This window comes from Carboxydocella sporoproducens DSM 16521, assembly GCF_900167165.1.
GTDB lineage: Bacteria > Bacillota.
Genome location: NZ_FUXM01000001.1, coordinates 1 through 180,082, shown reverse-complemented (window position 1 = coordinate 180,082; position 180,082 = coordinate 1). Strand labels below are relative to the sequence as shown.

171 protein-coding genes, 1 tRNA gene, 2 pseudogenes, 3 riboswitches and 2 other annotated features are annotated in these 180,082 nt (G+C 51.5%); of the genes and pseudogenes, 154 read left to right on the top strand and 20 right to left on the bottom strand.

The window, feature by feature from the left end; genetic code table 11:
* The 12 genes from B5D20_RS00880 to B5D20_RS00825 all read left to right on the top strand — a co-directional run.
* Nucleotides 1-1,322, top strand: a 1,322-nt coding sequence (locus tag B5D20_RS00880) for an N-acetylmuramoyl-L-alanine amidase (protein WP_078664328.1), incomplete at its 5' end; no start/stop codon positions are given.
* 157 nt (nt 1,323-1,479) lie between these two features.
* On the top strand, nt 1,480-2,448 hold the full coding sequence (locus B5D20_RS00875) for a GntR family transcriptional regulator (protein WP_078664327.1): 969 nt from the start codon (nt 1,480-1,482) through the stop codon (nt 2,446-2,448).
* A gap of 11 nt (nt 2,449-2,459) precedes the next feature.
* Nucleotides 2,460-3,257 (top strand): glutamate racemase, encoded by a 798-nt coding sequence (gene murI, locus B5D20_RS00870; protein WP_078664326.1) that lies wholly within the window; start codon nt 2,460-2,462, stop codon nt 3,255-3,257.
* A 16-nt stretch (nt 3,258-3,273) separates the two neighbouring features.
* Nucleotides 3,274-3,723 carry a methylaspartate mutase subunit S gene (gene glmS, locus B5D20_RS00865; protein ID WP_078664325.1) on the top strand — a complete coding sequence of 150 codons (450 nt, stop codon included), beginning with the start codon at nt 3,274-3,276 and terminating at the stop codon, nt 3,721-3,723.
* A complete protein-coding gene (gene glmL / locus B5D20_RS00860) occupies nt 3,698-5,086 on the top strand; it encodes a methylaspartate mutase accessory protein GlmL (RefSeq protein ID WP_078664324.1) in 1,389 nt (462 codons plus the stop codon). Before glmS ends, glmL begins: the two co-directional genes overlap by 26 nt.
* An 11-nt stretch (nt 5,087-5,097) precedes the next feature.
* Nucleotides 5,098-6,549, top strand: coding sequence for a methylaspartate mutase subunit E (locus B5D20_RS00855; RefSeq protein ID WP_078664323.1), 1,452 nt, complete (start codon nt 5,098-5,100; stop codon nt 6,547-6,549).
* Between the two features lie 19 nt (nt 6,550-6,568).
* Nucleotides 6,569-7,816: a methylaspartate ammonia-lyase gene (locus B5D20_RS00850; RefSeq protein ID WP_078664322.1), complete on the top strand. Its 1,248-nt coding sequence runs from the start codon at nt 6,569-6,571 to the stop codon at nt 7,814-7,816.
* A 31-nt stretch (nt 7,817-7,847) separates the two neighbouring features.
* The gene (locus tag B5D20_RS00845; protein WP_078664321.1) at nt 7,848-8,828 is read left to right on the top strand and encodes a 2-hydroxyacyl-CoA dehydratase family protein; all 981 of its coding nucleotides are present in this window, start codon (nt 7,848-7,850) and stop codon (nt 8,826-8,828) included.
* Between the two features lie 5 nt (nt 8,829-8,833).
* A complete protein-coding gene (locus tag B5D20_RS00840) occupies nt 8,834-9,640 on the top strand; it encodes an acyl-CoA dehydratase activase (RefSeq protein ID WP_078664320.1) in 807 nt (268 codons plus the stop codon).
* Nucleotides 9,640-10,395, top strand: coding sequence for an MBL fold metallo-hydrolase (locus B5D20_RS00835; protein WP_078664319.1), 756 nt, complete (start codon nt 9,640-9,642; stop codon nt 10,393-10,395). The genes B5D20_RS00840 and B5D20_RS00835 overlap by 1 nt, the downstream gene beginning before the upstream one ends.
* A gap of 10 nt (nt 10,396-10,405) precedes the next feature.
* A complete protein-coding gene (locus B5D20_RS00830) occupies nt 10,406-11,779 on the top strand; it encodes an acyclic terpene utilization AtuA family protein (protein ID WP_078664318.1) in 1,374 nt (457 codons plus the stop codon).
* Nucleotides 11,772-12,095: a DUF4387 domain-containing protein gene (locus B5D20_RS00825; RefSeq protein ID WP_078664317.1), complete on the top strand. Its 324-nt coding sequence runs from the start codon at nt 11,772-11,774 to the stop codon at nt 12,093-12,095. The genes B5D20_RS00830 and B5D20_RS00825 overlap by 8 nt, the downstream gene beginning before the upstream one ends.
* A 48-nt stretch (nt 12,096-12,143) precedes the next feature.
* On the opposite strand, the gene B5D20_RS00820 is transcribed toward B5D20_RS00825, so the two are convergent.
* Complete coding sequence (locus tag B5D20_RS00820) at nt 12,144-13,928, bottom strand: cytochrome c3 family protein (protein ID WP_107752999.1); 1,785 nt, start codon at nt 13,926-13,928, stop codon at nt 12,144-12,146.
* A 189-nt stretch (nt 13,929-14,117) separates the two neighbouring features.
* On the opposite strand from B5D20_RS00820, the gene mntA reads away from it, so the two are divergent.
* The 10 genes from mntA to lonB all read left to right on the top strand — a co-directional run bounded on the left by mntA (nt 14,118) and on the right by lonB (nt 22,837).
* Nucleotides 14,118-14,561, top strand: coding sequence for a type VII toxin-antitoxin system MntA family adenylyltransferase antitoxin (gene mntA / locus B5D20_RS00815; protein WP_078664316.1), 444 nt, complete (start codon nt 14,118-14,120; stop codon nt 14,559-14,561).
* Nucleotides 14,518-14,949: a type VII toxin-antitoxin system HepT family RNase toxin gene (hepT, locus tag B5D20_RS00810; RefSeq protein WP_078664315.1), complete on the top strand. Its 432-nt coding sequence runs from the start codon at nt 14,518-14,520 to the stop codon at nt 14,947-14,949. The genes mntA and hepT overlap by 44 nt, the downstream gene beginning before the upstream one ends.
* 14 nt (nt 14,950-14,963) lie before the next feature.
* On the top strand, nt 14,964-15,929 hold the full coding sequence (locus B5D20_RS00805) for an alanyl-tRNA editing protein (protein WP_078664314.1): 966 nt from the start codon (nt 14,964-14,966) through the stop codon (nt 15,927-15,929).
* A gap of 4 nt (nt 15,930-15,933) precedes the next feature.
* Nucleotides 15,934-16,677, top strand: a complete 744-nt coding sequence (rph, locus tag B5D20_RS00800) for a ribonuclease PH (RefSeq protein ID WP_278308341.1) — start codon at nt 15,934-15,936, stop codon at nt 16,675-16,677.
* Nucleotides 16,677-17,285: an XTP/dITP diphosphatase gene (locus B5D20_RS00795; RefSeq protein ID WP_078664312.1), complete on the top strand. Its 609-nt coding sequence runs from the start codon at nt 16,677-16,679 to the stop codon at nt 17,283-17,285. The genes rph and B5D20_RS00795 overlap by 1 nt, the downstream gene beginning before the upstream one ends.
* A 2-nt stretch (nt 17,286-17,287) precedes the next feature.
* A complete protein-coding gene (locus B5D20_RS00790) occupies nt 17,288-17,764 on the top strand; it encodes a metallophosphoesterase family protein (RefSeq protein WP_078664311.1) in 477 nt (158 codons plus the stop codon).
* A gap of 109 nt (nt 17,765-17,873) precedes the next feature.
* Nucleotides 17,874-19,163: a trigger factor gene (gene tig / locus B5D20_RS00785; protein WP_078664310.1), complete on the top strand. Its 1,290-nt coding sequence runs from the start codon at nt 17,874-17,876 to the stop codon at nt 19,161-19,163.
* A 79-nt stretch (nt 19,164-19,242) separates the two neighbouring features.
* Nucleotides 19,243-19,830: an ATP-dependent Clp endopeptidase proteolytic subunit ClpP gene (clpP, locus tag B5D20_RS00780; protein ID WP_078664309.1), complete on the top strand. Its 588-nt coding sequence runs from the start codon at nt 19,243-19,245 to the stop codon at nt 19,828-19,830.
* Between the two features lie 18 nt (nt 19,831-19,848).
* Nucleotides 19,849-21,108, top strand: a complete 1,260-nt coding sequence (gene clpX, locus B5D20_RS00775; protein WP_078664308.1) for an ATP-dependent Clp protease ATP-binding subunit ClpX — start codon at nt 19,849-19,851, stop codon at nt 21,106-21,108.
* Nucleotides 21,109-21,169: 61 nt separating this feature from the next.
* Entirely contained in the window at nt 21,170-22,837 is a 1,668-nt protein-coding gene (gene lonB, locus B5D20_RS00770) for an ATP-dependent protease LonB (RefSeq protein WP_078664307.1), read from the top strand.
* Here lonB and B5D20_RS00765 read toward each other — a convergent pair.
* From B5D20_RS00765 to B5D20_RS00750, 4 genes are read right to left on the bottom strand one after another with little or no spacing between them, the layout of a single operon-like run.
* Nucleotides 22,829-24,205, bottom strand: coding sequence for a PIG-L deacetylase family protein (locus B5D20_RS00765; protein WP_078664306.1), 1,377 nt, complete (start codon nt 24,203-24,205; stop codon nt 22,829-22,831). The two genes, lonB and B5D20_RS00765, sit on opposite strands and share 9 nt — an antisense overlap.
* A gap of 30 nt (nt 24,206-24,235) precedes the next feature.
* On the bottom strand, nt 24,236-24,475 hold the full coding sequence (locus tag B5D20_RS00760) for a hypothetical protein (protein ID WP_078664305.1): 240 nt from the start codon (nt 24,473-24,475) through the stop codon (nt 24,236-24,238).
* Nucleotides 24,472-26,646: a Ger(x)C family spore germination protein gene (locus tag B5D20_RS00755; protein ID WP_078664304.1), complete on the bottom strand. Its 2,175-nt coding sequence runs from the start codon at nt 26,644-26,646 to the stop codon at nt 24,472-24,474. Before B5D20_RS00755 ends, B5D20_RS00760 begins: the two co-directional genes overlap by 4 nt.
* A complete protein-coding gene (locus B5D20_RS00750; RefSeq protein WP_159071807.1) occupies nt 26,643-28,055 on the bottom strand; it encodes a spore germination protein in 1,413 nt (470 codons plus the stop codon). The genes B5D20_RS00755 and B5D20_RS00750 overlap by 4 nt, the downstream gene beginning before the upstream one ends.
* 101 nt (nt 28,056-28,156) lie before the next feature.
* On the opposite strand from B5D20_RS00750, the gene lon reads away from it, so the two are divergent.
* Genes lon through B5D20_RS00735 form a run of 3 tightly spaced genes read left to right on the top strand, consistent with a single transcriptional unit; the run spans nt 28,157 to nt 32,126 of the window.
* Nucleotides 28,157-30,529 (top strand): endopeptidase La, encoded by a 2,373-nt coding sequence (gene lon / locus B5D20_RS00745; RefSeq protein ID WP_078664303.1) that lies wholly within the window; start codon nt 28,157-28,159, stop codon nt 30,527-30,529.
* The gene (gene yihA / locus B5D20_RS00740; RefSeq protein WP_078664302.1) at nt 30,516-31,121 is read left to right on the top strand and encodes a ribosome biogenesis GTP-binding protein YihA/YsxC; all 606 of its coding nucleotides are present in this window, start codon (nt 30,516-30,518) and stop codon (nt 31,119-31,121) included. The genes lon and yihA overlap by 14 nt, the downstream gene beginning before the upstream one ends.
* 3 nt (nt 31,122-31,124) lie before the next feature.
* Nucleotides 31,125-32,126, top strand: coding sequence for a sodium:calcium antiporter (locus tag B5D20_RS00735; protein ID WP_078664301.1), 1,002 nt, complete (start codon nt 31,125-31,127; stop codon nt 32,124-32,126).
* A 186-nt stretch (nt 32,127-32,312) separates the two neighbouring features.
* Here the strand turns inward: B5D20_RS00735 and B5D20_RS00730 are convergent, their stop codons facing one another.
* A complete protein-coding gene (locus tag B5D20_RS00730; protein WP_078664300.1) occupies nt 32,313-33,182 on the bottom strand; it encodes an NAD(P)/FAD-dependent oxidoreductase in 870 nt (289 codons plus the stop codon).
* A 123-nt stretch (nt 33,183-33,305) separates the two neighbouring features.
* Between B5D20_RS00730 and B5D20_RS00725 the strand changes: the two genes are divergently transcribed.
* The gene (locus tag B5D20_RS00725; RefSeq protein WP_143311760.1) at nt 33,306-33,977 is read left to right on the top strand and encodes a Crp/Fnr family transcriptional regulator; all 672 of its coding nucleotides are present in this window, start codon (nt 33,306-33,308) and stop codon (nt 33,975-33,977) included.
* Here B5D20_RS00725 and B5D20_RS00720 read toward each other — a convergent pair.
* On the bottom strand, nt 33,974-34,993 hold the full coding sequence (locus B5D20_RS00720; protein WP_078664298.1) for an ABC transporter substrate-binding protein: 1,020 nt from the start codon (nt 34,991-34,993) through the stop codon (nt 33,974-33,976). The two genes, B5D20_RS00725 and B5D20_RS00720, sit on opposite strands and share 4 nt — an antisense overlap.
* 97 nt (nt 34,994-35,090) lie before the next feature.
* Between B5D20_RS00720 and B5D20_RS00715 the strand changes: the two genes are divergently transcribed.
* The gene (locus tag B5D20_RS00715) at nt 35,091-36,368 is read left to right on the top strand and encodes an ArsB/NhaD family transporter (protein WP_078664297.1); all 1,278 of its coding nucleotides are present in this window, start codon (nt 35,091-35,093) and stop codon (nt 36,366-36,368) included.
* A 44-nt stretch (nt 36,369-36,412) separates the two neighbouring features.
* Here B5D20_RS00715 and B5D20_RS00710 read toward each other — a convergent pair whose 3' ends face one another.
* Entirely contained in the window at nt 36,413-37,051 is a 639-nt protein-coding gene (locus tag B5D20_RS00710; protein WP_078664296.1) for a CBS domain-containing protein, read from the bottom strand.
* A gap of 86 nt (nt 37,052-37,137) precedes the next feature.
* On the opposite strand from B5D20_RS00710, the gene B5D20_RS00705 reads away from it, so the two are divergent.
* The 9 genes from B5D20_RS00705 to B5D20_RS00665 all read left to right on the top strand — a co-directional run bounded on the left by B5D20_RS00705 (nt 37,138) and on the right by B5D20_RS00665 (nt 46,758).
* Entirely contained in the window at nt 37,138-38,127 is a 990-nt protein-coding gene (locus tag B5D20_RS00705; RefSeq protein WP_078664295.1) for a glycosyltransferase family 4 protein, read from the top strand.
* Between the two features lies 1 nt (nt 38,128).
* Nucleotides 38,129-38,980: an LCP family protein gene (locus tag B5D20_RS00700; RefSeq protein WP_078664294.1), complete on the top strand. Its 852-nt coding sequence runs from the start codon at nt 38,129-38,131 to the stop codon at nt 38,978-38,980.
* Nucleotides 38,981-39,058: 78 nt separating this feature from the next.
* Nucleotides 39,059-39,904, top strand: a complete 846-nt coding sequence (locus B5D20_RS00695) for a TIM barrel protein (protein ID WP_078664293.1) — start codon at nt 39,059-39,061, stop codon at nt 39,902-39,904.
* 23 nt (nt 39,905-39,927) lie between these two features.
* Nucleotides 39,928-41,193: an HD-GYP domain-containing protein gene (locus B5D20_RS00690; protein ID WP_159071808.1), complete on the top strand. Its 1,266-nt coding sequence runs from the start codon at nt 39,928-39,930 to the stop codon at nt 41,191-41,193.
* Nucleotides 41,194-41,208: 15 nt separating this feature from the next.
* The gene (locus B5D20_RS00685; RefSeq protein WP_242947907.1) at nt 41,209-41,898 is read left to right on the top strand and encodes a Crp/Fnr family transcriptional regulator; all 690 of its coding nucleotides are present in this window, start codon (nt 41,209-41,211) and stop codon (nt 41,896-41,898) included.
* 100 nt (nt 41,899-41,998) lie between these two features.
* Nucleotides 41,999-43,948: an anaerobic carbon-monoxide dehydrogenase catalytic subunit gene (gene cooS / locus B5D20_RS00680; protein ID WP_078664291.1), complete on the top strand. Its 1,950-nt coding sequence runs from the start codon at nt 41,999-42,001 to the stop codon at nt 43,946-43,948.
* An 88-nt stretch (nt 43,949-44,036) separates the two neighbouring features.
* Nucleotides 44,037-44,930 carry an AAA family ATPase gene (locus B5D20_RS00675; RefSeq protein ID WP_078664337.1) on the top strand — a complete coding sequence of 298 codons (894 nt, stop codon included), beginning with the start codon at nt 44,037-44,039 and terminating at the stop codon, nt 44,928-44,930.
* The gene (locus B5D20_RS00670) at nt 44,930-46,294 is read left to right on the top strand and encodes a VWA domain-containing protein (RefSeq protein WP_078664290.1); all 1,365 of its coding nucleotides are present in this window, start codon (nt 44,930-44,932) and stop codon (nt 46,292-46,294) included. The genes B5D20_RS00675 and B5D20_RS00670 overlap by 1 nt, the downstream gene beginning before the upstream one ends.
* A gap of 65 nt (nt 46,295-46,359) precedes the next feature.
* Nucleotides 46,360-46,758, top strand: coding sequence for a Fur family transcriptional regulator (locus B5D20_RS00665; RefSeq protein WP_242946581.1), 399 nt, complete (start codon nt 46,360-46,362; stop codon nt 46,756-46,758).
* A gap of 56 nt (nt 46,759-46,814) precedes the next feature.
* Here the strand turns inward: B5D20_RS00665 and B5D20_RS00660 are convergent, their stop codons facing one another.
* On the bottom strand, nt 46,815-48,068 hold the full coding sequence (locus B5D20_RS00660) for an HD-GYP domain-containing protein (protein WP_078664289.1): 1,254 nt from the start codon (nt 48,066-48,068) through the stop codon (nt 46,815-46,817).
* Nucleotides 48,069-48,397: 329 nt separating this feature from the next.
* Here B5D20_RS00660 and sucC point away from each other — a divergent pair, with 329 nt between their 5' ends.
* The 8 genes and pseudogenes from sucC (at nt 48,398) to B5D20_RS00620 (ending at nt 56,492) form a co-directional block, all read left to right on the top strand.
* On the top strand, nt 48,398-49,513 hold the full coding sequence (sucC, locus tag B5D20_RS00655; protein WP_078664288.1) for an ADP-forming succinate--CoA ligase subunit beta: 1,116 nt from the start codon (nt 48,398-48,400) through the stop codon (nt 49,511-49,513).
* A gap of 14 nt (nt 49,514-49,527) precedes the next feature.
* Nucleotides 49,528-50,397: a succinate--CoA ligase subunit alpha gene (sucD, locus tag B5D20_RS00650; protein ID WP_078664287.1), complete on the top strand. Its 870-nt coding sequence runs from the start codon at nt 49,528-49,530 to the stop codon at nt 50,395-50,397.
* Nucleotides 50,398-50,412: 15 nt separating this feature from the next.
* On the top strand, nt 50,413-52,065 hold the full coding sequence (locus B5D20_RS00645) for an acyl-CoA mutase large subunit family protein (protein WP_078664286.1): 1,653 nt from the start codon (nt 50,413-50,415) through the stop codon (nt 52,063-52,065).
* Nucleotides 52,066-52,093: 28 nt separating this feature from the next.
* Entirely contained in the window at nt 52,094-52,510 is a 417-nt protein-coding gene (locus B5D20_RS00640; RefSeq protein ID WP_078664285.1) for a cobalamin B12-binding domain-containing protein, read from the top strand.
* Nucleotides 52,494-52,904, top strand: a complete 411-nt coding sequence (gene mce / locus B5D20_RS00635; RefSeq protein WP_078664284.1) for a methylmalonyl-CoA epimerase — start codon at nt 52,494-52,496, stop codon at nt 52,902-52,904. The genes B5D20_RS00640 and mce overlap by 17 nt, the downstream gene beginning before the upstream one ends.
* Nucleotides 52,904-54,451 (top strand): acyl-CoA carboxylase subunit beta, encoded by a 1,548-nt coding sequence (locus B5D20_RS00630; RefSeq protein ID WP_078664283.1) that lies wholly within the window; start codon nt 52,904-52,906, stop codon nt 54,449-54,451. The genes mce and B5D20_RS00630 overlap by 1 nt, the downstream gene beginning before the upstream one ends.
* Before the next feature lie 13 nt (nt 54,452-54,464).
* Nucleotides 54,465-55,790 (top strand): annotated as a pseudogene (gene accC / locus B5D20_RS00625) (acetyl-CoA carboxylase biotin carboxylase subunit); the annotation flags it as partial.
* A gap of 321 nt (nt 55,791-56,111) precedes the next feature.
* Complete coding sequence (locus tag B5D20_RS00620) at nt 56,112-56,492, top strand: biotin/lipoyl-containing protein (RefSeq protein ID WP_078664281.1); 381 nt, start codon at nt 56,112-56,114, stop codon at nt 56,490-56,492.
* A gap of 22 nt (nt 56,493-56,514) precedes the next feature.
* Here the strand turns inward: B5D20_RS00620 and B5D20_RS00615 are convergent, their stop codons facing one another.
* Both B5D20_RS00615 and B5D20_RS00610 read right to left on the bottom strand, forming a co-directional pair.
* Complete coding sequence (locus B5D20_RS00615; RefSeq protein WP_078664280.1) at nt 56,515-57,330, bottom strand: S-layer homology domain-containing protein; 816 nt, start codon at nt 57,328-57,330, stop codon at nt 56,515-56,517.
* Nucleotides 57,331-57,452: 122 nt separating this feature from the next.
* A complete protein-coding gene (locus B5D20_RS00610; RefSeq protein ID WP_078664279.1) occupies nt 57,453-58,139 on the bottom strand; it encodes a metal-dependent hydrolase in 687 nt (228 codons plus the stop codon).
* 102 nt (nt 58,140-58,241) lie between these two features.
* Here B5D20_RS00610 and B5D20_RS00605 point away from each other — a divergent pair, with 102 nt between their 5' ends.
* From B5D20_RS00605 to B5D20_RS00535, 14 genes are all read left to right on the top strand, one after another.
* Entirely contained in the window at nt 58,242-59,144 is a 903-nt protein-coding gene (locus tag B5D20_RS00605) for a DMT family transporter (RefSeq protein WP_078664278.1), read from the top strand.
* A gap of 89 nt (nt 59,145-59,233) precedes the next feature.
* A complete protein-coding gene (locus B5D20_RS00600; RefSeq protein WP_078664335.1) occupies nt 59,234-60,541 on the top strand; it encodes a DRTGG domain-containing protein in 1,308 nt (435 codons plus the stop codon).
* Between the two features lie 5 nt (nt 60,542-60,546).
* Nucleotides 60,547-61,197 (top strand): phosphatase PAP2 family protein, encoded by a 651-nt coding sequence (locus B5D20_RS00595; RefSeq protein WP_078664277.1) that lies wholly within the window; start codon nt 60,547-60,549, stop codon nt 61,195-61,197.
* 15 nt (nt 61,198-61,212) lie between these two features.
* Nucleotides 61,213-61,377, top strand: a riboswitch (M-box (ykoK) riboswitch).
* A gap of 123 nt (nt 61,378-61,500) precedes the next feature.
* Complete coding sequence (locus B5D20_RS00585) at nt 61,501-62,430, top strand: magnesium transporter CorA family protein (RefSeq protein WP_078664275.1); 930 nt, start codon at nt 61,501-61,503, stop codon at nt 62,428-62,430.
* Nucleotides 62,431-62,444: 14 nt separating this feature from the next.
* A complete protein-coding gene (locus B5D20_RS00580) occupies nt 62,445-65,948 on the top strand; it encodes a DNA polymerase III subunit alpha (RefSeq protein ID WP_078664274.1) in 3,504 nt (1,167 codons plus the stop codon).
* Nucleotides 65,923-67,518, top strand: a complete 1,596-nt coding sequence (locus B5D20_RS00575) for a phosphodiester glycosidase family protein (protein ID WP_159071809.1) — start codon at nt 65,923-65,925, stop codon at nt 67,516-67,518. The genes B5D20_RS00580 and B5D20_RS00575 overlap by 26 nt, the downstream gene beginning before the upstream one ends.
* A gap of 81 nt (nt 67,519-67,599) precedes the next feature.
* Nucleotides 67,600-68,073 (top strand): phosphatidylglycerophosphatase A family protein, encoded by a 474-nt coding sequence (locus B5D20_RS00570; RefSeq protein ID WP_078664272.1) that lies wholly within the window; start codon nt 67,600-67,602, stop codon nt 68,071-68,073.
* A 52-nt stretch (nt 68,074-68,125) separates the two neighbouring features.
* A complete protein-coding gene (mtrB, locus tag B5D20_RS00565) occupies nt 68,126-68,356 on the top strand; it encodes a trp RNA-binding attenuation protein MtrB (protein WP_078664271.1) in 231 nt (76 codons plus the stop codon).
* Nucleotides 68,357-68,401: 45 nt separating this feature from the next.
* Entirely contained in the window at nt 68,402-68,611 is a 210-nt protein-coding gene (locus B5D20_RS00560) for a hypothetical protein (protein ID WP_078664270.1), read from the top strand.
* A gap of 25 nt (nt 68,612-68,636) precedes the next feature.
* Nucleotides 68,637-69,518, top strand: a complete 882-nt coding sequence (accD, locus tag B5D20_RS00555; RefSeq protein WP_078664269.1) for an acetyl-CoA carboxylase, carboxyltransferase subunit beta — start codon at nt 68,637-68,639, stop codon at nt 69,516-69,518.
* The gene (locus B5D20_RS00550; protein WP_078664268.1) at nt 69,518-70,477 is read left to right on the top strand and encodes an acetyl-CoA carboxylase carboxyltransferase subunit alpha; all 960 of its coding nucleotides are present in this window, start codon (nt 69,518-69,520) and stop codon (nt 70,475-70,477) included. The genes accD and B5D20_RS00550 overlap by 1 nt, the downstream gene beginning before the upstream one ends.
* 98 nt (nt 70,478-70,575) lie before the next feature.
* The gene (gene pfkA / locus B5D20_RS00545; protein WP_078664267.1) at nt 70,576-71,538 is read left to right on the top strand and encodes a 6-phosphofructokinase; all 963 of its coding nucleotides are present in this window, start codon (nt 70,576-70,578) and stop codon (nt 71,536-71,538) included.
* 18 nt (nt 71,539-71,556) lie between these two features.
* Nucleotides 71,557-73,305: a pyruvate kinase gene (pyk, locus tag B5D20_RS00540; protein WP_078664266.1), complete on the top strand. Its 1,749-nt coding sequence runs from the start codon at nt 71,557-71,559 to the stop codon at nt 73,303-73,305.
* Nucleotides 73,306-73,359: 54 nt separating this feature from the next.
* Nucleotides 73,360-74,262, top strand: coding sequence for a DMT family transporter (locus B5D20_RS00535; RefSeq protein WP_078664265.1), 903 nt, complete (start codon nt 73,360-73,362; stop codon nt 74,260-74,262).
* Here the strand turns inward: B5D20_RS00535 and B5D20_RS00530 are convergent.
* Nucleotides 74,259-75,233: a hypothetical protein gene (locus B5D20_RS00530; protein ID WP_143311757.1), complete on the bottom strand. Its 975-nt coding sequence runs from the start codon at nt 75,231-75,233 to the stop codon at nt 74,259-74,261. The two genes, B5D20_RS00535 and B5D20_RS00530, sit on opposite strands and share 4 nt — an antisense overlap.
* A gap of 199 nt (nt 75,234-75,432) precedes the next feature.
* On the opposite strand from B5D20_RS00530, the gene B5D20_RS00525 reads away from it, so the two are divergent.
* From B5D20_RS00525 to B5D20_RS00460, 14 genes are all read left to right on the top strand, one after another.
* Nucleotides 75,433-76,623, top strand: coding sequence for an MFS transporter (locus tag B5D20_RS00525; protein WP_200803445.1), 1,191 nt, complete (start codon nt 75,433-75,435; stop codon nt 76,621-76,623).
* A gap of 75 nt (nt 76,624-76,698) precedes the next feature.
* Nucleotides 76,699-77,229, top strand: coding sequence for an RNA polymerase sigma factor (locus B5D20_RS00520; protein ID WP_078664262.1), 531 nt, complete (start codon nt 76,699-76,701; stop codon nt 77,227-77,229).
* Entirely contained in the window at nt 77,226-78,371 is a 1,146-nt protein-coding gene (locus B5D20_RS00515; protein WP_078664261.1) for a DUF4349 domain-containing protein, read from the top strand. Before B5D20_RS00520 ends, B5D20_RS00515 begins: the two co-directional genes overlap by 4 nt.
* 70 nt (nt 78,372-78,441) lie before the next feature.
* A complete protein-coding gene (gene polA, locus B5D20_RS00510; protein ID WP_078664260.1) occupies nt 78,442-80,970 on the top strand; it encodes a DNA polymerase I in 2,529 nt (842 codons plus the stop codon).
* A gap of 2 nt (nt 80,971-80,972) precedes the next feature.
* Nucleotides 80,973-81,800 carry a DNA-formamidopyrimidine glycosylase gene (mutM, locus tag B5D20_RS00505; protein WP_078664259.1) on the top strand — a complete coding sequence of 276 codons (828 nt, stop codon included), beginning with the start codon at nt 80,973-80,975 and terminating at the stop codon, nt 81,798-81,800.
* Between the two features lie 60 nt (nt 81,801-81,860).
* Nucleotides 81,861-82,493, top strand: coding sequence for a sporulation membrane protein YtaF (ytaF, locus tag B5D20_RS00500; RefSeq protein WP_159071810.1), 633 nt, complete (start codon nt 81,861-81,863; stop codon nt 82,491-82,493).
* Between the two features lie 109 nt (nt 82,494-82,602).
* Nucleotides 82,603-83,196, top strand: a complete 594-nt coding sequence (gene coaE / locus B5D20_RS00495) for a dephospho-CoA kinase (protein WP_078664257.1) — start codon at nt 82,603-82,605, stop codon at nt 83,194-83,196.
* 73 nt (nt 83,197-83,269) lie between these two features.
* Nucleotides 83,270-83,791, top strand: a complete 522-nt coding sequence (locus tag B5D20_RS00490; RefSeq protein WP_242946582.1) for a lytic transglycosylase domain-containing protein — start codon at nt 83,270-83,272, stop codon at nt 83,789-83,791.
* A 121-nt stretch (nt 83,792-83,912) separates the two neighbouring features.
* Nucleotides 83,913-84,368, top strand: coding sequence for an Lrp/AsnC family transcriptional regulator (locus tag B5D20_RS00485; protein WP_078664255.1), 456 nt, complete (start codon nt 83,913-83,915; stop codon nt 84,366-84,368).
* Nucleotides 84,369-84,397: 29 nt separating this feature from the next.
* Nucleotides 84,398-86,053, top strand: a complete 1,656-nt coding sequence (locus tag B5D20_RS00480) for a peptide ABC transporter substrate-binding protein (protein WP_078664254.1) — start codon at nt 84,398-84,400, stop codon at nt 86,051-86,053.
* A 118-nt stretch (nt 86,054-86,171) separates the two neighbouring features.
* Nucleotides 86,172-87,101 (top strand): ABC transporter permease, encoded by a 930-nt coding sequence (locus tag B5D20_RS00475; protein ID WP_078664253.1) that lies wholly within the window; start codon nt 86,172-86,174, stop codon nt 87,099-87,101.
* A gap of 23 nt (nt 87,102-87,124) precedes the next feature.
* Nucleotides 87,125-88,021, top strand: a complete 897-nt coding sequence (locus B5D20_RS00470; RefSeq protein ID WP_107754256.1) for an ABC transporter permease — start codon at nt 87,125-87,127, stop codon at nt 88,019-88,021.
* Nucleotides 88,022-88,033: 12 nt separating this feature from the next.
* Nucleotides 88,034-89,053, top strand: a complete 1,020-nt coding sequence (locus B5D20_RS00465) for an ABC transporter ATP-binding protein (protein WP_078664252.1) — start codon at nt 88,034-88,036, stop codon at nt 89,051-89,053.
* Entirely contained in the window at nt 89,054-90,019 is a 966-nt protein-coding gene (locus B5D20_RS00460) for an ABC transporter ATP-binding protein (protein ID WP_078664251.1), read from the top strand.
* A gap of 52 nt (nt 90,020-90,071) precedes the next feature.
* On the opposite strand, the gene B5D20_RS00455 is transcribed toward B5D20_RS00460, so the two are convergent.
* The gene (locus B5D20_RS00455) at nt 90,072-90,638 is read right to left on the bottom strand and encodes a hemerythrin domain-containing protein (RefSeq protein ID WP_078664250.1); all 567 of its coding nucleotides are present in this window, start codon (nt 90,636-90,638) and stop codon (nt 90,072-90,074) included.
* Nucleotides 90,639-90,651: 13 nt separating this feature from the next.
* Complete coding sequence (locus tag B5D20_RS00450; RefSeq protein ID WP_078664249.1) at nt 90,652-91,314, bottom strand: DUF134 domain-containing protein; 663 nt, start codon at nt 91,312-91,314, stop codon at nt 90,652-90,654.
* Between the two features lie 132 nt (nt 91,315-91,446).
* Here B5D20_RS00450 and B5D20_RS00445 point away from each other — a divergent pair, with 132 nt between their 5' ends.
* The 17 genes from B5D20_RS00445 (at nt 91,447) to B5D20_RS00365 (ending at nt 106,072) form a co-directional block, all read left to right on the top strand.
* Nucleotides 91,447-91,638 (top strand): ferritin family protein, encoded by a 192-nt coding sequence (locus tag B5D20_RS00445; RefSeq protein ID WP_078664248.1) that lies wholly within the window; start codon nt 91,447-91,449, stop codon nt 91,636-91,638.
* A gap of 13 nt (nt 91,639-91,651) precedes the next feature.
* Nucleotides 91,652-92,197 carry a spore coat protein gene (locus B5D20_RS00440; protein ID WP_078664247.1) on the top strand — a complete coding sequence of 182 codons (546 nt, stop codon included), beginning with the start codon at nt 91,652-91,654 and terminating at the stop codon, nt 92,195-92,197.
* Nucleotides 92,198-92,376: 179 nt separating this feature from the next.
* Nucleotides 92,377-93,102 carry an epoxyqueuosine reductase gene (locus tag B5D20_RS00435; protein ID WP_078664246.1) on the top strand — a complete coding sequence of 242 codons (726 nt, stop codon included), beginning with the start codon at nt 92,377-92,379 and terminating at the stop codon, nt 93,100-93,102.
* 3 nt (nt 93,103-93,105) lie between these two features.
* Nucleotides 93,106-93,801: a response regulator transcription factor gene (locus tag B5D20_RS00430; protein WP_107753053.1), complete on the top strand. Its 696-nt coding sequence runs from the start codon at nt 93,106-93,108 to the stop codon at nt 93,799-93,801.
* On the top strand, nt 93,798-95,279 hold the full coding sequence (locus B5D20_RS00425; protein ID WP_078664244.1) for a sensor histidine kinase: 1,482 nt from the start codon (nt 93,798-93,800) through the stop codon (nt 95,277-95,279). Before B5D20_RS00430 ends, B5D20_RS00425 begins: the two co-directional genes overlap by 4 nt.
* 67 nt (nt 95,280-95,346) lie before the next feature.
* Entirely contained in the window at nt 95,347-96,390 is a 1,044-nt protein-coding gene (locus B5D20_RS00420) for a CotS family spore coat protein (RefSeq protein ID WP_159071811.1), read from the top strand.
* Nucleotides 96,390-97,481, top strand: a complete 1,092-nt coding sequence (locus tag B5D20_RS00415; protein WP_078664242.1) for a CotS family spore coat protein — start codon at nt 96,390-96,392, stop codon at nt 97,479-97,481. Before B5D20_RS00420 ends, B5D20_RS00415 begins: the two co-directional genes overlap by 1 nt.
* Nucleotides 97,459-98,055: a metallophosphoesterase family protein gene (locus B5D20_RS00410; protein WP_159071812.1), complete on the top strand. Its 597-nt coding sequence runs from the start codon at nt 97,459-97,461 to the stop codon at nt 98,053-98,055. The genes B5D20_RS00415 and B5D20_RS00410 overlap by 23 nt, the downstream gene beginning before the upstream one ends.
* Before the next feature lie 75 nt (nt 98,056-98,130).
* Nucleotides 98,131-98,958, top strand: a complete 828-nt coding sequence (gene speE, locus B5D20_RS00405; protein ID WP_078664240.1) for a polyamine aminopropyltransferase — start codon at nt 98,131-98,133, stop codon at nt 98,956-98,958.
* A gap of 9 nt (nt 98,959-98,967) precedes the next feature.
* Nucleotides 98,968-99,831, top strand: coding sequence for an agmatinase (speB, locus tag B5D20_RS00400; protein WP_078664239.1), 864 nt, complete (start codon nt 98,968-98,970; stop codon nt 99,829-99,831).
* A 185-nt stretch (nt 99,832-100,016) separates the two neighbouring features.
* Nucleotides 100,017-100,199, top strand: a complete 183-nt coding sequence (locus tag B5D20_RS00395; protein ID WP_078664238.1) for a hypothetical protein — start codon at nt 100,017-100,019, stop codon at nt 100,197-100,199.
* Between the two features lie 2 nt (nt 100,200-100,201).
* Nucleotides 100,202-100,738 carry a hypothetical protein gene (locus B5D20_RS00390; RefSeq protein WP_078664333.1) on the top strand — a complete coding sequence of 179 codons (537 nt, stop codon included), beginning with the start codon at nt 100,202-100,204 and terminating at the stop codon, nt 100,736-100,738.
* 111 nt (nt 100,739-100,849) lie between these two features.
* On the top strand, nt 100,850-101,905 hold the full coding sequence (gene arsB, locus B5D20_RS00385) for an ACR3 family arsenite efflux transporter (protein WP_078664237.1): 1,056 nt from the start codon (nt 100,850-100,852) through the stop codon (nt 101,903-101,905).
* A 13-nt stretch (nt 101,906-101,918) separates the two neighbouring features.
* Nucleotides 101,919-102,233: an ArsR/SmtB family transcription factor gene (locus tag B5D20_RS00380; protein WP_078664236.1), complete on the top strand. Its 315-nt coding sequence runs from the start codon at nt 101,919-101,921 to the stop codon at nt 102,231-102,233.
* Nucleotides 102,234-102,239: 6 nt separating this feature from the next.
* Nucleotides 102,240-104,327: a molybdopterin-containing oxidoreductase family protein gene (locus B5D20_RS00375; RefSeq protein ID WP_078664235.1), complete on the top strand. Its 2,088-nt coding sequence runs from the start codon at nt 102,240-102,242 to the stop codon at nt 104,325-104,327.
* Between the two features lie 200 nt (nt 104,328-104,527).
* Complete coding sequence (locus tag B5D20_RS00370; RefSeq protein WP_078664234.1) at nt 104,528-105,505, top strand: sodium:calcium antiporter; 978 nt, start codon at nt 104,528-104,530, stop codon at nt 105,503-105,505.
* A gap of 21 nt (nt 105,506-105,526) precedes the next feature.
* Entirely contained in the window at nt 105,527-106,072 is a 546-nt protein-coding gene (locus tag B5D20_RS00365) for a beta-class carbonic anhydrase (protein WP_078664233.1), read from the top strand.
* A 32-nt stretch (nt 106,073-106,104) separates the two neighbouring features.
* Here the strand turns inward: B5D20_RS00365 and B5D20_RS00360 are convergent, their stop codons facing one another.
* Nucleotides 106,105-106,257, bottom strand: a complete 153-nt coding sequence (locus tag B5D20_RS00360) for a DUF1540 domain-containing protein (RefSeq protein ID WP_078664232.1) — start codon at nt 106,255-106,257, stop codon at nt 106,105-106,107.
* 93 nt (nt 106,258-106,350) lie between these two features.
* Here B5D20_RS00360 and B5D20_RS00355 point away from each other — a divergent pair, with 93 nt between their 5' ends.
* The 17 genes from B5D20_RS00355 to B5D20_RS00275 all read left to right on the top strand — a co-directional run bounded on the left by B5D20_RS00355 (nt 106,351) and on the right by B5D20_RS00275 (nt 132,914).
* Nucleotides 106,351-107,718 carry an MFS transporter gene (locus B5D20_RS00355; RefSeq protein WP_078664231.1) on the top strand — a complete coding sequence of 456 codons (1,368 nt, stop codon included), beginning with the start codon at nt 106,351-106,353 and terminating at the stop codon, nt 107,716-107,718.
* Between the two features lie 711 nt (nt 107,719-108,429).
* A complete protein-coding gene (gene ilvE / locus B5D20_RS00350) occupies nt 108,430-109,329 on the top strand; it encodes a branched-chain-amino-acid transaminase (RefSeq protein WP_078664230.1) in 900 nt (299 codons plus the stop codon).
* Between the two features lie 22 nt (nt 109,330-109,351).
* Nucleotides 109,352-111,013, top strand: a complete 1,662-nt coding sequence (gene ilvD / locus B5D20_RS00345) for a dihydroxy-acid dehydratase (RefSeq protein ID WP_078664332.1) — start codon at nt 109,352-109,354, stop codon at nt 111,011-111,013.
* A gap of 7 nt (nt 111,014-111,020) precedes the next feature.
* Complete coding sequence (ilvB, locus tag B5D20_RS00340; RefSeq protein WP_078664229.1) at nt 111,021-112,691, top strand: biosynthetic-type acetolactate synthase large subunit; 1,671 nt, start codon at nt 111,021-111,023, stop codon at nt 112,689-112,691.
* 5 nt (nt 112,692-112,696) lie between these two features.
* Nucleotides 112,697-113,209: an acetolactate synthase small subunit gene (ilvN, locus tag B5D20_RS00335; RefSeq protein WP_078664228.1), complete on the top strand. Its 513-nt coding sequence runs from the start codon at nt 112,697-112,699 to the stop codon at nt 113,207-113,209.
* A gap of 2 nt (nt 113,210-113,211) precedes the next feature.
* Complete coding sequence (ilvC, locus tag B5D20_RS00330; protein ID WP_078664227.1) at nt 113,212-114,204, top strand: ketol-acid reductoisomerase; 993 nt, start codon at nt 113,212-113,214, stop codon at nt 114,202-114,204.
* 39 nt (nt 114,205-114,243) lie between these two features.
* Entirely contained in the window at nt 114,244-115,944 is a 1,701-nt protein-coding gene (gene ilvB / locus B5D20_RS00325) for a biosynthetic-type acetolactate synthase large subunit (protein WP_078664226.1), read from the top strand.
* Nucleotides 115,941-117,497, top strand: coding sequence for a 2-isopropylmalate synthase (locus tag B5D20_RS00320; RefSeq protein WP_242946584.1), 1,557 nt, complete (start codon nt 115,941-115,943; stop codon nt 117,495-117,497). The genes ilvB (B5D20_RS00325) and B5D20_RS00320 overlap by 4 nt, the downstream gene beginning before the upstream one ends.
* A gap of 3 nt (nt 117,498-117,500) precedes the next feature.
* Nucleotides 117,501-118,763 carry a 3-isopropylmalate dehydratase large subunit gene (gene leuC, locus B5D20_RS00315; RefSeq protein WP_078664224.1) on the top strand — a complete coding sequence of 421 codons (1,263 nt, stop codon included), beginning with the start codon at nt 117,501-117,503 and terminating at the stop codon, nt 118,761-118,763.
* Nucleotide 118,764: 1 nt separating this feature from the next.
* Complete coding sequence (leuD, locus tag B5D20_RS00310; protein WP_078664223.1) at nt 118,765-119,265, top strand: 3-isopropylmalate dehydratase small subunit; 501 nt, start codon at nt 118,765-118,767, stop codon at nt 119,263-119,265.
* Between the two features lie 4 nt (nt 119,266-119,269).
* Nucleotides 119,270-120,355 carry a 3-isopropylmalate dehydrogenase gene (gene leuB, locus B5D20_RS00305; protein WP_078664222.1) on the top strand — a complete coding sequence of 362 codons (1,086 nt, stop codon included), beginning with the start codon at nt 119,270-119,272 and terminating at the stop codon, nt 120,353-120,355.
* Between the two features lie 17 nt (nt 120,356-120,372).
* Nucleotides 120,373-121,953: a citramalate synthase gene (cimA, locus tag B5D20_RS00300; protein ID WP_242946587.1), complete on the top strand. Its 1,581-nt coding sequence runs from the start codon at nt 120,373-120,375 to the stop codon at nt 121,951-121,953.
* A 38-nt stretch (nt 121,954-121,991) separates the two neighbouring features.
* Entirely contained in the window at nt 121,992-122,192 is a 201-nt protein-coding gene (locus B5D20_RS00295; RefSeq protein ID WP_078664221.1) for a hypothetical protein, read from the top strand.
* 246 nt (nt 122,193-122,438) lie between these two features.
* Complete coding sequence (locus B5D20_RS00290; protein ID WP_078664220.1) at nt 122,439-127,169, top strand: S8 family peptidase; 4,731 nt, start codon at nt 122,439-122,441, stop codon at nt 127,167-127,169.
* A complete protein-coding gene (locus tag B5D20_RS00285) occupies nt 127,166-128,770 on the top strand; it encodes an S-layer homology domain-containing protein (protein ID WP_078664219.1) in 1,605 nt (534 codons plus the stop codon). The genes B5D20_RS00290 and B5D20_RS00285 overlap by 4 nt, the downstream gene beginning before the upstream one ends.
* A 121-nt stretch (nt 128,771-128,891) precedes the next feature.
* Nucleotides 128,892-131,054 carry a S8 family serine peptidase gene (locus B5D20_RS00280; RefSeq protein WP_078664218.1) on the top strand — a complete coding sequence of 721 codons (2,163 nt, stop codon included), beginning with the start codon at nt 128,892-128,894 and terminating at the stop codon, nt 131,052-131,054.
* A gap of 132 nt (nt 131,055-131,186) precedes the next feature.
* Complete coding sequence (locus tag B5D20_RS00275; protein WP_159071813.1) at nt 131,187-132,914, top strand: S-layer homology domain-containing protein; 1,728 nt, start codon at nt 131,187-131,189, stop codon at nt 132,912-132,914.
* A gap of 47 nt (nt 132,915-132,961) precedes the next feature.
* On the opposite strand, the gene B5D20_RS00270 is transcribed toward B5D20_RS00275, so the two are convergent.
* On the bottom strand, nt 132,962-133,840 hold the full coding sequence (locus B5D20_RS00270; protein WP_078664216.1) for a transglutaminase-like domain-containing protein: 879 nt from the start codon (nt 133,838-133,840) through the stop codon (nt 132,962-132,964).
* Nucleotides 133,841-133,968: 128 nt separating this feature from the next.
* A riboswitch (cyclic di-GMP riboswitch) is annotated at nt 133,969-134,058 on the bottom strand.
* Between the two features lie 133 nt (nt 134,059-134,191).
* Here B5D20_RS00270 and B5D20_RS00265 point away from each other — a divergent pair.
* A complete protein-coding gene (locus B5D20_RS00265) occupies nt 134,192-135,253 on the top strand; it encodes a S8 family peptidase (RefSeq protein WP_078664215.1) in 1,062 nt (353 codons plus the stop codon).
* Between the two features lie 9 nt (nt 135,254-135,262).
* Here B5D20_RS00265 and B5D20_RS00260 read toward each other — a convergent pair whose 3' ends face one another.
* Nucleotides 135,263-136,270, bottom strand: a complete 1,008-nt coding sequence (locus tag B5D20_RS00260; protein WP_078664214.1) for a hypothetical protein — start codon at nt 136,268-136,270, stop codon at nt 135,263-135,265.
* Nucleotides 136,271-136,502: 232 nt separating this feature from the next.
* Between B5D20_RS00260 and B5D20_RS00255 the strand changes: the two genes are divergently transcribed.
* From B5D20_RS00255 to obgE, 33 genes and pseudogenes are all read left to right on the top strand, one after another.
* On the top strand, nt 136,503-137,177 hold the full coding sequence (locus tag B5D20_RS00255) for a YveK family protein (protein WP_242946588.1): 675 nt from the start codon (nt 136,503-136,505) through the stop codon (nt 137,175-137,177).
* A gap of 13 nt (nt 137,178-137,190) precedes the next feature.
* Nucleotides 137,191-137,871: a CpsD/CapB family tyrosine-protein kinase gene (locus tag B5D20_RS00250; RefSeq protein ID WP_079906298.1), complete on the top strand. Its 681-nt coding sequence runs from the start codon at nt 137,191-137,193 to the stop codon at nt 137,869-137,871.
* A gap of 25 nt (nt 137,872-137,896) precedes the next feature.
* Nucleotides 137,897-139,261, top strand: a pseudogene (locus B5D20_RS00245) (sugar transferase).
* A gap of 10 nt (nt 139,262-139,271) precedes the next feature.
* Nucleotides 139,272-140,699, top strand: a complete 1,428-nt coding sequence (locus tag B5D20_RS00235; RefSeq protein ID WP_143311755.1) for a hypothetical protein — start codon at nt 139,272-139,274, stop codon at nt 140,697-140,699.
* Nucleotides 140,686-141,882 carry a glycosyltransferase family protein gene (locus B5D20_RS00230; RefSeq protein ID WP_078664208.1) on the top strand — a complete coding sequence of 399 codons (1,197 nt, stop codon included), beginning with the start codon at nt 140,686-140,688 and terminating at the stop codon, nt 141,880-141,882. The genes B5D20_RS00235 and B5D20_RS00230 overlap by 14 nt, the downstream gene beginning before the upstream one ends.
* A 174-nt stretch (nt 141,883-142,056) precedes the next feature.
* Nucleotides 142,057-142,785 carry a glycosyltransferase family 32 protein gene (locus B5D20_RS00225; protein WP_078664207.1) on the top strand — a complete coding sequence of 243 codons (729 nt, stop codon included), beginning with the start codon at nt 142,057-142,059 and terminating at the stop codon, nt 142,783-142,785.
* Between the two features lie 587 nt (nt 142,786-143,372).
* Entirely contained in the window at nt 143,373-144,440 is a 1,068-nt protein-coding gene (locus B5D20_RS00220) for a glycosyltransferase family 4 protein (protein ID WP_078664206.1), read from the top strand.
* Between the two features lie 17 nt (nt 144,441-144,457).
* Nucleotides 144,458-146,458: an alginate lyase family protein gene (locus B5D20_RS00215; protein WP_078664205.1), complete on the top strand. Its 2,001-nt coding sequence runs from the start codon at nt 144,458-144,460 to the stop codon at nt 146,456-146,458.
* Nucleotides 146,418-147,182, top strand: coding sequence for a WecB/TagA/CpsF family glycosyltransferase (locus B5D20_RS00210; RefSeq protein ID WP_242952028.1), 765 nt, complete (start codon nt 146,418-146,420; stop codon nt 147,180-147,182). The genes B5D20_RS00215 and B5D20_RS00210 overlap by 41 nt, the downstream gene beginning before the upstream one ends.
* Nucleotides 147,179-148,165 carry a UDP-glucose 4-epimerase GalE gene (galE, locus tag B5D20_RS00205; protein WP_078664203.1) on the top strand — a complete coding sequence of 329 codons (987 nt, stop codon included), beginning with the start codon at nt 147,179-147,181 and terminating at the stop codon, nt 148,163-148,165. Before B5D20_RS00210 ends, galE begins: the two co-directional genes overlap by 4 nt.
* A 45-nt stretch (nt 148,166-148,210) precedes the next feature.
* The gene (locus B5D20_RS00200) at nt 148,211-148,624 is read left to right on the top strand and encodes a VanZ family protein (protein WP_159071815.1); all 414 of its coding nucleotides are present in this window, start codon (nt 148,211-148,213) and stop codon (nt 148,622-148,624) included.
* A gap of 37 nt (nt 148,625-148,661) precedes the next feature.
* Nucleotides 148,662-149,543: a UTP--glucose-1-phosphate uridylyltransferase GalU gene (gene galU / locus B5D20_RS00195; RefSeq protein WP_078664201.1), complete on the top strand. Its 882-nt coding sequence runs from the start codon at nt 148,662-148,664 to the stop codon at nt 149,541-149,543.
* A 96-nt stretch (nt 149,544-149,639) separates the two neighbouring features.
* Nucleotides 149,640-149,954, top strand: a complete 315-nt coding sequence (locus B5D20_RS00190; protein ID WP_078664330.1) for a nucleotidyltransferase domain-containing protein — start codon at nt 149,640-149,642, stop codon at nt 149,952-149,954.
* Complete coding sequence (locus B5D20_RS00185; protein ID WP_078664200.1) at nt 149,944-150,345, top strand: HEPN domain-containing protein; 402 nt, start codon at nt 149,944-149,946, stop codon at nt 150,343-150,345. The genes B5D20_RS00190 and B5D20_RS00185 overlap by 11 nt, the downstream gene beginning before the upstream one ends.
* 126 nt (nt 150,346-150,471) lie before the next feature.
* A complete protein-coding gene (locus B5D20_RS00180; RefSeq protein WP_078664199.1) occupies nt 150,472-151,410 on the top strand; it encodes an SDR family oxidoreductase in 939 nt (312 codons plus the stop codon).
* Nucleotides 151,392-152,951 (top strand): murein biosynthesis integral membrane protein MurJ, encoded by a 1,560-nt coding sequence (murJ, locus tag B5D20_RS00175; RefSeq protein WP_078664198.1) that lies wholly within the window; start codon nt 151,392-151,394, stop codon nt 152,949-152,951. Before B5D20_RS00180 ends, murJ begins: the two co-directional genes overlap by 19 nt.
* Nucleotides 152,952-153,010: 59 nt before the next feature.
* Complete coding sequence (locus B5D20_RS00170; protein ID WP_078664197.1) at nt 153,011-153,439, top strand: hypothetical protein; 429 nt, start codon at nt 153,011-153,013, stop codon at nt 153,437-153,439.
* Nucleotides 153,432-153,962: a GerMN domain-containing protein gene (locus B5D20_RS00165; RefSeq protein ID WP_078664196.1), complete on the top strand. Its 531-nt coding sequence runs from the start codon at nt 153,432-153,434 to the stop codon at nt 153,960-153,962. Before B5D20_RS00170 ends, B5D20_RS00165 begins: the two co-directional genes overlap by 8 nt.
* Nucleotides 153,963-154,045: 83 nt before the next feature.
* A complete protein-coding gene (locus B5D20_RS00160; RefSeq protein ID WP_078664195.1) occupies nt 154,046-154,342 on the top strand; it encodes a hypothetical protein in 297 nt (98 codons plus the stop codon).
* Nucleotides 154,333-154,929: a YdcF family protein gene (locus tag B5D20_RS00155; RefSeq protein ID WP_159071816.1), complete on the top strand. Its 597-nt coding sequence runs from the start codon at nt 154,333-154,335 to the stop codon at nt 154,927-154,929. Before B5D20_RS00160 ends, B5D20_RS00155 begins: the two co-directional genes overlap by 10 nt.
* A 110-nt stretch (nt 154,930-155,039) precedes the next feature.
* Nucleotides 155,040-155,720: a CBS domain-containing protein gene (locus tag B5D20_RS00150; RefSeq protein ID WP_078664193.1), complete on the top strand. Its 681-nt coding sequence runs from the start codon at nt 155,040-155,042 to the stop codon at nt 155,718-155,720.
* Between the two features lie 299 nt (nt 155,721-156,019).
* Nucleotides 156,020-156,093 (top strand) — tRNA-Ala (locus tag B5D20_RS00140).
* Between the two features lie 20 nt (nt 156,094-156,113).
* A complete protein-coding gene (locus tag B5D20_RS00135; protein ID WP_078664192.1) occupies nt 156,114-156,362 on the top strand; it encodes a DUF4160 domain-containing protein in 249 nt (82 codons plus the stop codon).
* Nucleotides 156,363-156,374: 12 nt separating this feature from the next.
* Complete coding sequence (locus B5D20_RS00130; protein ID WP_078664191.1) at nt 156,375-156,623, top strand: DUF2442 domain-containing protein; 249 nt, start codon at nt 156,375-156,377, stop codon at nt 156,621-156,623.
* A gap of 87 nt (nt 156,624-156,710) precedes the next feature.
* Nucleotides 156,711-159,437, top strand: a complete 2,727-nt coding sequence (locus tag B5D20_RS00125) for a putative bifunctional diguanylate cyclase/phosphodiesterase (RefSeq protein WP_078664190.1) — start codon at nt 156,711-156,713, stop codon at nt 159,435-159,437.
* A gap of 117 nt (nt 159,438-159,554) precedes the next feature.
* The gene (locus B5D20_RS00120; RefSeq protein WP_078664189.1) at nt 159,555-161,420 is read left to right on the top strand and encodes a TIGR03960 family B12-binding radical SAM protein; all 1,866 of its coding nucleotides are present in this window, start codon (nt 159,555-159,557) and stop codon (nt 161,418-161,420) included.
* The gene (locus B5D20_RS00115; protein ID WP_078664188.1) at nt 161,417-162,115 is read left to right on the top strand and encodes a TIGR03936 family radical SAM-associated protein; all 699 of its coding nucleotides are present in this window, start codon (nt 161,417-161,419) and stop codon (nt 162,113-162,115) included. The genes B5D20_RS00120 and B5D20_RS00115 overlap by 4 nt, the downstream gene beginning before the upstream one ends.
* 5 nt (nt 162,116-162,120) lie before the next feature.
* Nucleotides 162,121-163,836 carry an Rne/Rng family ribonuclease gene (locus B5D20_RS00110; RefSeq protein WP_078664187.1) on the top strand — a complete coding sequence of 572 codons (1,716 nt, stop codon included), beginning with the start codon at nt 162,121-162,123 and terminating at the stop codon, nt 163,834-163,836.
* Nucleotides 163,837-163,865: 29 nt separating this feature from the next.
* Nucleotides 163,866-163,942: a sequence feature (ribosomal protein L21 leader region), on the top strand.
* A gap of 9 nt (nt 163,943-163,951) precedes the next feature.
* Nucleotides 163,952-164,263 (top strand): 50S ribosomal protein L21, encoded by a 312-nt coding sequence (gene rplU, locus B5D20_RS00105; protein WP_078664186.1) that lies wholly within the window; start codon nt 163,952-163,954, stop codon nt 164,261-164,263.
* Between the two features lie 2 nt (nt 164,264-164,265).
* A complete protein-coding gene (locus B5D20_RS00100) occupies nt 164,266-164,610 on the top strand; it encodes a ribosomal-processing cysteine protease Prp (protein WP_078664185.1) in 345 nt (114 codons plus the stop codon).
* Nucleotides 164,610-164,909, top strand: coding sequence for a 50S ribosomal protein L27 (rpmA, locus tag B5D20_RS00095; RefSeq protein ID WP_078664184.1), 300 nt, complete (start codon nt 164,610-164,612; stop codon nt 164,907-164,909). Before B5D20_RS00100 ends, rpmA begins: the two co-directional genes overlap by 1 nt.
* Nucleotides 164,910-164,970: 61 nt before the next feature.
* Nucleotides 164,971-165,465 carry a Spo0B domain-containing protein gene (locus B5D20_RS00090; protein WP_078664183.1) on the top strand — a complete coding sequence of 165 codons (495 nt, stop codon included), beginning with the start codon at nt 164,971-164,973 and terminating at the stop codon, nt 165,463-165,465.
* On the top strand, nt 165,452-166,729 hold the full coding sequence (gene obgE / locus B5D20_RS00085) for a GTPase ObgE (RefSeq protein ID WP_078664182.1): 1,278 nt from the start codon (nt 165,452-165,454) through the stop codon (nt 166,727-166,729). The genes B5D20_RS00090 and obgE overlap by 14 nt, the downstream gene beginning before the upstream one ends.
* 11 nt (nt 166,730-166,740) lie before the next feature.
* Here the strand turns inward: obgE and B5D20_RS00080 are convergent, their stop codons facing one another.
* Entirely contained in the window at nt 166,741-166,971 is a 231-nt protein-coding gene (locus tag B5D20_RS00080) for a hypothetical protein (RefSeq protein WP_078664181.1), read from the bottom strand.
* A gap of 137 nt (nt 166,972-167,108) precedes the next feature.
* Between B5D20_RS00080 and yhbY the strand changes: the two genes are divergently transcribed.
* From yhbY to B5D20_RS00055, 6 genes are all read left to right on the top strand, one after another.
* Nucleotides 167,109-167,402, top strand: coding sequence for a ribosome assembly RNA-binding protein YhbY (gene yhbY / locus B5D20_RS00075; RefSeq protein WP_078664180.1), 294 nt, complete (start codon nt 167,109-167,111; stop codon nt 167,400-167,402).
* A gap of 27 nt (nt 167,403-167,429) precedes the next feature.
* Nucleotides 167,430-168,560: a glutamate 5-kinase gene (gene proB, locus B5D20_RS00070; protein WP_078664179.1), complete on the top strand. Its 1,131-nt coding sequence runs from the start codon at nt 167,430-167,432 to the stop codon at nt 168,558-168,560.
* Nucleotides 168,561-168,572: 12 nt separating this feature from the next.
* Entirely contained in the window at nt 168,573-169,829 is a 1,257-nt protein-coding gene (locus B5D20_RS00065; protein WP_078664178.1) for a glutamate-5-semialdehyde dehydrogenase, read from the top strand.
* Nucleotides 169,830-169,987: 158 nt separating this feature from the next.
* Complete coding sequence (locus tag B5D20_RS13770) at nt 169,988-170,161, top strand: hypothetical protein (protein WP_159071817.1); 174 nt, start codon at nt 169,988-169,990, stop codon at nt 170,159-170,161.
* A 15-nt stretch (nt 170,162-170,176) separates the two neighbouring features.
* Nucleotides 170,177-170,785, top strand: a complete 609-nt coding sequence (gene nadD / locus B5D20_RS00060) for a nicotinate-nucleotide adenylyltransferase (RefSeq protein WP_078664177.1) — start codon at nt 170,177-170,179, stop codon at nt 170,783-170,785.
* Nucleotides 170,786-170,866: 81 nt separating this feature from the next.
* Nucleotides 170,867-171,121, top strand: a complete 255-nt coding sequence (locus B5D20_RS00055) for an RNA recognition motif domain-containing protein (protein WP_174182986.1) — start codon at nt 170,867-170,869, stop codon at nt 171,119-171,121.
* Nucleotides 171,122-171,310: 189 nt separating this feature from the next.
* Here the strand turns inward: B5D20_RS00055 and B5D20_RS00050 are convergent, their stop codons facing one another.
* A complete protein-coding gene (locus B5D20_RS00050) occupies nt 171,311-172,324 on the bottom strand; it encodes an HD domain-containing phosphohydrolase (RefSeq protein ID WP_078664176.1) in 1,014 nt (337 codons plus the stop codon).
* Nucleotides 172,325-172,494: 170 nt separating this feature from the next.
* Nucleotides 172,495-172,582: riboswitch (cyclic di-GMP riboswitch) on the bottom strand.
* Nucleotides 172,583-172,672: 90 nt separating this feature from the next.
* Nucleotides 172,673-173,155 (bottom strand): YbaK/EbsC family protein, encoded by a 483-nt coding sequence (locus tag B5D20_RS00045; RefSeq protein WP_078664175.1) that lies wholly within the window; start codon nt 173,153-173,155, stop codon nt 172,673-172,675.
* A gap of 127 nt (nt 173,156-173,282) precedes the next feature.
* Between B5D20_RS00045 and yqeK the strand changes: the two genes are divergently transcribed.
* From yqeK to B5D20_RS00005, 8 genes are all read left to right on the top strand, one after another.
* The gene (gene yqeK / locus B5D20_RS00040) at nt 173,283-173,852 is read left to right on the top strand and encodes a bis(5'-nucleosyl)-tetraphosphatase (symmetrical) YqeK (RefSeq protein WP_159071818.1); all 570 of its coding nucleotides are present in this window, start codon (nt 173,283-173,285) and stop codon (nt 173,850-173,852) included.
* Nucleotides 173,853-174,203 (top strand): ribosome silencing factor, encoded by a 351-nt coding sequence (gene rsfS / locus B5D20_RS00035; RefSeq protein ID WP_078664173.1) that lies wholly within the window; start codon nt 173,853-173,855, stop codon nt 174,201-174,203.
* A 36-nt stretch (nt 174,204-174,239) separates the two neighbouring features.
* Nucleotides 174,240-174,465 (top strand) — a binding site (T-box leader).
* A 48-nt stretch (nt 174,466-174,513) separates the two neighbouring features.
* Nucleotides 174,514-176,991: a leucine--tRNA ligase gene (gene leuS / locus B5D20_RS00030; RefSeq protein ID WP_078664172.1), complete on the top strand. Its 2,478-nt coding sequence runs from the start codon at nt 174,514-174,516 to the stop codon at nt 176,989-176,991.
* A gap of 86 nt (nt 176,992-177,077) precedes the next feature.
* Nucleotides 177,078-177,359: a hypothetical protein gene (locus tag B5D20_RS00025; RefSeq protein WP_078664171.1), complete on the top strand. Its 282-nt coding sequence runs from the start codon at nt 177,078-177,080 to the stop codon at nt 177,357-177,359.
* Nucleotides 177,301-177,552 (top strand): MFS transporter, encoded by a 252-nt coding sequence (locus tag B5D20_RS00020; protein WP_159071819.1) that lies wholly within the window; start codon nt 177,301-177,303, stop codon nt 177,550-177,552. Before B5D20_RS00025 ends, B5D20_RS00020 begins: the two co-directional genes overlap by 59 nt.
* On the top strand, nt 177,549-178,310 hold the full coding sequence (locus B5D20_RS00015; RefSeq protein WP_078664169.1) for a carbohydrate deacetylase: 762 nt from the start codon (nt 177,549-177,551) through the stop codon (nt 178,308-178,310). The genes B5D20_RS00020 and B5D20_RS00015 overlap by 4 nt, the downstream gene beginning before the upstream one ends.
* A 108-nt stretch (nt 178,311-178,418) precedes the next feature.
* Entirely contained in the window at nt 178,419-179,108 is a 690-nt protein-coding gene (locus tag B5D20_RS00010; RefSeq protein ID WP_078664168.1) for a Crp/Fnr family transcriptional regulator, read from the top strand.
* 196 nt (nt 179,109-179,304) lie between these two features.
* The gene (locus B5D20_RS00005) at nt 179,305-179,616 is read left to right on the top strand and encodes a pyridoxamine 5'-phosphate oxidase family protein (RefSeq protein WP_078664167.1); all 312 of its coding nucleotides are present in this window, start codon (nt 179,305-179,307) and stop codon (nt 179,614-179,616) included.
* The last annotated feature ends 466 nt before the right edge of the window (nt 179,617-180,082 follow it).

Genomic DNA, 180,082 nt, shown 5'->3' with positions numbered 1-180,082 from the left:
GGGACAAGCTACCGGTTCTCAGTCAAAAAGGAGACTGGCTGCAGGTCAAATTTGGCAAACAAACAGGCTGGGTTTTTAAAAGTCTGGTTAGTTATAAACTAGCTCAGCCGGAGGCAAAACCGGTTAACCAGGCTCCGGCTGCCGTGCAGAAAACAGTTTATGTAATCGCTACTACCGTCAATCTGCGGACTGGCCCGGGCACTAACTACGCCAAAGTAGGGGTAGCCAGACAGGGGCAGGAATTAAAGGTGGTCGCCCAGCAAAAAGCCAGTGACGGCAAGATATGGTACAAGCTGGCTAATAACGCCTGGGTAGCAGGCTGGCTGGTGCAGGAAAAACCGCAGGTAACGCCTGTCAGCAGTCAACCTCAGGACAAACCTGAGCCGGAACCGGTGCCAAACCTGCCGCCAGCTGAGCAGGGCCTTTATATTGACATCAGGGCCATTAAAGAAGGGGATGGCACCAGGATTAAGGTTTATGCCAACAGCTCTGTTACCGATCAGGTAGTGCTGGAGAAACAGGATAGACAGTGGAAAGTGATACTGCCAGGGGCGAAATTGCTCAATCCTTTCGATGGGGCGGGACAAAGCTGGCCCGGGCTGGAATTACTCCAGGTCCAGCAGCTGGAAGATGATGCTGCTGGGGTAGTGCTGACAGCAGTATATAGCAGTGTTTATGCTCCGGTGCTGATTCCCGGTCAGGATGGGCGCAGCCTGGAGATTCTGGTAGGTCTGGGCCGTCTGCAAGGACGCACGATTGTGATTGATCCAGGTCATGGTGGTACTGACCCCGGTGCCATCGGCGGGGTGCTGAAGGTTAAGGAAAAGGATGTAAACCTGGCTATCGCCCAGCGGGTACGGCGGTATCTGGCGGAAGAAGGGGCCCAGATCATCATGACCCGGGAAGGGGATACCTACCCAACCCTGGCGGAACGCTATACCCTGGCCAACGACCAGCAGGCCCAGCTCTTTGTGAGCATCCACGCCAATTCCAATACTAGCAGCAGTGTTTATGGTTCTGCTACCTATTACAACAATGAAAACCGGACTTCTGAGGAAATTGCTGCCCGTCTCAAACTAGCGCAACTGATTCAGGAAGAGATTTTGAAAATCCCAGAGCGCAAGGCCTTTGGAGCCAATAATGGCGTCTGGCTGGACAGCAGGGGCCTGGCGGTTTTGCGCGGCACCAGGATGCCCAGTGTGCTGGTAGAAACGGCCTTCCTCAGCAATCCTACCGAGGAGCAGCTCCTTAATGATCCCGGTTTTCAGGACCAGATAGCCCGGGCCATTGCCCAGGGAATAATTCGCTATTTCACGGAATAAGGGTTCATCAGCACCTCTGTGCAGCAGAGGTGTTTTCTTTTATTTTTGGTGCATATTATATTCAGAAAAAATTTTGCAGTTAGCAGGAAAAAGCCATAGACTTGTCGAATTGGACTAATACATTAGTCCAATGCTCCATTAGAAAGGTGGTGAAGGAATGAACCTGAAAATTGAAATAGATCGCAAGTCTGGAGTACCGATCTACATACAGCTCAAAGAAGGAATCAAGCGTTTGATCGAGACCGGCTACTGGGAAGCGGGTCAGAAGATTCCCACCGAGCGGGAACTGGCGGAAATGCTCAATATCAGCCGCAATACCGTCAGCATGGCCTATAAAGAGCTGGAGGGGGAAGGGATTCTGGTTTCTACCCAGGGTCGGGGGACGTTTATTACCGATTCTGATGCTGTTCTGCGCCAGGAGGGGCGGAAGGAGCGGTTATTGCGGATAATCGATGTGGCTCTGGAAGAGGCGGCGGAAATGGGCTTTTCCCTGGATGAATTTGTGGCCATTGCCCATGTGCGGGCCCGGGAGAAGAAAGAGATGCTGGCCCGCATGAAAATCGCTTTTGTGGAATGTAACCGGGAACAGCTGGACTATTTTAGCCGGGAAATGCATCTGGGTATGGGGATTACCATCCTGCCCATCCTGCTTGAGGATTTTCGCCGCCAGCCGGCAAAAATCAATCAGGTGCTGGAAAATGTCGACCTGGTGGTCTCTACCTTTTTTCATTTGCAGGAAGTCAAGCAACTGGTGGCCGACAAGAAAAAGACGGTGCTGGGCATCGCTCTGAATCCGGAGATTGAAACGATTGTCCGCATTGCCCGCTATCCCCAGGGTAGTAAACTGGCTATTGTTTGCCTCTCCGAGACTTTTGCGGCTAAAATCAGAGCGGCCCTGAAACAGGCCGGACTCAATCATTTGCAGCTGCTAACATCAATAAGTCATGACGAGGCTGAATTGACTGCTCTCCTGCAGGACGTGGATGCAGTGATTGTTTCTCCCAACCGGAAAAAGGAGATTCAGACACTGGCTCCCCGGCTGGATGTCATTGAAATGAGGTTTTTACCTGACCCTGAAACTATCAATGTAATAAAATCGGCTTTACTGGAGCTTAAAGATAAATAGAGGTGATTGTTGTGGATAAATTTGCCCCCATAGGTGTATTTGATTCTGGAGTGGGCGGCCTGACTGTTGTCAGGGAGCTGTTGAAACATCTGCCAGCAGAAAATGTGATTTACTATGGAGATACCGCCCATGTCCCCTATGGGTCAAAAACCAGGGAACAGTTACTGGCTTATGGCCGCGGTATTATGGAGTATCTGACTGCTGCCGGAGTAAAACTGGTGCTGGTGGCCTGTAATACCAGCTCTTCTTTGACCCTGGAGGCTCTGGCGGCGGAATTTCCTGTCCCGATGATCGGCATGATCAAACCCGGGGCCAAAGCGGCAGCAGCAGCCAGTAAAAACGGGAAAATTGGAGTGATTGCTACAGAAGCCACCACCCGCAGCCAGGCTTATCCGGCGGCGATCAAAGCTCTGCGGCCCGAGGCGGAGGTGCTGGGGCAGGCTTGCCCCAAATTCGTTCCGCTGGTGGAGAGTGGTCGCTTTGATACAGAGGAAACGGTTGAGGCGGTGCGCGAATATGTCCTGCCCTTACTGGCAGAGGGCATAGATACTCTGGTTTATGGTTGTACCCACTATCCTTTCCTGGAGCCGGTGATTCGCCGGCTGGCAGACAGTAACCTCACCCTGGTGGATCCGGCCCAGGCAGTGGTGAGGGAAGCGGAGCAGCTGCTGGCCAGCAGAGGACTGGCAGCAGAAGGGGGGCAGGGTCAATATCGCTTTGTGGTCAGCGGGGATCCCCTGCAATTTCAGCGTGTAGGAAAAATTCTGCTGGGAGATATTATAAAACAGGTGGAAAAGGCAGACAGGTAACGGGGAGGATTCAGTCATGGCAAGAAAAAACAATACCCTGGTTCTGGGGGTAATAGGTGCTGATGTTCACGCTATTGGCAACAAAATTCTGGACCACGCTCTGACCGCTGCAGGATTTAAAGTGGTAAACATAGGGGTAATGGCCACTCAGGAGGAGTTTATCAATGCCGCCATTGAGACCGATGCCGCCGCTATACTGGTGGGTTCGCTGTATGGGCATGGTGAGCTGGACTGCCGGGGGTTAAGGGACAAGTGTATTGAAGCCGGGATTGGGGATATCCTGCTTTATGCTGGTGGTAACCTGGTTGTAGGTAAACAGGATTTCGCTTCGGTGGAGGCGCGCTTCAAAACGATGGGTTTTAATCGCGTTTATCCACCGGGCACATTGCCGGAAGTGGTAATTCGAGACCTCCGGCAGGACTTGGGGGAGGGAGAATCCAATGACAGCGAGGGCCCTCTTGGTTGATTTCGGCAGCACTTACACCAAGGTAACGGCAGTAGACCTGGAAAAACGGTGTTTACTGGGAACGGCCAGAGCCTTTACTACCGTTCAGGAGGATATTAATATCGGTTTGACCAGGGCCTGTCGCCAGCTGGGTGAAGAGCTGGGAGAAGATCCGCTGACTTACCCCCATAAACTGGGCTGTTCCAGTGCAGCCGGGGGTTTAAAGCTGGCGGCAATCGGACTGGTACGGGAATTGACAGTGGAAGCGGCCCGCCTGGCTGCCCTGGGGGCTGGAGCGCGGCTAACCCATGTGTTTTCCCGTTTTCTTACTCCGCAGGATGTGGAACAAATGGCTGCTACACCTCCTGATATTATCCTGCTGGCCGGAGGAACCGATGGAGGAAACAGGGAGACGATCATTGCCAATGCCCACACTCTGGCTGCCGGCTCTTTACGGGTACCGGTGGTGGTTGCTGGCAATAAAGTGGCAGCGGCTCAGGTGGCGGAGATTCTCAGCCAGGCCGGTTTTCCCGTGCGGGTGACGGAAAATGTTATGCCAGAACTGAATCAGCTCAATGTGGAACCGGCCCGGGAAACCATCCGGGAAGTCTTTCTGGAACGGATTATTGCCGCTAAAGGGCTGGATAAGGCAGAAACATTGCTGGGGATTGTAATGCCTACCCCGGCAGCAGTATTACAAGGAGCGCGGCTGCTGGCAGAGGGGACTCCAGGCCAGAGGGGCTGGGGGGAGCTGCTGCTGGTGGACATTGGCGGGGCCACTACGGATGTGCATTCCATTGCCGAAGGGGGGCCCAGCAAGCCGGGAGTTAACTGGAAGGGTTTACCGGAGCCTAAAGCCAAGCGCACAGTTGAGGGTGACCTGGGCATGCGTTATAGTGCCGAGGCCCTCTGGGAAGCAACCCCCAGGGCCCTGTTGCTAAAGCTATTTAGAGAAAAATGGCAGGAAGGTCAGGAATATGTACGGAAAGTACACCAGCAGCCTGATTATCTGCCGGTAAATGAACAGGAATGGGAGTGGGATACGCTGCTGGGCTACCTCTGTGCCCGCCTGGCCACTGAACGGCATGTGGGGCAGCTGGAAACAGTTTACACTCCTTTTGGGGCGACCTTTGTCCAGTATGGCAAGGATTTGACCCAAATCGGGCATGTCATCGGTACCGGCGGGGTGCTGGTCCATCATCCCCGGCCCCGGCGGATTCTGGAAGGAGTACTGTTTGAACCGGAACAGCCCATGTTGTTGAAACCCATGCAACCGCGCCTGTGGTTGGATCAGGAGTATATTCTGGCAGCGATGGGTCTGCTGGCTGAAATAGATGAAGAGGCGGCCATGACTATCATGACGGCCGGACTTAGAGAAATCTAGGAGGGGTAAGTGTGGAACTTGTGAACAAAAAGCTGGACTTAGAACAGTTTTGGGCTGAACGGCAGGAAGTATTGCAGTCCTGGCCTACCGGACGCGGAGTAGATCTGGAAGAAGCTATTGCCTATCATAAACAGTTACCGGCCAGCAAGGTGATGGCCAAAAAACTGGCTCAGGGCAAGCGGGAAGGAATTACCTTTGCCCAGCCCCGGGCCGGAGTAGCTCTCTTGCATGAACACATAGAGCTGTTGCGTTATTTACAGGACGAAGGCGGGGCGGATTTCCTGCCCACCACCATTGATTCCTATACCCGGCAAAACCGCTATAAAGAGGCGGAAACAGGAATCGAGGAGTCCCGGGCAGCAGGTCGCTCCATGCTCAATGGCTTTCCGGCAGTCAATTACGGGGTAGATGCCTGCCGTAAAGTGGTGGAAGCAGTGAATGTGCCGGTACAGGTTCGGCACGGTACTCCTGATGCCCGCTTGCTGGCGGAAATTACGCTGGCTGGAGGTTTTACCGATTTTGAGGGTGGCGGTATCAGCTATAATATTCCTTATTCCAAAGATATGCCGCTGGAAAAGTCTATCCGTTACTGGCAATATGTTGACCGCCTGGTGGGATATTATGAAGAAAATGGGGTCAGCATCAACCGGGAGCCTTTTGGGCCTTTAACCGGTACCCTGGTGCCTCCCAGTATATCCCATGCGGTGGCTATTATTGAAGCCTTACTGGCAGCCGAACAGGGGGTTATGAACCTGACCCTGGGCTATGGACAATGTGGTAACCTCTATCAGGATGTAGCGGCCATAAGGACCCTGGCCGAACTGGCAGAGGAATATCTGAACCGCTTTGGGTACAGTGGTCGGCAAATCACCACGGTGTTCCACCAGTGGATGGGCGGCTTCCCGCAAGATGAAAGCAAAGCCTTTGGTGTCATCTCCTGGGGCGCTGTTACTGCCGCCCTGGCCAGAGTTAATAAGGTAATTGTTAAGACTCCCCATGAGGCGATGGGAATTCCGACCAGGGAAGCCAATGCCGCCGGGCTCAAGGCCACCAAACAGGTACTGAACATGCTCAAGGATCAGAGTTTGCCCCTGACCAGTGAGCTGCAGCTGGAAATGGAGATGATTCGCAAGGAAACCCGGGCCATCCTGGACAAGACCCTGGAACTGGGAGAGGGAGACTGGGCCGTTGGGGCCGTACGGGCCTTCAAGGCCGGTGTAATCGATGTACCTTTTGCCCCCAGTCGCCACAATCTGGGCAAGATTTTGCCGGCCCGGGACAATCAGGGGGCGGTGCGTTTCCTGGATTTCGGCCAGTTGCCTTTTGATGCGGAAATCCGGGCCTTCCATCAGGAGAAAATTGCTGAACGGGGCCGTAAGGAAAATCGCCAGCCCAGTTTCCAGATGGTAATCGATGATATCTATGCCATTGGTAAAGGCATGCTGGTAGGCCGGCCCAGATAGAAAAGCGGAGGCGATGATAATGAAGATAATAGATGTTGTTTTTTCGGCAGGATTAACCGGATTCTTCTTTGATGACCAGAAAGCCATTAAAGCCGGAGCTCAGCCTGATGGCGGTACTTACCGGGGTCAACCTCTGACCCCGGGTTTTTCCGCTGTCCGGCAGCGGGGTGAATCCATTTCCATCATGTTAATGCTGGAAGATGGACAGATTGCTTTTGGCGATTGCGCTGCGGTACAGTATTCGGGAGCAGGGGGCCGGGATCCCCTTTTTCTGGCCAGAGATTTTATTCCTCTGCTGGAGGAAGAGGTAAAGCCCCGGTTGCTGGGTCGGGAACTGACCGCTTTTCGGCCCCTGGCCCAGGAATTTGACCATTTTATCCGTCCCAATGGGGAGAGACTGCATACTGCTCTGCGCTATGGTATTACCCAGGCCCTGCTGGATGCCGTAGCCAGAGCCCACAGGGAGACCATGGCGGAAACCATCGCCCGGGAATATGGGACTCAACTGGTTAACGCTCCTGTACCGATCTTTTGTCAGACGGGGGATGAAAGGCATAACAATGCCGATAAGGCCATTGTAAAAAGGGCTGATGTGCTCCCGCATGGACTGATCAATAACGTGGAGACCAAACTGGGCAAAAATGGAGAGCTGTTACTGGAATATGTAGAGTGGCTGCGGAAACGGGTAGAGGAATTAGGCCAACCCGGTTACCGTCCTGTTTTACATATTGATGTTTATGGCACCATTGGCCTGGCTTTTGGCCATGATACCAAACGGATGGCAGCTTACCTCAAGGAACTGGAGGCGGCAGCACGGCCCTTGCAGCTGCGCATTGAAGGGCCGATGGATATGGGCAATAAACCGGACCAGATGCGGGCCCTGAAGGACCTGAAACAGGAACTGACTGACACAGGCTGTACGGTGGAAATTGTGGCCGATGAATGGTGTAACACCCTGGAGGATATTATAGAATTCACCGATCACCAGTCAGCCCATATGGTGCAAATCAAAACACCGGACCTGGGAGGCATCAATAATACCATCGAAGCGGTCCTTTATGCCAAAGCCAGAGGTATGGGAGCCTATCTGGGCGGTACCTGTAATGAAACTGACCGTTCGGCTCAGGTCTGTGTGCACATCGCCCTGGCTACCAATCCCGATCAGATGCTGGCCAAACCCGGAATGGGAGTGGATGAAGGCCTGATGGTGGTGTATAATGAAATGGCCAGAACCCTGGCTATATTGAAAATGAAAGGGAAAATTTAGGTCAAGAATTTCGTGTAAAGGAGGAACGCCTGTGGGCAAGGTGGGCATAACCACCACGGTGCCGGTGGAAATAATTTACGCAGCAGGAGAGATACCAGTGGATCTCAACAATATCTTCATTACCAGCCCTGATCCCATGCAACTGGTGGAAGAGGCAGAAGTAGCCGGTTATCCCCGCAATTTGTGTGGCTGGATCAAGGGCATCTACAGCACCGTTCTGGCCAACCGGGAAATTGACCGGGTGATTGCTGTGACCCAGGGGGATTGTTCCAATACCCACGCTCTGATGGAGACCCTGCAGGTCCAGGGGATTAAAACCATACCTTTCGCCTTTCCCTACGATCGGGATCGGGACATGCTCAAACTGCAAATGGAAAAACTGATGGAGGCCCTGGGGGGAGTAACCTGGGACCAGGTCAATGCTACCAAACAGCGGCTGGACCGCATTCGCCGCAAGGTGGCAGAAATTGACCGTCTGACCTGGGAAGGCCAGCAGGTGAGCGGGTTTGAAAACCATCTTTTCCAGGTGTCCTGCAGTGACTTTAATGGGGATCCCGATACTTTTGAACAGCAAGTGGAAGCATTCCTGGCGGAAGTCCAGCACCACAAGGTGATTGAAGAGGATGTGCGCCTGGGCTATATCGGTGTACCCCCCATTTTCTCCGATATCTATCAATTTGTAGAGGAGCTGGGAGCCCGGGTGGTCTATAATGAGGTGCAAAGGCAGTTTGCCATGCCTTTTGCCACTGAGGATATCGTGGAGCAGTACCTGCTCTATACCTATCCCTATGATATTTTTGCAAGGCTGGAGGATATCAGTCGGGAAGTGGAACGGCGCAATCTGGATGGGATTATCCATTACACTCAGAGTTTTTGCTTCCGTCAGATTGAGGATATAATCATCCGGGAGAAGCTGGATATCCCTGTTTTGACTCTGGAAGGAGACAAACCGGGGCGGCTGGATGCGCGCAGTAAAATGCGGCTGGAGTCCTTTATCGAGATGTTGAGGTGAAATCGATGTTACTGGGACTGGATTTAGGCAGCCGGCAGGCTAAACTGGTGCTGGGCCCGCGGCAGGCAGGCTGGCAACCGGGGGAGCCTCTGCCGGAGTTGAGTTTTCACCGCTACGATACTATCCTCTTTTATCGCCAGTACGGCCGTAAAGTGGCAGAAGACCTGGCGGTGGATTTCGCTGCTCTGGGTCTGCCGCAGTTTGAAGCCATTGTTTCCACCGGCTATGGGCGCAATACCGTAAAAATAGCTGGTGGTAAAACGATTCCGGAGCTGAAAGCCCACATGCTGGGAGCAATGGCTCAGACCGGGTTGCAGGATTTTACCCTGCTGGATTTAGGAGGCCAGGATAGTAAAGTCATCGCTGTCAGCCGGGGGAAAATGCGGGATTTTGTCACCAATGACAAGTGTGCGGCCAGCTCCGGCCGCTATCTGGAAAACATGGCAGCGGTTCTGGGCATTAGTCTGGAGGAACTGAGTCAGTATGCCGATAACCCGGTGGAGTTGAGTTCTACCTGTGCTGTTTTCGGGGAATCGGAATTGATTGGCCGGATTGTTGAGGGCTATTCCGTTGCCGAACTGGCGGCAGGAGTGAACTATACCATTTTCCGGCGGGTCCAGCCTATGCTAAAACCTTTGTTAGGGAAAGGTCCACTGGTTTTCACCGGCGGGGTGGCCTTTAACCGGGCCCTCGTTACTATTCTGGAGCGGGAGCTGGGGGTAGAGGTGGTTATTCCGCCGGAACCGCAGATGAATGGCGCTATTGGTTGCTGGGTGGAAGCCCAATTACAGACAGAGAAGGAGGTTAACTGATGAAGTTGACAGTGCTGGGCTGCTGGGGCCCCTATCCCCGGGCTGGTGGTGCCTGTTCCGGCTATCTGGTTCGCTCCGGGGACACAGCGATTCTGCTGGATTGTGGCAATGGCGTTTTCGGCCGTTTGCGGGAACATATGGACTTCTGGCAGCTGACGGCAGTAATCATTACCCACTGGCATCCTGACCACTGGGCTGATTTGCATTGTATAAGGCATGCTATCGCAGGTGCCATTCGGGAAGGGAGGCGGCCAGGACCGCTACCAGTGTATGCACCCGTCGAACCGGCGCAGTTGTTTGAGCAGTTTGTTGCCTACCAGGAAGCCTTGCAGCTGATAGCAATTCCGGCTGCCGGAGGGCAGGCCAGGGCCGGCCAGCTGGAACTGAAATTTTTCCCGGTCAGCCACAGTTTACCTGCTTATGCCGTGCGGCTGGAAGCTGAAGGCAAAAGCCTGGTCTATACCGGGGATGCCGCATACAGCGAGGAATTGGCTGAATTCAGCCGGGAATGCGGACTGTTGCTGGCTGAAGCCAGTCTGCAGGTAGAGCATGAAAGCAAAGGTCAGGAACTGGGCCATCTTAGCTCCCGCCAGGCCGGACAGCTGGCCCGGCAGGCTGGGGCAGGCTTCCTGCTGCTTACCCATCTCTGGCCGGAATTCAATGCTGCCCTGTCACTGAAAGAGGCCAGAGAAGTCTTTAGTGGCCGTCTGGATCTGGCCCGGGAAGGGCGGAGCTGGACGGTGGAGGGGAGGTAAGGTAAGGAAGATGAAGGAGATGCGCATCTTGTCTCCTACTGCTATTTTAGGCTATGGCTTTCCGGAGGAAAGTTTTCGCCGCGGGTTGGAGTATCGGCCCCACTTGATCGCTGTGGATGCCGGTTCCACTGATCCGGGACCCTATTATCTTGGGGCAGGGGTATCCTTTACTGACCGGCGGGCGGTTAAGCGTGACCTGAAGCTGATGCTGACAGCCGGGCTGGCAGCCGGGGTTCCAGTGGTGGTGGGCACTGCGGGCGGTTCCGGAGCCACTCCCCATCTGGAGTGGACAGTGGATATCGTCCGGGAAATTGCCCGCGAAGAAGGTTTGCGTTTTCGGCTGGCAGTAATCGGTGCTGAACAGAGCCGGGAACAGGTTCAGACCTGGCTGGCAGCAGGGAAAATAACTCCTTTGCATCCGGCTCCTCCCTTAACTGCAGAAGCGGTGGCAGCCAGCAGCCATATAGTGGCACAGATGGGAACAGAGCCTTTCATTGCAGCCCTGGCAGCAGGGGCCCAGGTGATCATTGCTGGACGGGCCTATGACCCGGCGGTGTTTGCTGCTCTGGCCATCAAGGAGGGGTTTGATCCCGGCCTGGCCATCCATCTGGGTAAAATTCTGGAGTGTGCAGCCATCGCAGCTGTGCCGGGCAGTGGCAGTGACTGCATGTTCGGCTGGTTGCGGGAAGAACACTTTGAGGTAGAACCCTTGAGCCCGGAACGGCGCTGCAGCGTCACTTCTGTTGCGGCTCATACCCTGTACGAAAAAACCGATCCCTATCGCTTGCCAGGGCCAGGAGGAATACTGGATTTGACAGCTACCCGCTTCACCCAGGTCGGTGAACGGCGGGTACGGGTTACAGGGAGCAAACATAACCCGACTCCTTTGGCCTTCAAGCTGGAAGGGGCAAGGCAAATGGGCTACCGCACCGTTAGTATTGCCGGGGCCCGGGATCCCATTTTCATTGCGCGGCTGGATGAAATCCTGGCTGGAGTGCGGCAGCGGGTAAAGGATAATTTCCGCGATATACCCGGCAGTGAGTATTTCCTGCACTTTAATATCTATGGCCGCAATGGGGTAATGGGACCACTGGAGCCCACACCTACCATCACCTCCCATGAAATCGGAATAGTTATCGAAGCTGTAGCGCCAACCCAGGAGCTGGCCAATACCATTTGCGGTTTTGCCCGTTCCACCCTGTTGCATTACGGTTATGAAGGGCGGATTTCCACTGCCGGCAATCTGGCTTTTCCGTATAGCCCTTCCGATTTCAAGGCGGGTCCGGTTTACCAGTTCTCCCTCTACCATTTGGTGCAGGATGTAAGCTGGCAGGAACTGTTTCCCATTCACTATGAGGAAATCGGGGGTGGCGGCAATGGCTAAATACCGGTTGACGGAGCTGGCCCGGGTGATCAGGAGCAAAAACTCCGGCCCCTATGAACTGACCCTGGATATTATGTTCAAGGATGAGGAAACCTATCAGAAAGTGAAAGCATCCCGATTTTTTACTCCGGAGCTCTTCGCTCGCCTGTACGGGGTTAAACAGGAGGATATCATCGCCTTTGTAGAATTTGACCCGGCAGCAGCCATCAAATGCACCCTCAAGCGCCCCCTGGCTTCGGGGGACCTGGGAGAAACCGATGTCTACGGGGCCCAGCAGCATGGGCCTTTGCTGGAATTGGAACTGAATCTGGACTAGAAAAACAAGCCCTCAGATAGCCTGGCTAACCTGAGGGCGAATTACTATTTATCTTTTACCAAAAAAGTAGATGGGTTCAGGGAGGCCGTAAACTGACATTCCCTTATCCAGTCTGTCTTGACCCTTTTTGAAAGTATGGGTGCGTACATAGAGGTTTTCAGCCGTTTTGCCAGTACCTGGCATTATCTTCTTCCAGAGGTCGGAAGGAGCACCGGTATGGCACTTGGCGCAGAGATCTTCCGGCTTGGCTCTTAAGCTGCCGGCCACTTTATCGCGCTTATGCGGGTTATGACAGGTGGTACAGGTAATATTCATCATAGTGGTTTGATAATGTTTGGACTGAATAAAACCTTGATATTGTTGATGGTGCTTGTTCTCTTCATATACTCCGGCTGTGACGGACTTATCATCCACGATAAAGAGGTTTTGCAAATCTCCGGTGTAAGGAGCACTGGCTGGATCTTCAGGTTGAACACCGGGGATAATTACTTCTTCGGGATACCACTTTGTCCAATCATCCCAGGGTTTCCAGGAAGTATTAAGGGTAGGAGCGGGGAAATCTTCCCTGGGTTTGCCCTGTCTGGATTTATACTTATCGTTTTCCAGTCTGATGTGGCAGTAGCCGCAGATTCTGGCCTGTTCCTGTTTTGATGCTTTGGCCGGGTTGAAAATATCAGCTTTATTTGCGGTTACGACGTGGGCGGAACCAGGTCCATGGCAGGCTTCACAGCCAACATTCAGTTCAGCCCAGGCTACTTTGGTAGCGCTGGGATTAGCCTCATCATAGCTTAAGATTTTATAACCGGTGGAATGGCAGGTGATACATTGAGTGTCCCAGTCATTTGCATTTCCATAATTTTCCCATTTCCTGGTAACGGCGTTAAATTGTTTATTCATCAGCTGGTAACCGCCGGTTTGCGGGTTTTTAACCAGATAGCGCTGTTTCCAGCGGGAGCCAATGACCATGACCACATCATCAAAAGTGAAGGGGGTTTTAGTGGCATTCCCGATAGTCGGACCCTGGTTGCCAGCGTCGTCATAAGTCCAGCTTAAAACAGCGTCGCGCAGGATACCTTGTTCTTTGGGTTGAATCATTTTGCTATGGTAGGTTTCCTGCCAGCCTTGATAATAAGCGGTATGACACTGACCACAGCGTTTGGAACCGACGTATTGCCGGGCAGCCAGCGGAACCGGTTTAGGAGGTTGAGGCTTTACTGCAACTGTTCTTAATTTGGCAATTTGCTGTAAAAGATTTTCAGCCTCATTCTTTTTCATGATTGACTGGAGATTGAGGGTGTTGCCCTGTACCAGCCCCTTTTTGACAAAAAGGGCAACTGTGTATTTCATTTTTGCTGGTACTTTTCCTCTATCCTTATACTTTTTTAATAAGTTATCAGCTTCTTTGCCCAGTTTTTGCGCTTCCTGGGTCCAGCCCAGAGCATTTGCCAGGTAGAGATAAGCTTCACCCCGGGTAAGAGATGAATTTGGGCTGTTTACTTTCACTTTTACTTTCAGGATTTGATTTGCGCTGGCAGCGAAATCTTTTTCTTTATAAGCTGCTACAGTTGTTTTAGGTTGATTTGAAGTAGTTGATTTGGTTTGCGAGGTTGTTCCGGTTTTCACGTTCGTTGGCTGGCTAACAATTTTGTACCCGTTGGCTTTAAATTTTTGGCCGAAAGCATTCAGGGCGGGCAACTTACTGAGATCATGGCAGTCAGCGCATGTCTTGCCGGTTGTTGAGGAAAACTTGGTACTGCCTGAAGCTCCGCTGAAGGCCAGCAAGGATGAGAGAACAAGGAAGAGTCCGATTAGAGCCGCTTTTTTGTTATGCATAACACCACTCCTCTCTGTTAATTTTTTGACAATTTTATTATTACAGACAATAGTAGCCAGGTCAATGCTTTTTACAGAAGTTAGAATTGAAAGAAAAAGTCGACATAATATTCATATGCTCACATTTATTTGTTTTTGCTTCTTTAATATAATATTATTAAGAAAATGAAGAGTATGAAGGTGAAAGGAATGGAAAGGGAAAAACTCGGCCGCTACCTGGCAGCAAAACCAAATATTCTATTTGCCTTTCTTTTTGGCTCCTGGGCCCGCGGGGATGCGCGGGAGGACAGTGATGTGGATATTGCTGTATATCTAAAAGATCGGGATTACGATATACTGGAATATTTGGACTGGAAAAGGGACCTGGAGGAGATTTGCGGTCGTACAGTGGATTTGGCTATCCTGAATGAGGCCACTCCTTTACTCAAATATCAGGTCTATCTGGATGGAGTATTGTTGTTCAGCAAGGACGATATCCTGGCCAGTAATTTCCTGGTCAGAGCCTTGTTCGAATATGAGGATATACGGCCTTATCTGGAATTGACCTACAAACGCATGATAGAGAGAATACGCCAGGAGGTGAAAGGAAATGGTGAGACGGGAAGTACTAGCGAAACGGCTGGAGCAACTTAATTTATCAATTGAAAAAATTAATAGATACCGATATCTAACAGATGAAGAATTTTTAGCCGATGAAATTGCTCAGGATGTGGTTGAGTACAACTTGTTTATTGCCATCAATATGATTGTGGACATGGCTACGCACATAGTTGTTGATAACAATATGGGTCGCCCGCAAAAAATGGCGGACGCTTTTGATATTTTGTACCGTGAAAAACTTATTAGTAAACAGCAAAAAGATATATTTCAAAAGATGGTAGGATTTCGTAATATTCTTTCTCATGAGTATTTAAAAATAGACAAAAAAATTGTATTTGCGATAATGAAAAAGCATCTTGATGATTTCAAAAATTTTATTTTAATGGTAAATGAAAATTTTATGCCCAAACAGGAGCTCTAAGGGAGTGACCACAAATGGCTGTTCTGCCCATGTATGAATACTTGATGTATGCCGCCTATTTTGCCCCCCGGGGCAAACAGCGCCTGCTGAACCTGGGCAACAATATCGGGCAGCGGTACTTGAGCCCGGAGGACCGCATTATAGGTTTGATCGGGGATGCCGGGGCTGGCAAATCCCTCTTGATTCGCGGCATGTTTCCTGGCCTGGAACTGACCAATGATGATGATGGCATCAATGTGCGGCCTTTGCCTCTGATCAGGGACTGGGAGCAAGGGCATTTTCGCACCCGAACCTATCATCTGGATGTTCGGTTTGAGACTGCTTTTACCCAGCTCTGGCAAATTGCTGAAGCGGTGAAAGCGGCAGTACGGGCCGGTCGGCGGGTGGTAATCGAGCATTTTGATCTGCTGTATCAGGCACTGGGGTTTAATGCGGAAATCCTGATCGGGGTTGGGGAGGAAGTGATTGTTACCCGCCCGGGAGTTTTTGGACCCTATCCCCAGGATATAGCCAAAATCGTTTTCCGTTCACTGAAATACCGGAAGATGGCCCACAGCGCCGAGGACCTGGTGGCTATGGTGCTGGAGGAAATGGGGCTCAAAAAACCGGAAGTACATAGTGATATCAAACACGGCTTTGTCCTGGAATTTGCGGAAAAACCCAATATCGACCTGGCAGAGGTGGAAAGAAAAGTTAATGAACTGATTGCCAAAGACCTGCCAATTTGTTATCATGGTGAAGATCACATCAAGGTAGGAGAGGAAGTGCGGGAATGTACCGGGCCGCGCATTCACATGAAACGCACCGGGGAAATTCAGGGTTTCCATTTATTGAAGGAATTTAGATGGGACCCTGTGCGCAAGCTGTATGTAGTAGCAGGTCTGGTGGGACGGCGGGAAGAAAATCCCTTTGCCCGCACCTACCTGGACGAGTTTATGATCATTCCCTTAGAAGAAGCGCGGGAATGGGATAAAGGATAGGAGGATGTCCATGGAACAATTGCTCTGGCAGCGGGTGGATGGCAGAAAACCCGATGATTTGCGACCACTGAAAATCACCCGCAACTATATCAAACATGCGGAAGGTTCAGTCCTGGTAGAACTGGGAGATACCAGGGTGATTTGTACCTGTACAGTAGAGGATAAAGTACCTCCCTTTCAGAAGGGAACAGGCAAAGGCTGGATTACAGCCGAGTATGCCATGTTGCCGCGGGCTACTCATCAGCGCAGCCAGCGGGAAGCGGTCAAAGGCCGCATCGGCGGGCGGACTTATGAGATCCAGCGCCTGATCGGCCGGGCCCTGCGAGCGGTGGTGGATCTGGATTTACTGGGTGAACGGACCCTGACCCTGGATTGTGATGTGATTCAGGCCGATGGGGGAACCAGGACCGCTTCTATCACCGGTGCCTTTATCGCCCTGGCTGATGCCCTGCAGGGTCTGGTAGAGGCAGGCACTTTGCCTGGTCTGCCTTTGCGGGATTATCTGGCAGCCGTCAGTGTGGGCAAGGTGGAAGATCGGCTGCTGCTGGATTTGTGCTATGAAGAGGACAGCCGGGCCCAGGTGGATATGAATGTGGTAATGACCGGCCAGGGCTTACTGGTGGAAGTACAGGGCACAGCGGAGGATACCGCTTTTCCCCGGGAGGAATTGGACGCACTGCTGGATTTAGCCAGCAAGGGGATTGCGGAAATGGTGGCTTACCAAAAACAACTGGTGGTGTTAGGATAGTGGGTAAACTGGTGATCGCAACGGGAAACAAGGGAAAACTGGAGGAAATCAAGGCTTTGCTGGCAGGGACTGACTGGGAAATCAAAAGCCTGACCGATTTTCCCCATTTGCCGGAAGTGGTGGAAGATGAGCTGACTTTTGAGGGCAATGCTCGCAAAAAGGCCCTGGAAATAGCCAGGGCTACAGGTTGCTGGGCTCTGGCCGATGATTCCGGGCTGGAGGTGGCAGCTCTGGGGGGAGCGCCCGGCGTGCATTCGGCTCGCTATGCCGGTGAGGTTAAGGATGATGCCCGCAATAATGCCAAATTACTGGAAGAACTGGCGGGAGTGCCTTTTTCTGACCGGGAAGCCCGTTTTCGTTGTGTGATGGCTTTAGCCCATCCGGAACGCGGGGTAGTGGCAGTTACCGAGGGCAGCTGTCCTGGCATTATCCTCTGTGAAGCCAGAGGAGAAGGGGGCTTTGGTTATGATCCCCTCTTCTACCTGCCGGAAAAAGGCAAGACCATGGCTGAGCTGAGCCCGGATGAAAAAAATGCCGTCAGCCACCGGGGCCAGGCTTTGCGCAAAATGATAAGTGAACTGGAACGACTGGCCAGGGCAGGTGAGTAATTATGAAAATCCTGGTTTTCAGTGATACCCATGGTCGCTGGCAGTTATGCCGTGAGGTACTGGACAGGGAAGGCAGGGCTGATGCTATCCTGCATGCCGGGGATCATTATGATGATGCGATTGCCCTCAGCCAGGTAATCGAGGTGCCGGTGTACGGAGTGAAGGGAAACTGTGATTGGGCAGGGCCGGAGGAGAAAAAGCTGGTCCTTGCTGATGTACCCCTTTTGCTCCTGCATGGTCATCGTTATGGAGCCAAGTCAGGGCTGAGCTCCCTTTATTACAAGGGCCAGGAGGAAGGGGTAAGGATTGTAGTATTTGGCCACAGCCATATACCGGTTCAGGAGGATGACGGGCAAGTTTTGCTGTTCAACCCCGGCAGCCTGGCCAGACCGCGCACGGGTTCTCCTTATGGCAGCTATGGTCGCCTCTGGCTGGAGCAGGACGGGATACGAGTTGAAATTGTCGAATGGCGGCCCTGAGATTTTTCTGAAATTTATTTGCGTATCTTGACAGAATCATGTAAAATAAATATATGCCGTTTAAAGACTGGCTAAAAAACTACATAATCTTAAGGGGGAGCATTAGTTGATGAAAGCCACAGCCCAAAAAATAGAAAAGAACCTGGTACAACTGGATGTGGAAGTACCGGCTGAACGCTTCAGCCTGGCGCTGGATCAGGCCTATCGGAAACTGGTGAAAAAAGTGAATATCCCCGGCTTCCGGAAAGGAAAGGCGCCGCGGTTCATTTTTGAAAGATATTTTGGCAAGGAAAGCCTCTATAATGAAGCTCTGGATACCTTGCTGGCAGATGCCTATTTCCAGGCCGTTATGGAGACTGAAATTGAGCCCATTGACCGGCCACAGGTAGAACTGGTGCAGGCAGAAGAAGGTCAACCGCTGATCTTCAAGGCTACTGTTCAGGTAAAACCGGAAGTGGAACTGGGTCAGTATACTGAACTGGAAGTCAATAAGCCTGAAGTCAATGTAACCGATGAAGATGTGGAAAAGGAACTGGCCCAGCTGCAACAGCGCTATGCTAAAATCCAGACTGTGGAAGATGGCACTGTGGAAAAAGGCGATGTCGCTGTCATCGACTTTGAAGGCTTTATCGATGAGGAAGCTTTTGCTGGTGGCAAAGGGGAGGACTATCCCCTGGAAATCGGCTCTGGTACCTTTATTCCTGGCTTTGAGGAGCAGCTGATTGGGGCCCGGGTGGGCGAGACCAGAGATGTGAAAGTAACCTTCCCGCAGGAGTATCATGCCGAAAACCTGGCCGGTAAGGATGCCGTTTTCAAAGTTACTGTCAAGACCATCCGCCGCAAGGAATTGCTGCCTCTGGATGACGAATTTGCCAAAGATGTCAGTGAATTTAATACTCTGGAGGAATTAAAAGCTGACATTCGGAATAGACTATTGGAGACCGCAGAAAAGAATGCGGAAGCCTCTGTCCGCAGTCAGGTAGTGGAAAAGGCGGTTGCCAATGCCAAAGTGGAAATTCCGGCAGTGATGATTGAAAACCGCCTGGAAAACATGGTGCAGGATATGTCTGAGCGCCTGCAGCGGCAAGGTCTGACTATGGAAGACTATCTGCGTTACACTGGTTCCACTATCGAGCAGGTAAAGGCCGACCTGCGTCCGGAAGCGGAAAAATCTGTGCGCACCGATCTGGTTCTGGAAGCTATTGCCCGCAAGGAAGCTATTGATGCCACTGAGGAAGAAGTTACTGCTGAACTGGAAAAGCTGGCCAAAATTTATAACCAGGGTGTGGAAGAACTGCGCACAGCCTTTGAACGTTATGGCTCCATGGATGCGTTGAAAAATAGCATAGCTTTTGAAAAAACTATCAAGTTCCTGGTGGAAAAAGCCAAAATAGCTTAGGGTGGGAGGACAAGGCGGCTGTGTAATGCCGTCTTGTTTGCCCATTTACCCATTTAAGAGTAGAATGAGGTGATAACAAATGAGTTATTTGGTACCAATTGTGGTGGAACAGACTAATCGCGGTGAGCGCTCCTATGATATTTATTCCCGCTTGCTGAAAGACCGGATTATCTTCATTGGTGGTCCCATTGATGACCACATGGCCAACCTGGTCATTGCCCAGATGCTGTTCCTGGAAGCGGAAGATCCGGACAAGGACATTCATCTGTATATCAATTCCCCGGGTGGGGTTGTAACCGCTGGAATGGCAATTTATGATACCATGCAGTATATCAAACCCGATGTATCCACTATCTGCCTGGGCCAGGCAGCTTCCATGGGGGCTTTCCTGCTGGCTGCCGGGGCCAAAGGTAAGCGCTTCGCTTTGCCCCAGGCCCGGATCATGATCCATCAGCCCCTGGGCGGTGTACAGGGCCAGGCCACTGAGATTGAAATCCATGCCCGCGAGATTTTGCGCATGAAGCAGGTATTAAATGAATTGCTCTCCCATCACACCGGCCAACCACTGGAGAAAATCGCTGTCGATACCGAAAGGGATTTCTTCATGTCAGCAGACCAGGCTAAACAGTACGGGATCATCGATGAGGTGATTACCCGTAAGAAGTAAACTTTGAGGTGATATTTTATGTACAAATATGATGACAAAGGCCAACTGAAGTGTTCCTTCTGCGGCAAGTTACAGGATCAGGTCAAGAAGCTGGTGGCTGGCCCCGGGGTATATATCTGTGATGAATGTATAGAACTGTGCAATGAAATCATCGAAGAGGAATTGCACGAGGAAACGGAATTCGAACTGGGTGATATCCCCAAACCCAGAGAGATCAAGGAGATCCTGGACCAGTATGTCATCGGTCAGGAGGAAGCCAAAAAAGCCCTGGCCGTGGCAGTCTATAACCACTACAAGCGCATCAATCTGGGAGGCAAAATTGATGATGTGGAACTGCAAAAGTCCAATATCATCATGATCGGCCCTACCGGTAGTGGTAAGACGTTGCTGGCTCAGACTCTGGCCCGGCTTCTCAATGTGCCTTTTGCCATTGCCGATGCGACCAGTTTGACGGAAGCCGGTTATGTGGGTGAGGATGTAGAGAACATTCTCCTCAAGCTGATCCAGAATGCCGATTATGATATCGAGCGGGCGGAAAAAGGGATTGTCTATATTGATGAAATCGATAAAATCGCCCGCAAGTCCGATAACCCCTCCATTACCCGGGATGTATCTGGAGAAGGGGTACAGCAGGCCCTGCTGAAAATTCTGGAGGGGACTACTGCCAGTGTGCCCCCGCAGGGAGGACGCAAACACCCCCATCAGGAATTCATTCAGCTGGACACTACCAATATCCTCTTTATCTGCGGTGGTGCCTTTGATGGTCTGGACAAAATCATTCAAAACCGGCTGGCCAAGAAAACCCTGGGCTTTGGGGCGGAAGTCAAGTCCCGGCAGGAGCGCAACATCGGTGAGCTGCTGCGGGAGATCCTGCCCGAGGATTTGCTCAAGTACGGCCTGATTCCGGAGTTTGTCGGGCGGCTGCCGGTGATTGTTACCCTGGATGCCCTGGATGAAGAGGCTCTCGTCCGCATCCTGACTGAGCCCAAGAATGCTCTGGTCAAGCAGTACCAGAAACTTTTCGAGCTGGATGGCATCGAGCTGGAGTTTCAGCCGGAAGCCCTGCGGGTAGTGGCTCAGGAGGCGCTCAAGCGCAATACCGGGGCCCGGGGGCTGAGGGCTATTATCGAAGATATCATGCTGGATGTCATGTACGAAATTCCTTCGCGGGATGACATCGAAAAAGTGGTTATCACTGCTGATTGCATTTTGAAGAAGGAACAGCCCTTGATTATTACAGCGGAAAAGAAGAAAAAGAAAAAAGGCGTTACAGCCTAAAGATTAAAATCACCTCTGGCTGGTAATAATATCTAAGTAGACCAACCGGAGGTGATTTTTTATGAATTCCATTGGCATCAGTGGCATTGTCGGCTTGATTCAGCTTTTTTTTGCCATTGTGATCGGACTCTACTTTTTGAACTTGCTCAAGGCCCAGCAGGGCACCAAAATTGCGGTCAACCGGGAAAGCCGGAAGGAAATGGAGAAACTCCAGCAGCTCAGGCGCATATCCCTGACTGAACCCCTGGCGGAAAAAACCCGTCCAACCCGCTTCGAGGAAATCATCGGCCAGGAAGAAGGTTTAAAAGCTCTGCGGGCAGCTTTGTGCGGACCTAATCCCCAGCATGTTATCATCTATGGTCCGCCGGGGGTAGGGAAAACCGCAGCAGCGCGGCTGGTGCTGGAAGAAGCCAAACGCAATCCCCTTTCTCCCTTTGGACCGGAAGCTACCTTCACGGAACTGGATGCCACTATCGCCCGTTTTGATGAACGGGGCATTGCCGATCCCCTGATCGGCTCAGTCCATGACCCGATCTACCAGGGGGCTGGTCCCCTGGGCATGGCGGGTATTCCACAACCCAAGCCGGGGGCAGTAACCAAAGCCCACGGAGGGATTTTGTTTATTGACGAAATCGGAGAATTGCATCCGGTACAAATGAATAAATTGTTAAAAGTCCTGGAGGACCGCAAGGTTTTTCTGGAGTCAGCCTATTACAGTGCGGAAGATGGCAATATCCCTTCCCATATTCATGATATCTTCCAGAATGGACTGCCAGCGGATTTTCGTCTGGTGGGAGCCACTACCCGCCTGCCCCAGGAATTGCCTCCGGCTTTGCGTTCCCGCTGTATGGAGGTTTTTTTCCGGGCCCTGCTGCCTGAAGAAATAGGGGTCATAGCGGCCAACGCGGCAGAAAAAATCAAGATGCCTGTGGAAGCAGGGGCTGTGGATGTGATTAAAAAGTATGCCACCAATGGCCGGGAAGCGGTCAATATGGTGCAAATCGCTGCCGGTCTGGCTTTGACCGAAGGACGCAATCTGATTCGGGTGGCGGATGTGGAATGGGTGGTTAACAGCGGCCAGTACAGTCCCCGGCCGGAGAAAAAAATCCCCCCGGCGCCCCAGGTGGGTCTGGTCAATGGACTGGCTGTCTATGGACCGGGCATGGGTACCGTAGTGGAAGTGGAAGCCACGGTAATTCCCGTCACTCCGGGGACGGGGCGGGTGCTGATGACCGGTCTGGTGGAAGAAGAAGAACTGGGGGGCGGGGGCAAGACCCTGCGCCGCAAATCCATGGCCCGGGCTTCGGTGGATAATGTCCTAACTGTTCTTCGCCGTTACCTGGGGATTGAGGCCCTGGATTATGACATTCACCTCAATTTCCCCGGGGGCACTCCTATCGATGGACCTTCAGCCGGAATCAGTATCCTGACCGCTATTTATTCGGCAGTGCGCAATTTGCCGGTGGACAATCGGGTAGCCATGACCGGAGAAGTCTCTTTAAGAGGTCTGGTGCGGCCAGTAGGTGGAATTGTGGCCAAAGTGGAAGCTGCTCGCCAGGCCGGGGCAGAAAAAGTGCTGATTCCCCAGGATAACTATCAGCAGCTGCTGGCGGAAATCAAAGGTATTGAAGTAATCCCGGTTAAACACATTTCCGAGGTCATCCGGCATGCTATCCTGGTGCGAGAAGAAAAAAGCCAGGGTCAAACCCTGGCGGCCATGTCATTGTAGTTTTACCCAGTACCAGCCGGTTTTGTCCGCAATTTGCTTGCCGTTGCTGCCAGTCATGCCGGCCAGCAACACCCGGTTGGCCTGGCCTAATAGTTCGGAAGGTATTTGCCATTCCAGTCCCTTTTCCTGCCAGTGAAAGGGGACTTTTTTTGTTGCCAGGTTGTACGCAGCAGTTGCCCAGAGTACCCTTGCCTTATCCCCCTCCAGCAGCAGATGGGCCAGAGGATGCTGATCCCGGTAAAGCCAGAGGTATAAACGATAGGAACTACTGCGTTCAGGGGTTCCATAGAGCTGTAAGTTAGCAGTCCAATCTGAGGCTGTGGGCTGGATGGCAAGGGCTTTGATATCTTCGCCTGGCTTTAGCCGTACCCGGACATGGTCCAGCTCGCCGTCTGGCATAGTAAAGGGCAGGTTGTAATCGGACCAGGACAGGAAAATTTCCGAAGCTCGCAGAAAGCCTTTCAGATATGGTTCCATCACCGCCAGCTGGGAATGGTGGGCAGCCAGAGCCTGGTCCTTGGCAGTTTTGGCTTCATTATTTAACTTCAGTCTTTCCCAGTTAAATTCCGGTCCGACCAGGCGTGGAGGCGGTTCTGCCTCCCGGTTTGGTTCTGCTGCCCACAATGCCGGCCAGGCCACATGGTGGACCAGGTAGGTATGGCGCCTGACGGGCAGCTGTAATTCCTGCAGGGCTATTTCGGTAAAGGTGCCTACCGCCCAGTGGTCGGGATGCTCATCAGCCGGAGTCGGATAGAAGATATCCGTAGGTTGAAAAGCCCGAATTTCTGCCTGCAGGGACTGGAGCAGATTTTCTCCTGTATAACTCAGACCGGGCTGTCTGGCCTGGGGATAGGGGACTTTATCGGTACGCACTCCGCCACTGAGCCGGGGTTTTTGCCAGGATTGTTCCCAGAGGAAACGCAGGCCTCCATCAGGAAAACCCAGGTAGACGGCTTGCTGGTCAGGTTTAAGACCCAGGCGGGTCAGTCCTTGCCTGCTTTCCTGCCACCTCTGCAGGCCGAGACGGAAAAAATCAGCTGCAGTCGGTTCTATTTTACCGCTGCTGTGTTCACAGGCCAGTTTAAAACTGTCGCCCATAGTTACCACGATTACTTTGACGGGCAGGCCCTGGGCGTGAGCCATCGCCAGCAACCCCCCGGTGGCCAGCACCTCATCATCAGGATGAGGTGCGATCACCAGCAGGCGCTGGTTTGGATTAAGCTGCAGGGGCGTATAACCGACCTGTTCTGATTTGAACAGAGCAGCAGCGGTGAAAATAACCTGGGGTTGCCACCACCAGAGCAGGCTGCTGACAGCAGTAGCCAGTAGAAAAAGCAAGAGGGGATATTTCAAGCGGTAATTGACCATTGTTAGCCCTCCCTTACAAGGGCTATTATATCATATCAGGCCGATTTTGTGGGCAAGAGGCTGAAAGAGTCTGGTGACAAATTGATCCAGATTAGGTAAAGTTAGTGCCAGAGCTGCCAGCATTAATAAGCCAATTCCGCTTAACCAGAGCAGGCTGAGCAGGATTTTTGCGGTACGGGAACTTTCCTGTTGCCAGAAACGAAAAACTGCAGGTAAGCTGGCAGCCAGAATCGCCAAAAAACTGAACCAGAGCAGTGCACTGGGGGTCATCTCGTTTCCTCCCTTGTAAAGGATTGACTGGTAAGGCCGATATTTTCCAGATTGACATTGACCTGAATCAGGATCTGGCTGCTGGCAATCAGGTCAGGCCAGTTCTTTTCATATTGATGCCAGAGGTGATGCTGCTGGCGATGGAAGGTTTTGCCCAGGCCCAGCGGGTCAACCTGCCAGTGTTTGAATTTGTTAATGGTGCTGTTGAGGCGGATGGTCAAATCCCGGGCCAATAATTTTTCCACTTTTTTATAAGCTTCAGGGTCAGCTAAATTGATATGGGTTTGTTGTTCTGTTAAATTGGCTTTTAGTCTGATCTTAAGTTTAAAGGTTAAGGGCCGGGATTTGACCAGTTCCTTGCTGCATTCGGCCAGGCGAATCTGTACTGTTAATTTCTTGTTGTTTCTCAGGTCAATGGTGATTGCCCCGTTTTTGATTTCATTGATCAACCACATATAAGCCCGCATTTCATTGACCGATAAAAACCCTTTCAGTCGAGAATTGTCAAAAACAGCCAGTCCCCCGAAAACAGGATTCTGTCCTTTCAATTCCAGTAAACCCAGGACCGGAGTTATTTCCGGATCGATCCATTGATTAATGAACTGATATAGTCTGAGGCTATAGCCACCGGAAGTGGTAGCCAGAAACCCGATTTGCTGGGCCATGGAAGTTTCAAATTGCGGTCTGGCAGCCAGAAATCTGGCTGCTGAACCTTTAGTAACAAAAAGCCAGACATTTTCCCGGATTTCCGGGTAACGGGTGAAAAAATCCAGCAGTTTGCCCGGATTTTCTCTGGCCAGATCTTCGTTAATCAAAACCGCAATAACATGCCCCCAGTAGAGTTCCCGGGATACCGAGAGGGATAAATTGCGGGCCGCAGCAAAAATCGTTTCCCCACTGCTGGAAACCAGGATCCGGCGCTGGGTTGGGGCTACTTCCCTGGCACTTTGTTCAGGTTTTATTACTTCTGCCGTCAGGCGCAGGGTGTTACCGGGGCCGGGGTCGATGGCCAGGCCCAGTGCTACTGCGCGGCGGTTTAATTCTTTAATACTCCAGCAGCCGCTATTAAGAAGCAGCAGAAAAATCAGGAGGGGAAAGAGCAGTTTACGGCCTGCCAGCCATAACAGCAAACAAAAGGGAATGACAAAACCAAAGGTCAGCAGGGTATAGACTGGCCAGATGCCACCCAGAAAGGCAACCAGCTGGGAAATATTATCATAGAGAAAATAATTGGATGCTACCATTAGAGGTAATAGCAGCAAACCAATAGTTACTTCCCGGCTTTTGAGATTAAAAATATCCTTGATAGCAAAACAGGTCAACCAGTACCAGATTGCCAGTTTAACGAATACTGTAAGAATCCAGAAGGAAAGAAAAAGGGATTCCAGTCTTTCCAGGAAATTAAAAAGGGAAATTACCCTGGCTCCACTCAAAGTTGGGAAAACCAGTTTACGGACATATAAGGGGCCGAAAATGGAAACAATCCCGATAACATTTATGGTAAACAAAAATCCACAGATGGCTATGATTCCATAGCCAATTTTTCGCCCCCGTCTTTGGGTTTGTTGATTACCATGATAGATGAGAAAAGATAGACAGACTATTTCCGCAAACCAGCTGGCAGGAGTAACTGCACCTTTCAGCACCGGCAAAAAGCCCCGGTCCAGAAAGGGAAGCAGGTTATCAAACTGATAATTAGGTAAAGCCAGGAGAGCTAAAATTACGAAAAATATAAAAGAAACAGGCAGAAAAATTTCTGCAGTCCGGGCCAGGGTATGAATTCCCAGGTTCAGGCAGTAGAGAATGGGAACCAGAATGGTCAGGAAAAAAATCATTTTAGGCGTTTCCGGCATAAAGACCGCCACCAGGATGGTAGTAAATTCTTGAAAGACTTCAATGGTAACATGGAAGAACCAGAAAGCATAGCCAAGACCAATAAGCCAGCCCAGTTTGCCCCATGTCTGGCGCAGGATGCTCAGTAAATGTTGACCGGGATAATAAGATTGGAGTCTGATCTGGATTTCGGCCAGCAAGAAGCCGGCCAGAGTAGCCAGTATAGCAGATACCCAGCTGTCATTCAGGGCATGATGGGTGGTAATAGCCGGTACGAACAGAATAGATGTGGAAAAGATAGCGGAAACGCCCAGCAGAATCGCTTGCCAGGGAGTCATGTTTTTTGCCTCCTGTTAAACCAGATGGGTACCCGCAGAATAAAATCCTTCAAACCTTGAATATTAAGGGGGGCGATCGGTGACATATAGGGCTGTCCGAAAGAATGCAGGCTGGTAACATGCAGCACTATCATTATTACCCCAAGCATAATGCCATAAAGGCCAAGGATAGCTGCTAAAGCTAACATGGGGAAGCGCAAAAGCCGCATAGCGATAGCCAGGGGGTAATTGCCGGCAGCAAAGGATGCAATACCGGTAACTGCCACCATGATTACCATGGCAGGAGCTACCAGGCCAGCCTTGACCGCTGCTTCACCGATAACCAGAGCCCCGACAATACTGACAGCCTGACCCACGGCCCGGGGTAAGCGCACCCCGGCTTCCCGCAGGGCTTCGAAAGAAACTTCCATGATCAATGCCTGGACAAAGATGGGAAAAGGGACGCCTTCCCGTTGTTGCATAAAATTCAGGAGTAAAACAGTAGGCAGCATTTCCGGATGAAAGCTGATTACCGCCACAAAAAGGGAAGGCAACAGCAAGGACAAAAGCAAGGAAGCCAGACGAATAGTACGAATCAGTGAAGCAATGGGATAGCGTTCATAATAATCCTCATTGGCCTGCCAGAACTGGTTAAAGGTAGTGGGGATAATCAGCACAAAAGGAGTGCCGTCACATAAGATGGCCACCCTGCCCTCCAGCAAATTGGCTACCACCCGGTCAGGCCGTTCAGTATGGGCGATTTGGGGAAAGACACTGTATTTGTTATCTTCAATAAACTCCTCCAGATAACCTGACTCCAGGACGGTAGGCAATTTGATGGCCTGCAGGCGTTTTTTTACTTCCAGGACCAGATCGGTGCGGGTGGTGCTGGTCAGATAGATAACAGCGACTTTGGTCGGTGCCAGGTCACCGATTTCCATTAATTCCACTTTCAGGTCGACAGTATTGAGCCGGCGCCGAATCAGGCTGATATTGGTCAACAGATTTTCCACAAAACCTTCCCGGGGACCACGGACTACTGTTTCCGATTCCGGTTCAGTTACCTGACGATCAGGATAGCCTTTAACTTCCAGGCCATAACAGGAACGCTGGTTTTGCAATAAAAGCAAACAGCTACCATTGAGTAGGGCCGGAATGGCTTCCTGCCAGCTATCGTATTTTTCCAGAGCATGGATGGTCAGGAGGGATTCATAATTAATCATTTCCAGTTTGGGTAGATGCAGAAGAAGGGGAGCAAGAACCTGGTCACTGACGGTCTTTTTAGTGACCAGGGACTCAAAAAACACCAGGGCCCCTTTACCATGGCGGGTATGAAAGGTTCGGATTTGCAAATCGGAGCTGGGGCTGAAAAGATTTTCAAGGAATTTGATATTTTTTTCTAATAGAGTGGAAATTGTGGGATTTGCCATATCCTGCTCACCTCCCCCATTATTATGTACTGTTTGTTTGATGAAAAATCTTATGATAGAATATACTAACGATAGTGTCATAGGGGTTTGGAGGTGAAAATATGGCAGCTGCTGCCAGTAAAGAAAACAAGACACTACCATTGCTGCCTCTGCGCGGTATTCTGGTCTTTCCTCACATGGTCATTCATCTCGATGTGGGACGGGAAAAATCCATCAAAGCCATCGATGAGGCCATGACTCAGGAGCGCTTGATTTTCCTGACCACTCAAAAAGAAGCACAAAATGATAATCCCGGTCCGGAAGATGTTTATGCTATTGGAACCATTGCGGAAGTCAAGCAATTGCTCAAATTACCGGGAGGTACCATTCGGGTGCTGGTGGAAGGTCTGGCCCGGGCACGGATTCGAAAGTACATAGCGGAAGAACCATTCTTCCAGGTTGAAGTCGAAGAACATATGGATGAAGAAAGAAAAACCCCGGAAACTGAAGCCCTGATGCGTACTTTGCTCAACCAGTTTGAGCAATACGTTAAGATCAGTAAAAAAATTCCTCCGGAAACTCTGGCCGGACTGATCAATCTGGATGAACCTGGGCGTCTGGCGGATATCATTGCTTCCCACCTGAGTCTGAAGGTAGAAGAAAAGCAGGCTATCCTGGAAGCATTCTCCGTGGCAGAACGGCTGGAAAAACTCTGTGAAATCGTCGGCAAGGAACTGGAAATCGTGGAGCTGGAACGGCGCATCAATATCCGCGTCCGCAAACAGATGGAAAAGTCCCAGCGGGAGTACTATTTGCGGGAGCAAATCAAGGCCATCCAGAAGGAGCTGGGAGAAAAGGACGAACGGGTGGCAGAAAGTGAGGAATACCGGGAAAAGATCAGGGCCGCCAAAATGCCGAAAGAAGTAGAGGAAAAAGCCTTGAAAGAGGTAGAGCGGCTGGAAAAAATGCCTCCCATGGTGGCAGAGACCGCTGTGATTCGTACATATCTGGACTGGCTCCTGGCTATGCCCTGGGCCAAAGAAACCAGAGATCGCATTGACATCAAACGGGCAGAACAGATTCTGGATGAGGACCATTACGGCCTGGAAAAGGTCAAGGAGCGCATCCTTGAATATCTGGCTATTCGCAAACTGGCCAAGAAGATGAAAGGTCCTATTCTCTGTCTGGTAGGCCCGCCGGGGGTGGGCAAAACCTCCCTGGTCAAATCCATAGCCCGGGCGTTAGAGCGCAAATATATTCGCATGTCCCTGGGTGGGGTACGGGATGAAGCGGAAATCCGCGGCCATCGCCGCACCTATGTAGGCGCATTGCCTGGCCGCATCATTCAGGGTATCAAACAGGCAGGGTCCAAAAACCCCGTTTTCTGTCTGGACGAAATCGATAAAATGTCCATGGACTTCCGGGGAGACCCGTCGGCGGCTCTGCTGGAAGTGCTGGACCCGGAACAAAATGCTAATTTTGTCGATCACTACCTGGAAGTGCCGTTTGATTTATCCAAGGTGATGTTTATCACTACTGCCAATAATCTGTATAGCATTCCGCGGCCTTTGCTGGACCGGATGGAAGTAATTCATGTCAGCGGTTATACCGAGGAGGAAAAAGTACAAATCGCCCTGCGTTATCTTTTGCCCAAGCAGGTCAAGGAACATGGGCTGAAACCGGAACAATTGCAGGTTTCGGAAAATGTTATCCGCCGCATCATCCGGCAGTATACCAAGGAGAGCGGGGTTCGCAACCTGGAACGGCAAGTGGCTGCCCTCTGCCGGAAAGCGGCCCGTCAGATTGTACAGGAAGAGGCAGAAACCGTCAAGGTCACGGTGCAGAATCTGGAGCAATACCTTGGTATTCCCCGTTTCCGCTATGGTACAGCGGAAAAGGCCAATGAAGTGGGAGTAGCTACCGGTCTGGCCTGGACGGAAGTAGGGGGAGACACCCTGGCCATTGAGGTTTCCCTGATGAAAGGAAAGGGCAAGCTCACCCTGACAGGCAAGCTGGGGGATGTCATGAAAGAGTCGGCCCAGGCAGGCTTTACCTATGTGCGCTCTCGGGCCGAACAGCTGGGAATTGACCCTGAATTCCACGAACACACTGATATCCATATCCACGTACCGGAGGGAGCTATTCCCAAGGATGGGCCTTCGGCGGGGATTACCATGGCCACGGCCCTGGCTTCAGCTCTGCTCAACAAACCGGTGCGCTGTGATGTAGCCATGACGGGGGAAATTACCCTGCGGGGACGGGTTCTGCCCATAGGCGGGGTCAAGGAAAAAGTGCTGGCTGCCCACCGGGCTGGAATTACCACGGTAATTTTACCCAGCGAAAACAAGAAAGACCTGGAGGAAATTCCAGCGAATGTGCGCAAAAAGCTCAAGTTCGTCCTGGTTGACCATATGGACCAGGTCTTGAAAGAAGCCATAGTCTGGAATGAAACCGAAGCTCCCAGGTGTGGTGAGGAACAGCATGAAAATCATTAAGGCAGAATATACTGTTAGTGCAGTCAAAGCAGAACAATATCCTCAGGACGGCCGGCCGGAAATTGCCTTCGCCGGCCGTTCCAATGTGGGCAAATCTTCTCTTATCAATACCCTGGTGCAGAGAAAAAACCTGGCCCGTACCAGTTCCCAGCCGGGCAAAACCCAGACCATCAATTTTTATAGTGTCAATGATCTGCTTTACCTCGTGGATTTGCCCGGCTATGGTTTTGCCCGGGTTTCCAGGGCGGAACGGGAGCGCTGGGGACGTTTTATCGAAGCCTATCTCAATCAACGCCGGGAACTGGTGGCAGTGGTGCTGCTGGTGGATATTCGCCATCCCCCTACCCGGGATGACGTGATGATGTATGACTGGCTCTGCTACTTCAACAAACCGACCCTGGTGGTAGCCACCAAGGCGGATAAAATCAGCCGGGGGCAATGGGCCAAACACCTGAAGATTATCAGGAATGAGCTGGGGTTAAAACCGGAACACCAGCTGCTGCCCTTTTCGGCAGAGACCAGGCAGGGTCGGGAAGAAGTATGGGACTGGCTGGCCCGGGCCGCAGGAATTACTGAGGAGAACGGAGGCTGAGGCATGCTGGAAATCGGTATTCTCCTGGTCAGTTTGGGAGTAATTTTGTTAGGAGCAGAGCTGTTCACCAACGGGGTGGAATGGCTGGGGAAACGATTAGGAATGAACGAAGGGGCGGTGGGCAGTATTCTGGCAGCGGTGGGGACGGCCCTGCCGGAAACCCTGGTACCCATTATAGCCATTCTCTTCAACGCTGGCCAGGAGGCTGGTACAGAAATCGGTATTGGAGCTATTCTGGGAGCTCCGTTTATGCTGGGAACCCTGGCTTTTTGTGTGTCCGGGCTGGCAGCTCTGGCTTTTGCCTATCGGCGCCCCAGCCGCACCTGGATGACAGTGGATAAGAGGGTAGTTGGCCGGGATTTGCGTTTCTTCTTGCTGGTCTATGCTCTGGCCATTGTGGCTTCATTCCTGACTATAAGGCAGTTGAAACTGGCAGTGGCAGTGGCCTTGCTGGGAGCCTATATTATTTATGCTTATAAAACCATTCAGGATGAGGAAGGGGTAGAATGTGAATGCCTTTCTCCTCTCACCTTTGCCAGAAATAATCCCAACCCCGCCCTGGGCATAATCCTGTTACAGGTTGTAACTGCTTTAGGGGCCATTGTAATGGGGGCTGAGTATTTCGTCAAATCTCTGGAAGTTCTTTCGGGACACTGGGGTATTTCGCCGCTGGTCCTGTCCCTGATTATCACGCCCATTGCCACTGAGTTACCGGAAAAGTTCAATTCAGTAATCTGGATTCGGCAGGGAAGGGACACTCTGGCGCTGGGCAATATTTCCGGGGCAATGGTTTTCCAGAGTTCAGTTATTCCCGCTCTGGGGATCTTCCTGACCCCCTGGCAATTTACCTGGCCTTCTTTACCGCTTATTAGCTCCTTTTTTGCTCTGGCCTCCGCAGGTTATGTTTATCTTTTGATGAACATCAAAGGCAGGATTAGTGCCTTTACCTTGCTGGCAGGCGGTATTTTTTACGGGTTATTTTTGTTAATCGCCTTTAGCCAGTGATATTGACAAGAAGCGGGGGAGAGGATATAATTAAGTTGCGGTAAACGATAATAACACTCATTAGCGAAAATGTAAAAAAGTTTACAAGTTTGGAGTTCATTTTTGAACTCCAATACCATAGACCCACACCCACTCATCCATCCTCTCCCCATGTTAAAGCCCCGGTCATGACCGGGGCCCTTGTTTTTATTGCTGTCGATCCAGATAGCGCACTGCTGCCAGAGCCGCTACCAGCCCTTCTCCTACAGCCTTGGCCAGCTGGTAGGGGGTACCGGTACAGTCCCCGGCGGCAAAAACACCTGGGAGATTGGTTTCCTGCTGGCGGTTGACTTTAATATGGTTATCCTCCAGCTCTAGCCCTGGAATCAGTTGACCGGGTGGTAAGGTCTCTTTTTCCAGAAAAACTCCATCCACTGTCAGCCGGGTACCGTCGGCCAGCTCCAGGGCCTCCACCTTATCCTGACCATGGATTGCCCTGGGCCTAATGAACACAACCTCCAGATTGGCAGCTTGAAAACCTATATTCTTTTCATAAAGGGGAAGATAGTAGACTTTGCCGCAGATCTGGGTCAAGAAAGGCAGTTCTTCTTCCCCTTTGGGGTTTTCGGCTATGTAGGCTACTGTTTTACCCTGATAAAGGGGACCATCGCAAGTGGCACAATAGCCTACTCCTTTGCCCAGCAGTTCCTGTTCTCCAGGCAAAAAGCGGGCCATAGGTATGCCGGTGGCGATAATCACCGTTCTGGCCTGGTAGAATTCATTTTTGGCCAGCAGGCCAAAAACTTCTCCCTGAGGTGCGACCTGAGTAACCTGCTGGGGCAGGATATTGAGCCCCAGACTCTGGTAATGGGCGAGAAAACGCTGGCGCATTTCATCTCCGCTCATTTCCGGCAGGCCCAGGTAATTGTCCACCCGGGGGGCTTTATGTAATTTAGGGGAACAAAAATCTGTCCCGAAGTGGATGATGGACTTACGGCGAATCTGACCATTGATGGCGGCTGAAAGGCCAGCGGGGCCGCAGCCGATGATGGCGATATCATAGATTTTATCCTCCATGCCAATCCCCTTTCTGTTGCTTGTGTTTCTTTCATAGTATGACCGGTAGAGGAAAAAGTTAGACCTGGCAGGGATTGGGGATTTAGTGGAGAATATAAACAAGGGATTCTGGAGGTGAGGGTTGTGTTGCGGGAGGAATGCGCTTTTTGTCTGCGGGATATTCCCCTTTTTGCCGGGGTACAGGAAGATCTTTTCCAGCATATTTGCCAGAATACAGGGAAAAGGCACCTGGAAAAAGGGGAGGAACTGTTTCGGCAAGGGGAACCGGCGGAAACGGTATTTCTGCTCAAAGAGGGTTCTGTCAAACTGATCCAGTTTACAGAAGAAGGCAGGGAAGTGATTGTTGATATTGCTGGCAAAGGGGATGTACTGGGGGAAGAAAACCTGTTTTCAGTGCAAAACTGGCCGGTAACTGCGATCGCTCTGGAGAACACCCGCTGCTGTACCATCAGCAGACAGCAGCTGGAAAAGGCGGTGCTGGCTCAGCCCCGCCTGACCATGCAGTTAATTAGCTATCTGGGGAGCAAGTTTTATCAGGCTCTGGAAAGCAAGGGGGAGTTATTGACCGATACCGTGCCGGTACGCCTGAGCAAGTTACTGGTCCGGCTGGCCCGGGAGCATGGTCGTTCCACTCCCCAGGGGACGGTGATCCAGGTTCAGCTGACCCAGCAGGACCTGGCCGATATGCTGGGAGTTTCCCGGGTAATTGTGGTCCAGGCCTTAAAAGAACTGAAGGAAAGCGGCAGAATTGACAAACAGGGGAGATATTATTTGCTCAAGGACAAATGTTTTTAATGGGACAGGGCTGAGCGGGCCGGCTCTGGATTGACCAACTCCTTTTCTGGCAGAGGAGCAGCCAGCTGGCCGGTACTGACCATCATTTCCTGGAGATTATTAAAAGCAGTCGCGGCAGGGAGAGGACTTTCGGCCCAGACTCCGGCCTGATAATAGCGGGTAAGCATTTGCTCCAGTTCTGCCTGGCTGTATTCGGGGAAGAAGGGCTTGATGGCAGCGGCCGTATCGGTCGGGGTATGTTCTGCCACCCAGCGCTGGGCCCGGGCCAGGGCCCGCAGGAAGGCCAGGGTGGAGGTCTTTTTTAATTCCAGAGTGGAGGGCAAGCTCAGGTAAACCGCAAAAGGCAATTCTGGCTCAGCCTGGCCCAGAGAGGCCAGTACCTTTCCCTGTCCCTGTTTTTCCAGAGTAAAGGCCAGGGGCTCAAAAGCCTGTAGATAATGGCCACTGCCGCTGATGAAGGCTCCGGCTACCCATTCTGCCGGGATATTCTGGACTAATGTTACATCCCGGTAAGGTTTGAGGCCCTGTTGCTGCAATAGCCAGTTCAGAGCCATTTCCGGCATGCTTCCCCGGCGGCTGGTGATAACCATTTTGCCTTTGAGATTGTTCCAGGTGAAATCAGGTTCAGGCTGGCGGCCAATTAAAAAGGAACCATCCCGGCGGGTTAACTGGGCGAAAACCAGGGGCAATTCCCGAAGGGGAGGGTGCTGGCGGCGAGCCTGAAGGACCAGGTCAGGCCCGGCCAGGATAAAATCAGTTTCCTGCTTGATCAGGGAAGCTAGAGATTTATCCCCGCCCCAGGCAGTTTGAAGCTGAACTTCCAGGTGTTCGGCCTGAAAAAAGCCCTGGCTGAAGGCTACATACTGGGGAGCATAATAGACACTGCGCACAGCTTCGGTCAAACGGACCGGGGTTAATTTTTTTTCAGTGATAGGGGGTTTGGCTTCTTTGCTGAGACTGCAACCTGCCAGGAGCAAGGAAATAAGCATAACCAGTACCCATCTGAAGATGCTCATTTTCCACCCACCTCTCCTTCATCAGTATGGAGTCACTATTTTCAATATATGAATTTTTAATTTATAATAGAAGGGTAAAAAAGAAAGGAGGCAGGAAATGATAGGGAAAATGGAACTGGCGACGGGAATTTTTCTTCTCACGTATGCTCTGATTGTGGCGGAAAAACTGCCACGAACAGCTGTAGCCCTGGCCGGTGGCCTGGCTATGATTTTGCTGGGTTTAGAGACCCAGGAGCAGGGGTTACATCATGTGGATTTTAATACCCTTGGCTTATTGATCGGGATGATGATCATTGTGGGGATTATTCGCAAAACCGGAGTTTTTGAGTATCTGGCCCTGACATCTGTGCGGCTGGCAAAGGGGCGGCCGTTAGCTTTGCTGGTTTACCTGAGTCTTTTAACTGCAGGGGCTTCCGCTTTTCTGGATAATGTCACCACGGTTTTGCTGGTAGCACCTGTTACCTTTACTCTCTGCCGGGAAATGGGGATCAGCCCTATACCCTTTCTCATCAGCGAGATCATCGCTTCTAACGTAGGTGGAACGGCGACTCTCATCGGGGACCCACCCAACATTATGATTGGTAGTGCCGTCAAGGAGCTGAGTTTCCTTGATTTCATGCTGCACCTTGGCCCGGTGGCGATTATTGTTATGGCAGTCACCCTGCCGATTCTGGTTTTGATTTACCGGCGGCAGCTGGTTATCGATGAGGAGACCAGGCAACGGCTGTTACAACTGGATCCGGCGCGAGAACTGAAAAAGGGACCATTGCTTTATCAATCTTTGGGAGTACTGGCCTTGACCATTCTGGGCTTTTTCCTGCACCAGGTTTTTCATATTGAATCAGCCACCATTGCCATGGGGGGAGCGGTACTCTTGCTGTTGCTCTCCCGGATTGATCTGGAGGAAGCTTTTCATACAGTGGAATGGGGAACCATTTTCTTCTTTGTAGGCCTGTTCGCCCTGGTAGGGGGTCTGGTGGAAACGGGAGTAATCAGCCGGCTGGCCCAGTGGACTTTGACTGTCACCAGCGGGGATACGGAGCTGGCGGCAGGATTGATTCTCTGGGTGGCGGCCATAGCTTCGGCATTTGTGGATAATATTCCCTTTGTAGCTACTATGATTCCCTTGATCAAGGAGGTAGGCCTGACCGGCGGGATTGCCAATCTGGAGCCCCTCTGGTGGTCTCTGGCTCTGGGAGCCTGCCTGGGCGGCAATGGAACACTGGTAGGTGCTTCAGCCAACGTGATTGTAGCGGGAATGGCTGAGAGTCAGGGTAAACCCATCGGCTTCCTGCGCTTTATGCTGGTAGCCTTCCCCTTGATGTTGCTCTCGATTGTTATAAGCCATATCTATATAACCTGGCGCTACTTCTAAATCAAACCCCCTGACCTTACCGGCAGGTAAGGCCAGGGGGTTTTTTAAGTCCAGGGACAGGCCAGCGGATCACTGGTAAGATGGATGACCTGAAAACCGGCTTCGCTGAGGGCTCGTTTTACCAGCTCTTTATCCTCCTGAGCCAGTTTGAGAACAATTTCATCGGGCAAGACCACCAGTTTTTCCACCCGGAGATTGTACCGGTCAAGGGCGGTAACCAGACTGGCCAGAAATCCTTTGCGGGGACTGATGGCAATAGTTACCCGGGTACCGGGTTCGGCAAAACCGAAGGCGGTGGCAAAAATGCGAAAAACATCGGTTTCGGTGATAATACCTACCAGGCGCTGGTTTTCCACCACAGGCAGGCAATCCAGATGGCAGCTGGCAAAGAGATGGGCTGCTGCTTCAACCGTGGCGGTTGGTTCAATAAAATGGGGATCGGTTTTCATGATTTGTCGGACCGGGGTCCGGCTCAGCAAGTTGGCTTCATACTTATTCAATTCCTTGCGCGGAAAAAGGCGCAGGATATCGGTTTCACTGAGCAGACCTACCAGTTTGCCCTCCCTGGTGATTACCGGCAAATGGCGAACACTGTGAGTGCGCATCAATTCCAGGGCCTGTCCCACCTGGGCATCAGCACTGATGCTGACCGGCTGGGGTGTCATGATCTCTGCAATTAGCATTTTATCCCCTCCTCCCCTATAGTTTTCGCTGAAAATGCAAAAAATCCTGTTAGCCGGGGCAAGTTATTACTGTGGAGGTGGTTATTATGCCTTTTTTCCTGGCACTGGCTTTGACCTGGGCATCAATGCCCCTGGTTATGGAATTAGCCGAAAAAATGGGGGCGGTGGCCCAACCGGGAGGACGTCATATTCATGCCCGGCCTATACCCCGCCTGGGGGGACTGGGAATAGCTCTGGGCCTGTTTATTGGCTGGCCCCTGGCGGTAGGGCTGGATTCCCGGCTGGCAGGGCTGATTTTAAGCAGTTTGTGGCTGGTATTACTGGGCATAATCGATGACTGGCGGGGGATGAAAGCCTGGCATAAACTGCTGGGCCAGCTGGCTGCGGCCCTGATTCTGGTGGGCTATGGTTTTTACAGTCAGTGGGCTGTGAATCCTTTTGGTGGCCTGTTCTATATTGATGGCCTGGGAGCGGTATTTTCTATCCTCTGGGTCGTCGGTCTGATCAATACTATTAACCTGACTGATGGTTTAGATGGACTGGCAGGCGGGATTACCCTTTTTGCCAGCCTTTTTCTGGCCTTGCTTTTTGCCGGGGCCGGGGAATGGCGGGCGGCCCGGCTGGCCCTGGTGCTGGCCGGGGCGGTACTGGGCTTTCTCTTTTATAACTTCCATCCAGCCCGCATTTTTCTCGGGGATACAGGCAGTATGTTGCTAGGATTTACCCTGGCGGCCATAACTCTGGAAGGAATGGCTGGTGCCCTCTCCCTGGTACGCATTCTGGTGCCGGTGCTTATCCTGGCCTTGCCCATCAGTGATGTCCTGCTGGCGATTATCCGGCGGCGGGCCAACGGGCAGGGCGTTTTTGTCCCCGATCGGGGGCATTTGCATCACCGTCTGCTGGATTGGGGTTTAAGCCAGCGGCAGGCGGTACTGGTCCTCTATGGCGGAACTTGCAGTCTGGGTTTACTGGCTATCGGCCTGTCAGGCATCAATCTCTATTACTCTTTTACTGCCCTCCTGGCAGGAGGCATCATCTTGCGCTGGCTCTATGGCCAGAGAAGGGAGGTAGCCTGAAATGCGGCGTACGCTGGGGATATTGCTGATTTTCATCCTTTTTGGGGCAGGAATCTGGTGGTACCGGGAAGGGAAAATTTCTCCTCCCATTAGCGGTCAGGCAGTACGTAAACCCCAGCTACCGGGTTTTACCGTGCTTCTGGTAGGACTGGACAAGCGCCCTCACGATCCTACCCCTCGCAGTGACTCCATTATCGCCGTGCGGGTGGATTCCGAGAAAAAGCAGATTGGCGCTCTTTCCATTCCCCGCGATACCCGGGTATTGCAGCCTGATGGTGTGATGGGGAGAATTAACCGGGTCTATTTCAAATGGAAAATCGATGGGTTGTTGCTGGCAGTTAATCACCTGCTGGGTACTGCTATTGAACGCTATATTATCACTGATATAGCAGGATTGGCTCAGGTAGTAGATGCCCTGGGAGGGGTAACTATCTATGTGGAAAAAGATATGTACTGGCGGGATGACCTGGGGGAAATCAATCTCAAAAAAGGCTGGCACAGACTCAATGGTCAGCAGGCTGCGGGCTATGCCCGTTTTCGCCATGACCCCCAGGCAGACATCGGCCGCACCCGGCGACAGCAAAAACTGCTCCAGGCTATCTGGCAGGAAGCCAGAAAGCCGCAAAACCTGGGGCGGCTGCCTCAGGTCTGGCTGAAAATCAATCAGGCGGTGACCAGCAATCTATCCTGGCAGGAAAAAAGCCAGCTGGCTGAGGCTTTTTTGACTATCGAGGGTTACCAGGTCAAAACGGCTACTCTGCCGGGCCGGCCGGCTTATATCGGTGGAGCCAGTTACTGGCTGGTGGAGAGAGCGGCAGTTGAAAAAAGTGTAAAAGAAATTTTAGGCAGATAAAAATAAAAGGATTTTATTCCTTTCTGTCGAAATACATTATCATTATTGATATTGCTGGAATTTAAGGAGCGATGTTAGTTGAAAATCCGATTTGGTGCGGCAGGCAACCCTGATTCCTTTTATGCTGCCGGTTACAGGTCTTCGCTGCAGATGCCTGCCTATCTGGCCAGTCTGGGTCTGAATGCCTATGAGTATCAGCTCAGCCGCGGGGTACGGATTTCGGAAAAGATGGCCAGGCAGCTGGGGGAAGAAGCGGTTAAGCATGATGTTCTCCTTAGTGTTCATGCTCCCTATTACATTAATTTTGCCTCACCGGATCCGCAAATTCAGGCCAGTTCCCGGGAACACCTGCTCAAGTCAGTAGAAGCAGCCCGCTGGCTGGGAGCACAACGGGTGGTATTTCATCCCGGCGGAGCGGCCCGGATGGAGCGGGAAACGGCGGTACAACTGGTAAAAGAGAGGCTACAAGAGGTTATCGCCATACTGGAAGACCGGGGCTGGACGGATGTTTATCTTTGCCCGGAAACCATGGGCAAGAAAAACCAGGTGGGCACTCTGGCGGAAGTGATTGAATTTTGCCAGTTCAGCCCCATGCTATTGCCCTGTGTGGATTTTGGTCACCTCAATGCCCTCTTGCAGGGAGAGCTGGAGACGGAAGCGGGCATGAATCGGGTACTGGAGGACCTGGCAGCTGGTCTGGGCCCGGATGTGCTGAGCAAGTTGCATGTACATTTCAGTCCGGTGGAGTACACAACCGGTGGAGAAAAACGGCATGCTACTGTAGCGGATGGAATTCCTCCGGATTTTCGCTGGCTGGTTCCGGGATTGAAGGCATGGAAAGCAACTCCGGTGATTATCTGCGAATCAGCGGGGACCCAGGCGGAAGATGCCTGTCATTATCGCGACCTCTATCTTGAGGGATAATGGAGCAGAGAGAGGGAAACCGGATGAAAAGAAAGATGTCTCTAGTTAAGCAATTCAGTATCTCCAGTTTTATTGTCATCAGTTTGCTGGGAGTGGTGCTGGCTCTTACCTTTTCCGTTTTTTTCGAAAAACAGGTACTGAATGTGTCGGCAGAACGGACAGCTGATCTGGTCAATATCATTGTTTCCTATTCCTTGCGGCCGGAGGATTTCAGCCAGCCTATGAGCGGCCCTCGTCTGGATGCTATCGATACTGTGATCAGGGAAAATATTACTAATGAACCGGAAATGAAACTGGTAAAAATCTGGAATACCCAGGGGCAAATTATTTATTCCAATAAAGGGGACTTGATCGGTCAGAGTTTCCCGAAGGAAAGTGATCTGAAAGAAGCGCTGGCAGGAAAGATAGTTGCGGAAATAGCTGATATGCAGAAACCGGAAAACCAGATAGATGAGCTGGATCCATCCAGGCGCTATATAGAGGTTTATGTTCCCATCCGCGATAAAGCTTCTGGTCAGACGCTGGGCGTATTTGAGGTTTATCGGGAAGCGGATAATATCTACGAGTATATTGCCAATGGGCAAAAATTCGGTCGTTTCTTCATTGGCATCAGCTTTCTGGTCTTATATTTATCTCTGTACCAGATTGTTAAGCGGGCAGCTAAAACCATTGAGGAACAAAATGTGGCCATTCGGCGCCTGACCAGTCGTCTGGATGAGACCATGGCGGCCCAGGAGGCCATCCATGTAGGTACCATTAAAGCTCTGATGAGTGCCCTGGATGCCAAGGATCATTATACTGCCGGGCATTGCATGCGGGTGACTGACTATGCCCTTTTACTGGGGAGAGCTGTTAATTTGCCTCAGGAGCGTCTGGATTTGCTGGAAGAAGCCGCCCTTTTCCATGACATCGGCAAAATCGGTATTCCCGAGCAAATTCTGAACAAAAAGGATTCCCTGACCACGGAAGAATTTGAAGAAATGAAAAAACACCCGGTAATTGGTGCCGAAATCATTGCCTCTACCAGGGTATTTGCTGAACATGCCGAACTGGTCCGCCATCACCATGAGCGTTATGACGGGCGAGGTTATCCTGATGGGCTGAAAGGAGAGGAAATTCCCATTGAGGCCAGGATTATGGCCATAGCTGATACCTATGATGCCATGACCAGTGACCGGCCTTATCGCAGCCGGATGTCAAAGGAAAAGGCGATTAATATTTTGCTGGATTGCCGGGGTACCCAGTTTGACCCGCAACTGGTAGATGTTTTTGTGGAATTGATCCGTTAAAAAGGGGGGAGTTGAGTGGAGCTGACAGGTAAACATTTGCGCCGTCTGCCGCTTTTTGCCGGTTTGCCGGAAGAGGCCCTGAACGAACTAGCCAAACTGGTGAGGGTGAGGAATTATAAAAAAGACATGCTGATTTTTCTGGAAGGGGAGCCCGGAGAGGGTTTGCATTTTGTCCAGCAGGGGAAAGTAAAAATCTACAAAATGGCCAGTGATGGCAAGGAACAGATTTTGCATTTCCGTCAGCCCGGTGATATTTTCGCCGAAGTTACCCTTTTTGATGGCGGGCCTTATCCAGCTTCGGCGGAAACGATTGAGGAAAGCCAGATTGGCATTATCCGTAATGCTGATCTTTACCAGTGGCTGGAACATCATCCCTCCCTGACGGTGCAGTTGCTGAAGGACATGGCCAAAAAACTCAGGGAAGCCCAGCAACGGCTGGTGGAACTGGTTCAGAAAGACACCTACGGTCGGGTTGCTTCTACCTTACTAAGGCTCGCCGAAAGTTTCGGCAGTGAGTGTGCAGTTTGCAAGGAAAGCACAGTCATTAACCTCTACCTGGACCGTCAGGAACTGGCCAATTATGCTGGCACTTCCCGGGAGACGGCAACCCGGATTTTGCAGGACCTGGCCCGCAGTGGAATCATTAAACTGGAAGGCAAAAAAATCACCATTCTCAAACAAAAGGAACTGGAACGCTGGTTGTAGAGTGTGAGCAATCTCACACTCTTTTTTGTTTTTGCTTACAGTAACCTGCTGTCTGCCTCCGGTATAATTAGCCCTGAACAAAACTAAAGGAGGCCTGGTCATGGGTATTTTCGATTTTTTGCTGGGTGGCAATAAACAAAATCATAAGGAAAGTCATGGTTGTGCCAGCTGTGCTGCAGCGGATAGCTGTTATTCAGCCCACGAATCAGTGAACCAGCTGCAGGAAAGGATGAGCCAGCTGGGTTTACCCAGTGTATTTGATCGTTATCAGGCTCAACAGCCTCAGTGCGATTTCGGGAAAAAGGGAATCTGCTGCCAGCTGTGCAGTCATGGTCCCTGTCGGATTACTCCCAAAGCTCCTTACGGGATCTGCGGAGCTACTGCTGATACTATTGTTGCCCGAAATCTGGCCCGTTTAACAGTGCACGGAGTGTCAGCCTATACCCATCACCTGGAAGAATTGTGTAAAACTCTGAAAGCCACTGCGGAAGGGAAAACTCCCTTCACCATTGGCGATCCTGATAAATTGAAAGCTCTGGCTCAGGTACTGGGGCTGGATCCGGAACAGCCGGTGAATGAACTGGCCAAAGCGGTAGCGGATATTGTGCTGGTGGAATTGCGCAAAGGAGCCGATGAACCTCTAGCTCTGGTCAAGTTGTTTGCTCCTCCTACCAGGATTCAGGCCTGGGAGAAGCTGGGGATTGTTCCCGGCGGTCCTCTGTCCGAGGTGCGGGATGCTTTGACCAAAACCATGTCCAACATCACCAGTGACCCGGTAGATCTGTTACTCACTACTTTGCGGCTTGGCATTGCTGCCGGTTACATGGGTCTGGTAGCAACCATCACCCTGCAGGACATCCTGCTGGGCTCTCCGAAATTGGTGAAGAGCGCGGCAGACCTGGGCATTCTGGATCCTGATACGGTCAATATTGTAGCTCACGGACACGTGCCTTTGATGGCCACTGCCGTGATTGAGGCCGTCAATGATCCGGAACTGATTAAGCTGGCGGAAGCCGCTGGCGCCAAAGGCATCAAGGTCTATGGTTCCATGTGTACCGGTCAGGAGCTGATGCAGAGAAATGCCCACAATCGTTCCGGCTATGCCGGCCAGCTGGGTAACTGGATAACCCAGGAATTTATGATTGCTACCGGTGCGGTGGATCTGGTAATGATGGATATGAACTGCTCGATTCCGGCCTTGAAATATGTGGCTGACCGCTTCCACACTAAACTGATCTCCGTATCCCACATTCTGCGCATGGCCGGGGTGGAAACCAATATCGATTACAAGCCGGAAAAAGTGGCAGAACAGGCCCGGGAAATCGTGAAAATGGCTATTGCTGCTTACAAGAACCGGGGCAAGGATGTGGTGATTCCGGTCAACCAGAAGCCGGTGGTAGCAGGCTTTGGCCTGGAAAGCATAGCTTCTGCTCTGGGCGGTAGCCTGAATCCCCTGCTGGATGCTATTAAATCTGGTGCTATTAAAGGGGTAGTCGCGGTAGTAGGTTGCACCAACAACCGCAATGGGCATGATTCCATGGGCATCGCCCTCACTAAAGAGCTGATTAAGCGGGATATTCTGGTGATCAATTCCGGTTGTATGTCCAGCGCTACCGAAAATGCCGGTCTGATGGACCCTGCAGCTGCGGAACTGGCCGGTTCCGGTCTGAAGGCGGTTTGCCAGTCCCTGGGCATTCCTCCTGCTTTGAACTTCGGTTCCTGTGTGGATATCGGCCGTATCGGGGTAGTGGTAACTGAATTGGCCAATGCCCTGGGTGTAGATCCTTCCCAGCTGCCGGTAGCAGCTTCTGCGCCTGAGTATCTGGAACAAAAAGCAGTTGCCGATGGGGCTTTTGCCGTAGCCTTTGGTTTACTAACCCATTTGGCACCTGCGCCACCGGTACTGGGCTCTGAACTGGTAACCAGGATTCTTACCAAAGATGTGGAAGACCTGACCGGCGGTCGCTTCCTGGTGGAACTGGATCCCGTTAAAGCTGCCGATGCCATTGAAGCCCATATTCTGAAAAAGCGCCAGGCCCTGGGCATTTAACCGGGGAGGGAGAAAGGCGGCAGTCGCTGACTGCTGCCTTTCTGTGTTATAATAACGCTAAGAGAGAATGGGAAGGATGGGAGAAAAGATGTTTAACAGTGTTGCGGAACTGAAAGAAGCTTTTCGCCAGCAGGGTTATATCGGGGAAGAGGAGATCATAACCACTGTTTATCTGGCCTTGAAACTGGGCAAGCCCCTGTTGATTGAAGGAGCACCTGGAGTAGGGAAAACGGAAATTGCCAAGGTATTAGCCCGGATTTTTAACACCGAACTGGTGCGCCTGCAGTGCTATGAGGGTCTGGATGAAGCTAAAGCCCTGTACGAATGGAACTATCAAAAACAATTGATTGCTATCCAGATGGCCAAGGAGATGGGCTGTGTAGCTCCGGGGGCAGATAATCTCTTTTCCGGGGAATATCTGCTGGAAAGGCCTCTGCTCAAGGCCATTCGTGCTGAAAAACCGGTAGTATTGCTGATCGATGAAGTGGATAAGACGGAAACGGAGTTTGAGGCTTTCCTCTTCGAAGTACTGAGTGATTTTACTGTTTCCATTCCTGAGCTGGGGACCATGGTGGCCCGAACCCGGCCGATTGTGATTCTGACCTCCAATGCGGAACGGGAGCTGTCTGATGGTTTAAAGCGCCGTTGTGCCTATCTCTACATTGAATACCCCTCCTATGACAAGGAACTGGCAATTATCCGCACCAGAGTGCCGGAAGCTGAGGAACAGTTGGCCCGACAGGCTGCGGCGGTGGTTCAGACCTTGCGGCAAATGGACCTCATCAAGAAGCCTTCCATTGCCGAGACGCTGGACTGGGTCCGGGGACTGCTGGCCCTGGGCGCAGCAGAAGTAAATACCCGGAACCTGGAGCAGACAATGAATTTACTGCTGAAGCACCGGGAAGACCGGGAAATGGTCAAGGAAGCCGGTGGTTGTGCTGGTTTATGCCAGCGGGCAGGATGTGGAAGAAGGGATAAATAATGGATATGCTGGCCCGTTACTTGCGCTTTATTATCGCCCTGCGCAGCCTCAATTTGCGTATCAGCACTGCTGAAGTGATGGATGGGCTGGAGGCCTTACTTGCTGTAGACTGGACCAGCCGCTCCCAGGTAGAGACTGCTCTCATCACTACCCTGGCTAAAGACGCCCGCAGCCGGCGGCTGGTGCGCCAGGCCTTTGCCAGTTATTTTCGGCCTCCGGAGCAGGTAGCGGAAATGCTAGCCCAGTATGCGGCTCAGCAGCAGGAACAGGCCCAGCAGCTGGCTGAAGCGGAGGCGGAGCTGGTTTTCACCGGTCCGGAGGAAGAGTGGACTCAGGAACTGCAATTATCCCAGGAAGATAAAGAAACCTATGCCCGCCTGCCGGAAGAGGAAAAGCAAAAACTGCGGGATTTTTTACAGCAGTACGCAGCTGGAAACCAGATTGTGGACCCGCGCGGCCTGATGGAAAGGGTGGTGCAAAGTCAGCTCAATTACTGGAAACGCAAACTGCTGGCTGAAGAGGAAGAACGGGAAAGCAGGCAGGTGCAGTTGAAACCCCTGGAGACAGGGGATGCGGAGCTGGATGCCCTGCTGAGCCAGCTGGTAGTGAATGTGCCGGAAGAGGATAGCTTGCTCTATCAGGATATGAAGAACATCGAAGATGAGGACTTGCCCCGGGTAACCCGCCTGATTCAGCAGCTGACCCGGCGGCTGGCGGTGAAAATTTCCCGCCGTTACCGGCAAAGCCAGCGCCGTCGTTTACTGGATCTGCGCCGTACTATTCGCCACAATATCCAGTACGGGGGAGTAATGTTTCGGCTCAAATATCGACATCATCGCCTGGATAAACCCCGGGTAGTGCTGATCTGTGATGTTTCCGGTTCCATGGCCCGTTATGCCCGGTTTGTCCTGCAGTTCGTCTATGGTCTGGCCGGAGCGGTCCGGGATGTGGAAGCCTTCGTTTTCGCCGAGGACCTGGAACGCATTACACCGGTATTGAAACAAAGGCAGGGTTTTGCCGAAACCATGAGTGAGATCATGGCCCGCAGCAAGGTCTGGGGGCAGGGTACTAACCTGGCTCAGGCCCTGGCCCAGCTGGAACGGGATTATCAGCGGGTGCTGACTCCTTCCACGCTGGTGATTTTGCTCAGTGACGGCAAGACCACCGGGCTGGAACAGGCAGCAGCCCGGCTTAAGAAGGTGCGGGGACGGGTCAAGCATATCCTCTGGCTCAATACCCTGCCCCGCAAGGAGTGGCCTCTGACCCGGGCCCCCAGGTTACTGGGGCAACATGCCCGCTTACTGGAGTGCAACACTATCAGTCATCTGGAACAAATTTTGTCCCGCCATCTCTCATTTGCTTGACGATAGCTGGTACAGGTTTTATAATGTAATTAGAAATGATTATCGTTATGAGAGGGGACGGGGCCATGAAACAGACCCGGATGACCAGACAAAAAAAGATAATCCTTGAGGTTCTGCGTTCCACCAGGTCTCATCCTACTGCTGACTGGATCTACATGGAGGCACGCAAGCAGATTCCTAACCTGTCCCTGGGGACTGTGTACCGCAACCTCAACCAGCTGGCGGAAATGGGCGAGATTCTGGAATTGAATTATGGCAGCAGTTTCAGCCGTTTTGATGGCAATCCGGTACCCCACTATCATCTGGTCTGTGAAAACTGTGGCCGGGTTTATGACCTGGAACTGCCGGTAATGCACCAGCTGGAAACTTCCGCAGCTGCGGTGAGTGGGGCGGAAATTCGGGGACATCGCCTGGAATTTTATGGGATTTGCAACCACTGTAAAAGGGAACAATATCAACAGTAGAGGTAAACTGTATAAAAACAACCCCCTGACAGTAGCTTGTGCCAGTCAGGGGGAATTTATTTTTTCTGGATGATAGCTATAAACAGTTCGGTCAGCTCCGGGTCAAACTGGGTGCCGCTGGCCGCTGCCAGCCGCAGCAGGGCTTCATCCCGGGACAGGCCCTTGCGGTAAGGGCGGTCAGTGGTGAGAGCATCATAGGTGTCAGCTATGGCCAGGATGCGGCTTTCCAGGGGGATGGCCTTTCCTGCCAGACCGACAGGATAACCGGATCCATCCCAGTGTTCGTGGTGGTGGAGAATGATGCGGGCCTGTTGACTGAAACCGTCCATCACACCAATAATCTGGCTGCTAATGCGGACATGAGTTTGCATGGCGGCATATTCCTCTTTAGTAAGGTCTGTCGGCTTACCCAGCAGGTGTTCGGGAATACCGATTTTGCCGATATCATGGAACAGGGCAGCTTCCTCCAGAATTCGTAGTCTCTCGGCGGGTAAACCGATTTTTTTACCCAGCAGGAGGGCATAGTCTGCCACTCGCAGGCTGTGACCGGCGGTATAATGGTCCTTGGCATCCAGGGCGGCCAGCAGGGACTGGATGGTACCCCGGTAGATTTGTTGTTGTTCACTGAGAGAACGGATCAAGCGTTTTTCAATACGATCCAGTTCATTTTTCTGGTGGGAAATGGTGTTGGCCGCGCCAAAGACAATGCGATACTGGACAATAAAGAGGATGAAAAAACTGGCTCCAATCAGGCCCCAGACGCTAAGGGCCACCTGTTTAAGTTTGGCAAAAAGTTCTTCAGTATTCCAGTAGGCTTCATATATGCCGGTAATCTTGCCATTGATTTCGATGGGCAGATAGACTTCAATTAATTCCTGATAGTTTTTGGTCAGGCCGGCTGCTTCGGCATGGGCGGTAGCAGAGTAGTCATCGGTAAATTCTGCTATGATCTGTCCGCTTAATGCGGTTTTGATATCCGGGTTATTGGGTTCCTGCTTTCCGATATATTTGTGATCAGTGGAATAGACGATCATTCCCTGCGAGTTCCAGAGCTTGATGAGCAAGACCTGGTTGCTGGCCAGATAGGCATTGAAGAAATTATCCAGCTCAGCCAATCGCCTGGGAGCAGGAATGGCAGCAAAGTCCGTCGAATTTATATGATCACGCATTAAAGGCAGTTGCTGAGCCTTGATTTGCTGCTTGAACAGCCAGATGGCCGTTTCTTTAATGGTATTATTCAAATCAAAACCCAGGATTGCACCTAAGATTATCATTGTTGCAATACTGTAGATGGCAAACTTTCTAACCACTGCTCTGGTGCCTCCTTAGACACGTTCAACACAAAATCGTTATAATTGTAGAATAAATTCGCTACAATTTCAATAGCCATTTTGCGCTATGAATTTATTTGCAGACTACTGAAAAAAATTGCAGATAGTTTCTGCAAATGATTGCGGAGTCGGGAGGTTGTCTGGCAAAATATTGCCATCTACTTATTTTTATCACTTGAATTTACTGAAAAATCTTAATTTTGGCCTGTTTTTTGCATAACTTATAGTCACGGCAAAGACAAGCTACAAATATGGGCATTTGTCTTTGAGTGATAGACAACAAAAGGGAGTAAAGGAGGAGATAGGGGATGAAGTTGTTCGAGTACATGGCCAAGGAAATCTTTCGCCAGGAAGGCATTGCTGTGCCTGCTGGACGAGTGGCGAACACCCCTGAGGAAGCAGCCCGGGCGGTGGCGGAACTCGGGCCGGCGGCTTTGAAATCCCAGGTGCTGGTAGGGGGCCGGGGCAAAGCGGGAGGCATCAAGTTTGCCAGCACCCCGGAAGAAGCTCTCCAGGTGGCAGAGCAATTGCTGAACATGGAAATCAAGGGCTATCGGGTGGAAACCTTGCTGGTGGAACAAAAGATAGGGATCGAAAAGGAGATCTATGTAGCGATTACAGTGGATGGCAGCGCCCGCAGACCCCTGTTAATCGCATCGGCCCAGGGGGGCATGGATATCGAGGAAGTGCCGGAAGAATACCTGGTCAAGCTGCATCTGGATATCAACCGGGGGATTATGCCCTATCTGGCCCGGGAAATCAGCCGGCGGCTGGGTTTGGCTGGAGATATATACAAGCAGATGACTGTGCTCCTGCAGAAATTGTGGCAGATCTTCCGCCGCTATGATTGTGAACTGGTGGAAATCAATCCTCTGGTGATAAGTGAGGGCAAATTGCTGGCTGCTGATGGCAAAATTAACATTGATGATGAAGCGGCTTTCCGCTATCCGGCAGGATTGCCCAGGGTGGAGGAACGGACAGAACGGGAGAGGCTGGCCCATGAACTGGGGATTTCTTACGTAGAGCTGGACGGGGATATCGCTGTTATGGCCAATGGAGCCGGGATTACCATGGCCACCCTGGATATTTTGCAATATTATGGCGGGCGAGCCCGCAATTTCATGGATGCTGGCGGCGGTGCCAGTGAAGAGGCCACTGCCAGGGCCCTGGAAATTCTTCTTTCCACTCAGCCCAAAGCCATACTGATCAACATCTTTGGCGGGATTACCCGTTGTGATGATGTGGCCCGGGCTTTCGTCAGGGTCAAGGAAAAACTGGGCATCACTGTGCCGGTTGTGATTCGCCTGGTGGGAACCAACCAGGAAGAAGGGGTGGCTATCCTGAAGGAAATCGGGGTAGAAGCCTATGAATCCATGGCAGAAGCAGCGGCCAAAGTGGTAGAACTGGCCAAACAAGCAGGTTAAGGGGGAGCAGGGAGATGGCGATTATTATTAACAAAGATACAAGGGTACTGGTGCAGGGGATTACCGGTAATCAGGGCAGTTTTCATACCCGCCAGATGCTGGCTTATGGTTCCAATATCGTAGCCGGGGTTTCCCCGGGCAAGGCCGGACAGGAAGTGCATGGGGTACCGGTATTTGATACGGTAGCTCAGGCGGTGGAAGCGGTTCAGCCCACAGCTTCCATTATCTTCATACCGGCGCCACTGGTAAAGGATGCAGCTTTTGAAGCCATAGATGCCGGTCTAAAAACGGTGGTTATCATTACCGAGCATGTGCCCTTACATGATGAAATGGAAATCATGGCTTTTGCCCGGGAACGGGGGACAACTGTAGTCGGGCCTAACACCTTCGGGATCATTTCTCCGGGTCAGTGCAAAATGGGGATTATGCCCAACCAGATTTTCCTGCCCGGTAAAGTAGGGGTAGTAGCCCGCAGTGGCACCCTGTCCTATGAGATCGTCTACAACCTGACCCGACAGGGGCTGGGGCAATCTACCGTAGTAGGCTTGGGCGGTGACCGGGTAGTGGGGCTGTCCTTTGTCGATGTGTTACAACAGCTGGAGGCTGACCCGGACACGGAAGCGGTGATCCTGGTCGGGGAAATCGGCGGTAATGCTGAAGAGGTGGCGGCGGAATATATCAAGACCATGACCAAACCGGTGGTGGCCTTCCTGGCCGGCAAGAGCGCGCCTCCTGGCAAGCGTATGGGCCATGCTGGGGCCATTGTGGAACGGGGCAAAGGCACTTTTGCCAGCAAGGTGGAGGCTCTGACGGCAGCAGGAGCCCGGGTAGCGGAATTGCCCTGGCAGGTACCGGAATTGCTTAAGCAGGCGCTCAAGAAATAAGGAGGGGGCGAGGTAATGAGGGAGAAACTGGCAGCCTGGGAAAAGAAAGTGGAAGAAAAGATATTGCCCAGGACACCGGAGCGACAGGCAAAGTTTGCTACCACTTCAGAGATTGAGATCAAAAGACTTTACACTCCGGAAGATACAAAAGACCTGGATTATCTGGAACAGCTGGGTTTCCCGGGGGAATATCCCTTTACCCGTGGGGTTCAGCCCACCATGTACCGGGGCCGATTCTGGACCATGCGCCAGTATGCCGGGTACGGCACAGCTGCGGAAACCAACCGCCGCTTCCATTACCTGCTGGAACAGGGTCAAACAGGGCTTTCGGTGGCTTTTGACCTGCCTACCCAGATTGGCTATGATTCCGATCATCCCATGGCCCGGGGGGAGGTAGGCAAAGTGGGGGTGGCTATCGATTCCCTGCAGGACATGGAAATTCTTTTGCAAGGCATACCCCTGGATAAAGTCTCCACCTCGATGACTATCAATGCCCCGGCAGCAGTGTTGCTGGCTATGTACATCGTTGTAGGGGAAAAACAGGGGGTCAGGCCAGAACAGCTCAATGGCACGATCCAGAATGATATTCTCAAGGAATATATCGCTAGGGGAACCTATATTTTCCCGCCGGAACCCTCCATGCGCCTGATTACCGATATTTTTGCCTTCTGTTCCCGGCATGTACCCAACTGGAATACCATCAGTATCAGTGGTTATCATATCAGGGAGGCGGGTTCGACGGCGGTTCAGGAAGTAGCTTTTACCCTGGCCAATGGCATCGCCTATGTGGAAGCAGCCATCAAAGCCGGGCTGAAGGTGGATGATTTTGCACCCCGTTTATCTTTCTTCTTTAATGCCCATTCCAATTTCTTTGAGGAAATCGCCAAGTTCCGGGCAGCGCGCCGGATCTGGGCCAAAATCATGCGGGAACGTTTTAAGGCGGAAAATCCCCGCTCCTGGATGTTGCGCTTCCATACCCAGACGGCAGGGTGTACCCTGACAGCCCAGCAACCTGATACCAATATAATGCGGGTGGCTTTCCAGGCTTTGAGTGCAGTTCTGGGGGGAACCCAATCCCTGCATACCAATTCCCGGGATGAGGCCCTGGCTTTGCCGACCGAGGAATCAGCTCTGATTGCCCTGCGGACCCAGCAGGTGATCGCCTATGAAACCGGGGTAACGGATACCATTGATCCCCTGGCTGGTTCTTACTTCATTGAGTCCTTGACTTCTGAGATTGAGAACAGGGTCTGGCAGTACCTGAACAAAATTGAGGAAATGGGCGGGGCAGTCCGGGCTATTGAGCTGGGATACCAGCAGAAGGAGATTCAGGAAGCAGCCTTCCGCTACCAGATGGAAATCGAATCCGGAGAGCGGATTGTCGTAGGAGTCAACAAGTTCGTGCTGCCGGAGGAAAAACAGCCGCAAATCCTGCGGGTGGATCCGGCGGTAGGAAAGGAACAGGTGGCCCGGTTACAGGCTTTGAAACAGGAGAGAGACAACCTGGCAGTTGCTAATGCCTTGCAAAACCTGAAGGAGACGGCCTGTAGCACGGATAACTTGCTGCCTGCCATCCTGCAGGCGGTCAGAGTATATGCTACTCTGGGAGAGATTTGCGATACTTTGCGGCGGGTGTTCGGAGAACATCAGCAGCATTTGACAATATAGAGTTATGGGAGAAAGAGGGGGGTAGCAGGTGGAGAAAAAAATCAGGGTATTGGTGGCCAAACCCGGTCTGGACGGTCATGACCGGGGGGCAAAAATCGTAGCCCAGGCGCTCAGAAATGCCGGCATGGAAGTGGTCTATACCGGGCTCAGGCAAACTCCGGAACAGATTGTGGCCACGGCCATTCAGGAGGATGTGCAGGTAATCGGGCTCAGTTGCCTGTCCGGAGCCCATAATGAGCTTTTTCCCCGGGTAATGGAACTGCTGCGGGCCCAGGGGATTGAGGACATACTGGTGATTGGCGGGGGGATTATACCACAGGAAGATATCCCGGGCCTGAAAGCGGCCGGTCTGGCGGAAATATTCACTCCTGGTACGCCCACTTCCGCTATTGTGGAGTTTATTCAAGAGCGGCTGGGAGGTGATGGTCATGCTGAAGAAAATTGACCATCTGGGCATTGCCGTCCGCTCCTTAGAAGAGGGGCTGGCTCTCTACCGGGATATTCTGGGCCTGGAAGTGAAGGGAATTGAGGAGGTACCGGCCCAGAAAGTCCGGGTGGCCTTCCTGCCTGTCGGGGAAACCAAGGTGGAGTTGCTGGAATCAACTGACCCCGATGGCCCCATTGCCAAATTCATTGCCAGCAAAGGGCCGGGGTTGCAGCATGTGGCCTTCCGGGTGGAAAACCTGGAACAGACACTGGCGGAGCTGAAAGCGCAAGGGGTTCCGCTGATCGATGAGACCCCACGCCAGGGGGCAGGAGGAGCCAGAATTGCTTTTCTCCATCCCAAAGGCACCCAGGGCCTCTTGATTGAACTTTGTGAACGGCAGGAGGGGAAATAATGGCGACCATTGAAGAAAAACTGCAAGAACTGGCCGCCCGCCGGGAAAAGTTCAAGCTAGGGGGCGGAATCAAGCGCATCCAGCGCCAGCATATGGCCGGTAAAATGACAGCCCGGGAGCGGATTGAGCTGCTCCTGGACCCAGGCTCCTTTGTGGAAACCGATATGTTTGTCCAGGGGGAAGCGCCTGAATTTGGCAAGAGTGATGAACAGCTGGGTGAAGGGGTTGTCACCGGTTATGGTACCATCAATGGCCGGCTGGTCTACGTTTTTTCTCAGGATTTTACCGTCTATGGCGGGGCCCTGGGGGAAATGCATTCTCTCAAAATTTGCAAAATCATGGACCTAGCCATGAAATCGGGGGCCCCGGTGATCGGGCTCAATGATTCGGGGGGTGCCCGTATCCAGGAAGGGGTGATGGCCCTTTCCGCTTATGGCAATATCTTTTACCGCAACACCCTGGCCTCAGGGGTGATACCCCAGATATCGGCCATTATGGGGCCCTGTGCCGGTGGAGCCGTCTATTCCCCGGCTATCACCGATTTTATCTTTATGGTGCAGGAGACTTCCAAGATGTTTATCACCGGTCCGCAGGTGATTAAGGCTGTTACCGGGGAGGATGTTTCCACTGAACAACTAGGAGGTGCCATGACCCATAACCATGTTTCCGGGGTGGCCCAGTTCCTGGCTCATAATGAAGAGGACTGTTTGCGGCAGATACGCACCCTCCTTTCCTATATACCTCAGAACAATATGGAGGAACCGCCCCGGGTGGAGCCACGGGAGCCCTTCGGCCGGGCGGAAGACATCCTGAAAATCGTGCCCACAGAACCTAACAAACAGTATGATGTCCGGGATGTCATCCAGGCAGTAGTGGATGGGGGCGAATTCTTCGAAGTTCATCGCTACTGGGCGGAAAACTGTGTGGTGGGCTTCGCCCGTTTGGATGGCTACAGTGTGGGCATTGTGGCCAACCAGCCCAAAGTGCTGGCCGGTTGTCTGGATATCAACAGCGGGGACAAAATCGCCCGGTTTGTCCGTTTCTGTGATTGCTTCAATATCCCCATCATCACTTTTGTGGATGTACCTGGCTTTTTGCCGGGCACGGCCCAGGAATACGGGGGTATTATTCGTCACGGAGCTAAAATCCTTTACGCTTACTCAGAGGCGACAGTGCCGTTGATGACGGTGATTTTACGCAAGGCTTACGGAGGAGCTTATGTGGCCATGTGCAGCCGCTCGCTGGGGGCTGATGTGGCCCTGGCCTGGCCGACAGCGGAAATCGCCGTTATGGGTCCCGATGGTGCAGCCAATATCATCTTCAAGGATGAAATCAACAGTGCCGATAATCCAGAGGAAGTGCGGGCGCGCCGGACGGCGGAATACCGCGAAAGGTTTGCCAACCCCTATGTGGCCTGTGCCAAGGGGCTGGTGGATGACGTTATCGATCCCCGGCAGACCAGGGCCCGCTTGATTCAGTCCCTGCACATGCTGCGCAATAAACGGGAAAGCCGGCCGCCGAAGAAACACGGCAATATTCCGTTCTAAAGGAGGGAGAGCCGTGTTTAAAAAAATCCTGATTGCCAATCGGGGAGAAATTGCGGTTCGGATTATCCGGGCCTGTCATGAACTGGATATCGCCACTGTGGCCGTTTATTCCGAAGCGGATGCCCATAGTTTGCATGTGCAGCTGGCCGATGAGGCCTATTGCCTCGGGGGCCCCCGCAGCTACCTGGAGGCGGAAAAAATCATCGAGGTGGCTGTCAAAGCTGGTGCCCAGGCGGTGCATCCCGGCTATGGCTTCCTGGCGGAAAACGCTGATTTCGCCCGGCGCTGTGCTGAAAACGGTCTGGTCTTTATCGGCCCCTCCCCGGAGGCCATCGAAGCCATGGGGGATAAAGCGGTGGCCCGGGAAACCATGATCAAGGCCGGAGTGCCGGTAGTACCAGGCAGTGAAGCTATTATTGAGTCGGAGGCAGAAGCGTTGAAACTGGCTACCAGAATGGGCTTTCCTGTGCTGTTAAAAGCAGCTGCCGGCGGGGGCGGCCGGGGGATGCGGATTGTCCGGCAGAAGTCGGAGTTTGCCGAGGCCTGGCGGGCAGCCCGTTCTGAAGCCCAAACCTGGTTTAATAATCCTGATGTCTATCTGGAAAAATATCTGGAGAACTGCCGTCACATCGAGTTTCAAATTCTGGCTGATAACCACGGCAACGTAGTTTATCTGGGAGAACGGGACTGTTCGGTACAGCGCCGGAATCAGAAATTGATTGAAGAAGCGCCGTCTCCTGCCCTCAGCAGCCGCTTGCGCGAAATCATGGGGGGAGTGGCGGTCCGGGCAGCTCAGGCCGTTAACTATTCCGGTGCTGGCACGGTGGAATTTCTCCTGACCCGGGATGGCGACTTTTATTTCATGGAAATGAACACCCGGATTCAGGTAGAGCATCCCGTGACTGAAATGATTACCGGAATCGATTTGATCAAGGAGCAAATTCGCATTGCGGCCGGAGAGCCTCTGGGTTATGAGCAAAAGGATATCCAGATCCGCGGCCATGCCATTGAATGCCGGATCAATGCCGAAGACCCCTTTAACAATTTCCTGCCCAATCCAGGTACTATCACCTTTTACCGTCCGCCGGGCGGTTTCGGGGTGCGGCTGGACAGTGCAGCTTACCAGGGGTATACTATTACTCCCTTCTACGATTCCATGATCGGCAAACTGATTGTCTGGGGGCATGACCGGCAGGAAGCCATTCAGCGCATGCGCCGCTGTCTCAAGGAATTTCTCATTGAAGGAGTAACTACCACCATCCCCTTTCATCTACAGGTGCTGGATAATTTCTATTTTCAGAAAGGGGAGGTCTATACCAATTTCCTCACTACCCGCATGGGACCCCTGGCACCCAAGGAAAAAGCAGCGGTGCGCCCGCCGGTGACTGAGGCTGTACCTCGACCTGGACCTGAAGCGGTAAAGGCGGTTACCGGCAGTGACAATCAGAGGGTGGCCGGGACCGGAGGGGAACTGACCCCGGAATTGCTGGCAGTGATTGCTGCAGCCGTGGATGCAGTCAGTGATGGCAAGCCGTTACAGATAAGAGAAATCAGGAGAGCAGACAGGGACGGCGGTTTGGCTGGCGGCAGTCCCTGGCGAGTGCTGGGATTGTATCAGCAGATGCAAAGCAGACTGCTGAGGTAGGAAGGGGAGAGATGCATGAAAAAGTTGCGAATAACCATTAATGGCATAGCTTATGAAGTTCTGGTGGAGGAACTGCCCACTGAAGCCGGGGCCCAGACGCCGGCCACCATTCAGCGTCCGGCGCAACCGGCGGCGACACCGCCGCCTCCTGCGATGGCTGCCCCGGCACCGGCTGCCGGTGGCAACGGCCAGGTTACTGCTCCCATGCCGGGGGTAATCAAAGGTGTAAAGGTCAAGCCGGGGGATAAGGTAGATGCCGGGCAGGTGCTGGTGATACTGGAAGCGATGAAAATGGAAAATGAAATTGCTGCCAAACAGGCTGGTACCGTTAAGGAAGTGCTGGTCAGTGAAGGCCAGAACGTGGGTATGAATGAAGTGCTGGTAGTGATAGAATAAAAAGAGGGCTAAGAGCCCTCTTTTACATTTTATGCCCGGTGGGATGGGGCTGGCCAGTTTGTCCCATCATACCGGATTCAGCCATCATCATTTTCATTTCTGCCATCATGGCTTTCATGTCTTTGATTAATTGCATCATTTTTTCTTTCTGTTCACCATTCATCGTAGACAGCATTTTTTCCATTTGCATAATTCTGGTCTGTTGTTCAGCCATCATTTTAGCCATTTTTTCCTTCATCATGCCCTGTTTCATATTCATGCTGGTTTGTTTTGCATCCATCATTTTATCAGCCAGTTCGGGACTGTTGTTTAAGGTTATTAAATTTTTCTGGGCCAGTTTGGCCAGCAGTGTTACTGCTTCGGCGCGGGTAATTTCCTGATGGGGGCGCAACTGGTTGTTTTCCTCTGCAGGCACCAGTACACCTTGCTGTACGAGATAAGCAACGGCCTTGCGGTCTGCATCCGGGATGTCCTGCTGGTCATTGTATGCAGACAGGAGTGCGGTGGTTTCTTCAGCGGTTAATGCCTCAGCGGCGCTATTTAAACCGAACAGATCTACAATACCTTTAATTACTGCTACCCGGTGAGTCATGGTCAGGCTGGCTTCTTTGCCGGATACTCTGGTAAGTAAACGGTTGAGATGCTTCAGGTCCATTTTCATGTCGGGATGAAACTGGCCGTTTCCCGTGCCCTTTACCATTCCTTTACTTTGCATGAACTGAATATAAGGGGCGGCGGGATGGTTGGTTATGTCGCTAAACTGAGTTTCAGCAGCGAAACTCAAAGATGGCACAGCCAGCACAGCTGCAGTTACAAAGGTTACAATTGTTTTTTTCATAATACAGTCCCCCTTCGCTATTAATTAGTTTATCTATTACATAGTGTAATATACATTTTTGGCTAAAATATGTCGAATTTATGAAGATTTTGTGAAGATGTTGTGAAGACGTTGTCATATTTTTACTGTATTTTCCAGCTCTCACCCGGATTAAGGATAATTACTTCCGCTCCTGTTTCCGCTTCTACCCGCTGTTTGAAACTGGTGGCATCCTGGGCGATCAGGGGCCAGGTGTTGTAATGCATGGGGATCACATAACGGGGGGTAAGCATTTTCACCGCCTCCAGGGCATCATCAGGACCCATGGTGAAATTATCCCCGATGGGGATAAAGGCTACATCCAGCACATGCCGGCGGCCGATCAAGGCCATATCTCCAAAGAGTCCCGTATCGCCGGAATGATAGAGGGTCAAGCCATCCATTTCCACGATAAAGCCACAGGGGTTGCCCAGATAGATGGCAGGGTATTCGCCGCTGGAACTGCCATGCAGAGCCGGGGTTAGCTTGATTCTCACCGGGCCGAAATTGTAGCTGCCGCCGATATGCATGGGATGGACAGTGGCCCCCTGGGTGGCACAGTAGTTGGCGATTTCAAAAACGCTGACAATGGTGCCATTGCTCTGGCGGGCGATAGCCACACTATCTCCCAGGTGATCACCATGGCCGTGACTGACCAGGATATATTCGGCCTGGATTTCCCCGGGCTGATGTTTGGCGACGGGATTGCCGGTCAGAAACGGATCGATGGCAACTCGAGTCTGGTTTCCTGCCAGCCAGAAGCCGGCATGACCGAGAAATGTAATCTTCATAGCTCTCAACCTCCTGAAATAATTTTCTGATTATATTTTAACTGCTGGTGCAAACTTTGCCAAATTCAGTTATAATAGGAGAAGATAAAGGAGGGGAAAAAATTGCTGAAAAATAAAGGGGAGCTGGCTTTACTGGTAGTGACCCTGATCTGGGGCACTACTTTTATTGTGACTAAGCTGGGGCTGGGGGAGATGCCGCCATTTAGCTATCTGGCCATCAGGTTTACCATTGCGGCTCTGGTGCTGGGGGTGATCTTCTGGCGGCAGATTAAAGCCCTGCAGGCGGGGGGCTGGTGGGCAGGGATCAAGCTGGGATTGATTCTGGGCGCTGGCTTTGTTCTGCAGACCCTGGGCTTATTGAGCACTACTGCCTCCAAGTCAGCTTTCATAACCGGCCTGGCGGTGGTATTAACCCCGGTAGTAGCTTTTTTCCTTTACGGGCAAAAGCCCTCCCGGGCAGTCTGGTTGGGGTCACTGCTGGCTTTCACCGGGCTGGCTTTGCTTTCCTGGTCTCCGGAACTGGTGCAGGGCGAGTTTAACCGGGGAGATGTACTGACCCTGCTGTGTGCCATTGCCTTTGCCCTCCATATTGTGCTGGTTTCCCGTTATGCCGGCCGCTACCCTACCGGCCCCTTTACCTGGCTGCAGTTACTGGTGATCGGTTTGGGTTGCTGGCTGTTCTCCTGGTGGACCGGGGAAAGCTGGCTGATGGCCGGAAAGGCAACCTGGCTGGGTTTACTGTACATGGGGGTAATAGCCACCGGTCTGGTATTATTTTTGCAAAACTGGGGCCAGCGCTTTACATCGGCCCAGCGGGCAGCTATAATCTTTACTCTGGAGCCAGTTTTTACAGCGGTGTTTGCATTTGTCTTTCTAAGAGAGACACCAACCCTGCAGCTGTGGCTGGGAGGGACATTGATTTTAGCAGGGATTCTTTATTCGGAAATCGGGGATCAGCGCATAAAATCCCGGGAACTGGAAATAATGGAGGCGAATGATGGGTAAGTCGATTGTACCAGCAGGGAAAACTATGATACAATAATGGTAGCACAATCGGGTTGTTATGCAACACAGGAGAGGAAGGAGTGCGGACCATGGCACCACAAACCAAACATGAGCAGATATTGCAGTATATTGAGGCATTACCGGTTGGAACCAAGGTTTCGGTGCGGCGAATTGCCCGGGAGCTGGAAGTAAGTGATGGTACAGCCTATCGGGCCATCAAGGAGGCGGAGGCCCAGGGGCTGGTCAGTTCCATTCCCAAAGTAGGTACAGTGCGGATCGAAACTCCGGAGGCACGGGAAATTGAGGATCTAACCCTGGCTGAAATCAAGCGCCTGGTTGAGGGTACAGTGCTTACAGGTGAAGAGTATTTGAGCCGAGGGATTAAAGCTTTTACAATTGGAGCGTCAACGGTGGATGTATTGCCCCATTATGTTGAAGAGGGCAGTGTCTTTATTGTGGGTAACCGTACTGATGCTCAGCGGGCGGCCCTGGAGCTGGGGGCCCATCTGCTGATTATCGGGGGCTTTACCCCGGAAGAAGAGATTATCCAGCTGGCCCGGCAAAAAAATCGGGCGGTCATTTCCACCCCCTATGACACTTTTGCTGTGACCAGTATTATTAACCGGGCCCTGCTGGCAGCCATGCCGGACAAGGAGATTGTGCTGGTAGAAGATGCTATGGTGCGGGAGTTTCGCTATTTAAAAGCAACTGACCGGATTGCAGACTGGCACGCCGCGGTGGAGAAATATCACCACAGCCGTTTCCCTGTTTTGAACGAGGCCGGGGAGGTTATTGGCCTGGTTACCCCCGTAGATGTGTTTGGTCGGGAAGAGGATGAACCGATTTCGGCGGTAATGCGGCCGGCAGTTACAGTTGAACAGGATGTCTCCATTGGTCATGCCGCCCGTCTGATGATCTGGGAGGGCCAGGAGCTGCTACCTGTAGTGGATGACAGGGGCAGGGCAGTGGGGGTGCTCAGCCGGCAGGATATTATCAATGCCTACCAGCATCTGCAGAAGCAGCCCCATATAACTGATACCCTGGATAATATTGTCCTTTCCGGTTTTCGCATGGAAGATACCGAGCTGGGGGTGAAGCTGCTGGGGGAAATTACAGAATTTATGACCAATGAATTTGGCTTTGCATCGGTAGGTGTGCTGGTTACATTGATTAATTCCACCGCTTATATAGCCCTTAAACGCCGCAAACGTCTGGACTTGTCCACCGAGAGCCTAACTCTGTTACATATAGAGCCGGTACCCTTTGACCAGCAGGTAGAAGTAGAGGCTGCCGTCCTTTCCACCTCCCGTCGGGTAGCCAAAATTGAAGTAACAGTACGGCAGGGAGAGCAACTGGTGGCTAAAGCCTTTATTACCGGCAAGAACCTGGAGAGGTGAGCGAAATGAAGAAAAAAATGGTACTGATCTGGGCCTTGACCGGGCTGGGACTGTTCTGGTTTGCCAAACTGGCTGAGGATCTAATCTATCATGAGCTTTACCCTTTTGATTCCCTGGTGTCAGGCTGGATTCAGGGCTGGCGCCAGCCCTGGCTGACCGAACTAATGCGGGCTATTACCTTTATGGGCAGCGGTAAGGCGGTTATTCCTCTGAGTTTGCTGGCTTTATGGCTGCTGGGGCATTCTCAGGCCGGGAAGCGGGCAGCCCAGCTTTCCGGGGCTGTACTCATTGGCGGAGTGGCGCTGGAGGAGAGTTTGAAGCGCCTCTTTCATCGTCCCCGGCCACCCCGGCCCTGGTTAACTGAGGCCAGTGGTTTTAGTTTTCCCAGCGGCCATGCCATGATCGGGATTATTGCCTATGGATTGCTGGCTTACTGGGCCTGGAAGCTGCTACCCCGGCCATATAACAGAATGGCAGCAGCCCTGGCGGTATTCTTGTTTCTCTGTATTGGTTTAAGCCGGGTCTATCTGGGGGTACATTATCCCAGTGATGTGCTGGCGGGCTTTGCGGCAGGAGTCTTCTGGCTGGGGACCTGGTGGCTGGCAGTAAAAAATTTTAACTGGCTGGTTGACGGTCAAAGAAAGAGGAGCGTATAATAATACTTGAAATAAATAATTCCTCGTTAGGTGAGGCTACTGTATAGACAGATGCCACTGCCCAGAAATGTCGAGAGACACCAATGGGTTAGCAGATATGGCCGGCTTAAGGCTTTATCTAATGTGGCTGGCGAACAGCCTAGCTATACAGAGCTAAAACTCAAACGAGTGGGGAGTGAAGATGAAACTTGGCTTCCCATTTTCGGGAAGTTTTTTTTTGGAGGTGATGAAGAGTATGGATGGAAGTAAAGGTAAAGATAACAGCGACGAATTACGAAGTATATTGGCAAAGGAGTGTTATCCATGGTGGAAGTCTTCATCACCGAAACTAATAATAATTCACTGCAAAAAAGCCAGATTACCAAAGGGGTTTGGATTGATGTAACAGCACCTGAGCCTCATGAGATCGACCTGCTGGTTGAGCATACAGGGGTAAAGAGGGAATTTCTTTTTCACCCTCTTGATCTGGATGAGCAAGCTCGCATTGATCAAGAAGGAGACCAGATCCTGATCATTGTGGATATTCCTTACAGCGAAAGTGATCAGGATTTTTATACGGTGCCTTTAGGTATTATCATTGTTAGAGATGAATTTATAATTACCGTGTGCAGTGTACAGAGCCCTGTGATTGAAGACTTTAAACGGGAAAAAGTCAAAGGTTTTTTCACCTATAAGAAAACTAGGTTCGTTTTTCAACTGTTTCAACAAATCGCCAGCTATTATTTAAAGTATTTGCGCATGATTAACCGTAAACGGGAACAAATAGAATCCATTTTGCACCAATCAATGAAAAATGAAGAAATTTTTAATCTATTAGATTTAGAAAAGAGTTTGGTCTATTTCACTACTTCCTTGAAAGCTAATGAACTGCTGATGGAAAAAATGCTGCGCTTAAAAATTTTAAACATGTATGAAGAAGACAAAGATGTACTGGAAGATGCTATAATAGAAAATAAGCAGGCTATTGAAATGGCCCACATTTACAGTAATATTTTGAGTGGAATGATGGATGCTTTTGCTTCCATCATATCCAACAATCTTAACATTGTAATGAAATTTTTAACATCGGTTACTCTTGTCTTATCGATACCTACTATGGTTGCCAGTTTCTTTGGCATGAATGTCAGTATTCCGATGCAAAATTATCCCCATGCTTTCCTGATGACAATCATTTTATCTTTATTACTATCTGTCTTGCTAGCCATCTATTTCAGGAAAAAAGACCTGTTTTAAAGGTGGTGCCGCCATTGAGTTTTGTTCATCTTCATGTTCATACTGAATACAGTTTGCTGGATGGAGCGGCCCGAATAAAAAAGCTGGTACAGAAGGCAGTCGAACTGGGTATGCCTGCCCTGGCCATCACTGACCATGGCGCCATGTTCGGCGTGATCGATTTTTATAAAGCCTGCCGTCAGGCGGGGATTAAGCCCATCATTGGCTGTGAAGTGTATGTGGCTCCCCGCAGCCGCTGGCAAAAAGAGGCCAAAATGGATGAATCCCCCTATCACCTGGTGTTACTGGCGGAAAACGAGCGGGGATATCGCAACCTGGTGACTCTGGTTTCCCTGGCTTATACCGAAGGCTTTTATTATAAACCGCGGGTGGACAAGGAGCTTTTACGCCAGCACAGTGAAGGCCTGATCGCCCTCAGTGCCTGTTTGGGCGGGGAAGTGGCCTGGCATTTGAGCCAGGGCCAGGAGGAGTTGGCCCGGCGGGCTGCGCTGGAATACCGGGAGATTTTTGGGCCGGCAAACTTTTTTCTGGAGCTGCAAAACCACTACCTGGAGGAACAGCTGCGGGTTAATGCCGGTCTGGTGCGCCTCAGTCGGGAACTGGGTTTGCCGCTGGTAGCTACCAATGATGTGCATTGTGTAGAAAAAACTGATGCGGAAGTACAGGAGATTTTACTCTGCATCCAGACCGGTAAAACCCTGGAAGATGCGGACAGGATGCAATTTGAGAGCCGGGAATTTTACCTCAAGTCCCGGGCGGAAATGGAGCTGGTACTGGGCCAGTATCCCGAAGCCCTGGATAATACCCTGGCCATTGCCGAGCGTTGCCAGCTGGAACTGGAATTCGGCCGTTTACATTTGCCCGAATATCAGGTGCCAGAGGGGCATAATTTGGACAGCTATCTGGAAGAGCTTTGCCGGGAAGGACTCAGGCAGCGCTACCAGCCGGTTACGGCGGAAATGGAGGCCCGGCTGGAGTATGAACTGGGTGTAATTCGGCGGATGGGCTATTCCGGCTATTTTCTCATCGTCTGGGACTTCGTCAACTATGCCCGCCGGCAGGGGATTTTTGTCGGGCCCGGCCGGGGCAGTGCTGCCGGCAGTCTGGTGGCCTATGTGCTGGGTATCACCAACATCGACCCTCTACGTTATAATTTACTGTTTGAGCGGTTTCTCAATCCGGAACGGGTCAGCATGCCGGATATAGATATCGATTTTTGCTTTGAACGGCGGGAAGAAGTAATCCAGTATGTGATCGAAAAATACGGAGCGGACCGGGTTTGTCAGATCATCACCTTTGGTACGATGGCGGCAAGGGCGGCAGTGAGGGATGTGGGCCGGGTACTGGGACTACCCTACGGGGAAGTGGATAGGGTAGCCAAGCTCATCCCCGCTGAACTGGGGATGACTATTGAAAAGGCCCTGCAGGTTTCCGGTGAGCTCAAGGCCCTGTATCAGGAAAAACCAGCGGTAAAGAGATTACTGGACCTGGCGGCAGCGGTGGAAGGTATGCCCCGCCATGCTTCTACTCATGCGGCCGGGGTAGTGATCGGAAAAGAACCCCTGCAGGAGGTGATCCCCCTCTATCGTTCCGCTGATGGGATTATTACCACCCAGTTTGCCAAGGAGACGGTGGAAGAAGTCGGACTGTTGAAAATGGATTTGCTGGGGCTGCGCACCCTGACGGTAATGCGGGATACCCTGGCTTATATCCGGGAAAGGCACGGTATCGAACTGGATCTGGATCAACTGCCGTTGGATGATAGAGCGACTTATGAACTTTTAAGCCGGGGAGAAGGAATCGGTGTCTTCCAGCTGGAATCCGCGGGGATGCGGCAGCTGTTGCGGGAACTGAAACCGGAGTGTATTGATGATATCATCGCTCTGGTGGCCCTCTATCGGCCTGGCCCCCTGGGTTCCGGCATGGTGGAGGATTTTATCAGGAACAAACATGGCCAGCAGCAGATTAAATATCTGCATCCCAAACTGGAACCAATTTTGCGCTCTACCTACGGAGTGATTCTCTACCAGGAACAGGTGATGCGGATAGCTTCTGACCTGGCAGGCTTTACGCTGGGAGAAGCGGACCTGTTGCGTCGGGCCATGGGCAAGAAAAAACCTGAGGTCATTGCTGGACTGCGCCAGCAATTTGTGGAGGGGGCGGTGGCCAATGGAGTAGAAGCGGAAGTGGCCGGACAGATCTTTGATCTGATGGAATATTTCGCCGGTTATGGCTTTAATGCCAGCCACTCGGCGGCCTATGGCCTGCTGGCCTACCAGACTGCTTACTTGAAAGCCAACTATCCCGAGGAATTCATGGCTGCCTTGCTAACCTCAGTGATGGGCAATGCCGATAAAGTAGCCATTTATATTGAAGAATGCCGCCGCATGGGGATTAAGGTTCTGCCTCCGGATGTTAACCAGAGCGGGCTGGGATTCACTGTGACCGAAGCAGGAATTAGAATGGGCCTGGCAGCCATCAAGAATGTGGGGCAGGGGCCGATCCAGGCCATTATTGCGGCCAGAAACGATGGGCCTTTTCTCTCTTTCCAGGACTTATGCGAGCGGGTGGATTTATCCCAGGTTAACAAAAGAGTGCTGGAGTCTTTGATCCGCGCCGGGGCGCTGGACAGCCTGGGCGGACACCGGGCCCAGTATATGGCAGCTCTGGATTTAATGGTAGAACACGGTCAACAGGTACAACGGGAACGCGCTGGCGGCCAGCTCAGCCTGTTTGATGTGCTGGGGGAAAAGGAGGCAGCGGAAATTCCCCTGCCGCAGGTTCCTGCCTGGACGGAGGCAGATATATTACAGAATGAAAAGGAATATCTCGGGCTCTATATTTCCGGCCACCCGCTGGACCAGTTTCGCACCTTACTTCATTCTCCTGGCTTTACCCCTCTGGCGCAACTGGGGGAAATGGCTGAAGGTAAGATGGTCTACTGTGGCGGCTTGCTGGTGGAAATCAAGCCCACTCTTAGCCGGCGGGGGGAAGAAATGGCCTTTGCCTGGCTGGAGGACCTGGCCGGGAAAGTGGAGCTGGTTATCTTCAGCAGTATTTTGAAAAAATACCGGAGTCTGTTACAACCGGAACGTACCCTGGCGATTAAGGGCAAGGTCAACCACAATGATGACGGAGTTAAGCTGCTGGTGGAAGAGGTATTGCCTCTAGAAGATTTTGTGCTGCCAGCACTGGAACCCCGGGCTCCGCAATTTCGGCCTTTAATACAGGTTTATCTGCGTTTACCAGGACCCCGGGCACAAGCGCTGGAAATCCGGGAAAAGGTGCTGACCTTGCTGTCCCGTTATCCCGGCCCTCATCCGGTGGTACTGGTCTATGTCAGTCCTGCGGGTAAGGAGGCGGAATACTTGCCGGTCAACTGGCGAGTAGAGCCAGGGGAAAGCATGGTGAAGGAATTGCAAAACCTGCTGGGCGAGGGGACGGTAGTGACCAGACCCTTCATAGCCAGAACCAATGGGAAGGAGCGAAAATATGAAGCGGCACAACCGATGGCTTAAAAGAATAGCGGTGTTCATTTTAATGACCTGGTTGCTGGGCGGGCTACAGGGGGAAGCGGCCACAGCTACGGTAACAGTTACTCAAAAAGGAGCAGCGGTGAGCGGTGGACCAGGGGTAAGTTACCGGCAGTATGATATAAAAATTGGCAGCAAGAAAACCCTGCTAAAAGCAGTAAGTGTGGATTTAAAGACTCCGGGCTTACGCCTGGCCGTGGCTCTGGGCGGAGGCCAGGTGGGAAAAACCGCATCCCTGGAGGCGCTGGCCCGCAGCAAGAATGGCATTGCGGCAGTAAATGGCACTTATTTTAACTCCTATTCCGATTTTCAGCCTCAGGGCAATCTGCTGGTTGAAGGTATACCGGTTCATACCGGCAATACCGGTACTACTGCCCTGTTCACCCGGACAGGGGAGCTGTTGATGGAAAGACTGCAAAGCGAAGTAACAGGGAGTATCAATGGTTCCTGGGATTATCGCAACAACTGGTATGCCTGGGGGCTAAATCACGTCTATGCTGAAGCTGATGCCAGTGCTGTCTTCACACCGGCCCGCGGCCTTAGGACCGGGACCCGTTCCGGAAAAGAAGTGATTGTTCGTCAGGGCCGGGTGGTGGCTATCAGTGGGCCCAACTCCCAGATTCCGGCGGATGGTTTTGTTATTCATTTTGGCCCGGGACCGAAGGCCCAGGCCCAGTTCAGCAAATTCAGAGCTGGCGACCGGGTGCAATGGCGGCTGAACTGGCATATTGGCAGCAAGACCGGTCCGGTTCTTGACTGGCGCCGAGGGGCAGTTGGTCTGGGGGCAGGACCGCTACTGGTTAAGAATGGCCGGGTGGTAGTTAACCCGCAGGCGGAAGGAATTACTCACTGGAAACAGACGCAGGCTGCCGGGCCCAAAAGCTTTGTGGCCATCCTGCCCGGCAAGGTTGTGTTAATGGGCAATATCAGTGACGCTACCGTATACCAGCTGGCAGCAGTTTTGCAGAAACTGGGCGTCAGGGATGCCATGGCTCTGGATGGGGGAGCTTCTACCGGTCTGTACTGGCAGGGAAAATATCTTACCCGCCCGGGGCGGCTGTTGAGCAATGCCCTGGTGGTAGTACGGGGAAGTGCCTGGCCAGCTGCCCAGGTCAAACCTGGCTGGGAAATTGCCGCCGATCTGGTTAAAGCGGGCAAATTTGAGGAAGCCTTACAGTATGACCCGCAAAATCCAGATGCCCATTATCAGCTGGGGTTGAAACTGAAAGCAGCGGAACAAATGGCGGAGGCAGCTCAGCATCTGCAGGAAGCTTTCCGTTTGAATCCCCGCAATGAGGAGGCTATCAATACCCTGGGCTGGCTTTATTACAGTCAGCGCCAGTATGACCTGGCAATCCAGGCTTTCCAGGAGGAAATTCGCTGGTTTCCGCAGAAAGCCAATGGTTATTATGGACTGGGCCTGTGTTATGCCGCCTGGGATGTGAAGGACTACGCTGCAGCCAGGCTAAACCTGAACAAGGCCGTGGCTTTAGATCCCGGTGGCACCGTTGGGGCAAAGGCCAGAGCAGCTCTGGCCAGTTTGCCCCAGGTATAAGAAATTTTTCGCTAGTGGCAGCATGGTTCGCCCTGCCCTCCTTCGTGCATATGATAGGATACCTGAAGGAGGGGAAGAAGTATGAGTCAGGAGATGCTGGCCCTGTTAAAAGAGCGGGGAGTAGATGTCCGGGATATAGCCAGAATCGTGTTGAGGTTGCAAAAGCCCTTTAGTCCGGAACTTACCCTGGAAGAGTGTCTGGAGGCAGTCCATAGCGTATTGCGCAAGCGGGAAGTACAATATGCTTTGCTCACGGGACTGGCTCTGGATAAACTGGCAGAGCAAGGGCTGTTGCCTGAACCCTTACAGACCATTGTGGCGGGAGATGAACCTCTGTATGGAATAGATGAAAATCTGGCCATGGCTATTGCTAGTATTTATGGGACAGTGGGAATTACCAGTTTTGGTTATCTGGACAAGAAAAAGATGGGAATTATCGGCAGACTGGATAAAAACAAACTAAATCGCGTAAATACCTTTCTGGACGACCTGGTGGCTGGTATTGCCGCTGCAGCTTCTGCCCGGATTGCGCATCATTATTGCAAAACCCCCTGAGCTGTGATAACATTTAAGCTGAAATAAGTGTGAACAAAAAGAGGTGGCCGTTTTGTTAAACCTGGAAGATATTGCGGGTGACTATATTGTGGTCAAAGCCAAAGAAAATGGAGTGACTATTATCGGTTTGACCAGGGGCAAAGACACCAAATTTCATCATTCGGAAAAGCTGGATCGGGGCGAAGTGATGATCGCCCAGTTTACTGAACATACTTCAGCTATTAAAATCAGAGGCAAGGCTTCTATCTATACCAAACATGGTGTGGTGGAAGCGGGAGAATAACCAGAGAAAACCTGGCCGGAGAAGGAAAAGGGAGGGCGGAAAAAGGTGCTAAAAGTAGTTTATATCGCTCCCAGCAAAACGGCAGCGGAAAAACTGCGGGATGTGCTGATGGCAGAAGGGTTTCTGGTTTCACTACGTCCGGTGGGCCTGGCCAGTTCCACCCAGGATGACCGCGCTTATGAAATACTGGTTCCGGCTTCCGAACTGGAAGACGCTCTGGAAGTTATTAACAACCATGCTGTTTATGGACGTTAAAGGGAAATGAGGTGAAAGCCCGTTCATGGCTTTAAAGGATTTATTTAAAAAGCCCAAATATGTGACGGTCCAGCCCGGACCGGCTAAACCGGCAGAACCGGCAGTTAAACGGGAAATACCGGAAGGACTCTGGCAAAAATGTGCTAAATGCGGTCAGATTGTGTTTATAAAAGAACTGGAACGCAATCTCAAAGTTTGCCCCCATTGCCAGTTCCATTTCCATCTCACTGCCCGGGAAAGGATTCAGCAGTTAGTGGATGGGGACAGCTTTGTCGAACTGGATGCCGGGCTTACTTCCGTAAATCCGCTGGGCTTTCCCGGCTATGAGGGCAAACTGGCTGAAGCCCAGAGCAAAACTGGCTTAAAGGAAGCTGTTGTGTGTGGTACTGCCACCATTGGGGGCCAGCCTGTAATGCTGGTGGTGATGGACAATCAGTTCATTATGGCCAGCATGGGCTCAGCGGTAGGGGAAAAAATCACCCGGGCTATTGAGGCTGCTATTGAACGGCGGTTACCGGTAGTGGTTTTTGCCACTTCCGGGGGAGCCCGCATGCAGGAAGGCATTCTCTCTCTGATGCAAATGGGCAAAACCAGCCTGGCGGTGCGCCGATTGAAAGAGGCAGGCCTGCTCTACATAACGGTTCTGACTGATCCCACTACCGGTGGGGTGACTGCCAGTTTTGCCTCCCAGGGGGACATCATTCTGGCTGAACCGGGTGCTCTCATCGGCTTTGCCGGGCCCCGGGTGATTGAACAGACCATCAGACAGAAGTTGCCGGAAGGGTTTCAGCGGGCGGAGTTTTTGCAGCAACATGGTCAGGTGGACAAGGTAGTACACCGCAAGGAACTGGCAACGGTACTGACTAAACTGCTGGCCTGGCACCAGCCTCAGGAGGTGAAGGCTTAATGGCTGTGACTTTACTGGAGTTTGAAAAGCCTCTCCTGGAGCTGGAAAACAAAATCGCGGAACTGAGGAAATTTTCCCAGGAGAAGGGGATTGACCTCTCGCGAGAAATCGCTACTATGGAGGAAAAAGCCCGGCAGCTGAGTCAGGAGATCTATACCAACCTGACACCCTGGCAGAAGGTGCAAATCGCCCGTCATCCCCAGCGGCCAACCACCCTGGACTATATTAATTTAATTTTTGATGATTTCATCGAATTGCACGGTGACCGCAATTTTGCCGATGATGCTGCTCTGGTAGGGGGGATTGCCCTCCTGGAAGGGCGGCCGGTAACGGTGCTAGGGCACCAGAAAGGGCGGGATACCAGGGAAAATATTGCCCGCAATTTCGGTATGCCCCATCCTGAAGGCTATCGCAAGGCCATTCGCTTGATGGAACAGGCGCAACGGTTTAAACGCCCCATCATCACCTTTATTGATACCCCGGGGGCTTTTTGCGGGATTGGGGCAGAGGAACGGGGCCAGGGAGAAGCCATTGCCCGAGCTCTTTACGCCATGGCTGGACTTTCTGTTCCCCTGCTGGCAGTAGTTATCGGTGAAGGGGGCAGTGGTGGAGCGCTGGCCCTGGGCCTTGGCAATAAGGTATATATGCTGGAATATTCTGTTTACTCCGTGATTTCCCCGGAAGGCTTTGCTGCTATTCTCTGGAAAGATGGCAGTCAGGCGCCCCGGGCGGCTGAAACCATGAAGCTGACCGCCCAGGATCTCCTGCAGCTGGGGGTAATAGATGGCATCATTCCTGAACCCCTGGCAGGGGCCCATCGGGATCATGAGTTTACAGCCAGCAAGGTCAAGGAGCAACTGCTCCAGGGACTGCAGGAGCTGGCCGGTCAGACGGGAGAACAGTTAATGGAACAGCGTTATCAGCGTTTTCGCCGTATAGGCAGTTTTCAGGAGGGATAAACTATTACCGATGAGGCATTGCCCCATCGGCTCCTTTATTACAAGGCTGGGACAGTTAAAGGCCCGCCAGGACAAAAAGTGGCAAGGGGGTAATTGGCATGAAAAGAATTGGCGTACTTACCAGTGGTGGCGATGCACCGGGCATGAATTCAGCAGTGCGGGCGGTGGTTCGGACTGCCATTTATCACGGTCTGGAAGTGGTGGGAATCGAACGGGGCTATGCCGGCCTGATCAATGGCGAAATGAGGCTGATGAATCTCAGTTCTGTTGGAGATATTGTGCACCGGGGCGGTACCGTTTTACGCACAGCTCGTTCCGAGGCCTTCCGCACTCCGCAGGGCAGGGCCCAGGCGGCTGATAATCTGCGCAAAATGGAAGTGGATGCCCTGGTTGTTATTGGTGGTGATGGGTCCTTCCGCGGTGCCACCTTGCTGGCCAATGAACATGGCATCAAGGTGATCGGCATTCCCGGCACCATTGATAATGACATTCCCTGCACGGATTACACAATTGGTTTTGATACCTGTGTCAACACGGTGCTGGATGCCATCAACAAAATCCGCGATACCGCTACTTCCCATGAACGCACCTTTATCATTGAAGTCATGGGGCGGCGGGCTGGTTACATAGCCCTGCAAGCCGGCCTGGCCGGGGGGGCGGAATCCATCCTCATCCCGGAAGTTCCCTTTAGCCTGGAGGATGTGGTGCAAAAACTTTTAAGAGGCCATGCCCGGGGTAAGTTGCATTCTATCATCCTGGTGGCAGAAGGGGCAGGCAGTGCCCTGGACATCGGTAAATATATTGAAGAAAAAACCGGTTTTGATACCAGGGTGACCATTCTGGGCCATATTCAGCGGGGTGGAGCGCCATCAGCCTTTGACCGGGTGCTGGCAGCCCGCATGGGTGCCAAAGCGGTGGAATTGCTGCTGGCAGGGGAGAGCAAAAAAATGGTAGGTATAGTTTCCGAGCAAATTAAAGACTTTGATATTGAATGGGCTTTGCAGCAGAAAAAGGAGATTGACCTGGAGGTCTATAAACTGGCCAATATTCTTTCGATATAGCAAGAGGAGGGAATTAAGGTGCGGCGTACCAAAATTATTTGCACCATTGGTCCTGCCAGTGAGCAGGTGGAGACTCTGGTTCAATTGATTGAAGCTGGAATGAATGTGGCCCGGCTGAATTTTTCCCATGGCACCCATGAGGAACACGGGCGGAGGGTGGAGGCTATCCGCCAGGCATCTGCTAAGGCCAACCGGCCGGTGGCCATCTTACTGGATACCAAGGGCCCGGAAATTCGCCTGGGGGTCCTGAAGGAAAAAATCACTGTCAACCCCGGGGACAAGCTGATTCTGACTGCGGAAGAGATGGAAGGAGAGGGCAACCGCATACCTGTAACCTACAAAGGTTTGCCTGAAGATGTGCGGGAAGGTACTTCCATCCTCATCGATGATGGCTTGATCGGCCTGAAAGTGGAGCGAATTGAAGGCACGGAAATTCACTGTGTAGTGGAAAATGGCGGGGAAATCAGCTCCCGTAAAGGGGTAAATGTTCCCGGTGCAGTTATCAACTTGCCTGCTCTTACTGAGAAGGACATTGCCGATATTGAATTCGGGATCAAGATGGGCATGGATTTTATTGCGGCCTCTTTTGTGCGCAAAGCGGCGGACGTGCTGGCCATTCGTGAGATTCTGGAAAAACATAGCTCAGATATGCAGATTATCGCCAAAATCGAAAACCATGAAGGGGTTAACAATATTGATGAAATCCTGAAGGTAGCGGATGGTATCATGGTGGCCCGGGGTGACCTGGGAGTGGAGATTCCCATTGATGAAGTACCGCTGGTCCAGAAAATGATCATCGAAAAATGCAACCGGGCCGGTAAGCCGGTAATTACTGCGACCCAGATGCTGGATTCCATGATCCGTAATCCCCGTCCTACCCGGGCAGAAGCTACCGATGTGGCCAATGCTATCTTTGATGGCACTGATGCGATCATGCTCAGTGGGGAAACAGCAGCGGGCAAATATCCTGTGGAAGCGGTAAAAACCATGGCTCGCATTGCCGAACGGGCGGAAAGGGCTTTGCGCTATGAGGAGTTAACGGTAAGGCGAGGGATAGTGCCGGAACGGACCACCACCGATGCTATCAGCCATGCCACGGTGACTACCGCCCATGATCTGGGGGCTTCCGCTATTATCTGTGCCACCAAATCAGGCCATACAGCCAAAATGGTTTCCAAATACCGTCCTCAGGCCCCGGTTGTAGCCATTACTCCCAAAATGGATGTGATCCGCAAGCTCTTGCTGGTCTGGGGGGTATATCCCCTGCTCTGTAAGGAAACCAAATCCACAGATGAAATGCTGAAGGTATCAGTGGAAACCGCCCTGGCTGCCGGTCTGATAAAAGCCGGTGATCTGGTGGTAATCACTGCCGGTGTACCGGTTGGGGTGCCGGGAACAACCAATTTGATCAAGGTACACACTGTGGGAGAGATTCTGGCCAAAGGAACCGGAATAGGGGCCCGGGCGGTAACAGGTACAGTAAAAGTGGCCCGCACAGCGAAGGAAGCGGAGGCCAAAATCAAGCCTGGCGATATTCTGGTTACCATCGCTACAGATAAGGATTTTGTACCGGTAATGGAAAAATGTGCCGCAGTGATTACCGAAACCGGTGGATTGACCTCTCATGCTGCCATTGTCGGCCTCAATCTGGGTATCGGTGTCGTAGTAGGTGTGGATAATGCTACTCACATTCTGGAGGATGGCACCCTGGTCACCGTTGATGGCATGCGGGGGCTGATTTATCGCGGAACTGCCAATGTTCTCTAATGGTGGTATAGCTCCCCTTTCTGTGCTATAATAGTCTCTGGGGAGGGGAAGAAAATGGACAAAAAATGGCAGGGACTGCTGGCAACTGTCATTTCGGCCATGGGCTTCGGCTCCATGGCCATTTTCGTTAAAATTGCCTATCAGCACGGGGCTGATCCCTACAGTTTGCTGGCTTTGCGCTTTCTGGCGGCCTGCGGGGTCCTCTGGCCTCTGCTGGTCTGGAAATATCCCGGCCAGTGGCGACTTGGACCGGTCCAAACCGTGCGTTTTGCTTTACAGGGCTGGCTGGGCTATGGGATTACGGCCATAGGATATTTCTCATCCTTGCAATATATACCGGCGGGGCTCACCGCTTTGATCCTTTATCTCTACCCCGCTTTGATTGCGTTGCTGGCCTGGTTTTTTGGCCTGGAGCGGCCTTCTTTCTGGCAATGGAGCGGAATAGCTTTGTCCTTTCTGGGTTGTGCCCTGGTGCTTAATCCTTTTGCGGGCGGGTTCAGCGCTACAGAGTGGCGAGGGATAGGTCTGGCTTTGCTGGCTCCAGGGGCTTATGCCCTGTTCGGGATACTGGGGCAGAAAAATGTTGAGGCGAAACCGCCAGTGGTTGTGACTGCCTGGATTTGCCTTGCCTGTGCCCTTTTGTTTAACGCGCTGGCCCCGCCCTGGCGCTGGTGGCCTGCTTTTGACAGTATAGGGTTGCTCGCCGGGCTTGCTATTGGAGTAGTTTCCACTGCTATGGCTATCCTGGGTTATCTCTACGGGATTGAAAAACTGGGGGCGAGCCGAGCAGCCTTGATCAGCAGTTTTGAGCCTGCCTTTACTGTCCTGCTGGCCGCATTTGTCCTGGGAGAGAATTTAAACCTGAAGGACTGGTTTGGACTACTGGCCATTCTAACCGGGGTAATGCTGGGACAATGGAAAAAAGAAAGAGCAGCCGCAACGGCTGCTCAATCTTAAACCTGGATTTCACCGCTGAAGCGGTTAACCAGGGTGCCATCGCCTTTTTTCACGACTACCTCCCAGGTATAGACACCAGGGGTGGCCCAGTCAGTGCGGCCGGGTTCCAGGGTGACTTTTTTATCCCAGACCACGGTGTTGAGGCCATCAGGCAGGGGTTCAGTAGGCCGGTCATAAATGACCGCAACTACCTGCTGCTGACTGTTGTAGATTCGAATCGATACATAGCTGGGTTCAGCCAGGTAAAAACGAATAGCATAGCCGGGAATGGCGGAGTTTTTCACCTCATCCACCCTTGGTACAGCATATAACCGGGCCAGCTCGTCTGCTGGCAGATTGTTTACCGGTTCCGACTGCGAGGACCCCGGTGGTGGAGTTATTACCGGTGGTGATGCCGACGGAGAAGGTGGAACCGGATTGTTTGTCCCCGGTGGAGTAGAGCTTCCCGTGCTGATGCTACCGCCGTTACTGTTGCCACCAGCTCCACTGCTGGAGCTGCCTCTCCCTGTACTGCTGCTGCCAGGGGTTTGCCGCCCGGGATTGCCGGGGCTAACGGCAGGAGGGCTACTGTTTGCCGGACGGTCACCTATCTTTACTGTCATTTTCCAGCGACTGCGGTTGCCGAACCGGTCCTGGGCGGTGAGCCAGAGGGTGTAGTTGCCTGCTGGCCAGTTTTTAAGGCTGATATTTACCCCGATAGGGCTTACCTGGTACCAGCGACCCTGGATGGGACGAACTAATGCCTTGCCTTTACTGTTATAGACAGCCAGCCAGACCCGGGATTTTTCATTAAAGCGAAAACGCAGGGGCCAGTTACCTCCGCTGACCAGAGGTGGATTGGGCTTTTGCAGCCAGCTGAGGACAGGCGGCTTGCGGTCTGTTATTTTTCTGGTGGTTTTAGCCAGAGCTGGTCCTGGAAAGGCTAATAGCAACAAGAGGAACAAACTCAACCACCTGGTTATTAGCTTCATAGTATCACTCCTCTATTTGATGCATGTTGGCCGCACACTCGTGACTTCAGTCATGAGTAAGGCCGACAAACATTGTACCCCTTGTCCCAAGTATACAACAAATGTAATAATATGTACAAGGGGTGAAGTTTTTGTGGCTAGCGTTAGCGAAAACACCGAGGAAGCGATCAAAAATTACATACGAGGAGGAAGAAGGCAATTGAAGAAAATCTGGGGACTGCCGCGGAATGTTTTCATACTGGGCTGGGTCAGTTTTTTCAATGACCTCTCCAGTGAGATTGTGATTCGTACCCTGCCCTTGTTTCTCAGCAATATCCTGGGGGTAAAGACTTCGGTTATTGGCTTGATTGAAGGGATAGCCGATACTACAGCTACCCTGCTGAAATTTCTGGCCGGCTATTTATCTGACCGGATTCGGCGCCGTAAACCATGGGTGGTAGCCGGTTATCTGATTCCGGCCCTTTCCCGGCCTTTTCTCTATTTTGCCAGTAGCTGGCTCTGGGTGCTGGGCATTCGCTTTCTGGACAGGGTGGGCAAAGGGATTCGCACCGCCCCCCGGGATGCGCTCATCGCTGATTCGGTGGCTCCGGAAGAGCGGGGGCAGGCTTTCGGTTTTCACCGGGCCATTGACCCCTTCGGAGCGGTGCTAGGAGCTACCCTGGCTGCCTTGCTGGTTTACTGGTCCCAGCAGGGGCAAGTACAACTAACGTTAACAGGCTATCGCTATCTGGTGCTGGCGGCGATCATTCCGGTATTTATAGGTACTATACTGCTGATTTTTTTTGTTAAGGAAGTGGAGCCGAAAGCGGAAAAATCAGCACTGAAGCAGGGATTGGACTGGTCTTTATCCGGGTTTGACTGGCGCTTTAAGGTATTTTTGCTGATTAATATTCTGTTTACCCTGGGTAATTCCAGTGACGCTTTCTTGCTGTTAAGAGCCCAGAACGTCGGTTTATCGGTGGTGCAGATATTCTTTCTGCTGGCTCTCTTTAATTTACTCACGACAGCAGTAGCGTGGCCCGCCGGTAAACTCTCTGACCGCATTCCACGGATTTATCTGATTGTTGGGGGCTGGCTGGTGTATGCTGTTGTCTATCTTGGTTTCGCCATAGCTGATAGCAGCTGGCAGGTCTGGTTTTTCTATGCCCTTTATGGAGTCTATTATGGCGCCACTGAAGGGGTGGCCAAGGCCCTGGTGGCGGACCTGGTTCCGGCGGAAAAGCGGGGGACAGCCTATGGCCTCTATAATTTCAGTCTGGGTATCAGTCTGCTGCCTGCCAGTCTGCTGGCGGGCTGGTTATGGCAATGGGCTGGTCCGGCTGCTCCCTTTTATTTTGGGTCCGGACTGGCATTGCTGGCAACAGCTGGTTTGTGGTATGTTTTTCGTTAAAAAAATTGTGAGCCGGGGGAACTTCTGGCTCATTTTTTTCGTCTAACTGATTGAAAGCGGAAAGGAGGCGAAGGGATGGAACTGGCAGAACTGCTGGCCCGCAGTCAAAAAGGGGATAAAGAGGCATTTGCCCGCCTGGCGGAACATTACCAGCCCTATGTCTGGCGCGTCGCCTGGCGTTTGATGGGGAACAGAGAGGATGCGGAAGATCTGGCCCAGGAGATCTGGCTGAAAGTCTTTTTACAATTACCGGGTTTCAAGGGGGAAGCGGCTTTTACTACCTGGCTCTATCGCGTGGCTGCCAATACCTGCAAAGATGCCCTTCGCCGGCGTTCCCGCCAGCAGGAAACAGCCTGGGAGGAAGAGATTGCTGTGACGGTCAGGGAGGACATCGAGGGGGAGCTGGAGGTCCAGCAGCTGTTAAATCAGCTGCCGCCAGAACAGCGCCTGATTTTGATTTACCGGGATGTACAGGGTTTCAGTTATGAGGAAATTGCCGCTATCCTGAGGATTAATCCGGGGACAGTCAAATCCCGTCTGGCCCGGGCCCGGCAGAATTTGCGCCAGCTCTGGCTGTCTGCCAGGGAAAGGGGGAGGGAACTATGACCTGTGAACGCGTGAAAAAACTGCTGTCTCCTTTCCTGGATGGGATGCTGACAGAAAAGGAAAGAATGGCAGTGGAGGAGCATCTGGCTACCTGTACCGCCTGTCAGCAGGAAAAAGAGGAGCTGCAGCGCTTGCAGAAACTGCTGGCGACTGAACCGGAGCAAACACCGGGTCCTGATTTCCAGCAGAGACTCAAAACAAGGCTGGCCCGCCAGCCTTTAGGTGCCGGGCACTGGTGGCTGCGGTTGAGCAAGGGCAAAATCGTTACTGGTGTAGCCAGTCTGGTGGCAGCTTTGCTGCTGGTGACTGTGGTCAGCTTTAGCCTCTGGCCTGGTGTTCGGGCCTTACTAAATCAAGAGAACGTTTATCATTCATATGCAGACCCAACTTTGACGGCTAAGAGTATGGCAGGGGCCCCAATGAAAGAATCGGGCAGTCCTCCTGCCTCCTCGAGTACAGTTGAGCGCAAATTGATTGTGACCGCTACTCTGGAAATCGCCGTAAAAGATGTGCAGGCCAGTTTCGAGCGCCTGCAAGCCAGAGCGGGACAATTTGGAGGCTATGTGGAAAATGCTTTTCTCCAGGGTAACCAGGAGAGGGAGGACCAGGTGCAGTCGGCCAGTGTTACGGTGCGTTTGCCAGTTGCCAAACTGGACAGCTTCCTGGCCGGTCTGGGTAAGGAAGGCCGCATCCTTACCAGCCAGCGCAGCAGCCAGGATGTTACCCTGCAGTACACGGACCTGGAAGCAAGGCTGAACAATCTTAAGGTCCAGGAAAAAAGGCTGCTGGAACTGTATCAGAAAGCCACCAAAGTGGAGGATATCCTGCGCCTGGAGGAGCAGGTGGGCCGGGTGCGGGGTGAGATTGACAGTCTGACGGCCCAGCTAAAAGTAATGAACAACCAGGTGGAATTTGCCACTATTACTGTTAATCTGCAAAAAGACCAGGCGGCCGGAATCGGTGTAGATGGGGAAGGATTCTGGGCCCAGCTGCAACTGGCCTTCTGGGAGGGGACCAATCAGCTGGTTCAGGATGCCTGGCAAGTGCTTCTGAGCCTGGTCTATAACTTCTGGCGCTTGCTCCTGGCCGGTGGAATTCTGGGGCTGGCCATCTTCTGGCTCAAGCGCAAACTGAAAAATTAGCAGGCATTTCCTACCCGGGGAAGTAGCCCCGGGCCTGTTTTTTTGTTAAAATACTTTTGAGGTGACAGAAATGAAAAAACTGCTGTTAATTGACGGCAATAGTCTGGTACATAGAGCTTACTGGGCCTTGCCTCCCCTGACTACCGGTTCGGGGGTACCCACCAATGCCGTCTTTGGTTTTCTTAACATGCTTTTAAAATTGCTGGAAGAGGAAAAACCTGACCTGGTGGCAGTAGCTTTTGATGCCGGGCGTCCTCAGTACCGGCTGGAGCTGTATCCGGAGTACAAGGGACACCGGCCCAAAACTCCTGATGACCTGCGGCCCCAGTTTCCCCTGGTCAAGGAAGTGCTGGAGGCTCTGCGCATAGCCCGCTGTGAGCTGGAGGGCTATGAAGGAGATGATATCATCGGCACCCTGGTGGAAAGGGCCAGGACAGAAGGGGGAATCAGGAGTCTAATTGTCACCGGGGATAAGGATAGTTTACAGCTGATCGATGAACAGACGGAAGTTTTGCTGTGCCGGAAAGGCATCAGTGATCTGGAGCGGTATAATTTTGAGAATTTAACGGAAAAGACGGGACTGCAACCGGCTCAGATGCTGGATTTGAAGGGGCTGATGGGGGACAGTTCTGACAATATTCCCGGTGTACCGGGGGTAGGGGAAAAAACCGCCCTCAAACTGTTACAGCAATATGGCAGCCTGGAGAACCTTTATCAGAACATAGGGGAGATTGCCGGGAAACTGAAGGAAAAGCTGCTCCAGGGTCGGGAATTGGCTTTTATGAGCCGCGACCTGGCCCGGATACGCCGGGATGTACCTCTGGCTTTCAGCTGGGAGGAACTCAGGCGCCGGCAGCCTGATTATCCCCGTTTGCAGGAAATGCTGACCAAACTGGAGTTTAAAACCCTGCTCAAACGGTTCGGAGATACAACCAGTGCTGAAATTGAGGTGAGGGCAGAGGAACCAGCGGTAGTTCCTGGCAGTGAAGCAGACTGGCAGCGTTTGCTGGCCGGAGCCCGGGAGGCAGGATACCTGGTTGTGGGATATAACCCTTATGGCAGTGGCGATGCCAGATTTAAAATCGAAGAGTTCTGGCTGGCAGCGGAACAGGGAGAGCTGGCTTTTCCTCTGACCCGGGAGCGGGTTCAAACGCTGGTCGGGCTGGGTTTGCCCGTAATTACTTATGATGTAAAAACCCTGAACTGGGGTCTAAGCAATGCTCTGGGGCAGGCGGTCTGGTTGAATCCAGCAGGAGATTTACTGCTGGCCCGATATTTACTGGATCCGGGCAAGAAACAGGAACCACCGGCCGGTTCACTGCTAAAAGCCTGGGAACAGGCCCGGGAACAGTTAGAAGCCAGGGATTTAACCCATTTATTGACTGAGGTGGAACAGCCCCTGGCTGAGCTGCTGTTCCGCATGGAACGGACTGGAATAAGGGTTGATGCCGGGGAGCTGGAACAGATGGGCCAGGAGCTGCAGGCAGCGATCCAGCGCTTGACCGGGGAAATTTACCAGCTGGCGGGGGAGGAGTTTAACCTTAATTCTCCCAAACAGCTGGGGGAAATTCTCTTTAATAAACTGGGTTTACCGGTGCTAAAGAAAACCAAGACCGGTTTTTCCACCAGTGCCGAAGTGCTGGAAGAACTGGCTCTGCATCATCCTATCGTGGAAAAAATCCTGGAGTACCGGCAGCTGGCCAAACTGCAGTCTACCTATATAGCCGGCTTACAACAGTTACTGGGGGCTGATGGGTTGATCCATACTACTTTTAATCAAGCCGTTACTGCGACCGGACGGTTAAGCAGCACCGAACCCAATTTGCAGAATATTCCGGTGCGGCTGGAACTGGGCCGCCGCATCCGCAAGGCCTTTCGGCCCCTGGAACCGGGACATAAATTGCTTTCTGCCGACTATTCCCAGATCGAGCTGCGCATTCTGGCTCATTTCAGTGGGGATCCGGAGCTGGTGGCAGCATTCCGGCATGGGGAAGACATTCATACCAAAACCGCCAGCCAGGTCTTTGGCGTACCGCGGGAAGCGGTAACCAGGGAAATGCGGCGGGCGGCCAAAGCGGTCAATTTTGGGATTGTCTACGGGCTCAGTGACTTCGGTTTGGCCCGGGATCTGAAAATCAGCCGGACGGAAGCCAGGGCCTATATCGAAAGCTATTTTCGCCAGTATCCCGGGGTTAAGGACTATATTAACCAGACCATAGCCCGGGCCAAAGAGCAAGGCTATGTCACTACTCTGCTGGGACGCCGCCGCTATTTGCCAGATCTGTTCAGCAGTAACCGGAATGTCCGGGCTTTTGGCGAGAGGACAGCAGTGAATACCCCGATTCAGGGGACAGCGGCGGATATTATGAAAGTGGCGATGCTGAAAGCCGATGCGGCCCTGAAAAGAACCGGGCTCAAGGCCAGAATGCTGCTGCAGGTCCACGATGAACTGATTTTTGATGTACCGGCGGAAGAAGTCCGGGAAGTAGCCCGGGTTCTCAGGGAAGCAATGGACACAGCAGTACAGCTGACAGTGCCCCTGGAAGTGGAAGTTAAGGCCGGAGATAACTGGTATGATATGAGTCAGCTGGAGGTGTAATTATGCCGGAATTGCCGGAAGTGGAGACAGTGCGACGCAGCCTTTCCCCTCTTGTGTGTGGCCAGGAAATCAGAGCAGTAGAGGTATTGCATCCGGGGGTAATCAAAGGGGTGCTGAATGCCCGGGCCTTCGTTACAAACCTGATGGGACGGCGTTTTGTGGAAATCCGGCGGCGGGGCAAATATCTGCTTTTTTTGCTGGATGATGGGCAGGTACTGCTGATCCATTTGCGCATGACCGGCCGACTGGTGCTGGCAGAGGCGGAGGCGCCTTTGTTGCCCCATACCCATCTGATCTGGCACCTGTCCAGCGGTCAACAGCTGCGTTTCAGTGATGTGCGCCGCTTTGGTGAGGTGCGGCTTTGCCGCCAGGAGCAACTGGAGATAGAGCCAGGGTTGGCCCGGCTGGGACCAGAGCCTCTGGAGCAGGAATGGACAGTGGCAACACTGGCGGCAGCTGTACGGGGGAAAAAAGCTCCCATCAAGAATATTTTGCTGAACCAGGAAATAGTGGCCGGGCTGGGCAATATTTATGCCGATGAGGCTCTCTACCGGGCAGGTATCAAGCCGGATCGGCCTGGTCAATCTTTGAGCCAGGAGGAGATCGAGCGCCTCTGGCTGGCAGTACGTCAGGTTCTGGCCGAAGGGATAGAAAACCGGGGCACTTCTTTCAGTGATTATGTGGATGGGCTGGGCCAGAAAGGCCAGATGCAGACAAGGCTGAAGGTCTATGGTCGCAGCGGTTCACCCTGCCACAGCTGTGGCACTATCCTGGAGAAAATGCGCCTGGCGGGCAGGAGCACCGTTTACTGTCCTGTCTGCCAGCAGTAACCTTTCCCTTGCCCTTGCCATATAGTGAGATAGACTTATCTGGCAAGGGAGGGAAAGAGGTTGAATTTACTGGTCGGTATTTTATTCGCGGTTGCGTTGAGTCTGGATGGACTGGCTGCGGGGATGGCTTATGGTTTACGGCAGATCAGGGTGCCCTGGTATTCTCTCCTGATCATCAGCCTGGCGTCTTCCGCTACTCTGGCCCTGTCCCTGCTGGGCGGAAAGGGATTGTACCGCTTTTTGCCTGCGGTCTGGGCGGAAAAGATAGGCGGCCTGATTCTGATCGGGGTGGGGATCTGGATTTTTGCCCAGAGGCTGGGCTCCGCTGAAGAAAGGGGAGAAAAAGAGGAGGCTACCCTGGTCAAATTTCGCATTCCCGGTCTGGGTTTAATTATCCAGATTTTGCGGGAGCCCCAGCAGGCGGACCTGGATCGCTCGGGAGTCATTTCACCAGTAGAAGCCCTCTGGCTGGGGGTGGCCCTGGCGCTGGATGCCTTTGCCGCTGGAATTGGCCTGGGCCTAACCGATGCCAGTATGTGGGAAATACCCCTGCTGGTGGGGGTAACCACATTTATTATGGTGGGAGGAGGCTTGAAACTGGGACAGGTTTGCAGTCGGCTAGCTTCTTCCCGCTGGGCAGCAATTTTACCGGGAATGATTTTAGTGGTATTGGGGATAAATAAATTGAGATGAACAACAAGGGGACCGGCAGCGGTCTTCTTTTTCTGTAATCCAGGGCAGGAATTGCCGCCTCAGGCTCGAATATATACTGTATATAATGTGCCTGAAAGGAGCGGTAACCGTGCGGGTAATCGGTCTGACCGGCGGTTTGGCCAGTGGCAAGTCCACGGTTTCGTCTTATTTAAAAGAAAAAGGGGCAGAAATCCTGGATGCGGATTTGATTGCCCGGGAACTGATGGCTCCAGGCCAGCCGGCCTGGCTGGAAGTAGTGCGCTATTTCGGCCGGGATGTACTCAATGAAGATGGGTCTATTAACCGGCAGGTGCTGGCGGAGAGAGTCTTTACCCGTTCGGAAGACCTGGCTCTGTTAAATGCCATCACTCATCCCCTGGTCAGACAGGAGATAGTGCGCCGCCTGAATGAGCTGAACAACCGTCCTACCCCACCTCCGGTAGCGGTGGTGGATGCACCTCTGTTAATTGAAGCGGGTTTGACCGACCTGGTGGAAGAGGTCTGGCTGGTGGCGGTAGAGCCGAAAATTCAGATTGAGCGGGCGGTGGCCCGGGGTATGGCAGCTGAGGAAGCGCAAAGAAGGCTGGCTGCCCAGTGGCCTCTGGACAAAAAAATGGTATATGCTACCAGGGTTATTGATAATAATGGAAGCAGAGAAGAGATGAAAAAGCAAGTGGATGAATTATGGCTCCAGCTGCTTTAAATGGAGTGGTTGTGGTTTGAAAAAGTATGGAAAAGGAAGAAAAAGAGCACTCTATTGGACAGGGGTAGCTGTTTTGTTTTTGCTGATACTCATTATCGGGCAGAGCCGGGCCCTGTGGAAATGGCTCTACCCCTTTCCCTATCAGGAGGTGATCTACCGGGAGGCGGAACGCTATCATCTGGATCCCTTACTGGTGGCAGCGGTAATTCATACGGAAAGCAAATTTAATCCCCGGGCCCGTTCGGAAAAAGGGGCCATTGGCTTAATGCAGCTGATGCCGGAAACTGCCCGCTGGGCGGCTTCACAACTGCAACTGGGGTCGGTAAAAGAGGAGGATTTGTTAAGGCCGGAGCTTAATATCAAGCTGGGATGCTGGTACATAAATCAGCTGGCCCGGGAGTTTAATGGTGACATGATAATCGTCCTGGCTGCCTATAATGGTGGCAGTGGCAATGTGCGGAAATGGCTGGAAAAAGAGAAATGGAGCGGACAGCATTCCACCATCGATGACATTCCTTTTCCGGAAACCAGAGCATATGTTAAAAAAACCCTGCGAGCTTATGAAATTTATCAAATTTTATATGCACAAAAATAAATTTTTGCAAAATTCTCAAGATATTCAGCAGGATTCTTACGAAAAACGTAGAAATATATAAAACACGCTACGAAAAAAGATTGTAAACTAGAACATCTCATGCTATTATTAGGAGGGGAAAATGAAAGGCCAGGGAGAAATTGACGCACTTGACCGTGAGATTATCAAACTGCTCCAGGAAGATGGGCGCAAGCCCTACACAGAAATGGCGCAACGCCTGGGAGTGAGCGAAGGGACGGTGAGAAGCCGGGTCAACCGCATGGTGGAGGAAGGGATTATAGAAATTGTTGTCCATGCCAATCCTGGCCGGGTAGGGTTACATACCCAGGCTATTATCGGCCTTACTACCCAGTTAGGGATGACCGAAGAGGTAGCCCAGCAGCTGATACCTTTCAAGGAGGTTCGCTTTATCGCTGTCTCCTCGGGGGCCTATGACCTGATTATCCAGGTTTACGTGGAGAACAATGAAAGGCTCCTGGAATTTGTCCACCAGAAGCTGGCCAGGATTCCCGGAATTGTCAGGGCGGATGTGTCGATTGAACTCAAAGTCTACAAAGACACCTTTGATTTTGTGTAGGGTAAACTGATCTAAAGGAGGATTAGCGCATGAAATTTGGGAAAAAAGCACTGGCCGCTCTTCTTTCTCTCAGCCTGGTGCTGGGAGCCGGTCTGGCTGGTTGTGCCGGCAAGACTGAAACCAAAGAAGGGGGCAAACAGGCTGAAGTACAAATGGCCAAAGAACAGGTGATCAAGTACAACCTGGGAGCTGACCCGGAAACTCTGGATCCCGCCAAAGCTACCGGCGCTCCCGAAATGACAGTTCTAAATGCCCTGTTTGAAGGTTTGACCCGCTATGACAAGGATGGCAAAATTGCCCCTGGTATGGCGGAAAAGTGGGAGATTTCCGAAGATGGTACCAAATACACCTTCCATCTGCGGGATGCCAAGTGGTCCAATGGCGACCCTGTAACTGCTAAAGATTTTGAATACGCCTGGCTGCGGGCCCTGGATCCCAAGACTGCTTCTGACTACGCTTATCAGCTCTACTACCTGAAAAACGGGGAAGAGTACAACAGCGGCAAAATCACCGACCCTGCTCAGGTAGGGGTCAAAGCCATCGATGATAAAACCCTGGAAGTAACCCTTAAGGCTCCTGCTCCCCAGTTCCTGGGTCTGACTGCTTTCTCCACCCTCTATCCGGTGAACAAGAAAGCCGTTGAGGCCAATCCCGAAGCCTGGTTCAAAAAGCCGGAAACCATGATTACCAACGGACCCTTCAAGATGAAAGAATGGACACCTAAGCAGCAGATTGTGGTGGAAAAGAACCCCGGCTACTGGGATGCTAATACTGTGAAGCTGAATCAGGTTGTCTTCACTATGGTTGAATCTGCTGATACTGAACTGACCATGTTCAAGACCGGTCAGATCGATATTGGGAACAATCCGCCCACTCAGGAAATCGAAAACCTGAAGAAAGACGGTTCTTTGAAAATCGGACCCCAGTTGACCACTTATTTCTATCGTTTCAATGTAACCCGGAAACCTCTGGATAATCCCAAGGTGCGGAAAGCTCTGGCCCTGGCCATTGACCGGGAAGCTATTGTCAAGAATGTAACCAAGGCTGGACAGACTCCGGCTGATGCCTTTGTTCCCGTTGGTTTCCCCGATGCAACCCCGGATAAGGATTTCCGCAAAGTAGGCGGTTCCCTGATCAAGACCTTCGACGCAGAAGAAGCCAGGAAGCTGCTGGCTGAAGCTGGTTATCCCGATGGCAAGGGTTTCCCGGAGATCACCATTCTCTATAACACCAATGAAAACCATCAGAAGATAGCTCTGGCCATTCAGGAAATGTGGAAAAAGAACCTGGGTATCAATGTGAAACTGGTGAACCAGGAGTGGAAAGTCTACCTCAAGTCCCAGTCTAATCTGGATTATGACATTTCCCGTGCCGGTTGGGGTGCTGACTATCTGGATCCCATGACCTTCATGGATATGTTTGTCACCAATGGCGGTAACAACAATACTGGCTGGAGCAACGCCAGGTATGATGAGCTGATCAAAAAGGCTAACCTGGAGTCTGACAATGCCAAGCGCATGGAATACATGCATGAAGCGGAAAAGATCCTCATGGATGAAATGCCCATTGCTCCTATCTACTTCTATACTCATCCCTATCTGATGAAAGATAACCTGAAAGATGTAGTAGTACCCAGCTTTGGTCCCTATTTCGAATTCAAGTGGGCCTGGGTAGCAGAGAAATAAGCTACTTTTAGAGGACGGCAGGGAGGTATATGCGGCTCCGCTAAGGGAGTCCGCATATACCTTCTTACCTTGTTAGGGAACTAGTAAAATAATGGTACAGCCAGGAGGTGTTTTCGGGGTGCTGAGATTTTTAGTGAGGCGTGCGATTTCGGTGGTGACCGCCCTCTTTTTTGTGGTGACCCTCACCTTTTTTATGATGAAAGCCATTCCCGGCGGGCCTTTCGATGCGGATAAGAAACTGCCGCCGGCTATTCAGAAGAACCTGGAGGAAAAATATCACCTTAATGATCCCCTGTACAAGCAGTACCTGGATTACTTGAAAGGGGTAGTAACCTGGAACCTGGGCCCGTCTTTCAAGGAAGAAGGGGTTACAGTCAATGATATCATCAAAACCTATTTCCCTGTCTCCGCTACCCTGGGGGCAGTAGCTGTTGCCTTTTCGTTGATAGTAGGTATTATTTCCGGAATCATAGCTGCATTACGACATAACAAGTGGCAGGATTATCTGGCCATGATTTTGTCCACTATCGGATTTGCTGTGCCCAGTTTTATTCTGGCGACCTTGCTGATGTACGTGTTTGCCCTCAAACTGCAATGGTTTCCGGCAGCGATGTGGGGGAGCTGGGAGAATGTGGTGCTTCCCGCTCTGGCGCTATCCGGGATGCCGACTGCGGTTATTGCTAGATTTATGCGCTCCAGCATGTTAGAGGTCTTACAACAGGATTATATCAAGACAGCTAAAGCCAAAGGGTTGTCTGAACGGGTAATTATCTACCGGCACGCTTTGCGCAATGCCTTAATGCCCATTATTACCTATCTGGGCCCTCTGGTGGCTGGTATCTTCACCGGTTCCTTTGTGGTGGAGCATATTTTTGCTATTCCTGGTCTGGGCCGCTATTTTGTCACCAGCATCAGCAACCGGGATTATACCGTGATCATGGGTCTGACTATCTTCTACAGTATTTTCCTGGTTTTGATGAACCTGCTGGTAGACCTGGCCTATGCGGCTGTTGATCCGCGCATAAAACTTGTGGAGAAGAAAGGGTGATCACGGTGGAGCTGTCCAAAGAGATGTTTCAACGGGTGGAAGTAGAAAAGGGGGCGGCAGAAGCCATCACCCGACCCAGTACCACCTTCTGGCAGGATGCCTGGCGGCGTCTGAAGAAAAACAAGCTGGCAGTAACCGGTCTGTGGATTATCGGGATTATGATCATTCTGGCTATTTTTGGCCCCTATATCAGCGGGTATACTTATTCAGATCAGAACCTGAACGCAACCAACCTGCCCCCTTCAGCTGCGCACTGGTTCGGCACCGATGACCTGGGCCGGGATCTCTTCACCCGGGTGATGTACGGTGCCCGCATCTCCTTGTTCATTGGGATTGCCACCAGTTTGATTACCTTTATCATCGGTGTTATCTATGGTGGCATTTCCGGCTACCTGGGCGGGAAAGTGGATGAAATCATGATGCGGATTGTGGAAATCTTCTGGTCTGTACCTTTCCTGCTCTACGTGATTTTGTTGATGGTGATCATGACTCCCGGCCTGAAAACCATCTTGATTGCCCTGGGAGCGGTTTACTGGATGGGGATGGCCCGGATTGTACGGGGACAGGTGCTGGCCTTGAAAGAACAGGAATATGTGCTGGCAGCCCGCACTCTGGGGGCCAGTTCCTGGCGTATCCTGTTCCGCCATCTGATTCCCAACGCCATGGGTCCGATTATCATTCAAATGACTCTGGCTATTCCGGAAGCAATTTTCACCGAAGCCTGGCTCAGCTTCCTGGGTCTGGGGGTTTCTGCGCCTATGGCATCCTGGGGTGTGCTGGCCAGTGACGGCATCAAGGGGATTTACTCCTATCCCTGGCAGATCTTCTTCCCCGCGATGTTTATCACCATTACCATCTTAGCCTTTAACTTCCTGGGTGACGGGCTGCGCGATGCCCTCGATCCCCGTATGCGCAAATAGGAGGTGCTGGGATTGCAACAGGAAAAACTCTTAGAGGTCAAAGACCTGCGGGTGTCTTTCTTCACCTATGCTGGTGAAGTACAGGCTGTCCGCGGTGTCAGTTTTCATGTTAATAAAGGAGAAGCAGTGGGGATCGTAGGGGAGTCCGGTTGTGGTAAGTCAGTAACCTCTCAGTCCATTATGCGGCTGATTCCCTGGCCCCCCGGGAAAATTGTAGGTGGTCAGATTCTTTTCCAGGGCAAGGACCTGGTTAATGCCACCGAACAGGAAATGGAAAAAATCCGGGGCAATGAGATCGGTATGATCTTCCAGGACCCCATGACCTCCTTGAACCCCACCATGACCATCGGTCGGCAAATTGCCGAAGGTTTGATCAAACACCAGGGTTTGAGCAAGGAGCAGGCCCGGGCTAAAGCAATTGAGATGCTGGGGAAGGTGGGCATTCCCAGCCCGGAAAAACGGGTGGACCAATATCCGCATGAATTTTCCGGAGGTATGCGGCAACGGGTTATGATTGCCATCGCCCTGGCCTGCAATCCCAAACTGCTGATTGCTGACGAGCCTACTACTGCCCTGGATGTGACCATCCAGGCCCAGATTATCGATTTAATGCGGGATTTGCAGAAGGATATGGATACTTCCATTATCCTGATCACTCATGATCTGGGGGTAGTGGCAGATCTCTGCGAAAGGGTCATCGTTATGTATGCCGGTAAGGTAGTGGAAGTGGGTACTGCCCGTGATATTTTCCACAAACCTCAGCATCCTTATACCTGGGGGTTGCTGCGTTCTGTACCGCGGCTGGATGCCCGCAAAAAAGAGCCTCTCAGCCCCATTTACGGTACACCACCGGATTTGCTCAATCCACCTAAAGGCTGCGGTTTTGCTGCCCGTTGCGAATATTGCATGAAAGTCTGTTTGGAGCAGGAACCACCGGTAACAGACCTGGGGAACGGCCATCAGGTAGCATGCTGGTTGCAACATCCTCAGGCGCCTAAACCGGAACGCCTGCAGGTAAAGGAGGTGGGCTAAGTGGCCAAACAACCACTGGTAGAAGTTAAAGGATTGAAAAAGTTTTTCGAGGTAGGCCACGGCCAGGTCCTGAAAGCGGTCAACAACCTCAATCTGACCATTCATAAGGGAGAAACTGTCGGTCTGGTAGGGGAGTCAGGTTGCGGTAAGTCCACTGCCGGTAGGACCATCATCCGGCTCTATGAGCCCACAGCCGGTCAGGTTCTATTCAATGGCCGCAATATCTATGATCTGAAGGGGAAAGAGTTGCTGCAATTGCGGCGGGGCATGCAGATGATCTTCCAGGACCCCTATGCTTCCCTGAACCCCCGTATGACGGTAGGGGATATCATCGGGGAGGCGCTGGATATCCACGGTCTGGCCAAGGGCAAGGCCCGCCAGGAACGGATTATCGAGCTCTTGCGTCTGGTTGGCCTCAATGCCGAGCATGCTAACCGCTTCCCCCATGAATTTTCCGGGGGTCAGCGGCAGCGGGTGGGTATCGCTCGAGCCCTGGCAGTAGAGCCCCAGTTCATTATCTGCGATGAGCCCATCTCCGCCCTGGATGTGTCCATTCAGGCGCAGGTGGTTAACCTGCTCAAGGATTTGCAGGAAAAAATGGGCCTGACCTATCTCTTTATAGCCCATGACCTGGCTATGGTTAAATACATCAGTGACCGGGTAGCGGTGATGTATCTGGGCAAGATGGTGGAGCTGGCTGAGTCCTTTGAACTGTATGACCGGCCGCTCTATACCCAGGCCTTGCTGTCAGCTATTCCCATTCCCGATCCGGAAGTGGAGGCTTCCCGGCAGCGCATAATCCTGCAGGGGGATGTGCCCAGTCCCATCAATCCCCCCAGTGGGTGCCATTTCCGCACCCGCTGCCGTTATGCCAAGCCTATCTGTGCTGAACAGGAGCCGGAGTTAAGAGATATGGGCGGCGGTCACATGGTAGCCTGCCACTTCGCCGGTGAAGTGGGTAGATAAATGAAAAAAGCCCCTCTGGAAGAATTTTCTATTCCGGAGGGGTTTACGTTTGTTAAATTGATTCAATACCCAGCCTATCCGCCAGTTCCCGGGCAAAATTAACATACTTATCCCGGATCGCAGCATTTTCAGGATCAGCCTCAATTTCGGCAAACAGCCGATTGAGGCTTTCTTTTGTTTCCGGGGCCAGTTGACGCCAGGCCAGAGGATAGATGACATTGTCTTCCTTATGGATGTGTTCCTGCAACAACTGCTCATAGCCGATGGCATTGGCAATCACATCCAGTTTGGCACTCTTATCGCCCTGATCCCAGCGGTTGAGAGCTTCCGCCAGTTTGCTGATAAACCGCCGCCCCAGATCATGTTCCACCAGCATGCCCAGCACGGGACCATCCTTCAACCGCTGGTCCATTTCTCCTTCCATACGGTTAAACAGCTGGTCTTCTTCTTTCATGTGATGATATTTATCGGCATAGTTGCGGACAAATTCAATAATCTGCCGGAAGAGGGCGGTATCCACCTCCGCCCCTTCCACTATCTGAGAACAAAGCTGGCGAATAGCCTTTAATACCAGCAGGATAGGTTTATGTTCGGCAATCAGGATCTCTTTTGCATCCATTGAATTTCACCTCTTAATCTGAATGACGATGGTGGCCATGACTGTGACCGCCTCCGCAGCCGCAGGAAGGGGTACCACTGGTCAGTTTGCCTGCAAGGAAGGCTGCAACTGCTTCTTCAACAGTGCCACTGGCTCCACAATAGACATTAATACCGGCAGATTGCAAGTGAGACATAGCTCCCTGACCGATACCCCTGGCCAAGGCCACGCTGACCCCTTCTGATTGCAGCAGTTCAGCCAGGCGGCCGTGCTGATGCTGGTAGCTGGCTGTATCGACCAGAGCTTTATTGACAATCTGGTTGTCTTCCACTGTTACTATGGTAAACTGCCGGGAACGACCGAAATGGGGATTAACCTGACCGTTTTCAGTGGGTATAGCGATTTTCATCGTATATCTGCCTCCTCCGTGAATGAGTATGCCATGGCCCATGAGCAGGGCATGGGCGATTTTTTGCCGGGCCTGTTTGAGCAGGCGGTGAAAAGTAGGGCGACTCACCCCCATGGTCTGGGCACATTCCGCCTGTTCCAGATCCAGATAATCTTTAAGGCGAATAGCTTCCAATTCTTCAAAGGTGAGTTCAATATCATGCAAATGGCTAGCAGGAACACCTGCCGGTTTATAATAGCGTGCCCAGGGCAAAGCTCTAATATGTCGACACCGGGTAGGTCGGACCATTCCATCACCTCCTTATTTTCAACATAACACGATTATGAACATATGTCAATAATAATTGGCATGAAATACCATGAATTTTTTTCGTTAGAAATATAACACTATAAAAGGAAAATTACTGGGGAGGTGAAGTATATGCCTGGCCAACTGTCTCAAAAAGAGCTGACACTGTTGCAGGACCAGATCAATAATGAGCGCTTGCTGGTTGCCAAGTTCAACAGCTATGCAGCTCAAACTACTGATCCCCAAATTCGGGCTATGTGTCAGCAAATAGCCCAGCGCCATCAACAGCACTACAATACCCTGATTCAATTCCTGGGACAATAAGGAGGTGAAAGCCATGTTCGGCCAAATGACAGATAAAGATCTTCTGCAGGACTTGCTGGTAACGGAAAAGTACATTACCTCTGCCTATGACAATTTTGCCAATGAATCTGCCAATCCCAGCCTGCGTCAGTCGGTACTTAACATACTCAATGATGAACACAATATTCAGTCCGATCTCTGGAATACCATGAATCAGCGGGGCTGGTATCAGGTTCAACCGGCTCAGCCCCAGCAAATTCAGAGTGCCATCAGTCAGGTTATGGGCGGTGGTGTCACCATCAGTCGAATTGGTCAGCAATTTGGCCAACAGCCCATGGGTCAACAGCAAATGGGCCAATTTGGCCAGCAAGCCATTGGTCAGCAACAGTTTGGCCAGCAGCAGATGGGTGGCTTTGGCGGGGGTGTAACCCTGACCCCATCTCTGGCTCAGGCCCAGAATGTGCTGCAATCCAATCTGAGCAATATGCGGCAACAGGTGATGAACGACTGGACCCAGACCAACCCCGATTACCAGATGCAAGCCGGTGGTTATGGCCAGCAGCAATTCGGCAGATACTAAGACCAATGGGAGGAGCGATTTTTCGCTCCTCTTTTTATGTTATAATAGTAGAAAATGAATAAAGCGACACAGGGGGGATTAAACTGGAACAGATCAGGCAGGCAGCGCTGGCTGCTGGTTTTCTGGCTGCTGGTTTTACTTCATGGCAGGGCCAGACCGCCCTGGTAGTAGCAAGGGCCATGCCTGAGCAGGGATGGCAACGTCGACAGGAGGGAAGGTGCCAGGGCTATGTGGCCCGGGTGGCCTGGGGTCAGGATTATCACCGGGTTATGCGGGAAATGCTGGAACGAGTTTTACAGCGAATGGGGTTAACAGGACAAATCCAGGTAGACAGCGGGCCCTGGCCGGAAAAGGAACTGGCAGTAAAAGCCGGCCTGGGCTGGATTGGCCGCAATACCCTGTTTTACCACTGGCAAGCCGGCTCTTTTGTTAACCTGGGGGTAGCTTTATTGCCCTTCCCAGCAGATGGAGGGAAGAACGAAATAGAAAAAAAACCCGGCAGCCGTTGTGGACAGTGTCGGCGCTGTTTGGAAGCATGCCCTGGTGGCGCCTTGACTGAACAGGGGCTGGTGGTGAGCCGCTGCCTTTCAGCGGTCAGTCAGCGGCGAGGGGACATAACTGAAGCAGAGGCAAGGTTGCTGCCGCCCCGACTGTACGGTTGTGATGATTGCCAGAAAGTCTGTCCCTATAACCGGGAGCAGGTAAAGAAAATGGGGGACTGGGGCTGGATAGATGTGGATGAGGTATTGAGTTTAAGTAACCGGCAATTCAAGGAGAGCTGGGGCAAAACAGCGGCGGGCTGGCGCGGGGCCGGGGTAATCCGGCGCAATGCCAGGCTGATTACAATTTCACAGAATGGACAAAAAAATATGGTATACTGGAATAAAAAAGATAATGGGGGATAAATGATGGCGAGAGTACTGGTGGTAGATGATGAAGAGCGGATCAGAAGGATGTTGAGGTTGTTTTTGGAAAAAGAAGGACTGGAAGTCCTGGAGGGGGAAAACGGCCAGCAGGCAGTGGAGCTGGTGCGAAAGGAACGGGTGGACCTGGTGGTACTGGATCTGATGATGCCGGTCATGGACGGCTGGGAGGCCTGTCAGCAGATTCGCAGCCAATCCCAGGTTCCGATTATCATGTTGACGGCCCGGGGGGAAGAAGAGGAAAGGATTCATGGTTTTGAACTGGGAGCTGATGATTACGTAGTCAAACCCTTCAGCCCCAAGGAACTGGTGCTGCGCATAAAAGCCCTTTTGCGGCGCAGCCTGGGCTCAAGTCCAGTGGAGGGCGAAAAAAAAGGGCTGAGTTTTCCTGGCCTTACCATTTTGCCGGAGAGCCGGAAAATCCTGGTGGATCAGCAGGAGGTTGCCCTGACGCCCCTGGAGTATGATTTGCTCCATTTCCTGGCCCGGCATCAGGGGCGGGTATTTACCCGGGAGCAGCTGCTGGAAAAAGTCTGGGGCTATGATTATTTTGGCGATTTGCGTACCGTGGATACCCATGTCAAACGGGTACGGGAGAAACTGGGGAAAATCAGCACTGAAGTAGCAGGCTATGTGGTCACCGTTTGGGGTGTGGGCTATAAGTTTGAGGTGAAGAAATGACCTGGCTCAAGCAACTGAGAGAAAGTATCGTTGTCAAGCTCTGGCTTTCCATGGTATTGTTGTTTGTCGGAGTAATGATTATCCTGGGCCTGGTTCTGAGTTCCATGTTCGAACAGTTCTATTTTAACTGGCAGGCCCGGGATTTAATCAATCGCAGCCTGCAGGTTGGCAAGGTACTGGCTGAGGAAGGGGACTGGGCCAAAGCCTATACCTATGCGGAAATCCTCAGTAAAGAAGATGGCTCGACCATTGGTATTACCAACTCTCATGGTGTGGTAATGGGATGTTCCAACCCGGAACATTTCTCCCGGGGAGCGCGCCTGAGCCAGGAAGAACTGGAGGCCCTGGACGCTGGACGGATATTGATTAAACAGGGCAATATCCCCGGTCAACGGCAGACTCTGTTGATGGTCCTGGTGCCGGTGGAGTTGCCGGTTAGTGTCATGCCCGGCATGGGGCCCTGGCGGGGCGGCCGTAATACCAGTTTGCAGCGGGTTGGGGTGTTTGCTTATGTACCGGTTGCGCCTATAACAGAAACCATCTTGCAGGTACGGCTGCTGTTAAGCGCTACTGCCATGGGGGCGGTGGCTTTAATCACCGTTCTGGGGCTGTTGATGAGCCGCAAGATTACTACTCCGGTGCTGGCTATTACTGAAGTGGCCATTGCCATGATTAAAGGAGATTTCAGTCGCCGGGTGGAAATCAGTTCCCAGGATGAAATCGGGCGGCTGGGTCAGACTCTGAACAAGCTGGGGGAAGAACTGGAACGTTCCCGGCAGGCTCAGGAGGGGCTGGAAAAAATGCGCCGGGATTTTATTGCCAATGTGTCCCATGAACTGCGCACCCCGCTGTTTTTGATTCAGGGTTACACTGAGGCCTTGCAGGAAGGGCTAGCAGCAGATGAGGCAGCCCGGGAGGAATTACTGGCAGTGATTATGGACGAAACCAGACGGATGCAAGGTCTGGTCAATGAACTGCTGGATCTGGCCCGCTATCAGGCGGGACAGGCTCCCCTGCGCATGGAGCCTATACAGGTAGAAGAATTGCTGGCCGGGGTGGCCCAGAAGTTTCGCCCCTGGGCCCAGGAACAGGGGATTAGTCTGGAAGTGGAGGCGCAGCCAGGGCCTCCGCTGACCGGAGATTATGATGCGCTGACCAGGGTGCTGATCAACCTGACGGATAATGCTCTGCGTCATACGCCGGCCGGGGGACAGGTGACCCTGCTGGCTGAGCCGGAAGCAGATGGCTGGAAAATCAAGGTCAGGGATAGTGGTTATGGCATTCCTGCAGCGGATATCCCCTATATTTTTGAGCGGTTCTACAAAGTGGACAAGGCCCGCACCCGGGGGCGGGGCGGAACAGGCCTGGGACTGGCTATTGCCCGTTCCATTGTGGAGGCCCATGGAGGTAGTATCAAGGTGGAGAGCGAAGAGGGCAAAGGTACCGAATTTCAGATCTTTTTGCCCGCTAAGGTGTAGGCAAGGGCCTACACCTTTTTTCCTTTTCCGGCATATGATGCTGTATGACCGGGAGGGAGGCAGTATTATGGCTGTGGAAACGGGACGAGCGCTGCGGCTGGCCTGCCAGGCCTATGGGGTGGAACCGGTGCTGGTGACCAGGTTGCAGGAGGATGTGTACCGGGTGGATTATGCCAGCGGTGCCCTGGCTCTGAAAATTACCGACATGAAACCGGAGCGCATCCAGTTCCTCTGGTTCTTGCAGGACTGGCTGTTTCGCCGGGGGTTTGAGCGGCTGGCTCCGCCTCTCTACACCCTGGCCGGGCAGCCTTATGTTCAAATCGGCTCCTTGACCTTTATCGCTACTGGCTGGGTGGAAGGCAAAAAATGCCGGTTCAGCAAGGAGAGCCATCTGACGGCAGCGGCCCGGGTGCTGGGTGAGTTTCACCAGAAAGCCAGCCAGCTCAAGCCCAGCGGAGATGGGGGCGGAAAAGCCATGTGGCAGCGCTGGCCCCGGGTTTGGGAGAAACGCTGGCAGGAACTGCAGGAATTTCGCGACCTGGTACGAAAACGCGATTTACTTACCCCCTTTGACCGCCTTTTCCTGAATTCTGTCAATGATTACCTGCGGCAGGGGGAGCAGGCCATTACCATGCTGCAGGGCAGTGCCTATCGCAGCCTGGCCAGCTGGTCGGCCCGGGAAAGGACTTTTATTCACCGGGATGTGGCCGCTCGCAACTTCCTGATCGATGCAGAGGGGAGAGGCTGGTTGATTGATTTTGATTATGCCCGTTATGACCTGCATATTGCCGATGTGGCCCGTTTGCTGGATCGAAGCATGCGACGGTATCACTGGAAATTTAACCAGGCCCGTCTGATTCTGGCCGCCTACAACCAGGCCCGCAGCCTGAACCGGGAGGAAATCGAGGTATTGCAGGCATTTCTGCTTTTTCCCCAGCGTTACTGGCGGCTGGTCAACCGTTACTACCGGGAAAAACGGGATTGGAGCCAGAATGATTTTCTGCTCCGAATGGAAGATCTCTTGCGCCAGCGGGGGGAAAAGCATTATTTCCTGGCAGAGTTTGGCCGTTACTTTGGTTTGCGCAGTTATCGCGGGGGAGGAGTGGCCTGATGCAGCTGGAAAAACTATTGAAAGAGGAGTGGGGTTTGACGGTCAAAAAACTGACTCCGGTACGGTCAGCCTGGCGGGTGGAGGCAGAGGAAGGGATTTTTGCCTGCAAGTTTAGTCGTAGCAATCCGGAACGATTGAAACTGCTGGTAGAGGCCCAGGAATATTTGCTGGCAGCTGGATTTAACCGTTTTGCCCGGCTGGTGCCTACTCGGACGGGGCAATGGCTGGTACAACCGCAAGAGAAGGCCTGTCTGCTGACTACCTGGGTCAATGGAGAGGAACCCAGCTATTACCGGCAACGAGATCTGCTGGCGGTGAGTCGCGTTCTGGGCCAGTTCCACCGGGTGGCCTGCCAGTTCCCTGCTGCCCGGGTAGGCCAGGGCAAGGATAAGCTGGGGCAGTGGCCCAGGAAACTGGAGAAAAAAAAGGAGGAACTGGTGCAATCCCTGGAACTGGCCCGGCAGGAGGGAAACCGGGATCTGTTTAGCATCATTCTGTTATCCCGGCAAAAATGGTTACTGGAAATGGCCCGGGAGGCGGTTGAGGCTGTACGGCACTCCCTTTACCAGCAGCTGGTGGAAAGTTATCAGCGGGAAGGTCTGGCCCCTCTCTGCCATGGGGATACAGCGATGCGCAATTTTCTCCTGCGCTTGAATGGAGGTCAAACTGAGGGCTGGTTGATTGATTTTGATTCCCTGGCGGTTGATTTGCCGGTGGTTGATCTCTGGCGTCTACTGCGCCGCAGTCTGCGCCGCAACTACTGGTCCCAGCCTCTGGCCTTTGCCATGTTGAGAAGTTATCACCGGGAAAGAAAAATGACCCGGGAGGAAGTGGAAGTGTTGACGGCCTTGTTGACTTTCCCGGAAAAGGAATGGCGGCTGGCCAAAGCCTACTATCGTCAGCTGGACCAGCTAAGTGCCAGGGATAAATGTCAGTGGGCCGGGAAATTGCTGGACCTGGTAGCGGGACATGAGGACAAGGAGGCTCTGCTCCAGCAGCTGCCCCAGGTCCCCCTGACGGAAGAATATATTCCCTGGCTAAATGGATTGGGTAAGGAGGGAGCAGACAGTGAAAATCGCCGTCCTGGCTGATACCCATGTGGGCGACCGGCGGGAAAAACTGAATGAACGTATACTGACTGCCATTCAGGGGGTGGATATGATTTTTCATGCCGGTGACATAGTACAACCGGAGACCCTGGAGGAACTGGCCCGCATCGCCCCGGTGGAAGCAGTAGCTGGCAACCATGATTGCCAGCGCTTTGGCCTGGACCTGCCACGGCGAAAAATCGTGGAAGTGGCGGGTTACCGTTTTGGGCTAATTCATGGGGATGAATTCTGGGGGGTACACATGAACAAGAGCCAGCAGCTGGAATATCTATACCAGCTGGCAGTGGAACCTTTTCTGGAAGAAGAACCTCTGGACATGATCGTTTTCGGCCATAGTCACCGGCCCATTCTGGATTCCTGCAAGGTGGTATTCCGTCCTTCCAGTCCCATGGGAAGAAAGGAAAAGCGGACAGTACTGCTCTTTTCTCCGGGCATGGGCCATCGCAACCGCTATTTGTCCACTATTGGCTTTCTTCATCTGCAACCGGCAGAGTTGCGGGCCGAAATAATGGTCTTCGGGGTACCGAAAGAAAAAAAAGGTCCGGTAATTGAATAATTTTGCTTTATTTTTTAGCCTCCTTTGGTATAATATTCATGTCTTATATTTAACCAAGGAGGCGTCAGAGCAAAAATGGAATTATGGTACACCGAAAAACAGACGGAAAATGTTGGTATTACCTGTAAAATCACTCAGACCTTGCATACAGAAAAGACTGAGTTTCAGGATCTGGCGGTGATCGATACCCTGCAATTTGGCCGCATGCTGGTTTTGGATGGCATGGTCCAGACTACCATCAAGGATGAATTCGTTTACCATGAAATGATCTCCCATGTAGCCCTGAATACCCATCCAAACCCCGCTAATGTCATGGTCATCGGTGGCGGTGATGGGGGAGCGATTCGGGAAATCATCAAACACCCCGGAGTGCAGAAAGCTACCCTGGTGGAAATCGATGGCAAGGTAATTGAGGCTTCCAAAAAATATCTGCCGGAAATCGCCTGTGCCCTGGATGATCCGAAAGTGGATGTGCGGGTGGAAGATGGTATCAAGCATATCGCTGAACATGAGAACCACTATGATATTATCCTGGTGGACTCTACTGAACCGGTAGGACCGGCTGTTGGTTTGTTTGCCGCTGATTTCTACCGTTCCATTTACCGGGCCCTGAAGGAAGATGGTATCATGGTGGCCCAGACTGAATCTCCTTTTTTTAATGCTGATCTGATCAGCCGGGTTTTCAAGGACATATCCGCTATTTTCCCTATCACCCGGCTTTATCTGGCTTCTATTCCCACTTACCCCAGTGGTCTCTGGTCCTTTACTATGGGCAGCAAAAAATATGATCCTCTCGCGGTTAAAGAAGAGGATATCGCTCAATATCCTACCAAATACTACAATGCGGCTGTGCACAAGGGAGCTTTTGCTCTGCCCAATTTTGTCGCCGAGCTGCTGAAGTAGGTGGCCAGGATGTTAAAACAGGTTGAACGCATCAGTGATTTCATGGGTTCCACCCGGGACTGGGCCGAGGCCAAATCGGTAATTATCGGCATTCCCATGGACTTTACCACTTCTTTTCGTCCTGGTACCCGGCTGGGGGCGGCAGTGGTAAGAGGGGTATCCTGGGGAATCGAGGAATACAGCCCTTACCAGGATCGGGACCTGGCTGACCTCAGCTATTATGATGCCGGGGATATGGCCCTGCCTTTTGGACAGGTGGAGGAAAGTCTTAAGATCATTGAACAGGTCACTGCTGAAGTGCTAACTGCTGGCAAGTTTCCTCTCTTCATCGGAGGCGAACATCTGGTCAGCTATCCCATTATCAAGGAATATGCCCGCCGTTATCCGGACCTGGCGGTTATCCATTTTGATGCCCATGCCGATTTGCGGGAAGATTATCTGGGCAATCCCCATTCCCACGCCACGGTGATGCGCAAAGTTGCAGAACTGATTGGGCCACAGAATGTCTACCAGTTCGGGATTCGCAGTGGTACCCGGGAGGAATTTGCCTATGGTCGGGCCAAAACCAATTTTTATCCTTTCCAGGTGTTAGAACCACTGCAGAAGGTGATACCGCAGCTGCAAAACCGGTCTATCTATGTGACCCTGGATATCGATGTGGTTGATCCTGCTTTTGCGCCGGGAACCGGCACGGCTGAACCGGGGGGCATATCGGCAGCGGAAATGCTGGCTGCCATTATCGCCCTCAAGGAATTGCAGGTAGTAGGATTTGACCTGGTGGAAATCGCGCCTCAGTATGACCAGAGTGAACGCACCGCCCTGCTGGGGGCCAAAATCGTCAGGGAAGCGCTGCTGGCTTTTACGGAAAAATAGTTGCCATTAATTACAATTTATGATAATATATATGTGTGATTTATCACATGACTTTTCACCCCACCTTTTATACGCCCGCATTATGCGGGTGTTTTTTTGTGTAAGTTTGTAAATTTTTTTGACTTCTATAAGGATAAAGCATATAATAATAGCAAAGGACGTGTTCAGTATAGAAGGTGGATTTTATGGCAACTGTATCTTTTGATAAGAATATTATTATCAGAGAACCAGAAGCAATTGAAAAACTGATTGATGTACTTTTGTCTGAAGATGTGAAACCTGTCAATAAGAAGCTGGCTTCTGCTGAGGAGATAGCAAGGGGTGAAGAAATATTAAGACGTTGCTTATCCCTCTCGAAAAATTCTTAGGGATGGCTTCCGAAAAGAAAGTATCGGAAGTCATCTCTATTTTTAAATGCGCAAAAGATCGTGATATTGAAAATTTTATTAAAGAGAAAGCAATTATTTATGAGAAAAAAGCAAAAAGCCGAACATACCTTGTTTTTGATGAGGAGGCATTATTAGAAGGAGAATTTAAGCTCCTGGGATATTTTGCCCTGGCATTACAGTCGCTCAAAATACCTGAAGGCACCAGCGTATCCCAGATTCGCAGACTCGATGGGCTTTATTCAAGAAAAGGAGACGGATTAATTACTGAAATACCTGCATTTTTAATTGGTCAACTGGGAAAAAATGATCTATATAAAGATGATATAAACGGAGATAAGTTAATGAAATATGCCCTCGCGGTTATCTCAAGAGCACAGGAAATAGTAGGTGGGCGGATTGTTTTTTTAGAATGCCAGGACAAGCCCAAGCTAATTGATTTTTATTCACGAAATGGATTCAAGATTTTTCGGAAGGATCCACTGGATAATTTAGTTCAAATGATTCGTTTAATTAACTAAGCAACAAGAGGACCGCTGATAGGTCCTCTTGTTTTTTTCCCACCCCTGACATATAATATAATTAACATATCAACATATCTAAATATATAAATAAAGGAGGCCTTATTAAACATGAGTGCCAAATCGGGTTTATCGCTCCTCGATCGTTTCCTCACTCTCTGGATTTTCCTGGCCATGGCGCTTGGAGTAGGGCTGGGCTGGGCCTTTCCCGGACTGGCGCAGTGGTTGGATAGTCTCTCGGTCGGTACCACATCCATCCCTATCGCTATCGGTTTGATTGTGATGATGTATCCGCCCCTGGCTAAAGTAAATTACCGGGAGCTGGGTAAAGTGTTCCGGGATGGTAAGGCCTTATCCCTTTCCTTGCTGCAGAACTGGGTGATTGGCCCGGTGCTTATGTTCATCCTGGCAGTAGCCTTTTTGCGGGATTATCCTTCATTTATGGTAGGCTTGATTCTCATCGGCCTGGCTCGCTGTATCGCCATGGTGATTGTCTGGAACAGCCTGGCCAAAGGGGATACGGAATATGCGGCAGCTCTGGTGGCCTTTAACTCCATCTTCCAGGTCCTGTTCTATTCTGTTTATGCCTATATTTTTATTACCGTCTTGCCCACCTGGATTGGGCTTAAAGGCTATGAAGTGCATATTTCCATGGCTGAGGTAGCCAAATCGGTAGCCATTTATCTGGGGATTCCCTTTGCGGCCGGGTTTTTGACCAGAACCCTGCTGGAACCGGCTAAAGGTACCGAATGGTATATGAAAAAGTTTGTGCCCAAAATCAGTCCCCTGGCGTTAATTGCTTTGCTCTTTACAATTGTGGTAATGTTTACTTACAAGGGGAAATATATAATTGAACTGCCTCTGGATGTGTTACGCATTGCAGTTCCCCTCTTGATTTACTTTGTGGTTATGTTTGCGGTTTCCTTCTTCCTCAGCCGCCAGGCGGGAGTTGATTATGGCAAGACAGTGAGTCTGTCCTTTACCGCAGCCAGCAACAACTTCGAGCTGGCGATCGCGGTGGCGGTAGCTGTCTTCGGGATTGAGTCCAAAGAGGCCTTTACAGCGGTTATCGGTCCCCTGATTGAGGTGCCGGTGATGATCGCTCTAGTTAATGTAGCTCTGGCCTGGGGTAGAAAGTATTATGGCTTAAAGGATAGCAGCATCTGACAGGAGGCTAACCATGAAAGAACTGGCGGAAAAACTGCGGGCCCTGGCGGATGAGAATCGGCTGCAGATTATCCGGCTGCTGGCCCGGGGAGAGCTGTGTGTCTGTGAAATCATGGATTATCTGGAGATGAGTCAGCCAACAGCCTCCCATCATCTGAAAATCCTGAGACAGGCCGGACTGGTGACGGATCGCAAAGAGGGGCGCTGGAGTTATTACCGTTTGCAGTCTGAGGCTGTGCAGGCACTGACGGCAGAAATCCAGGGCCTGCTTGTCACCGGGGAACCACTACCTCCCCGGCCTGCCAGCCGGTGTCAGCCAAAGGAGTAAAAGAACATGAAAGCGGTCAAAGATGATGAACTAACCTGGATCCCTACCTGTTGCAATGGCTGTGGCGGCCAGACCGGTATTCTGGCCGGCATCAGGGATGGGGAGGTAGTCAAAATCAAGCCCAATTCCGAAAACCCGATCGGAGTGGCCCTGACCTGGGAGGAGTTTCAGGAGCAAAAACAGCGCGGTGGGCGGGTCTGCTTGAAAGGAGTGCATGCTCCCCGGCAGTGGGCGGATCCGGAACGCCTTACCCGGCCCCTTCTGCGCAAAGGGCCACGGGGCAGCGGGCAGTGGCAGACCATCAGCTGGGAAGAGGCCCTCGCACTACTGGCGGAACGGCTGGAGCAGTTGCGGCGGGAACATGGGCCGGAAAGTCTGCTCTGGTTTTGTGAAGATCATTCCTTTATTCACATTCAGGAGGAGTTTTGCCGGGCCTATGGCACTCCCAATTTCCTCAACCACACCAATATCTGCGATGCCGGTCGGCGGGCCGGATTTCTGCGGGTTCTGGGCATAGAGCGTCCGCTGGCCCATTTGTCTCAGGCCCGGGTCATTCTGCTGCTGGGCTGGAACCCCCTGGAGGCAGTGAAATGGATGTACTTGCCGGCAGCTCTGGAGCAGGCTCTGGACCAGGGGGCCCGGCTGTTTGTGGCTGACCCGGTCAGGAGCAAAACCGCCAGCCGCGGTCACTGGCTGCCAGTGCGACCGGGAACCGATGGGGCCCTGGTGCTGGCTCTTTGCCATATCCTCTGGCGGGATGGCAAATATCAGCGGGATTTTGTCCAGCAATACACCAGTGGCTGGGATGAATTCGCCGTCTATCTGCAGGACAAAACCCCGGCCTGGGCTGCCGAACTGACCGGCCTGGAGGAAAGGAAAATTGAGGAACTGGCTGCTCTGCTGGCCGAATATGCACCCAGGGTAGTGGTGGATGCCTGGTGTGGTGTCAGCCATTACAGTAACGGTATGGAAACTACCCGGGCGGTGGCCTGTCTCAATGCCCTGCTGGGAACCATTGATCGCCCCGGTGGATTGCTCTGGCCGGAAAGGTTTAAACTGACGGGGCGTCCTCCGCAACCGAACTGGCCGCAGATTGCCAGTCCTGCTGTCGATGGGCGAGGAGCAGCCTATCCCTTTGCCCACAAGTCCGGCAGTTATGTGGCAGCCCGGGAAGCCATTCTCAGCGGACAGCCCTATCAGCCGCGGGCGGCAGTGGTGGTTTTTCAGAATCTGATGCTATCCCTGCCCAATGTGGAGAAAAGCGAAGCAGCCCTGCGTCGCCTGGATTTTCTGGCTGTTTGCGATGTCTATCTGTCTGAAACGGCCCTGCTGGCTGATCTGGTCCTGCCAGGTACTCATTTTTATGAACGTTATGACCTGACAGTAAACTGGACGGCTTTTCCTTCCCTCAGTTTGCGCCAGCCGGTGGTGGAGCCGCGGTCCGGCATCTGGCCGGAATATGAATGGATTCTGGAACTGGCCCGGAAATTGAGCTTATCCGGATTTGACCTTTCTTACCAGCAGTACCTGGACTGGCAGGTGAAACAGGCCTGTGGACTTTCCTTGTCGGAACTGGCCAGCCTGCCGGGAGCGGTATTCAACCGGGGACCGACCCGTTATGAGAAATGGCGGGAACGGCCCTTTCCTACTGAAAGCGGCCGCATCCAGCTGGGCTGTGACTGGCAGCCGCCAGGGACTTTGCCCAATCAGGATTATCCCTTTTATATGGTTAACTGGAAAGTGTATCAGCATACCCATACCCGCAGCCAGAACAATCCGGCTCTGTTACAAGCCTATGGGGAAAACCCCCTCTGGATTCATCCCGAGACAGCAGCAGCTCTGGGTATTGGCCCGGAGGACCGGGTACGGGTAGAATCAGAGTATGGCTGGATTGAGAGCGGGGTTTTCCTTACAGAAGGTATCCATCCCCGGGTGGTAGGCCTGGCCCATGGTTTTGGCCACTGGGCCCTGGGCAGTCGGGCTAAAGGGCGGGGGGCAGCCGTAAATCGTTTGTTGGCCGGTACGGCAGAAGCAGGCAGCGGTCAGGCTATTCTCAAGGAATGCCGGGTTAGGCTAAGAAAGGTTGACAAATGAACCTTCCCTTGCTAAACTATACTTAGCATATACACAGGGGGAGTAGCTGTCGGGCAAATTGCCCGGTGAACAGAGTCGTCATTCCGGCCGTTTAGGCCCGGCTCTGTTGGCTGATGGAGCCAAGCAAGACCCTGTCTTTCCTGAGAAGGAAAGGCAGGGTCTATTTTTGTTAATAATAAAGTTGATAGGAGGGGATAGTTATGTTGTGGCAGTTATTGGGAGGACTGATTATTATCTTAATTGGGGCTGAACTTTTCACCAATGGGATTGAGTGGCTGGGCAAAAAGCTTAATCTGTCCCAGAGTGCAGTGGGAAGTGTGCTGGCGGCTGTCGGCACAGCCTTACCGGAAAGCATGATTCCGGTGATAGCCATTTTATTTGGTGTGGGAGAAGCCGGGCATCATATTGGGGTAGGGGCGATTCTGGGTGCCCCCTTTATGCTGGTCACCCTGGGGCTGGCCCTGGTGGGAACCGGGGCTCTGGTTTACCGGAAGCGACGGGAAACAGGCACTGAGGTGGCAGTCAACAAAGGACAGCTCAACCGGGATCTGGGCTTCTTCCTGGTCTTCTACGGTCTGGCGGTAGTCGCAGCTTTCCTGCCCGGTTGGGCCAAATATGGTATCGCTCTGGTGCTGGCCGGGGGCTATTTCTGGTATGTCTGGCGTACCCTGCAGGCTGACTGTGAAGCCATCGGCCACTGTCCCCCTCTCTATCTGGCTCGCAAAAACCCGGAACCGGGCAAGCCGCTGGTGATTTTGCAGGTAGTGCTGGCATTAGGGGTGATTATCCTGGGGGCCAAACTGTTCGTAAGTGGAGTAGAGGAAATAGCGGTCTGGCTGGGCCTCAGTCCTATGCTGGTCGCCCTGATTCTCGCCCCGGTGGCCACCGAGTTGCCGGAAAAACTGAACAGCATTATCTGGATGCGGCAGAATAAGGATGTAATGGCCACTGGCAACATGACAGGAGCGATGGTCTTTCAGAGCAGCCTGTTGCCGGCCTTTGGTATGGTTTTCACCGACTGGCAGCTGGGGCAACAGGGGCTGACCAGTATCGGCCTGGCCCTGGTGGCTGCTCTAGTCCTCTGGCTGGTGAACCGGCGGCGCCAGGGCCGCATTCCAGGCCAGCTGCTCCTTTTGTTTGCGATTTTTTATTTGCTTTTTGTACTGACCATTATATAATGACAGCAGGGGGTGGTGTTCATGTTGTTAAGGGAAATCCTGGAAGCTAACCGGGAATTTGTCCAGCGCTGGGAACAGGAGCGGGAAGCCCGGCAGGCGGGCAAGTTGCCGGCCAAAAAACTGGCCATTTTCTCCTGTATGGATACCCGGCTAGTGGAAATGCTGGAGCCGGCCCTGGGTTTAAAACGGGGGGAAGCCAAGGTTATCAAAAATGCCGGTACTATTTTAACCGAAGATGTGGTACGCAGCCTGGCCGTGGCTATCTATTTGCTGGGGGTAGAAGAGGTGGTGGTAATCGCCCACCTCGATTGCGGAATGGCCAAACCGGATGCGGACAGGATGCGGCAGGCCATGCTGGCCCGGGGTGTGAAGCCGGAAGACCTGGAGGGTGTGGACCTGGCTGCCTGGCTTCAGGGCTTCGGGGAAGATTACCACGGCCATGTGCGAGAAGTGGTGGCAGGATTGCGCAATCACCCGCTTTTGCCTAAAGATATTCCTTATCATGGCCTTTTATTCTGTCCCGATACCGGGCATCTGGAACTGGTAGTGGATGGGTATAAAGAGTAAAAGCAGAGACCGTCTGGCCTCTGCTTTTGCCTTTACCGGTTGGCAGGCTTGAAGGTATTGCACATGGTACCATCAGAAGAAGAGACCCGCTTATCACCGGTGGACATTACTTCGATGGTATTGGCAGTGCACATAGCATTATCATAATAGGTGCATTCTTCTACTTTGCATTTAATAGTGGCCATTTTTCTACACCTCCCCTTATAGATTTACAGGCATATTGTTTCATTTGTTTTCTGCTTTTATTCAGGATATAATTGTGTGGGGAGGGGATAATTGTGAGCAAAAAATGGTTAGTGCTGGCCAATGTAGCTCTTGGTACTTTTATGGCCACTCTCGACGGCAGCATTGTCAATGTTGCTTTACCCACCATAGCCCGGGATTTAGGTGTAACCATCGGAGAAATTCAGTGGGCAGTTACATCCTATTTATTAACTATTTCCGGTCTTTTGCTGGTATTTGGCCGGGCAGCGGATCTGTGGGGACGGCGGCGCGTCTATGCCAGCGGCTTTCTGGTTTTCTCCCTGGGTTCTTTTTTTTGTGGCCAGGCCAGTTCCCTGCTGGTCCTGATCCTGGCCCGCATCCTGCAGGCAGTGGGAGCAGCTATGTTAATGGCCAATAGCATGGGGCTGGTTACAGCAGCTTTCCCGCCCCAGGAACGGGGGCGGGCCCTGGGTCTAATCGGTACCGTGGTTTCGGCAGGCAGCATGACCGGGCCTTCCCTGGGCGGAGTAATGGTGGCTCAGTGGGGCTGGCCCAGTATCTTTTATATCAATATACCCATTGGACTTTTAGCTTTCATCTGGTCGATCTTCAACTTACCCCGGGAAGAAGAACTGAGCCGGGGGGAAACCTTTGACCGCCTGGGAGCAGTGCTGCTGGTTACCGGTTTAACTGCCTTTCTCTGGGCTCTGTCGGAAGGTTACAAACTGGGTTGGACTGATCCTCGCTTGCTGGCTGTTGGTAGCGCGGGGCTGGCACTCCTGATCTTTTTGTTTTACCGCATGCGCCGCATGGACAGTCCTTTAATCGACTTAACCCTGTTCCAGCGCCGCCCCTTTTTCTATGGCGGTATCACCGGTTTAATTTCTTTCATCTCCCTGTTCTCCACCAATTTGATTATGACCTTTTATGTCCAGCAGGTACTGGGTTATTCCCCGGCTCAGGCCGGAATCGCTCTTTCCGCTTTTCCGGTGGTAATGGCAGTTGTGGCCCCGGTGGCAGGCAGTTTGTCCGACAAATTCGGCTATCAGTGGTTGACCAATACCGGTCTGGCGGTCAATACCATCGGATTGCTGGCTTTGACTACTCTGAATAAAAACTCCTCTCTGCTGGCGGTTTTCCTGCACCTGGCCGTACTGGGCCTGGGTATGGGCCTGTTCCAGAGCCCCAATAACAGCAGTATGATGGAAGTTGTTCCCAAACCAAAACTGGGGATTGCCGGCAGCATCAATGCCCTGATGCGCAATGTGGGGATGGCTACCGGGATCGCCTATTCCATGTCTGTCTTTGGTACCGTCTACAAGCTCAGCCACGATTTTTTGCAGGCTATGGACTGGGTGTTTTATACAGGGGCCCTGATCAGTATACTGGGTCTGGTCATCAATATGCAGGGCCGAAAAGCGGTACAGGAGGGGGCCAGATAAGTTTTAGCTGTTCACCCTGGTAAAGCGACCGTTCAGAGGCCGGACAAGCCCGTTGGGGTGGTGAGTTAACATTAATTTAACATTAAAATTTTCGCTAAAAGTATTGACACATTCAGACATCATTAGTACAATAACTAACAAATATAGCTGTTATACATTATACAAGCGACGACGGGGAAGGCTGTCGGGAGAACGGACGCAAGAGAGCCGGGAGGGTGGAAACCGGTGTCACGGGCCCGGACGGGGATCACCCCTGAGCTGTCGGTCGAACCCTTGCTCAGGCAGTAGGCCGTACCGGGTTAGCCGCCGTTATCCGGCTACAGAGGGGTTCCGGTTTGCTTGACCGGAACAACCAGGGTGGTACCGCGGAAGGCATCTTCAGCCTCTCGTCCCTGTCGGGACAGAGAGGCTTTTTTACAAGTAAATAGGCATTACCGAGGGAAGTGTACCTAGGGTTCCGCCGCAAGTTCTTTGCGGGACTGTGACCAAGCGGTACAGGCGGCTTTGGCCGTTACACCGTGGGGATAAAAGACCCAAGCGGATAGGTTCCACTCGATCTTGGATCAAGATTGAACTGGTGGGGTCTGTCCGCTTGGGTTTTATTTATACACAAATTCAAAATTTGTCTCCCCTGGATAGACATGGGGGTGATGGGAGCGGTGGGGAGACAGGAGGTTTGAGCTGTAGAATTTTTGAGGGGAGGAATTTGTTGTGGGTCTGATCATTTATCTGGATGGCAAGTTCGTACCGGAGGAAGAAGCTAAAGTTTCCGTTTTCGACCATGGTTATCTCTATGGAGACGGGGTTTTTGAAGGCATTCGCGCCTATCACGGCCGGGTATTCAAGTTGAAGGAGCACATCGACCGGCTCTATGAATCGGCCAAAACCATCATGCTGGACATTCCGCTCAGCAAAGAGGAAATGACGGAAGTGGTGGTGGAAACCTGCCGCCGCAACAATATCCGCGATGGCTATATCCGCCTGGTGGTTTCCCGGGGCAAGGGGGACCTGGGTCTGGATCCGCGCAAGTGCCCGCGGCCGACAGTGATGTGTATTGCTGCTACTATTACTCTTTATCCCCAGGAATTTTATGAAAAGGGGCTGGAGGTTAAAACCGTTCCCACTCCCCGCAATCTGTCTGAAGCCTGTAATCCGCGGGTGAAGTCCCTGAACTACCTGAACAATATCTATGCCAAAATCGAGGCTAACCTGGCCGGGGTGCTGGAAGCCCTGATGCTCAATGCCCAGGGTTATGTCTGTGAGGCCACCGGGGATAATGTGTTCATTGTCAAGGATGGGGAACTGATTACTCCTCCCATTTATCTGGGGATTCTGAAGGGGATAACCCGGGATGTCGTTATGCAGCTGGCCCGCCAGCGGGGTATTACCGTCAAGGAAGAAGTTTTTACCCGGCATGATGTTTTCAATGCCGATGAGGTATTCCTTACCGGTACCGCTGCAGAGCTGATTCCGGTAATCAAAGTGGATGGCCGGGTAATCGGCGATGGCAAGCCCGGGCCCATGTTCCAGCAGCTGCTGCAGGACTTCCGGGCCCTGACAGAAGTGGATGGACCGGAAATCTTCGTACCTGCTACGGAAAAAGTCGGTTAAGTGAGGAGGAAACAGGGTGCAACTGCGCAGTTCTGCGGTCAAATCGGGATTGGAAAGGGCGCCCCATCGTTCGCTCTGGAAGGCGATGGGCTATACCGGGGAAGAATTGCAGCGTCCCATTATCGGGGTAGTGAACTCCCACAATGAAATTGTACCCGGACACATGCATCTCAATACCATTGCCGAGGCGGTCAAGGCCGGGATCAGGATGGCCGGGGGACTGCCGGTGGAATTTCCGGCCATTGCCGTCTGTGACGGGCTGGCCATGGGCCATAAGGGCATGCACTACAGCCTGGCCAGCCGGGAGCTGATCGCCGATTCGGTGGAAATCATGGCAGAAGCTCATGCCCTGGACGGACTGGTGCTGATTCCCTCCTGTGATAAGGTAGTGCCAGGAATGCTGATGGCGGCGGCTCGCCTCAATATTCCCGCCATTTTTATCAGCGGGGGGCCGATGCTGGCTGGACGCTGGCAAGGTCAGGCCGTTTCCCTCTCCACGGTGTTCGAGGGCGTAGGGGCAGTGGCTAATGGTCGCATGACCGAAGCCGAACTAGAGGAACTGGAAGAAGGAGCCTGTCCGGGTTGTGGTTCCTGTGCCGGCATGTTTACTGCCAATTCCATGAATTGCATGACGGAAGTGCTGGGGATGGCCCTGCCGGGCAATGGCACCATCCCGGCGGTGATGGCAGCCCGTTTGCGGCTGGCCAAGGCAACAGGAAAGCAGATCATGGAACTGGTGCGGCGGAATCTCAGGCCGCGGGATATTATGACTGCGGCGGCTTTCCGCAATGGCCTGAAAGTGGATATGGCCCTGGGTTGTTCCACCAATACCCTTTTGCATTTGCCGGCTATTGCCCACGAGGCGGGAGTGCCCTTTGAGCTGGATGATGTCAATCGTTTTAATGAAGAGATTCCCCAGCTTTGCAAGCTGAGCCCTGCTGGCCCTTACCATATGGAGGACCTGCACCGGGCTGGCGGTATCCCGGCGGTGATGAGCCGGCTGGCTGCCCAGGGCAAGCTGGAAACAGAGGTATTGACGGTAACAGGCAGGACCATGGCGGCCAACCTGGAGGGGGTCAGGGTGCTGGATGAAGAAGTCATCCGGCCCTGGGATCGTCCTTACCAGGCCACCGGGGGACTGGCGGTGCTGAAAGGCAGTCTGGCTCCCCAGGGAGCAGTGGTCAAGAAAGGAGCCGTGGCTCCGGAGATGCTGAAACATACCGGTCCGGCCCGGGTGTTTGACGGAGAGGAAGCGGCGGTTAAGGCCATTCTCGGCGGGCAAATTCGGCCGGGAGATGTGGTGGTGATCCGCTATGAAGGGCCGAAAGGCGGACCCGGTATGCGGGAAATGCTGACTCCCACAGCGGCGGTGGCCGGAGCGGGATTGGATAAAGAGGTGGCACTGATTACCGATGGTCGTTTTTCCGGAGCCACCCGGGGGGCTTCTATCGGTCACGTTAGTCCGGAAGGAGCGGAAGGGGGACCCATTGCTCTGGTCCAGGAAGGGGACTTAATTGCCATTGATATAGAAGCAGGCCGGTTGGATTTACTGGTAGATGAAACAGAACTGGCCCGGCGCCGGGCAAAATGGCAGCCACCGGAGCCGAAGGTCAAAACCGGCTACCTGGCCCGCTATGCCAAACTGGTAGGCTCAGCGGCGGGCGGGGCGGTTGTGAAGGGGTGAAAAGCGAATGGAAATGACAGGAGCCCAGATGCTGGTCAAATGTCTTGAGGCCGAGGGTGTAGAGCATATTTTCGGTTATCCCGGCGGGGCAGTGCTGAATATCTATGATGCCCTTTTTGATTCTAATATTTGCCATATCCTGGTTCGCCATGAGCAGGGGGCAGCCCATGCTGCTGACGGATACGCCCGGGCCACCGGCAAAGTGGGGGTCTGTCTGGCCACTTCCGGGCCGGGAGCGACCAACCTGGTTACCGGTCTGGCTACCGCCTATATGGATTCCATACCGATTGTGGCTTTCACCGGCCAGGTAGCCACGGGGCTAATCGGTAAGGATTCCTTTCAGGAAGCAGACATTTTCGGCATCACCTTGCCCATAACCAAGCACTCCTTTCTGGTTAAAAACCTGGAGGATCTGCCCTTTACTATCAAGGCAGCCTTCAAAATCGCCCGGGAAGGGCGGCCGGGCCCGGTGCTGATCGACTTGCCCCGGGATATTATGGCAGCTAAAGGCCATTTCCGCTATCCGGAAAAAATCTGCCTGCCGGGCTTCAAACCAGTTTATGATGGGCATCCGGAACAGATTGCCCAGGCTGTACGGCTGATCCAGGAAAGCAGCAAGCCGGTGATCTATGCCGGGGGTGGGGTGATCGCTTCCGGAGCTGCCAGACATCTGCTGGAACTGGCGGAATTGATTCAGGCGCCGGTGACTACCACCCTGATGGGGCTGGGGGCTTTTCCCGGAGACCATCCTCTCTTCCTGGGGATGCTGGGCATGCATGGTACCGTGGCAGCCAATTTTGCCGTCAGCCATTGTGACCTGCTGATTGCCATCGGTTGCCGCTTTGATGACCGGGTGACCGGCAAAATCGAGGAATTCGCCCCCGGGGCCAGGATCATCCATATCGATATCGACCCGGCGGAAATCGGCAAAAATGTGCGGGTGGATGTGCCCATTGTTGGTGATGTCGGCCGGGTTTTGTCTGAACTGAACAGCAAACTGGTAGCCCGGGCTCCCGGGGATTGGCTGGCCACCGTGGAAGCCTGGAAGGAAAACCATCCTTTGCGCTACAGCAAAGAAGGAGAAGGGATCAAGCCCCAGTATGTGGTAGAGGAGCTGCGGCGCCAGACCAGGGGCATGAAGGTGAAAATCACTACTGAGGTGGGACAGAATCAGATGTGGGCCGCCCAGTATTTCACCTTTACCGAGCCCCGCAGCCTGATTACCTCCGGTGGGCTGGGCACCATGGGCTTTGGTTTGCCCGCTGCCATTGGAGCGGCGGTGGCCTGCCCCGACCATGTGGTCATCGATATTGCTGGTGATGGCTCTATCCAGATGAACAGCCAGGAGCTGGCCACCGCTGTCCAGTACAACCTGCCGGTCAAGGTGGTTATCCTCAATAACGGCTATCTGGGTATGGTACGGCAGTGGCAGGAACTCTTCTACAACCGGCGTTACTCTCAAGTGGATATGAGCTGGGCCCCGGATTTTATCAAACTGGCCGAAGCCTATGGAGCCAAAGGCCTGCGGGCCACCCGGCCGGAAGAAGTGCCGGAGGTACTGGCTACCGCCCTGGCGACTCCGGGTCCGGTAGTGGTGGATATCGTTGTTGACCGGGAAGAAAATGTCCTGCCCATGGTACCGCCGGGCGGGGCACTGCACAAAATGATTGGAGGGTGAGGGATATGCGCCATATCTTAGCGGTGCTGGTGGAAAACAATCCCGGGGTGCTGACCCGGGTAGCGGGCCTGTTCAGCCGCCGGGGCTACAATATTGACTCCCTCACCGTGGGCAGAACGGAAAACCCCCGCATTTCCCGCATGACCATTGTGGTGGAGGGAGATGACCTGGTTTTAGAACAGGTGACCAAGCAATTGCACAAGCTGGTGGATGTGCTGAAGATCAAGGATATTTCTTCCGAGGATTATGTGGACCGGGAGCTGATGCTGATCAAGGTCAATGCCGCCGACCAGCAGGTGCGGGGAGAAATCATGCAAATCGTCGATATCTTTCGGGCCCGCATTGTGGATATCGGGCGCAAGACCCTGACCATCGAAGCTACCGGGGATGAGGGCAAAATCAATGCTCTGGAAAACGCCCTGCGGCCTTTTGGGATCAGGGAACTGGTGCGTACCGGCAAAATCGCCATGCTGCGGGGCCAGAAAACTACAACAGCAGACATAAAGGAGGAAGATTGAGAATGGTAAAGTGCTATTATGATCAGGATGCCAATCTGGAGTTATTGAAAAACAAGACCGTGGCTGTGATCGGTTATGGCAGCCAGGGCCATGCCCAGGCTCTGAACCTGCATGAATCCGGAGTACGGGTAGTAGTCGGCTTGCGGCCGGGCAGTGCCCGCTGGGCAGAAGCAGAGGCGGCTGGACTGAAGGTGGCCACTCCGGCGGAAGCGGCGGCTCAGGCGGATATTATCCAGATTCTCACTCCCGATGAAACCCAGGCCAAACTGTACCGGGAGGAAATCGCCCCCCATCTGACCGCCGGCAAGGCCTTGATGTTCTCCCATGGGTTCAACATCCACTATGGTCAGATTGTGCCTCCTGCTGATGTGGATGTCTTCCTGGTAGCGCCCAAGAGCCCTGGCCACATGGTGCGTCGCATGTACCAGGAAGGCCGGGGGGTACCGGGCCTGATCGCCATCCATCAGGATGCTACCGGACAGGCCAAAGACCTGGCTCTGGCTTATGCTAAAGGGATTGGCTGCACCCGGGCCGGGGTATTTGAAACCACCTTCAAGGAAGAAACGGAAACCGACCTCTTCGGGGAACAGGCGGTCCTTTGCGGCGGGGTTTCCGAGCTGATCAAGGCCGGTTTCGATACTCTGGTGGAAGCGGGTTATGCTCCGGAAATGGCCTATTTTGAGTGCCTGCATGAACTGAAACTGATTGTGGACCTGATCTATGAAGGCGGCCTGAGCTGGATGCGCTATTCCATCAGTGATACGGCTGAATTCGGTGACTACATGACCGGCAAGCGCATTATTACCGAAGAAACCCGGCAGGAAATGAAGCGGGTACTGGCCGAAATCCAGAATGGCGAATTCGCCAAAAAGTGGATTCTGGAAAACCAGGCCAACCGCCCTGTCTACAATGCCATCAAGAACAAGGAACAAAACCATCTGATCGAACAGGTCGGCCGGGAATTGCGGGCCATGATGCCCTGGTTGAAAAAGTAAGCAGTAAGAGGGGTTTTCGCAGATACAGGAGGGGTTTTGATGAAAATGAAGGCAGCTCAGGCCCTGATTAAATGCCTGGAGTTGGAAGAGGTAGAAATCATCTTCGGCTATCCCGGCGGGGCTGTGCTGCCCATCTATGACGCCCTGTACGGGAAGGGGATCAAACACGTACTGGTGCGTCAGGAGCAGGGGGCGGTCCATGCCGCTAATGGTTATGCCCGGGTCACCGGAAAAACGGGAGTGGTACTGGCCACTTCCGGTCCCGGAGCCACCAACCTGGTGACAGGTATAGCCAATGCCTATATGGATTCCATCCCGGTGGTGCTGATCACCGGGCAGGTATCTACCGGCATGGTAGGTACTGATGCTTTTCAGGAAGTGGATATTACGGGAATAACCATTCCCATTACCAAACACAATTACCTGGTCAAAAACGCCCAGGACCTGCCCCGCATTGTCAAGCAGGCCTTTTACCTGGCCCGCAGCGGCCGGCCGGGCCCGGTGCTGATCGACATTCCCCGGGATGTGCAGGAACAGGAAATAGAGTTCGCTATTCCTGAAGATTTTCGCCCCCAGGGCTATAAACCCACCTACCGGGGGAATGCCCGCCAGGTCAAGCTGGCCGCTGAACTCTTAAACCAGGCCCAGCGGCCGGTGCTCTATGTGGGAGGAGGGGCCATCCATGCCGGCGCCCAGCCGGAACTGGTAGCCCTGGCGGAAAAGCTGCAGGCACCGGTGACCACCACCCTGATGGGGTTAGGGGCCTTTCCTGGCGGGCATCCCCTGGCTCTGGGCATGCTGGGCCTGCATGGCTGGAAAAGCGCTAACCTGGCGGTGCAAAATTGTGATGTCCTGGTTTCCCTGGGCGCCCGTTTCGACGACCGGGTGACCGGAGCGGTGGAGAAATTCGCTCCTCAGGCCCGGATTATCCATATCGATATCGACCCGGCGGAAATCGGCAAGAATGTACGGGTGGATGTACCCATCGTCGGCGATGTGCGCCTGGTCCTGCAGGATCTGCTTCCCCGTCTGGAGCCGGTGGCGTCCCGGGAGGAGTGGCTGGCGCAAATCCGCCAGTGGCAGCGGCAGTATCCCCTGCCTACCCCCCGGGAAAAAGGCTGTCCTCAGGCCCAGATCCAGGGCTGGGAAGTAATCCAGGCCCTCTATCGCCTGACGGGAGGAGAAGCTATTATCGTCACCGATGTGGGCCAGCACCAGATGTGGGCGGCCCAGCATTTCCCCGTCAACCGGCCCCGCTCCTTCCTCTCCTCCGGTGGCCTGGGCACCATGGGCTATGGCATGCCGGCAGCGGTGGGAGCGCAAATGGGGCGGCCGGGGGAAAAGGTGATTCTCATCACCGGGGATGGCAGTTTCCAGATGTCCATGAATGAATTCGGGACAGCGGTGGAACAGGGCCTGCCGGTAAAGGTGATTGTGCTCAATAACCGGCAGCTGGCCATGGTGCGGCAGCTGCAGGAATTTTACTGTGGCGGCCGCTATCTGGGCGTGGATTATACTGGCCAGCCGGACTTTGCCATGTTTGCCCGCTGTTATGGCGCCCGGGGGTACAGCATCAACCGCAGGGAAGAACTGGAAGCGATACTTAAAGAAGCATTGACGGAAAAAGGGCCGGTAATTGTTGATATATCCGTCTGCGGCCGGGAAAATGTCTACCCCATGGTGCTGGGCGGCTGTGGTCTGGAAGAAGCCATAACCAGTAAGGAGGAATGGAACGGGTGAGCAGTAATCGCATCTATTTTTTTGATACTACCTTGCGCGACGGGGAACAATCCCCGGGTGTCAGTTTGAATATAAAGGAAAAACTGGAGATCGCCCGCCAGCTGACCCGGCTGGGGGTGGATGTGATTGAAGCCGGCTTTCCCATCGCTTCCCCTGGCGATTTCGCTGCTGTCCAGGCTATCGCCCGGGAAATCAGGGGAGCGACTATCGCTGCCCTGGCCAGGGCCAACCAGCTGGATATCGACCGGGCCTGGGAAGCCATCAGGGAGGCGGAAGAACCGCGCATTCATACCTTTATCGCCACTTCGGATATTCATCTCCAGTACAAATTGCAGAAAAGCCGGGAGGAAGTGCTGGCCCAGGCGGTGGAGGCGGTCAAATATGCCTGTCGTTATACCCCCAACGTGGAGTTTTCGGCGGAAGATGCCTTCCGCAGTGACATCGACTACCTGGCTCAGGTGGTAACTGCCGTGATCGATGCGGGGGCGAAGGTGGTCAATATCCCCGATACGGTAGGCTATGCTACACCGGAAGAATTCGGGGCCTTTATCCGGGAACTGCGGGAAAAAGTACCCAACCGGGACCAGGCAATTTTTTCCGTCCACTGTCACAATGACCTGGGCCTGGCGGTAGCCAATTCCCTGGCTGCCATTCTGGCCGGAGCCCAGCAGGTGGAATGCACCATCAATGGTATTGGAGAAAGAGCGGGCAATGCCGCTCTGGAAGAGATCGTCATGGCCCTCTACACCCGGCGCTCCATTTTCCAGAAGGAGTTCCGGATTGTCACCGAGGAGATCTATCGTACCAGCCGCCTGGTTTCCGCTCTCACCGGAATGAAAGTCCAGCCCAACAAGGCGGTGGTGGGCAAAAACGCCTTTGCCCATGAGTCGGGAATTCACCAGGACGGGGTGCTGAAAAACCGGGCCACTTATGAGATTATGAACCCGGAATTGATCGGGCTGCACAAAAACACCATCGTCCTGGGCAAACATTCCGGACGCCATGCTTTCCGGGATCGTTTGCAACAACTGGGCTACCAGCTGGAAGGAGAACAGCTGGAACAGGCCTTCCAGCGCTTTAAGGAGCTAGCTGACCGCAAGGGGGAAATCTCGGACGAAGACCTGCTGGTCATAGTCGAAGGGGAAATATTGCGGGTACCGGAAACCTATACTCTGGAATACTTCCATATTTCCAGCGGCAGTGCAGTGGTACCTACTGCAACAGTTGTATTGACGCGGGCCGGAGAACGGCTGGAAGAAGCGGCCTGTGGCGATGGGCCGGTAGATGCCATCTACAAGGCCATTGATAAACTGACCGGCAATACCGGCTGTCTGGTCCACTATGCCCTCAATGCTGTTACCGGCGGCAAGGATGCCCTGGGGGAAGTAACTGTCCGCCTCAAGGATGAAAAGGGCAAAATCTTCGTCGGCCGTGGCCTGTCCACCGACGTGCTGGAGGCATCGGCCCGGGCTTATGTGGATGCTCTCAACAAACTGGAATACGAGCGGGCCCTGGGACTGGTCAATGGAGAACAGGTAAGGGAGAGTGTTTAAGACATGGCAATGACGATTACCGAGAAAATACTGGCTGCCCATGCCGGCCGGGAGCAGGTACAGGCCGGGGAATTGATCAATGTCAGGGTGGACCTGGTATTAGGCAATGATATCACCGCTCCCGTAGCCATCAAGGAATTCAGGAAAATCGGGGTGGAACGGGTTTTTGACCCGGAGCGGATCGCTCTGGTACCCGACCATTTCACTCCCAACAAGGATATCAAGTCAGCGGAACAGGCCAAACTGGTGCGGGAATTCGCCCGGGAGCAGGGCCTGACCAATTACTTTGAAGTAGGACGGATGGGGATTGAGCATTGTCTTCTGCCGGAACAGGGGCTGGTAGGGCCCGGAGATGTGGTGATCGGGGCCGATTCCCATACCTGTACCTATGGCGCCCTGGGGGCATTTTCCACCGGGGTCGGTTCTACCGACCTGGCAGCGGCCATGGCCCTGGGGGAAATCTGGTTCCGGGTGCCGGAAACCATCAAGTTCGTTTACCACGGTCAACTGCGGCCCTGGGTCAGCGGCAAGGACCTGATTCTGCATACTATCGGCCTGATCGGGGTGGATGGAGCCCGCTACATGGCCATGGAATTCACCGGTGAGGCAATTGAAAACCTCTCCATGGATGGCCGTTTCACCATGTGCAATATGGCCATTGAAGCCGGGGCCAAAAACGGCATAATCGCTCCGGACCAGAAGACCCTGGAATATGTGCAGGGCAGGACAAAGCGGCCCTGGCAGGTCTACCAGAGTGACCCCGATGCCCGGTATTATAAAGTAATCGATATCGATGCTGCGGCCATAGAGCCTACTGTTGCCTTCCCCCACCTGCCGGAAAATACCCGCCCCATCAGCCAGGTGGGCACGGTGGAAATCGACCAGGTGGTAATCGGCTCCTGTACCAATGGCCGCATTGAGGACCTGCGCATTGCCGCCCGCATTTTAGAAGGCAAGAAAGTCCATCCCCGGGTGCGCTGTATCGTTATCCCCGGCACCCAGGCCATTTACCAGCAGGCTATGGCGGAAGGGCTGATCAAGACCTTTATTGAAGCGGAATGCGCTGTCAGCACCCCCACCTGTGGTCCCTGTCTGGGCGGCCATATGGGTATTCTGGCCAAAGGGGAACGGGCTCTGGCCACCACCAACCGCAACTTCGTAGGCCGTATGGGCCACCCCGAAAGTGAAGTCTATCTGGCCAGTCCGGCTGTGGCTGCCGCTTCCGCCATCGCCGGGCAAATTGTGGCACCTGAGGAGGTATTGTAGGATGAAACTGCGTGGACGCACCTGGAAATTCGGTCATGACATCGACACTGATGCCATTATTCCTGCCCGCTATCTCAATACTTCCGAACCGGCAGAGCTGGCCAAACACGTGATGGAGGATGCTGACCCCACCTTCCCGGGCAAGGTGCAGGCCGGGGATATCATCGTGGCCGGGAAAAACTTCGGCTGCGGTTCTTCCCGGGAACATGCCCCCATTGCCATCAAGGCAGCGGGAGTCAGCTGTGTGATCGCCCAGTCCTATGCCCGCATTTTCTACCGCAATGCTTTCAATATCGGCCTGCCTATCCTGGAAAGCCCGGAAGGGGCTGCGGCCATTGAGGAAGGCCAGGAGGTAGAAGTGGATTTGAATACCGGGGTGATCACCAATCTCACCACCGGGGCTACCTACCAGGCTACCCCCTATCCGCCTTTCATGCAGGAACTGATCCAGGCTGGAGGCCTCATCAACTATACCCGCCGCCGGCTGGGGAAGGAGGCGTAGGGTGATGACAAAACTGATCGCCCTTTTGCCCGGGGATGGCATCGGCCAGGAAATCGTGCCTCAGGGCCGGAAAGTGCTGGAGGTAGTGGCCAGCCGCCTGGGGCTGGAACTGGAGTTTGAGGAAGGTTTGATCGGAGGAGCGGCCATTGATGCCGCCGGCACCCCGCTGCCGGAAGCCACTCTGGATCTCTGCCGCCGCAGCACCGCTATCCTGCTGGGGGCAGTTGGGGGGCCCAAATGGGATAACCTGCCGGTCCATCTCCGTCCGGAAGCAGGGGCACTGCTGCCCCTGCGCAAGCAGCTGGGACTGTATGCCAACCTGCGCCCTGCTTTTCTCTTTGCTCCGCTGGCCAAGGCTTCCCCGCTGAAGCCGGAGCTGATTGAGGGGTTGGACCTGCTGGCAGTGCGGGAATTGACCGGCGGCCTCTATTTCGGGGAGAAAAAAACCTTCCGCCGGGAAGACGGCCAGGAAACGGCCATCGATACTCTGGTCTATACGGAAGGGGAAATCGAGCGGATTGTGCGCCTGGCCTTTGAGCTGGCCCGCAAGCGCCGCCGCAAGGTCACCTCTGTAGACAAGGCCAATGTGCTGGAAAGCTCCCGCCTCTGGCGGCGGGTGGCGGAACGGGTGGCTCAGGATTATCCCGATGTCACCCTGGAGCATATGTATGTGGACAACTGCGCCATGCAACTGGTGCGCTGGCCCAAACAGTTTGATGTGATTGTCACCGAGAATATGTTCGGAGATATCCTGACCGACCAGGCTTCGGTTCTGGCTGGTTCCATCGGCATGCTGCCTTCCGCTTCCCTGGGGGGCGAAGTGGCCCTGTATGAGCCCAGCCACGGCTCAGCTCCCGATATCGCCGGTCAGGACAAGGCCAACCCCCTGGCTACCATCCTTTCCGTGGCCCTGATGTTGAAGTTCTCCCTGGATTGTGAAGAGGGAGCAAAGGCCATCGAACAGGCAGTGGCTGAAGTGCTGGCTGAAGGCTACCGGACGGCTGACCTCTGGGAGGAGGGAGCCAAACTGGTAGGCTGTCGGGCCATGGGGGATCTGGTGGCAGAAAAAGTAGCCGCTATTTTAGGCTAAGGAAAGGAGGAACACCCTTGGCGGTAAAAATCTACGATACCACTTTACGGGACGGCACCCAAGGGGAAGGCATCTCCTTTTCTGTGGATGACAAGCTGAAAATCGCCGGGCGTCTGGTGCAGATGGGTTTTCACTGGGTGGAAGGGGGCTGGCCCGGTTCCAACCCCAAGGACATGGAGTTTTTCCAGCGGGCCCGGGAGCAGGAATGGGCCCGTTCCCACCTGACAGCCTTTTCCAGCACCTGCCGGGTAGGCCAGCGGCCGGAAACGGATGTTATCATTCAGGCCTTGCTGGAGGCCGGCACTTACTGGGTGACTGTATTCGGCAAGAGCTGGGACCTGCATGTCACCGAGGCCCTCAATACCACCCTGGATGAAAACCTGCGCATTATCCGGGAAACCATTGCCTATCTGGTGCAGCAGGGCCGGCAGGTAATCTTCGATGCCGAGCATTTCTTCGATGGTTACAAGGCCAATCCTGACTATGCCCGGGCAGTGCTGGCAGCAGCCCGGGACGGCGGAGCCAGCTGGCTGGTTCTCTGTGATACCAATGGCGGTTCCCTGCCCTGGGAAGTGCAGGAAATTACCCGCCAGATCGGGCAGGAATTTGCCCTGCCCCTGGGCATCCACTGCCACAATGATGGCGAACTGGCGGTGGCCAACTCCCTGGCGGCGGTCCAGGGAGGCGCTACCATGGTGCAGGGCACCATTAACGGGTTCGGGGAGCGCTGCGGCAATGCCAATCTCTGCTCCATCCTGCCCAATCTCACTTTCAAGATGGCTGCGGAGACCATTCCCCGGGAGCAGCTGGCCCATCTGACCGAGCTGTCCCGCTATGTCAGCGAGCTGGCCAACCTGCACCATCCCAACAATTTACCCTTTGTAGGCAAAAGCGCCTTTGCCCACAAGGGTGGTATCCATGTCAGTGCCATCCTGAAAAACCCGGGCACCTATGAACACCTGAACCCGGAGCTGGTGGGCAATGAGCGCCGCGTCCTGGTCTCCGAACTGAGCGGGGCCAGTAATATCGTCTATAAAGCAGAGGAACTGGGGCTGGACCTGGACAACATCAGTGCCGAAGCTAGAGCCATCCTGCAGGAGATCAAGGAACTGGAACATCAGGGCTTCCAGTTTGAAGGAGCGGAGGGCACTCTGGAACTGATGTTGCGCCGGGCTTTTGAGAACTACCAGTATCCCTTTAATCTGGTGGCCTTTCGGGTGATCAATGAGAAGCGGGAAGGGGAGCGCTTCCACTCGGAGGCAGTGATCAAATTGCAAGTAGGGGACGAAATTATTCATACCGCTGCGGAAGGCAATGGCCCGGTGAATGCCCTGGACCGCTGCCTGCGCAAGGCCCTGGAGGGGGTATACCCCGCCATCCGGGAGATGCAATTGAGTGACTACAAGGTACGGGTTCTGAATGAAAAGGCAGGCACAGAAGCAAATGTACGGGTGTTGATTGAAACCACCGATGGCCATGACAGCTGGAATACAGTGGGGGTATCGGAAAATATTATCGAAGCCAGCTGGCAGGCTTTAGTGGACAGTCTGGCCTATGGGTTACTGAAACGGAAAAAGACCTCCGGTCCGCAGGAGTAGCGGACCGGGGGTCTTTTCAAGAAAGAAGGTATATAATTATGGATGATAGTCCAAAGCAAAAAGAAACTGAGGGGGAAGTGGAGGTGGAGATGATGGCAGTTTCCATGAAGCCAGCACCAGTCTTTACTGGTTCAGCTGCGAAAAAATTGATTGAACGGCTGGAAAATCCTAAAGATAACACAGCAATATTTCAGAAATGCATAGAACTGGCAAAGGCCATAAGGGAGAAGAAAGAATAAATATGATATCTTGAGTTTGAAAAGCTAGGCGGACCTTGCTAAACAGATAGCAGGGTCCGCTAATTTATTTTTAGGTTCAAAATTAAAAAGAAGCTGGTCCACAGAAAAAAGGGGCCAGCGGTCTTTTTTAGACAAAATTTGACAAAAATATTTGCTTAACTCAAGTATACTTCGACAAAAAAATCCCCTTACCTTATGTTACTATATTTACGTGTATTACCAAAATCATGAAAGGGTGAGGGGTAAATGAAACAAAGGCTGCTCAGCTTAATGCTAGTTTTCATCCTGTTATTGAGCCAGGTCATGCCGGCGGCAGCTGGCACGGTACCAGGAAAAAACATGGGTCAGATACAATCTACCCCAGGCGAGTATATCGTCAAGCTGCGTAACAAGCAGGCAGGCAAGAAAGTCAAGGCTAATCTGCAAAAAGCCAGCATCACTGTCCTGAAGGAAAAGGGTGACCGGTTGCTGGTCAAGGCCAGGCCGGGACAGGATACCAGAAAACTGCAGGACATGATGGCAGCAGCCGACATCGAATATGTAGAACCCAACTATATTCTTCAGAAGGCAGATGTACAACCGGCAGAACCTTTGCAGGAATTACAGTGGGGATTACCAGCAGTCAAGGCTCCGGAAAGCTGGAACCTTATCTATCCTACTGCTCCGGAAGTAACGGTGGCAGTGGTGGATACCGGGGTGGACTATACTCACCCTGATCTCAAAGATCGAGTGGACACCGAGTATGACCGGGATCTAGTTAACAATGACGATGATGCCATGGATGACGAAGGCCACGGTACCCATGTGGCCGGGATTATCGCTGCGGCTATTAATGGCCGGGGTATTAGCGGGGTAAGCGGGCCGGCCAATATCCGCATTTTGCCGGTAAAGGTGCTGAACGCCTGGGGTTCCGGCAGTGTATTTGATATTGCCGAAGGTATTCGCTATGCCGCTGACCGGGGAGCAGCGGTAATCAACATGAGCCTGGGTGGCAAGGTCTACAGCCGGACCCTGGCTGAGGCAGTAGCATATGCCCAAAACAAGGGGGCTCTAATTGTAGCTGCTGCCGGCAACAGCGATGATAATGTAGAATACTTTACTCCGGCCAGTTTGCCGGGGGTACTGGCAGTAGGCGCAATCGATGAGAACAAGGAAAAAGCATACTTTTCTAACTGGGGGCGCAAATTGGATCTGGTAGCGCCTGGTGTGGAAATTCTCAGCTCTATTCCGGAATTTGTCTATGATTATTATAAGGATGATAAGTACTTCCAGGAAAAGTTTATCAAAGATCAGGGCGCATCCTATCTCTACGCATCCGGTACTTCCATGGCTGCTCCCCATGTGGCCGGAGCTGCGGCATTGCTCAAAGCCGTTAAACCAGATTTAAAACAGCAGGAAATAGCCGCTATTCTCCTGGCCAATGCCGAAGACCTGGGGGCCCCGGGCTTTGATGATAAATATGGTTATGGCCTGCTGGATATCCAGAAAGCATTAAACAATCTGGAGAATAAAATAACCAGGGTCCAAATCCACAATCCGCGGCCAGGCCAGTTGATCTGGGGTAAGACAGACGTTAAAGTAGAACTGAACCAGCCACGCTCCGGGCAGACTTTGAAATTAACCTTAATCGGGCCTGATAACACGGAAATTTCTCTGCCGGATCAGGAAGTACAGGAAGACAAATTTGTTTATCTGACCGAGCTGGATATTGATAAAGTGCTGACCAATACTGGTGAGACCATTCCTTTACCTGACGGCGATTATCTGATCAAGGCGGAATTAGTTGAGGGCCAGGAAACAGTAGCAACAGAAGAATTATCTTTTCAGGTTAAACGAGAGCCCCAAAACGGGATACAGGTTCAGGTTTTTGATCCGGAAGGGAAACCGGCTGATCGGGCCTGGGTAATCTTGATGCACAAAGGCTACTGGGACGAACAGGGATGGCATGATGGCTGGCCTTTAGACATTGCCTACTTTGGCATTACCGACCATTTTGGCCAGTTAACTATACCGGCAGCAGATGCGGTAGACGGCAACAAGTATGACTTATATGTTTTGAGTGACCCGTATCTGCCGGACTCTACGCCCTTTTTATACCGCAAAACAGTGAGCCAACCCGGGAAAATTACTTTCTATGGTACAGGCTTACAGCAGGTTAAGGTCAAGCTGGAAGATCGCCAGAATCAGCCGGTAGCTGCTGCTGAAATCATGATAGACATGATAGAAAATGATTTTAACTATTACGGCTTCTCCTTGCCGCTGGGCAAAACTGATGCCAATGGCGAATTAATGGCATATGTGGATAAAGGGTTATACCGGTTCCAGGCTCTGGAAACCGATCCTTCAGACCATCAGATTATGATGTTGCAAACCGAGAATATTAGCCTGAACGGAATGCAGGACATAAAAACTGTAAATTTCGATCTGGAAAAAGCCGGGATTGTGCGTTTGAGCGATACCACGCCGGATAAGCTGCAGGTAACGGCTTTTCTGGACGGAGTCGGAATCGGATTGCCTTTGACCAAGGATGTGGAAGCCCTGGTAACAGCCCGCGATTATTTCCCTGCCTTTCTTAATGAAACTACGGATGAAACCAAAATGAACTGGTTTTATTTTACATCACTAATGCAACCACTCACACTTACGGCCGGCCAAGTCCAGGAAATAGACCTGGGAGGAGAATGGTCAACTACGTTACAGGTTTTTGAACCTGATCCCTATATGCAGACGCAGGAAGTTGTTGGCCAGGTGTTGACCCAAACTCAAGCTGGCCAGCGTTTATGGGAAGTTTACCGGGAAAAAGGGGAAACAGAACCGGACGGCACAGTACAAATGTTGTTGAAAGGTGAAAAGGGTAAACCGAAATTTGTGAACCTGTCGGCAAAGGGTCTGCAGGAGGAAGAAGAAAGCGGCTTCGTCTGGCCGGAAATGAAGATTTATGATCAGGAAGGCAATGAAGTAGTCAATGCCAAAGCCGAAGCCTTTTGGAGCAACTTTTTCATTGCCACGGAAAACCTGGCAGAAGGCAAATATACAGCCAGATATACCCTGAACGGCGGGCCTTTGGTAAAAGATCAGCAGGCTGAAACTGGGTTCCAGGTGGCACATGAAGATGGGAAAGATACCCTGGGCGAAATCACCGTTCAGGTAACCGATGTGGATGGCCAAACACCGGCCCGAAATCCGTTCCTGCTGATTTTCGAAGTAACACCTGACCAGGAATCTTCTTTTCCAATTTATGCTGATTATGGCGATGAAAACGGCATGGTCGCCATCCCCGGCGGATTGCTCGCGGAAGACCGGCAGTATTATCTGCTGGTGCAAAATACCGAAGCAGAAGAACGGGCATTGGCCTGGTTTGAATTCAAGAAAGCAGAAACCGTAGATCATGTTCTAAAAGTTGATCTTTCTAAGACTACAAAGGTTCAGTTTAGGGCAGATTTGCCAGAGGACTTTAATGGCTATGCCTCTGCCATTGCCAGGTTGAAAGATGCCAGAGGGAAGGTGCTGTGGGAGACCTGGTTGACCGACATCAATGATCAGGAAAGTGTGCGCCTGACCCCGGGCAGCTACGATTTCGCCCTCTATGTCTGGGATGAACAAAACCAGCAAACTCTAGCCTATTTGACTGCTGCGAATCAGACGGTGCCGGCGGATGCAGGGGGCCAGATGGAATTTTCTCTGGCAAATGCTGTAACGCTCAGCGTGGAAAATGACGATGATTCCCAGATTGTACTGAATCAGGCAGGCGGCCTATTCGGATACTTAATTGATCCCGGGGCTGCACGGCAATTTAAAGTTTCTCCCGGTCAATACCGGTTCCAGTACTTGCTCAATAAACAGGAGAATGAAGAACACTGGTTCTATGTCCTGGGAGAAGATGTCGCCAGAACCGTTGACGGTGCAGCCACGCTCGAATTTGACGACGAAATGCACATGGAGTTTGAGCTAAAAGATGAGTTCCGCCGCGGAGATACGCTGACGGGAACGGTAAAGATTGCTGATTCTCATGGTAATCGCTTAACCAATATCTGGGCTTACTCTGATTACTATGAGATTTACCGCCAGGGCCAGGTGCTGGTGAAGGATAAGCAAGGCGACTATCTGTTTATGGATTTCCATAAACAGTCCGGATTGAATGTAATCCAGAAGAAAAATCACTTCCTGATTGCGCCCATTCTGAACATCTACGATCAACAGGGCAAGCAGCTGGTGCATAAAAAGGATTATCTCCACTATCGGGAAATCAGCCACTGGCTCAGTCCCGTTTTCCAGACCGGACAAACTTACAGGGCTGAGCTTTATCTGGGAGTGAGCCCATCGCAAACCCTGACGCAGAACAGGGAATTTACCATATTGCCGGGTAATAATGCCGATCTGGCCAGGATTTTGATTAACGGCCAGCCGCTGGCAGATTTCGAGCCGAATAAGACCGAATACACGGTGACGTTGCCCTATGGCGCGGAGTTGCCCACGGTAGAAGCCTTTGCTCAGGACGAGCTGGCCAGGGTGGAGATCCAGAAACCAGCGCCCGGCAATTCGCTAGCCCTGATTACGGTAACGGCGGAAGATGGCACAGAAAAGGTTTATACTATTAAATTTGTCTGGGCAGAAAATCCTTTTAGCATCAAGGTCCAATTCCTGTATAATGGTGAGCGGGCTGATTTCCTGGTAGACGGGAAAAGTCTGGATGCAGAGGTGGAAGTGAGAAATTGTCAGGCACAAGGGCAGCAAGTAATGGTCATCGTTGCCCTGTATAACCAGCATAACCAGATGGAGAATTTCGCTTATGTCTCCAAATTCATTGAAGCTGGAACTATTGAACATTTGCATGCCGGTTTTAACCTGCCCAGTAATGTTAATGGCTACAAAGTTAAAGTCTTTATCTGGGATGGCATGAATCTGGCTGAAACTAAAGCGACGCCATTAAGCAAGGAATTTTTTATCACTGCAGCGGAAAGGAATGGGGCCCGGTGAGAAAATATCCAATAATAATATTAGCCCTGTTGTTTATGCTGTTCGGGTCGGGAATTAACCCGGCCCGGGCAGCAGCGGGATTCAGCAATGTTAGCGTCAGTTTCCGGCACTCAGACAGCAGGTTTGTCATTACCGGAAATTTTGGCGACCTGGCTGGAAAAATGGTAACCCTCTTGATTTTTGACCCGGAAGGGAAACCGGTATATATTGATCAGGGTTTAACCGGCGCCCGGGGAGCCTTCAGTTTTCAGGGACCGGTCAGCCGCCCGGTTAAAGGTTTGTATAAAATCAGGCTGGGCGGTGAAGGTAATGATGCGCCCTATGAAACCGAATATGAATACAAACAGCCTCAAATAACAGGCGGAGGAGGCAGCGGAGGCGGTGGCAGCAGCAGCCCTGCGCCTGCTAGTGCCGTTGACCTGGGGAACAGTGCCAGTAGCCAGGTCCGGGAGGAGCATGGCCGTCAGGTGCAGGAGACAGTCCTGGATGAAGCCAGAGCCGCAGCTGCTCTCAGCCAGGTTGCTGTTCGGGGAGAGGTTAATCTTACTGTAAGTGGGACAGCCGCGGAAAACCGTATAACCATACCATCCCCAGTATTTAAAATAATGGAGGAAAAAGCAGTAACCCTCGAAATCCAAACGGAGAGCGCCGGCTACACTCTGCCTCTACAGGCCCTGGAGGGGCAGAAGGCCAATGGCGGGCTGGTACTGACCATCAGTAAAATCAAGGCTGAGGAAGAGAAGCAGTGGCGGCAGGCAATGGCAGCAGCTGGTCTGGAACTGGCCGTTACACCGGTAGAATTCAAGGTAGAAGTGATTAATGACGGGCAAAAGCAGGAAGTCAGGCAATTTAACCGCTATGTCAGCCGTACCCTGTATTATGCTGGCACAGGGCAGGAAAATCTGGTAGGGGTAGTATTAAATGCCGATGGCAGTTTTGCCCCGGTCCCCACCCTGGTGACCAGAGAGAACGGTAAAGTAGCAGTAGTGATAAAAAGGCGCAGCAACAGCACTTATGCAGTTGTTGCGGCTTCCCGGCGGACTTTTGCTGATCTGAACCAGCACTGGGCCAGGAAAGAGGTGGAACAGCTGGCCGGCAGGATGATCATTAAAGGGATCGATGCGAAACGGTTCAATCCTGCGGGCAAGGTGACCAGGGCGGAGCTGGCAGCCATGCTGGTGCGGGCCCTGGGTTTGTCCGAACAGCAGACTGGTTCGGCTAAAGCTTTTTCTGATGTACCGGCTCAGGCCTGGTATGCCAGGGCAGTGGCTGAAGCGACGGCGGCCGGTTTGCTGGTAGGTTATCAAGATGGGCGTTTCCGGCCTTTACAACCGGTAAGCCGGGAGGAGATGGCGGTGATCCTGGTGAGAGCCATGAAGCTGGCCGGTACCGAGGTAAAGCCGGAAACAAAGGCGGAGCTGGCCAAATTGCAGGACTGGCAGCAGATCAGCACCTGGGCGCAGGAGGATGTGGCCGCAGCGGTGAAACTGGAGCTGTTTGCCGGGGATGAGAAAGGACGGTTTAATGGTGGGAACAAGGCCAGCCGGGCGGAAACGGCTCTGGTGTTGCAACGATTGCTGGTGAAAGCCGGGTTGATGTAGTTAAAAGGGAAAGGACCTCCGGTCCGCAGGAATAGCGGGCCGGAGGTCTTTTGATTATCAAAACAAATTTAGCGACAGCAGAATATACTGGAGTAAAGGAAAAACTGGGAGGCTAACCAAAATGGAAGAAATTAAGCGCTATATTATCAGGCTGAAGCATAGGGGTTGGCGGAAAAAGGCTAAACTTCTGAATCGTTCGTTGGCGGGGAAAATAATTCATACTTATGAGACCCTACCGTATCTGGTGGTGGCATTAAGTTCTGAAGAAGCTAACAGCATACGGGGAGAGGATGGATTAGTGGAAATATTTGAGGACGGGTTGGCTACCACACAGGAGCAACAGGTACCCTGGGGAGTGTCGGTCATCAAAGGGTCCAAGGGCGCAACCCAGTCCGGTATCCGTGGAGAAGGGGTACGAGTGGGTATACTGGACACTGGCATTGACTTAAATCATCCGGACCTGCGAGTTGCTGGTGGAATAACCTTTGTGGGCAATTCCTTTCAGGATGACAATGGCCACGGTACCCATGTAGCTGGAATAATTGCAGCACAGGACAATGATCAGGGTGTGGTGGGCGTAGCACCGGGTGTTGAGCTGTTTGCTATTAAAGCACTGAACAGCGCCGGTAATGGCTGGTACAGCGATATAGCTGCCGGGCTAGAATGGGCGGTAAAAAACAAGCTTGATATAATTAACCTGAGTTTAGGTGGAAATCAGGATAATGCCTTACTGCGGGCAGCGGTGAAAAAGGCGGCTAATGCTGGAATATTGCTGGTGGCGGCAGCAGGCAATTCCGGCAATGAAGAGGGGAGCGGGGATACGGTACTGTTCCCGGCTAAATATCCAGAAGTGATTGCTGTGGCGGCTATTGACCGACAATGGCAACGAGCGGCTTTTTCCAGTACCGGACCCCAGGTAGAACTGGCTGCCCCCGGGGTGGAAATACTCAGCACCAATCTCTGGGGAGGATATAGGACAATGAGCGGTACCTCCATGGCTACGCCGCATATTACCGGGCTGGCAGCTCTGCTGAAATCTGCTCTACCTCAGTTAACAGCCCCAGAGCTCAGGCGGCGGCTGGGGGAAGGAGTAATTGATCTGGGGCCGAAAGGACGGGACTCCTGGTATGGTTATGGGTTGCCTACCGGGGGGTTAGTTTTGCCGCAAACACAACCTGACAATACGCCACCTCAGCTTTACCTTATGGGCTTGCCGCCTGGTGAACCTGTTAGCGGTGAAGTAAACCTGGAAATTCTGGCCTTTGATCCCAGTAGAATAAAAGAAGTACAGCTGTTGATTGACCAGATACCAGTGGCCAAATGGACGACAGCACCTTACCGTTATGCCTGGGATACTCGGAAAGTGCCTGTGGGTGAACACCAGTTAACGGTATATGCGCTTGATGGTATGGGTAACCTGGGAGAACTGAGGCAAATAGTAAAGGTTGTACCAACGGTAACTATCCTTGAGCCACCGGCGGGAACAGTAGCCAGGCATCAGGTGCGGGTACGGGCTGTGTTTTCACCTAATGCGGTGATCGAAGGGGCGGAATTTTATGTAGATGGCATTAAGCGGGAAGAGGCCCGAGTGACAGCTAATGAAGTGGAATTTAGCTGGGACAGCGGTGAGGTCAGTCAAAGTGGATTATCAGTGCATACCCTGAAAATTATCGGTATTACTGCTACAGGTATGACTGGAACAGGCAGTGTTCAGGTTAAGGTGCGCAATCCAGTAGTGCAAATTTATGCCCCGGCAGCTGGCAGTGTACTGGGCGGAGATACTGTCGATGTTTTTGTGCAAGCCAGTGACCAGGAAGGAATAGAACGGGTCGAGATGTTTTGGGACGAAGAACTTATTGGCAGTATAGCTGGTGGCACTCAACCATACCGGTTTGCCTTATCACTTAAGGAGAAAAGGGCGGGAAGCCATATTCTTAAAGCTATTGCCTACACACCAGGGGGCAGACGGGCTATAAGTCCGGCGGTAAAGGTGCAAAAAGGGGTGGAGATCCTGTGGCTCAGTCCCATTCCGGGGACGAGAATTTGGGGGAAAAAAGAAGTCAAGGTGCGATTCGGTGATCCGGTTAGCCGGGCAGAGCTGCTGGTAAATGATCAGCGGCTGGGAATCAGATACCCGAATGGCACGGGTCCGGTAAGTTGGACGCTGGATGCTACAGCGTATCCGGACTTGACGGTATTGGTGCTAAAAGTGCTGGTTCTGGCAGCAGAAGAACGAATTATCAGCTCAATGATTGTACCATTAACGGTGGACAGCCAGGCATGAAAAAAACGCAAGTTGCAGGTTTTTGTCGAAATATGACTAAAAATATTTGCTTAACCAGAGCAGGAAAATCAAAACAAATATAGAAAAAGAAATTTATTGTATAGAATATTCTGCAGAAAGGGGCTGAAAAGTTTGCATAAAAAAATAATTTCCGTCATTTGCGTCCTATTCTTGCTGTTGACGGAATTTTTTCCTGCGCGGCAGGCAGGGGCAGCTGAAGACAAGGCTGGTGTGGGCTATGTGGCCCTGGGGGATTCGCTGGCCCTGGGTGTAGGCAGCTCTAAAAGTTATGTCCAGAGATTTTACGAGCAAATAAAAGACAGGCGGGGCGTCAAGGAATTGACCCTGATCGCAGAAGAACAGGCTACCAGCAGGGATCTGCTCCGGTTTGTTACCGATCCGGCCAATCGGGAAGCGATCAAAAAGGCCAGGGTGATTACCATCTGGTTTGGCGCCCATGATTTCATGCAGGCGGTAAGACGCAATCCCCACAATTACCGGCAGGCCGGGAATGAGTTGAAAGAGAACTTGATTACTGCGGTGCAATTAATAAGGTCTATTAATACCGGTAAGGACACTACCATCTATCTGCTCAACTTCTACAACCCGGCACCCGGAGAAAAAGTTCCAGGGGTGAGAGCTACCGACCCGGCAGAGAAAAAGTATGAAGCCTTTGATTTGTTGATTCCTTACCTGAATGGTTTTATTGCTGATGCCGTGAAACAGGTCAACAGTGACCCCTATATGCCTCCTGTGGTGATTGTGGATGTGTTCAAGTCCCTGCAGGAGCTGGGGGTGGCCAAATATCTTGGCAAAGGAAAGGATCCCATTTATCAGGACTATAATAATGCTCATCTCTCCGATGCCGGGCACCAGGCAGTAGCTGAGGCACTGTTTAAAGCGCCGGTAAGTATCCGGCCGGGCAGGCCGCTGGCTCCTTCCCGGGTGGAGGAGTTTTCCCTGCCGACTAACGGGGCAGCAGTAAGTGCAGACCAGGGGCGCCTGGCAGTGGATTTCGGCAATGCCAGCTTGCCGGCCAATGCCTTGCTGTATGTTAAGACCTATGAAGAGCCTCCTTTTATCGTTAGGGGAGAATTGTTAAGTCCGGTTTATGATCTGGTTCTGTCCTTCAAGCCGCCACAAGCATTCAAAATTAGTTTGAAGCTAGATCAGAATAAAGTCAAGAATTGGAAAAATGTTTATGTTTTCGAATTTAAAGGCAATGGGCAAAAACTGAAAGTGCGGCAACAGAGCGCTGATACTACCAGGGGGACGATCACAGCAGTTGTTAAAAGGGGCGGTTTATATGGAGTAGTAGCTGTGAAAAACAGTTTCTCCGATACTGCTAAACACTGGGCCAGAGGGGAGATCGAAAAAATCGCCGGGTTGGCCGTAATCGATGGAGATGAGCAGGGATACTTCCGGCCAGAGCGGCCGGTTACCCGGGCAGAAGCGGCTAAAATGCTGGTGGAGGCTACAGGAGTAGAAGTTGAGGATAATACCGCTGCCACCTTTAGCGATGTACAAAGCTCAGCCTGGTATGCGTCCTATGTGGCAGCAGCAGCTAAAGCCGGACTGATGCAGGGGTATCAGGGCAAGTTTCGGCCAGGGGATAAGTTAACCCGGCAGGAGCTGGCAGTGATCCTGGAACGGGCTTATGGGAGCAAAATCAAGGGCGGAAATGGCGGTAAGCTGGAGAGCTACAGCGACCGGCAGCAGGTAGCCACCTGGGCGCAGGGAGCAGTGAACAAACTGGTGGAAGCCGGCATCCTGAAAGGACGGAAAAAAGATAAACTGGCTCCGGCAGGAGTGACGACAAGAGCTGAACTGGCAGCATTGCTGGCCAGATTGATGTCATAAGGGAAAAAGCGGTACCAGGCCGTAAGGCGAGGTACCGCTTTTGCAGTTTATCGGTATTCTTCCGCCCGGTGGTAGCGGTAGAACTGGCTGTAGGACATGGAGAAGTAGAGGGTTTGGGCACGAGGGATAAATCGGTTGCCCGCCAGGTAACCGGCATCCCAGGTAGGGTCCAGGGGTTGCCATTTGCCGTCCAGCAGGACTTCGGCCCAGGCGTGTTCGTACCAGATGCGGTCATAGGCTTGTCCAACCACGACTCGGGCAGGCAGGCTGGCAGCGCGCAGGAGAGCTACCGTCAGGTTGGCGTAGTCCAGACAGAGGCCCTTGCGGCTGGCCAGAGTGGCCAGGGCACCGGAACCGGGACCGTAAAGTTGCTGGCTGCTGAGGCGAGCAGCATCATAGGCGATGTTTCTGGTGACCCAGCGGTAGATATTATAGGCTTTTTGTCTGGCGCCAGCGTTTTTGCCAGCCAGATCCTGAGCCAGTTTACGCACAACGGGATGGTCGCTTTCCACGCCACTGCCAGGCAGGAGATAACGTCGGTCCGGCAAGTCGATAGCTTCCAGACGTGCTTCAGCCTCGATCTGGTAGAGGAAATTAGCACCGGCCGGGAGATAAACGGTCAGGTAATACTGGCCGCTGCCAAAGCGCAACCAGAAGGAACCATTGATAGCACCGTTACGAACCGGGAAGTAATAGGCGGCGCGGTCATCGCCGCGACGGATTTCCACCAGTACCTGTCCGGCAGGCAAGTTCTGACCCTGAATCAGCAATTGTCCCGGCTGGGCGGGATTGATTTTTACCTTCACCAATTCGGAAGTTAAGGGATCCAGCCACCTGACACCAGGCTGGGCAGCTGCCCAGGCCGGCACTGCGGCTATTAGCCAGAGCAGAAACAGGAGAATCAGACTCACGCTTCGCTTCCTCATAAAATATCGCCCCCAGCGGGAAGGGAAAGCCGGGGGCGCGTACAGTAAAGGGTGGGAAAGAAACAGCCTGCTTTCCACTGGAAAGCAGGCTGCTCAAAATGGCTATAGATGCCATTACCCTTTGCCATATGAGCAGCCTGGCAATCATAGTTCCCAACGGGAACCTTAGACCCATGGCTTTGCGCCCCAGGCTTTCGCCTGGTTTGCCCGTTGTCTTCTGTTCTTACCCAATATATTCGGGGTTAAATGGAAAAATCCTGCCTCTAGCAAGAAGTTCTAATTTAATAGAAAAATCGCCAATTTAACGACAGCGGAATATAATGCAACAAAAAGACAGAGGAGGCAAACCGGATGGAAGGCAAGAAGCGTTATATTCTCAAACTGGAAGAACGTTACTGGCGACGGCGGCGTGAAGGCTTACTGCGCTCTCTTTCCGGCAAGATAGTCCGCAGTTTTGAAACTATGCCTTATCTGGTAATTGAACTGAACCAGACTGAAGTTGAGCAGATACGGAACCTGCGCGGGGTAATGGAAGTTTTTGAAGATGAACAGGCCACCACCCAGGAACAGCAAATACCCTGGGGGGTGGCGGTGCTGGCAGGCCCGCAGGTGGCGAGCCAGCTGGGGGTCAATGGTTCAGGAGTAAGGGTAGGGGTGCTGGATACAGGAATTGATTTACAGCATCCTGATTTGAAGGTGGCCGGGGGGATTGCGCTGACAGGGGACAGCTTCCAGGATGATAATGGTCATGGCACCCATGTGGCCGGAATAATAGCGGCTCAGGACAATAGCCAAGGGGTAGTCGGGATTGCCCCGGGGGTCGAGTTGTTTGCCATCAAGGCCCTGAACAGTGCGGGGAGCGGCTGGTACAGTGATATAGCGGCTGGTCTGGAGTGGGCGATCAAAAACCGGCTGGATATAGTCAACCTGAGCCTGGGAGGAAAACAGAACAATCCCCTTTTGCGGTATGCGGTGAAAAGAGCAGCCAGAGCGGGAATCCTGCTAATGGCTGCGGCGGGCAATGCTGGGAACGAAGAAGGAAAAGGGGATACCGTTCTCTATCCGGCCAGGTATCCGGAAGTGATGGCCGTAGGAGCGATTGACCGTCAGTGGCAACGGGCTCCCTTTTCCAGCACTGGCCCGGCCCTGGATCTGGTAGCGCCGGGGGTGGAGATTCTCAGTACTATACCGGGGGGAGATTATAAGGTGATGAGCGGAACATCGATGGCCAGTCCCCATATCACCGGGCTGGCAGCCTTATTGAAATCCGCCTATCCCAGGCTGAAAGCGAAAGAGATCAGGCAACGGCTGACAGCTGGTGCAATTGATCTGGGCAGTAAAGGATGGGACAGCTGGTATGGCTATGGGCTGCCCACTGGTATCCAGGTTCTGGGCAAAAGAAAACCCCGCTAAGCGGGGTTTTCAGTTTGCGGCCAGCAATCTTTGCAGACCGGCCAGGGTGTCACTGACCAGCAGGGCCAGGGGTTTGCTGAGGGCCTGGATTTGCTGCTGGGGTGGTAAAGTGGTCAGGGGTTTTTGCAGTAATAGTTTTTGCTCTGCTTCTGGCAAGCGATAGAATTCGTAGAGGAAGCGGGCAGCCAGCTCATTGCGATTCCAGCCCACCAGTTTGTTGACGATGATCACAGTCAGTTGCTCTCGACCGGTATCAGGGGTGAGGTCCGGCAAAAGGGCCTGGATTTGCGCATCAGGAACGGTTTTGAGTTGAGCTAGCACCATCTGATCCAGCTGGGCCCGGCTCAGCTGCTTGGCCTGGCTGGCCAGGGCCAGAGCCACCGTTTCCGCACCGGTAGTACCGGGTTGCCGGGCCTGCAGCTGGGCGACAGGAGCGACCGGTTTCTGGTTAACCGGGGCGGGAGCCGGCGGGGCTGGTGTGGCTTTTTTGGCAGCCGCCTCTTTGATTTGTTCCTCCAGCTCCTGCCATTGCTCCACACTGAGCAGGCCCTTGTCCACAAATTGCAGTAACTGGGCCTGAGACAAGCCTCCCTGCTGATAGAGGGGCAGTAAATCCGAGGTAGTAAGCCGGCCCTGGGTTAAGAGCAACTGAAAGGTATCGAAGTTTTCCCCGTTGATTTTCCCTCTGGCTACAGCCTGCAATTCTCGCATGCGCTGCCGGGCCTGTCGGGTCTGTTCTGCCAGGGTTATTACTTCAGGATGGTCGACAGTGCTGGCCGCCTGGGCTGAGGCCAGAGCGGGCCCGCGAAAGTTTTTGTAGTAGTTGAGCCAGTGGGGATCGGTGGACCATTCGCTTTTATACTGGTACCAGTATACTGCGGTTGACAACCAAAAGCAGGCGGTAAGCCCCAGAGAAATCAGGGTTGGGCGGATTTTGCACCTTTCCAGTAAGAGCAGGCTGAGGATGAAAGCTATTAATGATAGGACAACCAGAGTCAAGAAAATATATAAGGACAACAGTCTCACCCCGATTTATGTTTATATATTCAAATTTTAACATAAAGCGAAGATATTATATGTCGAAATATGATAGAGAAAAGAAGGAAAACTGAAAAATTTTCGACAAAAAACGAGAAAATTTGTCGATAAAAAAATAGAATTGCATACACAATTCGACATAAAATCAGGGGGGATTTAGTTATAATAAAAAATGATAAAAATGATTTTAAATAAACGAGGAGGCATGACAGTGCAGCTGGAAGAGGAAATTGACCTGCGCGAGCTGGGGCAAATACTGTGGAAACACAAATTGCTTTTAATCGTAATCCCTCTGATTGCGGTAATAACCAGCGGGATTCTCAGTTTTTTTGTGTTGCCACCGGTATATGAGGCATCAGCGACCTTACTGGTTAATAAAGGTGGCCAGAAATTGATTCGGGATGACTATACCAGCTTGCTAGCTGCCAAGGAGCTGGTGAAAACCTATAACGAAATTGTGAAAAGCCGCACAGTGGCGGAAAAAGTGGCCCAGAATCTGGGCGGGGAACTGAAACCGGAAGAAATCCAGGAGATGCTGAAAGTTAGTTTGCTGAAGGATACCATCATGCTGACCATCAGTGCCGAGGATACCAACCAGGAACGGGTGGCTCATCTGGTGAATACTGTCGCCTATGTTTTTGCCGATCAGATCAAGGATATGATGGCGGTAGACAATGTGAAGGTGGTTGACCCGGCGGTACGGCCGGAAAAACCCATCAAGCCGAAAAAGGCGCTGAATATGGCTATGGCTCTGGTACTGGGGTTAATGGTAGCTGCGGGCTTGATCTTCTTGCTGGAATTCCTGGATGACAGTCTCAAGACACCGGAAGATGTAGAAAAATATCTGGAAATCCCAGTGCTGGGCATCATTCCCCGCCGGGATTAAGGGAGGGCAGATGATGGAACGGCTAATCGTGGACAAGGAACCGAAATCCCCCGTAGCGGAAGCATACCGGCGGCTGCGGACCAATATCCAGTATGCCAATGTGGCCCATGAACTGAAAACAATACTGTTTACCAGCGCTGGCCCGGGTGAGGGGAAGTCTTCGGTAGCGGCCAATTATGCCGCCCTGGTGGCCCAGCAGAAAAAGGAAGTAATCCTGGTGGATTGTGATTTGCGCAGGCCCAGTTTGCACAGGATCTTTGACTTAAAAAACAGCCGGGGATTGACCAATGTCATGACCCATGATTTTGAACTAAAGGATGTTCTGCAGACTACCAGTGTGCCCGGGTTGAGGGTACTGACTTCTGGCCCGATTCCCCCCAATCCGGTAGAATTGCTGTCAGCAGAAGAAATGGAAAGTATACTGAGAAAGTTAAAAGAGATGGCAGATCTGGTGGTCATCGATACGCCGCCCATCCAGGCTGTAACGGATGCTCTGGTGCTGGCACCGAAGGTAGATGGGGTGGTGCTGGTGTTGATGGCAGCAGCGGTGAGCAGACAGCAGGCCCGACTGGCCAAAGAAGGGATTCAGCGGGTCGGGGGACGACTGCTGGGGGCTGTGTTGAATGGGGTGGAAATGAAGAAGGGTAGCTACTATTACTATAATTATCATTATAGCTATGGGGTGAGCGAATAAAAAACAGGAAGGAGAGGGGAAGAGAGTGGGGATTATCCGCAAAAGAGAACTTATCCGGGAGTTGATCTGGCTGGCCCAGGTACCGGTAGTCGGTGCAGCTGTGTTGACAGCGGCAATATTTCGTTTTGGCTGGATCGGGGCTATACCTGTCAATGATCGCTTGTTTTCCTTTTCAGCTGCTGTATTGTGGCTGCTGGCCGTCAAACTGGCGGAAGATAACCGTTTGATCTGGCAGGAACCGGGAAAGCAAATGATGCGCTTGCTCAAAACCTGGCTGGCATATATTTTTGCCTTGCTGGTGTTACTGGTAGGGATTAAGCTGGATATCAGCCGGGTGTTTCTGGGGGTATTTTCACTCTCGTTGCTATTATATAGCCTGCTTGCGCGTTTTGGTCTGCTCTGGTATGCCCGGCAGAGTCAAAAAGAGGACAGGGTGCGCGTTTTGCTGGTGGGCAGTGGCGAAATGGCCAATTATGCCGTGCGGCATATAGAAGAGAAAACGGGACAAGATGTGCAGATTATTGGAATCCTGGGAGAAGCGCAGCTTCCCGGCATCCGCTGGCTGGGCACCGTCAATGAACTGGGGCGGGTGCTGCATGAGGAAGTGGTGGATGAAATCCTGATCGCCATGCCGCTCAAGGATTATGAGGAATGGAAGTGGGTTATTGACCGGGGGGAAGAAGAAGGCAAAACGGTGCATTTGCTGGCAAACCTGGGTGAAAAACGGCTGATCAGAGGGCAGGCCGGTGAACTGGCGGATTTACCGGTGATTTCCTATATGCCGTCAAAGCAGAACATCTGGCAGAGGATGGCCAAAAGAGCTTTTGATGTGGTCTTTTCCTCCCTGGTGCTGATTGGTGGAGCGCCGGTTTTCTTGCTGATTGCTTTCCTGATTAAGCTGGATTCCAAAGGCCCGGTCTTTTTCATTCAGCCCCGGGTCGGCCTGAATGGCCGGATCTTCAAGATGATCAAGTTCCGCACCATGGTGCCGGATGCGGAAGCCCGGCTGAAAGAAGTGGCCCATCTCAATGAAATGGACGGACCGGTGTTCAAAATCACCAATGATCCGCGAATTACCAGGGTGGGCAAGTTTTTGCGCAAGACAAGCCTGGATGAGTTACCGCAGTTTATCAACGTGCTGCTGGGAGATATGAGTGTGGTAGGACCGAGGCCGGCGCTGCCCCGGGAAGTGGCCTAGTATGATAGCCGCTATCGCAGGAGGCTGTCGGTGAAGCCGGGGATTACCTGTATCTGGCAGGTGTCGGGGCGAAATGATGTGAGTTTTGAAGAATGGATGGAAATGGATATGGAGTATATAGATCGGGCCAGTTTGTGGCTGGATCTGGCGCTGGTGGTAAAGACGGTATTTAAGATGGCTGAGGGGAAGTAAAGAAAATATTATGTTCAAAGAACGAATGTTTTCGCAGAATATAATACGTAGTAAGGTTGTGTATAATAAAAATAATGAGTGTTTTAAAATTTTTATGAGCATTTTATTTTCAATAGCTGTAGGTTTATCTGTTTCTGTTGTGAGTTATAATGTACTTTTTTTGTTACCAATTTCTGCTATTATTATTGTAATCTATTTTGTGTTTACTTTTTTATGGCCAGAAAGCTCGTTATTTATAATAATAAGTGTCTGTTTTCTAGGTGGTATACCAATTAGATTAATTAATTTCAACCCTATTTCAATAATAGAATTACAGGTGCTTATTTTTTTTGTAACTGGACTTATAAAAGTATTGCTCAAGAAACAGGCGTTTAAATTTGAGAAGATTGATATATTATTGATTTCATATTTTGGTTTTAATTTGGTTTATGCCTTGTTTAATCAGGTAAGTTTATTTTCTATATTAATTGCTTTTCGTATTTACTATAAATTCATGTTGTTATTTTATGGAATAAGATTTCATGGGTTAACTTATAATACAAACAAGATTAATATTATTAAAGTTATTTTTATACTTGTTATTATTCAAATTCCTACGGTTATTATACAATTTTTAAAATATGGACCTAGTGATGTAGTAAGCGGTACACTTGGATATATGGTTACTCCTTCGGTGATTTATGTTTCTGCTATTGGAAGCGTAATAGCTGTCGCTAAAATTTTTAGTGAAGAAAAACCAAAATTATATAGCAATTTTATACTTTTAATAATTATTTCAATATTGCCATGGTTAGGTGGTGCGTATGCCTTTTTGATGTTTTTGCCTCTAGCTTTTATTTTTACTTACAGGAAATATTTTACCAATACGAAATTTCTTATTTTTAGCATAATAATGGTTATCTTTGTACTTTATTTGTTAAATAGTACAATTTTGGGGCAAGGTTTATTAGAAAAATTTTATACAGGATTAGATTATGAGTTAAATATGCAATATGCTGATTGGTGGACAGCATCTGGTAAGGCTCCTAGTAGATTGTATTCTATTGAATTAGCATATAATCTTCTAAATATAAGGAAATATTTAAATTATTTGTTTGGTCATGGTTTTGGAACTGCCTCTTATTCACAAGGATTAGATTTTAATGGAAAATATTATGATCAGGATTTTCCATGGCGAAATCAGTTGAGTGTTCTTTTAATTGAAAATGGAATTTTGGGGACAATAATTTATTTCTTGTTAATTATTCTGTTATGGAAAAAAGCAAATAATAACAATCAACGAAATTTACTTATAAGAACTTTAGATGCTGCTTTTATTTTGAATATGTTCATGACTATTTATTATATAAATTTTGGTGATCATGTTGCTTCTGTAATTTTTTGGTCTGTACTTGGTTATAGTTTGTCAAAGGTGGGTCAAAAAGATGAAAAACGATAAAGTAGTTATATTTTGTTTTGGATATTTATGTGAAAAGACGTGGCGTAATAATTGGCAAAGGCATCAAGAAATAATTCAAAGATTAAACGATAACTTTCAGTTAATTTACATTAAAAACCTAGGGTATACTGATACCTGGCATAGATTAAAAAAAATTTTATACAGTCTAAAGTTAATTTTAATAAAATCAAACAAGAACAAAGGAGGGGGTGGATTAAATCAAGAACAAGTTGATATTAAATTTTATAAGCTGTTTGTAATACCTATTTTTATCAGATTCTTTTTGTTTTTTAATTTGATTTTATGCATATATCAACTAAATTCATTAATGAAAAAGTTTGATGGTCATAAATTTTTATTTTGGTTTTCCTATCCTAATCCTTTATTTCCATACCTAGTAAAAAAATATAACCATATTCCATCAATTTATGACTGTAATCAAAGATATGCATATAAAAAAGATTTTCCTAAAAAATATTTAAAATATGAAAAATTATTAAGTCAATTAGTTACAGTAATTTTTGCTGATTCCCAAGTTATATATAATGATAAGATTGTATTAAACAAAAAAGTATATAAAATCTCTCAAGGTGTTAACTTAAAAAATGCTTGCAATCACCAAAGTTATCAAAACATTAATATTTCTAAGAATGATACAGAGTCAAATATTATTGGTTATGTTGGTTCTTTTAATCAGGCTTTAGATATAGATTTGATAAAATATCTAGCTAATAAAAGAAAATGCTATAATTTTTACTTAGTCGGGGTGGGTAGTAAAATTAAAGAATATTTTAAGGAGTTTGATAATGTTTTATGTTTTGATCATGTAGATTATACTGAAATAGGATATTACATTAGGAATTTCAGTGTATGTATTATACCTTACAAAATAAATGAATTTACGCAGGGTGTTTTTCCAACTAAATTTTTAGAATACTTATCTTACTTTAAACCTATTGTTTCTACTTTTTTGCCAGACTTAATTGATTATTGTGATGTTGTTAGCATCGCTTATAATTATGAGGATTTTTTAGCTAAGATTGATTATCATTTGCAAGATAAGAGCTTTATAGCCCGAAAGAAGGAAAAAATAACAGAAGTTCTTGCGAAAAACACTTGGGACATGAAATATAACCAAATATATGCATCTATTTTGAATGTTTTAGAAGAGATAACTTTTTGAAAGACACTTTAAGAAGGAAAGTAAATATTTCTTGTTCGAGAAAATTAAAACATAAATTTTTCAAATATGTAACATATAGCCAGTTCCAAGTTAAACCTTTATTGAAAAGCCGAGTTTTTAAAAGTTTTACTTTTTGGTCACATAATACTCTAATAGAAAAGTAGGTGATACTACATGAGTCAAATTCCCAAAATTATTCATTGTTGTTGGTTTGGAAATAAAAAAATACCCAGTTTAAACAAAAAATGTATGAAAAGTTGGGAGAAATATTTACCGGATTACCAAATCATTTTATGGAATGAAGAAAATTTTGATATTAATTCAGTACTTTTTACCAAACAAGCTTATTATGCTCAAAAATATGCATTTGTAACTGACTATGTTAGAATATATGTATTGTATTATTATGGTGGTATTTATTTAGATACTGATGTTGAAATAATAAGAAATATAGACCATTTTTTAAAATACGCAGCATTTACAGGATTTGAGAATGAAAAAGCTATTCCAACAGGTATAATTGGTGCTAAACCTTATCATCCTTGGATAGAACGTATTCTCGACGATTACAATAACAGAGCATTTATTAAAGAAAATGGTGAGTATGATCTAACAACAAATGTAAAAATAATAACTCAAATAAGCATTGAAGATTATGGTCTTAAACCTAATAATAGTTATCAAATTTTAAAAGATGATGTAGCGATTTTTCCTAATGATTATTTTTGCCCTAAATCTGGCCCATACGGTAAGATTATTAAAACTAATAATACATATGCTATTCATCATTTTGCTGGATCATGGGTTCCGCTAAAAAAGAAAATAACTCTTGCGTTATATAACTATCTTGGAGAAGATAATTATAATTATTTAAGAAAATTGAAAAAAACATTATTAAAATAATTAGTTTTGTTGGATAGAATTGATTTAACATAAAATCGGGAAGTACATCATCAATTTGATTCTAACTAGGAAATACAACCCATTCCTTTAATAATTGCTAAAGTAGCACGGATTTATTGTTATTATGAGCCGGAAAAAAGAACTGCTACTTATGACGTGCAGATTCGTTTTTTAGTAATTTAAAGAATGAAATGCATATCTTATTAAAACAAAAACTAGGGATGTGGCCAGACAAATGATCTTTGAGTATATTGAGTTTTTCTTTCTATAAGAGGCAATGCTACATTCCAGTTTAGGCTACTCTCCTCAGAGTATAAAAATTCCTTAAAGCCCAGTTTAAACATAATTTAATGTAATTCACGGAATATCCTTTTGTAGTGGGACGGCATAGCCCGACCCCTGCTCACGGTGAGGCGAGGGAAGGGTAGGGCTCAAGGGAGCGTAATTTTGTGATTCAACATGAATATCGCGATTCTATTTGTTTGTTTTGTCTGGGACACAGAAGTTGTCCAATAAATTGCAACATTTAATGAATCTAATCTCTTTGTTAAAACGGCTATTTTCAGTTTCAAAAAGGATGAATTTATATGAAAAGAGTGATAACTATAGGTCCAAATCCTCATTCTAAAGGTGGAATAGCTTCTGTAGAAAAGTTAATTATGGAACATTTTCCGCAAAATATTGGTAATTATTTTGTTAATACGTATTCAGAAGGAAATTTATTAGTAAAAATATTAGTCTTTTTATGGTCGTTAGTTAAGCTAAATTTAATAATTATGAATCATAGAAATAAAGTGAAAATTGTGCATATTCATTTTTCTTCAAAAGGTAGCTTGGTAAGAAAAGCTATTATTGCTATAAATTTAATGTTATGCAAAAAACCATATATTTTACATGCGCATACCTCGGAATTTCATTTATTTTATAACAGGCTTCCTAAACTAGTTCAAAAATTAATAAAAATAATATTTAACAAATGCAAGTACTTAATAGTATTATCTAAATACTGGAGAGAGTATTTTATTAGTAATCTTAATTTACCAAAAAACAAGATCAAGATATTACCAAATCCTGTTAAAATTTCAAGTTTAAAACAAAAAGATAAGAATAATGGGAAAATAAATATTTTCTTTGCAGGAAGGATTTGCAAACCAAAAGGGGCGTTTGATTTAATTAAAGCTATTAAGTCGCTTCCAGAAAATATAGTAGAAAGATTACAAGTAGAAATAGCAGGTGATGGAGAAATTGAGAAGGCTAGAAATATGGTAGAAGAACTAGAATTATATGAATACGTTAAAATTTATTCATGGTTAAGTGAAGCTGAAAGAAACCAGAAATTTCTTAACGCTGATATTTTTATTTTGCCTTCTTATAATGAAGGATTACCTATGGCACTTCTTGAAGCCATGTCGTATGGTTTGGCAATAATTACAACACCAGTAGGAGGAATTCCTGAAGTAATTATTAATAACGAAAATGGAATTTTAGTTCACCCAGGAAACTTGAAAGAAATATCAGATGCGATTAGACAATTAATTTTAGATAGAAATAAGATTTATTATTTGGGTGCAAATGCTAGAAAAACGGTAGAAAAATTTGATATTAATATTTATATTGAGAAATTAATCAAAGAAATATATGAATTTAAGTTTTAAAGTGTGGTTGAGTTGCTATGAGGAAGTGGAAATGGTACTTTAGAAGATTATCAGCTATGAATAATAAAGAAATTTTACAAAGATTACAACGTGAACTCAAAAAAGCTAAATATAGAAAAAATATTTTTAAACAGAAATATTTAAAATTACCTAGATTTGTTACTAAACATAATGATTTATGGAAAAATAATTTTCAAATAAATGATAATAATATTAGAACTGAATTAAATAGTTTATTATTTGAATCAAATTTGTACCTGGGAACTATATATAATTTTTTAAACAAAGGCTATTATACGGCTAAAATAGATTGGAATTATGATGATATTAATTTTAAAAATGCGCCTTTAGAATTTGCCTTCGATATAAATTATAAAGATTTTAATATAGTCGGGGATATTAAAAACATTTGGGAAAAAAACCGTCATCAACATCTATCATTAGTAGCAGTCGCATATAAGTGTACAAAAGACAATAAATACGCCGAATATATTAAAGACCAATTAATTTCATGGGTTGAGCAAAATCCAATACTGTATGGTGTAAATTGGGCTAGCCCACTAGAACTTGGTATTCGCTTAATCAGCTGGGTGTGGATTGAGCGTTTATTAAGAGACTGGAATGGATATGATCAACTCTTCGGTTCTAAAGGGTTAATGTGGGAACCTATATACTGGCATCAAAAAATAATATCTGATTTTTATTCTATAGGTTCATCTGCTAATAATCATCTAATAGGAGAAATGGCAGGGTTATACATTTCTTCAACTGTATGGCCAATATTTAAAGAATCTGAAGAATGGCGAAAATTATCAGCTGATATTTTGGAACGAGAAATTGAGCTTCAATTCTTTGATTCCGGGTTAAATAAGGAGCAAGCATTTTCTTATCATCTTTTTGTAATAGAATTCTTATTGCTTGCAGCAATTGAAGGAGATCGCTTTGGTAAACCTTTTTCGAATAAATACAAATTAAAACTTCGTAAAGCGATAGAAATCATTCCATTTTTAATAGACACAGGTAATAATTTACCAAACTACGGAGATAGTGATGAAGGTTTAGCAATTTTGCTTCACCCCAAAAAATTTCCACGTATCAATTGGATTTTTTGGATTGCTAATATGTGGTTAAGCTCAGATCTACCTGTAAGTAACGAGCAAGGTTTATTAACTGCTAGAATAATTTATCCAGAGGGTTGTGTAAGCATAGCGAAATTGTCGAATATTTGTAGCAAAGATGTTAAATTCCATATTTTTGAAGATGCTGGATTATATATTTTTACTCAAAATAGATATTCTGAGAAGGAGATATTTTGTACATTTGATGCCGGGCCTATAGGTTATTTATCACTAGCTGCTCACGGACATGCAGATGCACTATCGTTTACATTAAGTGTTGGTGGCTTACCAGTGATTATTGATCCTGGTACTTATCAGTATAATGTTGACTTATATTGGCGGAACTATTTCAGAGGTACTAAAGCTCATAATACAATAAATATTGATGATCTGGACCAATCTGTTTCTGGTGGACCATTTTTATGGACTAAAAAGGCTAATGTGCAGGTTTTGAATTGGACAGAACTGCCAAATGGTGCTTCTATTACTGCTCAACATGATGGGTACTTGCGTTTACCTGGAAGGATAATTCATCAAAGAACATTTACTTTAGATAATAACAAGATCGAAATTATTGACAGGGTTTTAGGAAATGGAAACCATAAGGTGGAGTGGAGGTTACATTTTTCACCACATTGTAAGGCTGAGATTATTGATAACCAATGTCTAGTGAGTTGGAATAATGGCAAACTGATAATAGATTTAGACACACGGTTAAACTGGTTATTAGAGTATGGAGGCACAAATGCAGGCTGGTATTCGGAGGGTTTTAATTTAAAACAACCTATCTATACACTGATAGGTTATCAAAATTCTATGCTACCATTAGAAATAGGTTGCAGAATAAAGGTGATAAATAGTGGGACAAGCACGGATAATAGTATTGGGAAGTATGATTGACACCTTAACAATGGAAGAAAGTCTAACACGGGTGGAATATTTCATTGAGAATAAGATACCCGTTCAGCATGTAGTAGTCAATGCCGGAAAGATAGTTATGATGCAAGAAAATAAAAAATTACGTGAGATAGTAAACAGTTGTGCAATGATTAATGCTGATGGTCAAGCTGTGGTATGGGCAGCCAGATTTTTAGGTTATAACTTGCCAGAACGGGTTGCCGGTATTGACTTGATGATGGAAATATTGAAAATGGCTAATAGAAAAGGATACCGAATTTTTCTGTTAGGAGCAACAGAAGAGATAATACAAGCTACTACAAAAAAAATATTAAACCTTTTTCCGAACATTACAATTGCTGGTTATCGGAATGGGTATTGGTCTGAACAAGAAGAGAGCCAGGTAATTAAGATGATAGCGGATAGCAAGGCAGATATCCTTTTTGTAGGAATTAGTTCTCCTAAGAAGGAATTTTGGTTAGCCGAAAATATCGAAAAACTTAATGTTCCCTTTTGTATGGGAGTTGGTGGCAGTTTTGATGTAATTGCTGGCAAAACCAAAAGGGCTCCAGTATGGATGCAGAAAGCTGGATTGGAATGGTTTTATCGTTTTATACAGGAACCGCGAAGAATGTGGAAACGGTATTTAATAGGGAATAGTAAATTTATTTGGCTAGTACTAAAAGAGAAGTTTTTACAACTAACTAAAATAGGAGGCCCATCATGAACATCCTTGTCACCGGCGGCGCCGGCTACATCGGCAGCCACACCGTACATTACCTGCTCCAGCAGGGTCATCAGCCCATCGTGCTGGACAACCTAAGCACCGGCCATCGCCAGGCTGTACCGTCTACCGTCCCCTTTTACCATGGCGACATCGCCGACTCTGCTCTGGTCACCTCCATCATCGACCGGCACCAGATCTGCGGCGTCATCCATTTTGCGGCCAGCAGCCTGGTGGGAGAATCCATGATCGACCCGGCCAAATACTTTGAAAACAACGTCGTCAAAACCATCCTCTTCCTCAACACCCTGCTCAAAACCGGAGTCAAGCACCTGGTCTTCAGCTCCACGGCAGCCGTCTACGGCGAGCCGCGGCAACTGCCCATTCGGGAAGAGGATCTCACAGAACCTACCAATGTCTACGGTCAGACCAAGCTCATGCTGGAACAGGTCATGGCTCAATATGCCAGGACCTATGATTTTCACTATGCTGCTTTACGCTATTTCAATGCCTGTGGTGCCCTGCCTGATGGCTCCATCGGCGAGGATCATCAGCCGGAAACCCACCTGATCCCTTTGATCCTGCAGGTGGCTAATGGCAGGCGGGATCACATTACCATCTATGGCCAGGATTATCCTACCCCTGATGGCACCTGCATTCGGGACTATATTCACGTCCTCGACCTGGCTGAAGCCCATTTGCTGGCCTTGCAATACCTCTGGAATGGGGGAGAATCCGGGCCTTTTAATCTGGGCAATGGCCAGGGTTTCTCCGTTCAGGAGGTCATCAGCCTCGCCCGCCAGGTGACCGGTCATCCTTTGCCGGTACAGATCGGTCCCCGGCGGCCGGGAGATCCGGCCCGGCTGGTGGCAGCAGCGGAAAAAGCCAGGCAGGTACTGAGCTGGCAACCTCGCTACCCTGATCTGGCGGCCATGGTGGCATCAGCCTGGGCCTGGCATCGCCAGCATCCTGATGGATTTAAGTAGAACTTTTCATTAAGAAAGGAAATGGGAATGTTTGGACGGGGAAAATTGGTCTGGCTGGTACTGGGTTTTGGCTGGCTTCTTCTCATCTTCTGGTTTTCCAGTCAGCCCTTTGCCCTGCAGAGGGCTCTTTATTCTTCCTCCCTGCGGCATTTTCTTGCCCTGCTACCGGTACAGCTTACCTTCGCTGAAGCTGAATATCTTTTGCGCAAGTTTGCCCATGTAGTTGAATATACTGTCTTTGGTTTTATTCTCTTACGGGTGCTGGGCCGCTGGTGGCCAGCTCTGCTTTTCCTGCCTTTGATTGCTCTATTCGATGAGCTCAATCAGCGCCAGATCAGTGGCCGCCATGGCCGCTGGCAGGATGTGCTGCTGGACTTGAGCATTTTTTATCTTTTGGCTATATTTAATTATTGTAGAGCAAAATTCAGGCAGGAAAAAACAAAATCTAACAGAAGATAAAAAATAATACTGAGTTTTACAGGGGGGAGTGAAGAGGATGAAAGTGCGTAAAGCGATTATTCCAGCGGCAGGTTTGGGAACCAGGTTTTTGCCTGCTACCAAGGCCCAGCCCAAGGAGATGCTGCCTCTGGTGGATAAGCCCACCATTCAGTATGTGGTGGAGGAGGCGGTGGCTTCCGGGATCAAGGACATTATCATTGTCACCGGCCGGGGCAAACGGGCCATTGAGGACCATTTTGACCGCTCCATTGAGCTGGAGACTTTCCTGGAGGAAAAAGGCAAACTCGATTTGCTGAAAGAAGTGCGTTCCATCTCCGATATGGTGGATGTTCACTATGTTCGGCAAAAGGAGGCCAAAGGTCTGGGCCATGCCGTCTGGTGCGCCCGCCGCTTTATCGGCAATGAGCCCTTTGCTGTCATGCTGGGCGATGATATTGTGGTCGGGGAACCGCCCTGTCTGGCCCAGCTGCTGGAGGTCTATTACCAGACCGGGGAACCGGTGGTAGGAGTGCAACCGGTGCCTCTAGCTGATACCCGGAAATATGGCATTGTGGATGTGGAGCATACCGGTGGTAACTGCTTGCCGGTTCGGGACCTGGTGGAAAAACCTGACCCGGAGGTAGCTCCTTCCCGGCTGGCCATCATGGGCCGCTATGTCCTGACTCCGGATATTTTCCCTATCCTGGAGGCCCAGGAAACAGGGGTAGGGGGCGAAATCCAGCTCACTGATGCCCTGCGCAAATTGAACCAGAAACGGCGTATTCATGCCTGCATTTTCACTGGCAAACGCTATGATGTTGGGGATAAGCTGGGCTATATTCAGGCTACGGTGGAACTGGCCTTGCGCCGCGAGGATTTGCGGGAACAGGTGGAAAAGTATCTGGAAGAACTGGTGGAGAAGAAAAAGGTGCTGTTGTAGCCTCAATTTGAGGCTATTTTTTCTGCAATTTTTGCTTGGATTTCCTGGATGTGCTATAATAAAATTAAGCAGCTTAATCAAAAGGCAGTGATCAAAATGAACGAAGATGTTATTCAAGAAATGGTGAATGCCATTCGGACAAAATTTAATCCAGAGCAAATAATAGTATTTGGTTCATGGGCTAGAGGAGAAGCAAATGAGGATAGTGATATAGACTTTTTAGTCATTATGCCTGATGAAATACCAAATAAGAGATTTTTACAAATAGAAATCAGAAAAGCTCTAAGAGGATTTGCTATCCCTAAAGATGTTGTAGTTCTGAGTAAAAATGAAATCTCCAAATATAAAAATATTAATGGGTTAGTATATAAAAACGCTCTTGAAGAGGGTAGAGTTTATTATGGAAGATAACCTTATTTATACAAAATGGCTCAATTATGCAAATGAAGACATCCGAACTGCAAAAGCCATAATTAAAGAAGATTTACCAGCTAGAAATGCCTGTTATATGGCCCAGCAATGTGCTGAGAAAAGCCTAAAAGCTTTATTATTAAAATTTAAAATTCCTTTTAAAAAATCTCATGACCTGGCATATTTGGCAGAATTGTTACCGAGGGAATATGCAAACACCTTTTTAGAATTTGACCTTGAATGGCTCACAGAATGGTGTGTTGAAGGTCGATATCCGGGAGATTACCCGGAAGCTGATAGAGAGGATGCAATGTTAGCCATTAATATAGCCGAAGCAGTTTACCATTTAGCATATAAGATCCTTACAGAACAAAAAATAATTATTAGTTAGCCTCAACTTGAGGCTATTTTTTCTGCATTTTTTGCATTTTTTTGCTTGAAATTCCCAGAATTGAATAGAAAAATTCGCCAGAGTTTGGTATAATATTTCTAAATTAGTATCTAAGGAGGTAGCATTTTGGCAACAAAAGTTTTAGTTACCGGTGGGGCCGGTTTTATTGGCTCCCACTTGACCGAAGCTTTGTTGGAACAGGGCTATGAAGTAACAGTAGCAGACAACTTGAGCACAGGCAAGTTGCTTAATTTACCTCATAAAGGGGAAAATTTTCACAAACTTGACATCACCGCTCCCGAATTTCGGCAGCTGGTACGAGAACTCAAACCCCGTTATATCTTCCACCAGGCGGCGCAAATCGATGTCCAGACCTCCCTGGCTGATCCCATCCTGGATGCTAAAGTCAATATCCTGGGCACCCTCAATGTCCTGGAAGCCTGCCGCGAGGCAGGGGTGGAAAAGCTGATCTATGCCTCTTCCGCTGCGGTCTTCGGGGAACCTCAGTATCTGGGCATCGATGAAGCTCATCCGGTAGAACCCCTTGCTCCCTATGGCGTCTCCAAGCATACTCCTGAACATTACCTGGCCCTCTATGGCCAGCTTTATGGCCTGCGCTGGACTGCCCTGCGCTATGCCAATGTTTATGGTCCCCGCCAGGATGCCTCCGGTGAGGGCGGGGTGGTGGCCATTTTCACCGACCGCCTGTTAAAAGGCCAGGAGCCGGTGATTTATGGCGATGGCCAGCAGACCCGGGATTTCATCTATGTTGCTGACGTGGTAGCTGCCAACCTGTCCGCTCTGGAACGGGGCGATGGCGGGATCTACAATATCGGCACTGGACAGGCTACCAGTGTGCTGGAGCTTTACCGGACTCTGGCGGAGCTGTTGCGCGAGTCAGGAGAAAGGGAGATACCGCCCTGCCGGCTGGCTCCGGCCCGGCCGGGGGATATCCGCCACAGCTATTTTAATCCACAGCGGGCAGAACAGGAACTGGACTGGCGAGCCCGTTACAGTTTGCGTCAGGGATTGGAGCTGATGCTGGCATGTCTCAGGGCCGATTAGCCAGAGCAGCTGCCGGCATGGTGGTGGTCAGCCTGCTCAGCAAAGTGCTGGGGTTTGGCCGGGAAACGGTGATTGCTGCCCAGCTGGGGGCAACAGCAGCGGGTGATGCTTTCAAGGTGGCCTCCTTTATCCCGATGATGCTGTTTAACATCATCGCAGCTGCCCTGGGCAACACCTTTATACCCCTGCTAACTGAACTGGAAACCAGCCGGGGGGAGAAAGAACTAAACCGCTATGTCGCCAATGTCACCAACTCCATCACTGTTATTGCCCTGGTTTTCGCCGGGCTGGGCATGCTCCTCAATCCCTGGTTGGTGAAACTGATTGCACCCGGCTTTAAGGCCGAAACCTATCAGCTTACAGTGGAACTGGTCTACTGGTTAATGCCCTGTATTGTGCTGCTGGGCTTTATTGGCCTGACCACCGGTTACCTCAATTTCCGCCATGTCTTTGCCAGGCCTCTGCTGGGCGGGGTGGTATTTAATATCATCATTATCGCCGGCCTGATTTTGCTGGTGCCCTGGCTGGGAGTGCAGGGAGCAGTGCTGGCCTTGCTGCTGGCCTATGGCGGCCAGGTGCTCTACCAGCTGGCGGTAGCAATCAGGTACGGTTTTCGCTTTCGGCCTGTCCTGGACTGGCGGGAACCATACCTGAAGCGGATGCTCAAACTGGCGGTGCCGGTGATTATCGGGACCGCAGTCTGGACGGTATCTACCCTGGTGGACCGCATTTTTGCCAGCTCCCTGGCCGAAGGCAGCATTTCTGCCCTGGACTATGCTGCCCGGTTGAACAGCTTTGCCCTCGGTCTCTTTGTTTCTGCTATCGCCAGTGTCTATTTTCCTACCCTATCCCGGGCCGGTGCAGCCCGGGACTGGGGGGCTTTCAACGACCATTTGTTGCGGGCTATTAACATTAACATCTATATTATCCTGCCCATGGCGGTGGGATTGCTGGTGCTGGCTCAGCCCATAGTGCGGCTGCTCTTTGAACGGGGGGCTTTTGACAGCAGGGCTACAGCCATGACTGCCGAAGCGCTGGCCTTTTTGTCCCTGGGTTTGCTGGCTTTTGCCCTGCGGGAGATTTTTAGCCGGGCCTTTTATTCCCTGCAGGATACGCTTACTCCGTTGACTAACGGGATCATGACGGTGTTGCTGAACGTGGGCCTCAATGCGATCCTGGTCAGGCTGATGGGCCTGAGTGGTATCGCTCTGGCTACTTCCCTGGCTTCCAATCTGATGATCCTCTACCTGGGCTGGCGCTTGAAAGGCAAGGCGCCCCGGCTCAGCTACCGCCCTGTCTGGATAGCAGCAGGCAAAGGGGTGGTGGCAGTGCTGGCCATGGCCCTGGCTGTGAAGGGCTGCGACCTGCTGCTGGCCCGCTGGGGCAGTCAGCACTGGGGCCTGGTCCTGCGGGTAGGACTGGATATTGTCCTGGGGGCAGGGGTGTATTTTCTGGCTCTCTGGTGGTTAAAGGTGACGGAATTGCAGGAGCTTTTAAGCTGGGCGGGAAAAAAATTAAAAATTTCCTTCTTAAAGGTTTAAACTTTATGGCTTCTGCATATCCTATATAAGGGAACTTTTATTTAAAGGAGTTGGGAGTCGTGAAAGGAAAAGGCAGAAAACTGAAAAAACTCATTCTGGACATGCAAGGTCAACTGAGTGAACGTCTGGAAGCCCTGGCCGATGAGGAAAAGAAGCTGAAAAAGGCTTTGGAATATCTGGCCAAAGGCGTTGAAATTCTGGATGAGCTGGAAGAGGCTCAGGCCAGAAAGCGGGCGCGGACGCCGCGGGCCCATGATCCCAATTCACTGGGGGGCAAGGACCTGCGGGCCAAGGTGGTGGAAGTTTTGCAAAACTCCCCCATGCCCCTGGCGGCAGCCCAGATTCTGCAGAGCCTTACTGATCAGGGCCTGACTCCTCGTAGCAAGGATTTGCTCCTGGTTTATCTGGCTGAGATGGCCAAGCAGGGGGAAATCGTGCGGCCGCGGCGGGGTTATTACACTGTGCCTGAGGCTATGGAAAATGTCTAGGTTCTGGCAGTGGACAGCCATTATTGCCGCCCTGGTGCTGCTGGGCGGTTGTCTGGGCCGGCCGCAGGCCGGCTCACCCCCTGCTGCGCCTCCGAATACGGTGACCCGGGAAATCACTTTGTACTTTGCTGATATACAGGCGGAAAAGGTAACCCCGGAGCGCCGCCAGGTGCAGGTTGAGCCGGACCAGGCTCTGGTACCGGTGATTGTGCAGGAATTGATCAATGGCCCGCGGGTAAAAGGCCATTTTCCCACTATTCCTCCTGGGACCCGCTTGCTGGACTGGAAACTGGAAAAGGGACTGCTTACCCTCAATTTTTCCCGGGAGATTCAGGTCAACCATCCGGGTGGGACGGCCGGGGAAGCCATGACCATCTATTCCCTGGTTACCAGCCTGACTGAACTGCCGGAAGTGCGGGAAGTGCAGTTTCTGGTGGAAGGGGAAAAGAATGAAGCCATCTGGGGCCACGCTGATACCACCCGCCCGTTTAAACGCAATCCCGACATGATCGATAAACCCTGACAGGTCGAGGGAATCGACCTGTTTCTTTTTTATTGACCTGGTCCGGCTGGAATGCGTAAAATAGAGGCAGGAGGTATAAAACGATGTTTTTTCTCCTGGATTTTACCGCTCTGGCTTTGCTGCTGGAGGAAAGGCTGGAAGCTATATATATCTGGCGGGATTTCTGGGACCGGCTGGCCGGTCTGGGCCTGATGCTGGCTCTGGCCTGGTGGTTGCTGGCCTGGCGCTGGGGCTGGAGCTGGTGGCAGGCAGGGGCTGGTTTACTCTGGCTGGCCCAGGCGGGCTATCTGAAATGGCGCCTGGAGGGCCGGCGCCTTTCGCCCTGGTGGCTGGCGGCAGGTACCTGGCTGGCCCATGCGGGAAGGGGGTTTTGGGGCTGAAACAATGGGAAAAAATCGGACGTTTGTTACTGGCTTTGCTGGCCAGCTGGTACCTGACCTTGCTGGGACTGGTCATCTGGCAGGGGGAAAAGGCGCAACCTGGGCGGGGAGACGTGATCATCGTCCTGGGGGCCAAACTCTGGAATGGTAAGCCCAGCCCCATCCTGGCAGAAAGGCTGAAAGTGGCGGCAGACCTGTACCGGCAGGGGCTGGCGGGGAAAGTGATTGTCAGTGGCGGCCTGGACCAGGGCCAGAAACTGACCGAGGCTCTGGCTATGGCCCAGTGGCTGAGAGAACACGGTGTCAGGGCAGAGGATATTATTACCGATGAGGTTTCCACCAGCACCTGGGAGAATGTGCTTAACAGCCAGCGCCTGATGCAACAGCATGGCTGGCAGCGGGCCATACTGGTTACCAACAACTTTCATCTCTTCCGGGCGGGTCTTACTGCCCGGTGGCTGGGAATGACCTACTCCCTGGCGGCCGCTCCCATGCCTTTTGACTGGTGGACTGTCAGTAAGTATTACCTGCGGGAGCCTGTTGCCCTGACTTATTACCTGTTTTTTGTTTTCGGCAAAACCATTTAACCCCATGCACCGACAGTTCGGGGCCTTTTCTGCCAGTTTGGCCCTTTCGCACTTTAACTATCCGGGCAAATAACTATAATAAGGGTAGGATAAGATAGGGGGAAAAAGCTGTGCGCGTACTGGTAAAAGATATAATGACCCGGGGTGTTATCAAACTGGACAAGAACAGCACTTTGCAGGAAGTGGCCAAACTCTTTGCCGAGCGCATGATTGACGGGGCGCCGGTGGTGGAAAACAAAAAGGTGGCCGGGGTTTTAACCAAAACCCATCTTTTGCGGGCCATGGCCCAGGGACTGGCTCTGGATACCCCCATCGAAGCCCTGATGTCCCGCAATGTCATTACCATTAACCAGATGATGCCGGCCGAGGAGGCCATGGCTATCCCGGTAGGGCGATTGCCAGTGGTCAATGACCGGGGGGAACTGGTGGGCTGGTTGACCAGGACCGACCTGGCCAATGCCTTCAGTGAAAAATACAAATTTTTCACCCAGGATCTGATAGCTGTGCTGGATTCTTTGCCCTATGCCCTGGTGGCGGTGGACCGGGAGGGGCGCATTACCACCATCAACCGGGCTGCCTGTGAGCTCTGCGGAGTAGAGGCTGAGGATGCCCTGGAGCAGCCAGTTCAGGAAGTCTTTAACTGTCCTGATCTTTTGAAAGTAGCTAGAAATGGCATTGCTTTGTATAATCAAAAATTGCAGATCAATAACCGTCCCGTTCTGGCTAATTATTTTCCTGTTTTAGCAGAAGAAAAGTTGATTGGAGCAGTGGCTTTGTTGCATAATTTATAATAGAGAAACAGGAAAGGGGAGAATGAGGATGATCTTAAAAGGCTTAATCGGGTTGTTTGTGACAGGCTTTACCGCTTATGTGTTTGCGGCCATGCTCTTTATCCCTGACCGCAGCAGCAAGTTTTACCACAGATAAGCAAGGGAGCAGGGGTTGACCCTGCTGGCACTCCTCGCTATAATAAATGATGTTGAGCAAAAGTGGGCGTGTAGCTCAGCTGGGAGAGCACCTGCCTTGCAAGCAGGGGGTCAGCGGTTCGATTCCGCTCGTCTCCACCAAACTCAACAAAAACGAATAGTGGGGGCGTAGCTCAGCTGGGAGAGCGCCAGAATCGCACTCTGGAGGTCGTGGGTTCAAGTCCCATCACGTCCACCAATTTTTTTGGAGGGTTGTTTGTGCCCGAGATTGCCAGATTTTATGGTATCGTTATTAAAATGTTTTTTAATGATCATTTGCCTCCCCATTTTCATGCTATTTATGGGGAGAGGGTAGGGATGTTTGAAATTTCTACTCTCGAAATGATCGAAGGAGATTTACCTAACCGAGCAATAAAGTTAGTTAAAGAATGGGCTGAAAAATATCAGACTGAGTTAATGGCAATGTGGAATAATCAAGAGTTTCGTAGGTTAGAAGGTCTTGAATAAGGGGGTAGGGAGATGTACCCTAAAGTTAAGGAAGTTAAGGCTAGTTCGGATTATACCCTCTTAATTACTTTTGACAATGGTAAGAAAAAAATTTACGACTTTAGTCCTTTATTAGATCAAGACAATTTTTTAGACCTTAAAAACATAGCTCTTTTTAAAGCGGCTCAAGTAGATGCAGGTGGCTATGGCGTTACCTGGCCCAATGGGGCGGATATCAGTGAATACGCTCTCTGGGTCGACGGAAAGGAAATAATTGACTGAAGGCATAGGCCCTCAGTCTTTTTTTATTGTCTTTTTTTGTAACAGGTGCTAAGATAAATTTAAGAGCGAAGCAGAGGAGTGAACTAAATGAAAGAAAAATCCGCCTGGCTGGCGTTATTTATAAAAATCGGTCTTATACTTGCTATAGCCATTCTGGTTGCCAATCAATCGATAGTTTTGTTTTTGGCAAATCAAATCCAGGCCCGGGAAAGAGAGGATATAGCTGCTATTACCCGGGTGATTCAGCTGGCTATCCGCAACAGTGATGCTGCGGTGAAGGAAATTGAGCGGTCAGTGGATCTGCGCCTGTATAATGCTTCCCTGTATTTGGCTCGTGAACTTAAGGGGCGCCGGATTGAAACCATCAGCCAGCAGGAGCTGGAGCGCTTACGGGACAAACTGAAGTTAACCCATATCTCTCTCTTCGTCCGCCAGGGTGAGGATATTGTTGTCGCTAAGTCCACAGACCCCAAAGAGATAGGCCTCAGCTCCAAACACTGGGGTTACTGGTTTCAAGCTTTTAATCAGCTTTTTGCCTTAAAACAGGTGGATGTGGGCAAGGGCTTCTACTTGCCCTACTACTGGGCCGGGCCCGTCTCTCTCTCTGATGCCGATGGGAAGTACTACAAATATGCTTACTACTATGATGGTACCACTGCCTTCATAATCAATCCCTTTATTTCCGAACAGGAAATTAAGGCTTTAAGTGCTCATTCCCGGCCGGGTAAGCTGATTGAAAGCCTGCTCAATGCCAATGAACATCTGGTTGAAATTGCTGTCATCAATCTGCCGGCCTATCTCAATGACAAGCCGAAAGTGATTGAACCGGAGCGGGATCTGCCTGTCCTGTATGGGGCCAATAAATTCAGCCTGCCCCAGGACCGCACCTACTTTCGGCAGGTATTGAACACCGGGCAACCGGTACATTCCAGCTTTAAATATCAGGGCAAGGATTATGAAAAACATTATATTCCCCTGGACAACAACCGGGTACTGGCGGTGGTGGTAGACAAACAGCCCCAGCAAAAGCTGTTTGTCCGGATCAAGGGATTTTTGCTTTCAGTAACCGGGATAATTTATTTGCTGGTAATGCTTCAGCTTTATGGGCTCACTCGCCGTTACTGGTCCTTGCTGGTCATGGAGAAAGAACGGCTGCAGGTAGCTGAGGAGTTTAAAAGCCTGATTGGGGTTTTACCCAATGTCATCTTCAAACTAAAACGGGATGAAGCTGGTAACATCTACCCCACTTATAGTGAAGGTTCTACTGTCACTCAAGCGGGCATGGAAACGGCCAGGGTCAAAGGCCTAAAACTCGCCGATCATCTTGAGCCCAGGCTCTATTCCCGGATCAAGCCCTACCTGGATCAGGCCTTTGCCGGACAGGAAACGGAATTTCATATCGAATACCAGGGGAGGGTTTTTCACTGCCAGATTAAACCCATCTGGCGCGAAGGCCAGGTGGTGGAAATCGCCGGTTTTGCCACCGATGTTACGGAAAAATATCAGGCGGAGGAGAGAATCAAGTTTCTGGCCTTTTTCGACCAGGTTACCGGTTTGCCCAATCGGGCCCATCTAATGCAGCATCTGGAGACGGTGCTGGCCGATGGGCGTCAGGATGGCTTTACCGCTGTCTTGCTGATGGACCTGGACCGCTTCAAGGTGATTAATGACACTCTGGGTCATATCCGGGGGGATATGTTGCTGGTGGAGACGGCCAAACGCCTGCGCCGGGCCGTTGGCCCCGGCCATTTCCTGGCCCGCATGGGGGGAGATGAATTCATCCTGATTTTGCATCGTATCCCCAGCATCCGGGAAATCAAGCAGGTGGCCGAACGCATTATTGCCAGCTTTCAGGAGTCCTTTCAGATCGATAACCACCAGGTGTATATTACCACCAGTATCGGTATCAGTCTGAAACACATCCATGGGGACGATGCCGAAACCCTGCTGAAAAATGCGGACAGTGCCCTCTACCGGGCCAAAGCTAAAGGCAAAAACAACTACAAATTCTATGTTAAAAATGGACAAGCTGTGGAGCGTTTGCAGCTGGAAAATGATTTGCGCCAGGCCCTGGAACGGGGGGAATTTTTCCTGGTCTATCAGCCCAAGTTTTACGTTTGCGATGGCCGCCTGGGCGGGGTGGAGGCCCTGGTCCGCTGGCAGCACCCTCAGCGGGGTGTAGTAATGCCCGGGGAATTTATCGGGCTGGCGGAAGAAATGGGCTTGATCATTCCCCTGGGGGAATGGATTTTGCGCCAGGCTTTGCGCCAGCTCAAGGCCTGGGAAGAGGCGGGCTTGTCACCGGTCAAGGTTTCTGTCAACCTCTCCGGTGTCCAGTTTTACCAGAAGGACCTGGTGGTGCGGATTGCTGAGATTATAAGAGAAGAGGGGGTAGATCCATCGTTGCTGATTCTGGAAATTACCGAAACGGTGTCCATGCAGAACCTGGATTATACCCTTTCTGTGCTGAAAAAATTGCGGGAACTGGGGGTCCAGATTTCCATCGATGATTTTGGCACCGGTTACTCGGCCCTCAATTACCTCAAACGGTTCCCGGTTGACTATCTCAAGGTGGACCGTTCCTTTGTCCTGGATATCGGACGGGATGCCAATGGGGAGGCGGTGATCAAGACCATCATTGCCCTGGCCCAGAATCTGGGCCTCAAGGTGGTGGCTGAAGGAGTAGAGACAGAAGAACAGGTCAGGTTCCTGCAGGCACTGGGGTGCCATTTGGCCCAGGGTTACTATTACAGTAAACCGCTGTTACCTGTGGAGCTGGCCGACCGGTATCTGGCTCAGCCTCTGTCCGTATAGGACAGGGGCTTGTTTTTGTACAGAAAGAGGAGCAGGTTTTCCTAAAATTGCAGGTTAACTTGCATCACAACACCGATAATGGTATGTTATAGAGTGACAGTAAAGGAGGTACATATCATGCTGGCTGAACGGATTGAACGCCTCTTGCCCCGGGTGCAGAAACCGGCCCGCTATGTAGGCAATGAGGTCAACAGCATAAAAAAGGACTGGCAACAGGTACAGGTAATCATGGCCTTTGCCTTTCCCGATGTTTATGAAGTGGGTATGTCCCATTTAGGCCTGCGCATCCTCTACCATGAGGTGAACAAGCGGCAGGATGCTCTAATGGAGAGGGTTTTTGCCCCCTGGACTGACCTGGAGGAATTGCTGCGCCAGGAAGGTTTGCCCCTCTTTAGCCTGGAGAGCCGCCGCCCCCTGGCTGATTTCGACCTGATCGGCTTTACCCTGCAGTATGAGCTGAGTTTCAGCAATATTCTCAACATGCTGGATTTGGCCCGGCTGCCTTTGTTTAGCCGGGAGCGGGGAGAGGAGCATCCCCTGATTCTGGCCGGGGGACCCTGTGCTTTTAACCCCGAGCCTCTGGCGGATTTCATCGATGCTTTTGTTATCGGTGAAGGGGAAGAAGTAATTCACGAAATTCTGGATGTGGTAAGGGACTGGAAGCAGGATGGCCGCCCCGGCGGGCGTCAGGAAGTGTTGCTGCGCCTGGCCCGGGTACCGGGGGTCTATGTGCCCGCTTTTTATACCGTCAACTACCGGGAAGATGGCAGCATTACCTCTATTGGTCCCAACCGGGAAGGAGTGCCGGCCCGGGTAACCCGGCGGCTGATCAGGGACCTGGACAGTCTGGATTTTCCCACTGCCCCCATCGTGCCCTTTCTGGAAACGGTGCATGATCGTATTATGCTGGAGGTACTCAGGGGCTGTACCCGCGGCTGCCGCTTCTGTCAGGCCGGGATGATTTACCGGCCGGTGCGGGAACGGAAGCCGGAGACTTTGCTGAGACAGGCCCGGGAGGCTGTACGTCACACCGGTTACAATGAAATTGCCCTCACGTCCCTCAGCACTGCCGATTATTCCTGTGTTGCCCCCTTGCTGGCTACCCTGATCAATGAACTGGGGGAAGAGGGAGTAGGGGTTTCGCTGCCCAGTTTGCGGGTGGATGCCTTTTCCGTAGATCTGGCCCAGCAAATCCAGCGGGTGCGCAAAACCGGCCTGACCTTTGCTCCCGAGGCTGGAACCCAGCGTATGCGGGATATCATCAACAAAGGGGTAACCGAAGCGGATCTGGAAGCGGCGGTCACTGCTGCCTTCCGGGCGGGCTGGAATCAGATCAAACTTTATTTCATGATCGGTCTGCCGGAGGAACGGGAAGAGGATGTGGCCGGAATCGCAGCCTTAGCTGCCAGAGTGGTGGAAATCGGGCGGCGGGAGAAAACGACCAGCCGCCAGGTCAAGGTGACGGTCAGTGTATCCTCCTTTGTGCCCAAGGCCCATACCCCTTTCCAGTGGGTGGGCCAGGACAGTATGGAAAACCTGCAGAAAAAGCAGGAATTGCTGAAAGAGCTGGTGAAAAAGAACAAAGCCATTACTCTCAACTACCATGATGCCCGTACCAGCCTCATTGAAGCGGCTTTTGCCCGCGGGGATCGGCGGCTGGGGGCTGTACTATATACTGCCTGGCAGCAAGGCTGCAAATTTGATGGCTGGAGTGAGCATTTCCGCTATGAGACCTGGCGGGAGGCTTTTGCAGCCCACGGTTTCACACCGGAAGACTTTGCCCGGCGCAGCTTCGGACGAGAGGAAATCCTGCCCTGGGAGCATATTAACAGCGGGGTCAGCAAGGACTTTCTCTGGCGGGAATATGAACAGGCCATACGGCAGGCAGTCACCCCTGATTGTCGCTGGTATGGCTGCAAGGGCTGCCGCCTTTGTCCTGACCTGGAAGTGGATAATCTGCTCCAGGGAGGTGAACGGGCATGAAATATCGTTTGAAATGGCAACGGGGCTGGGAAGTGCGGTTTGTTTCCCACCTCGATCTGTTGCGTACCTGGGAGCGGTCCTTGCGCCGGGCCGGTTTGCCCCTGGCTTTAACGGAAGGTTTTAATCCCCATCCCAAACTGGCTTTTGCTCATGCCCTGGCTGTGGGTATGACCAGTGAGGGAGAATATTTGGACCTGGAACTGCGGGAATACCTCCTGCCGGCTGAAGTGCAGGAGCGTCTCAATCAGGCCTTGCCCCGGGGCTTCCAGGTAGTAAAAATCCGCACTTTGCCGGAAGGGGCACCGGCCCTGATGAGTATCGTCAACCGGGCGGATTATCTGTTAGGCCTGCCCCTGCGGGAAGCGGTGACCGATGTCAATGAGCAGCTGCAGGCCCTGCTGACAAAGCCTGCTCTGCCTTTGCTCAAACGCAGCAAGAGCGGGGAGAGGGAAGTGGATTTCCGCCCCCTCCTTTACCGGCTGGCCGGCAGCAGTGATGGCCCGATGGTGCATCTGCGCTGTCTGGTAGCAGCCGGCAGTGAGGCCAACGTGCGGCCTGAAGATATAGTGAAGCTGCTGGAGAAATATCTGAGCTGGCCGGTGGTGGAACACGGCTTGCTGATGCATCGCCTGGATTTGCTGGTGGCCAGGGGAGGCGAACTGTATAGCCCAATGGAAATCGTGCATAAGGGGTGAGCCCTTTGGGCAGAGAACTGGTTGTGAATGTTAGAGAGGAAGAGACCCGGGTTGCCATGCTGGAAGAAGGCCAGCTGGTGGAGGTACTGGTGGAGCGCTCCCAGGCCCAGCGCCTGGTGGGCAATATCTACCGGGGCCGGGTGGAAAATGTCCTGCCGGGGATGCAGGCCGCTTTTGTCAATATCGGCCTGGAGAAGAATGCCTTTCTCTATGTGGATGATGCCGTGCCCCAGCGGCTGCCAGAGGAGTTTCTGGGGGAGGAGGAAACCCCTTTACCACAGGAAAAGCGGCCCCGGGCCAATATTACCGATGTGGTCAAGGAAGGCCAGGAGTTGCTGGTGCAAATCACCAAGGAACCCCTGGGCACCAAAGGGGCTCGCATTACCACCCATATTACCCTGCCGGGCCGTTATCTGGTGCTGATGCCTACCGTGGACTATGTCGGGGTCAGCCGCCGCATTGAAGATGAAGAGGAAAGACAGCGTCTGCGGGAACTGGCGGAAAAGCTGCGGCCCCCTAAAATCGGGGTGATCGTACGAACGGTGGCAGAAGGTATGTCGGCCAGTGAGCTGCAGCAGGATCTGGAGATGCTGCTGAAACTGTGGAAGCGCATCCAGATGCGCAGCACTGGTGGGGGAGTGCCCAGTCTGGTGCACCGGGATTTGGATCTGGTGCAGCGCCTGGTTCGGGATTTGTTTACGGAAGAAATTGAACGGGTAATGATCGATCAGCGCCATGCCTATGAAAAGGTACTGGAACTGCTGGACCTGATGGCTCCTCAGTTGAAATACCGGGTGCAGCTGTTTGAGGGGGAAAACCTCTTCCAGCGCTTCAACCTGGAAGCCGAGCTGGAAAAGGCTTTAAAACGCCGGGTCTGGCTGAAAAGCGGCGGTTATCTGGTTATCGACCAGACCGAGGCTTTGACTGCCATCGATGTCAATACCGGTAAATATGTGGGTCAGAAGGACCTGGAGGAGACGGTGCTGCATACCAATCTGGAGGCGGCCCGGGAAATCGTGCGCCAGATGCGCCTGCGCAATCTGGGCGGCATTATTATTGTTGATTTTATCGATATGGCGACCGAGGAGCACCGGCAACAGGTGCTGGCAGTACTGGAGGAGGAAATCAGGAAGGACCGGACTAAAACCCATGTGCTGGGTATTACCCAGCTGGGTCTGGTGGAAATAACCCGCAAGAAAACCCGCTCCGGCCTGGAAAGCCTGTTGATGCGCCCCTGTCCCTACTGTGAAGGCCGGGGCCTGGTGCTCTCCGAGGAGACGGTCGCCATCAAGGTCAGACAGGCCCTCTATGAGCTCTGCAGCCGCACCCTGGGCGAGGCCATTCTGGTGGAAGTCCATCCAGCGGTGGCTGCCTTGCTCATCGGCAGTGGTGGCAGCGGCCTGAGAGAGCTGGAAAGCCGCACCCGCCGGGAGATTTTGATTCGGGGTAATCAGGAGTTACATCTGGAGCAATTTAACCTGCGGGCCCTGTCATCCCGGGCTGAACTGGAAAACAATATTCCTGTCAAATTGGGACAGGTGCTGCAACTCAAGGTGGAAGAGCCCCACACCGGCAATCCTCGGGATGGGATTGCCCGCTATCATGGTTTTGTCATCAATATCGATGGCGGTGGGGCTTTTATTGGGGAAAAGCTGCAGGTTGAAGTGACCCGGGTGCAGAAAACTTCTGCCCGGGCCCGGATTTTGCGGATTGTTACTTGACATTTCTGTCCTTTTCCGGTAGAATAATTGAGTGTTCACAACCGCACGAAAGGGGCCGGAAAATGGCCGACAGGCCTGCCTGCTTTCGGCGAGTCTGGAATAGGGAGGTGCAAGCATGTACGCAATTATCCAAACTGGCGGTAAGCAGTACCGGGTACAGGAAGGAGATGTACTGCGGGTTGAAAAGCTGAATGCAGAAGTTGGCGCTACTGTGGAACTGGACCAGGTTCTGGCTGTAGCAAAAGATGGCCAGCTGGTAGTGGGCAATCCTACCGTACCGGGGGCCAAGGCTGTACTGAAAGTGCTGGAACACGGCAAAGGCAAGAAGATCATTGTCTTCAAGTACAAGCCCAAGAAAAACTATCGCCGTAAGCAAGGTCATCGTCAACCCTACACCAAGGTTGTAGTGGAAAAGATTATGGCCTAACTATGATTACCATCGAAATTTTCCGGACCGGTACAGGGGAAATCAAGGCTTACCGTTTCAGCGGACATGCTGGTGCGCGCCGTCCCGGGGAGACTTATGACTTCCTCTGCGGAGTGGTTTCCATGCTGGCTCTGGCTATCACCAACGGACTAACCGAGGTGGCAGGCGTTGAGCCCCGGGAACTGACGGTGGCTGATGGTTACCTGTACTGTGTGTTACCTGATAATCTGGCGGCTGACCGGCGCCTCCAGGCCCGAGTTTTGACAGAAACGCTGGCACTAAACGCTGAACAGCTGTCAGCCGACCACCCCGAACATGTAACTGTGATCAAGAGGAGGTGGACCTGATGTTAAAGCTGAATCTGCAGAACCTGCAACTGTTCGCTCAGAAAAAAGGGGTAGGTTCTTCCAAGAACGGCCGGGACTCTGAAGCCAAGCGGCTGGGGGTCAAGCGGCATGATGGCCAGGTTGTACTGGCCGGCAATATCCTGGTGCGCCAGCGGGGAACCAAGATTCACCCTGGCCGCAATGTCGGTATCGGCAAGGATGATACCCTGTTCGCCCTGATCGACGGGGTTGTGCGCTTTGAAAGAAAAGGTCGCGACAAGAAACAGGTCAGCGTATATCCTGTGGAAGCGGCTCTGTAAGATTTACCCCAGCCAGCCTCTGGCTGGGGTCTTTATCTTTGCGGGGGAAGGTGAGGGAGTCATGGGGGAACGCTGGCTGCAGCAATTGAACCGGCGCCGACATGACCTGTTCAATTATTTGCAGATGCTCAGTGGCTACCTGCAAATGGGGGATCTGGAGGCAGTGCGACGGCAGCTGTCAAATCTACAGCGGACTCTGGAGGAAGAAAGCCATCTCTGCCGTCTGGGCCAGCCAGACCTGGTGCTGGCCTTGCTGGAGCTGAAGCAGTGGGCCCAGGCTCAGGAGCATGAGCTGGAAATAGTCTGTGCAGGGCAGCCGCAGCCCCGGGCAGCCCTGGCTCTGGTTGCCTTTCTGGAGGGTTTGTGCCAGCAGGGGCGGCTGCCAACAGGGGAAGACAGCATGCTTTTCCTGCAAGCATCCGGGCCCGGTCTGCGCCTCAGCTGGCAACCAGCCCCGGTGGGAATGGAAACGGGGCTGGCAGGGGCATATTACATAGCAGAGGATGGAGCCCTAATCTGGGAATATCCAGGGAGGGATAAAAGTGTTTCTGGATAAAGCAAGAATCTACGTCAAAGGTGGCGATGGCGGCAATGGGGCTGTTGCCTACCGGCGGGAAAAATATGTCCCCATGGGTGGTCCCTGGGGTGGTGATGGTGGCAAAGGCGGAGATGTTATCCTGGTAGTGGATGAGGGGTTGCGTACCCTCATCGATTTTCGCTACCAGAAGCATTACAAGGCGGAACGGGGCGAAAACGGCGGCACCAAGAACATGCATGGCCGCAAGGGTGAAGACCTGCTTATCCGCGTACCCCCTGGTACCGTGGTCCGGGATGCTGACACCGGAGCCTTGCTGGCTGACCTTACCGAACACGGCCAGCGGGTGGTAGTAGCCAGAGGCGGCCGGGGTGGCCGGGGCAATACCCGTTTTGCCAGCAACAAAGACAAGTGCCCAGCCTATGCGGAAAAAGGCGATCCGGGCGAAGAGCGCTGGCTGTTGCTGGAGCTGAAACTGCTGGCTGATGTGGGGCTGATCGGGTATCCCAATGTGGGCAAATCCACCATCATTTCCCGGGTTTCCGCCGCCAAACCGGAAATTGCCAATTACCACTTTACCACCATTGTCCCCAATCTGGGGGTGGTCAAGGTGGGAGAGGAAAGTTTTGTCATGGCCGATATTCCCGGTCTGATTGAAGGGGCCCATACCGGTGCTGGTCTGGGCCACGAATTCCTGCGCCATACGGAGCGAACCCGCCTGCTGGTACACGTGCTGGATATCGCCGGGTCGGAGGGACGGGACCCCTTGCAGGATTTTGCCGTCATCAACCGGGAGCTGGCCCTGTACAGTGAGCGGCTGGCCCGGCGTCCCCAGGTGATTGCGGCCAACAAGATGGACTTACCGGGAGCCGAGGAAAACCTGGCCCGCCTGCGCCAGGAACTGGGGGAGCAGTACCCTGTATTCCCCGTATCCGCTGCGACCGGACAGGGCCTGGATGAACTGGTAAAATATCTGGCCCGGCGTTTGCCGGAATTGCCGCCGGAAGAAGCGGTGGAGGCGGTAGAACCGGAGGAGGTCAAGGTCACCCGGGTGGAAGAGACGGAGCCCTTTACCCTGAAGCGGGATGAGGAGGGCGTTTGGGTAATCGGTGGCCAGGAAGTAGAGAAGCATTTCCATCGCACTGACTTCAACAATGAGGCAGCAGTACGCCGCTTCCAGAAAATCCTGGAGGTGCTAGGCGTGGATCGGGCTTTGCGGGAAGCTGGCATCCAGGAAGGGGATACTGTCAGGATTATGGATATGGAATTTGAATGGCAGGAGTAAAGCCTGCCTTTTTATTTTCTAACGTAAAAAATAATTATCCGCTGACGTAATAAATAATATATAATCCAGATGGAGGCCAGAGCGGTAACAGGCCATGGAATACTGATTAAATGCCAGTGCTGCGGTACTAGTATACCAAGGCTGACCAGGAGAGGTAAAATTACCGGGAGAGCGCAATGGAGTAGGTGCCAGACAACAGTCACAACAGCCAGGATAAATCCGAAAAAACCGTTTTTTATCATTGGACTTACCTCCTTCCATAAAATAATATTAGCTGGGATTGGAAACGATGTATGCAGATGATAACTACCGGGGTGGAGAGACCCTTTTTTTTATGGTATAATATAAGCCAAACTTAAACGAATGAGGTGCAAAATTCATGGTATTGACAGGGAAACAGAAACGCTATCTCCGGGGATTGGGCAGTTTAGAACCCGTCACCGTTCAGATTGGTAAAGGTGGGGTCACTCCCACTGTCATTCAGCAGCTGGATGAAACTCTGGAGGCCCGCGAGCTGGTCAAGGTCCGGGTGCTGAAAAACTGTCTCGAAGAAAAGGAAGACATTGCTCGCCGGCTGGCAGAAGGTACCGGGGCCGAGCTGGTACAGATGATCGGGCACAATCTCCTCTTCTATCGACCGGCCCAAAAGCCGCAAATTCAATTACCCGGATAAGCGATTTACGGTGTGGAGGGGAGCAAGATGGTTGAGGAGAGAAAGAGATATCTGAAGCAGGTAAAAAGGGTAGTTGTCAAGGTTGGTTCATCTACCCTGACCCACAGTAGCGGGCGGCTCAACCTGCAGCACATGGAGGCGCTGGTGCACCAGCTGGCTGATTTACATAACCGGGGTTTACAGGTGATTCTGGTTACTTCCGGAGCAGTAGGGGCCGGGATCGGCAAGCTGGGTTTGAAACGACGGCCTCGCACCATCCCGGAAAAGCAGGCCGCGGCTGCGGTGGGACAGGGGATATTATTGCATATGTATGAAAAATTGTTCGCCGAATATGGTCAGACGGTGGCCCAGATTCTCCTGACCCGGGAGGATGTGGCCCATCGTTCCCGGTTTCTGAATGCTCGCAATGCCCTGTTTACCCTGCTGAAGCTGGAAGTAATTCCAATCATAAATGAAAATGATGCGGTGGCGGTGGAGGAAATCAAGTTCGGGGACAATGATACCCTTTCCGCCCTGGTGGCCAGTCTGGTGGAAGCTGATCTGCTTATTTTGCTTTCCGATATCGCTGGCCTGTATGAGGCTGATCCGCGCAGCCAGCCTGATGCCCGTTTGCTCAACTGGGTGGCGGAGATTACCCCGGAAATTGAGGCTATGGCCGGGGGAGCGGGGACTCAGCTGGGTACCGGAGGAATGGCGACTAAAATCCAGGCAGCCAAAATCGCTGTTTCTTCCGGAACGGCTATGGTAATTGCTGATGGTTCCCGGCCCGGAGTGATTCAGGATATCCTGGCCGGAGAGGAGGTTGGCACCTGGTTTAAACCCCAGGACCATCCCCTGCAGGCCCGTAAGCGCTGGATTGCCTTCAGCCCTGGTGTGAAAGGGCGGCTGGTAGTGGATGACGGTGCTGTCCGCGCTCTGGTTAAGGGGCGCAAGAGTCTGTTAGCCAGCGGCTTGCTAGCGGTAGAGGGCAGCTTCAGCGAGGGACAGGTGGTAACGGTGGTGGACCGGGAAGGACGGGAGATCGCCCGGGGACTGGTCAACTACAGTGCTACTGAGCTGGAGCAGATCAAGGGTCTGAAAACCGAGGCGATTGAACGGCTATTAGGTCATAAAAACTATGATGAAGTGATTCACCGGGATAATCTGGTGGTTTTATAGGGAGGGTATAGGATGGATGTACGGCAGTATGTAGTGGAAAAAGCCAAACTGGCCCAGAAGGCGGCCCGGCAGCTGGCTGCTGCCAGCACCGATGTCAAGAATGCAGCCTTACTGGCCATGGCCGAGGCTTTGCAACAGCGGTCAGATGAGATATTGCGGGCCAATGCCCAGGATATGGAGGCAGGACGGCAGAAGGGGCTCTCCCAGGCCCTGCTGGATCGGTTGTTATTGACGGAAAAGCGCATTGCCGACATGGCAGAAGGGTTACGCCAGGTAGCCGCTTTGCCGGATCCGGTTGGGGAAGTGGTAAAAATGTGGACCCGCCCCAATGGGTTACAGATCGGACAAATGCGGGTGCCGCTGGGTGTAGTGGGCATAATCTATGAGGCCCGGCCCAATGTCACGGTGGATGCGGCTGCTCTCTGTCTGAAAACCGGCAATGCTGTGCTTTTGCGTGGCGGCTCGGAAGCCATTCATTCCAATACCGCCATTGCCCGGATTATTTCCCGGGCGGCCCGGGAGGTGGGTCTGCCGGAAGGGGCCATTCAGCTGATTGAAATCACTGGCCGGGAAGCGGTCAATGTTATGTTGCGTTTAAATGGCTATCTGGATGTCCTCATTCCCCGGGGGGGTGCCGGGCTGATTCGCACGGTGGTGGAAAATGCCAGCGTGCCGGTAATTGAAACCGGGGTGGGCAACTGTCATGTTTATGTGGATGCGGAAGCCGATCTGGCCATGGCGGAGGAAATTGTGATCAACGCCAAAACCCAGCGGCCGGCGGTTTGCAATGCCATGGAGACTCTGCTGGTCCACCGGGAGGTAGCCGCCGAATTTTTGCCCGGCCTGGCAGAAAGGCTGACGGAGCTGGGGGTAGAGCTGAGGGGCTGTCCTGTCACCCGGAGTCTGGTGCCGGGGATTCAACCCGCTACTGAGGACGATTGGGCCACGGAATTTCTTGATCTGATTCTGGCCATCCGGGTAGTGGATTCCCTGGATGAGGCTCTGGAGCATATCTACCTGTATGGTACCAAACATTCAGAAGCGATTGTGACCAGCAACTATTTTACTGCCCGGCGCTTCCTGCAGGAAGTGGATGCGGCTGCCGTCTATGTAAATGCCTCTACCCGTTTTACTGATGGTTTCCAGTTCGGTTTCGGGGCGGAAATTGGGATCAGTACCCAGAAATTGCATGCCAGGGGGCCGATGGGATTGACGGAATTGACAACCATCAAGTATATTGTTTATGGTGAAGGTCAAATCAGGGAGTAAACGGGAGATATTTTTGTTTTTTGATAGTACATGACAGAACAAGTCTCTTTTCTGCTGCTCAGGGGATATTTTTGGCGGTTGCCGGAAAAGAACTGGTCCGGACAGCCCTTTGTCGCTTATGCTGTTATTACAAATCGGCGACAAAGGGGTGAAAGGCCATGGTGTGCAAGAGCTGTCAACTGTGTGGCAGGGAAGGGCAGGCTGACCTGGTCTGTAGCTGGATTCTGGCAGATGGGGAAGTAACAGAAGCCTGCTGGTGTGTGTGCAAAGATTGTCGCCAGCATCTAGAAGATCGGGTCTGGAGTGTTTATCGGGAATTGCTGGGAATGTGAGGCAAGGAGTGGACCATGGATAAGCGGGTTGCGGTGATGGGTGGGACTTTTGATCCCATCCATTTAGGCCACCTGGTGGTGGCTCAGGAAGTTGCGGATGAACTGGGGCTGGATCGGGTGCTGTTCGTTCCCTCCGGCCAGCCCCCCCATAAACAGGGGGCAAAAGTGACAGCGGCGGAGCTAAGGGCGGAAATGGTCAGGCTGGCCATAGCGGACAATCCCTGTTTTCAGCTTTGCCTGCTGGAGCTGGAAAGGCCAGGGCCTTCATATACATACGATACGGTTCGGCAGCTGCTGGACCAGGGGAATTACCAGGAGCTCTATTTCATCACCGGGGCCGATGCGGTGCTGGAGATTCTGACCTGGCACCGGGTGCGGGAATTGCTGGCCTTATGTCATTTTATTGCTGTTACAAGGCCGGGTTTTGAGCTGGAGCAATTGCGGGAGGTGCAGGGACGGCTGGGAACGCAGCTGGGACAGCGAATCCGGCCCTTTACAGTGCCCTCTCTGGCTATTTCCTCCTCGGACATACGGGCCCGGGTGGCCCGGGGGAAAAGCATCAAGTATCTGGTTCATCCCGAGGTAGAAAAATTTATTGTTAATAATAACCTGTACCGGTTTTAATTTGCTCACATACTTTGCGCCCACCATTCAAATACTAAACTTGCCTGAAAGGCAGACTTATTTTTGGAGAGGTGGGTTACCATGGTGACAACATTGTATGTAGGCAATTTGCCCTGGGCCATTAAACAGGATGACTTAATCCGGGCCTTTTCCCAGCATGGGGAAGTGCTGGGGGCCAGGATTATTACTGACAGGGAAACCGGGCGCAGTCGCGGTTTCGGTTTTGTGGAAGTCAATGATGCCGATGCCGATCGCATGATTCAGGCGATGAACGGGGCGGAGCTACAGGGACGTACAATTACTGTAAATGAGGCTAAACCCAGGGAATTACAGTAAGTAAAAGAAGACTGTCGACCTTTACGTCGGCAGTCTTCTTTTAAAATTCTTTTTCAGCAATCTTTTCACAGGCCAGTTTTACTGAAATAAAGGTACCCTTTCCAGTATAGGAGATAAGCAATTGTTCACATTGATTAAAAACCAGCGGCAGACCTCTTCCCAGGGAGTTCCGGGTGGAAAAACCATTAATTAGGATGGATTGGGCAATTTTTCCAGCACAAACCCTTTTCCCTCGTCTCTAAGGGTAATAATGATGTTATAGCTTTTATCTAACCCCCATTGTACGTGCCCCCGGCCAGCATGTTTTACAATATTTGTGATTAACTCAGAAAAAACCACGGAATAGATCCTTTGCTTATGCTGGGGTACTAAAATTTTTTCCAGCCAGTTGCTAAACATTTGTCTGGCCTGGGATATATCAAAAACGCTTTTAATAGAAACTTTAGTAAAATAGGTGTAATCGAGTTCGTGGTGTTTAATTTCTTCATCGCTGATTAACTTTACCTTTCCGTTTGTGACATCCTCCAAAAAATTTTTATAAAGTGCTACTATATGTTTATACTGCCAATCATGGTGTCCTTCAGGGTTAAAAGTTTTTTCCCACCAATTAATGAAGACATTTACTACCTGCGGGTCCCATTGTTTACCTGCCTCTTGAATTAATATCCCGATTGCCTGTTCCTGGGACATACCTGGACGGTATACTCTGTCACTGGTCATTGCATCAAAAGCATCTGCCACTGCTAATATTCTGGCGCCTAAATCAATGGTTTCACCAACCAGGCCATAGGGGTAACCGCTTCCATTCCAGTATTCATGGTGCTGAGCAATGGCAGGCAATAGTTCCCGAAAACTTTCAAATCCTTCCAGAATACGACATGCTATTAAAGGATGCTGTTTAAGCAGGGTCATTTCTTCTTCTGTTAACTTATCTGGCTTTCTTAATATTTGGTCGGGTACTCCGATTTTACCGATATCGTGGAATAGTGCGGCCAGATAGATTTGCTCCACCTGTTCTTGTGGGAGATCCATTTCCAGGGCAATGATTCTGGCATACTCTGCTACTTTCTGGGAGTGATGTTTTGTATAACTGTCTTTTGCTTCAACAGCCTGGATGATTGTATTAATCGCTGCAATCATGACTTCATTAGTTGGTATTTCCGAGTATTTGGCAGCGAACAGGCTGATGTATTTGATGTCCATTGAATTTGTATCCCCTTCCCTATGTTATTAACCATGAAATAGCACATTAAATTAAAGCCAGCGGTACCATTTTTCCGGACTAGATTCTTAAACATCCTTAATAATAGAAAAAGCCTTTCCAGGGAAGCCCATGGAAAGGCAGAGCAACCATATGCTCGCTGCTTTCCAGCTTCGGCAACCTGGCAATCATAGCCCTGGAGGGGCCTTAGACCCATGGCTTTGCGCCCCCATCTTTCGATGGGTTTGCCTTTATCGACTGTTTTGCATTTTATTGTATAGCACAAATTTAATCTACTAAATAATTTATTACAATTAAACTAAAAATGTCAATACTGGATAAAGAATATTTTAACATACATCCACCACTTGACCACCGGTAATAACCTGCAGTTGCTCCAGGGTTACTGGCACAGCTGAATTGGGAGTACCGGCAGCAGCATAGACCAGCGGAAATCTCTGCATACTGATATCCAGATATACCGGCAGGGGCTGGGAGAGAGCAAAGGGACAAACTCCGCCAGCGGGATAGCCGGTATAGTGCAGGGCCTGTTCGGGATTAGCAAAACGGATTTTGCGGGCTCCGGTCAGGGCCTTTAATTTTTTGGTATCCACCCTGAGATCTCCACAGGTAACTACCAGCAGGGGCTTCTCATCAGCCAGGAATACCAGGCTTTTAGCGATTTGGGCCGGTGTCACCCCTAGCGCCCTGGCAGCCAGCTCACTGGTTTCGGTACTGACCTCAAACTCGATTACCTTTATTCCCAGCTGGAATTGATCCAGAAATTCCTGAATCCGTTGATGAACTGGATTTTGCAGGGTTTGTACCACCATTGTCTCCCCCTCATCTCCTTTTTTAGAGTCAGTATAAAGAAAAATGGGAGAAAATGCAAGGCACTCGCCATTTTTGCCTGTTTATGCTATAATGGGCGGAGAAAACTGTCAACAGGGGTTAACCGGGATGGAAGCAGTTACCTTTATTCAACAACAAGTAAAAGGAGAACGCTGGCAGCATATTGAAGGGGTACGCCAGCAGGCCCGCCGTTTGGCCCTTACCCACGGACTGGAGCCGGAAAAGGCGGAACAGGCGGCCGTCTGGCATGATGTCGCCCGCGATTATCCTCCGGAGCGGTTGCTGGAACTGGCCCGGCAGCAGGGGCTGGAACTGGATGCCGACTGGCTGGCTGTACCCATGCTTTTACATGGGCCGGTGGGAGCGCAGCTGGCGGCTGAACAGGGGGTAAGGGACAAGGAAGTTTTGCAGGCCATTGCCCGTCATACCCTGGGCCATCCGGAGGCGACAGCCCTGGACAAGCTGTTGTTTGTGGCCGATATGATCGAACCGGGACGGGATTACCCTGGAGTGGAGGAATTAAGACTGCTGGCAGCCAGGGATCTGGAAGGGGCCTATCTGGCCGGGCTGGATCATACTCTCCGCTATTTGCTGGAGCGCCAGCAATACATCCATCCGCTGGCGGTTAGGGCCCGCAATGCCCAGTTACTAAGACTTAAGGCAAGGGAGGTAAAATAAGTGTCTGAGCAAGAGACCAGAAAGTTACTGGATTTGATTAAAGCCGGTGCCGAAGACAAGAAAGCCCGCAATATCACTATTCTGGAACTGGGTGAACTCTCAATTATGACCGATTATTTTGTCATCATGAGCGGTAATTCCACTACCCAGGTGCGGGCTATCGCCGATGGGATTGAAGAGAAGGTCAAGGAAGGCCTGGGGGTAATTCCCCTGCGGCGGGAAGGCCTGCGTTCTGGTCGCTGGATTTTGCTGGATTATGGTCAGGCGGTGGTGCATGTCTTTCTGGAGGAAGAGCGCCAGTATTATAACCTGGAACGTCTCTGGGGCGAGGCTAAGCGCCTTGACAGTTAAGCCGCTTTTCAGTATAATATCGGACAAAATGGTAATTTAATGGCGATGAAGGGGAAGAGTACCTTATTAGCCGGTTGACAGAGAGCCGCTGGCTGGTGGAAAGCGGTAACCGCCATAGGGGAACTGGCCCCGGAGCTGGAAAGGCGAACCCGCTGGCAGTAGTCTTTCCCGGCCGCCGCCGTTACCGGCAGCAAGGGGATCGGGCTTTTTGAGTCCGGTCAATTTGGGTGGTACCGCGGAAGCAAGGCCTTTCGTCCCAAGGGGGAGGAAAGGCTTTTCTATTTGGCAAAAATAAGGAGGAGTGGACTGGATGGAGCAGCGCTATAATTTTGCTGAGATCGAACCGAAGTGGCAGGCCCGCTGGGCGGAGGAAAAGCTCTACCGGGTAGAAGAAAGTCAGGACAAGCCCAAGTATTATTGTCTGGAGATGTTCCCTTATCCCTCCGGCAATTTGCATATGGGGCATGTGCGCAATTATTCCATCGGGGATGTGGTGGCCCGCTTTAAAACCATGCAGGGTTACCAGGTACTGCATCCCATGGGCTGGGATGCTTTTGGCTTGCCGGCAGAAAATGCGGCAATTAAGCATGGGATTCATCCGGCGACCTGGACCTGGTCCAATATTGACAATATGCGGCGGCAATTAAAGGGCATGGGGATCAGTTATGACTGGGACCGGGAGGTATCTACCTGTCATCCCGGCTATTATCGCTGGACCCAGTGGCTGTTCCTGCAATTCTTCAAAAAAGGTCTGGCTTATAAGAAAAAATCGGCGGTTAACTGGTGTCCTTCCTGTGCCACCGTGCTGGCCAATGAGCAGGTGGTGGACGGGCACTGTGAACGCTGTGATTCCCAGGTTACCAAAAAGGACCTGGAACAGTGGTTCTTGCGCATTACCGATTATGCGGAACGTTTGCTGAATGACCTGGAAAAACTGACCGGCTGGCCGGAAAAGGTCAAGATTATGCAGGAAAACTGGATCGGCCGCAGTGAAGGGGTGGAAATCACCTTTGGCATCAAGGGGCGGGAGGAAACCATTACCGTCTATACTACCCGACCGGATACCATTTTCGGGGTAACCTATATGGTGCTGGCCCCCGAACATCCCCTGGTGCCGGAACTGGTAAAAGGCCAGCCCCAGGAAGCTGAGGTTATGGCTTTCCGGGAAAGAATGAAAACCCTGAGCGAAATCGCCCGCACATCCACGGAAGCGGAAAAGGAAGGGGTTTTCACCGGGGCCTATGCCGTCAATCCCCTGACAGGCAAGGAAGTACCCATCCTGATTGCCAATTACGTCTTACTGGATTATGGTACCGGGGCGGTAATGGGGGTTCCAGCCCATGATCAGCGGGACTTTGAATTTGCCCGCAAATACAAGCTGCCGGTGGTTGTGGTAATCCAGCCGGAAGGGGAAGAACTGGATGGTGCCAGCATGACCGCGGCCTATGCCGGGGAAGGCAAGCTGGTCAACTCCGGGGAATTCAATGGCCTGCCCAATGAAGAAGCCTGGGATAGAATCGCCGAAACCATTGAGGCCAGAGGACTGGGGCGCAAGCGGGTTAATTACCGCTTGCGGGACTGGCTGATTTCCCGCCAGCGTTACTGGGGTGCGCCTATTCCCATTGTCTACTGCGATAGTTGCGGGATTGTGCCGGTACCGGAAGAACAGCTGCCGGTGCTGTTGCCGGAAAATGTGGATTTCAAGCCCGGGGGTCAGTCACCTCTGGCGGAATGCGAGGAATTTGTCCACACCACCTGTCCGCAGTGCGGCGGAGCCGCCCGGCGGGAAACCGATACCATGGATACTTTTATCTGCTCATCCTGGTATTTCCTGCGCTACACTACCCCACGGGCTACAGATGTGCCCTTCGCCAAAGAGCTGGTAGACTTCTGGATGCCGGTGGACCAGTATATCGGCGGGGTAGAACATGCTATTTTGCATTTGCTCTATAGCCGTTTCTTCACCAAGGTTTTGTATGATCTGGGTTTGGTCAGTGTGGATGAGCCCTTTACCAATTTGCTCACTCAGGGCATGGTGCTGAAGGATGGGGCCAAGATGTCCAAGTCCAGGGGCAATGTGGTCAGTCCGGAAGAGATTATGGCCAAATACGGGGCTGATACCGCCCGGCTCTTCATCCTTTTTGCTGCTCCCCCGGAACGGGATCTGGAGTGGAGTGACCAGGGGGTAGAAGGGGCTTACCGTTTCCTGAACCGGGTCTGGCGCCTGGTTCACCATTACCATCAGAATCTGGCCGGAGTCAGCGCCTACCAGGGTGGGGAACTGAGAGCTGAGGACAAGGAGTTGCGGCGGCAGCTGCATGCCACCCTGAAAAAGGTTACCGATGATATCTCCCAGCGCTTCAATTTCAACACCGCCATCAGTGCCATCATGGAACTGGTCAATGGCCTCTATAGCTACAAGGACAAGGTAACTGAGCCCAATCTGGCGGTAGTCAAGGAGGCGCTGGAGTTGCTGGTCATCATGCTGGCTCCCTTTGCCCCGCATATTACTGAGGAATTGTGGCAGGCTCTCGGCCACACTGACAGTGTCCATCGCCAGAGCTGGCCCCGGGTGGATGAGCAGGCCCTGGTGGCTGAGGAAATTACCCTGGTGGTGCAAATCAATGGCAAGGTGCGGGATCGGGTGAATGTGCCCGCTGGCCTCAGTGTCCAGGAACAGCAGGAGGCGGTACTGGCCCTGCCCAAAGTTAAAAGCTGGCTGGAAGGCAAGACGGTGGTCAAAGTCATTCCGGTACCCAATAAACTGGTGAATATCGTGATAAAATAACCAGAGCGGGACTGTCTGGCGGGACAGTCTCCTCTTTTTTGCAGGAAAAAATCGGCCGAGGGAGAAGTATAGAGGGTGGAGGGGATTTGAGTTGTGGTTTTTTGCTGCTGGCCCAGTTTTTTGGACAAATGGGCCGCGGGATGTTTGAAGTTCTCTATAATCTGCTATTATTAAAATACGGATATACTACGGCCTTTGCCGGACAGGTGATTGGACTGTCAGCTGCGGTTACAGCCGTGATGATGCCCCTGGCCGGCCGGCTGGGGGACCGGCGGGGGCGGCGGACTTTGCACATTCTGGATGGCCCTGATGAATGCTGCCCATCCGCTGGTGCAAAATATTACCCTGACGGCAGTGGCCGCAGATAAACGCGGGCTGGCTTCTTCCCTGAACGGCACTCTCTACCAGGCGGGCTGGGCCGTGGGAGGGCCGCTGACCGGTTATTTGCTGCACTGGGGAGGTTACCAAGCCGTCTTCTGGGGTGTCGGTTTGTTATATCTGGTAGGTACCGGCTGGTTTTATCTCTTTTTTGGCCGGCCATTGAAGGAGGAAGGGGTATGAGCAAGTGGCTAATTGTCAATGGCGATGATTTCGGATTATCTCCCGGCATCAACGAAGGGGTACGGCGCTGCCACCGGGAAGGGATTTTGACCAGCACTACCATCCTGGTCAACCAGCCCTGGGCCCGGGAGGCGGTGGACCTCAGCCGGGAATGTCCGGCCCTGGAAATGGGTGTGCATCTCAATTTGACAGTGGGCAAGGCCCTGACTGACGGCCGCCAGTTTGAACCCTATCCCGTTTTGTATGAACGCCTGCAGCGGGCCAGTGCCGAAGAGATCGCTCGTTTCCAGGAATGGGCGGAAGCAGAATGGCTGGCCCAGATTCAAACGGCCCGCAGCTGGGGCCTGGAACTGAGTCACCTGGATTCCCATCATCATGTCCACGGTTGGCCCTGGTTACGGCCGGTAGCACTGCACCTGGCCCGGCTCTTTGATTTACCCCTGCGGGCTCTCCAGGAGGAGGCTAAAGCCTTTTTCCGGCAGCAGGGAGTAGCAACTCCCGACTTTTTTGTGGAGCATTTTTTTGGTGCCGGGGTGACCAGGGAGAATTTTGAAAAAATCTTACAGGGGATGGCTGCTGGTTTTACAGAAGTGATGACCCATCCGGCGGTACCTGACTGGCAACTGCTGGCCATCAGCTCATATACCGAAAACCGGGGGCGGGAACTGGAGATTTTGCGCTGGCCGGGCTGGCAGGAAATAATGGCTGAGCTGGGAATTACTCCGGGTCACTGGCGTGATATTATGAGGAATTGGTAAAAGTGCATGTCAAAAATTTTACTTTGAAGGATGTTACTTTCAGTTATAATTTATTTAAATCTTTTAGAGTCAAAATATGAGCTGTTCCTCACAAGAAAGGTGATAACAGTGAAACGAAGTTATTTATGTTTGCACGAATTACCGGTTTTTCAGGGTTTGGATAGATCGGAGTTTGCTAGTGTTTGTATTAGTACAACCAAAAAAAAAATTCCAAAAGATAATTTTCTGTTTTATCAAGGTGAGCTTGCTAACACTATTTATTTAGTTAAAGCAGGGAAACTTAAACTTGTACAGATTAATGAGGAAGGGCGGGAAATAATCATTGAAGTAATAGGGCCTGGAGAAATAATTGGTGAGGAAGCATTGTTTCAAAAGGAGGAACAGAAGCATCTTTTTAGTGCAATTGCAATGGATGAAGCCATGGTATGTTGCTTTAATCGCAATCAGTTCGAGAAATTACTTCTACAAAACCCTGGTTTAGCAATAAAAATTATTAGTTATCTTGGACAAAAATTATATAAAATGACACAACACTTTAGTGAAGTAGTTGGCACATCAGTTAAGGATAAATTATTGCGACTATTTTTTAAGTTAGCAGATGTGTATGGACGGAAAACATCTAATGGAATAGTTATAGAATTGGAAATTACCCAACAAGAATTGGGTGATATGATAGGGGCCTCACGGGTTATGGTAAGTTATGCTTTGAAAGAATTGCGCAATTCAGGCATCATTATCCGATATGGAAAAAACTATATTCTGAAACCTGGACATTGTCTTGAAAAATATTGGGGTTGATAGGAAGTAATAAAGGGGTGGATATCCACCCCTTAAAGTGCTTTATAAGCTGTAAAAGATTTTACGTATAATTATTTTATATTTGTGATAAGCTGCAAAAAATGAAAAATGTAGTAAAAAAATTTACAACTTTCATAATTTGCTCGGCTTATAATAAACTTGTAACCAAACAATCAGCTATAAGGAGGCGGGTGTTGTGGTAATCACTAAAGAAATTCAAGAATTAATCCCTATTGCTCCTATTATTCCTATTGTCACAGTATCTAGTAAAGGAGAACCACACTTGATTGTAGTAGGCAAAGTAAAGGAGGTGCGTGATAGCGATATTTTAGTTTTTGATATCTATAAAATGCAAACTACGCAACAGAATATCCTTGAAACTGGTAAAATGCAAGTAGTTATTGCCAGCCGGGAAGGCACTCCCAGGGGCTATCGTATTACCGGAAAAGCGCAGGTAGAAGGAAAACAAGTTTTGTTTAAAGCGGAAAGAGCGGAGCCGTTATTATAAAATAAATGAGCAGTTATAGGACGCACCGGAATTAATCCGGTGCTGTTGTTTCAGTAATGTTTGTTTAATTTATATAATGTAGAAAGGGGGAAAATAAATGGCTCTTATCCTTGGTTTTAGTGGAAGTCCCATACCTAGAGCTAATTGCGTTGTCAGAAAATCCTGACAATCCAAGGGATTAGCGAAAGGTCAAAAATAAATTTACCCCAGAAAAAGGTGTATAGAAAAGGGTTTTTAGCGCAAAACAAGAGGCTGAGGGAAAAATTCACCCCAGCCTCAAATGTTGTAAAAAATAAGCAACAGGCATCCACCTGTGGTAAAATTGAAGTTGAAAAGACAAAAATCCTACCCAGGGAGGGATGCCTGTTATGGCTATTATACCACAAATTAAGCTATTTGAGTGGACAGAAATACAAACAATTGGAGATTTAGTTCGTTTACGGCTGGTTCTGGATTACATGCCAGA

What these genes read in the sequence shown, in the direction of transcription:
- B5D20_RS00380 (WP_078664236.1), top strand. Translation starts at nt 101,919, where the DNA reads ATGAAAGAACTGGCGGAAAAACTGCGGGCCCTGGCGGATGAGAATCGG.
- B5D20_RS00370 (WP_078664234.1), top strand. Translation starts at nt 104,528, where the DNA reads ATGTTGTGGCAGTTATTGGGAGGACTGATTATTATCTTAATTGGGGCT.
- accD (WP_078664269.1), top strand. Translation starts at nt 68,637, where the DNA reads ATGGCTTTAAAGGATTTATTTAAAAAGCCCAAATATGTGACGGTCCAG.
- B5D20_RS00100 (WP_078664185.1), top strand. Translation starts at nt 164,266, where the DNA reads ATGATTACCATCGAAATTTTCCGGACCGGTACAGGGGAAATCAAGGCT.
- B5D20_RS00225 (WP_078664207.1), top strand. Translation starts at nt 142,057, where the DNA reads ATGAGTCAAATTCCCAAAATTATTCATTGTTGTTGGTTTGGAAATAAA.
- B5D20_RS00220 (WP_078664206.1), top strand. Translation starts at nt 143,373, where the DNA reads ATGAAAAGAGTGATAACTATAGGTCCAAATCCTCATTCTAAAGGTGGA.
- B5D20_RS00130 (WP_078664191.1), top strand. Translation starts at nt 156,375, where the DNA reads ATGTACCCTAAAGTTAAGGAAGTTAAGGCTAGTTCGGATTATACCCTC.
- B5D20_RS00595 (WP_078664277.1), top strand. Translation starts at nt 60,547, where the DNA reads ATGAAGAAAAAAATGGTACTGATCTGGGCCTTGACCGGGCTGGGACTG.
- B5D20_RS00600 (WP_078664335.1), top strand. Translation starts at nt 59,234, where the DNA reads ATGGCACCACAAACCAAACATGAGCAGATATTGCAGTATATTGAGGCA.
- arsB (WP_078664237.1), top strand. Translation starts at nt 100,850, where the DNA reads ATGAGTGCCAAATCGGGTTTATCGCTCCTCGATCGTTTCCTCACTCTC.
- B5D20_RS00440 (WP_078664247.1), top strand. Translation starts at nt 91,652, where the DNA reads ATGTTCGGCCAAATGACAGATAAAGATCTTCTGCAGGACTTGCTGGTA.
- galU (WP_078664201.1), top strand. Translation starts at nt 148,662, where the DNA reads ATGAAAGTGCGTAAAGCGATTATTCCAGCGGCAGGTTTGGGAACCAGG.
- B5D20_RS00765 (WP_078664306.1), bottom strand. Translation starts at nt 24,205, where the DNA reads ATGGTCAATTACCGCTTGAAATATCCCCTCTTGCTTTTTCTACTGGCT.
- clpX (WP_078664308.1), top strand. Translation starts at nt 19,849, where the DNA reads ATGTACAAATATGATGACAAAGGCCAACTGAAGTGTTCCTTCTGCGGC.
- B5D20_RS00215 (WP_078664205.1), top strand. Translation starts at nt 144,458, where the DNA reads ATGAGGAAGTGGAAATGGTACTTTAGAAGATTATCAGCTATGAATAAT.
- B5D20_RS00015 (WP_078664169.1), top strand. Translation starts at nt 177,549, where the DNA reads ATGAGCAAGTGGCTAATTGTCAATGGCGATGATTTCGGATTATCTCCC.
- B5D20_RS00375 (WP_078664235.1), top strand. Translation starts at nt 102,240, where the DNA reads ATGAAAGCGGTCAAAGATGATGAACTAACCTGGATCCCTACCTGTTGC.
- galE (WP_078664203.1), top strand. Translation starts at nt 147,179, where the DNA reads ATGAACATCCTTGTCACCGGCGGCGCCGGCTACATCGGCAGCCACACC.
- mntA (WP_078664316.1), top strand. Translation starts at nt 14,118, where the DNA reads ATGGAAAGGGAAAAACTCGGCCGCTACCTGGCAGCAAAACCAAATATT.
- B5D20_RS00230 (WP_078664208.1), top strand. Translation starts at nt 140,686, where the DNA reads ATGAAAAACGATAAAGTAGTTATATTTTGTTTTGGATATTTATGTGAA.
- clpP (WP_078664309.1), top strand. Translation starts at nt 19,243, where the DNA reads ATGAGTTATTTGGTACCAATTGTGGTGGAACAGACTAATCGCGGTGAG.
- proB (WP_078664179.1), top strand. Translation starts at nt 167,430, where the DNA reads ATGGTTGAGGAGAGAAAGAGATATCTGAAGCAGGTAAAAAGGGTAGTT.
- B5D20_RS00265 (WP_078664215.1), top strand. Translation starts at nt 134,192, where the DNA reads ATGGAAGGCAAGAAGCGTTATATTCTCAAACTGGAAGAACGTTACTGG.
- B5D20_RS00840 (WP_078664320.1), top strand. Translation starts at nt 8,834, where the DNA reads ATGTTACTGGGACTGGATTTAGGCAGCCGGCAGGCTAAACTGGTGCTG.
- ilvN (WP_078664228.1), top strand. Translation starts at nt 112,697, where the DNA reads ATGCGCCATATCTTAGCGGTGCTGGTGGAAAACAATCCCGGGGTGCTG.
- B5D20_RS00760 (WP_078664305.1), bottom strand. Translation starts at nt 24,475, where the DNA reads ATGACCCCCAGTGCACTGCTCTGGTTCAGTTTTTTGGCGATTCTGGCT.
- cooS (WP_078664291.1), top strand. Translation starts at nt 41,999, where the DNA reads ATGGGTATTTTCGATTTTTTGCTGGGTGGCAATAAACAAAATCATAAG.
- B5D20_RS00020 (WP_159071819.1), top strand. Translation starts at nt 177,301, where the DNA reads ATGAATGCTGCCCATCCGCTGGTGCAAAATATTACCCTGACGGCAGTG.
- B5D20_RS00630 (WP_078664283.1), top strand. Translation starts at nt 52,904, where the DNA reads ATGGCGACCATTGAAGAAAAACTGCAAGAACTGGCCGCCCGCCGGGAA.
- B5D20_RS00115 (WP_078664188.1), top strand. Translation starts at nt 161,417, where the DNA reads ATGAAATATCGTTTGAAATGGCAACGGGGCTGGGAAGTGCGGTTTGTT.
- ilvB (WP_078664226.1), top strand. Translation starts at nt 114,244, where the DNA reads ATGAAAATGAAGGCAGCTCAGGCCCTGATTAAATGCCTGGAGTTGGAA.
- B5D20_RS00705 (WP_078664295.1), top strand. Translation starts at nt 37,138, where the DNA reads ATGCCTTTTTTCCTGGCACTGGCTTTGACCTGGGCATCAATGCCCCTG.
- B5D20_RS00390 (WP_078664333.1), top strand. Translation starts at nt 100,202, where the DNA reads ATGGCTTCCGAAAAGAAAGTATCGGAAGTCATCTCTATTTTTAAATGC.
- B5D20_RS00670 (WP_078664290.1), top strand. Translation starts at nt 44,930, where the DNA reads ATGGATATGCTGGCCCGTTACTTGCGCTTTATTATCGCCCTGCGCAGC.
- B5D20_RS00160 (WP_078664195.1), top strand. Translation starts at nt 154,046, where the DNA reads ATGTTTTTTCTCCTGGATTTTACCGCTCTGGCTTTGCTGCTGGAGGAA.
- leuS (WP_078664172.1), top strand. Translation starts at nt 174,514, where the DNA reads ATGGAGCAGCGCTATAATTTTGCTGAGATCGAACCGAAGTGGCAGGCC.
- B5D20_RS00395 (WP_078664238.1), top strand. Translation starts at nt 100,017, where the DNA reads ATGGCAACTGTATCTTTTGATAAGAATATTATTATCAGAGAACCAGAA.
- glmL (WP_078664324.1), top strand. Translation starts at nt 3,698, where the DNA reads ATGACAGCGAGGGCCCTCTTGGTTGATTTCGGCAGCACTTACACCAAG.
- B5D20_RS00825 (WP_078664317.1), top strand. Translation starts at nt 11,772, where the DNA reads ATGGCTAAATACCGGTTGACGGAGCTGGCCCGGGTGATCAGGAGCAAA.
- B5D20_RS00120 (WP_078664189.1), top strand. Translation starts at nt 159,555, where the DNA reads ATGCTGGCTGAACGGATTGAACGCCTCTTGCCCCGGGTGCAGAAACCG.
- B5D20_RS00290 (WP_078664220.1), top strand. Translation starts at nt 122,439, where the DNA reads ATGAAACAAAGGCTGCTCAGCTTAATGCTAGTTTTCATCCTGTTATTG.
- lon (WP_078664303.1), top strand. Translation starts at nt 28,157, where the DNA reads ATGGCAGCTGCTGCCAGTAAAGAAAACAAGACACTACCATTGCTGCCT.
- speB (WP_078664239.1), top strand. Translation starts at nt 98,968, where the DNA reads ATGTTAAAACAGGTTGAACGCATCAGTGATTTCATGGGTTCCACCCGG.
- B5D20_RS00535 (WP_078664265.1), top strand. Translation starts at nt 73,360, where the DNA reads ATGGACAAAAAATGGCAGGGACTGCTGGCAACTGTCATTTCGGCCATG.
- lonB (WP_078664307.1), top strand. Translation starts at nt 21,170, where the DNA reads ATGAATTCCATTGGCATCAGTGGCATTGTCGGCTTGATTCAGCTTTTT.
- B5D20_RS00730 (WP_078664300.1), bottom strand. Translation starts at nt 33,182, where the DNA reads ATGGAGGATAAAATCTATGATATCGCCATCATCGGCTGCGGCCCCGCT.
- B5D20_RS00480 (WP_078664254.1), top strand. Translation starts at nt 84,398, where the DNA reads ATGAAATTTGGGAAAAAAGCACTGGCCGCTCTTCTTTCTCTCAGCCTG.
- B5D20_RS00425 (WP_078664244.1), top strand. Translation starts at nt 93,798, where the DNA reads ATGACCTGGCTCAAGCAACTGAGAGAAAGTATCGTTGTCAAGCTCTGG.
- B5D20_RS00615 (WP_078664280.1), bottom strand. Translation starts at nt 57,330, where the DNA reads ATGAAAAAAACAATTGTAACCTTTGTAACTGCAGCTGTGCTGGCTGTG.
- B5D20_RS00755 (WP_078664304.1), bottom strand. Translation starts at nt 26,646, where the DNA reads ATGACTCCCTGGCAAGCGATTCTGCTGGGCGTTTCCGCTATCTTTTCC.
- B5D20_RS00790 (WP_078664311.1), top strand. Translation starts at nt 17,288, where the DNA reads ATGAAAATCCTGGTTTTCAGTGATACCCATGGTCGCTGGCAGTTATGC.
- B5D20_RS00125 (WP_078664190.1), top strand. Translation starts at nt 156,711, where the DNA reads ATGAAAGAAAAATCCGCCTGGCTGGCGTTATTTATAAAAATCGGTCTT.
- B5D20_RS00700 (WP_078664294.1), top strand. Translation starts at nt 38,129, where the DNA reads ATGCGGCGTACGCTGGGGATATTGCTGATTTTCATCCTTTTTGGGGCA.
- yhbY (WP_078664180.1), top strand. Translation starts at nt 167,109, where the DNA reads ATGGTATTGACAGGGAAACAGAAACGCTATCTCCGGGGATTGGGCAGT.
- B5D20_RS00235 (WP_143311755.1), top strand. Translation starts at nt 139,272, where the DNA reads ATGTTCAAAGAACGAATGTTTTCGCAGAATATAATACGTAGTAAGGTT.
- B5D20_RS00365 (WP_078664233.1), top strand. Translation starts at nt 105,527, where the DNA reads ATGTTGTTAAGGGAAATCCTGGAAGCTAACCGGGAATTTGTCCAGCGC.
- polA (WP_078664260.1), top strand. Translation starts at nt 78,442, where the DNA reads ATGAAAAAACTGCTGTTAATTGACGGCAATAGTCTGGTACATAGAGCT.
- leuD (WP_078664223.1), top strand. Translation starts at nt 118,765, where the DNA reads ATGAAACTGCGTGGACGCACCTGGAAATTCGGTCATGACATCGACACT.
- B5D20_RS00250 (WP_079906298.1), top strand. Translation starts at nt 137,191, where the DNA reads ATGGAACGGCTAATCGTGGACAAGGAACCGAAATCCCCCGTAGCGGAA.
- B5D20_RS00050 (WP_078664176.1), bottom strand. Translation starts at nt 172,324, where the DNA reads ATGGACATCAAATACATCAGCCTGTTCGCTGCCAAATACTCGGAAATA.
- B5D20_RS00415 (WP_078664242.1), top strand. Translation starts at nt 96,390, where the DNA reads ATGCAGCTGGAAAAACTATTGAAAGAGGAGTGGGGTTTGACGGTCAAA.
- B5D20_RS00645 (WP_078664286.1), top strand. Translation starts at nt 50,413, where the DNA reads ATGAGGGAGAAACTGGCAGCCTGGGAAAAGAAAGTGGAAGAAAAGATA.
- B5D20_RS00620 (WP_078664281.1), top strand. Translation starts at nt 56,112, where the DNA reads ATGAAAAAGTTGCGAATAACCATTAATGGCATAGCTTATGAAGTTCTG.
- B5D20_RS00185 (WP_078664200.1), top strand. Translation starts at nt 149,944, where the DNA reads ATGGAAGATAACCTTATTTATACAAAATGGCTCAATTATGCAAATGAA.
- B5D20_RS00820 (WP_107752999.1), bottom strand. Translation starts at nt 13,928, where the DNA reads ATGCATAACAAAAAAGCGGCTCTAATCGGACTCTTCCTTGTTCTCTCA.
- B5D20_RS00435 (WP_078664246.1), top strand. Translation starts at nt 92,377, where the DNA reads ATGCCTGAGCAGGGATGGCAACGTCGACAGGAGGGAAGGTGCCAGGGC.
- leuC (WP_078664224.1), top strand. Translation starts at nt 117,501, where the DNA reads ATGGCAATGACGATTACCGAGAAAATACTGGCTGCCCATGCCGGCCGG.
- B5D20_RS00065 (WP_078664178.1), top strand. Translation starts at nt 168,573, where the DNA reads ATGGATGTACGGCAGTATGTAGTGGAAAAAGCCAAACTGGCCCAGAAG.
- ilvC (WP_078664227.1), top strand. Translation starts at nt 113,212, where the DNA reads ATGGTAAAGTGCTATTATGATCAGGATGCCAATCTGGAGTTATTGAAA.
- B5D20_RS00045 (WP_078664175.1), bottom strand. Translation starts at nt 173,155, where the DNA reads ATGGTGGTACAAACCCTGCAAAATCCAGTTCATCAACGGATTCAGGAA.
- mutM (WP_078664259.1), top strand. Translation starts at nt 80,973, where the DNA reads ATGCCGGAATTGCCGGAAGTGGAGACAGTGCGACGCAGCCTTTCCCCT.
- B5D20_RS00430 (WP_107753053.1), top strand. Translation starts at nt 93,106, where the DNA reads ATGGCGAGAGTACTGGTGGTAGATGATGAAGAGCGGATCAGAAGGATG.
- mce (WP_078664284.1), top strand. Translation starts at nt 52,494, where the DNA reads ATGCTGAAGAAAATTGACCATCTGGGCATTGCCGTCCGCTCCTTAGAA.
- B5D20_RS00360 (WP_078664232.1), bottom strand. Translation starts at nt 106,257, where the DNA reads ATGGCCACTATTAAATGCAAAGTAGAAGAATGCACCTATTATGATAAT.
- murJ (WP_078664198.1), top strand. Translation starts at nt 151,392, where the DNA reads ATGTCTCAGGGCCGATTAGCCAGAGCAGCTGCCGGCATGGTGGTGGTC.
- B5D20_RS00055 (WP_174182986.1), top strand. Translation starts at nt 170,867, where the DNA reads ATGGTGACAACATTGTATGTAGGCAATTTGCCCTGGGCCATTAAACAG.
- B5D20_RS00420 (WP_159071811.1), top strand. Translation starts at nt 95,347, where the DNA reads ATGGCTGTGGAAACGGGACGAGCGCTGCGGCTGGCCTGCCAGGCCTAT.
- sucD (WP_078664287.1), top strand. Translation starts at nt 49,528, where the DNA reads ATGGCGATTATTATTAACAAAGATACAAGGGTACTGGTGCAGGGGATT.
- B5D20_RS13770 (WP_159071817.1), top strand. Translation starts at nt 169,988, where the DNA reads ATGGTGTGCAAGAGCTGTCAACTGTGTGGCAGGGAAGGGCAGGCTGAC.
- B5D20_RS00270 (WP_078664216.1), bottom strand. Translation starts at nt 133,840, where the DNA reads ATGAGGAAGCGAAGCGTGAGTCTGATTCTCCTGTTTCTGCTCTGGCTA.
- B5D20_RS00165 (WP_078664196.1), top strand. Translation starts at nt 153,432, where the DNA reads ATGTCTAGGTTCTGGCAGTGGACAGCCATTATTGCCGCCCTGGTGCTG.
- B5D20_RS00530 (WP_143311757.1), bottom strand. Translation starts at nt 75,233, where the DNA reads ATGAAGCTAATAACCAGGTGGTTGAGTTTGTTCCTCTTGTTGCTATTA.
- B5D20_RS00875 (WP_078664327.1), top strand. Translation starts at nt 1,480, where the DNA reads ATGAACCTGAAAATTGAAATAGATCGCAAGTCTGGAGTACCGATCTAC.
- B5D20_RS00080 (WP_078664181.1), bottom strand. Translation starts at nt 166,971, where the DNA reads ATGATAAAAAACGGTTTTTTCGGATTTATCCTGGCTGTTGTGACTGTT.
- B5D20_RS00750 (WP_159071807.1), bottom strand. Translation starts at nt 28,055, where the DNA reads ATGGCAAATCCCACAATTTCCACTCTATTAGAAAAAAATATCAAATTC.
- B5D20_RS00720 (WP_078664298.1), bottom strand. Translation starts at nt 34,993, where the DNA reads ATGAGCATCTTCAGATGGGTACTGGTTATGCTTATTTCCTTGCTCCTG.
- B5D20_RS00470 (WP_107754256.1), top strand. Translation starts at nt 87,125, where the DNA reads ATGTTTCAACGGGTGGAAGTAGAAAAGGGGGCGGCAGAAGCCATCACC.
- B5D20_RS00710 (WP_078664296.1), bottom strand. Translation starts at nt 37,051, where the DNA reads ATGCTAATTGCAGAGATCATGACACCCCAGCCGGTCAGCATCAGTGCT.
- B5D20_RS00690 (WP_159071808.1), top strand. Translation starts at nt 39,928, where the DNA reads ATGAAAAGAAAGATGTCTCTAGTTAAGCAATTCAGTATCTCCAGTTTT.
- B5D20_RS00450 (WP_078664249.1), bottom strand. Translation starts at nt 91,314, where the DNA reads ATGGTCCGACCTACCCGGTGTCGACATATTAGAGCTTTGCCCTGGGCA.
- nadD (WP_078664177.1), top strand. Translation starts at nt 170,177, where the DNA reads ATGGATAAGCGGGTTGCGGTGATGGGTGGGACTTTTGATCCCATCCAT.
- hepT (WP_078664315.1), top strand. Translation starts at nt 14,518, where the DNA reads ATGGTGAGACGGGAAGTACTAGCGAAACGGCTGGAGCAACTTAATTTA.
- B5D20_RS00515 (WP_078664261.1), top strand. Translation starts at nt 77,226, where the DNA reads ATGACCTGTGAACGCGTGAAAAAACTGCTGTCTCCTTTCCTGGATGGG.
- B5D20_RS00665 (WP_242946581.1), top strand. Translation starts at nt 46,360, where the DNA reads ATGAAACAGACCCGGATGACCAGACAAAAAAAGATAATCCTTGAGGTT.
- rpmA (WP_078664184.1), top strand. Translation starts at nt 164,610, where the DNA reads ATGTTAAAGCTGAATCTGCAGAACCTGCAACTGTTCGCTCAGAAAAAA.
- pfkA (WP_078664267.1), top strand. Translation starts at nt 70,576, where the DNA reads ATGAAAAGAATTGGCGTACTTACCAGTGGTGGCGATGCACCGGGCATG.
- B5D20_RS00805 (WP_078664314.1), top strand. Translation starts at nt 14,964, where the DNA reads ATGGCTGTTCTGCCCATGTATGAATACTTGATGTATGCCGCCTATTTT.
- yqeK (WP_159071818.1), top strand. Translation starts at nt 173,283, where the DNA reads ATGGAAGCAGTTACCTTTATTCAACAACAAGTAAAAGGAGAACGCTGG.
- B5D20_RS00280 (WP_078664218.1), top strand. Translation starts at nt 128,892, where the DNA reads ATGGAAGAAATTAAGCGCTATATTATCAGGCTGAAGCATAGGGGTTGG.
- B5D20_RS00550 (WP_078664268.1), top strand. Translation starts at nt 69,518, where the DNA reads ATGGCTGTGACTTTACTGGAGTTTGAAAAGCCTCTCCTGGAGCTGGAA.
- B5D20_RS00735 (WP_078664301.1), top strand. Translation starts at nt 31,125, where the DNA reads ATGCTGGAAATCGGTATTCTCCTGGTCAGTTTGGGAGTAATTTTGTTA.
- B5D20_RS00455 (WP_078664250.1), bottom strand. Translation starts at nt 90,638, where the DNA reads ATGGATGCAAAAGAGATCCTGATTGCCGAACATAAACCTATCCTGCTG.
- B5D20_RS00715 (WP_078664297.1), top strand. Translation starts at nt 35,091, where the DNA reads ATGATAGGGAAAATGGAACTGGCGACGGGAATTTTTCTTCTCACGTAT.
- B5D20_RS00610 (WP_078664279.1), bottom strand. Translation starts at nt 58,139, where the DNA reads ATGAAGATTACATTTCTCGGTCATGCCGGCTTCTGGCTGGCAGGAAAC.
- rplU (WP_078664186.1), top strand. Translation starts at nt 163,952, where the DNA reads ATGTACGCAATTATCCAAACTGGCGGTAAGCAGTACCGGGTACAGGAA.
- B5D20_RS00575 (WP_159071809.1), top strand. Translation starts at nt 65,923, where the DNA reads ATGAAGCGGCACAACCGATGGCTTAAAAGAATAGCGGTGTTCATTTTA.
- B5D20_RS00835 (WP_078664319.1), top strand. Translation starts at nt 9,640, where the DNA reads ATGAAGTTGACAGTGCTGGGCTGCTGGGGCCCCTATCCCCGGGCTGGT.
- B5D20_RS00585 (WP_078664275.1), top strand. Translation starts at nt 61,501, where the DNA reads ATGGTGGAAGTCTTCATCACCGAAACTAATAATAATTCACTGCAAAAA.
- B5D20_RS00850 (WP_078664322.1), top strand. Translation starts at nt 6,569, where the DNA reads ATGAAGATAATAGATGTTGTTTTTTCGGCAGGATTAACCGGATTCTTC.
- B5D20_RS00570 (WP_078664272.1), top strand. Translation starts at nt 67,600, where the DNA reads ATGAGTCAGGAGATGCTGGCCCTGTTAAAAGAGCGGGGAGTAGATGTC.
- B5D20_RS00675 (WP_078664337.1), top strand. Translation starts at nt 44,037, where the DNA reads ATGTTTAACAGTGTTGCGGAACTGAAAGAAGCTTTTCGCCAGCAGGGT.
- sucC (WP_078664288.1), top strand. Translation starts at nt 48,398, where the DNA reads ATGAAGTTGTTCGAGTACATGGCCAAGGAAATCTTTCGCCAGGAAGGC.
- yihA (WP_078664302.1), top strand. Translation starts at nt 30,516, where the DNA reads ATGAAAATCATTAAGGCAGAATATACTGTTAGTGCAGTCAAAGCAGAA.
- speE (WP_078664240.1), top strand. Translation starts at nt 98,131, where the DNA reads ATGGAATTATGGTACACCGAAAAACAGACGGAAAATGTTGGTATTACC.
- glmS (WP_078664325.1), top strand. Translation starts at nt 3,274, where the DNA reads ATGGCAAGAAAAAACAATACCCTGGTTCTGGGGGTAATAGGTGCTGAT.
- rph (WP_278308341.1), top strand. Translation starts at nt 15,934, where the DNA reads ATGTCCATGGAACAATTGCTCTGGCAGCGGGTGGATGGCAGAAAACCC.
- B5D20_RS00295 (WP_078664221.1), top strand. Translation starts at nt 121,992, where the DNA reads ATGGATGATAGTCCAAAGCAAAAAGAAACTGAGGGGGAAGTGGAGGTG.
- leuB (WP_078664222.1), top strand. Translation starts at nt 119,270, where the DNA reads ATGACAAAACTGATCGCCCTTTTGCCCGGGGATGGCATCGGCCAGGAA.
- B5D20_RS00485 (WP_078664255.1), top strand. Translation starts at nt 83,913, where the DNA reads ATGAAAGGCCAGGGAGAAATTGACGCACTTGACCGTGAGATTATCAAA.
- tig (WP_078664310.1), top strand. Translation starts at nt 17,874, where the DNA reads ATGAAAGCCACAGCCCAAAAAATAGAAAAGAACCTGGTACAACTGGAT.
- B5D20_RS00520 (WP_078664262.1), top strand. Translation starts at nt 76,699, where the DNA reads ATGGAACTGGCAGAACTGCTGGCCCGCAGTCAAAAAGGGGATAAAGAG.
- ilvB (WP_078664229.1), top strand. Translation starts at nt 111,021, where the DNA reads ATGGAAATGACAGGAGCCCAGATGCTGGTCAAATGTCTTGAGGCCGAG.
- B5D20_RS00090 (WP_078664183.1), top strand. Translation starts at nt 164,971, where the DNA reads ATGGGGGAACGCTGGCTGCAGCAATTGAACCGGCGCCGACATGACCTG.
- B5D20_RS00830 (WP_078664318.1), top strand. Translation starts at nt 10,406, where the DNA reads ATGAAGGAGATGCGCATCTTGTCTCCTACTGCTATTTTAGGCTATGGC.
- B5D20_RS00445 (WP_078664248.1), top strand. Translation starts at nt 91,447, where the DNA reads ATGCCTGGCCAACTGTCTCAAAAAGAGCTGACACTGTTGCAGGACCAG.
- B5D20_RS00190 (WP_078664330.1), top strand. Translation starts at nt 149,640, where the DNA reads ATGAACGAAGATGTTATTCAAGAAATGGTGAATGCCATTCGGACAAAA.